The following is a 226673-nucleotide window of genomic DNA, read 5'->3' on the forward strand; positions in this document are numbered from 1 at the left end:
CGACGACCGCGCCCACCTGCGCGAACTGCACGCGCTCCAGCAGCGTTCGGGCCTGGAGTCGGAGTGGCTGTCGGGCCGGGACTGCCGGCGCCTCGAGCCGATGCTGGCACCCGGTGTGCGCGGCGGGCTGCGGGTCGACGGCGACCACCAGATCGACCCGCGGCGGCTGGCGTCGGCCCTGGTGGCCGCCTGCGAGCGGGCCGGGGTGGTGTTCCACCGGGCGTGGGCCGACCGGCTCGACGTCGTACGGGGCCGGGCCGCCGGGATCACCACGGCGGACGGCACCGCGCTGCCCGCGGGCCGGGTCGTGCTCGCGGGCGGCAGCCTGAGCGGGCGGCTGGCGGGCGTGCCGGACGAGGTGCTGCCCCCGGTGCGGCCGGTGAAGGGGCAGGTGCTGCGGCTGACCGTGCCCCGCCGGTACGCGCCCTTCCTGAACCGGACCGTGCGGGCGGTGGTGCGCGGCAGCCAGGTCTACCTGGTGCCCCGCGAGAACGGTGAGCTGGTGGTCGGCGCGACCAGCGAGGAGCTGGGCTGGGACACGACGGTGACCGCGGGGGGCGTGTACGAGCTGCTGCGCGACGCGCACGAGCTGGTGCCGGGGATCACCGAGCTGCCCCTCACCGAGACCCGGGCGGGTCTGCGCCCCGGCTCGCCGGACAACGCGCCGCTGCTCGGCCCGTCGGGGCTGGACGGGCTGCTGCTGGCCACCGGGCACTACCGCAACGGGGTGCTGCTCACCCCGGTCACCGGGGACGTGATGGCGCAGGTCCTGGCGGGCGGGGAGCTGCCGCCCGAGGCCCGGCCGTTCACCCCCCGGCGCTTCGGCGCCGCCCTCGTGGAGCAGCCCGCATGAACATCTCCGTCAACGGGCGGCCGGCGCGGGTCGACCCGGGCACCGCGCTGGACGCCCTCGTCCGGACCCTCACCGCGGCGCCCTCCGGGGTGGCCGCCGCCGTCAACGAGACCGTCGTCCCGCGCACGCGGTGGGCGGCCACGACCCTCGCCGAGGGGGACCGCGTCGAGGTCCTCACCGCAGTCCAGGGAGGCTGAGCCATGGCAGACGACCCCTTCGTCCTCGGCGGGCTGCCGCTGGGCTCCCGGCTGATCATGGGGACCGGCGGCGCGCCGAGCCTGGAGGTGCTGGAGCGGGCGCTGGCCGCCTCCGGCACCGAGCTGACCACGGTCGCGATGCGGCGGGTCGACCCGTCCGTGCACGGCTCGGTGCTGTCGGTGCTCCAGCGCCTCGGCATCCGGGTGCTGCCGAACACGGCGGGCTGCTTCACCGCCGGGGAGGCCGTGCTGACCGCCCGGCTCGCCCGGGAGGCGCTGGACACCGACCTGGTCAAGCTGGAGGTCATCGCCGACGAGCGGACCCTGCTGCCGGACCCGGTGGAGCTGCTGGACGCGGCGGAGACCCTGGTGGACGACGGGTTCACGGTGCTGCCGTACACCAACGACGACCCGGTGCTCGCCCGGAAGCTGGAGGACGTGGGCTGTGCGGCGGTGATGCCGCTGGGCTCGCCGATCGGGTCCGGGCTCGGCATCCGCAACCCGCACAACTTCGAGCTGATCGTCGAGCGGGCGGGCGTGCCGGTGATCCTGGACGCGGGCGCCGGCACCGCCTCGGACGTGGCGCTGGCGATGGAGCTGGGGTGCGCCGGGGTGATGCTGGCCTCCGCCGTCACCCGGGCCCAGCGGCCCGCGGAGATGGCCGCGGCCATGAGGCACGCGGTCGAGGCGGGCCGGCTGGCCCGGCTGGCCGGGCGGATCCCGCGCCGGCACTTCGCCGAGGCGTCCTCCCCGGTGGCGGGCCGGGCCCACCTCGATCCGGAGCGGCCCGCCTTCGGGTAGCGGCGGGTGGCGGACCCGGCGTGGCCGGCGCCTTCTGTCACGGCCGGCGGCGGGCGCGTCACAGCTGTGCTGCATTACGTCACCGGAACGGCCGAGCGGGTGGGAGTGCCGGTTCGCCCTCGTAGACTCCCTTGCGTGGATACGACCCTTCAGGACCCCCTCGTCGGGCAGGTGCTCGACGGCCGGTACCGCGTCGACGCGCGGATCGCGGTCGGTGGGATGGCCACGGTCTACCGGGCCGTGGACACCCGCCTCGACCGGATCCTCGCGCTCAAGGTGATGCACCCGACGCTGGCGGCCGACGGGTCGTTCGTGGAGCGGTTCATCCGGGAGGCCAAGTCGGTCGCCCGGCTCGCCCACCCCAACGTGGTGCAGGTCTTCGACCAGGGCACCGACGGGTCGTACGTGTACCTGGCGATGGAGTACATCGCCGGGTGCACCCTGCGGGACGTGCTGCGTGAGCGGGGCGCGCTGCAGCCGCGGGCCGCGCTGGACGTCCTGGAGCCGGTGCTGGCCGCGCTCGGCGCCGCGCACCGGGCCGGTTTCGTGCACCGGGACATGAAGCCCGAGAACGTGCTGATAGGCGACGACGGGCGGGTCAAGGTCGCCGACTTCGGGCTGGTGCGGTCCGTGGACACGGTGACCAGCACCACGGGTGCCGTGCTCGGCACCGTCTCCTACCTCGCGCCGGAGCAGATCGAGCAGGGCACCGCCGACCCGCGGGTCGACGTCTACGCGTGCGGTGTCGTCCTGTACGAGATGCTGACCGGCGGCAAGCCGCACTCCGGGGACTCCCCCGCCCAGATCCTGTACAAGCACATCCACGAGGACGTGCCGGCGCCGTCGGCGCTCGTGCCGGGACTCGCCCGCGAGCTGGACGAGCTGGTGGCCGCGGCGACCGCGCGCACCCCGGACGGCCGGCCGCAGGACGCGGCGGCGCTGCTCGGCCAGGTGCTGCGGGCGCGTGCCGCGCTCGGCGCCGAGCAGCTCGACGCCGTGCCGCCGCAGGCGCTGGCCGCGGAGCACGACAACGCGCAGGACCGTACGAGCGTGATCCCGCGTTCGCTGACCGTGCCCCGGCCGCTGCCCGTCAACGAGGACGACCGGGCCGTGGCGTCGGTGATGCACACCAGCCGGCTGGAGAGCCCGCCGGTGCCGCCCGGGCGGCGCACCGGCCGGGCCCGGCGCGGCCCGGTCGCCCTGATCGCGGCGGTCCTGCTGGTCCTCGGCGTGGGCGCCGGGGTCTGGTACATCAACTCCGGGCAGTTCACCAAGGTCCCGCCGCTGCTGGCCAAGACCGAGAAGCAGGCCGAGGCCCGGCTGCGTGCCTCGGGCCTCGACGTCAAGCAGGTCGAGAACGAGTACAGCGACACGGTGAAGAGCGGCACGGTCATCCGCACCGACCCGAAGCCCGGGGCCCGGATCCGCAGCAACGACTCGGTGACACTGGTGATCTCCCGGGGCCCGGAGGTCGTGAAGGTGCCGGACCTGCGGGGCGTCCCGCTGGCCAAGGCGCGGGCGCGGCTGAAGGCGGCCGGTCTCGAGCCGGGGCTGGTCAACCGGGCGTTCAGCGACAGCGTCGCCCGGGGTTCGGTGGTGGGCACCGACCCGGGGACGGGCACCGAGCGGCACGCGGGCTCGGCGATCGCGCTCCTGGTCAGCAAGGGCAACCCGATCGACGTCCCGGACGTCACCGGCGAGGATCTCGACAGCGCCCGGCAGGACCTGGAGGGTGCCGGTCTGAAGGTGAGCGTCTCCGCACGCCAGGTGCACTCGGACTTCGACAAGGGCCAGGTGGCGCAGCAGAGCCCCGCGAACGGCCGGGCGGCCGAGGGCGACACGGTGACGCTGACGCTGTCCCTGGGCCCGGAGATGGTCGAGGTGCCGGACGTGGTGGGCTCCTCCGTCGACGACGCGACCAAGCGGCTGGAGGACGCCGGCTTCAAGGTCGAGAAGGACCGGGGGCTGCTCGGTCTCTTCGGGGACACCGTGAGCAAGCAGTCGGTGGACGCCGGGCAGAAGGCGCCCAAGGGGTCGACGATCACCATCACCATCCGGTGACCGGAGGCCGCTCTCGGACCGGTTCCGGGCGGCCCCGCCAGGCATGACACCCTGAACGGGTGACAAGTCAGCGGTCCCGTTCCGTCTCCCCCGCCCCCGGCCCCGCCCGCAACCCGGTCGGCGGCCATGTCCCCGTGGCCGGCGGTCTGCACACGGTGGGGCTGTCCTACGCCCGCGAGCTGAGGGCGGAGACCGTGCAGGTCTTCGTCGCCAACCCGCGCGGGTGGGCCACGCCGGCCGGGAACCCGCGGCAGGACGAGGCGTTCCGCCAGGCGTGCGCCGACGAGTCGGTCCCCGCGTACGTGCACGCCCCCTACCTGATCAACTTCGGCTCGCACACCGAGGCCACCGTGGAGCGGTCGGTGGAGTCGCTCCGGCACTCCCTGCGCCGGGGGCGGGAGATCGGCGCGCTGGGCGTCGTCGTGCACACCGGCAGCGCGACCGGCGGGCGGGCGCGGGAGGTGGCGCTGAAGCAGGTGCGCGAGCACCTGCTGCCGCTGCTGGACGAGCTGACCCATGACGACGACCCGTTCCTGCTGCTGGAGTCGACCGCCGGGCAGGGCTCCTCGCTGTGCTCGCGCACCTGGGACTTCGGCCCGTACTTCGAGGCGCTGGACGCCCACCCCAGGCTGGGTGTCTGCCTGGACACCTGCCACATCTTCGCCGCCGGGCACGACCTGACCGGGCCGGACGGCATGCGCCAGACCCTCGACCTGCTGGTGGAGACGGTCGGCGAGGGCCGGCTGAAGCTGATCCACGCCAACGACTCCAAGGACGTGGTGGGCGCGCACAAGGACCGCCACGAGAACATCGGCGCCGGTCACATCGGCGAGGACCCGTTCCGGGCCCTGCTGAACCACCCCGCGACGGCGGGCGTGCCGCTGGTGATCGAGACGCCGGGCGGCAAGGAGGGCCACGCCGCGGACGTGGAGCGGCTGAAGCGGCTGCGGGACGGCTGAGTCAGAGCTCGGGGCCGTCCCCGGGCCCCTCCTGGTAGGAGTAGCGCTGTTCCTTCCAGGGGTCGCCGATGTTGTGGTAGCCGCGCTCCTCCCAGAAGCCGCGCCGGTCGGCGGTCATGTACTCCACGCCCCGCACCCACTTGGGGCCCTTCCAGGCGTACAGGTGCGGGACGACCAGGCGGACCGGGAAGCCGTGCTCGGCGGTGAGGAGTTCGCCGTCCTTGTGGGTGGCGAAGATCGCGCGGTCGGAGGCGAAGTCCGACAGCCGCAGGTTGGAGCTGAACCCGTACTCCGCCCACACCATCACATGGGTGACGTCGGGCGCCGGGGGCGCCAGGTCCAGGATGGTGCGGGCCGGGACGCCGCCCCACTCGGCGCCGGTCATGCTGAACTTCGTCACGCAGTGCAGATCGGCCACCACGGTGGTGTACGGCAGGGCCGTGAACTCGTCGTGGTTCCAGGTGTGCTTGTCGCCGTCGGCGGTGACGCCGAAGACCCGGAACTCCCAGCGCTCGGGCCGGAACTTCGGCACGGGCCCGTAGTGGGTGACCGGCCAGCCGCGCTGGAGTCGCTGCCCCGGCGGAAGCTCGGACCCTGCCGCCGTCCCAGATTCGCGCTCCACCGGATGACCCATGTCTCCATCCTGACAGACCTGGGGCAGCGTCCTTGACCACCCCTTGCCGAATCGGACAATCACCATCAGGTCGTCACTTACTTACTAAGTACGCACTTACTGGACGATCTTCGTCACCGGTGCAATCATGCCGCCGCACACCTCACCCGTCCCCCCGCCTGGAAGGAGCCTCTGCGATGCAGGGCGACCCCGAGGTCATCGAGTTCCTCAACGAGCAGCTCACCGGCGAGCTGACCGCGATCAACCAGTACTTCCTGCACGCGAAGATGCAGGAGAACTTCGGCTGGACGAAGCTCGCCAAGTACACGCGGCACGAGTCGTTCGACGAGATGAAGCACGCGGAGGTGCTGACCGACCGGATCCTGTTCCTGGAGGGGCTGCCCAACTACCAGCGGCTGTTCCACGTGCGGGTGGGGCAGACGGTCCGGGAGATGTTCGAGGCCGACCGGCAGATCGAGGTGGAGGCGATCGACCGGCTCAAGCGGGGCGTCAAGGTGATGCGCGAGAAGGGCGACATCACGTCGGCGAACATCTTCGAGGACATCCTCGCCGACGAGGAGCACCACATCGACTACCTGGACACCCAGCTGGAACTGGTGGACAAGCTCGGTGAGGCGCTGTACCTCGCGCAGCTGATCGAACAGCCCGAGAGCTAGGCGGCTTCCGCCCCGGCGGCATCCGCCCCGGCGCCGTCCGGGCTCCCCGGGAGGCTCGCCAGCACCGGCCTGCCCTGGTCCGCGAGCTCGCGGCGGGGGCAGGCGCCCCGGCCGAGGATCGCCTGGATCCGGCGGACGCAGGAGCCGCAGTCCGTACCCGCCTTGCAGGCGGAGGCTATCTGGCGGGGGGTGCAGGCACCGTCCTCCGCGTGCTGCTTGACCTGCGCCTCGGTGATGCCGAAGCAACTGCAGACGAACACGCGGTTCACCTCCCGACGGGATCGGTCTCGTACGCCATCCCGTTGTCCGGTGAGGCAAACCTAACCTTACCTACCCGGCGAGAGCCGCGACAGTGGGCGGGGCGCGGATCCTGTGTGATCCGCGCCCCACACCGCATCACTGGTCCCGGTACATCTCCGCGACGAGGAACGCCAGGTCCAGCGACTGGCTGCGGTTCAGCCGGGGGTCGCAGGCCGTCTCGTAGCGCTGGTGCAGGTCGTCGACGAAGATCTCGTCGCCGCCGCCCACGCACTCGGTGACGTCGTCACCCGTCAGCTCGACATGGATGCCGCCCGGGTGGGTGCCGAGCGCCTTGTGGACCTCGAAGAAGCCCTTGACCTCGTCCAGCACGTCGTCGAACCGGCGCGTCTTGTGCCCGGAGGCCGCCTCGAAGGTGTTGCCGTGCATCGGGTCCGTCACCCAGGCCACCGTCGCACCGGAGGCGGTGACCTTCTCGACGAGCTCCGGGAGCCGGTCCCGGATCTTGTCGGCGCCCATGCGGACGATGAAGGTCAGCCGGCCCGGCTCGCGGTCCGGGTCGAGGCGGTCGATGTAGGTGAGGGCTTCCTCGGCCGTGGTGGTCGGGCCGAGCTTGATGCCGATCGGGTTGCGGATCTTCGAGGCGAACTCGATGTGCGCGCCGTCGAGCTGGCGGGTGCGCTCACCGATCCACACCATGTGGCCCGAGACGTCGTAGAGCTGCCCGGTGCGCGAGTCGACACGGGTGAGCGCCGACTCGTAGTCGAGCAGCAGCGCCTCGTGCGAGGCGTAGAACTCGACGGTCTTGAACTCCTCCGGGTCGGCCCCGCAGGCGTGCATGAAGTTCAGCGCGTTGTCGATCTCGCGGGCGAGCTGCTCGTAGCGCTGGCCGGACGGGGACGACTTCACGAAGTCCTGGTTCCAGGCGTGCACCTGGCGCAGGTCGGCGTAGCCGCCGGTGGTGAAGGCGCGCACCAGGTTCAGGGTGGAGGCGGACGCGTGGTACATCCGCTTCAGGCGCTCGGGGTCCGGGACCCGGGCGGCCTCGTTGAATTCGAAGCCGTTGACCGAGTCGCCCCGGTACGTGGGCAGCGTGACGCCGTCGCGGGTCTCGGTGTTCTTGGAGCGCGGCTTGGAGTACTGGCCGGCGATGCGGCCCACCTTGACCACGGGCACGGAGGCCGCGTAGGTCAGCACCGCGCCCATCTGGAGGAGCGTCTTGAGCTTGCTGCGGATGTGGTCGGCGGACACCGCGTCGAATGCCTCGGCGCAGTCGCCGCCCTGGAGAAGGAACGCCTCTCCCTTGGCGACGGCCGCCATCCGGGCGCGCAGCTGGTCGCACTCGCCCGCGAAGACGAGCGGCGGATACGACTCGAGGTCCGCGATCACTGCGCGCAGAGCCTCGGGGTCGGGGTACTCGGGCTGCTGCGCCGCGGGCAGGTTTCGCCAGGTGTTGCCAGCGCTCGGGCTGGTCTTAGCGTTCACGGTCACCTCGTAAACATTACGGGGTCGTGTCGCCATATTTTCCTCCGGCTCGACTGGTGAGACGGAGTGTTTGCCTCATGGACGCCACGGCCGTGCGGTAGGGTTTTTCGCATGTTCGCGCTTTCCGTCCGGACCCCTGTCCGGGTCTCTGTCCAGAACTGGTGGTGGACCGCTCATCCGGCGGCCCACTGACTGCGCGTACGCACTGCTTCGCGAAGGCCGCCCGAGGGGCGGCCTTCGGTGTTTCCCGGGGTCGTTCCTCTTCCGTTGAGAAGGATCGCCCATGCATCTCCAGGACCTCTTGCACGACCCTCGCCCCTTCGCCCTGCTGCACCGTCGCACGCCGGGCCACGACGAACACACGGTCGAGGTGCTGCTCGGCCCGGTCACCGCGCGCGAGCGCCTCGCCGACCTGCCCGGCGAGGGCCTCGCGCTCGTCCCGTTCCGCCAGATCCGCGAGCGCGGCTTCGACGTCCGCGACGACGGCACCCCGCTGCTGGTGCTGACGCCCGAGGAGTCCTGCCGGGTCCCGCTGGACCGGGCCCTCGCGGAGCTGCCCGGCCACGACGTGCGGGTCGAGGGCGGCGGCTTCGACGTCGGGGACGAGGAGTACCGCGAGATCGTCGGGCGGGTGCTGCGCGAGGAGATCGGCCGCGGCGAGGGCGCGAACTTCGTGATCCGCCGGACGTACGAGGGCACGGTCCCGGGCTTCGGCCGGGCCGACGCGCTGGCGCTGTTCCGGCGGCTGCTGGAGGGCGAGCGGGGCGCGTACTGGACGTTCGTCGTGCACACCGGGGAGCGGACGCTGGTGGGCGCCAGTCCGGAGGTGCACGTACGGATGTCGGGCGGCACCGTCGTCATGAACCCGATCAGCGGCACCTACCGGTACCCCGACGGCGGCCCGACGCCCGAGCACCTGCTGGACTTCCTCGCCGACGGCAAGGAGACCGAGGAGCTGTCCATGGTCGTCGACGAGGAACTGAAGATGATGTGCACCGTCGGCGACCGGGGCGGGGTGGTGGTCGGGCCGCGGCTGAAGGAGATGGCGCACCTCGCCCACACCGAGTACGAGCTGCGCGGGAAGTCCTCCCTGGACGTGCGGGAGGTGCTGCGGGAGACCATGTTCGCGGCGACGGTCACCGGCTCGCCGGTGCAGAACGCGTGCCGGGTGATCGAGCGCCACGAGGTGGGCGGCCGGGGTTACTACGCCGGGGCGCTGGCGCTGCTGGGCCGGGACTCCGGGGGCGCGCAGACCCTGGACTCCCCCATCCTGATCCGTACCGCCGACATCGACGCCGGGGGCCGGCTGCGGGTGCCGGTCGGGGCGACGCTCGTGCGCGGCTCGGACCCGGCGGGCGAGGTGGCGGAGACCCACGCGAAGGCGGCGGGCGTGCTGGCGGCCCTCGGGGTGCGGCCGGCCCGGCCGCGCGCGGAGCGGGCCCGGCCCCGGCTGGCCGACGACCCGCGGGTGCGGGCCGCGCTGGACGGGCGCCGCTCGTCGCTCGCGCCGTTCTGGCTGCGGATGCAGGAGCGGTCGGACGCCCTCCAGGGGCACGCCTTGATCGTCGACGGCGAGGACACCTTCACGGCGATGCTCGCGCACGTGCTGCGGTCGACCGGGCTGGACGTCACGGTACGGCGCTACGACGAGCCCGGACTGCGCGAGGCGGTCCTCGCGCACGAGGGCCCGGTCGTGCTCGGACCCGGCCCCGGGGACCCCTCCGACCTCACCGACCCCAAGATGCGGTTCCTGCGGGACCTGGCCGCCGAGGTGGTCCGCGGGCACCGGCACGGTGTGCTGGGCGTCTGCCTCGGGCACGAGCTGCTCGCGGCGGAGCTGGGCCTGGAGATCGTCCGCAAGGAGGTGCCGTACCAGGGGGCGCAGACGGAGATCGACCTGTTCGGGCGGAGCGAGACCGTCGGTTTCTACAACAGCTTCGTGGCGCGCTGCGACGCGGAGGCGGCGGCCGGACTGGCCGCGCACGGGGTCGAGGTGAGCCGGGCCGCGAACGGCGAGGTGCACGCGGTCCGGGGCCCCGGGTTCGGCGGGGTGCAGTTCCACCCGGAGTCGGTGCTGACGCTGAACGGGGCCACGGTCGTACGGGAGCTGGTGGACCGGCTGCGCCGTACGACCGTCTAGCCTTCCGGGGCCGCGGTCAGCCGAAGAACACGCCGACCTCTTCGTACAGCTTCGGGTCGACGGTCTTCAGCCTGGCCGTGGCCTCGGCGATCGGGACGCGGACGATGTCGGTGCCGCGCAGGGCCACCATCTTGCCGAAGTCGCCGTCGCGCACGCAGTCGACGGCGTGCAGTCCGAAGCGGGTGGCGAGCCAGCGGTCGAAGGCGCTCGGGGTGCCGCCGCGCTGGATGTGCCCGAGGACCGTGGTGCGGGCCTCCTTGCCGGTCCGCTTCTCGATCTCCTTGGCCAGCCACTCGCCCACCCCGGACAGCCGCACGTGTCCGAAGGAGTCAAGCGACCCGTCCTTGAGGACCATCTCGCCGTCCTTCGGCATGGCGCCCTCGGCGACGACGACGATGGGGGCGTAGGAGGCCTTGAAGCGGGAGGTGATCCAGGCGCACACCTGGTCGAGGTCGAAGCGCTGTTCCGGGATGAGGATGACGTTGGCGCCGCCGGCCAGCCCGGAGTGCAGGGCGATCCAGCCGGCGTGACGGCCCATCACCTCGCACACCAGGACCCGCATGTGGGACTCGGCGGTGGTGTGCAGGCGGTCGATGGCCTCGGTGGCGATGCCCACGGCCGTGTCGAAGCCGAAGGTGTAGTCGGTGGCGGACAGGTCGTTGTCGATGGTCTTGGGCACGCCGACGCAGGGCACGCCGTACTCGTCGGACAGCCGGGCGGCCACGCCGAGGGTGTCCTCGCCGCCGATCGCGACGAGCGCCTCGACCTCCAGCTTGGCCAGGTTCTCCTTGATCCGGCGGATGCCGCCCTCCAGCTTGAGGGGGTTGGTCCGCGAGGAGCCGAGGATGGTGCCGCCGCGGGGCAGGATGCCGCGCACCGCGGGGATGTCGAGGCGCATGGTGTCGCCTTCGAGAGGTCCGCGCCAGCCGTCCCGGAAGCCGACGAAGTCGTATCCGTACTCCTGTACGCCCTTACGGACGATGCCCCGGATGACGGCGTTGAGCCCGGGGCAGTCGCCGCCTCCGGTCAGTACTCCGACCCGCATGGAAATGTCCCTTCGCCGCGGTTGCCTGACAGTGAGTCACGGTAAAGGTGATTCGCGTCACACAGCGAGAGGCGGGAAGGGTGATTCCGGTGAAATGCGTGGAAGCCGTTCGACCTGCCGGTTTCTACGCGTCGTCGAGGCCGCGCTCGATGGCGTACCGCACCAGCTCCACCCGGTTGTGCAACTGGAGCTTGCCGAGGGTGTTCTGCACGTGGTTCTGCACCGTGCGGTGGGAGATCACCAGGCGCTCGGCGATCTGCTTGTAGCTCAGGCCCTTGGCCACCAGGCGCAGCACCTCCGTCTCCCGCTCGGTCAGCCGCGGCGCCCCCGGCGCGTCGGCGTCCGGGGCGGCCGCGGGCTCGGAGGCCAGCCGGCGGTACTCGCCGAGCACCAGCCCGGCGAGGCCCGGGGTGAACACCGGGTCGCCGACGGCGGTGCGGCGCACGGCGTCCAGCAGCTCCGCGGTCGAGGCGGACTTCAGCAGGTAGCCGGTGGCGCCGGACTTCACCGCCTCCAGCACGTCGGCGTGCTCGCCGCTCGCGGACAGCACGAGGACCCGGAGCGCGGGGTCGTGGGCGACCAGTTCCTTGCACACCTGGACGCCCGGCTTGGCGGGCAGGTTGAGGTCGAGCACCAGGACGTCGGGGGCGACCGCCTTGGCCCGGCGCACCGCCTGTTCGCCGTCCCCGGCGGTGGCGACCACCTCGAAGCCCGACTCGGCCAGGTCACGGGCGACCGCGTCCCGCCACATGGGGTGGTCGTCGACCACCATGACCCGGATCGGGTCCCGCACCGGGTCCCGCACCGGGTCCTGCCGCTGTGTCATCGCTTCTCCGCCTTCCCCCGCGCCCGTGCGGCGCCCTTCGGTACCTTCAGCTCGACCTCGGTGCCCTGCCCGGGGACGGAGATCAGTTCCGCGCTGCCGCCGAGGTCGCGCAGGCGGCCCCGGATCGACTGGGCCACGCCGAGCCGGCCCTCGCCCTCGGCCTGGGCGAGCCGGCCCTCGCAGATGCCGGGGCCGTCGTCGCGGACGGTGACCACGATCCCGTCGGGCTCGTCCTCGACCAGGATCCACGCCCGGGCGTCCGGCCCGGCGTGCGCGCGCACGTTGTCCAGGGCCGCCCCGACGGCCGCGGCCAGCTCCCGCGCCGCCGCGCGCGGCAGCGGCACCGGGGCACCGGGCTCGGCGAGGCTGACCCGCGCCGCCGCGAACGGGGCGAGCAGGGCGCGCAGGTCGACCGGTCCGTCGTCGTCGGGTTCGTCCGGTTCCTCCACGACGCGTACGAGGGCTCCGGCGGCCGTGTCCTCCGAGACCCGGGAGACGGGCAGCAGCCCGCCGGAGACCAGGGTGCGCAGGGCCACCTCCTGCTCCCCGGCCAGGCGCCCGAGGTCGGCCGCCTCGCCGCCGATGACCGCGCCGCGCCGCTGCACCATCGCCAGCACCTGGAGCACGCCGTCGTGGATGTCCCGGGCGAGGCGCTCCCGTTCCCGGGTGGCGGCCTCGATCTCCAGGGCGCGGGCGAGGGTGCGCTCGGAGGCGCGGGCGACCTCCACGACGTAGCCGATGGCGATGGAGGCCACCCAGACCAGGATCACGTTGTGCACGGTGTCCCGGGCCGGGCTGCCCCGCTCGGCCAGGTTGGCCGCCGCGACGGCCGTGGAGGCCGCGGCCGCCCAGCGCCAGCCGCCCTTGAGGGCGAAGGCCAGCACCGAGCCCGCGGTCCATATCGACGGCAGGGTCGGGCCGCCGCCCGCGATCCGCTCGTGGCTGTCGGCGAGCGGGGTGAGCAGGATGCCGGTGAGCGCGACGGCCAGGTCCGCCGCGAGGAAGCGCCGGGTGCAGCTCGCCTCGCTCGCGACCCGGGGCAGGGTGGCGAGGGTCCACACGCACAGGACGGCGTAGTAGCCGACGGCGGTCCAGGGACGGACGAAGTGGTCGTACGCGGTGGCGAACAGGCCGACGGCGTACAGCATCGTCAGCACCCGGTACCCGGCGAGCGCACGCCACAGCGGCAGCTCGACCGACATGCGCATGACCCGCTCGCGCCTGGCCACGGCACCCTCCCCCTGTTCGTTCCCCGTACCCGGTCCCCCGGTCCCCCCGGGTCGCGGTCCCCTCTCGGCCGCCGGCTAGGCGTCGGCCTTCTTCTCCGCCTCCTTGGTGGCCTTCTCCGCTTCCTTGGCGGCCTTCGCCGCCTCCGCGATCTGCCGCTTGGCGGCGGTGGCGTAGATGTCCACGTACTCCTGGCCCGAGAGCTTCATGATCTCGTACATGACCTCGTCGGTCACCGCGCGCAGCACGAAGCGGTCGTGCTCCATGCCGAGGTAGCGGCTGAAGTCCAGCGGCTTGCCGATGCGGATGCCCGGGCGCATCAGCTTGGGCACCACCTTGCCGGGCGGCTGGATCTTCTCGGTGTCGATCATCGCCACGGGGATGACCGGCGCGCCGGTGGCGAGCGCCACGCGCGCGAGGCCGCCGGGCTTGCCCCGGTAGAGCCGGCCGTCGGGCGAACGGGTGCCCTCGGGGTAGATGCCGAACAGCTCGCCGCGCTCCAGCACCTCTATCCCGCTCTTCACCGCCGCCTCGCCGGCGCCGCGCGCTCCGGAGCGGTCCACCGGGAGCTGGCCCACGCCCTTGAAGAAGGCGGCCGTGAGGCGCCCCTTGACGCCCGGGGTGGTGAAGTACTCGGCCTTGGCGATGAAGGTGACCTTGCGGTCCAGGACCGCGGGCAGGAAGAACGAGTCCGAGAAGGACAGGTGATTGCTCGCCAGGATGGCCGGGCCCGCGGCCGGGATGTTCTCCATGCCCTCGACCCAGGGCCTGAAGGCGACCTTCAGGGGCCCTCCGATGGCGACTTTCATCGTGCCGTACATCACCCGCGTGCCTCCTGTTTCCGTCGATCAGACCTTAACCCGGAGCGCGGGCAATGGGACCGACGACCCTGGTCGGTGTCAGTGCGGTCGCGTACGGTGAACCACATCCGCCGTTTCTTCACGTCCGATCTTCACGTCCGACTCAGGAACAGGAGCCCGAAAGGTGCCGGTTCTCCCCGGAGCCGAGCCGTACCGCCACGAGGGCGGGGAGGTGGGTGTCCTCCTCTGTCACGGCTTCACCGGCTCGCCCCAGTCGCTGCGCCCCTGGGCGGAGCACCACGCGGCGCACGGCCTGACCGTGTCGGTGCCGCTGCTGCCCGGGCACGGCACCCGCTGGGAGGACATGCAGGTGACGGGCTGGCAGGACTGGTACGCGGAGGTGAACCGCGAGCTGCGCCTGATGTCCGAGCGTTGTTCCCGGGTCTTCGTCGGTGGCCTGTCCATGGGCGGCGCGCTGGCGCTGCGGCTGGCGGCCCGGCACGGCGAGCGGGTCGCCGGGGTGGTCGTCGTCAACCCGGCGAACCGGGTGAACGGCCTGTCGGCGTACGCCCTTCCGGTGGCCCGGCACCTCGTACGGACGACGAAGGGCATCGCCAGTGACATCGCCCGGGGCGGGTCGGCGGAGCTGGGGTACGACCGGGTCCCGCTGCACGCGGCGCACTCCCTGCGGGTGTTCCTGCGCCGGCTGGACGGCGAGCTGCCCCAGGTCACCCAGCCGTTGCTGCTGCTGCGCAGCGCCCGGGACCACGTGGTCCCGGCGGCCGACGCGGCGCGGGTGCTGAGCCGGGTGTCCTCCCTGGACGTGACCGGGATCGTGCTGGAACAGAGTTACCACGTGGCGACGTTGGACCACGATGCGGACCGGATCTTCGAGGAGAGCCTCGCCTTCATGGGCCGGCTCGCACCCAGTGTCGGCAAGGAAGGGACGGCCGCAGTTGGCTGAGCACGACTCCGACCGCGGGGACCGCGAGCCGGACGAGAAGGGGGTGCCCTTCGACGAGGACGCCGTGTGGCGTGCCATCGTCGCGGGGTACGGCCAGGAGCCGCCCGATCCGCCGGGGGCCCGGCCCTTCAAGCCGGTCGAGGATCTCGCGCTGCTCGAGAAGGACCCGCCGCCCGAGGGCCCCGGGCGCACCGACGGCTCCGGCGAGCCGGGGCCGGCCCGGCCGCTGGGCAGCTCCGTCTCCTTCGCCCCGGGGGTGGGCCCGCGCGACCACCGGGCCGCGGAGCCGTCCGACGACGACTTCGACGAGGACGACGAGGGCCACTTCGTGCCGCCCGAGCCGCCCCCGCTGCCGGCCGCCGACGCCACCGCGAAGTTCGCCTGGCTCGGTGTGGTCGGCGGTCCCGTGCTGCTGCTGCTCGCCGTGGTGCTGGGCTGGGAGATGACCTGGTGGCTGACCACCCTGGCCGTCGGCGGCTTCCTGGGCGGCTTCGCCACGCTGGTGATGCGGATGCGCACGGACGACGACGAGGACGGCGACCCCGGCCGCGGGGCGGTCGTCTGACGGCGCGGCCGGGACCTGTGGGGGACACGGCCTAGGCGGCCGGGATCCTGAGGGCGGCGAGGACCGGGAGGTGGTCCGTGGCCGCCCTCAGGTCCGTCCCGGTCACCCCGGGATGCCCGTCCGGCACCCCGCAGCCCAGCACCTCGACGCCCCGGGTCGCGAAGAGGGCGTCGATGCGCTGGTGGGGGTCCGCGGGGGTCGAGGTGTACTCGCCGCCCCAGGGGGCGGCGGTCCGGCAGTCCTGGAGGCTGTCGGCGAGCAGCCGGAAGGTGCGGCCGCCGGGCCGCTCGTTGAGGTCGCCGCCGGCCACCGCGTGTTCCACGCCCATCCCGGCGAGCCGGTCCAGCAGCATGCCGCCCTGGGCGTACCGCTCGTCCGCGCGCAGGCTGAGATGGCAGCTGACCACGCCGAGGCGGGCCGCGCCGAAGCGGACCACCGCCGTGGCGAGTCCGCGCCGGTGCAGGCCGGGGGTGAGGGGCAGGAGCACGTCCTCGGTGCGCTCGACGGTGGCGCGCAGGCTGCACAGGATCGCCGGGCCCGCCGCCGTGGCGCCGCCGGTGAGGAGGACCTGCCCGGAGGCGGCCGCGAGCCGGGCCAGCTTCTTGCGCCAGCGGAAGAAGCGGGGGGCCTCCTGGACCAGGACCAGGTCCGGGGCGCACGCGGTGATCACCCGGGCCAGCGCCGCGGTGTCGTCGCGCAGGGAGCGGACGTTGTAGCTCAGGACCCGGACGACGGCGGAACCATCGGGTTCCGTACCGGAGTTGGGCAGATCGGTGGTCGCCATGACGATCAACATACGACGATGCCCGCCGTTCCGGGACCGGACTCGGCGGGCATCGTCGTACGCGGGCTCGTCACATGATCGGGTCGGGCTCGCGGGCCAGGTCGGCCGCGCCCACCATGCCGGCCTTGTTGCCGAGCTGGGCGGCGATCACGTCGGCGACCGGACGCCAGTTGCCGCCGACCAGCCAGCGCTTGTAGGACTTGCGGATGGGGTCGAGGACGAGGTCGCCCTCGTCCGAGAGGCCGCCGCCGACGATGAACGCGGACGGGTCGAAGAGGGAGGCCAGGTCGGCGAGGCCGGCGCCGGCCCAGCGGGCCAGCTCGCGGTAGGAGTCGACGGCGACCGGGCAGCCCTGGCGGGCGGCCATGGAGATGTGCTTGCCCTCGATGCCGTCGGGGGTGCCGTCGCCGAGCGCGAGCAGCACCTCGGCGCGCTCGGGGGTGGCGTTGGCGCGCTGCTTGGCGTAGCGGACCAGGGCGCGGCCGGAGGCGTACTGCTCCCAGCAGCCCTGCGAGCCGCAGCCGCACAGCAGGCCGTCCGGGACCATCCGGATGTGGCCGAACTCGGCGGCGACGCCGAAGTGGCCGCGGCGCAGCTTGTTGCCGATGATGATGCCGCCGCCGAGGCCGGTGCCGAGCGTGATGCAGATGACGTTGCGGTGGCCCTTGCCCGCGCCGAAGCGGTACTCGCCCCAGGCGGCCGCGTTGGCGTCGTTCTCGACCACGACGGGGAGGCCGGTGCGGGCTTCGACCTTCTCCTTCAGCGGCTCGTTGCGCCAGTCGATGTTGGGCGCGAAGTACACCGTGGAGCGCTGCCGGTTCACGTAGCCGGCCGCACCGATACCCACGCCGACGATCTCGTGCCCCGCACGCGCTCCCTCCACCGCGGAGGCGATGGCGTCCACGATGGCCTCGGGCGTGGTGGGGGTCGGCACCTTGAAGGTCGAGAGGATGTTGCCTTCCTCGTCGACCACGCCGGCCGCGATCTTGGTGCCGCCGATGTCGACGCCGATGGTGAGTCCCATGAATCCCTCAGTTCCGGTCGAGCCCCGCTACGGCCAACCGTACCCGAGCCCCTGCCCGGGGAAGGCTTCAGTCCAGGTCGATGCGCTCCCCCGGACCGGTGCCCTCGTCCCCGTCGGGACGGCCGGGGCGGCCGCCGTCGGGGCCGGCCTCCGGCTCGGCGGCGCGGGTGGTCCAGCGGCGCTCCTGGCCCTGGACGGCGGAGCGGTAGGCGGCCAGCAGCTCGGTGCCGGCCGCGGCGAGGTGGTCGAAGACGTCCGGGTTGCGCTCCACGACGGGCTCGACGGCGGCCTTCGCCTGCTGCACGACCTGGCGCACCACCTGCTGGGCGGCCGGGCCCGCGACGGCTCCGAGGAGCGGGGACTGCAGGCCGGACAGCTTGTCGGCCACCGTGTCCACGAGCCTGCGCAGTTCCTCGGCGGCGGAGCCCGGGGGCGGGCCCTGCCCGGCGCGGCGGCGGGCCTTCTCGGCGGCGAGGTCCTCGGCGCAGGCGGTGGACCAGGCGTCGGCGTCGTTCGCCCGCCGCTCCGCCTCGGGGGGTTCGGATGCGGGACGCTCTTCGCTCATGGCGGACTCCTGACTACGGTTCGCCCTTCCGACGTTACCCGAATGGGCGTACGCCGTTCACCGTCCGGCGGCGGGCCACAGACCGGGGTCGGGCGCGAACCGGATGCGCAGCTCGCCCTCGCGCAGCCCGGCGCCCTCGACGGTGCAGCGGCGCAGGGCGGAGGGGAGCGGAACGATCCGCCGGAAGGCGCCGGCGCCGATGACGAGTTCGTCGCCGCGCCGGACGAGGTCGAGCTCCTCCCGTATGGCGCCGGGCAGCGGGATGTGCCAGACCAGCACGCCGTCCTCGGCGAGCCGGTCGGCGACGGGCCACTCGACCGGGGCGGGCGCGGGGTTGACGGCGGGGACCGCGAGGGCGTCGAGGTCGTCGCCGCCGCGCGGGTCGCGGCCCAGGTGCGGGACCTGGTGGAGGTCGTGGGTCCGCGCGCCGTCCGGCCGGCCCTGCCACTCGGCGAGGGTCTTGCGCTGCTGGGCGAGGAGCCCGGCGAGCCAGCCGTCGGGGGCGGCGTCGGGCAGGACGCGGTTGGCCGTCAGCGACTCGACGCGCAGACCGCGCAGGGCGAGGCCGAGGGTGGCGGTGCGCAGGGCGTCGTCGCCGGCCGGGCCGGGTTCGGCGACCAGGCGTACGGCGGTGTCCCGGTCGGTCAGCACCGCCTCCACGGCGGCCAGCTCCAGGTCCCAGCGGGCCGCCGTCTCGTACAGCCACTCGGCGGGCATGGGGACGCCGGCGAGCCGGCCGAGGACCGGGCGCAGGGCGCGGGCGGCCTGCCGTTCGGGCGGCAGCAGGCGACGCAGGTAGCGGCGCAGCTCCTCGGGGAGGCCGAGCAGCGGGAGGGCCCGCGGCAGCGGTGGCATGTCGACGACGAGGAGGTCGTAGCGCTCGGAGAGGGCGGCGTCGCGCAGGGCGCGCAGGAAGGACAGCTCCTCGGCGCCGGGCAGCGGGGTGACCTCCTCGGCGTCCAGGCGGGCGGCGCCGAGGAGGTCGAGGACGTTCGCGGCGCGGGTCTGGAAGGCGGTGAGGTCCTGCCGGAAGCGGTCGGCGGCGTCGGGGCGCCACACCGTCAGCAGCGGGGCGGCCTCGGCGGGGGCCGGCCCCGTCCCGGTGCCCAGTGCCGTACCCAGGGTGTCGGTGCGGTCGGCGCCGAGCAGGAGGGTGCGGGTGCCCTCGGCGGCGGCGCGGCGCGCGGTGGCGGCGGCGACGGTCGTCCGTCCGCTGCCGCCCGGGCCCATGATCAGGATGGTGCGCATGAGGGTGAACGGTAACCGAGAGGGCCGTGCCCGCGACCGGCCACGACGCGTCCCCGGACACGGTCTAGCGCCCGGACTCGACCCGCTTCTTCAGGCCCGCGAGCGCGCGGTCGATGATGACCTTCTCCGCCTTGCGCTTGATCATGCCGAGCATGGGGATCTTGACGTCGACGGTCAGCTGGTAGGTGACCTCGGTCCCGCCCTGTCCGGCCGGCTTCAGCAGGTAGGAGCCGTCGAGGGAGCGCAGCATCTGGGACTTCACCAGGGTCCAGGACACCTCGTGCTCGCCGGTCCAGGTGTACGCCAGGGTCTGGTCGTCCTTGATGGCGCCGGCGTCCATGACGAGCCTGACCTGCTCGGCGCGGCCGCGCGCGTCGGCCGCGAGGACCTCGGCCTCCTTGACCTCGCCGGTCCAGTCGGGGTAGCGGGCGAAGTCGGCGATCACCGCCATGACGTCGGCCGGAGCCGCCTCGATCGTGATGCTCGAACTGGTGTGTTCCGCCATCGCCGTGGCTCCTCCAGATGCGGACCGCAGGGAGTCTTCCGTGCGCGGGATGCGCACGTCTGTGCAGCGTGAAGGCTACCGCGCCGCCGACCGGCCGCCTTCACCCCGTCTCGGCCATGACCGCGCTTCTCACCATTCGAGCGCCCAGGGCCTGCCGGTACCGGCGAAGTGGCCCACGTTCACGCACTCCGTCGCGCCGATCCGCATCCGGCGGACCAGCGGCTGGTGGACGTGCCCGAACAGGGAGTAGCGCGGCCGGGTGCGGCGGATCGCGGCCAGCAGGGCCCGGCTGCCGCGCTCGAAGCGGCGCGCGACGGTGTCGTAGACCAGCTCGGGCACCTCCGGCGGGATGTGCGTGCACAGCACGTCCACCTCGCCGACGGCCTCGATCTTGGCCGCGTACTCCTCGTCGTCGATCTCGTAGGGCGTGCGCATCGGGGTGCGCAGGCCGCCGCCGACGAAGCCGAAGGTCCGGCCGCCGATCTCGACCCGCTCGCCGTCGAGCACGGTGGTGCCGGGGCGGGCGTACTCGCGCCACAGGGGCGGCATGTCGACGTTGCCGTAGGTGGCGTACGTCGGGGTGGGGAACGCGGCGAACAGCTCGGCGTACTGCTTGCGCACCGCCTTCTCGATGGCGGTGGCCCGGTCGGAGCCGATCCCGGCCCACAGCCGGGCGCCGAAGGCGCGCGCCTCCTCGAAGCGGCGGGCGGTGCGCAGCTCGACGATGCGGTCGGCGTTCTCGGTGCCGAACAGGTCCGGGAAGATGCCGCGCGAGTGGTCGGCGTAGTCGAGGAAGAGGACGAGGTCGCCGAGACAGATCAGGGCGTCCGCACCTTCGCCGGCCCGGACCAGGTCGCGGGCGTTGCCGTGGACGTCGCTGACCACGTGGACGCGGGTCCTCGGGCTGCCGGAGCGTGTGGGTGCCATGACGATCAAGCGTAGGCGTGTGGTGTGGGCGTGAACAGTGGCGGCCGGGCCTGCGGTTACTCGCCGGTCGGTTGGGGCGTGGACTAGTGTGCGCGAAGGAACGCCATCCCGTGTGACGCAGCGAACATCTCGCCGGGACCCCCTGTCGTAGAGGCCATACCGGCGGGTAACGTCCGGGCAGTCCAGTCGTGCTCTGGATTTCAACATGTGAATTCCCGAGCATCCGCCCGAGCCTTGGACCGCACCGTCGCATCACACAGAGTCGTGGCGCCGGCGCCCTATGAGGAGCAGCAGTCTTGCGCGAGTTCAGCCTTCCGGCTTTGTACGAGGTCCCTGCGGACGGCAATCTGACCGACATCGTCCGCAGAAACGCCGCGCAGCATCCCGACGTCGCCGTCATCGCCCGCAAGGTGGGGGGCGTCTGGCAGGACGTCACGGCCACCCGCTTCCTGGCCGAGGTGCGCACCGCCGCCAAGGGTCTCGTCGCGGCCGGGGTGCAGCCGGGCGACCGGGTGGCCCTCATGTCCCGGACGCGCTACGAGTGGACGCTCCTGGACTTCGCGATCTGGAGCGCGGGCGCGGTCACCGTGCCGGTGTACGAGACCAGCTCGCCGGAGCAGGTGCAGTGGATCCTGGCGGACTCGGGCGCGACCGCCTGTGTCGTGGAGCTGGACAACCACGCGGCCGCCGTGGACTCGGTGCGCGACGCGCTGCCCGCGCTCAAGCACGTCTGGCAGATCGAGGCCGGGGGTCTGGAGGAGCTGGGGCGGCTCGGCCAGGACGTCGCGGACGCGACCGTGGAGGAGCGCAGCTCGATCGCCCGGGCGGACGACCCGGCGACCATCGTCTACACGAGCGGCACGACCGGCCGCCCGAAGGGCTGTGTGCTCACCCACCGCAGCTTCTTCGCCGAGTGCGGGAACATCGTGGAGCGGCTGCGGCCGCTGTTCCGCACCGGTGAGTGCTCGGTGCTGCTCTTCCTCCCGCTCGCGCACGTCTTCGGGCGGCTCGTGCAGATCGCGCCGATGATGGCGCCGATCAAGCTGGGCTGTGTCCCGGACATCAAGCACCTCACGGACGAGCTGGCCGCGTTCCGGCCGACGCTGGTCCTCGGCGTCCCGCGCGTCTTCGAGAAGGTCTACAACTCGGCGCGCGCCAAGGCGCAGGCCGACGGCAAGGGCGCGATCTTCGACAAGGCGGCGGACACCGCCATCGCCTACAGCAAGGCGCTGGACACCCCGTCGGGCCCGTCCCTGGGGCTGAAGATCAAGCACAAGGTCTTCGACCGGGTGGTCTACAGCAAGCTGCGGGCGGTCCTCGGCGGCCGGGGCGAGTACGCGATCTCGGGCGGCGCCCCGCTGGGCGAGCGGCTCGGGCACTTCTTCCGGGGCATCGGCTTCACGGTGCTGGAGGGCTACGGCCTGACCGAGTCCTGCGCGGCGACCGCGTTCAACCCCTGGGACCGGCAGAAGATCGGCACGGTGGGCCAGCCGCTGCCGGGTTCGGTGGTCCGGATAGCGGACGACGGCGAGGTGCTGCTGCACGGCGAGCACCTGTTCAAGGAGTACTGGAACAACCCGGGCGCGACGGCCGAGGCGCTGGCCGACGGCTGGTTCCACACCGGTGACATCGGCACCCTCGACGAGGACGGCTACCTCAGGATCACCGGCCGCAAGAAGGAGATCATCGTCACCGCGGGCGGCAAGAACGTCGCCCCGGCCGTGATCGAGGACCGGATCCGGGCGCACGCGCTGGTCGCGGAGTGCATGGTGGTGGGTGACGGGCGGCCGTTCGTGGGCGCGCTGGTCACCGTCGACGAGGAGTTCCTGGGCCGCTGGGCCGAGGAGCACGGCAAGCCGGCGGGTGCCACCGCGGCGTCGCTGCGCGAGGACCCGGATCTGCGCGCGGCGATCCAGGCGGCGGTCGACGACGGCAACGCCGCGGTGTCGAAGGCGGAATCGGTGCGGAAGTTCCGCATTCTGTCCTCCCAGTTCACGGAGGAGTCGGGCCACCTCACCCCGTCGCTGAAGCTCAAGCGGAACGTGGTGGCGAAGGACTACGCGGACGAGATCGAGGCGATCTACGCGAAGTAGCGCGCCCTGCGGGGCCGCTGGACGTACGTCATGGCGCGGCGTCCTCGGCGAGGACCCGCGCCATCGTGCGTTCGGCGAGCGCGGTGATGGTGACGAAGGGGTTCACGCCGATGTTGCCGGGCACCAGCGAGCCGTCGGTGACGTAGAGCCGGGAGTACCCCTTGACCCGGCCGTAGTCGTCGGTGGCCTTCCCGAGTACGCAGCCGCCCAGCGGGTGGTACGTGAAGTCGTCGGCGAAGACCTTGCTGGTGGAGCCGAACAGGTCGTACCGGTAGAGGGTGAGATTGGCCAGGTTGATCCGGTCGAACAGCTTCTTGGCCATGCCCGAGGACACCGCGCTCTGGGCGGCCGTCCAGCCGAGCCGGACCGTGCCGGAGGCCGGGTCGTAGGTGAAGGACGCCCGCTCGGGGTTCTTGGTGATCGCCAGGTAGAGGCTGATCCAGTGCTCGAAGCCCATGGGCAGCGGGGCGATCTCGGCGAAGACCGGGTTGTCGGCGTTGGCCCAGTCGTCGATGCCCATGACGGGCATGGTCGCCTGGTCGGCGCCCACGGTGTCCCAGACGTGGTTGGCGCGGCCGAGCATGGTGTTGCCGTTGGGGCCCCAGCCCGCACCCACGGCCGGGTCCAGGTCGGGCAGGGTGCCGGTGTCCCTTGCGCGGACGAGGAGTTCGGTGGTGCCGAGGCTGCCGCCGCCGAGGAAGAGGTACCGGCAGCCGTACTGCTTGGTCTCGACGATCGCGCCGGTGGTGTCGATGCGGTCGGCGGTCAGCAGGTAGGAACCGTCGGCCGCCCTGCTGAGCGACCTGACCCGCTCCAGGGTGTGCAGGGTGACGTTGCCGGTACCGAGGGCCGCGGCCAGGTACGACTTGTCCAGGCTGCGCTTGCCGTGGTTGTTGCCGTAGATGACCTCACCGGCGAGCGCCGACCGGGTGGCGGTGCCGGCGGCCTCGCGCTGCATGTAGCCGAAGTCGTAGACGTTCGGCACGAAGGTGGTGCGCAGCCCGGCGTCGGCCGCGGCCTTGCGGGAGGTGCGGGTGAACCGGTACCAGTCCGTGGACTCGAACCAGGCGGGGTCGACCGTGTTGACGCCCAGCATGGAGCGGGCGCGCGGGAAGTAGGTGCCGTACATCTCGTCGGCGTCGACGGTCGGGAACTGCTCGGCGAAGTAGGACTTCAGGGGCGTGACCGCCATGCCGCCGTTGACCAGGGAGCCGCCGCCGACGCCCCGGCCGACGTAGACGGACATGTGGTCGTAGTGCACCCGGTCCAGCACCCCCGGGTAGGGGCTGATGTCCTTGTTGACGAGGTCCAGCCACAGGAAGGTGGCCAGCGGGGCCTCCGTGCGGGTGCGGAACCACATGGAGCGCCGGTCGGGTGCGCTGGTGGAGCAGAACACCGTGCCGTCGGGGCCGGCCGTGTCCCACAGCCGGCCCATCTCCAGGACGAGGGTGCGGATGCCGGCCTGGCCGAGGCGGAGGGCGGCCACGGCGCCGCCGTAGCCCGAGCCGACCACGATGGCCGGGGCGGACTCGGCCGCAGCGGGCTCGGCGGCGTGGGCGGACTGGAGACCGATCCGGGTGAAGCCGAGGCCGGCCGCCGTCTGCAGGGCGACCATACCGAGGATGTGACGTCTCGTCAGCTGATGCTGCGTCAGTTTTGCTGTCATGCGCGCAGCATGGGCGGATTTTCCGGTTCCGCCTAGGGTGCGTGCCGCCGCTGTTTCACAGCAGCGTCCTGAGCTTCTCCGCCAGCAGGTCCCACCGCCACTTCTCCTCGACCCACCGCCTGCCCCGCTCGCCCATGCGGCGGCGCAGCTCCGCGTCCCCGAGGAGGGCGACGATCCGCTCGGCGGCCTCGGCCGGCTCGCCGCCGCGGACCACCCAGCCGGTCTCCCCGTCGAGCACGGCGTCCGGCGCGCCGCCCGAGTCGCCGGCCACGACCGGCAGGCCGGTGGCGGAGGCCTCCAGGTAGACGATGCCGAGGCCCTCGACGTCCAGGCCGCCGCGCCGGGTGCGGCACGGCATCGCGAAGACGTCGCCGGCCCCGTAGTGGGCGGGCAGTTCGGACCAGGGCACGGCGCCGGTGAAGCGGACCGAGTCCGCCACCCCCGTCTCCCGGGCCAGCCTGCGCAGGTCCTCTTCGTAGGGCCCGCCGCCGACGACGAGCAGCACGGTGTCCGGCTCGGCGGCGAGGATCGCGGGCATGGCCCGGATCAGGGTGTCCTGCCCCTTGCGCGGCACCAGCCGCGAGACGCACACCACCACCGGCCGGTCGGTGAGGCCGAGCCGGGCGCGCACCTCGTCCCCGCCCGAGCCGGGGTGGAAGGTCTTCTCGTCGACGCCGGGCGGCAGCTGCACCATCCGCCGGGCGGCCTCCGGGCCGAGCGCGGCCGCTATCCGGGAGCGGGTGTACTCGCCGAGGTAGGTCAGTGTGTCGGTGGTCTCCCCGATCCGGCCCAGCAGCTGCCGGGCGGCGGGCAGCTGGGCCCAGCCGGCCTCGTGACCGTGGGTGGTCCCCACCAGCCGGCTCGCCCCGGCCTTCCTGAGCGCCGGTGCCATCAGACCGAGCGGCGCGGCCGCCCCGAACCACACCGAGGTGCAGCCGTGCTCGCGCAGCAGCCCGGCCGCCCGCCGGGTGACGCGGGGCGTGGGCAGCAGCATGGTGGTGCGGTCGCGCACGACGGTGAACGGCTGCTCGGCGTCGAAGGCGGCCGTGGCCTCGGCCCCCTCCCGGCCGCGCTTCCAGGTCGAGGCGTAGACGACCAGCCGCTCCGGGTCCAGCCGGAGGGCCATGTTGTGCAGGAAGGCCTGGATGCCGCCCGGCCGGGGCGGGAAGTCGTTGGTCACGATCAGGGTCTTGTGCATCGCCGCCGACACTACCGGGCCCGAACCCCGCGGGCGGCGGTGGGTGACGGCCCGGCCGCGCCTCACGGCCTTCGCACGGGCCGCCGGTGGATCATGGCTGCGGACCACGGCAGCCGGACGGACAGGGGCGCACGGTGAAGAGGACGGACCGACGGCTCACCGGCCTGCTGGGCGCCTGGTGCGCCACCCGGCCGGTGCTGCTGCTCCTCGTCCTGGGCGTGCCGGCGCTGCCCGGGGTGGACGTCACCACCGACGTGTCGGTGATCTACCGGGGCTGGTACGAGGTGCTGCGCCAGGGCACGTTCCCGCTGGACGACGTCACCTGGCAGTACCCGCCCGCCGCCGCGCTGGCGATGCTCGCCCCCGCCGCCCTGCCGTTCCTGTCCTACCCGCACGCCTTCTTCGCCCTGGTGTGCCTCGCCGACCTGGCCGTCCTCGCGCTGCTCGGCCGGGCGGGCACCCGGCCGGGCCGGTCGCTCCGGGGCGCCTGGGCCTGGGTGGCGGGTGTGCCGCTGCTCGGCCCGACGGTGTACGCACGCTACGACCTGATGGTGACCGCGGTGGCCGTGGCGGCGCTGCTCGCCGGGGCCCGGCGTCCCCGCCTGATGGGCGCCCTCGCGGCCTTCGGAGCCCTGCTGAAGGTGTGGCCGGCGCTGCTCCTCGCGGCCGCGGCGCGGCGGGCGTGGGCGGCGGCAGCGGTGACCGCGGCGGCCCTCTCGGCCCTGTCGGCGGCGGTCGCGCCCGGCGCCTTCGCCTTCCTCGCCCACCAGCGGGACCGGGGTACCGAGGTGGAGTCGCTGGGCGCCCTGGTGTTCCATGCGGCCCGGCACTTCGGCTGGCCGGGCCAGGTGCTGCTGAACTACGGGTCGGTCGAGTTCCTCGGCCCCGGGGTCGCCCTGGTCAGCGGTGCCGCGATGGCACTGACCGGGGCCGCTCTCGGCTGGCTGGTGCTGTGGCGGCTGCGGGCGGCCCGCCCCGCGCCGCACACCCTCGCCGACGCGGCCTTCACGGCGGTGCTGCTGTTCACCGTCACCAGCCGGGTGATCAGCCCGCAGTACCTGGTGTGGCTGGTCGGCCTGGCCGCGGTGTGCCTGTGCCTGCGGACCAGCCGGATGACCGCGCCGGCCGTGCTGATCCTGGCGGCCTGCCCGCTGACCGTCCTGGAGTTCCCGGTCGGCTTCGAGCACGTCGTCGCGAGCGACGCCCACGGCGTGCTCCTGCTCCTGCTCCGCGACGGCCTGCTGCTCGCCGCCTCCCTCGTGGCGGCCCGTGCGCTGTGGCGGTCCACGGCCCCGGCCGCGCCCTCCGAGCCCCGGCCGGTCCCCGCGCGGGAGCCCTCGGTCCGCTGACACGCGGGCCACGGCTAGCATGCCTACCGCGTCCGCTGTGGGAGGAGTCGGGAGGAGTCCCCGTGCTGGAGCTGTCGATCCTGGGCTTCCTGGCCGAGGAACCCCTGCACGGCTACGAGCTCAAGGAGCGCATCAGGGCGCTGAGCGGCCACGTCCGCCCGGTCAGCGACGGCGCCCTCTACCCGGCCATCAACCGGCTCGTCGCCGCCGGGCTGCTCGACCAGCGCACCGAGGACGGGGCGAGCGCCGCCCCGCGCCGGGTGCTGTCGCTGACCGCGCAGGGCCGCGCCGACCTGCTGGCACGGCTGCGGAGTCCCCGGCAGACCGAGATCACCGACCAGGTCCGCTTCAACACGGTCCTGGCCTTCCTGCGGCACCTGCCCGACCCCGCCGAACAGGCCGCCGTGCTGCGCCGCCGCCTCGACTTCCTCGAGACCCCGTCGAGCTTCTTCACCCGCGACGGCGAGCCGGTGGCCGCGGAGGAGGCCGGCGACCTGTTCCGGCAGGGCATGCTGCGGGTCGCCCGGGCCACCGGCCGGGCCGAACGGGAGTGGCTGCGCGAGGCCCTCGCGGTGCTCGGCCGGCCCGGCTGAGGTTCCGGGCGCTCCGGACGGCCGGGGCGCGGGCGGCCGGGGCGCGGGCGGCCGGTCAGGAGAGCTGGCCGCGCACGTAGGCGCGCCACTCGGCGGTGAACGCCGCGGGCGTGGTGCCGAGCACCTTGCGCAGCGCCTCCTCGACCGCGCCCGCCCGCCGCGGGTGGGCGCCGACGGCCCGGTAGAAGGCGCCGAGCTTCGCCTGGCCCCAGTCGTCGGCGATCATCCGGCAGGCCAGCCAGCCGCCCTCGTAGGCCTGGGCGAGGTGGGTGGGCTCGCCGCTGAAGCCGAAGTCCTTGTCGGCCGGGAGGGCCGTGGGCACGTGCCCGTCCTGGACCGCCCGGGCGAGTTCCGGTGCGGCTTCGGCGGGCGTGCGGCCGGTGCCCAGGTAGCCGATCCAGTCGGCGTAGCCCTCGGAGAGCCACAGCGGGGTGGCGGCGCCGGTGTCCGCGCGGGTGGCCACGTGGGTCGTCTCGTGGGTGAGCACGACCTGCTTGCCGACGCTGCCGAGCATGGCGTACGCCTCCGGGTTGACCACCACCCGGTCGGCGGGCGCCTTGCCCGAGCCGCCCGCCTCGCCGGTGGTGACGGCGGCGATGCCCCGGTAGCTGGAGGCGGGCGAGCCCAGCAGGGCCGCCATGCCCGGCAGCGAGCCCGGGACGAGGACGACGACCCGGCGCGCCCAGCGGGTGCCCCACTCCTGGGAGACGGCCGGCACGGCGTGGTCCGCGAGCCGGGCGTACTCCCGCAGGCCGCGTGCGCTCCGGCCGGTCCCCAGGACCAGGCTGTGGGCGCCCTGCACGGCGGTCACCGTGCCCTGGTCCCACAGCTGCTGCCCGGCGCCGCCCGCCGGCTTGTCGGCGGTGACGTACCAGCGGCCGTCGGCGGTGCGGCTCAGCGCGAGGGTGCGGGGGACGCTGACCGGGGCCTGGTCGTAGCCGGCGATCCGGTAGCGCAGCTCGGCGTCGGCGGTGGAGCCCGCTCCCTCGCGGTGCACGGCGGTCACCCGGTAGCTCCAGGAGGCCAGCGGCAGCGCGCGCAGCCGGACGTAACCGGTCCGGGTGCCCGTGGTGCCGTACGCCCGCTCGTCGTGTCCGAGCAGGGCCGCCGACCGCCGGTCGAGCACCCGCTGCACCTCGGCGCGCGCCGAGTCCGCCGCCGTCCGCCCGCCGCATCCGGACAGGGGCGGTACGAGCAGCAGGCAGAGCCCCGCCGCCGCGGCGCGCCACACGCGCGGCGCGCGCCCCGCCCGTCCGCCGTCAGCCATTTCTCGATCGTACGGCGCGGGGCCGGACGTCAGGGGCGGGTCACGGAGGAGACCGGCATCATCCCGACCGGGTCGTAGCGCACCGGCGCGCCGGGGTAGGGCGCGTGGATCACCTGCCCGTTGCCGACGTACATCGCCACGTGGCTGGCGTCGGAGCGGTAGACGACCAGGTCGCCGGGGCGCGCCTGGGACAGTGGGACCCGCCGGCCGGCGAGCCGCTGCTCCTGCGAGGTGCGCGGCAGATGGATGCCGGCGTGCGCGTACGACCACTGCATCAGGCCCGAGCAGTCGAAGCCGGAGGGGCCGGTCGCGCCCCACACGTAGGGGCGGCCGAGGGCGGAGCGGGCCGCGGCCAGGGCGGCCGCCGCGCGGGCGTCGGGCGCGGCGGAGCCGGTCAGGCCGTCCAGGCCCGGCAGGTCGCCGCGGCCGGCGCGGGAGGCCCGGCCGTAGGCGGCGCGTTCGGCGGCGGGCAGGGATGCGAGCAGCCTGCGGGCCCGGGCGAGTTTGCGCTCCACGGTCCGCTTGTGCGTGGCGACCGCCTTGCGGCTCTGCTCCAGGGCGGCCAGCTTGTCCTCGGCCTCGGCCCGCTCCTGGGCCAGTTCGCGCAGCGCGGACCGCAACGCGCGCAGCTGGCCCGCCTGCTGGGCGCCGATGCGGTCGAGGGTGGCCGCCTTGTCGAGGTAGTCGCCGGGGTCGTCGGAGAAGAGCAGGGCGACCGTCGGGTCGATGCCGCCCGAGCGGTACTGCGCGCCGGCCAGCGAACCGAGCCGTTCGCGCAGGGTGTTGACCCGCTGCTGCTGCCGGGCGATGTGATCCTGGGCGTAGCCGACCTCGCGGCGCAGGGTGCCGGCCCGTTCGTCCGCCTTGTCGTAGGCCTGGGTGGCCCGCTCGGCCTCCTCGTAGAGGCGGTCCACCTCGGCACGGGTGCCGCCGTGCGGCGCTGCGTCGGCCGGTACGGCGCCCAGTGCGGCGGCCGCGGCCGACAGCGCGCACAGGGCGGCACCGGCGCCGCGGTTGAACCCGGACGGTGGAAGACGGCGATGGGACCCCACGGCAGTCCTTCTGCTGGCGGACGGAGACCGTTACCCCGGCGCCGGGGACGGGGAGGCCCCAGCGCCGGGGAAACGCGCCAGACAGTAGCCGTGCGGGCGGGCCCCGGCCAAAGACCGTGGCGTCAACACAGACTGACGCCCCGCCGGTGACGCAGGTCAACGGCGGGGCGTGGAGTCAGTTCCGGTTCACGGGATTCGCCCGTTCGGGCGCTTCCGGGCCGGTGCCACGGGGTCAGATGCGGACGCCGAACTGGAAGGGCATGTTGCCCATCGCCTCGTAGCGGACGACGGCGCCGGTGTGCGGCGCGTGCAGCACCTGGCCGTTGCCCGCGTACAGGCCGACGTGGTGCATGTCGCCGTAGAAGATGACCAGGTCACCGACCTTGAGGTCGGACTGGTTGTAGATCCGGGTGCCGGCGTTGGCCTGCGCCTCGGAGGTGCGCGGTATGGAGACGCCGGCCTGGGCGTAGGCCCAGGAGGTCAGGCCCGAGCAGTCGAACGAGGAGGGGCCGGTGGCGCCGTAGACGTACGGCTTGCCGATCTGGCTCTGGGCGGCCGAGAACGCGGCCGAGGCGCGCCCGGAGGCGGGCGGGGCGTTCTTGAGGTCCACGCGCTCGGTGGAGGAGCGGTTGGCGCGGGCCTGCTCGGCGTCGAGGGCCGCCTTCTCCTTGGCGGTCAGGGTGTTCAGGAGCTTCTGCGCCTCGGCGAGCTTGCCCTGGACTTCCTTCTTCTTGTTGCCCAGCTCGGTACGGGTGGAGGCCAGGTCCTTGAGCTTCTCGGTGGCCTCGGCGCGCTCCTGGGCGAGTTCGCGCTGCTTGTCCTGGATCTTTTTCAGCGCCTCGACCTGCTGGCTGCTCAACTGGTCGAGCGTGGAGGCCTTGTCGAGGTAGTCGTCCGGGTTGGAGGACAGGAACAGCTGCACCGAGGGGTCGATGCCGCCCGAGCGGTACTGGGCGGTGGCCATCGAACCCAGGCCGTCGCGGAGCTTGTTCAGCTCCTCCTGGCCGCGGGCCACGTTGTCCTGGATCGTGGAGATTTCCTTCTGCAGCTTCTGCTGCTTCTCCTTGGCCCCGTTGTACTTCTCGGTGGCCTGCTCGGCCTGCTGGTAGAGCTTGTCGACCTTCGCCTTCACCTCGTCCTTGCCGAGCTTCTCGCTCGGGGCGGCGTTGGCGGCGTTCGCGCTCAGCACGACGGCAGCGGCGGCTGCGGTGGTCAGCACGGTGACACGCGTGCGGCTCGGCTGCTTGGGTCGACGGTGGGACGCCACGGAGGACGAACTCCTTCTTGTGAGTGATCACCCGTTCGGAGGTTCGAGGCCAGACCCTAGTGACCTCGCTGTGATCAGTTCAAATCCTCACGGCAAAAAAACACGTCACGCAATGCATTCTTTGCACTTAACTCACGTGCGGTGATGTGCGATTGACACTACGTTGCGTGACGGTTCGGTCAATTCGGGCATTGCATATGCGCGTTGCACGTTCAGGACAGTCGCTTCAGAAGTACCGCAGAGGCCACGGGACGGGCACCCGCCCTGGCGACCCCGTCGGCCACCTCCCGGTCGGTCGACGCGACGATGACCGGACGGCCCGGCGGCTCCGCGCGCACGAGCTGACGGATCAGCTCGTCGGCCGTGACGCCCGGCTTGGAGAACAGCACCCGCACCCCGCGCGGCGGCGCGAGCAGCACCGGCGCGGCCAGCTCGGCGCCGTCGAAGACGCACGTCACCTCCGCCCCGGTCTGCGCCGCGAGCGCGGAGAGCTGCCCGAGCAGGCGCAGCCGCTGCTTCTCCAGCGGCATCTGCGGATAGCCGGTCTTGGTGACGTTGTAGCCGTCGACCACCAGGTGCGCCTGCGGCAGCGCGAGCAACTGGTCGAGGATGGCCGGATCGTTCTCGGAGAGCGCCCGGGCCGCGATGTCCTTCGGGGTCATCCGCCCCGGCTCGACCGCGTCCACGGTCTCCGCCGGGCGCACCGACACCGGCGGCAGGGCGAGTTCACGTCTGAGGCCCTGCGCGGCGTCCAGGAGCGTGTCCAGCAGCAGCCGCACCCGCATGTCCTCGACGCTGCGGCCCTCGCGGACCGCCCGGCGGGTGGCCTCCAGGGCCGCCTCGGACTCGCCGAGGCGTGCCTTGAGCCGCCGGCTCTCGCTCTCCGCGGCCGACACCTGCGCGGCCCCCTCGGCCCGCACGGCCTCGATCTCGCCGTGGACCCGGCGCAGGGCCGCCTCGCCCCGCTTGACGTCGCTGAGGGCCGCCCTGAGCTTGCGGTGCAGCGCCTCCGCCTCCCGCTTGGCCGACTCCAGTTCGGCGCGCAGCCGTTCGGTCTCGGCCCGGGTCTGCTCCCGGGAGCGGTCCAGCTCCGCGCGCAGCCGCTCCAGTTCGGCCCGGCTCTCCTCGTCGGCCCGCTCGGCGTCCGCGCGCTGCGCCTCCTCGCCGGCCGCGGTGACCAGCTTCACCCAGCCCGCGGGGCGCAGTACGTAGGCCGCGGCCGCCACGTCGAGCGGGTCCGCGGCCGGGGGCGGCGAGCCGGAGTCGAGGGCGCCGGAGAGCTCCGGCTGCGCCTCTCTGAACTTCTCCCCGATCCGCTGCCGGAACAGCGGCTCGGTCTCCAGCGCCGCCGCCATCGCGTTCCCGGCGAACTTCGCCCGCCGGGTCGGGGTGAAGCGGGCGTACTGTCTGAGCTGGGCCGGCAGTTCCGTCATGGTCAGACCGCCGAAGCCGTCCGAGACGATCTGCACGACCCGCCGGCGCACGCCGTCGGGCAGCGGACGGTCAAGCACCTCAGCGGTGCCGTCGCCCGGCCCCCCGCCTGCGGTCTCCACCATCCGTCACACCCCAATACCTGTACGGGGCCCGCTCCGCTCAGGAGCCGGCGCCCGGCCTGTCCACGAGTTCCACCTGGTCCACCGCGTTGCACCAGCGGCAGCGGACCGACTCGATGGTCTCACTGACCACCTCGCGCTCCTCCACGTTCGGCTCGCCCGCGAGGTCGAGGTGGACGTACTCGACGACCTTCGACGAGCGGGTGACGTCGAAGCGGGTCAGATTGCCGCAGAGGGTGCAGCGCCATCGCGTCGTGGCGGTCGGCAGGGGAACCGTCATCGTGCCTGTTCGCTTCCTTCTCGGGTCGGTCCGCGCCGCTCCTCGACGCGTGTGGCTCGTACCCTACGGCCTGCCGGGTCCTCGCCGCCCGTCCGTCCACGGCGGCGAGGCGGTCTGTCAGGCTGCGTCCCGTTACGTCATGCTCTGTAGTCATGATCAGCACGTGGGGCACGGCGGCCGGCAGGACACTCAGGGCGGTCCGGGGCGCCTCCGCACCCACCACGTACACCCTCATCGTCCTGTGTTCCCTGCTCTTCGTCCTCGGACCGGCCTCGGGGCTGACGGTGGCCTACGGCGCCGGGGACGCCCTGCTCGCCGCGCAGCGGGCGTACTTCCGGCACTGGGGTGTGGTGCCGGCCGACCTGTTCCACCGCCCGGTCCGGGAGGCGCTCACCCCGGCCACCGCGCTGTTCGTGCACGGCAGCTGGGTGCATCTGCTCGGCAACATGCTCTTCCTCTTCGTCTTCGGCGTCATGACCGAGGAACGGATGGGCCGGGTCGAGTTCTCCCTCTTCTACGTCGGCTGCGGCTACCTCGCCCTGCTGGGCTACGCGGCCGCCAACGCCGCCTCCGAGCAGTCGCTGGTGGGCGCCTCCGGGGCGATCTCGGCGGTCCTCGGGGCGTTCCTCTACCTGTTCCCCCGCGCCCGTGTGACCAGTCTCCTCCCCTTCCTGTTCTTCCTGCCGATGCGCTTCCCCGCCTGGGTGGTGCTGCCGTTCTGGGCGGCGCTGCAGTGGCTCGCGGCGGGCAGCTCCGGCTCGGGGCCCGGGGTGGCCTACCTCGCCCACCTGGTCGGCTTCGGCCTCGGCTTCGGCTACGCGTGGCTGCGCTACGGACGGGAGCGGGCTCGGGGCCGGGGCCCCGGAGCGGCGGTGGTGGCGGACGCGGGGGCGACTAGAGTGAAGTCCGCAGCGGCTCCGGCACCTGAGGGAGAGAACCAGTCGTGATCACCGCGATCGTCCTGATCAAGACCAGCGTGGACCGGATCCCCGAGATCGCGGAGCAGATCGCCGCGCTGGAGAGCGTCAGCGAGGTCTTCTCCGTCACCGGCACCTACGACCTGATCGCCATGGTCCGGGTACGGCAGCACGAGGACCTCGCCGAGGTCATCCCCGGCCGGATCAGCAGGATCCCGGGCGTCGAGGGCACCGACACGCACGTCGCGTTCCGCACCTACTCCCAGCACGACCTGGAGGCCGCGTTCGCGATCGGGCTGGACAACTAGCCCCGCACGGCCACGACAGGGGGCAGGGGCGGCCGCGGCCGCCCCTGCCCCCTGCTCGTCGTGTCCGACCCGTCAGACGGCCGGGACGCAGCGGCCGTCCTCGGTGCGGTACCGCCACTTGGCGCCGTCCCTGACCAGTTCACGGACCGCGCGCACGAAACGCTCGACGTGCTCGTCGGGGGTGCCCGCGCCGAAGCTGACCCGGATGGCGTTCAGGGACTTCTCGCCCGGCGCGGCCTCGGGGGCGCCGCACTCGCCCTGGGTCCCCGGGTCGGCGCCCAGCAGGGTGCGCACCAGCGGGTGCGCGCAGAACAGGCCGTCGCGGACGCCGATGCCGTACTCGGCGGAGAGCGCGGCGGCGAAGTGGGAGCTGTTCCAGCCCTCGACGACGAAGGAGATCACGCCGACGCGCGGGGCGTCGTCGCCGAAGAGGGACAGGATCCTGACCTCCGGCACCTCGGCCAGGCCCGCGCGGACCGTGTCGATCAGCCGCCGCTCACGGGCGACCAGGGTCTCGAAGCCGGCCTCGGTGAGCGCCTTGCAGGCGGAGGCGATGGAGTAGGCGCCGATGACGTTCGGCGAGCCGGCCTCGTGCCGTGCGGCGCTCTCGTGCCACTCCACGGCCACTCCCCCGTCCTCGCGGCGGGTGACCTTGCGGCTGGCGCCGCCGCCCGCGAGGTAGGGGTCGGCCGCGGTCAGCCAGTCGGCGCGGCCGGCCAGCACGCCCGAGCCGAAGGGGGCGTAGAGCTTGTGGCCGGAGAAGGCGACCCAGTCCACGTCCAGCTCCCGCACGGACACCGGGTGGTGCGGCGCGAGCTGGGCGGCGTCGAGCACGATCCGGGCGCCGTGCGCGTGGGCCGCGGCGGCCAGCTCGCGCACCGGCCACAGCTCGCCGGTCACGTTGGAGGCGCCGGTGACGCAGACCAGGGCCGGGCCGTGCGGGTCGCGGTCGGCCAGGGCCCGCTCCAGGGTCTCGACGGCCTGGCGCGGGGTGCGCGGTGCGTCGAGGAAGGTGACCCGGGCGTCGCGCCAGGGCAGCAGGGAGGCGTGGTGCTCGGTCTCGAAGACGAAGACCTGGCAGCCGGCCGGGAGGGCGCGGGCGAGCAGGTTCAGGGAGTCCGTGGTCGAGCGGGTGAAGACCACCTGGTCGGCCGGCCGGCAGTCGAGGAACTCGGCGACCGTGCGGCGGGCGTTCTCGAACAGGTCGGTGGAGAGCTGCGAGAGGTAGCCGGCCCCGCGGTGGACGCTGCCGTAGTACGGCGCGTAGGCGGCCACGTCGTCCCAGACGCGCTGGAGTGCGGGGGCGCTGGCGGCGTAGTCGAGTGCCGCGTAGGTGACGTCGCCGCCCGTCACGAGCGGGACGGTGACGTCCCGGCCCAGCACGGGCAGCGGAGCACACACGGCGCGGTCGGCGGTGGGGGTGGCGGCGGCGGTGGTGGCGGTCACGGACATGACGGACTCCTGTGTGAGCAGGCGCGGTCGCCGTGCGAGCCGACGGGCTCGAGCACGGGGACGGCACAAAGGGGGTCGCCGGAATGGCCTGAACGGCGATCACGGCGGGAAAAGGGGGACGCGGAGGCGGGGCTCGACGCCCTAGCGCATTCGCTTGCTCACAGAAGGCTCCCTCGACGACCAGGACCCCTGGTGTACGAGGGGTCCGCGCTTGTCGTGGACCTCGCTGCCCACGACCTGGTCCTCACCCGGGGCACCCCGCCACGGACGGAGGGTTGCCGGACAGTCGGCCGGGGCCTCATGACTGTCACTCATGACCTGGTACGGAAACGTACGCGACGTGATCGGCGCCCCGCAACCCGAGTCCGGATCGCGGGACGCCGACCGGACACCACTACGCGTTGCTGGCGGCCACCCAGCGCTCCAGTACCCGCGCGGCCGCACCCGAGTCGATCGACTCCTCGGCCCGGACCATTCCGGCGCGCAGCCGCTCGGCGAGCGGCGCGTCCGACGCCTCCAGGGCGACCAGCGCGGCCGCCGAGTTGAGCAGGACGGCGTCCCGGACCGGGCCGCGCTCGCCGTCCAGCAGCCGCCGGGCGACCTGCGCGTTGTAGGCCGCGTCGGCACCGCGCAGCGCCTCCACGGGGACGAGGTCGATGCCGACGTCCCGGGGGTCGAAGCGCTCCTCGGCGACCTTGCCGTCGCGGACCACCCACACCCGGGAGGTGGACGTGGTGGTCAGCTCGTCCAGGCCGTCGTCGCCCCGGAACACCAGCGAGGAGTTGCCGCGCTCGGCGAGCACCCCGGCCACGATCGGCGCCATGCGCGGGTCGGCGACCCCGACCGCCTGGGCGCGCACCTTGGCCGGGTTGGTCAACGGGCCGAGCACGTTGAACGTGGTCCGGATGCCCAACTGGCCACGTGCCGCCGCGACATGACGCAGCGACGGGTGGAACCTCACCGCGAAGCAGATGGTGATGCCGGCCTCGTCGGCGACCTCGGCGACCCGCTTCGGGGTGAGGTTCAGATTGATCCCGAGCTTCTCCAGCACGTCGGAGGAGCCGGAGGCGGAGGACGCGGCGCGGTTGCCGTGCTTGACCACCCGGGCGCCGGTGCCGGCGACGACGATGGACGACATCGTGGAGATGTTCACCGTCTTGGCGCCGTCGCCGCCGGTCCCGACGATGTCGACGGCGGGGCCCGGCACCTCGATGACGTTGGCGTGCTCGTACATGGTCCGCACGAGGCCGGTGATCTCCTGCACGGTCTCGCCCTTGGCCCGCAGGGCCACCATGAACCCGGCGATCTGGGCGTCCGTCGCCTCGCCGCGCATGATGAGGTCCATGGCCCAGGCGGTGTCGTCGGCGGAGAGGTCGTGGCCGTCCAGCAGGCCGTTCAGCAGGACGGGCCAGGAGCGGCCCGCCGCGGTGTCGCCTCCAGCGGGGGTCACAGCGCTCATATGCCGCTCCTGGTGTCGTGAAAGAAGAGTGTGGTGCCACCCTATCCAGCCCCCGGCAGGGCGAAGGGCCCCGTCCGTAACCCGGACGGGGCCCTTCGGCGTGGCGTGGCGACTTCGGGATCAGTGGTGGCCGTGGCCGCTCGTGATCTCCTTGTACTCCTCGACGGTGGGCTTCGGGATCTGGTTGTCCCCTCCGTAGAAGGAGTGGCTGAGCTTGGCGCGCAGCTTCTCGGCGGACGTCACCTTGCGCTCGACACCGTTCTCGTCGACCGTCTCGCCGATCTGGGCCGGCTCGTACTGGTGGTGAGCCGTGAGGGTGTGCAGCTGCTCCTGGCTGAGCGACTCGTGCACCTCGATGAACTCACCGTGCGGCAGGCGCTTGATGATGCCGGTCTCGCGACCGTGCAGCACCTTGTCGCGGTCGCGGCGCTGCAGGCCCAGGCAGATCCGCTTGGTGACGATGAACGCGATGACCGGTCCGGCGAAGAAGGAGATCCGGACGAACCAGGTCACATCGTTGATCGACAGGTGGAAGTGGGTGGCGAACAGGTCGTTGCCACCACCGACCAGGCCGATCATGTACACGGTCACCCAGGCGGCACCGAACGCGGTACGCGTCGGGGCGTTGCGCGGGCGGTCCAGGATGTGGTGCTCGCGCTTGTCGCCGGTGACCCAGGACTCCAGGAACGGGTACAGCGCGATGACCGCCAGGACGAGGCCGAAGAGCACCAGCGGGATGAACACGCCCAGGACGAGCGTGTGACCCCAGAAGTTGATCTCCCAGCCCGGCATGTAGCGGACCAGACCCTCGGCGAAGCCCATGTACCAGTCGGGCTGGGCGCCGGTGGAAACCTGGTCGGGCCGGTACGGGCCCATGGCCCAGATCGGGTTGATCTGGGTCACCGCGGCGATCGCCGCGATCACACCGAAGACCAGGAAGAAGAAGCCGCCCGCCTTGGCCATGTACACCGGCAGCAGCGGCATGCCGACGACGTTCTTCTCGGTCTTTCCGGGACCCGCGAACTGCGTGTGCTTGTGGTAGAAGACCAGGATCAGGTGGCCCACCATCAGGCCGAGCATGATGCCCGGCAGCAGCAGGATGTGGATCGAGTAGAACCGGGCGACGAAGTCGTGACCGGGGAACTGACCGCCGAAGAGGAAGAACGAGATGTACGTGCCGACGATCGGCATCGACAGGATGGCGCCCTCGGTGAAACGGACACCGGTGCCGGAGAGCAGGTCGTCCGGGAGCGAGTAACCGGTGAAGCCGGTGAACATGCCCAGGACGAACAGCAGGAAGCCGAACAGCCAGTTGATCTCACGCGGCTTGCGGAACGCGCCGGTGAAGAACACGCGCATCATGTGCACGAACATGCCGGCGAGGAAGATCAGCGCGGCCCAGTGGTGGATCTGCCGGATGAGCAGACCACCGCGCACGTCGAAGGAGATGTGCAGGGTCGAGTTGAACGCCTCGGACATCAGCTGTCCCTGGAGCGGGACGTAGCTGCCGTGGTACTCCACCTCGTTCATCGACGGGTGGAAGAACAGCGTCAGATAGACACCGGTCAGGATGATGATGAGGAAGCTGTACATGCAGACTTCGCCCAGCATGAACGACCAGTGGTCGGGGAAGATCTTCCGCATGTTCGACTTCGCCAGGGAGTAGATCCCCAGCCGGCCGTCGGCCCAGTCGGCGACCCGCTCGCCGGCCGGCGCCTTGCCGCGTCGCTCGTTGTTCTCGTTGGTGCTCATCCGCGCTCCCAGAATGCAGGACCGACGGGCTCCTCGAAGTCGCCGAGCGCCTGGAGGTAACCCTCGTCGTTCACGCCGATGCGGAGCTGCGGCAGGGCGTGACCGGCGGGGCCGAAGATCACTCGGGCACCGTCGGAGAGGTCGAAGGTGGACTGGTGGCACGGGCACAGCACGTGGTGCGTCTGCTGCTCGTACAGGGAGATCGGGCAGCCGACGTGGGTGCAGATCTTCGAGAAGGCGACGATGCCCTCGTGCGACCATGCCAGCTCGCGCTTGTCCTTGATGTTGTCCGGCTGGATCCGGATGATCATCAGGGCGGCCTTGGCGATCTCGTTCTGGAAGTCCTCCTGGGTCTCTTCCAGTCCCTCGGGCTTGGCGAAGGTCAGCGAACCGACGGCGACGTCCTCGGGACGCAGCGGCTGGTTCGTGTTCATGTTGACCAGCAGCTTGCCCTTGGCCCACAGGGTGTGGCGCAGGGAGGTCCCGGGCAGCGGGCCGAGGTCGCGCAGCAGCATGACGCCGGAGAGCGGCACCAGGGTGAGCGCGCCGAGCATCGTGTTGCGGATCAGCTTGCGGCGGCCGAGGGCCGACTCCTTCGCGCCCTCGCGGAAGTCGGCGTGCACCTGCGCGCGGACCTCGGGCGGGGCCTCGATCGGGTGACGCTCGGCGGCGACCTCCACGTCGGACATCAGGGTGCGGGCCCAGTGGACCGCGCCCGCGCCGATGCAGAACAGCGCCACACCGAGGGTCAGGCCGAGCGCGAAGTTCAGCGCGCTGACGTGCCCGATCGGGAAGACGAAGATCGACTTGTCGTGCGGGATGGACACGTACGAGACGATGAAGCCGACCGTGGCCAGCATCGACACCGTGAACAGCAGGGCGACGACGCGCTCGGACCGCTTGGCGGCACGCTCGTCGATGTCCTGGATCCGGTGCTCGTGGGGCGGCAGCCCCGGGTCCGCGAACGGGTTCTCCTCGTCCGCGACGCTCACGGCGCCGTGCGCGTGGCCCTGCTCAGCGGGCAGGTTCTCTTCTGGAATGTCTTGGCTACTCATGACTTCTTGGCCTTTGCGGTCCGAGCGGCGACCCAGACGGCGACCACGATCAGCGCGCCGAGACCGAAGATCCAGGCGAACAGACCTTCACTGACCGGCCCGATGCCACCCAGCTCCATACCGCCGGGGTTGGTCGTCTGGTCGCTGTCCACCGCGTGCAGGTACGCGATGATGTCCTTCTTGTTCTTCTCCGTCAGCGTGGTGTCGGGGAAGGACGGCATGTTCTGCGGGCCCGTCTGCATGGCCTCGTAGATGTGCTTCGGGTCGACGCCTTCCAGCGTCGGCGCGAACTTGCCCTTGGTGAGAGCACCACCCTTGCCGGTGAAGTTGTGGCACTGCGCGCAGTTGGTGCGGAACAGCTCGCCACCCTTGGCGATGTCCGCGCCGTCCGGGCCGTACTGCTCCTTCGTCGGCACCGCGGGGCCGGCACCCAGCGAGGCGATGTACGCCGCGAGCTGGTCGATCTCGGCCTGGGTGTAGATGTTCTTCTTCTTTACGACCTGCGGGCCCTGCGAGGTGGCGGCGGGCATGCGGCCCGTGCCGACCTGGAAGTCGACCGCCGCGGCGCCCACGCCGACCAGGCTGGGGCCGTCGGACGAGCCCTGGCCACCGGTGCCGTGGCAGCTGGCGCAACCGACCTCGTAGAGCTTCTTGCCCTCCTTGATCGTCAGGGACTGGGAGGATTCATCGGCCTGTGCCTTGCTCGCGGGCGCGAACGCGGCGTACAGCCCCCCCGTGGCCGCCAGCGCGAGGAGTAGGACGACGACCGCCGCCAGCGGATGGCGTCGTCGTGCGGAGAGCTTTTTCACGGATTACCCCGGTGTCAGGATCTTCTGCGTCGATGCTTCTGGATGTGCGGGAGCGGTCCCGGCTACTTGATCAGGTAGATCGTGGCGAAAAGGCCGATCCAGACCACATCGACGAAGTGCCAGTAGTAGGACACGACGATGGCCGCCGTCGCCTGCTCGTGGGTGAACCTCTTCGCCGCGTACGTGCGGCCGAGGACCAGCAGGAAGGCGATGAGACCGCCCGTCACGTGCAGGCCGTGGAAACCGGTGGTCAGGTAGAACACCGAGCCGTACGGGCCGGAGGACAGGGAGATCCCGTCCTTCTTCACCAGCTCCGTGTACTCGTAGATCTGACCGCCGATGAAGATGGCACCCATGATGAAGGTGAGGATGAACCAGCCACGGAGCTTCTTCACGTCCCCGCGCTCGGCGGCGAACACGCCGAGCTGACAGGTGAGCGAGGAGAGCACCAGGATCGTGGTGTTGGTCGCGGAGAAGGGCACGTTGAGCGCGTGCGCCTGCTCCGCCCAGTACGCCGGTCCGGTCACCGACCGGAGGGTGAAGTACATCGCGAAGAGGGCCGCGAAGAACATCAGCTCGGAACTCAGCCAGATGATGGTTCCGACGCTGGTGAGGTTCGGCCGGTTGACCGACGGGTGCGCGTGCCCGGTTTCTACTGTCGTTGCTGTCGCCACGACCGACATTATGTCGGTCGCTTATCCCGCCCTCACTCCGGGGGGTGCCGTTCGGAGTGTTGCTGCCCGCCGAACCGGTGTTGACGTGGTGTTCAGGGGAGTAACATCCGGCCCGAACGGCCCTGCCCGTACGACGCCGACGTCTCGGAGGAAGCATGCAGCCGACTGCCACGGTGCTGGTGTACAGCGACGACTCCAACACCCGGGAGCAGGTGCGGCTGGCCGCCGGCCGCCGGCCAGCCCCGGATGTCCCCCAGGTCGAGTTCCTCGAGTGCGCGACGCCCGAGGCGGTGCTGCGCGAGCTCGCCAAGGGCGGCATCGACGTCTGCGTGCTCGACGGCGAGGCCGTGCCGATGGGGGGCATGGGGGTGTGCCGGCAGATCAAGGACGAGGTGTTCAACTGCCCGCCGGTGCTGCTGCTCATGGGCCGCCCCCAGGACGCGTGGCTGGCCACCTGGAGCCGTGCCGACGCCGCGGTGACCCTGCCGGTGGACCCGGTGGAGTTCGCCTCCGCGCTGGCCGCCCAGCTGCGCCGCAAGAGGCTGCTGAGCGCCTAGCCGAGGCTGTGACGCGCGAGGACGCGCGGCGGAGGCCCGGCAGGGCCCCGCCGCGCGTCCTCGCGCGTCGTGCGGCGTTCACACCGCCGCGGGCTGCAGGCGGAGGGCGTCCTGGGGTGCCGGGCCGTCCTGGGCGCCGTTGCCGAGCGCGCTGCCGGCGCGCCACTTGTTCCAGTCGAGGTTCCAGTCGCCGAAGCCGTTGCCGAAGGGCTCCATCGGGTCGCCCTCGGAGTTGACGACCTTGACGATGTCGCCCTCGTGGATGTGGTCGAAGAACCACTCGGCGTTGGACGTGCTCATGCCGGTGCAGCCGTGGCTGACGTTGGCGTAGCCCTGGGAGCCGACGGACCAGGGGGCGGCGTGCACGTACTCGCCGGACCAGGTGACCCGGGTGGCGTAGTACACGGGGAGGTCGTAGGAGTCGGAGCTGCCCTCGGCGATGCCGACGGTGGTACCGCGCATCCGTACGAAGTACTGCTTCTCCAGGACCACCTTGACCCCGTTGCGGGTCTCGAAGCCGGGCTTGCCGGTGGTGACGGGGACCTGTTCGACCGCCTTGCCGTTCTCGTAGAACGTGAGCTGGTGCGCCGAGGCGTCCGTGACGGCCTCGATCCGGTCCCCTGTGGTGATCTTCACGGACTTGGCCTTGCCGCCCCACAGCCGGTCGCCGACGCGCACCCCGTCCAGGTTGCTGTGCACCTGGATCGTGGCGTGCGCGGGCCAGTAGTCCTTGGGGCGGTAGTGGAGTTCCTTGTCGCTCACCCAGTACCAGGAGCCCGGCACGGCCGGCACGGAGTCCACCCGGAGGGCGCGCTCCACCACGGCCCGCTGGCCCTTGTCCTTGATGGCCTGGTCGAGCTGGGCGGTGATGGGCTGTCCGACGCCGTACTGGCCCGGCTTCTGGCCGAAGGTGACGGTGAGCCGCTTCTTGCTGGTCGGCCGGCTGGTGTCGAAGCTGAGGACCTTGCGGCCGGGGGCGCCGTCGTCGTCCTCCGTGCTCACCGCGACCGTGTAATGGGCGTTGGCGGCCAACGGGGAGGTGCTGTGCCAGCGGCTGCCGTCGGCGGCCAGTTCGCCTGCCACGAAGCGCCCTGTGGAGTCCTGGGCGGTGACATCGGTGATGCGGCCGTCGTCGCCGTTGGCGGTGATCTCCAGGGGCTTGTCGGGGTCGACCCGCTTCCCCGCTTCGGTGGGGCCGTTGAAGGAGATCTGGTCCGCTGCGTCGTACGGCTTGGCCGACAGGGGGTTGCCGTCCGAACCGCAGGCGGTGACGCCCACGCCGAGGACGGTCACCAGCAAGGCGCAGCCGACGACGGAACGGGTCCGCGGAGAGTGATTCATACGATCACGTTATGAGACGGAGAGCTTACTGGCGCGGTACGTAATCCCTTCGGGGGACGGACACTGCGGCAAAGGCGGGAGCCCGGACTCTCCTGACGGAGGGTCCGGGCTCCCGCTTCGTTCGCTGCGCTGCTACTGGGTGCGGTTCTCACCGTGGTAGTACTCGAACACCCAGCCGAACAGGCCGACCATGATGATCGGGGCGGCGAAGTAGATCAGCCACCAGCCGACCGCGACACCGAGGAAGGCGATCGCACCGCCGACACCGAGGGCGAGCGGCTGCCAGCTGTGCGGGCTGAAGAAGCCCAGCTCGCCCGCGTCGTCCGCGACGTCGGCCTCCTTGTCGTCCTGGGCACCGGCGTCGACCCGACGGGCGGTGAAGCCCAGGTAGAAGCCGACCATGATGCTCAGGCCGAAGGCCAGGAAGAGCGCCGTGGTACCGGCCGGCTCCTTCGACCACACGCCGTACACGACGGCCATGACCAGGAGGAAGAAGCTCAGCCAGATGAACATCCGGCCCTGGATCTTCACTTGTCGGCCTCCTTGCTGCCCGAGATGGCGCTGCCGTGACCGGCGTGCTCCAGCTGCTCCAGGGCGGCGATCTCAGGGTGGTGCAGGTCGAACGCCGGGGATTCGCTGCGGATCCGCGGCAGGGTGAGGAAGTTGTGCCGCGGCGGCGGGCAGGAGGTCGCCCACTCCAGCGAACGGCCGTAGCCCCACGGGTCGTCCACGCCGACGGGCTTGCCGTACTTCGCCGTCTTCCACACGTTGTAGAGGAACGGCAGGATCGACAGGCCGAGCAGGAACGAGCTGATCGTCGAGACCGTGTTCAGGGCGGTGAAGCCGTCGGCCGCCAGGTAGTCGGCGTAACGGCGCGGCATGCCCTCCACACCCAGCCAGTGCTGGACCAGGAAGGTGCCGTGGAAGCCGACGAACAGCGTCCAGAAGGTGATCTTGCCGAGGCGCTCGTCCAGCATCTTGCCGGTCATCTTCGGCCACCAGAAGTGGAAGCCGGAGAACATCGCGAACACGACCGTGCCGAAGACCACGTAGTGGAAGTGCGCCACCACGAAGTACGAGTCGGAGACGTGGAAGTCCATCGGCGGCGAGGCCAGGATGACACCGGTCAGGCCACCGAAGGTGAAGGTGATCAGGAAGCCGACCGCCCAGAGCATCGGTGTCTCGAAGGACAGGGAGCCCTTCCACATGGTGCCGATCCAGTTGAAGAACTTCACGCCGGTGGGTACGGCGATCAGGAACGTCATGAAGGAGAAGAACGGCAGCAGCACACCGCCGGTGACGTACATGTGGTGGGCCCACACGGTCACGGACAGGCCGGCGATGGAGATGGTCGCCGCGATCAGGCCCATGTAGCCGAACATCGGCTTGCGGGAGAAGACCGGGATGACCTCGCTGATGATGCCGAAGAACGGCAGGGCGATGATGTACACCTCTGGATGGCCGAAGAACCAGAAGAGGTGTTGCCACAGCAGGGCGCCGCCGTTGGCCGCGTCGAACACATGGGCACCGAATTTACGGTCCGCCTCCAGGGCGAACAGTGCGGCGGCCAGGACCGGGAAGGCCAGCAGGACCAGGACCGCGGTCAGCAGCACGTTCCACACGAAGATCGGCATGCGGAACATCGTCATGCCCGGTGCGCGCATGCAGATGATCGTGGTGATGAAGTTGACCGCGCCGAGGATGGTGCCGAAGCCGGAGAAGGCCAGACCCATGATCCACATGTCCGAGCCGATGCCCGGCGAGCGGACCGCGTCCGAGAGCGGCGAGTAGGCGAACCAGCCGAAGTCGGCCGCGCCCTGCGGGGTGAGGAAGCCGCCCACCGCGATGGTCGAGCCGAACAGGTACAGCCAGTAGGCGAACATGTTCAGCCGCGGGAACGCCACGTCGGGCGCGCCGATCTGCAGCGGCATGATCCAGTTCGTGAAACCGGCGAACAGCGGCGTCGCGAACATCAGCAGCATGATCGTGCCGTGCATCGTGAACGCCTGGTTGAACTGCTCGTTCGACATGATCTGCAGGCCCGGACGGGCCAGCTCGGCACGCATCAGCAGCGCCATCACGCCGCCGATCAGGAAGAACGCGAACGACGTGACGAGGTACAGCGTTCCGATCGTCTTGTGGTCGGTGGTCGTCAGCCACTTCACCACGACGTTGCCGGGCTGCTTGCGCCTGACCGGCAGCTCGTTCTCGTACGAGTCTTCAGCTGCCGCGGCACCCTGGGGTTCGTTGAGGATGCTCACAGGTTGTTCGTCTCCCGGTTCTTCTCGTGCGGCGTCTGCTCGATGCCGGCGGGAATGTAACCGGTCTGCCCCTTCTTGGCGAGGTCCTTGAGGTGCTGCTCGTAACGGTCGGGGGAGACGACCTTCACGTTGAACAGCATCCGGGAGTGGTCGACACCGCAGAGCTCCGCACACTTGCCGAGGAAGGTGCCCTGGTGGTTCGGGGTCACCTGGAAGGCGTTGGTGTGGCCCGGGATGACGTCCTGCTTCATCAGGAAGGGAACCACCCAGAAGGAGTGGATGACGTCACGCGAGGTCAGGACGAAGCGGACGGTCTTGCCCTCGGGGAGCCAGAGCGTCGGACCGGGGTTGCCGGTCTGCGGGTTCCGGGTGCCGGGCGTACCGACGTCGTAGACGCCGCCGGCGTTGGCCGGGAAGTCCTTCTTGAACCGGTCCGGAATCGCGGCCAGGTTCTTGTCGGTCTTGGCGTTGCCCGTGGAACCGGGGACGTCCGCGACGTAGTTGAAGCCCCAGCTCCACTGGAAGCCGACCACGTTGACCGTGACGTCCGGCTTCTTGGAGAGGTCCAGGAGCTTCGACTCGTCCCGGGCGGTGAAGTAGAAGAGCACCGAGATGATGATGATCGGGACCACCGTGTACAGGGCCTCGATCGGCATGTTGTACCGGGTCTGCGGAGGTACCTCGACCTTGGTGCGGCTGCGCCGGTGGAAGAAAGCACTCCACAGGATCAGGCCCCACACCAGCACGCCGACGGCGAGCGCAGCCGCCCAGGAACCCTGCCACAGGGAGAGGATCCGCGGAGCCTCTTCCGTGGTCGGGGTGGGCATACCAAGGCGGGGGAAGTCTTCCCAGTTGTACGAGCAACCGGTGGCTGTCGCCAAGACCAGGCCCGCGGTCATTGCCTGCAGCAGCTTCCGCCGCATCGGGCGCCGCGGCGAGCGGTCGGAGCCGTTGGGACTCACGTAGCGCCTTCCCGAGAGTCTCGCCCGCGCGGTCGGCTGCGGCCTTCTCGCTGGTCGGTCGCCGCCCTGCGTCGGGCAGGGGTTTGGATGTTTATGCGGACCAAACCCTAGCCGACGCTCTTCGAGGGTTCGCGGGGAGGGTGCCATACGCGCCGCCGGTCCCTCCTTAAGGGTGGGATTGAGCGCCTAATAGCTCGTGTTGTCGCGGTTTGACGAGCGGCCGCGGGAGACGTCGTCGCTGGTCGCACCGTTCCTCGCGCCCTCCGGTGGACCGGCCCCGCCGAAGTCTTAACGTTGCTCTGTGCCCTACTTCGACGCCGCATCCGCCGCCCCCCTCCACCCCGTGGCCCGTCAGGCGCTGTTGGCCGCCCTGGACGAGGGGTGGGCGGACCCCGCGCGGCTCTACCGGGAGGGCCGCAGGGCCCGGATGCTGCTGGACGCCTCCCGGGAGACGGTGGCCGAGGCGGTGGGCTGCCGGGCCGACGAGGTGGTGTTCACCTCCTCGGGCACCCGGGCCGTGCACACCGGGATCGCCGGGGCGCTGACCGGGCGACGGCGGACGGGGCGCCACCTGATCGTGTCAGCCGTCGAACATTCCTCGGTACTCCATTCGGCTGAGTCGTTCGAGGCCGGCGGCGGCTCGGTGACCACCGTGGCCGTCGACCGGGCCGGGGCGGTGGACCCGTCGGCCTTCACGGACGCCTTGCGGCAGGACACCGCGCTGGCCTGTCTGCAGTCGGCCAACCACGAGGTGGGGACCGTGCAACCGGTCGCCGAGGTGGCCGGGGTGTGCCGGGCCGCCGGGGTGCCGTTGCTGGTGGACGCCGCGCAGTCGCTGGGCTGGGGTCCGGTGGAGGGCGACTGGTCGCTGCTGGCCGCGAGCGCGCACAAGTGGGGCGGCCCCTCGGGGGTGGGGCTGCTCGTGGTGCGCAAGGGCGTGCGGTTCGCCGCGCAAGGGCCCGTGGACGAGCGGGAGTCGGGGCGGGCGCCCGGGTTCGAGAACCTGCCGGCGATCGTCGCGGCCGCGGCCTCGCTGCGGGCGGTACGGGCCGAGGCCGCGCAGGAGGCACTGCGGCTGCGGGAGCTGACGGAGCGGATCCGGGCGCGGGTGCCGGAGCTGGTGGCGGACGTGGAGGTGGCCGGGGACCCGCGGCGGCGGCTGCCGGGGATCGTCACCTTCTCCTGTCTCTACGTCGACGGGGAGGCCCTGCTGCACGAGCTGGACCGGGAGGGCTTCTCCGTCTCGTCCGGGTCGTCCTGCACGAGCAGCACCCTGACGCCCAGCCATGTGCTGCGGGCGATGGGAGTGCTGAGCGAGGGGAACGTGCGGGTGTCGCTGCCGCCCGGGACGGCCGCTCAGGACGTCGAGCGGTTCCTGGAGGTGCTGCCCGGGGTGGTGGCGGGCGTACGGGAGAAGCTGGGCGCGCCGGCCGCGGCGCCGGCCGCCGCGCCGGCCGCGGAGGCGGAGGAGCTGGTCGTCGACTCCCTCGGCAAGCGGTGCCCGATCCCGGTCATCGAACTGGCCAGGGTGTTCGGCGACGTCCCGGTGGGCGGCACGGTCCGGGTGCTGTCGGACGACGAGGCCGCCCGGCTGGACATCCCGGCCTGGTGCGAGATGCGGGGCCAGGAGTACGTGGGTGAGGAGCCCGCGGAGCGGGGGACGGCCTACGTCGTCCGCCGGATCGGCTGACGCGCCCGGGGGTGCGGCGTGGGAACCGGACGGAACCGGCCCCCGTGCCGCCGCACCCGGACGGCTCAGACCAGGTGACCGCGGACCTCTTCGGCGGCCTCTTCGCCGTACGCCTTGGTGAAGCGCTCCATGAAGTGGCCGCGGCGCAGCTGGTACTCCTGGGTGCCGACCGTCTCGATGACGAGCGTCGCCAGCATGCAGCCGACCTGCGCTGCGCGCTCCAGGGACACGCCCCAGGCCAGGCCGGAGAGGAAGCCGGCGCGGAAGGCGTCGCCGACGCCGGTGGGGTCGGCCTTGCGGTCCTCCTCCGGGCAGCCGACCTCGATCGGGTCCTCGCCGACCCGCTCGATCCGCACGCCGCGCGAGCCGAGCGTGGTGACGCGGTGGCCGACCCGGGAGAGGATCTCGGCGTCGCTCCAGCCGGTCTTGGACTCGATGAGCCCCTTCTCGTACGCGTTGGAGAAGAGGTAGGTCGCCCCGTCCAGCAGTATCCGGATCTCCTCGCCCTCCATGCGGGCGATCTGCTGGGAGAAGTCGGCGGCGAAGGGGATCTCGCGCGAGCGGCACTCCTCCGTGTGGCGGAGCATCGCCTCGGGGTCGTCGGCGCCGATCAGGACCAGGTCGAGGCCGCCGACGCGGTCGGCGACCGTCTTCAGCTCGATGAGGCGGGCCTCGCTCATGGCGCCGGTGTAGAACGAGCCGATCTGGTTGTGGTCGGCGTCGGTGGTGCACACGAAGCGGGCCGTGTGCAGGGTCTCGGAGATGCGCACCGAGTCGGTGTCCACGCCGTGGCGGTCGAGCCAGGCCCGGTACTGGTCGAAGTCGAAGCCCGCGGCCCCGACCAGGATCGGCGCGGTGCCCAGCTGGCCCATGCCGAAGGCGATGTTCGCGCCGACGCCGCCCCGGCGCACGTCCAGGTTGTCGACCAGGAAGGAGAGCGAGACCGTGTGCAGCTGGTCCGCGACGAACTGGTCGGCGAATCGGCCGGGGAAGGTCATGAGGTGGTCGGTGGCGATGGAGCCGGTGACTGCGATGCGCACGACGGGCATTCTCCTGCGGGAGGCTGGATTGACAGTTCACGCTACCCCGCTCGGGCGGGCCGCTGAAGCTGACAAAACTACCCGATAGTAGCCCTTTCTTCGCGACGCCTCGCGTGCCTACGGTTCCGGCATGACGAACCTCAAGGTCAACTCGACCGCCCCGGCCGATCTCGAGGGCGGCCTCGCCACGCTGCGCGGCGACTGCGCCCGGATGGCCCCGCACTGGGCGGCCCCCGTGCACGGCGTCTCCCGTCCGGTGCCGCCGTCGCTGATCCACGGGGTGGACGTACCGGCGCGGTCGGCGCGGCTGCTGGACGCCATGTCGGACTACGGGGACTGAGCAGGAACCTCCGAGCAGGGAACCGCGCGCTCCTCGCACGCGTCCCATCGCCGTCCCCCGGGCGGGGACATGGGACACGAGCCGGCGAGGAGCGATGCGGTGAGCAGCGAGCGACCCGAGATTCCTGAGAACGACGAGGTTTCCGGGGCCTCCGACGCCCCCGAACCCCCGGTGACGTCCACCGGGGCTCCCGAGGGAACCTCCCCCGAGACGCCTGAGCCCGGTGCGGCCGGCCGGGCCACTGAGGCTGCGAAGACGTCCGAGGCTGCGGAGACGTCCGAGGCCGCCGGGCCGGTCGAGACTGCAAGGACTTCAGCGGCCTCCGGGACACCCGAGGTCGGTGCGGCGGCTCCCGGAGTCGCTGACGCACCGGACGTCACCGCGGTCCGCCCGGTGCCGGAGGGTGCCGGGGACGGTGGTGCGGGGCGTGGGGCGTCGTCGCGGCGGCGGTCGCGCGCCGTCGTTCTCTCCGTGGCCGCTGCCGTGCTGGTGGTCGGGGGCGGGGGGGCCTACCTCGCCACGGGGCATGCCGCGGACGGCCGGGCGGGCGCCGGTGCCACTCCCCCGCCGCTGGTCCTGGACGGCTCGGCGGGCGGCGGCTCGGGCGGCGAGATCGCGCCGGGCGAGCCGGACCCGTACGGCGTGACCTACGTGGCCGCCGGCAAGCTGCCCGACGGCCCGGGCTCGGCACCCGTGTACGTCCCCAGGGGCGGGGTCGGCAAGGACCGGGTGGCCCGGCTGGCCGCGGCCCTCGGCATGGACGGCACGCCGGTCGCCGACGCCGGCGGCTGGCGGGTCGGGGGCGCGGACGGCTCCGGGCCGACGCTCCGGGTGAACCGGGACGCGGCGGGCAGCTGGACCTACAGCCGCTGGGCGCCCGGCACCGACAACTGCCGGAAGGTCACCGTCTGCGCGCAGGACCCGGCGGACCCGGCCGGCGACCCGGTGAGCGCGGCGGCGGCGCGGCGGACGGCCGCACCCGTGCTGAAGGCGCTGGGCGAGGACGACGCGAAGATCGACGCCGGCCGGGTCCTGGGAGCCCGCCGGGTGGTCGACGCCGATCCGGTGGTCGGCGGGCTGCCCACGTACGGCTGGACGACGGGACTGATCGTCGACGAGCACGGCGTGCTGGTCGGCGGACACGGGATGCTGGCGACACCGGCCGAGGGCGACACGTACCCCGTGCTGGACGCGCGCCGGACCCTGGCGCTGATGAACGCGGCGCACACGGGCGGCGGCCACCGGATGGGCATCGGCGGCTGCGCCACCCCCGTCCCGCTGAAGGACCGGCTGGAGCAGCCGTGCTCCGGCTCCGGCTCCGGCTCCGGCTCCGGCTCCGGCTCGGGGACGGCGGGGAAGTCCGACGCGCTCCCCGTGCGCAAGGCCGTCTTCGGGCTGGCCGCGCAGTCCGTCGCCGGGCGGCAGGCGCTGGTCCCGTCCTGGCTGTTCGAGGTGCGGGGGCCGGCGGAACGGGGCACCTTCACGGTGACGTACCCGGCGGTGGACCCCGCCTTCGTGAAGTCACCGTCGTCCGCGCGGCCGTCGGCGCCGTCGGCGCCGTCCACCGGGCCGTCCTCGGCTCCCCGCAGGCACGACGTGCGGGCCGACGGCTACACGGCCGACGGCCGTGAGCTGACGGTGAGCTTCTCGGGCGGGGTGTGCACCGCCTACTCGGCCTCGGCGAAGGAGAGCGCGGGCCGGGTGACGGTGTCCGTGACCGGGCGGGACCGGCCCGGCCGGGTGTGCGTCGCCATGGCCCGGCAGTACGTCAGGACCGTGCGGCTGGACGCGCCGCTCGGCGCCCGCGAGGTGACCGGCGCCGACGGTGCGCCGGTCCCGAGGACGAAGCCGGGCGCGCTGCGGCCGCAGGCCGGTTAGGCCGTGTCCGCGAAGTCCCTGAACGGGTCCCGGAACGCACGCAGGCGACGGTCCCCTCGTCGGAGGGGGCCGTCGCCTCGCGTGTCAGCGGGTGGCCGGCTCAGCTGAAGGAGTCGCCGCAGGCGCAGGAACCGGTCGCGTTCGGGTTGTCGATCGTGAAGCCCTGCTTCTCGATGGTGTCCACGAAGTCGACGGTGGCGCCGCCCAGGTACGGAGCGCTCATGCGGTCGGTGACGACCTTGACCCCGCCGAAGTCCTTCACCACGTCGCCGTCGAGCGAGCGCTCGTCGAAGAAGAGCTGGTAGCGCAGGCCGGAGCAGCCGCCGGGCTGGACGGCGACGCGCAGGGCGAGGTCGTCGCGGCCTTCCTGGTCGAGCAGGGCCTTGACCTTCGACGCGGCGGCGTCGGTCAGGACGATGCCGTCGGTGACGGTGGTGGTCTCGTCCGATACGGACATCTACATCTCTCCCGGGTTGTACGGAGACTGCTTGCCGACGAGTGCAACCGGCGTTTCCGCGGATTCATTCCGGGCCGGGCGCTCGGGTGGTCGCCTTTTCACTTCTCTCTTCATGCTCGCACATGCCCGATGCGGCGGACAGCGGCTCATGGGGCGACCCGGCGACCGCGGGCGGGATTCACGTCACATGGACGCTATCGCCGTCGTCAAAGTGACGTGAAGGGGATATGATAGATAGCGTCAGTTAGACGAAAAGTAGAAAGGGTGCGTGTCGTGACCACCGCCCAGACCCCGGAGCTCGACGTACAGCCGTCTCCGCTCGCCCTGCTGCTGCTCGGCCGTGAGGCCGACCCGAAGAGCGAGCGGGGCGTGGAGTGCCCCGGCGACCTGCCCTCGCCGTCCGACCCCGACCTGGTGATGCGCGCCCGCGCGGCCAAGGAGAAGCTCGGCGACAAGGTCTTCGTGCTCGGCCACCACTACCAGCGCGACGAGGTCATCCAGTTCGCCGACGTCACGGGCGACTCCTTCAAGCTGGCCCGGGACGCGGCCGCGCGCCCGGGGGCCGAGTACATCGTCTTCTGCGGTGTGCACTTCATGGCCGAGTCGGCGGACATCCTGACGTCCGACGACCAGAAGGTCGTGCTGCCGGACCTGGCCGCCGGCTGCTCGATGGCCGACATGGCCACCGCCGAGCAGGTCGCCGAGTGCTGGGACGTGCTGACGGAGGCGGGTGTCGCCGGGCAGGTGGTGCCGGTGTCCTACATGAACTCCTCGGCGGACATCAAGGCCTTCACCGGCAAGCACGGCGGCCTGATCTGCACCTCGTCGAACGCGAAGCGCGCCCTCGACTGGGCCTTCGAGCAGGGTGAGAAGGTCCTGTTCCTGCCCGACCAGCACCTCGGCCGCAACACCGCCGTCCGGGACATGGGGATGTCCCTGGACGACTGCGTGGTCTACAACCCGCACAAGCCGAACGGCGGGCTGACCAACGAGGAGCTGCGCGCCGCGAAGATGATCCTGTGGCGCGGCCACTGCTCGGTGCACGGCCGCTTCAGCCTCGACTCCGTCAACGACGTGCGCGAGCGCATCCCGGGCGTGAACGTCCTGGTCCACCCCGAGTGCAGGCACGAGGTCGTGGCCGCCGCCGACTACGTCGGCTCCACCGAGTACATCATCAAGGCCCTGGAAGCGGCCCCGGCCGGCTCCAAGTGGGCCATCGGCACCGAGCTGAACCTGGTCCGCAGGCTGGCGAACCGTTTCGCTCCCGAGGGCAAGGAGATCGTCTTCCTCGACCGGACGGTCTGCTTCTGCTCGACGATGAACCGCATCGACCTGCCCCACCTGGTCTGGGCCCTGGAGTCGCTGGCCGAGGGCAACCTGGTCAACCGCATCGAGGTCGACAAGGAGACCGAGGCGTTCGCCAAGCTCGCCCTGGAGCGGATGCTCGCGCTGCCGTAGCCGTACCCGTCGGGCGGGCACCGGCGTCGGCGTGCGAGGTCACGCCGGCGCCGGTTTCCGTCCGGGGCGGGCCGGATCCAGCGAGAAGAGGGTGCCGTCGGGGGTCGTCACCACCAGGGCGCCGCCGTTCACGAGCAGTTCCGGCGAGTCGTAGTCGCCGCCGACCACAGTGGCGGCCCGCGGATAGGACTCCCACAGCCTGTGTCCCGTGCGGGCGTCGAGGGCCGCGACCCGGCCGCTCGCGCTGGCCAGGAACACGCTGTCGCGCCCGTCCGCGACCGGCGCGGCCGGCCGTTCCAGGGTCGTCGCGGTCCGCCACACCCGTCCGCCGGTCAGCGGCGAGACGGCGGTCGTCAGCCCGTCCGAGGCGGCCAGACAGAGCACCCCGTGCGCCATCGCCGCCCGCCCCCGGTACGCCCCGGCCAGCGCGTGGGTCTCGCGGGTCCCGGTGCGCGGATCGATCACCTCGACCCCGGTGTACGGGTTGTCCCGCGCGGTCGGGTCGCCGGACCGGCGGGCCGCGTAGACCAGCCGTCCGTCCAGGGTTCCGGCGTAGTCCGCGGTCAGCGACGGCGCGGCCGGGAGCGGGCGCGCGGAGCCGTCCGCGGGATCGAGGGCGGTCAGCCGCCGCCGGGCGCCGGACGGGGTGTGGTAGCCGGTGCAGTCGGCGTACACCCGGCCGCCCGCGCCGTGGAAGTCGCAGTGGTGTCCGGCCGGCACGGACGTCGTCCAGCGCGCGGAGCCGTCGCGTGGGGAACGGGCGGTCACGGTCAGGCCGTCGGGAACGAGGACCAGGCCGCCCACGAGCGTCACGGCGGCGTTTCCCTCGCCGGTCGGACGGGACCACAGCCGCCGTCCGTCCGCGGCGGCGAACGCGGTGACGGTGGTCGTCGTGTCGTTGCCCGCCGTGTTCAGGACGCTCTCGCGGACGAGCACGGCACCCTCGCGCACCCCGACGACCGCGCTGCCGTAGTGGTCGAGCGGGGTCCCCGGCGGCTGGGCGCCGGCCCGCCAGATCGTGCGGCCGGTGACCGCGTCGACGCGGATCGGCAGGGTGGTGTCGCCTGCGCAGTACACCGCTCCCCCGCTCAGCGCGCAGGACGGCTGCCCGCCGTGGCCGGGGCCGTCCGCCGGTGCCGAGGAGCGTTTCACGCCGTGGGCGGCGACCGCGTACACCGTCGTCCGCCAGGGCCGCCAGCCCGCCGGGAGGGCACCCCAGCGGGTGGCCGTGGCACCGGGCGCGGGGGCGGCCCCGGGCCTCTCCCCGGCCTGGAACGGCCCGAACAGGTAGGCGGTGAGCGCGGCGACCAGTACACCGGCCATCCCGACGGCGAGCGGCACCCGCGGGCGGCGCGTCCGGGAGACGGGGGCGTCGCCCGCCGCATCGGGCACCGGGGCGGCCTCCGCGACCCCCGGGTCCGCGGCGGCAGGGGCCCGGTACGGGACGGAGGCGGACGGGGCCGCCCTCGGGGGCCGCGTCGGGTCCGGGTCCGGGAGACGAGTCGGCTCCAGGTCCGCCATCGGGGACCGGGTCGGGCCCGGCGCCGGGAGCCGGGTCGGCTCCGGGTCCGCCGCCGGGAGCCGGGTCGGTTCCACGTCCACCGCCGGAGGCCAGGTCGGCTCCGGATCCGCCGCCGGGAGCCCGGTCGGGTCCGGGTCCGCCGCCGGAGACCAGGTCGGCTCCGAATCCGCCGCCGGGAGCCCGGTCGGGTCCGGGTCCGCCGCCGGAGGCCAGGTCGACGCCGAATCCGCCGCCGGGAGCCCGGTCGGGTCCGGGTCCGCCGCCGGAGGCCAGGTCGGCTCCGAATCCGCCGCCGGGAGCCCGGTCGGGTCCGGGTCCGCCGCCGGAGGCCAGGTCGACGCCGGGGGCCGGGTCGGGTCGGGGTCCGCGCGGCGGTGCGGGACGGTGGGCGGTTCCGTGGCGGCCGGCTCGGGCAGGGCGGCGGCGAACTCGGCGGCCAGGGCGTCGAGTCCGGGTCGCTCCGCGGCCCCCTTGGCCAGGCAGCGGGACAGGACCGCGCGCAGCGGCCCGGGGACCGCCGTCAGGTCGGGCTCCTCGCTCATGACCCGGTACGCCGTCAGATAGGGGCTGTCCGTGTCGAAGGGGCCGCGTCCGGTCGCCGCGAACACCACCAGCGCGGCGAGGGAGAAGACGTCGGAGGCGGGACCCACCGAGCGGGCGTCCGCGAGCTGCTCGGGGGACATGAACGGCGGGGTGCCCATCATGTGCCCGGTCTCGGTCAGCGCCTGGTTCTCCGCCGCGCGCGAGACGCCGAAGTCGATGACCCGGGGGCCGTCCTCGGCCATCAGGACGTTGGCGGGCTTGAGGTCGCGGTGCACGACCCCGGCCCGGTGGATGTCGCGCAGGGCCTCCACCAGGCCGAGGACGAGCCGGCGCAGTTCGGCGCCGGCCAGCGGTCCGTCGTCCCGCACGCGGGCGGAGAGCGGGCGTCCGGGTACGTACTGGGTGGCCATCCAGGGCCGGGGCGCCTCCGGGTCCGCGTCCACGACCGGCGCGGTGAAGGCGCCGCTCACCTTGCGGACGGCGGCGATCTCCTGGCGGAAGCGGACGCGGAAGACGGGGTCCTCGGCGTACTGGGCGTGGACCACCTTGACGGCGACCTCGCGGCCCGATCCGGCCCTCGCCCGGTAGACGACCCCCATCCCGCCGGCCCCCAGCCGGTCGACGATCCGGTATCCACCGAGCGACCCGGGATCGCCCTCGTGCAGTGCCACCGCCCCGTTCCCCCTCCCCCGCAAGAGCAGTTCCGGATCACAGGATAGGAAAGCCCTGCGCGGGAGGGGACGCCGGTCGGGGGGTCAGACCCCCGCGGGCTCCGGCTCGTCCGAGGCGGCCCCGGCCTGGGACGGCGCCTGGGGCGGCAGGCCCTTCTTCGCCGCCCGCTTCTTCGCGCGCCGCTCCTTGCGGAGTTCGAGCATCGCGTAGAGCGTCGGGACCAGCAGCAGGGTCAGCAGGGTCGAGCTGATCAGGCCGCCGATCACGACCACCGCCAGCGGCTGGGCGATGAAGCCGCCCTCGCCGGTGACCCCGAGGGCCATCGGGAGCAGGGCGAAGACGGTCGCCAGCGCCGTCATGAGGATGGGCCGCAGCCGGTGCCGGCCGCCTTCCACCACGGCCTCGACGACGCCGTGGCCCTGACCGCGGTACTGGTTGATCAGGTCGATCAGCACGATCGCGTTGGTGACCACGATGCCGATCAGCATCAGCATGCCGATCATCGCCGGGACGCCCATCGGGGTGCCGGTGACGACCAGGAGGCCGATCGCGCCCGTGGCCGCGAACGGGATGGAGACCAGCAGGATCAGCGGCTGGACCAGCGAGCGGAACGTCGCGACCAGCAGCATGAACACGATGGCGATCGCCGCCAGCATGGCCAGGCCGAGGTTCTTGAACGCGCTGTCCTGGTCCGAGGAGACACCGCCGATCTTGGCCTCGGCGCCCGCGGGCAGCTTCAGGGCCTTGATCCGCGTCTGGAGCTGGGCGCTGACCGCGCCGGTGTTGTCACCGGTCGGCCGGGCCGTGACCGTCGCCGCGCGCCGGCCGTCGATACGGGTCATGGACACCGGGCCGTCGACCACCTCGACGGTGGCGATGTCGCCGAGCCTGACCGGGCCGAGGCGCAGGTTCCTGAGCTGGGCCAGGGTGGTGGCGGGCTTCGCGGAGGTGATGACGACGTCGCGCTCGGTGTCGTCGAGGAGCGCCTTCGCCGCCGTCGTACCGCGCACGGCCTGGGCCACCGCGGCGCCCAGCTTCTGGTCGTCGAACCCGGCGGCGGCCGCCTTGGCGTTCGCCTTCACCGAGATGCGCGGCACGCTCTGGGCGAGGTCGCTGGTGACGTCCGTGACGTGGTCGAGGCCGGCCACGGTGGAGCGCACCCGGTCGGAGGCCTCGCGCAGCACCCGCGGGTCGGACGCCTTGACCACGACGCTGAGGTCCTGGCTGCCGAAGCCGTCACCGGCGGACACGGTGGTGGTGCCGGTGCCGTCGAGCTTCTTCAGGCCGTCCTCGATGTGCTTCTGCACGTCCTCGTAGGAGGCCGTGTCCTTCAGCATGACCTGGTACGACGCCTGGTTGGTGTCGGTGCCGCCGCCGAAGGCCGCCATGAAGCCGGAGGAGCCGACGGTGACCTGGTAGTCCTTCACGCCCTCGGTGGAGGCGAGCAGCTTCTCGACCTTGCGGGCCTGGACGTCCGTGGCCGCGAGGCCGGTGCCGGGCTTCAGCTTCTGCTTGACGGTGAGGACTTCCTGCCGGCCCTGGTCGAAGAAGTTGGTCTTCAGCAGTCCGGACATGCCGAACGTGACGACCAGGACCACGATCGCGATCAGCACGCTGGTGAGGCGGCGGCGCGTCGCGAACCGCAGGACGGGCACGTAGAGGCGCTGGAGCCGGCTGTTGGCCTCCTTCTCCTCGGCCCTGCGGCGGGCCTCCTCGGCGTCCTCGGGGGTGCCCTTGGGGGCGCGCAGGAACCAGTACGACAGGACCGGCACGACCGTCAGGGACACGACGAGGGAGGCCAGCAGGGCCGCCGTCACCGTGATGCTGAACGAGCCGAACAGGGCGCCCACCATGCCGCCGACCAGGCCGATCGGCAGGAACACGGCGACGGTGGTGAGGGTGGAGGAGGTGACCGCGCCGGCGACCTCGCGCACCGCGCCGAGGATCGCCTCCTTGCGCTCCTCGCCGTAGCCCAGGTGCCGCTTGATGTTCTCCAGGACCACGATCGAGTCGTCCACGACCCGGCCGATCGCGATGGTGAGCGCGCCGAGCGTGAGCATGTTCAGGGAGAGGCCGCGGGTCCACAGCACGAGGAGCGCGAGGACGACCGACAGCGGGATGGAGACGGCCGTGACCAGGGTCGAGCGGACCGAGGCCAGGAAGACCAGGATGACCAGGACCGCGAAGAGCAGGCCGAGCGTGCCCTCGGTGGTCAGGCCCTTGATGGACTTGGACACCGCCGGGCCCTGGTCGCTGACGACCGTGAGCCGCGCGCCGGAGCCGAGGTCCTCGCGCAGGGCGGGCAGCTTGTCCTTGACCGCCTCGGAGATGGAGACGGCGCTGCCGTCGTGGTCCATCGTCACGGCGACGGCGAGGCTGGGCCGGCCGTCGGTGCGGGTGAGGGAGTCGGCCGGGGCCGGCTGCTCCTTCACGGTGGCGACGGAGCCGAGGCGCACGGGCTTCCTGCCGGCCTCGCCGGTGACCATCAGGTTCCGGATCTGGCCCAGCGAGGTGAAGCCGCCGCCGACCTGGACGGTGCGGTTGGCGCCGTCCTCGTCGAAGGAGCCGGCCGGGACGGTGGCGCCGCCGGCCTGGAGGGCCTGGCCGAGGGCGGCGGGGGTGAGGCCCGCCCGGGCCAGCTTCGCGTCGTCCGGGGTGACGGCGACCCGCAGGTCGCGCACGCCGGTGACCTGGACGCGGCCGACGCCGTCGATGTCCTTCAGGGCCGGGACGACGGTCGTGTCGAGCTGGTCGGCGAGTGCTTGCTGGTCCTTGTCGGAGGTGACGGCGAGGACCACGGTCGGCATGTCGTCCGTGGAGCCGGCGACGACCTGCGGGTCGACGCCGTCCGGGAGCCGGTTGCGGGCCCGGTTGACGGCCTGCTGGACGTCGGCGACGAGCCGCTTGGTGTCGTTGCCGTAGTCGAAGGACGCCATGATCAGGGCATTGCCCTCGCCGGCGGTGGAGGTGACACCGGTGATGCCGTCGACGCCCTGGAGGTTGTCCTCGATGGGCTCGACGACCTGCTTCTCCACGACGTCGGGGGCGGCGCCCTGGTACGGGGCGACGACCGAGACCATGGGCAGTTCGATGGTCGGCAGGAGCTGCTGCTTGATCTGGGGTATCGCGATCAGCCCGAAGGCGAGCGCGATGAGGGACACGAGCCCGACGAGGGCCCGCTGCGCGAGGCTGAATCTCGACAGCCAGGACATGGATCAGGTTCTCTCTTCTGTGAGCGGCAGAAGTGGCGGGAGGGACACGGGGGGAGCGCCCACCCCACCACCCTAAGCCATGCCTGAGGGCCGATGTGTAGGTCCCAGGTCCCGTTCCGTGCCGCGGCCCTACTCCGCGCGCAGTACGCGCGGGTGGAGGTCAGTCCGTCCTCGGACGTACCAGTCCCGACTCGTAGGCGATGACGACGAGCTGGGCCCGGTCCCGGGCGCCGAGCTTGGCCATGGCCCGGTTGACGTGCGTCTTCACCGTGAGGGGGCTGACTTCGAGGCGTTCGGCGATCTCGTCGTTGGAGTGTCCGCCGGCCACCTGGACCAGCACCTCGCGCTCGCGGCCGGTGAGCGCGTCGAGGCGGTCGGAGCGGGCCGGGTCCCGGCCGTCGTCACCGTCGCCCTGGGCGAGGAAGCGGGCGATCAGGCCCTTGGTGGCCACCGGGGAGAGCAGCGCGTCGCCGCCCGCGGCGACCCGGATGGCGTTCAGCAGTTCCTCGGGCTCGCTGCCCTTGCCGAGGAAGCCGGAGGCGCCCGCGCGCAGGGCCTGTACGACGTAGTCGTCCACCTCGAAGGTGGTCAGGATCACCACGCGGACCCGGGCCAGGGAGGGGTCGGCACTGATCAGGCGGGTGGCCGCGAGGCCGTCGGTGCCGGGCATCCGGATGTCCATGAGGACCACGTCGGCGCCGCTCTCCTGGGCCAGCAGGACCGCCTCGGCACCGTCGGAGGCCTCCCCGACCACTTCCATGTCCGGCTCGGAGTCGACCAGCACCCGGAACGCGCTGCGCAGCAGTGCCTGGTCGTCGGCGAGCAGGACGCGGATGGTCATGCGGGCTCCCCCGGTGCCGTCGTGCGGGTCTTGACCGGCAGGATCGCATGGACGCGGAAACCGCCGCCGTAGCGGGGTCCGGTGGTCAGGGTGCCGCCCAGCGCGGTGACCCGCTCCCGCATGCCGAGCAGGCCGTGCCCGCCGCCCGCCCCGGACTCGCCGCCTGCGCCCGTGCCGTCGTCCAGGACGGTGACCTCGATGTGCGGTCCGACGCGTACGACGCTGACCTCGGCCTTGGCTCCGGTGCCCGCGTGCTTGCGGACGTTGGTCAGGGCCTCCTGCACGATCCGGTAGGCGGCCAGGTCGACGGCGGCCGGCAGCGCGGTGCCGTGGTCGGCGCGGGCCACCTCGACCGGGAGCCCGGCACTGCGGAAGGTGTCCGCCAGCTCCTCCAGGCGGCTGAGGCCGGGGGCGGGCTCGGTGGGGGCCTCGGGGTCGCCGGACTGCCTCAGCAGGCCGACGGTGGCGCGCAGCTCGTTGAGCGCGGAGCGGCTGGCCTCGCGCACATGGGCGAGGGCCTCCTTGGCCTGGTCGGGCCGCCGGTCCATGACGTGGGCCGCGACTCCGGCCTGGACGTTGACCAGGGCGATGTGGTGGGCGACGACGTCGTGCAGGTCGCGGGCGATGCGCAGCCGCTCCTCGGCGACCCGGCGGCGGGCCTCCTCCTCGCGGGTGCGCTCGGCCCGTTCGGCGCGCTCGCGCATGGCCCGGACGACCGCGCGGCGGCTGCGCACGGCGTCGCCGGCGGTGGCGCCGATCCCGGTCCAGGCGAGGACGCCCAGGTTCTCCTGGGCGTACCAGGGCAGCGGTCCGGCCAGCATGGCGGCGGCGGTCAGCACGGTCATGGTGAGCAGGCCGACGCGCCAGGTGGTGGTGCGGTCGGTGGTGGAGGCGACGGTGTAGAGGGCGATCACGGCGGACATGGCGACCGGGGCGCGCGGATCGCCGGTGACGGACTCGATCACGGAGACGGCGCCGGTGACGGCCAGGACCGTCATGGGCGCGCGGCGGCGGAAGACGAGCGCGGCGGCGCCGACGGTCATCAGGATCAGGCCGAAGGGGGCCGGGCTGCGTACGCCCCAGGTGACCCCGTTCGGCCCGCGGGGCACCACGAAGGACCCGGCCACCATGCACACGAGCACGCCCGCCGCGATGGCCGCGTCCAGCGCGAGGGGGTGCGCCTTGAGGCCGCACCGGGCGCGTTCGAGAGTGCTCACCCGCTGAACAGTACGGCGCCGGACGAGCCGCCGGAACAGACCGGGGCACACCTCACCCGGGCCGGCCGGGGGCCGGGTTCCGGCACGGCCCGGTCCCGCGGGACCCGGTCTCGCAGGGCCCGCTCACACCGGGCCGACGGACGGGCGAGCGGTCGCGGGCCTGGCCCCGGGGTAGGGGGCTCGGCCCGGGATAGGGGGCTCGGCCCGGGGTGCGGGTTCAGCCGGGGGGCGCGAGCTCAGCTGGGAGGGCGCGGGCCCGGCCCGGGGGCGCGAGCTCAGTCGCGGGTCGCAGGCTCAGCTGGGAGGGCGCAGACCCGGCCCGGGGTAGGGGCTCGGCCCAGGGGCGCGGGCTCGGCCCAGGGGCGCGGGCTCGGCCCAGGGGCGCGGGCCCGGCCCAAGGGGCATGGGACCCGCCCGGAAGCGTGGGCCCAGCCCGGGGAACGGGCCCCCAGGGCGCGTGGGCCCAGCCCGGGGGACGGGCCCCCAGGGCGTGGGGTCAGCCCGGGATCAGGCCGTCGTCGCCGAGCAGTTCCCGGACCTCCTCCAGCGTCGCCTCGTCGGCCGGGAGGATCAGTTCCGAGGGTTCGAGGGCGTCGTCCGGCAGCGGGGTGCCGAGCCGGCGGACGGCGTCGAGGAGCGTGGAGAGCGTGCGGCGGAAGCCCGCCTCGTCGCCGCTCTCCACTTCCCTCAGCAGATCGTCGTCCAGCTCGTTCAGCTCGGTGAAGTGGACGTCGTCCAGCTTCACCTGGCCCTCCCCCATGATCCGTACGATCACGTCGGCCTCCTCGGCTCGGGTCCCGGGGCCCCGGTCACTGCTTGTCGAAGCGCGGGGTGTCCTGCGGCTGCTGCTGGGACTGTCCCTGCCCGGTGCCGCCCTCGATCGCCTGCTGCGAGGAGCCGCCGGCCAGTTCCGCCTTCATGCGCTGCAGTTCCAGCTCCACATCCGTACCACCGGAGAGCCGGTCCAGCTCGGCCTGGATGTCGTCCTTGGCCATGCCGGAGGGGTCGTCGAGGGCGCCGGAGGCGAGCAGCTCGTCGATGGCGCCGGCCCGGGCCTGGAGCTGGGCGGTCTTGTCCTCGGCGCGCTGGATGGCGAGCCCGACGTCGCCCATCTCCTCGGAGATGCCGGAGAACGCCTCGCCGATGCGGGTCTGGGCCTGGGCGGCGGTGTAGGTGGCCTTGATGGTCTCCTTCTTCGTCCGGAAGGCGTCCACCTTGGCCTGCAGGCGCTGGGCCGCGAGGGTGAGCTTCTCCTCCTCGCCCTGCAGGGTCGTGTGCTGCGTCTCCAGGTCGGTGACCTGCTGCTGGAGGGCGGCGCGCCGGGAGAGCGCCTCGCGGGCGAGGTCCTCGCGGCCGAGCGCGAGGGCCTTGCGGCCCTGGTCCTCCAGCTTGGAGGACTGCTGCTGCAACTGGTTGAGCTGGAGTTCCAGGCGCTTGCGGGAGGTCGCGACGTCGGCGACGCCCCGGCGCACCTTCTGCAGCAGCTCCAGCTGCTTCTGATACGAGTAATCGAGGGTCTCGCGCGGGTCCTCGGCCCGGTCAAGGGCCTTGTTCGCCTTCGCGCGGAAGATCATCCCCATACGCTTCATGACACCGCTCATGGGCTTCGCGCGCCCCCTTCTGACGGACTCCAGCTCACAGATCCTGCGACAGAACCCACAGTACGGGCCCTGACTCCATTACCGCACCGTTCGGGGACCGATGCGCTCATCCCCAAGGACGACTGCGGACGGTATCGCTCCGGCGTGAGGAGTAGGTGGGACCCGGGTGGGCTCCCCCGCCCCTCCCCGTGTTCCCCCCGACGACGGCCGGGTGAAGCGTCTGCAACGTCCCCTCTGTCCCCCTACAGACGTCCGGTGTTGCCGGATCGTTCCCCGGTCGGCTGGGGTCCATGCCGGTGGAGCCCGTACCCTTGGGTTTTGTGTTCCGTAGCCGTGCCAAGGAAGAGAAGGCCCCCGCCGACAAGGCGCCGGTGAACTTCTCCAAGCAGACCCGTGACCCGCAGGCCCCCAAGGGCAGGCCCACGCCCAAGCGCAGTGAGGCCCAGTCCCAGCGCCGCAGCGTCGCCAACACGCCGACGACGCGCAAGGACGCCGCCAAGCGTCAGCGCGAGGACCGCCGCCAGGCGCTCGACCGGCAGCGCCAGGCCCTGGCCGGCGGCGACGAGCGGTACCTGCCGGCCCGGGACAAGGGCCCGGTCCGCAAGTTCGCCCGTGACTGGGTGGACTCCCGGTTCAACGTGGCGGAGTTCTTCCTGCCCATGGCCGTGGTGATCCTGGTCCTCAGCATCGTGCGGGTCCCCACCATCCAGGCCATCGCGCTGTGGCTGTGGCTCGTGGTGATCGTGCTGATCGTGCTCGACGCGATCGTCAGCGGCTTCCGCCTGAAGAAGCGGCTGGCCGAGCGGTTCCCGGACCAGAACCGGCGCGGTGCCGTCGCCTACGGTCTGATGCGCTCGCTCCAGATGCGCCGGCTCCGGCTGCCGAAGCCGCAGGTCAAGCGCGGAGAGCGGCCCTGAGCGCTGACGCTTTCACCGGGGGTGCGGCCGACGCCTGGCTGAGCAGGCTGGGCGGGCTGCGCGATGTCGTACGGCAGGAGCTGGTGGCCCGGCAGCTCGACGAGCAGATAGCCGGGCGGTTCCCGGTCGGGCAGCGGCTGCGGGTGCTCGACGTGGGGATGGGCCAGGGCACGCAGGCCCTGCGGCTGGCCCGGCTCGGTCACCAGGTGACCGGTGTGGAGCAGGACGCGACGATGATCGACGTCGCGCGCGAGGCGCTCGCCGGGGAGCCCGAGGGCATCCGTGAGCGGGTCCGGCTGGTGCAGGGCGACGGGCGGGACACCGGCGTGCACTTCCTGCCGGGCAGTTTCGACGTGGTGCTGTGCCACGGCGTCCTGATGTACGTGGAGGAGCCCGACCCGCTGGTGGCGGGGCTGGCCCGGATGCTCGCGCCGGGCGGCCTGCTCTCGCTGCTCGTGCGCAACGGCGACGCGCTCGCGATGCGGCCGGGCCTGTCCGGCGACTGGGCGGGCGCGCTGGCCGCCTTCGACACCACCGCCTACCGCAACCGGCTGGGCCTGGACGTCAGGGCCGACCGGCTGGCGGCGCTGACCGCCACCCTCGCCGGCATCGCCGCCCCGCTGCACGCCTGGTACGGGGTGCGGGTCTTCACCGACACGGCGGCGGACGACGCGCAGCTCCCGGACGACCTCCAGGCCCTGCTCGCGGCCGAGGAGCGGGCCGGCCGGACGGACCCCTACCGGGGGACGGCGGCGCTGCTGCACCTGTGCGGCGTACGCGGCTGAGCCCCTGACGGGCGGCACGCGTTTCCCTCGGCGGGCGGTGCGCGGTGAGGAGGGACGGCTCGGCGGACCCTCCTCACCCCCGTGGGGACACCCCCGTAAGAGTTACGCGGCGTCGGCGTGCAGGCTCATCGGGCCGTAGATCTCGGTGCTCTCCTCGAACAGCCGTACCTGGTCGGCGCCGCCCTCGGCCAGTTCCTTCCAGTGCTCGCCGATCCAGGACTCGGCGTCGCCCTGGGTGGTGAACTCCTCCGGCTGCACCGCGGGCTGGACCTCCGTCCCGTCGGCCTTCTCGAACCGCCACGTCCATGCCGTCATGTGGGCCTCCTTGTGATCCAACACCTGCTGGCAGCCTAGCCGGAAGCGCAAGACGTGCTGCGACAGGTGAAAATCGGTTCCGTGGAAGTGACTCTGCTCGGTACCGGTACCCCCGCGGGGCTGCCCCGCCCCGACTGTCCCTGCGCGGTCTGCGCGACCGCCCTCGGACCGGACGCGCGGGCGGCGACCGCGCTGCTGGTGGACGGCACCCTGCTGCTCGACCTGACGCCGGGGGCGGCCTTCGCCGCCGCCCGGTCGGGCCGTTCGCTGGGCGGGGTGCGCCAGGTGCTGCTGTCGCACCCGCACCACGGCCCCGCGGTGGAGGTGCCGGCCGGGCTGCCGCAGCCCGCCCGGGTGCCCGAAGGGCGGGAGTTGGCGCTGCTGACGGGGCATCGGGTGCGGGCCGTGGCGATGGACGCGGGCGGCACCGGGTACGCGGTGACGGGGCCCGACGGGCAGCGGCTGCTGTACCTGCCGCCGGGCGGGGCGCCGGCCGGCCTGGAGGCGGCGACGGCGGAGTCGTACCAGTTGGTCCTCGCCGACGTGGTGGGCCGCCCGGACGCGCTGGCCCGGCTGCGCTCGGCCGGGGCGGTCGGGCCGGCCACGGACGTCGTCGCCGTCCACCTCGACCACGACGTGCCGCAGGGCGCGGAGTTGCGGCGCAGGCTCGCTGCGGCCGGGGCGCGGGCGGTGCCGGACGGCACGACGCTGGTGGTCGGGGCGTACGAGGAGGTGCCGGACGTGCCGCGCCGCACGCTGGTGCTCGGCGGGGCGCGCTCGGGCAAGTCGGTGGAGGCGGAGCGGCGTCTGGAGGCGTTCCCGGACGTGCGGTACGTCGCGACCGGCGGGGCGCGCGGCGGGGACACCGAGTGGGCGGCGCGGGTGGCCACGCACCGGGAGCGGCGGCCGGGTTCGTGGCGTACGACGGAGACGACCGACCTGGAGCCGCTGCTGGGCGAGGACGGGCCGCCGCTGCTGATCGACTGTCTGTCGCTGTGGCTGACGGACGCCATGGACGCGGTCGGGGCGTGGGACGACGCGGAGTGGGCCGGGGGCGGGGAGAAGGCGCTGCGCGAGCGGGTGCGGGAGCTGACCACCGCGGTGCGGGCGACCCGGCGGACGGTGGTGGCCGTGTCCAACGAGGTGGGCTCGGGCATCGTGCCGGCCACGGCCTCCGGCCGCCGCTACCGGGACGAACTCGGGCGCCTGAACGCGGCGTTCGCGGGCGAGTGCGAGCAGGTGCTGCTGGTGGTGGCGGGCCAGGCACTGGTCCTGCGGGGCTGACCGGCGGCCCCGCGCCGCACCCCGCACCCCGCACCCCGCCGGACGCTCAGCGCGCCCGGGAGGTTCACGGCACCGCCTGCCGTGCGGCCGGTGGCGTCGGCGTGGGGCCGGGGGCGGGTCCGGCGCCCTTGCGGGCCACGACCCGGTAGGCGTTGGAGAAGGGGGTGCGGCGCAGCAGGGGTGCCAGGGTGTGGTCGGCGATGGCGGCCACGTCCAGCACCGGGGCCGCCAGCGCGCGCAGGAACGGGTGGACGGTGGCGAGCGCCAGGGCGACGGCCGCCGCCAGGTCGTAGGGGACGTGCGGTGCCCGCCGGTCGGTGACGAGGACCGCGCAGCCCTGGGACTCCAGTTCCGCGCGGAGGTTGGCCAGGGGCACCAGGTGGAGGTGGCGTGGCTGGCCGTAGGGCAGCCACCACTTGCCCAGGAGGGTGGCGAACACGCAGCGGGGGTCCGGGAGTTCGACGACGAGGTGGCCGCCGGGCCGCAGGACGGCCAGCGCGGCGCGGAGTTCGGCGCGGGGGTCGGGGGCGTGGGCCAGGTGGTCGAACATGCTGACCACGTCGTAGCGGGAGCGCAGCCGGGCCGCCGTGCCCGGGGTGGTGAGATAGCCGCGGTGGGCCTCCTCGACCCGCCCCTCCAGCAGGGCCTGCTCCACCCGGGCCGTCGGGTCGAGGCCGTCGAAGCTGGTGTAGGGGAAGAACTCCCGGGCGGCCTCGGGGAAGTGGGCGTGGCCCGTGCCGACGTCCAGCCAGCTCTCCGGTTCGGGCAGCGCCGAGAGCTTGTGGGCGGTGGCCCGGTGGCGGCGGTGGGCCGCCTGGGCGGAGACGACGCGCGCGGCGAACTCCTCCAGGTGCCTCTCGTAGAAGTCCCGGTGGTAGAAGGCGAGTCCCTCGGCCGTGAGCCGGGGGTTCTGGAAGGTGTGGCCGCAGTCGGAACAGGCGTCGAGGACGAAGGTGCCCGGGCGGTGCCGCAGCGGGTCGGGGGCGCGCAGCCGGGTCCGCAGCCGGGGGGAGCCGCACCAGGGGCAGTCGGTGCGGCGGGGCTCCTGGAACGGGTCGGTGGCTTCGGTGACCCGCGGGGTGAGGGGCAAGGGCTGCATGGCGGCTCCCTAAGCGACATTCCGCTGCAAACCGGAACGTAGGGGATACCGATCTTGGGTGCAACGACGTCGTGATCCTGAGGTGCCGGTGTGGCGCCGGTGCGTTCGTTCGCTGGCGGTACTGTTCGGCGAATGAGCAGCCTTGAACTCGACGACTTCACCGATCTGATCGAGCGCCCGGACGGGGGCGTGCGCCGGGACGCCGAGGCCCGCCGGGAGCGCCGGATCGTGCCGCCCGGGTCGCTCGGGCGCCTGGACGAGCTGGGCGAGTGGCTGGCCGCCGCGCAGGGTGCCGTACCGGTGCGACCGGTCGAACGGCCGCGGGTGGTCCTGTTCGCCGGTGACCACGGCATCGCCGGGGCCGGTGTCTCCGCGCGGCCCGCGGGCGGCGCGGAGGCGCTGGTGCGGGCGGTGCTGGAGGGCGCGAGCCCGGTGGCCGTGCTGGCGCGCCGCCTCGACGTACCGGTGCGGGTGGTGGACCTGGCCGTGGACTGCCCGCCGGAGGCGTTCCCGGCGGAGGTCGTGCGGCACCGGGTGCGGCGCGGCAGCGGCCGTATCGACGTCGAGGACGCGCTCACCGAGGACGAGGCCGAGGCCGCGTTCCGGGCGGGCGTGGCGGTCGCGGACGAGGAGGCCGACTCGGGCACGGACCTGGTGGTGCTCGGTGATGTGAGCGTGGGCGGGACCACGGCCGCCGCGGTGCTGGTGGCCGCGCTGTGCGGGACCGACGCCTCGGTGGTGACCGGACGGGGCGGGCTGCCCATCGACGACCTGGCGTGGATGCGCAAGTGCGCGGCGATCCGGGACGCACTGCGCCGGGCGCGGCCGGTGCTCGGGGACCAGTTGCAGTTGCTCGCGACCGTGGGCGGCGCCGATCTCGCCGCGATGACCGGGTTCCTGCTGCAGTGCGCGGTCCGGAAGCTGCCGGTGATCCTGGACGGGGTGGTGGCGGCCGCGTGCGCGCTGGTCGCCCAGCGGGTCGCCTTCCGGGCGCCGGACTGGTGGCTGGCCGGGCACGACAGCGGGGAGCCGGGGCAGGCCAAGGCGCTGGACCGGATGGCCCTCGAGCCGCTGCTGGAGCAGGGCGTGAGGGTCGGTGAGGGGGTGGGCGCGCTGCTGGCGCTGCCCCTGGTGCGCAGCGCGGCCGCGCTGGCCGCCGAACTGCCCGAGCGACTGGACGAGCAGGCCGGCAAGGACGAGCAGGCCGGCGAGGACGACGGGCCCGGGGCGGAACACACGCAGGAGACGGGGGACGCGGCCGGCGAGTAGGCCGGCCCGGCCGAACCGGAGTACGCACACCACGGGAGCCGGAAAAGAATGGTTCGCCGGGGCGGCCCCCATATGATCCTTCACCATGGGAGATGCCCGAATTGCGATGGAACAGCGAGCCGAGCCGGCGCGGCGGTCCAACGGGGTCTCCCGCCGGGCCGCCGCGTTCGCCGTCTGGTACCTGCGGGCCGTCGCCTTCGTCAACTTCCTGAGCGCGGTGTGGGTGTCGCTGGGGCAGGACGTGCGCCGGCACAACCAGGAGAACTACTTCACGCCGTACCTGCTCACGGCCGGTTTCGCCTCGGGGGTGTTCACCGCCTTCCTGGCGATCACCATGCGCCGGCGCAAGCGGGCCGCCTGGATCCTGAACCTGGTGCTGAGCGGTTCGTTCCTGACCCTGTTCGCCTTCGCCATGGCGTTCCCGGAGATCCGGCGGAACGCGCAGAACTGGGTGTCCCTGGCGCTGACGGCCGCCTTCGTGGGGGCCCTGCTGACCGGGCGCCGGGAGTTCTACGCCAAGGGCGACCGGTCCAACCCGCGGCTGGCCGCCACCGTGGCCGCCGTCGGCGGGCTCGCCGCCTCGCTGCTCGCCGGGCTGCTGATCACGGTCACCAACCAGGCGCCGGACGCGGCCCGTTCGACGTTCGCCGAGCGCTGGCACTACGGCACGCTGCGGCTGGTGTCGGTGGCCGCCGAGGAGTCCCGGTTCCCCGGCATCGACCCGCCCAACTGGGCCAACGTGGCGGTCAACGTCCTCAGCACGGCCCTCGTCCTCGCCGTCCTCTACGCCGCGTTCCGCTCCCGGCGCGCCGTCGACCCGCTCACCGAGGACGACGAGAAGGGGTTGCGGGCGCTGCTGGAGCGGCACGGGGAGCGCGACTCGCTCGGCTACTTCGCGCTGCGCCGGGAGAAGAGCGTGGTGTGGTCGCCGACCGGCAAGGCCGCGGTCGTCTACCGGGTGGTCGGCGGGGTGAGCCTCGCCTCCGGCGATCCGCTCGGTGACCCGGAGGCCTGGCCGGGGGCGATCGCGCCCTGGCTGGCCGAGGCGCGGGCGCACGGGTGGATCCCGGCGGTGATGGGGGCCGGCGAGGAGGCCGGGACGGTGTACGCGCGGCACGGCCTCGACGCGCTGGAACTCGGGGACGAGGCGATCGTCGAGGTGGCCGAGTTCACCCTGGAGGGACGGGCCATGCGGACCGTCCGGCAGGCCTGCAACCGGGTCAGGAGGGCCGGCTACCACGTGCGGGTCCGGCGGCACGAGGACATCCCGGCGGACGAGATGGCGTCCCTCGTCGAGCGCGCGGACGACTGGCGGGACGGGGCGACCGAGCGCGGGTTCAGCATGGCGCTCGGGCGGCTCGCCGACCCCGGTGACGGCCGGTGCGTGATGCTGGAGTGCACGGACGCCGAGGGCGAACTGCGCGCCCTGCTCTCGTTCGTGCCGTGGGGTCCGCACGGGCTGTCCCTCGACCTCATGCGCCGGGACCGGGACTGCGACAACGGCCTGATGGAGTTCATGGTCATCGAACTGCTGCGGCGGGCCGGGGAGATCGGGATCACCCAGGTCTCGCTGAACTTCGCGATGTTCCGCTCGGTCTTCGAGCGCGGCGCGCGGCTCGGCGCCGGGCCGGTGCTGAGGCTGTGGCGGTCGCTGCTCAGCTTCTTCTCGCGGTGGTGGCAGATCGAGTCGCTGTACCGGGCCAACGCCAAGTACCGCCCCATCTGGGAGCCCCGGTTCCTGCTCTTCGAGAAGAGCGCGGACCTGCTGCGCATCGGCCTGGCGTCGGCCCGCGCCGAGGGGTTCCTGGAGGCGCCGGGGCTGCCCAAGTGGCTGCACCGCCGGCACCTGGACACGCACCGGTGAGGGCCGGGCGATGAGAGCGCCCGGCCGGTGGGCCCGTGCCGAGTGGGGGCTGCTGTACGTCACCGTGCGCGAGCCGCTGCGCAAGCGGCGGCTGCGGGCGGTCCCGATGACCGCCGGGGCGGTCTGCCTGACCGCGGTGCTGCAGTACGTGCAGAACCAGGCGTGGGGTTACCGGTTCGTGCAGAGCATGGGGGCGGTGCGGGTCGAGGACCCGCTGTGGCTGGCGCTCCTGCGCACTCCCCTCTCGCTGTACGTCCCGGCGCTGGACCTGCCGGTGTGGGGCGCGCTCGCCCAGGTCCTGTGCGTGTTCGGGATCGCCGAGATCTGTCTGGGCTGGTGGCGGACGCTGGCCATCGCCTACGCGGCCACGCTCGCCGGGACGCTGTACGCGCGCGTGGGCATCGCGTGCGGCCCGCACGTCCCGTTCGGCCTGCCCGGCTCGGACGCGCGGGTGGTGGACACCGGTCCGTCGGCGGCGGTGGTGGGGCTCGCGGTGTTCGTGGCCTGGCGCTACGGCGCGCAGGTGACGGCGGCCGCGGTGACGCTGGCGATAGTGGTCGAGGTCCTGCTGAAGGAGAACCTGGCCGGCAAGGAGCACCTGGCCGCCCTGCTCGGCGTGGGCGTGCTGTGCCTGGCCGCGGCGGGGCGGCACCGGTGCGGGCGCCGGCCGCCGGCCTGTCAGTGGCGGCCGGGCAGCCGGGCCGGACGCGGGTCGGGTTTGCCGCCGATCCAGTCCTGAAGGACCCGGCGGGGCCCGGCCCAGCGGCGGTCGTGACGGTAGGCGCGCAGGACGGCCCTGGCCCGGGCACGGGGGCGGCGGCCGTAGAAGCGGCGGGCCCACGGGGAGCCGGGGCGGGCCAGGCGGATCGCGCCGACGAGCGCGACCAGGGGCACGACCGCCCCGAAGATCGCGACCCTGGTCTTGCCCTTGCTCAGGGAGACCAGCGAGAAGACGAAGTTCAGGGCGATGTTGGAGATGACCGTCCCGCGGTCCGCGAGTTCCTCCTGGGACAGGTCGTTGACACCGAACGGCACGAACCCGGCCAGCAGCAGGCCGACCAGGGCCGCGGTGAGGACGACGACCTCGACGCTCTTGCGGCCCTCCTCGCTCCAGTACACGTCGTCCAGGTGCAGGATCAGCGCGAACTCGTCGAGCACCAGGCCCACGCCCATGCCGAAGACGACGGCGGAGAGGACCGCGGCCGCGCCGTGCCGGGCGCTGGCCACGGCGCCGAAGCCGCCGACGACGGTCAGCAGGACCCCGGGGACCACGTGGTGGATGTGCAGCCCGCCCGCCCTCACGTTGCCGAACGGTCCCTTGCCGGCCCGGATCAGCCGGGTGATCACCCGGGTGACGACGAAGGTGACGACGAAGGCGGTCAGGGCCAGCAGCAGCGGGAGTTTGCCCGGTTCCACGATGTTCCGCTCCCACCAGTGCCCCATGTGCGCACTTTATCCTCGGCCGCGGTGGGGGGCCCGGCGACCGCCGGGTAACCTGCGCCGGTGCTCACGTCCTCGCCCGCAGACGGTCTCCGCTTCGCTTTCGGCACGCTCTCCGTGCTGCCCGTCCGGGTGCGCCGGTGGGACCGGGAGGCGGCGCGCGGGGGCATGCTGTGCGCCCCGGTGGTGGGCCTCGTCGTCGGTGGCTGCGCGGCGCTGCCCGGGCTGCTGCTGCTCTTCCTGGGCGCGGGGCCGCTGCTCGCCGCCGTCGCCTCCGTCGCCGTACCGGCCGCGCTGACGCGGGGGCTGCACCTGGACGGGCTCGCCGACACGGCCGACGGGCTGGGCAGCGGCAAGCCCGCCGACGAGGCGCTGCGCATCATGAAGCAGTCGGACATCGGCCCGTTCGGGGTGCTCACCCTGGTGCTGGTGCTGCTGGCCCAGGTCGCCGTGCTGGCACAGCTCTACCAGGACTCCTGGCGGGAGGGCGCCCTCGCGGCGCTGACCTCGGCGGTCGCGGCGCGGCTCGCCCTCACCCTGGCGGCGCGCACCGGGGTGCCCGCCGCCCGTCCGGAGGGGCTGGGCGCGGCGGTCGCCGGGGTGGTGCCGACGTGGGGCGCGCTGGCCGTCGCGGCCGGCTGCACGGTCCTCGCCGCCGGCTGGGGAGCGGTGTCAGGCCCGGACGGCGCGGTGCGCGCGGCGGCCGCGATGCTGCTGGCCCCGGCCGTGGCCGAACTCCTGCTGCGCCGCTGCACGCACCGGTTCGGCGGGGTCACCGGGGACGTGTTCGGCGCCCTCGCGGAGACGGCGGCGACCACCGCGCTCATCGTGCTGGCTCTCGGCCACTAGGTTCCGTGCCGGTGCCGGTGCCGGTGCCGGTGCCCTCGCCCGGGCCCGGTGAACGCGCCGGGGGAACCCCTGGGCCGAGACCGTGGGGCAGTGTGCCCCAGGGGTGGGCGCCCGTGCCGGGTACCGCGCAGTGCACGGCGGCGCCCCGCGCCCGGGCGGCGCCGGCCGCGTCCGCGTCCGGCGGGACGCCGTACACCAGGTGGCACACCCGCGCCCCGGCAGGTCGGGGACCGGGCCGGGCGGGCGTGCGCAGGTAGGCGCTCCAGGGGCCCTCGAAGGTGACCTGGAGGTCGGCGAGCGGCGCGTACGCGGGGTGCGGCCGGGTGCCGTGGTTCAGCACGAGGGTGACGCACCCGAGGCTCCGGGCGGCCGTGGTCAGCCGCTCGTAGTGCCGTGCCTCGCCGGCCCCGGACGCCACCTGGTCCAGGAAGGCGCCGTGGGTGCCGTACCAGGCGCGGTAGCGGCGCAGTTCGTCCTCGACGTCCGCGTACGGCCGTGCGCCGTAGCCGGTGTCGGCGTAGCCGAGCAGGGTCACGCCCGCCGTGCGCAGCCGGGCGGCGGTCTGGGCGAAGGCCGCGTCGGGGCGGTCGCCCGGGCCGCTGGCCGGGTTGAGGACGACGCCGTACAGGCGCGGGGCGGCCGCGAGGATCGCCGCCCATTCGGCGGGGCGGACCGAGGGATGCTCGTAGTAGGGGACCAGCAAGGTGCCCGTCGGTGTGTTCATCGGTGTGTTCATCGGTGTGCGGTCACCCTTCCCAGCCGGACGCGGACGAGTGCGACCTGGGCGCCGGCCGCGCTCGCGTACACGGCGAGCGCGACGGTGTCGGGGCTGCCCGCGTGGGTGAGCAGCGCCAGGGTCTGGGCCACCGAGGCCGCGCAGCAGACGGCCGTCGCCCCGAGGACGGCGCCGAACGACTGGAGCAGAAGGCCGGTCCACAGCACCACGCCGAGGGCGAGCAGGGACGCGAGCCGGGCGGCGGCCGGGGCGGGTGCGTGCGGCCAGGGCGCGGTGACGGCCAGGGTCAGGGCGAGCAGCGCGGCCAGGTAGGCGGTGAGGCAGCGGGCCAGCACCCGGGCCGTGGTCCGGCGGAACCGCCTGGGGGTGCCGCTGGTGCGCAGGGCCGCGAGGCTGGCGCCGCGGAAGCGGTACAGCAGCCATTCGGCGGGGCCCATGCTGAGCGTGAGGGCCACGGCGGCCGGGGCGGCGAGCGCGCCGTGCCCGGCGCCGGCCAGGACGTCCCCGAGGGTGGCGTCGACCACCAGCGCCCCGCTCGCGAGGCCGAACACGGCGTAGGGCAGGGAGGCGAACGGCCGGGGCCCGGTGACCGGCGGCGCGGCCCTCCGGCCGGCCCGGACGGAGGGCCACCAGCGCGCGGGCGAGAACGACTTGGCGTGCGTGGCGAGCCGGCGAAGGGCGGCGCGCCAGCGGCGCGGTGCGGTCAGGACCGGGGCGGCCTCCAGCAGGCCGAGGACCGCGACGGCGGTGAGCGAGCCCAGCAGCAGCACCAGACGGACGGGGGCGGGCAGCGGGTGGGCGAGGGTGAGGAGGCCGCCCGCGGTCATCGGCAGCAGCGCCGCCAGCAGCGTCTTCTCACGGCCCATCACCAGCAGGACACCGGAGGCGCCGAAGTAACAGGACTGCCCGGCGGCGAAGGCGACGGCCGCCGGACGGCCGGGGCCCGCGACGGCGAGCGCGACCAGCGTGCCCAGCAGCATGCCGACCGGGGCGCCGACCAGGAGGCAGCGGCGGGCCGCCGGACGGTCGCCGAGCCCCAGCCAGGCGTAGGCGCGGTGGGCGAGCCCCTGGTTCCAGGCCCAGCCGCACAGGGCGCCGGCCAGCAGGGTGCGGGTGCCGGCGGGCAGGCCGAGCGCCTCGTGCGGGCCGGCGAGCAGCGGGTCGCCCAGCACGTAGGCGAAACCCGGCAGCGCGAAGACCAGCCCGCGCAGCAGGCAGCCGAGCAGCCCGGTCCGCCAGGGGTCGGGCGGCTCGCCGTCCGGCTCGGGGTGGCGGCGCGGGGTGCGGGCGTACAACTCCTCGGCGAGCGCGAAGGAGTTCTCCACGCCGTAGCGCTCGCGGATCTGGTCGTCGGACAGGCCGTCGGACTCCAGCAGGGCGGCTATCTCGTCCGGGTGGACGGCGGCCGCCACGGACTCGTCCCAGTCGGCGGCGAGTTCGTCGATGGGGTCGCGCCGTGCCCAGCCGGGGCTTCGGCGCGGGCCCGGGACGCCGGGCAGTACGCGGACGTCGTCGCTCACCAGCCGGTCCCGTCCGTCGCCACCGCCGCGTACCAGGGGTCGCGCAGTTCCTCGGTCCAGTCGGCGACCGTCTCGACGGTGGGCTCGTACACCTCGGGGAGGCCGGCGAGTTCCTGGTAGACGGTGCGGAAGTTGTCGACCGAGCGGCGCAGCGTGAACCGGTCGATCACCCGCTGGCGGGCCGACTCCCCCAGCCGCAGCCGCCGTCCGTCGTCGCGGAGCAGGGTCAGCGCGGCGGCCGCCATCTTCTCCGGCTCGCGCGGCGGGACCACCAGGCCGGTGTCCCCCACCGCCTCGCGGACCCCGCCGACGTCCGTGGAGACGGTGGTACGCCCGCACGACATGGCCTCGATGATGGAGAACGGGAAGCCCTCGGAGATGGACGACAGCATCACGACGTGCCCGGCCGCGTAGGCGCGCCAGACCTCGCTGATGCGGCCCTCGAAGGTGAGGCCGTCGGCGATGCCGAGCTCCGCGGCGAGCTTCTCCAGGCGGGTGCGGTAGGCCTCGCCGCCGGCCGGGACCGGGCCGAACAACCGGAGCCTGGTCTCGGGGAGTTCGGCGCGGACCAGGGCGTAGGCGCGCAGCAGGGTCTCCAGGTCCTTGATGGGGTCGACCCGGCCGCACCAGGTGAGGGTGGGCGTGTCGGGTTCGGGTCCGGCGTGCGGGAAGGCGTGCGGGTCGACGCCGTTGTAGACCGTGCGGATCCGGTCGGCGTCGGCGCCGCCGCGTTCCTCCCAGCGCCGGTTGTACTGGTTGCAGGGGGTGATGAGGTCGGCGGCCCGGTAGCCGAGCGAGTTCAGCTCTCGGTAGAAGCCGAGCAGGAACGCCTTGACGGGCCAGCGGTGCCGGTCGGCGCGCTGCCCCAGGTAGCGCTCGCGCAGGTAGATGCCGTGCTCGGTGAGCAGGAACGGCACCCCGTCGAGCCGGTGCGCGGCGAGCGCGGGCAGGGTCGCGAGGCCGCTGCTGACGGCGTGCGCCACCGAGTCCGTGTCGATCCGCACGCCGAGCGGGCGCAGGGCGTGTTCCAGCAGGTCGGTGGCGGTCAGCGCGTCGTGCAGGGTGGGCCGGGCGGCCGCGGTCGGCAGGTGCGGCATCGTCCAGATCCACTGCAGCGAGCGCAGCGCGGTCTCGGTGCGCAGGGCCGGCGAGAGCCATCCGTCGCGGGCGAGGACGGCGAGGTCGTAGAGCGCCTCCCCGAAGTCGCAGCGTGCCTCGGGGTCGAGGAAGGACAGCAGGAGCCGCTCGTAGGCGTCGGTGAAGCGGCGCCGGGCCCGGCCACGGGGGGCGTGGGTCCGGCCGGGGAGCGGGCCCCAGGTGGGCACGGTGGTGTGCCGGCCCACGTTCGGCGGCAGGTCCCAGGTCACGGGTTCACGGCCGGTGCCGGTGATGGAGACGACGTGGAAGGTCACCTCCGGCATGCCCTTGACGAGCTGGTCGCACCAGGTGCTGACGCCGCCGTGGACGTGCGGATAGGTGCCTTCGGTGAGCATGGTTGTCTTGCGGCCGGTACGCATCGCTGCGCGGTTCCCCCCACTTTTCACGGTTGCCGTGCGGGGAACCGCGGCCCGGCCGCCGGCTCGGGGTCCGGTGGGCCGGGTGCGCGGTTCTCCGCCGTGCGGCTGTCTCGGCGTCGGCTACGGCAGCCTGAGCGTCAGCGCGGACTGCAGGGCGGCCGGTGCCGCCCAGGCCGAGCGCTGACCGGCGTAGGCCGTGCCGAACGCGGCCGTGCCGAGCAGTTGCTGCTGCCTGGTGCCCTCGGGTGCGGTCACCGGGATCTGGGTGCCGGAGGGCGCGTCGACCGTGACGGTGTTGCCGATCCGGTAGGCGGTGACCTTGCCGCCGTCCAGCGCGGCCTGCCACTTGGCCCGGTTCTGCAGCTCGGCGCCGATGGCGCTCTGGCGCAGGTTGACGATCGGGGCGCTGTCCGCGAAGAGCGCCCGGTAGTCGGCGAGCACCCGTTCCAGGACCGGGTAGAGCAGGCGGTCCTCGGCCAGGTTCGACTGGTGCGCGTAGTGCGGGCGCGGGTCGTTGCTCAGCACGTGTCCGAGGTCGGTGTGGGCCTCGGCGGGCACGATGGTGTCGGTGTAGCCGGTGGCCGTGTCCAGCGGCCGGGGCAGGCAGGTGGAGGTCGGGTTGTTCTCGCAGATCCCGCTGCCGCCGTCCGCCTTGGACGTGTAGATCCAGTTGTACTCGTCGGCCATCTCGGCCTTGGTGCCGACGTTGTAGTACACGTTCATCGGGTAGCGCGGCACGGTGAGGGTGCTGTTGCCGACGGCCCGCTGCTCGGACTCGCGGGAGTTGTCGGAGGCGGTCCACTTCACGCCGTTCGCCGCGAGCGCCGGGCCCAGGTTGGGGTTGTCCTGGGGCTGCTGCGGCAGGGTCTTGAGGCCCGAGTGCTCGCCGGTGACCAGTTCGGTGCGGTCGACGGACAGCCCGTGCTGCACGGCCCAGTCGTAGTCGTTGGAGATCTCCCCGGAGATGTCCGGGCGGCTCACCCACTTGGTGGAACCGTCGGCGTTCTTCGCGCAGCTCCACGGCACGGTCGAGGTGTCCTGCACGCAGCCGAGGAACAGGTGGGTGTACGTGTGGTTCACCCAGCGGTACTTGGCCTTGTCCCGCAGGAGCTGGTCGGTCAGCGCGTCGGCGTTGCCGTTCTCGCTCTTCCACTCCTCGCCGGCGCCCGCGTTGAACACCATGTCGAGGGTGAAGCCGTGGCTCTGCTCCCAGGAGGCCGCGTACTGGGCGTCGTCGGCCGTCATGCGGATCGGCGTCCCGGCGTCGGCGCCGCCGCCCGCGCAGTCGATGTCGCCGGGGGTGCAGTTGCGGGCGCTGTCCCAGCGGGCGTCCGGCGCGAAGACGTCGTCCACGTGGACGGCGAAGTAGTTGCGGGCCTGGCCGAGGTGGAGGCCCTGGGTCAGCCATTCGACGATGCCGCGGGCGAGCACCCGGAACTGCTGCTGGTACTGGTTGTAGGCGAAGGTCACCACCAGCTCGCGGCGCCCGTCGTGGGCGTACTCGCCGAGCAGGCTGCCGTTGCCGCTGCCGCCCGGCACGGGGACGTCGACGTAGCTGGTGAAGCCGGTGCGGGGCTGGGCGAGGAAGCCGTAGCTCTCGTCCACCGACGGGGAGTTGTCCTCGAAGGAGAAGGCGCCCTTCAGGTAGCCGAAGGGGCCCGCGCGGCCTGCCGTGGTCACGGTGGCGGTCCGCCCGTCGAGGCTCCCGGCGTAGCCGTTGCTGTCGGTGTAGTCCAGGCCGACCTCGGGGTGGGCCCAGGTGTAGGCGTCGACCTGGGGGATGCCGTACGTCCTCTCGTACGACTCCAGGGCCGTCTGCTCGGCCGAGCCCGCCCCGAAGGGCGCCTCGTTGGGCAGCACCACGCCCTGGAACTTCGCCCGCGGGCGGCCGCCCACGGTGTCGCTCAGAAAGGTGTCGCTGATGGTGGGGCGGCCGGAGTCGTCCAGGTCGACGGTGGTGTACGGGACCCCCTCGCTCTTCAGTTGCGCGGTGATCGCGCCGACGGGGCTTCCGCCGTCGTCGACCACGAGGACCCGCAGGTCGATGCGCGGATCGGTGGCGGCCGAGGCGGCCGGGGCGGTGAGCCCCAGAGTGACCAGCCCCGCGGCCGTCGCCGTCACGGTCGCCGCTCTCCAGCGGCGCGCGCGGTGTGCCATGGCAGTTCCTTCCCCCCAAGAGATCCTCTGTGGCGAATTGGCGGAGGATCAGTGGAAATCATGCGAATCAGTGGGCGATCGGCCCACCGAACCCGATGAGTGTGGCTCAGGCCGCGGGGGCGCCGGGGTGATAAATGGCCACGACGCCACGGACAGGTGAACACCCGCAGGCATGAGCGAACGCGGGTACGCGCGTAGTCTCGTCCCGGGTGTTCGCCGACAGGGTGAAGGCCCCGGTTGCCACCCGCCCACAGTCCTGGACCTAGGGTCGGCTCTCGGGCCCGGTCGACCCACCCCTCATCGGCCACAGCAACTTCACATCGGAAGCGAGATTTCACCACCGTGACTGCTCTTACTCTCAGCACCGCCGCGGCGCCCGGCCTGCGGGCCGACGCGATCGTGATCGGTGTCGCCAAGAGCGCTGCGTCTAGGTCTGGGGACCTGGTCGTCGCCCCCGGCGCCGAGGCCGTGGACAAGGCATACGACGGCAAGCTGGCCGGCCTCCTGGAGACCCTCGGCGCCTCGGGTGCCGAGGGCGAGCTGACGAAGCTGCCCGCCCCGGCCGGCTTCAAGGCGCCGCTCGTGGTGGCGGTGGGCCTGGGCGCGGAGCCCGAGAAGGACGCCGGGTACGACGCCGAGGCGCTGCGCCGGGCCGCCGGTGTGGCCGCGCGTGCCCTCGCCGGCTGCCGCAAGGCCGCGTTCGCGCTGCCGGTGGACGGCCCCGGCGAGGTCGGCGCGATCGGCGAGGGCGTCCTGCTCGGCGCCTACGCGTTCGACACCTACAAGGACGGCGCGAAGGACGCGAAGGCCAAGAACGGCAAGGGCCCGCTCGGCGAGGCCACGCTGCTCGGCGGCAAGCCGCGCGACGCCGCCCACAAGGGCGCCGTGGCCCGGGCCGTGGCGGTGAGCGAGGAGCTGAACCGCGCCCGCGACCTGATCAACATGCCGCCGAACGACCTGACCCCGCAGGCGTTCGCCGGTGTGGCCCAGGCCGCCGCCAAGGAACACGGCATCAAGATCCAGGTGCTCGACGACAAGGCTCTGGTCAAGGGCGGCTACGGCGGCCTGCTCGGCGTCGGCGGCGGTTCCGCCGCGACCCCGCGCCTGGTCAAGCTGTCGTACTCGCACCCGAAGGCGGACAAGCACCTCGCGTTCGTCGGCAAGGGCATCACCTACGACTCGGGCGGCATCTCGCTGAAGCCGGCCGGTCACAACGAGACGATGAAGTGCGACATGAGCGGTGCCGCCGCCGTGTTCGCCGCGGTGGTCGCCGCCTCCCGTCTCGGCCTCCGGGTCAACGTCACCGGCTGGCTGGCGCTGGCCGAGAACATGCCGTCCGGCACCGCGGTGCGCCCCGGTGACGTGCTGCGCATGTACAGCGGCAAGACCGTCGAGGTGCTCAACACCGACGCCGAGGGCCGGCTGGTGCTCGCCGACGCGCTGTGGGCGGCCTCGCAGGAGAAGCCGGACGCGATCGTGGACGTGGCCACCCTCACCGGCGCGATGATGCTGGCGCTGGGCAGCCGCACCTTCGGGATCATGGCCAACGACGACTCCTTCCGCACCGCGGTGTACGAGGCCGCGGAGGAGGTCGGCGAGCCCGCGTGGCCGATGCCGCTGCCGGAACACCTGCGCAAGGGCATGGACTCCACCGTCGCCGACATCGCGAACATGGGCGAGCGGATGGGCGGCGGCCTGGTCGCCGGTCTCTTCCTGCGCGAGTTCGTGGGCGAGGGCATCACCTGGGCGCACCTGGACATCGCCGGTCCGGCGTTCAACGAGGGCGGCCCGTTCGGCTACACGCCGAAGGGCGGCACCGGTTCCGCCGTGCGCACGCTGGTCCGGCTCGCCGAGCTGACCGCCGAGGGCGACCTGGGCTGAACCGCCCGGCCCCGCCGCCCGCGCGACCGGCCACGACAGGGGCGCGGGGAGCTGTTCACGCGGCTCCCCGCGCCCCTGCGGCGTGCCCGCCTTCGTTTTCGGGGGTACGTGCCGTGTCTCACACTCAGGCCCCGCGTCTCGTACGCCTCGAACAAGTGCAAAGATGGAGCCCGGCAGGACAGGGCCCCCACCGAAGGGCCGAAGCATCAAGCGGCCGGACACCAGCCGCCCGCCGGTCACTGGAGATCGGCGCAAGGCGCACATGCATGGAGGACGTGACGTGGCGAACGACGCCAGCACCGTTTTCGACCTAGTGATCCTCGGCGGTGGTAGCGGTGGTTACGCCGCGGCCCTGCGCGGGGCGCAGCTGGGCCTGGACGTCGCCCTGATCGAGAAGGACAAGGTCGGCGGCACCTGCCTGCACCGGGGATGCATCCCCACCAAGGCCCTGCTGCACGCGGGCGAGGTCGCCGACCAGGCCCGCGAGAGCGAGCAGTTCGGCGTCAAGGCCACCTTCGAGGGCATCGACATCGCGGGCGTCCACAAGTACAAGGACGGCGTGATCTCCGGCCTGTACAAGGGCCTGCAGGGTCTCGTCGCCTCCCGCAAGGTGACGTACATCGAGGGCGAGGGCCGGCTGTCCTCCCCCACCTCCGTCGACGTGAACGGTCAGCGGATCCAGGGCCGCCACGTCCTGCTGGCGACCGGCTCCGTGCCGAAGTCGCTGCCGGGCCTGGAGATCGACGGAAACCGCATCATCTCCTCCGACCACGCCCTCGTCCTGGACCGCGTGCCGAAGTCCGCGATCATCCTGGGCGGCGGTGTCATCGGCGTCGAGTTCGCCTCGGCGTGGAAGTCCTTCGGCGCGGACGTCACGGTCGTCGAGGGCCTGAAGCACCTCGTCCCGGTCGAGGACGAGAACAGCTCGAAGCTCCTGGAGCGCGCGTTCCGCAAGCGCGGGATCAAGTTCAACCTCGGCACCTTCTTCCAGAAGGCCGAGTACACCCAGGACGGCGTCAAGGTCACCCTCGCCGACGGCAAGGAGTTCGAGGCCGAGGTCCTGCTCGTCGCCGTCGGCCGCGGCCCGGTCTCCCAGGGCCTCGGCTACGAGGAGCAGGGTGTCGCCATGGACCGCGGCTACGTCCTGGTCGACGAGTACATGCGCACCAACGTTCCCACCATCTCCGCCGTCGGTGACCTCGTCCCGACGCTCCAGCTCGCGCACGTCGGCTTCGCCGAGGGCATCCTGGTGGCGGAGCGTCTGGCCGGTCTGAAGACCGTCCCGATCGACTACGACGGTGTCCCGCGGGTGACGTACTGCCACCCGGAGGTCGCCTCCGTCGGCATCACCGAGGCCAAGGCCAAGGAGATCTACGGCGCGGACAAGGTCGTCGCTCTGAAGTACAACCTTGCGGGCAACGGAAAGAGCAAGATCCTCAACACCGCGGGCGAGATCAAGCTCGTCCAGGTGAAGGACGGCGCCGTGGTCGGCGTCCACATGGTCGGCGACCGCATGGGCGAGCAGGTGGGCGAGGCCCAGCTGATCTACAACTGGGAAGCGCTGCCGGCCGAGGTCGCCCAGCTCATCCACGCCCACCCGACGCAGAACGAGGCGCTCGGCGAGGCACACCTGGCGCTGGCCGGCAAGCCGCTGCACTCCCACGACTGACCTCCGGTCAACGGGCGCGACGACACAGACTTCCGCAATTCGTAAGGAGCAACCGAAACCATGGCGGTTTCCGTAACCCTTCCGGCGCTCGGCGAGAGCGTCACCGAGGGCACTGTCACCCGCTGGCTGAAGGCCGAGGGCGAGCGCGTCGAGGCCGACGAGCCGCTGCTCGAGGTCTCGACCGACAAGGTCGACACCGAGATCCCCTCGCCCGCCGCCGGTGTGCTGGCCTCCATCAAGGTCGCCGAGGACGAGACCGTCGAGGTCGGCGCCGAGCTGGCCGTGATCGACGACGGCACGGGCGCGCCCGCTGCCGCTCCGGCCCCCGCCGCCGCCGAGGCCCCGGCTCCGGCCGCCCCGGCCGCCCCGGCGGCCGAGGCCGCCCCCGCCCCGGCTCCGGCGCCGGAGGCACCCGCCGCGCCGGCCGCCCCGGCCGGTGGCGCCGAGGGCACGGACGTGGTCCTGCCCGCGCTCGGTGAGTCCGTCACCGAGGGCACCGTCACCCGCTGGCTGAAGTCGGTCGGCGACTCCGTCGAGGCCGACGAGCCGCTGCTCGAGGTCTCCACGGACAAGGTCGACACCGAGATCCCGGCGCCCACCTCCGGTGTGCTGCTCGAGATCGTGGTGGGCGAGGACGAGACCGCCGAGGTCGGTGCCAAGCTCGCCGTCATCGGCGCCCCCGGTGCCGCCCCGGCCGCCGCTCCGGCTCCGGCCGCCCCGGCCCCCGCCGCCGCCCCGGCCCCCGCCGCCGCCCCGGCCCCCGCCGCCGCTCCGGCTCCGGCTCCCGCCGCGCCTGCCGCTCCGGCCCCGGCTCCGGCCCCCGTGGCCGCCGCCCCGGCCCCGGCCGCTCCGGCGCCCGCCCCGGCTCCGGTCACCCCGGCGGCCGCGCCCACCTCGCCGACCGCCACCCAGGCGACCGACGAGGGCGCCTACGTGACCCCGCTGGTGCGCAAGCTCGCCGCCGAGAACGGCGTCGACCTGGCCGCCGTCAAGGGCACCGGCGTCGGCGGCCGTATCCGCAAGCAGGACGTCCTCGCGGCCGCCGAGGCCGCGAAGGCCGCCGCGGCCCCGGCTCCGTCCGCTGCCGCCGCCCCGGCCGCCAGGAAGGCGGCGCCCGCGCTGGAGGTCTCCTCGCTGCGCGGCCAGACCGTGAAGATGCCGCGGATCCGCAAGGTCATCGGCGACAACATGGTCAAGGCGCTGCACGAGCAGGCCCAGCTGTCGTCGGTCGTCGAGGTGGACGTCACGCGTCTGATGCGCCTGCGCGCCCAGGCCAAGGACTCCTTCGCCGCGCGCGAGGGCGTCAAGCTCTCCCCGATGCCGTTCTTCGTGAAGGCGGCGGCCCAGGCGCTGAAGGCCCACGCGGTCGTCAACGCCAAGATCAACGAGGCCGAGGGCACGATCACCTACTTCGACACCGAGAACGTCGGTATCGCGGTGGACTCCGAGAAGGGCCTGATGACCCCGGTCATCAAGCACGCCGGCGACCTCAACATCGCGGGCATCGCCAAGGCCACGGCGGAGCTGGCCGGCAAGGTCCGCGCCAACAAGATCACCCCGGACGAGCTGTCCGGCGCGACCTTCACCATCTCCAACACCGGTTCGCGCGGCGCGCTGTTCGACACGATCATCGTGCCGCCGGGCCAGGTCGCGATCCTCGGCATCGGTGCCACGGTCAAGCGTCCGGCCGTCATCGAGACCGAGGAGGGCACGGTCATCGGCGTCCGCGACATGACCTACCTGACGCTCTCCTACGACCACCGCCTGGTCGACGGCGCCGACGCGGCCCGTTACCTGACGGCCGTCAAGGCGATCCTGGAGGCGGGCGAGTTCGAGGTCGAGCTGGGCCTCTGATCGCTCATCAGGTCGCACGACGCCCCGCCCGGGACTTCCCGGGCGGGGCGTCGTCTTCGTGGCGGGGGCGGCCGGAACCTCCCGGGGCGCCGGGCGCCGAACCCTCGCTCACGCCGTGTAAGTCTCGTCTCACCTGCGCCAAAGCACCCCCGCACGCCCTACCCGCGGAGCGAACCCGCCGTATTGTCTAAACGTCAGCCCTTCCCGAAGGAGCCCCCATGACCGCGCCCGTCGTCCACTCGCTGCGCGAACAGATCCGCGAGCACATCGTGGAGGGAATCGTCAGCGGGCGCTGGCAGCCGGGTGAGCGGATCGTGGAGCGGCGGATCGCCACCGAGCTGGAGGTCAGCCAGACCCCGGTGCGCGAGGCGCTGCGCGAGCTGGAGTCGCTGCGGCTGATCGAGTCGGCCCCCAACAAGGGCGTCCGGGTGCGGAACCTGACCGCGGCCGACCTGGAGGAGAGCTACCCGGTCCGGGCGGGCCTGGAGGCCATCGCGGCGGAGCTGGCGGCGGAGCGCCTCGCCGAGGACTGCTCGGCCCTGGAGCCGCACGTCCTGGCCCTCTACGAGGCCGACCGCGCCGCCGACGGCACCGGCCAGGTGCGCCACACGGTGGGCTTCCACCGGGAGCTGGTGCGCGCGGCGGACAACTCGGTGCTCCTGCACACCTGGGAGGGCCTCGGCATCGAGGTCTTCACGGCCCTGTCCATCCGCTGGCTGGGCACGGTCCAGCAGTCGTACGCGGAGGAGCACGAGGAGCTGGTGCAGGCTTTCAAGCGCCGGGACCCGCGGATCCCGGAGCTGGTGAAGGCGCATGTGCTGGGCTGCGCCCCGCGTCCCTGACGCGCCCGGGCACCCTTGGCACGCAGCCGAGCAGACCAGCGCTCACCTGCGGAAACCCTGATCGAACACGACACCGGGTGCCCATGTCGAAGGCACCCGGTGCCGACTTTCTCGAAATCAAGAGGTTTTCGACCTCAACCCTTTGATCGATCATCGATCAGGGAGTTACAGTCTCCGACGGACTTCCACCGAAGTCTCCCTGCCCTGTCCTGCCAAAGACCTAGGGCACCCCCGAACCCTTGACGATGAGGGAACCCCCTTCGACTGAGGAAGGCGGCGACATGACCGACCCCAACGCCATCCAGCCGAGCGCGCTCGACCAGCTCCCGGACCGCGACCCGGAGGAGACCGCCGAATGGCAGGCCTCCCTGGACGCCGTCGCGCGGGAGGCCGGGCCGCACCGCGCCGCGTACCTGATGCGGCGCACGCTGGAACGCGCCGAGGCGGGCGGCATCGCGCTGCCGAAGCTCCTCGAGACCGACTACGTCAACACCATCCCCACCTCCGCGGAGCCGGGCCTGCCCGGTGACCCGGAGATGGAGGCCCGGATCACCGCCTGGAACCGCTGGAACGCGGCCGCCATGGTGACCCGCGGTGCCAAGCACGGCGTCGGCGGCCACATCGCCACCTTCGCCTCCGCCGCCTGGCTGTACGAGACCGGCTTCAACCACTTCTTCAAGGGCAAGGAGGGCGACGGCTCCGGCGACCAGCTGTACATCCAGGGCCACGCCTCCCCCGGCATCTACGCCCGCGCCTTCCTCGACGGCCGCCTGAACGAGGCGCACCTGGACAACTTCCGCCAGGAGGCCGGCGGCAACGGCCTGCCGTCGTACCCGCACCCGCGCCGGCTGCCCTGGCTCTGGGAGTTCCCGACCGTCTCCATGGGCCTCGGCCCGCTGTCGGCGATCTACCAGGCGCGCTTCAACCGCTACCTCACCAGCCGCGGCATCAAGGACGTCTCCGCCTCGCACGTGTGGGCCTTCCTCGGCGACGGCGAGATGGACGAGCCGGAGTCGACGGCGGCCATCGCACTGGCCGCGCGTGAGGAACTGGACAACCTCACGTTCGTCATCAACTGCAACCTGCAGCGCCTCGACGGCCCGGTCCGCGCCAACTTCAAGATCGTGCAGGAGCTGGAGGCCCAGTTCCGCGGCGCCGGCTGGAACGTCGTCAAGACGCTGTGGGGCACCGCCTGGGACGAGCTGTTCCAGCTCGACACCACCGGCGCGCTCGTACGCCGGCTGCGCGAGGTACCGGACGCCCAGGTCCAGACGTACCAGACGCGCAGCGCCGCCTACATCCGCGAGGACTTCTTCGGCAAGGACCCGGCGCTCGCCGAGATGGCGAAGCTGCTGAGCGACGACAAGATCCTCGAGTGCTTCCACCTCTCGCGCGGCGGTCACGAGGCCCGCAAGGTCTACGCCGCGTACAAGGCCGCCGTCGAGCACAAGGGCGCGCCGACCGTGATCCTGGCCCAGACGGTCAAGGGCCACACCCTCGGCGAGGGCTTCGCGTCGAAGAACGCCAACCACCAGATGAAGAAGCTCTCGGTGGACGAGTTCAAGGCGATGCGCGACCTGCTCGGCCTGCCGATCAAGGACAGCGACTTCACCGACGGCGTGGTGCCCTACGGTCACCCGGGCGCCGACTCCCCCGAGGTCCGCTACCTCCAGGAGCGCCGCGCGGCCCTCGGCGGCCCGGCCCCGGCCCGCCGCACCCACGCGCTGGCCCCGCTGCCCGCCCCCGCGGAGAAGGCGTTCGCCTCCTTCGACAAGGGCTCCGGCTCGCAGAACGTGGCCACCACCATGGCCTTCGTCCGTCTGGTCAAGGACCTGGTCCGCGACAAGGAGACGGGCAGGCGCTGGGTGCCGATCGTCCCCGACGAGGCGCGCACCTTCGGCATGGAGAGCCTCTTCCCGTCCCTGGGCATCTACTCCCCCAAGGGCCAGACGTACGAGCCGGTCGACCGCGACCAGCTCATGTACTACAAGGAGGCCAAGAACGGCCAGATCCTCAACGAGGGGATCACCGAGGCCGGTTCCATGGCCGACTTCATCGCCGCGTCCACCGCGTACGCGACGCACGGCGAGGCGATGATCCCGTTCTACATCTTCTACTCGATGTTCGGCTGGCAGCGCACGGCCGACCAGATGTGGCAGCTCGGCGACCAGCTCGGCCGCGGCTTCCTCGTCGGCGCGACGGCCGGCCGCACGACCCTGACGGGCGAGGGCCTCCAGCACGCCGACGGCCACTCCCCGGTGATCGCGGCCACCAACCCGGCGGCGCTGTCGTACGACCCCGCGTTCGCCTACGAGATCGCGGTGATCGTCCGCGAGGGTCTGCGCCGGATGTACGGCGAGGCCAAGCCGGGCGAGGACCAGAACGTCTTCTACTACCTGACGGTCTACAACGAGCCGATGCCGCAGCCCGCGAAGCCGCAGGGCCTCGGCATCGACGAGGGCATCGTCAAGGGGCTGTACCGCTTCAACACGGCGGAGTCCGCGGGCGTGACCGTCCCGGCCAACGCCCCGCGCATCCAGTTGCTGGGCTCCGGCACGGCGATCCACTGGACCCTTGAGGCGCAGCGCATGCTCGCCGACGAGTGGGGCGTGGCCGCCGACGTCTGGTCCGCCACCTCGTGGACGGAGCTGCGCCGCGACGCGCTCGAGGCCGACGCGGCCCTGCTGCGCGGCGAGGAGCGGCTGCCGTACGTCCGCCAGGCCCTGACCGGTGCCGAGGGCCCGGTCCTCGCGGTCTCCGACTACATGCGCCAGGTCCCGGACCAGATCGCGCAGTGGGTCGAGCAGGAGTGGTCGTCGCTGGGCGCCGACGGCTTCGGTCTGTCGGACACCCGTGAGGCCGCCCGCCGCCACTTCGGCGTCGACGCCCCGTCGATCGTCGTCGCGGCCCTGGCCCAGCTCGCCAAGCGCGGCGAGGTCAAGGCGACGGCGGTGAAGGAAGCCCGGGAGAAGTACGGGCTGTAGTCACACCTGGTTCCGCAGAAGGGGTACGGCCGATGCCGTACCCCTTCTGCCGTCCCCCGTGCGCTGTCAGTGGCCCCCGGCATCATGAGGGCATGCGTGCCGCCCGGCTCATCAAGATGGTGCTCCTGCTCCAGTCCCGGCCCTCCATGACCGCCGCCGAGCTGGCCCGGGAGCTGGAGGTGTCGGAGCGCACGGTCACCCGGGACGCGCAGGCCCTGTCGGAGGCGGGGGTGCCGGTCTACGCCGACCGGGGGCGGGCCGGCGGGTACCGGCTGGTCGGCGGGTACCGGACCCGGCTGACCGGGCTGGCCCGGAGCGAGGCGGAGGCGCTGTTCCTGAGCGGGGTGCCGGGGGCGCTGCGGGAGATGGGCCTTCAGGACGCGGCCTCGGCGGCCCGGCTCAAGGTCGCCGCCGCCCTGCTGCCGTCCCTGCGGGACGCCCCGGACAGCGCCGCCCGGCGGTTCCACCTGGACGCGCCCGCGTGGTTCCGGGAGCCGAGGACGCCCCCTCTGCTGCCGGTGATCGCCGAGGCGGTCTGGGCGGACCGGCGGATCGCCGCCGTCTACCGGCGAGGGGACACGACCGTCGAGCGGGAGCTGGAGCCGTACGGGCTCGTGCTGAAGGCGGGCGTCTGGTACCTGTGCGCGCGGGTGCCCGGGGGCGGTGCCTTCCGTACGTACCGGATGGACCGCTTCGACGCCGTCGAGGCCCATGAGGAGCGGTTCGCCCGTGACCCGGACTTCGACCTGCCCGCGCACTGGGCGGCGCAGGCCGAGCGGTTCGCCCGGTCGATCCTGCGCGCCGAGGTCGTCGTACGGCTGTCCCCGGCCGCGGTGCGCGGGCTGCCGCGGGTGGTCGATCCGCTCTCCGCGCGGGAGGCGCTGGCCGGCGCGGGGGAGCCGGACCGGGACGGGTGGGTCACCGTGACCCTGCCGGTGGAGTCGGAGGAGGTGGCGCACGACCAGCTGACGGCCCTCGGGCCCGAGGCCGAGGTGCTCGCGCCGCGCGGTCTGCGGGAGCGGTTCGCGCGCGACGCCGTGCGGCTCGCCGCGCTGTACGGGACATAACGATCCGCCGCACTCCACGTGCGCCCCACCGGCTCAGGCCCGATGCTGGTGGCGTGATGGACGAGACGGAGTTCTGGGAGCTGATCGACGCCACCCGCGAGGCCGCCGAAGGCGACCCTGAGGAGCAGGCCGACCTGCTTCTGGACCGGCTGCTCCAGCTCGACCCGGACATGGTCCTGGACTTCGCCCGTCACTTCGAGGCCCGGTACAACCGCGCCTACCGCTGGGACCTGTGGGGTGCCGCCTGGGTGCTGCTGGACGGGGCGAGCGACGACGCGTTCGACTACTTCCGGTGCTGGCTGATCGGCCAGGGGCGGGAGGTCTTCGAGGGCGGGCTGCACGCCCCGGACACCCTGGCCGACCTGCTCGGCGACTTCGACGAGGAGATCGACGGCGACGGCGAGGAGCTGGGCTACGCGGCGGACGAGGCGTACGAGCAGCTCACCGGCACCGTCGCCCCGGACCTGGGGATCGAGCCGGCGCCCGCGGAACCGGAGGGCACACCCGTCGACTTCGAGCGGGAGGCCGTCCTCGCCGAGCTGTACCCGAAGCTGTGGGACCGCTTCAGGGGCTGACGGCGCCTTCGTGCGTCCCGCGCTGCGGGGCGGGCCGGGGCGGCGCCGCGTTGGCCCGGTCGAGCGCGGACGCGGTCGCCGCGGCCGGTCCGAGCACGACGGCGGCCACGACGCAGGCGACCGTCCACGGGCGGCGCACCGCCCGCGTCCACGACGGGTCCCGCGGCGCCCGCCGCCGCGACCGCTCCGACGGCTCCGACGGTTCCGACGGCTCGGACCCATCGACCCGCCGCTGCGTCCGCTCCTCCCGCCGCTGCGTCCGCTCGTCTCGCCGCTGCGTCCGGCCGGTCATCGTCTCCCCGCCTCCCGTCGGCGCGCCCCCGGGGCGCGGTGCTCGATGCCCCGACGGTAGGGCGGCGGCCTCAGGGGGACCGGTGAGCCGCCTGTGCCGTGGCTGTGGAGGTCCGGCCCTGGAGGCGCGCGGCCGTGTCCCGGATCTGCGGGAGCCGGGCGCTCAGGGCGGCGCCCGGGCAGCTGGTCGGGTAGCCGTCGGTGTGGCCGGACACGGCGGGCAGCACGACGGTGCTGCCCGCCCGGTAGCGGCTCTGGCCGCTGCTGGAGACCAGGTGGACGTGGTCGCGCGGGTCGATGCCGGCGAGGCCGAGCTTCCAGGCGGCGAGGGCGGCGATCGCGTCCGTCATGGCCTTGGGGACGGTGGCGCCCGCGGTGAAGGTGCCGAGGGCGGCGATGCCGGCGGTGCGGTGGTTGAAGCCCTGGGTGTGGGCGCCGGTGACGGGCCGGTCGACACCTCCGGCGCGGCCCTCGTAGATGGTGCCGCAGCGGTCGACGAGGAAGTTGTAGCCGATGTCGTCCCAGCGGCGGTGGCCGGTCTGCCCGGCGTACAGACCGCGGATGATGCGGGGCACGTCGGCGCAGTCGTACTGGCTGGGCGAGTCGGTGTGGTGGACGAAGACGGCCACGACCCGGTCGTCGTAGCGCGGGGGCGGCGGGGTGCGCGGGGCGGTGGCGCGGTCCAGCCAGGCGGAGCGCGGCACGATGAGCGGCCGTCCGGCGGTGTGGTCCGCGCCGGGATGCACCCCGGCCGGTCCCAGGGGGACGGCGACGGGGCGCTCGACGCCGCGGGCGCTCAGGGTCAGGGCGAGGACGGCGGTCAGGCCGGGCAGGAGTCCCAGGGCGACCAGGGCGCCGCCGGGGACCCGCCCGGTCCGCCGTTCCCGTGGCGCCCGCGCTCTTCGGAAGGCACGCATGGTGTCACTGTCGGGCCGCCCGGGGCCGCTCGCGATGTGCGCTCTGCCACCTGGCGGAACCATCGTCCCGGTGCAGGACGTTTCTGGGGGTATACCCGAACGTGGCCGGTTCGCCGTCCGGGGTCGTGCACGCCCTCGCGTGACTGATCACCGGGCCCGTCCCGCCCGTATTAGGGGGTCCGAGAGAAAGGCGGCTCCGTGGACCTGCTCGACCTGGTGCTCGTGCTGGTGATCGTCGGCTACGCGGCCTCCGGTTACCGGCGTGGGCTGGTGGCCGGATGTGTGTCGCTGGCCGGGTTCGTGGGCGGTGCGGTCGTCGGCGTGTGGGCGCTGCCGTGGGTGACCGGTCTGGTGGCGCGCGGGTCGGCCGAGGCGACCGTGCTCGCCGTGCTGACGGTGCTGCTGCCGGGCATGGTGGGGCACGAGCTGGCGGGCCGGCTGGCGCTGCGGCTGCGCCGGGAGCTGGCCCGGGAGGGCCGGGGTCCGCTGCGGGTGGCGGACGGCATAGGGGGCGCGGCGGCCAACACGGTGGCCGTGCTGATCGTGGCGTGGGTCGCGGCGAGTGTGCTGGGCGCGTCCTCGTCGCAGACGCTGACGACGGCGATCCGTGGTTCGGCGCTGCTGGGCGCGGTGCAGCAGACGATGCCGGAGACCACGCCGGTGTGGTTCTCGCGGGCCACCTCCGCGCTGACGGAGGCGGGTTTCCCGCAGGTCTTCAACCCGTTCGAGAACGAGTCGACGGCCCGGGTGGCGCGGCCCAGCGGCGACAGTGTCACGCCCGCCGCGACCGAGGCGGCCAGGCGGAGCACGGTGAAGATCGAGGGCGCCTCCGGCACCGAGGGCCGGGAGGGCAGCGGCTTCGTGTTCACGCCGCGGCACGTGATGACGAACGCGCACGTGGTGGCGGGCATCGCCCGGCCGACCGTGCGGGTGGGCGGGGTCGGCCCCGAGTACGCGGCCCGGGTGGTGCTCTTCGACCCGGACCGGGACGTGGCGGTGCTGTACGTGCCCGGACTGCGCGCCCCGGTGCTGCGGTTCGACCGGGGGGCGGCGCACGGCGACTCGGCGGTGGTCGCGGGCTATCCGCAGGACGGCGGCCTGAACCTCCAGGCGGCGACGGTGGCGAACCGGATCCGGGCGACGGGCCGGAACATCTACGGCGACAGCACGGTCACCCGGGAGATCTACTCGATCCGCTCGACGGTGCTGCCGGGCAACTCCGGCGGCCCGCTGCTGACCACGGACGGCCGGGTGTTCGGGGTGGTCTTCGCCCGCTCGACGTCGGACACCGAGACGGGCTACGTCCTGACGGCGGACGAGGTGGCGGGCGACGCCGGGCGGGCGGCCTCGGCGACGGTCCCGGTCGACACGGGCCGGCTGATCACGTCGTAGGACCCGGTGCCGGACCCGGGCCCGGTGCCGGTGGCGGTCCCGGTGCCGGTGGCGGTCCCGGTGCCGGTGGCGGCGGAGCCGCGGGGCTCAGAGGAAGCGGCCCATGGCCACGTCGTCGACGTACTCGCCGTCGAGCAGGAACTCCTCCGGCTGCACGCCCTCGACCACGAAGCCCTCGGACTCGTACAGGGCCCGTGCGGGGGCGTTGTGCCCGAGCACGCGCAGGGTGAGGCGGCGCGCGCCGCGCTGCCGCGCCTCCTCGATCGCGGCCCGGACCAGCGCCCGGCCGACGCCCGTGCCCCGGACCTCGTCGGAGACCACCAGGCCCTGGATCTGGCGCACGTGGGCGTTGGCGGCCAGCGCGGTGGCGCGCACGAGGCGGATGTAGCCGACGATCCGCCGGTCGAGTTCGGCGACCAGGTAGTCGTGCGGCCGGTGGCGCTCGTCGAAGAACGGCGGGTACGGCGGCACCGGCGCCGGCTGCACGGAGTGCAGGACGGACCAGGTGGTCCGGTCGAGCACGGCGAGTTGCTCCTCGTCGGCGGGCAGGGCCGGGCGTATGGACGGTTCGGACATGACGGCCACCTTAGGCCGTGTCCGCGGGGTAAGGATGACCTCATGGAACCTTCGCGAATCGCGGTGGCCGGCGCGTCCGGTCTGATCGGCAGCGCCCTGGTACGGTCCCTGGCCGCGGACGGGCACGAGGTGGTGCGCCTGGTGCGCCGCGCGCCCCGGGGGGCGGACGAGGTCCGCTGGGACCCGGAACGGCAGCAGGTGGACGCGGCGGGGCTGGTCGGCTGTGACGCGGTGGTCAATCTCGCCGGGGCGGGCATCGGGGACCGGCGCTGGACGCCCGAGTACAAGCGGCTGGTCCGGGACAGCAGGGTGCTCGGCACGGCCGCCCTGGCGGAGGCGGTGGCCTCGCTGGACACACCGCCGCGGGTCTTCGTGAACGGCAGCGCGATGGGCGTCTACGGCGACACCGGCGACCGGGCCGTGGACGAGGACGCGCCGCCGGGGGACGGTTTTCTGCCGTCGCTCTGCGTGGAGTGGGAGGAGGCGACGGTGCCGGTGCAGGAGGCGGGCGTGCGGACGGTGCTGCTGCGCACGGGGCTGGTCGTGGCCCGGGACGGCGGGGCCTGGGGCAAGCTGTTCCCGCTGTTCAAGGCCGGGCTCGGGGGCCGGATGGGCGACGGGCGGCAGTACTGGTCGTACATCGCGCTGCACGACGAGGTCGCCGCGATCCGGCATCTGATCGACCATGACACGCTGTCCGGGCCGTTCAACCTGACGGCGCCCCGGCCGCTGACGAACCGTGAGGTCACCGAGGCGATGGGGCGCGTGCTGCGGCGGCCGACGCTGTTCACCGTCCCGGCGCCCGTGCTGCGGTCGGTGCTGGGTGAGATGGCCGGGGAGGTGCTGGGCAGTGCGCGGGTGGTGCCCAAGCGGCTGCTGGAGTCGGGGTTCGCGTTCGCGTTCCCTGAGGTCGACGACGCGATCCGTGCTGCCTTGTGACCGTATGCGACCGTCGTGCGACTGTGCTCTGTCGATGCGCGACTGTTCCTGACCGAGAGCGAACCTACCCTCGACCCGAACTCGGGTATTCCCGAGGCCAGTTGGGGGCATGACGTCTCCACCGGCCGCGCAACCACAGGAGGGGCCTCGTGCTTGAGCCCGCGTACCAGGTGGACGTCGTCATCGTGGGAGCCGGGATCGCCGGACTCTCGGCGGCTCACCGGCTCACCAGCGCAGGAGTATCGACCGCAGTCCTGGAGGCCGCCCCCTGGGTGGGCGGCCGCATGTCGACGGAGAAGGTGGACGGCTTCCGCCTCGACCGCATCGGGCAGTTGCTGTCCACGTCCAGTCCCGAGTTGCGCCTCACCCCGGGGCTCGGTTCGCTCGCCCTGCGCCGCTTCGCGCCGGGCGTCCTGCTCCACCGCGACGGGCGCACCCACCGGGCCGGCGCACCGGCGGCCACGGGGAGCGCGAGGGGCGCACTTCATGTGGTGCGCGCCCTGGCGAGCGCCCCTAGGGGCTCGTCGGCCGTGCCGGGACGGGCCGGCGCGCCGGTCGGCGGCGCCGTCGACCAGGCCCGGCTCGGCACCGCCCTGGGCCGGATCGCCGCCACGCCGGTCGAGCGCCTGCTGACCCGCCCCGAACTGCCCGCCGCGCAGGCCCTCGCGGCCCGCGGGGTGCCCGCCCGGACCGTCGACGGCTTCCTGCGCCCGCTGCTCGCCACCCTGCTCTGCGACCCGGACCTGACCACCTCCAGCAGGTGCGCCGACCTCGCGCTGCACTCCTTCGCGAGCGGGCGGCTGTGCGTGCCGGAGGGCGGTGCGGAGGCGGTGCCGGAGGTGCTGGCCCGGACGCTGCCCCCGGGCACCGTGCACACCGGGGTGCGGGTCACCTCGGTGTCCACGACGGCGGTGACCACGGCCGAGCACGGGGTGATCCGCTGCCGCGCGGCGCTGCTGGCGACCGACGCGCGCGCCGCGGCCGAGCTGCTGCCGGGGCTGCGGGTGCCGGACTTCCACCCGGTGACGGTGGTCCACCACACCACGGACGACCCGGCGCCGGTCCTCGCGACGGGCACCTCGCTGCTGCTGGACGCCGACCGCGGCGGGCCGGTGGCGCACACGGCGGTGCTCAGCAGCGTCGACCCGAGCCGGGCACCGGCCGGCCGGGTGCTGATCTCGTCGACGGTGCTGGGCACGCCGCCCGACGCCGTCGACACCGCCGTCCGCATCCACCTGGCCCGGCTCTACGGCACGCCGACCCGACGCTGGGAGACGCTGGCGGTGCATCACACCCCGGAGGCGGTACCGGCGATGCGCCCACCGCACGACCTGCGCCGCCCGGTGCGCCTGCTGGCCGGCCTGTACGTCTGCGGCGACCACCGCGACACCAGCACCGTCCAGGGCGCCCTGCACTCCGCCCACCGGGCCGCGTCGGCGATCCTGACGGACCTGGGCGCGGCGGGCTCCCTGCACCGCGCGGACCCGACAGCCACGCTGCCCCGCGCGGCGTAGCCCAGGCCGGCACACGCCCCGCTCCCCCGCCGGACCACGGCGCGGCGGGCTCCTCGCCCCCGCGCCGCCCAGGCCGGCCCTGCCGGACCGCGGCCCGCACCCCAGCCGCTCAGCCCGACCCGGCGTCCCGCTCCCGCCCCGACCATCCCCGCCGGACCACGGCGCGGCGGGCTCTCCGCTCCCGGCAGACCGCCGGCCACCATGCCCCGCGCCACCCGGCCCTGCCGGACCGCGACCCGCACCCAGGCCGCTCAGCCCAGCACCGCGCCCCGCGCCCCGCGCCCCGCTCCCGCGTCGGCAAACCCGGCGCCGCGGGGCTCCCATCGGGGCGCGGCGAGCTTCCTGCCCCCGGCAGGGCCGGCGGCCGCCGAGAGGCCGCCGGGCCGTGACCGGGCACGCCGGCCCCCCCCGGACGGTCAGCCCAGTGCCGCGACGCGCTCCCGGTAGCCACGGGCCGGTGGGGCGTCCTTGTAGGGCTCCAGGCGGCGTTCGAAGTCCCTCACGTACTCGATCGCGCGGGCGGAGCGCATCTCCGCCGCCTGGCCGGCGGCCTCGGCGGCCAGAGCGCAGGCCTGGTCGAGTTCGCCGAGGCCGAGCCGGGCGGTGGCGAGGACGACCCGGCAGAAGAGGCGGCTGCGGGCATAGGACGGCGCGCGCAGCTGCAGTGAGCGTTCGGCGTGCTGCGCGGCCGCCCGGAACTGGTGGAGGTCGCGGTGGCAGTGCCCGAACTCGTCGGCGAGCTGCGCCTCGTCGAAGAACCGGGCCCAGTGCGGCACCTCGTCCCCGGGCCGGGCCGCCTCCAGGGCGCGCTCGGCCCGTACCAGCGCACCGGTGCACGCCCGCACCTCCCCCAGCACCCCGTGCGCGCGCGCCTCGGAGGCGTGCAGCAGCGCCTGTACCACCGGGGGCGCGCCGGTGCCCACCCCCTGCTGGGCCACCCGGGCGAGCTGTACCGCCTCCCGCCCGTGCCCGAGGTAGACGGCCTGGCGGCTCATGGTGACCAGGACGTAGGAGCCGTAGGAGCGGTCACCGGCCGCCTGGGCGAGCCGCAGGGCCTGGACGAAGTAGCGCTGGGCGAGCCCGTGCGCCGCGATGTCGTACGACGTCCAGCCCGCGAGCCGGGTGAGGTCGGCCGCCGCGGCGAACAGCCGGCGGCCGGTCTGCTCGTCGTAACTGCCGCGCAGCATCGGCTCGCACTCGTGCTCCAGGTACCGCACGAGGGCCTGCCGGGCGTGCCCGCCGCCGTAGGCGTCGTCGAGGGTGCGGAACAGCTCGCCGACCGAGCGCAGCGCGGCGATGTCGCCGCCGGAGACCTTGTGCCCGGGGGCCCGTGCGGTCGTGCCGCGCGGCCGGGGCGGGGCCGGCACGGTCTCCGGGCGGTCCTTGGGCGCGCCGGGGCGGCCCTGGGCGGGCACCCGGAGCACCGGCTCGCGGGCCACCCGGTCGTCGGCCTTGCCGATCAGCCAGTCCCGGCTGGGCACGACGAGCCCGGCCGGGGTGAAGGCGATCTTGCGCAGCTCGGCGTGGCTGCCCGAGTCCTTGCGCCAGAGCCCGCTGACGATGTCGACGGCCTCCTCGGGGGTGGCCGCGAACTCCAGCCCGGCGTACACCGGGGCGCAGGCGTCCAGGCCGAGGTCCTGGGCGGTGAGCCGGCGCCCGAGCCGGCGGGTGAACACCTCGGCGATCAGGGCCGGCGTCGTGCCCCGGGGCTGCTGCCCACGCAGCCAGCGGGTGACCGACGTCTTGTCGTATCTGAGGTCCAGCCCGTGCTCCAGACCGAGCTGGTCGACGCGTCGGGCCAGACCCGCGTTGGAGAACCCCGCCTCTGCGATGAGCGCGGCGAGCTGGCGGTTGGGGGTGCGCTGCGCGGGTCGGTCCGTCATCTGCGGTGCGGTCTCCTGCCTTCCGGGCTTCTGAAGTGCCGGGATTGCCTGTGAGCAGCCGATTTGGCCTCTCGAACGGCGCGAATGTAGCGGAGAGTGAGCAGCTGATCGCACTCTTCCCCAGGCATTCATCCGATCGTGTGAGGATTGCCCCCAGGGCTGACGCGTGACGGCCGGACGTACAGTGGCGTGGGCGCGTTACAGGCCTGACACACCGGTCCGCTGAGGGAGGCGCTTGCCGTGAGTGAGTTGCGGTTCGTCCGCATGGGGTTCGGCGCGGATGCCGTCGATTACCAGGAGGCGTGGGACGAGCAGCGCCGGGTGCACGCGGCCCGGTTCGCGGACGAGATCCCGGACACCGTGCTGCTGCTGGAGCACCCCCCGGTGTACACGGCCGGCCGGCGCACCGACGACAGCGAGCGCCCGCTGGACGGCACCCCGGTCATCGACGTGGACCGCGGCGGCAAGATCACCTGGCACGGCCCCGGCCAGCTCGTGGGCTACCCGATCCAGAAGCTCCCGCGACCGGTGGACGTGGTCGCGCACGTACGGCGCCTGGAGGAGGCCCTGATCCGCACCTGCGCCGAGTACGGCGTGGAGACCACCCGGATCGAGGGCCGCAGCGGGGTGTGGGTGCTCGGCGACCCGGTCGAGCGGCGGCCCGCGCTCGGCGGCCTCTCCCTCGACTTCGACCCGCGGATCGCCGACGAGGAGTTCGACCCGCGGCTGAACGGTCCTCAGTACGCGCCCTCCAACGCCGGCCAGCGCCGCGAGGACCGCAAGATCGCCGCGATCGGCATCCGGGTCGCCAAGGGTGTCACCATGCACGGGTTCTCCTTCAACGTGAACCCGGACAACCGGTGGTTCGACCGCATCATCCCGTGCGGCATCCGGGACGCGGGCGTGGCCTCGCTGGCGGCCGAACTGGGCCGCGACATCACGATCGAGGAGGTCCTGCCGGTGGTGGAACGCCACCTGCGCGACATCCTGGAGAACGCGGAGCTCAAGCCGCGGGTGATCGAGAAGGCTTCCGCCTGATCGAGGGAATGCACCCTGCGACCGTGAGGTTGGCCTCACCGGCAGGGCCCCATCCATACGGGCGTACCCTGGTGTACGCCGACGAATCGAAGCTACAGGGAGCCGACGTGTCCGCAGTCGCACCCGACGGACGCAAGATGCTGCGCCTGGAGGTCCGCAACAGCCAGACCCCCATCGAGCGCAAGCCCGAGTGGATCAAGACCCGGGCGAAAATGGGTCCCGAGTACACGAAGATGCAGAACCTCGTGAAGAGCGAGGGCCTGCACACGGTCTGCCAGGAAGCCGGCTGCCCGAACATCTACGAGTGCTGGGAGGACCGCGAGGCGACCTTCCTCATCGGCGGCGACCAGTGCACCCGGCGCTGCGACTTCTGCCAGATCGACACCGGCAAGCCCGAGGCGCTCGACCGCGACGAGCCGCGCCGCGTGGGCGAGTCCGTGGTCACCATGGACCTGAACTACGCCACCATCACCGGCGTCGCCCGCGACGACCTGGAGGACGGCGGCGCCTGGCTCTACGCCGAGACCGTGCGCCAGATCCACGCGCAGACGGCGGACCGCGAGGCCGGCCGGACCAAGGTCGAGCTGCTGGCCCCCGACTTCAACGCGGTCCCCGAGCAGCTCGCGGAGGTCTTCTCCGCCCGCCCCGAGGTGTTCGCGCACAACGTCGAGACGGTCCCGCGGATCTTCAAGCGGATCCGCCCCGGTTTCCGCTACGAGCGCTCGCTGAAGGTCATCACCGAGGCCCGCGACTTCGGCCTGGTGACCAAGTCAAACCTGATCCTCGGCATGGGCGAGACCCGCGAGGAGGTGAGCGAGGCGCTGCGGCAGCTGCACGAGGCCGGCTGTGAGCTGATCACCATCACCCAGTACCTGCGCCCCTCCGTCCGGCACCACCCGGTGGAGCGCTGGGTCAAGCCGCACGAGTTCGTGGAGCTGAAGGAGGAGGCCGAGCAGATCGGCTTCTCCGGTGTGATGTCCGGTCCCCTGGTCCGTTCCTCGTACCGCGCCGGCCGCCTCTACCAGATGGCCGTCGAGAAGCGCGGCTCCTACATCGCCACCCAGGCGGTGTGAGCCGAGCGTGTGAATTCACGCACAAGTAATTACTGGCCAGTAGTGGCCGAGTCGACGCGGTCCTGAACGTCCTCGCTGATGAGGGCGGCCGTCAGGGCCGCGTCGGCGTTGCGGGGGCCCGCATCGAGGCTTCATCCGCGTTTGACCGGTCGGTCACGCCCTGGTAACACCAAACAGTGACTCTGGTATCACACCCCGTAGACCCGATCCGAGGGGGGACCTCGATCATGCAGGCCGCGCCCGTCCGCGCCACCGCCATCCCGTCCTTCACCGACGCCCTGCGCGCCGTGGAGTCCCTGCTCATGAGCAGCGGCCAGCGCACCGCCCGCCGCAACGCCTGGACCTCCGTGCTGGAGGACCGTCGCCGCGCCAAGGACCGGGTGGAGGCCCAGCGCTTCCTGGAGCAGGCCACCGGCCGCCCCTGACCCTCCCGGCCCCCGGCCCCCGGGCCGTCCCCGCCGTACGGCACCGGACACTGCCGTCGTGGGCACTCCCGGAGCCACGTAGACTTCGTGGCATGGCGAGGAAGGAAACCGCGGCGGACGCCGCGAACGCAGGGCGACTGAAGCAGATCGCCCTCACGTACAAGATGACCCGCAAGGCCGACAAGAAGATCGGTCTTGTACTCGCGGCCGTCGGCCTCGGCACCCTCGGTGTGTTCCTCGCGATCGGCTTCCTGATCGGCCACCCGGTCTATCTCGGCATCCTGGGCCTGCTGCTCGGCGTCCTCGCGACGGCGATCGTCTTCGGCCGCAGGGCCGAGCGGGCCGCCTTCGGCCAGATGGAGGGCCAGCCGGGCGCTGCCGCCGCCGTGCTGGACAACATCGGCCGCGGCTGGACGACCACTCCGGCGGTGGCGATGAACCGCAGCCAGGACGTGGTGCACCGCGCGGTCGGCAAGGCCGGCATCGTGCTGGTCGCCGAGGGCAACCCGAACCGGGTGAAGAGCCTGCTGGCCGCCGAGAAGAAGAAGATGAACCGCATCGTGGCGGACGTGCCGGTGCACGACGTGATCGTCGGCAACGGCGAGGGCCAGGTCTCGCTGAAGAAGCTGCGCACGACCATGCTGAAGTACCCGCGGGTGCTGACCGGCGCCCAGGTGACCGCCACCAACGACCGACTGCGCGCCCTGGGCGACCTCATGAGCAACATGCCGCTGCCGAAGGGCCCGATGCCCAAGGGCATGCGGATGCCCAGGGGCGGCCCGAAGGCCCGCTAGTCCCCCTCGTCGAGAAAGGGGCCGCCCGGAGCGATCCGGGCGGCCCCTTCGTCGTACGCGGTCCGTGCGCGCCGTACGCCGTGGCGAGCGGCGGCGTACGGCCGTGTCCCGCGTGGTGAACAGCGGGAGCGGCCGGGTCCGCCGTGGCGAGCGGCAGCGTGCGGGAGCCCGCCGGCGGACGGCGAGTCCGGACAGGTCCGCCGTGGCGAGCGGCAGCGTGCGGGAGTGTCCCGCCCGGCGGACGGCGCGTCCGGACAGGTCCGCTGTGGAGGGCGCGTGCGGGAGTGTCCCGCCCGGCGGACGGCGCGTCCGGACAGGTCCGCTGTGGAGGGCGCGTGCGGACGTGTCCGCCGGGGGGCCGGAGCGGCTAGCTGCGGACCTCGACCGTCTGCGCGAGCCGGTCGTGCAGGCCCCGGCCGTCGCGGTCCCAGATCAGCGCGGGGATCGCGAGGCAGAGCAGGAACGTGCGCAGCAGGGCACGCGCCGGGTTGACCGTGCCGGTCCGCAGGGCCACGACCCGGATGCCGAAGAGGCGCTTGCCCGGGGTGGAGCCGACGGTGCCGACCGTCAGGGCGCTCATCGCGAAGAAGACGAGCAGCGCCCAGTTGCTGGTCGCGGGGGTGTAGCCATGGGTGATGAGACCGTATGCGATCAACACGCACAGTCCCCAGTCGACGGCCAGGGCCCCCAGGCGCCTGCCGGGCCGTGCGATCGAGTTCGGTCCCTCCTCGGGGAGGCCGAGCTGCTCGCCCCGGTAGCCGAAGTCGGCCCCGGCGTCCTCCATGGCCGCGCGCGGCCCGGAGAGCCACGATCCCATTGCTTGCCTGTTGTCCACCCGAACACGGTACTGCGCCCGGTTCCGGCCGAAGCGCCCAGGGTGTGCCGGGGCTACGGTGGTAGGGGGCTGGTTAACTTCTGCGAAACAAACGGGTCACGCCCGAGAAATCACCGGTCCCTAGGGTCGAGACCAGCGTGTGCCACCGCACTGGCAGCACGAACGATCTACCACCCCGGCGCGGACGGTCGGGAGTAGGAGGAGCTGGATGTTCCAGAACGCCGACGAGGCCAAGAAGTACATCGCGGACGAGGACGTCAAGTTCGTCGACGTCCGCTTCTGCGACCTGCCGGGTGTCATGCAGCACTTCACGTTGCCCGCGGAGGCGTTCGACCCCGACGACGAGCAGGCCTTCGACGGATCCTCGATCCGTGGTTTCCAGGCCATCCACGAGTCGGACATGGCCCTGCGCCCCGACCTGTCCACCGCGCGCATCGACCCGTTCCGCCGGGACAAGACGCTCAACATCAACTTCTTCATCCACGACCCGATCACGGGCGAGCAGTACTCCCGTGACCCGCGCAACGTGGCGAAGAAGGCGGAGGCGTACCTGGCGTCGACGGGCATCGCCGACACCGCGTACTTCGGTCCCGAGGCCGAGTTCTACGTCTTCGACTCGGTCCGCTTCGCGACGGGCGCGAACGAGTCCTTCTACCACATCGACTCCGAGGCGGGTGCCTGGAACACCGGCGCCCTCGAGAACAACCGTGGTTACAAGGTCCGTTACAAGGGCGGCTACTTCCCGGTCCCGCCGGTCGACCACTTCGCCGACCTGCGCGCCGAGATCTCCCTGGAGCTGGACCGGCAGGGCCTGAAGGTCGAGCGTCAGCACCACGAGGTGGGCACCGCCGGCCAGGCGGAGATCAACTACAAGTTCAACACGCTGCTCGCCGCCGCCGACGACCTCCAGCTCTTCAAGTACATCGTGAAGAACGTGGCCTGGCGCAACGGCAAGACCGCGACCTTCATGCCGAAGCCGATCTTCGGTGACAACGGCTCGGGCATGCACGTGCACCAGTCGCTGTGGAGCAACGGCGACCCGCTGTTCTACGACGAGGCCGGTTACGCGGGTCTGTCGGACACCGCCCGCTACTACATCGGCGGCATCCTCAAGCACGCCCCGTCGCTGCTGGCCTTCACCAACCCGACGGTGAACTCGTACCACCGTCTGGTGCCGGGCTTCGAGGCGCCGATCAACCTGGTGTACTCGCAGCGCAACCGCTCCGCGGCCATGCGTATCCCGATCACCGGCTCGAACCCGAAGGCCAAGCGCGTCGAGTTCCGCGCCCCGGACTCCTCCGGCAACCCGTACCTGGCCTTCTCCGCCCTGCTCCTCGCGGGCCTGGACGGCATCAAGAACAAGATCGAGCCGGCCGAGCCGATCGACAAGGACCTGTACGAGCTGGCTCCCGAGGAGCACGCGAACGTGGCCCAGGTCCCGACCTCCCTCGGCGCGGTCCTCGACCGCCTCGAGGCCGACCACGAGTTCCTCCTCCAGGGCGACGTCTTCACGCCCGACCTGATCGAGACGTGGATCGACTACAAGCGCGCGAACGAGATCGCCCCGCTGCAGCTGCGCCCGCACCCGCACGAGTTCGAGCTGTACTTCGACGTGTGACATCGCCCCGGGCGAGAGCGGGCGACCGCTCCCCCGGGCCGTCCGTCGGCCGGTTCTCCCCGCGCGGGAGGGCCGGCCTTCGGCTTTCCGGCCCCGCGCCGCCGGGCCCGGTGGTCCGGCTAGGCGATCGCTGGGCTGCGTCGTTCGATCAGTACGACGTCGCGCCATACCCCGTGGTGGCGGCCGATGCGTTCGCGGGTGCCGATGACGCGGAAGCCCGCCTTGCGGTGGAGGGCGAGGCTGCCGGTGTTCTCGGGGAAGACGCCGGACTGGATGGTCCAGATGCCCGCCGCCTCGGTCGAGGCGATCAGCGCGCGCAGCAGGACCAGGCCGGTTCCCCGGCCGCGGGCGTCGGGGTGGACGTACACCGAGTGCTCGACCACACCGGCGTAGGCGCAGCGGTCGGACACCGGCGCGGCCGCGACCCAGCCCAGCACCCTGCCGGTCTCGTCCACGGCGACGTACCGGTGCCCCGGCAGCTTGGCGGCGTCGAACCGCTCCCAGCCGGGCGCCGCCGTCTCGAACGTGGCGTTGCCCTCGTCGATCCCGAGCCGGTAGACCGCGAGGACCCCGTCGGCGTGGCCGGCCTCCATGGGCACGACCCGCACCCCGTACGCCCCGCTCCCGCCCGGCTCGTTCGCGTCCGCCCCGTTCCCGTCCGCCTCGCTCATGCCCGGCTCCCGGGGGCGATCTCCGCGAGCAGGCCGCGGACGCGCTCGGCGATCTCGTCGCGGATGGGGCGGACGGCGGCGCCCCCCTGCCCGGCCGGGTCGGGGAGCGTCCAGTCGAGGTAGCGCTTGCCCGGGAAGACCGGGCAGGTGTCGCCGCAGCCCATCGTGACGACCACGTCGGATGCCTGGACGGCTTCAGTGGTGAGCACCTTGGGCACCTCGGCGGAGATGTCGACGCCCGCCTCCGCCATGGCTTCGACGACGGCCGGGTTGACCGTGCTCGCGGGCGCGGACCCGGCCGAGCGCACCTGTACGCGCTCGCCCGCGAGGTGGGTGAGGAAGGCCGCGGCCATCTGGGAACGCCCGGCGTTGTGGACGCAGACGAAGAGCACGGACGGACGCTCGGCGGGGGTGTTCATCTCGGGTGTCCTTCTCGGGAGCGGGCTGGTCAGGGAAGTGCGGGGGCGGCGAGTTCGGGTTCGCCCGGAAGCGGCGCGGCACCGTCGGGTGCGGGGGCCGGGCGCCCGAACACCGCGAGGACCAGGCCCAGTCCGAGCGCGCCGCCGACCAGTTGGGCCGCGACGAACGGGCCGAGCGAGGCGGGGGCGATGCCGGCGAAGGTGTCCGTGAAGGCGCGGCCGATGGTGACGGCCGGGTTGGCGAACGAGGTGGAGGACGTGAACCAGTAGGCGGCGCCGAGGTAGGAAGCCACCGCCACGGGGCCGAGGTGGGCCCGTCCCGTACGAGTCAGTCCGAAGACCAGCAGGACGAGCCCGGCGGTCGCGACCATCTCCCCCAGCCACAGGTGACCGGCGGAGCGGTCGTGTGTGGACCAGTGCACGAGCGGCCTGCCGAACATGGCGTCGGCCAGGACGGCACCGGCGACGGCGCCCGCCGTCTGGGCCGGGAGATAGGCGGCGACGTCCCGCGCGGTCGGCCCGTCCCCCCTGCGACGGCCGGTGAGCCAGGCCGCGAGGGTGACGACCGGGTTGAAGTGCGCGCCCGAGACCGGCCCGAGCAGGGCGATGAGCACGCCCAGGCCGAAGACGGTGGCCAGCGAGTTGGCCAGCAGTCGCACGCCGATGTCATGGGACAGCTCGGTGGCCTGGATCCCGGAGCCGACGACCACGGCGACCAGGGCGGCGGTCCCCACGGCTTCGGCGAGGGCCCGGCGCGGCAGCGGGGCGGTCACGCGGTGGCCTCGGTCGTGGCCTCGGTCGTCCGGGGCGTCGTCAGGACGGCGGCGAGCCGGTCGAGAGTGGCGGGCAGGGCCCGGTAGTAGACCCACGTGCCGCGCCGCTCGCAGTCGATCAGGCCGGCCTGGCGCAGCAGCTTGAGGTGGTGCGAGATCGTCGGCTGCGACAGGTCGAAGGCCGGGGTCAGGTCGCAGACGCAGACCTCGCCGCCCGCCCGCGAGGCGATCATCGACAGCAGGCGCAGCCGGACGGGGTCGCCCAGCGCCTTGAACGGCTTCGCCAGCTCCGCCGCCCGGTCCTCGTCCAGCGGTGCGGTGGCCAGCCCGGGACAGCAGGCGCCGCCCTCGTCACCCCGCCCGAGCACCACGAGTTCTTGCTTCGACATGCGTCTATGTTGACGCCCGTCGATCCAGGGCGCAACCTTGCATCGACAGTCATCAATCCAAGCCGTTCACCCCCCGACGGCGCACACCGATGGAGTCGTGTCATGCCCCGTGCCCAGCTCGCCCTGCGCGTCAGTGACCTGGAAGCCTCGGTCACCTTCTACTCGAAGCTGTTCGGCGCCGAACCGGCCAAGCGGCGCGCGGGCTACGCCAACTTCGCCCTCGCCGAGCCCCCGCTCAAGCTCGTGCTCATCGAGGGCGAGCCCGGCGAGGAGACCCGCCTCGACCACCTCGGCGTCGAGGTCGAGTCCACCGAGCAGGTCGGTGCCGCAGCCGGAAGGCTGAAGGACGCGGGACTGGCCACCTTCGAGGAGAACGACACCTCCTGCTGCTACGCCCTCCAGGACAAGGTCTGGGTGCACGGCCCCGGCAGGGAGCCCTGGGAGGTGTACGTGGTCAAGGCCGACGTCGACACCCTCGGCGGGAGCGCCGCCCCGGAGACCGCCCGCGGCTGTTGAGGCGGTGGCTGACGCCGGTGACGCCGAGGGCCGCCACCCGGGAGCGAATTTCCGGGTGACGGCCCTCCGCCGTGCGCGGTACCGACCGGGGTCAGGACACCACGACCACCACGACGGGCACGCTGCTGAAGCCGTTGTTGAAGCCGTTGAAGTTGTTGCGGAAGAAGTCGTTGCGGTTGAAGCAGTTGCCGCCCCACCAGTCGTTGTAGTAGCAGCCCCCGCCCGTGTGCACCTGGCTCGGGGTCGCCGCCGATGCGGCACCTGCCGTACCGATCGCGGCTCCGCCGGCCATCAGGACGCCGACGGCGGACAGCGCGGCAAGACGCTTCGCGCGGTGTGCATTCATGGATCCACCTTCCTTCCACCCCTCGTGCGGCTTTCCGGGCACGAGACGGATGGCCGCGACCTCGGAGTGAAGAGTCCGGCGCGGTCGTAGGGGTGCCGCACGAGTGTGAGAAGCAGGGCAGACGACTTCGGGCACCCCGCGGTGCGGCTCTCACTCGTAAACGATAACCGCCGGGCCACCCCCCAGCATCTCGGGCAACCACCGCCGCTTCCCAGGCTTCCTACTCTCGGGGGATCATCCTCCTGGCGCCGCCTGACGAGAGAGGTTCAACGGGGATGACAGAACAGGACGACTGGGAGCGCGAGTTCGACCACAGGTGGGCGAACTCCGCCGAGCACAAGGAGCCCTCCGCCCGGGCCCGGATGCTCGCCGCCCGCTGGAAGGAGAACCCGCCGGACCCGGCGCCGTTCCGGGCCGACCCGGACCCGGTGCGGGCGCGGCGGTCGTCGTGGGTGTCCACGGCCGTCGTCCTCGGCTGCGTGGCCGCGGTGATAGTCCTGCTGGGCTACGCCCAGCTGCACTCGCCCTACTGAGCCCTTCCCGCCGGCCCGTCCAGGAGACCCCCGGGCCGCCGCACCCGCGGAGTGCCGTGCGGCGGCGCGGGCCGCTCACCGGGAGCTTTTGCCGCTCCTAGGGCCGTTCGGGACCACCTCATGGCATGGGGCAGGTGCACACTGGAGTCGGGACGAGTGCCTGACTGCGGGGTGATGCACCATGCGGAGCCGCTTCCGGAGCGACCGGCGTCTGACCGTGCGGATGACGGTCACGCTGTTCCTGCTCGGGCTTCTGTACGTGGCCTTCGTCGCCGCGCTGATCGTGCTGCTGAAGTCCTGGCTGCTGGTCGTGGTGCTGGTCGGGGCGATGTTCGTGGCCCAGTTCTGGTACTCCGACCGGATCGCCATGTTCGCCATGCGCGGGCGGGTCGTGGAGCGCGAGGAGTATCCCGAGCTGCACGCGGTGGTCGACCGGCTGTGCGCGATCGCCGACATGCCCAAGCCGGTGGTCGCCGTGTCCGACATGGGCATGCCCAACGCGTTCGCGACCGGGCGCAATCCCGACCACGCCGTGGTCTGCGTGACCACGGGCCTGCTGCGCCGCCTGGAGCCCGCCGAGCTGGAGGGTGTGCTCGCCCACGAGTTGTCGCACGTGGCGCACAAGGACGTCGCCGTGATCACCATCGCCTCGTTCCTCGGCGTGATCGCGGGCCTGATCGTACGGTTCGCCTTCTACTCGCAGCTGTTCGGCGGCGGCCGCAGGGACCAGAACACCGCCGTCGTCTTCGTCACCGTCATCGGCGTCTCCGCGGCCGTGTACGCGATCAGCTTCCTGCTGATCCGCGCCCTGTCCCGGTACCGGGAGCTGGCGGCGGACCGGGCGGCCGCGCACCTGACCGGCCGGCCCTCGGCGCTGGCGTCGGCGCTCACCAAGGTCTCCGGGGACATCGCCCGGATCCCGACCGAGGACCTGCGCACCGCGCAGGCGTTCAACGCCTTCTACTTCACCCCGGCGACCGGCAAGGAGCCCGGCATCGAGCGCTTCTTCTCCACCCACCCCACCCTGGAGCAGCGGCTCGACCAGCTCGGGCGGATCTCCGCGGAGCTGGGCGAGGCGGCCGCGCCCGGGAAGGCGGGCTGAGGATGGGGCTGCTGGACATCCTCCTCGGCCGTACCAGGCCGGTCGCGCCGGACCTGGACCAGCTGTTCGCACTGCCCGCGGCGGCGGTGACCCTGGAGGCGGCGGCCGGGTTCACCCCGACCGGCGTGGGCGCGGTGTGCTTCGCGACGGTCGAGGGCGCTGCCTTCGAGCAGACCCACCGGGAGGTGCAGGCCCTGCTCGACGCGGACGCCGACCGCACCGGTCCCCCGGTGGAGCTGACGCAGGACGGCTACGGCTACTCCTGGCTGGTCTCCCGGCGCTCCCCCGGCCAGCTGCCGCAGCTCGTCAACGACCTGCACGCGGTGAACAGCTCGATGGAGATCAACGGCTTCGGGCCGCAGCTCCTCTGCTCGCTCGCCGCCTTCGAGGACGAGCGCGGCCGCCGCCTGGGCCTGGTCTACCTGTACAAGCGCGGCACGTTCTACCCCTTCGCGCCCCTGCCCGGCGCCGCCGAGCGCCGGGACAGCGCCCTGGAGCTCCAGGTGAAGGCGGCCCTCGCGAGCGATCTCAGGACCGAGCAGGACCTGAGCCGCTGGTTCCCGGTGTGGGGCGCCCCCGGCCTGTGACCGGCGCGGCAGCCTGCGCGGCCTCCCGGTCCGGCCCCCCGGTCCGGCGGCTGTGGGTGAATGGGCGCATGAGCGAACCTCCGTACCCCACCAGGGAATTCACCCACGCACATGACGGTGAACGGCTCAGCGCGGTGAGCGCCGGTCCCGCCGGGCGGCCGACCGTGGTCCTGCTGCACGGCGCGGGCAACGGCTGCAAGGAGCGGCTGCTGCCGCTGCTCGCCGACGTCGCGGCGCACGGCGGCCGCGGGCTGGCCTTCGACTTCTCGGGGCACGGCGGGAGCACCGGCGCGCTCGCGGAGCTGAGTCTGCGGCGGCGGTTCGAGCAGGCGGTCGCGGTGCTGGACGCGCACGCCCCGGCCCCCGGCCCGCTGGTGCTGGTGGGGTTCAGCATGAGCGGGCAGACGGTCGCGGACCTGGTGCGCCACTACGGGCGCCGGGTGACGGCCGTCGGCCTGTGCGCACCGGCCGTGTACGCGTCCGCGGCCTGGGCGGAGCCCTTCGGCACGGGCGACGGGCGGTTCAGCGAGATCATCCGCACGCCGGACCGCTGGCGGGACTCGCCCGCGCTGACGGCCCTGCGGTCGTACGAGGGCCGGGCGGTGCTGGCGGTGCCGGGCACGGACGCCGTCATCCCGCCGGAGGTGACGGACGCGGTGCGGGACGCGCTCGCGACCCGTGCCCGGTTCACCCACCTGGAGTTCCCGGACGCCGGGCACCGGCTGGGCCAGTGGTTCCACGACCACCCGGAGGACCGGCGCACCTTCGTCACCGCGCTGCTCGGCGCACCGGCACCCGGCGCGGCCTAGAGGCCCGGCCCGTCCGTGCGGGGTCACACGCCGGGTTCCGCCGTCACGACGCCCGCGGCGACGGCCGCGCCGAGGCCGGCGTGGTCGGCGGCGGTCAGGTCGGCGTAGGTCAGGGCGAACTCGGCCACGGCGCGGTCGAATCCGCCGGAGCCGCCGAGGTAGGCGGCGATGGCGATGCGGTCGCCGGAACGGGCGTGGGCCCGGGCCAGAACGGTGCCGCACAGCCGGGCGTAGCCGAGCAGAGCGGCCGGGCCGAGGCCGGCGACCTCGACGCAGTCCTTCGTGTCGTGCAGTCGGCGCCAGTAGAAGGCGCGGCCCTGCGGCCCGCTCATCCAGCCGAGGAAGAGGTCGGGGGCGGCCTGGAGCAGGCGCTGTCCGGAGACCACCCGGTGCCCGGGGTGGACGTACGGCCCGTTCGGCAGGTGCGCCTCGAGGACCGAGGTCCGCGCCTCCTTGATCTGCAGGAAGAGCGGGTCGTCGGCGTCCCGTCCGGCGAGCAGGACCACGAAGCAGCGCATGCCGACACCGCCGACCCCGACGACCTTGCGGGCGGCGTCCACGAAGCGGTAGCGGTCGAGGAGGTGGCGGCGCTCCTCGGTGAGCGTGGACCGGTAGTCGCTGAAGGTCTTGCGCAGAGTGGCCATGTCCGCGGGTCCCGCCGGTTCCAGGAGCGGCGGGTCGTGGACGATCCGCAGCCGCCCGTCGACCACCTCCGTCAGCCTGCCCAGCGCCGGGAGGCTGGTCCGGCGGCGGGCCCGGGTGAGACTGGAGTTCATGCCGTGCCGGCGGCCCGCGGAGCGGACCAGGGGCAGCAGGCTTCCCGCGTCGACCCGGTCGTACCAGACGGCCAGCTCCCCGAGCCCGGCCAGCCGGCGCATGGCGGTGCGGTAGCCGGTGACGGCCGCCCGGGCCGCCTCACGGGCCCGCGCGCGGGCGTGCCCGTTCTCCAGGGCGGCCACGGCGACGCTGGCCGCGAGGCGTTTGACGTCCCACTCGAAGGGGCCGGGGAAGGTCTCGTCGAAGTCGCGGAGGTCGAGCAGCAGGGCGCGTTCCGGGGAGCTGTGCAGGCCGAAGTTGAGCAGGTGCGCGTCGCCGCACAGCTGCACGGCGAGCCCCGTGTGCGGCTGGGCGGCCAGGTCGGCGGCCATCACGGCGGCGGCGCCGCGCAGGAACGACAGCGGCGAGGCGGTCATCCGCCCGTACCTGACCGGCCGCAGCTCCGGCAGCCGGTCCCGGTCCTGCCGTTCCAGCGTGGCGACGGGGTCGGGCCGGTCGGCGGGGGGCAGCCAGAGGGCGTGCGCGGAGCGGGGCACGTCCTTGCGGGCCGCCCGGCCGTGCCGGGCGCGGTCCTCGGGCGTGCCGCGCCGGGCGCGGTCCGTGGGGGTGCTCATGGGGCGCTGCTCATGGGGCGGCCTCCTTCTGCGGTTCCGCGGTGCCGCGGCTCTCCGCGTCTGCCGTCACCTCCTGCTGGTCCTGCTGGCAGTGAAGTCCGGTGGGGCGGCCCCCCGCACCCGGAGGACGGCGAACGGGTGACGGGAGGGGCTGTCGGTGGTGTCTGCGATGCTGCGCGGTGGGCAGGGTGAGCGACGGAGGTCGGCATGGCGGACGGACGGCGGCACATCGGTGTGGCGGAGCGGCGGGCCCGGCTGGCCCTGCGCCACCGCCTCGCCCCCTCGGCGCGGGCGACGGCCCCGGAGGAGGTCGCGGACTCGCTGGTGGCCCTGCACGGCTCGGACCCGGCGACGGTGTACCTGGCGGTGGCCGCCCGGCTGGCCGACCCGGCGAAGGCGGTGGCCGCGACGGAGCGGGCGCTGTACGAGGACCGCACGCTGGTCAGGATGCACGGCATGCGGCACACGGTGTTCGTGTTCCCCGCCGCCCTGACGGCCGTCGTGCACGCCTCGACGGGCCTCGCGGTGGCGGCCCGGGAACGCGCGTCGCTGCTCAAGGACATGGCCGGGGCCGGCGCGCCGGACGCGGCCTGGCTCGCGGAGGTCGAGGCGGCCACGCTGGCCGCGCTGGCCCGGCGCGGCCAGGCGACCGCGGCGGAGCTGACGGCGGACGAACCGCGGCTGCGCGAGCGGTTCGTGTACGCGCCGGGCAAGAGCTACGAGGGTGTCCACACGGTCTCCTCCCGGCTGCTGCGCGTGCTCGGCGTCGAGGGGAAGGTGGTCCGCGGCCGCCCGCTCGGCTCCTGGACGTCGAGCCGGTTCCGCTGGGCGCCCGCCCCCGAGCATCCGGAACTCGACGTGGCCGGGGCGCAGTCGGCCCTGCTGGAGCGGTGGCTGCGGGCGTGCGGCCCGGCGACCGAGGCGGACCTGAAGTGGTGGACCGGCTGGCGGGTGACGGAGGTCCGCCGGGCGCTGGCGGCGATCGGGGCGCGGGAGGTGTCCCTGGACGAGGGCACGGGGCATGTCGCCGCCGGTGACGAGGACCCGGTCGAGCCGTCCGGGGAGCCGTGGGCCGCCCTGCTGCCCGCCCTCGATCCGACGGCGATGGGCTGGCAGGGGCGCGACTGGTACCTGGACCCGGAGCTGCGCCCGCTGCTGTTCGACCGCAGCGGCAACGTGGGCCCGACGGTGTGGTGGGACGGCCGGGTGGTGGGCGGCTGGGCGCAGCGGCCGGACGGCGAGATCGTCTGGCGGATCCCCGGGGGCGGTGTGGCCCGGGAGGCGGAGGCCGCGGTGGCGGCGCGGGCGGAACGGCTGCGGGCGTGGCTGGGGACGACGAGGGTGACACCCCGGTTCCGCACACCGCTGGAACGCACGCTGTCCGCGTGAGGAACGTCCGCGGGCGGAAACGGGTGCCCCGCACCGGTACGGGGCACCCGGTCCTCCCGGTTCAGCGGGAGTAGCGCATGAACGCCCGCACCATGTGGCACGTCGTGGCCGACGGCGGGTGGATGCCGAGCCGCTCCGCCGTGCTGCGGATCGTCTCGTCGCGGGCCTGGGCCGGCAGGTAGACGCCGGAGTCGAGCAGGGCGATCGCGAGGCGCATGGCCTTCAGGCGCCGGTTGTGCGTCACGTACCACTCGCGCGGCCGGCCGGCCGGCAGCGGGGACTTCTCCGCCGGCGCGTAGGGCGAGTCGAGCCGGACGGGACGCTTGGCGGTGGACTGGGTCGGCAGCGGCTTGGTCGTCAGGGCGGCAGCGGGCACGGGCATCCTCCTGTCGCGGTCAGGACACCCCCGGAAGGCCCCGGCGATGTCCTCGAACACTGCTTCTATTCTACGACCCACCACTGACAAAAGCCCCTGGCCACAAGGGCTTTCGGGGCTGCCGTGACGCAGGTGGAGAACGGGTTTCGCGTACCGTGTGCGGCATGGAAATCTGGATCAACCCGGCCTGCTCCAAGTGCCGCAGCGCGCTCACCCTGCTCGACGCCGAGGGGGCGGACTACACCGTGCGCCGCTACCTGGAGGACGTGCCGGGCGAGGACGAGATCAGGGCCGTGCTCGACCGGCTCGGGCTCGAACCCTGGGACATCACCCGCACCCAGGAGGCGGCCGCCAAGGAGCTGGGCCTGCGGGACTGGGCGCGCGACGAGAGCGCCCGGGACCGCTGGATCACCGCGCTCGCCGAGCACCCGAAGCTCATCCAGCGGCCCATCATCACCGCCGACGACGGCACCGCCCTGGTGGCCAGGACCGACGAGGCCGTCCAGGACGCGCTCTCCCGGGGCAAGAGCTGAGCGAGGTTCAACTCCCCTTGTGACGCACGTTACTTCGATCACTCCCGTGACCGCTGAGTAACGACGTTCGGGATCTCGTACATAGCGGCGTACGCTCCCCTACCTCTTCAGGAGGCGCGCATGTCGCGCAGGAGAACTCTCGGCACGAAGAAGAAGATCGCGCTGCTCGTCAGTGCCGCGGCGGTGGCGGGCGGCGGGGCCTTCGCGCTGGCGACGACCTCGAACGCCGCACAGCCGCAGAACGCCCGGACCCTGTCCGCCGGGGACTCGACCGTCTGCCAGGGGCTGGCCACGGCCCATGGCAACAACGACCGGTTCATCGCGGACCAGAAGGCGAACCCGGACGCGCAGTCGGCGGCCCGGATCGCCAACCGCGAGGCGGTCATCAAGCAGATCGAGGTCCAGCAGAAGGCCGCCGGATGCACGGTTGGGGAGTCGGCTCAGGGCTCCCAGCAGACGCAGAACGGCAACGGCCAGCAGGGCAACGCGAACCAGCAGGGCAACGCCGGCAAGGGCAACGCCAACGGCAACGCCCAGGGCAACCAGCAGGCGGGCGGCCAGCAGGCGGGCGGCCAGCAGGCGGGCGGCCAGCAGGCCGGGAACGCCGGGAACGCGGGGAACGCCGGCGGCGGCGCCGCGGCCTCCGGCCAGCAGGTCTGCAAGGGCTCCACGGTCACGCTCTCCGGCGAGGCCGGCGCCCCGGCCGCCTCCAGCAACCAGTTCCCGGCGGGGACGACGCTGAAGGTCACCAACCTGGACAACAACAAGTCCACGACCGTGAAGGTCACCTCGGTGTCCGGCAGTTGCGTGCTGCTCAACAACGCCGCCTTCGAGCAGGTCCGCGAACCGGGCAAGTTCCTGATCCGCCGGGCCGTCATCGAGAAGGTGGGGTGAGACCGGGCCGGACCGGCAGGGCACGGTGCGGGCACGCCGCCTCGGCCCCGGCGACGAGGTGCGCCGGGGTCAGGAGGAACAGGCGGCGTGCCCGGCCGGGGCTGGCGACCGTGCGGGGGTGGCGGTCGCCGGCCCCGGCCTCGCACCGGTTCCCGTCGGCCCGGTGCACGCGGGCCCGGTTCCCGTCGGCCCGGTGCGCCTCACCGTGTGAGTCGCGGCACTCGAGCCCCAGGTAACACGGGGTTCACATTCGGGCAATGGCCGGGAAACGGCCTGTTGACAGGCTGCGCGGCAGATCGAGCGGTGCCCCGGTGCCGCAGCCGCAGCACCCGCACCGAGTGCGCCCGACACACCCCCTAAGGATGTGGCCCCGTGACCTTCAAGGCTGAGTACATCTGGATCGACGGCACCGAGCCGACGGCCAAGCTCCGTTCGAAGACGAAGATCATCACGGGTGCCTTCGGCGGTCTCGGCACGCTGCCCGTCTGGGGCTTCGACGGCTCCTCCACCAACCAGGCCGAGGGCCACGCCTCGGACCGTGTGCTCCGGCCGGTCTTCAGCTGTCCGGACCCGATCCGCGGCGGCGACGACATCCTCGTCCTGTGCGACGTCCTCGACACCGACATGACCCCGCACCGGTCCAACACGCGGGCCCCGCTCGCCGAGGTCGCCGAGCGGTTCGCCGCGCAGGAGCCGATCTTCGGCATCGAGCAGGAGTACACCTTCTTCGAGGGCTCCCGCCCGCTGGGCTTCCCCGAGAACGGCTTCCCGGCCCCCCAGGGCGGCTACTACTGCGGTGTCGGCGCCGACGAGATCTTCGGCCGGGACGTCGTCGAGGCCCACCTGGACAACTGCCTGAAGGCGGGGCTCGCCATCTCCGGCATCAACGCCGAGGTCATGCCCGGCCAGTGGGAGTTCCAGGTCGGCCCGGTCTCCCCGCTGGAGGTCTCCGACCACCTGTGGGTGGCCCGCTGGCTGCTGTACCGCACCGCCGAGGACTTCGGCGTCTCGGCGACGCTGGACCCCAAGCCGGTGAAGGGCGACTGGAACGGGGCGGGCGCGCACACCAACTTCTCCACGAAGGCGATGCGCGAGGGCTACGACGCGATCATCACCGCGTGCGAGTCGCTCGGCGAGGGCTCCAAGCCGCTCGACCACGTCAAGAACTACGGCGCCGGCATCGACGAGCGGCTGACCGGCCTGCACGAGACCGCCCCGTGGGACAAGTACACCTACGGCGTCTCCGACCGCGGCGCCTCGGTGCGCATCCCGTGGCAGGTCGAGAAGGACCGCAAGGGCTACATCGAGGACCGCCGCCCGAACGCCAACGTCGACCCGTACGTGGTGACCCGCCTGCTGGTGGACACCTGCTGCTCCGCCCTGGAGAAGGCCGGCCAGGTCTGATCCGCACCGCTTCCCCGCAGGGGCGCCCGCCACGACGGCGGGCGCCCCTGTGGCGTGCCCGGCCGGCCGGCGCGGCGTCAACCGCGTGTCCGGGCAGGCGTCCAAGAGGTGAGAGGAGGCTCCTGCCGGGCGCCCGCGTCTGCTTCAATGGGCCCATGGCCAGCTTCGAGAACCGCATCGCGACGGGTCGCCATGACCTGGAGCCGTTCTGGCCGTCCCGTCAGCACCACGACTTCGACCGGGTGTGTTGCCGCGTGCCTGACGCGCGGGCCCTCTGAAGCCGTACCCCGGCCTCCGGCCAGCGCGGAACGACGTACGTCCCCGGCGCGCCCGACCACGAGTCGCGGCCGCCGCACCTCCCGACGAACTCCTCGCGCGAAAGAGCTGACCTCTCATGGCGACCCCTGGTTCCCTCTCCCCCACCGCCCTGACCGCCACCGCCCAGGCCCCGGCACACCCCGCACGCCACCGGCTGCGGGCCGTCGACCGGGACGAGGTCGTCGACGTGGCCGACCTGCTGCCGCCCGGCGCCACCTGGCTGCCCGCCCCCGAGCACACCCTGCCCGCGCTGCCCGGCCGGCCGCCCATGGTCGGCTACCTGGTGCTGGTCCCGGCCGACCAGCGGCTGCCGTTCCCGCCGGTCGCGGTGCCGGACGCGGCCGCGCCGGACGGCCGCGCCGGCGCCCAGGGGGACGCCGGCCCGCTGGTGCGGATCGACGCCGTGCGGCGCACCGCGAGCGTCGACGGCACCGAACTCGACCTCACCTACCTGGAGTTCGAACTGCTCGCCCACCTGGTGGCGCACCCGCACCGGGTGCACACCCGGGACCAGCTGGTCACCACGGTGTGGGGCTACGGCCACGTGGGCGACGGCCGCACCGTCGACGTCCACATCGCCCGGCTGCGCCGCAAGCTGGGCGTCCAGCACCGCGGGTCGATCCAGACGGTGCGCCGGGTCGGCTACAAGTACACCCCGCCGACCGGGCGTTGAACCGCCACGTCTGCCCTCGGCAGACGGGCCTTCCCTCCCCGGGCCGCACCCGGCACGCTTCCCGGCATGAGACTTCTGGTGCTGGGCGGTACGGAGTTCGTGGGACGGTCCGTCGTGGAGGCGGCGCTGGACCGCGGCTGGGAGGTGACCGTCCTCCACCGGGGCCGGCACGAACCCCCGGCCGGGGTGCGGTCGCTGCGCGGCGACCGCACCGCTGCCGGCGGGCTCGCCGCGCTCGCCGGGACCGGTGACACCTGGGACGCGGTGGTCGACACCTGGTCGGCCGCGCCGCGCGCGGTGCGGGACGCGGCCCGGCTGCTGCGCGGCCGGGCCGGGCGGTACGTGTACGTCTCCAGCCGGTCCGTGTACGCCTGGCCCTGGCCCGCGCGGGCCGCCGAGGACGCCCGGCTGGTCGAGGGCGCCTCGGCCGGCGCCGGCCCGACGGACTACGCCCGGGACAAGCGGGGCGGCGAGCTCGCGGCCGTGGAGTCCTTCGGCACGGACGGCTCCCTGCTGGTCCGGGCCGGGCTGATCCTCGGCCCGTACGAGAACGTCGGCCGGCTGCCCTGGTGGCTGACCCGGATCGCCCGCGGCGGCCCGGTCCTGGCACCCGGACCGCGCGACCTTGCCGTCCAGTTCATCGACGCGCGCGACCTCGCGGACTGGCTCCTCGGGGCGGTACGGCAGGAACTGAGCGGGCCGTACGACCTGATCGGGCCGCCCGGCCACACCACCATGGGCGAACTGCTGGACACATGTGTCCGGATCACCGGCGCGGACGCGGAGCTGCGCTGGACCGACCCGCGGGTGATCCTGGACGCCGGTGTGGAGCCGTGGACCCACCTGCCGGTGTGGGTGCCGCCGGACGACGAGCTGTACGCGCCGGTCCACCGCACGGACGTGTCACGGGCGCTGGCCACGGGGCTGGTGTGCCGCCCGGCCGCCGAGACCGTCGCGGACACCTGGGAGTGGCTCACCCGGATCGGCGGCGCGGCCCCGCAGCGGCCGGACCGCGCGGGCGTGGGCCTGGCCCCCGAGGTGGAGGCGAAGCTGCTCGCGGCGGCCGGGGGTGTACCTGGCACCACCTCCCAGGAGGGGGCTCCGGGCCAGTGAACCCGGGGCCGGGGTCGGCCAGACTGGCCCCATGAACACCGACACGAAGAGCGACGTCGTCCGCGACCGTATACGGGAGGTCGTGCTCGCCGCCGTACGGGGACTCGTGCTCGCACTGGTCATGCTGCCGCTGTCCATCCTCTGTCTCGTCCTCAGCCTGGTGTCCATCGCGTTCGTCCCGCTCGGCCTCGGCATCCTCACGACCCCCGCGGTCCTGGACGGCGTCCGGCGGTTCGCGGACGTACGGCGGCGGCTCTCGCAGGAGTGGTGCGGGATGCCGATCCGGTCGTCGTACCGGCCGGTCCCCGAGGACGCCAGCCCCTGGACCCGTACCGTCGTGCTGCTGTCCGACCCCGCGACCTGGCGGGACCTGCGCTGGCTGGCCGTCGACATGACGGCCGGGTACGTCACCGCGCTGCTCCCGGCCGTCCTGCTCTTCTACCCCTTCGAGGGCTTCGCGGTGGCCGCCGGTCTGTGGCGGGTGCTCGCGGACGGCCACACCTACTGGTACGGCTTCGTGCCGGTCACCGACCAGCCCTCCGCGCTCGGCGCGGCCGCCACCGCCGTGGTGCTCCTCCTCGCCGCCTACCGCCTCACCCCACGGCTGCTGACCGCGCACTTCCGGCTCACCCGGGCCCTGCTGGGCGGTGGCCGGGAGGAACTCACCGAGCGGGTGCGGGTGCTGACCGAGACCCGGCGCGACGCGGTGGACACGTCCGCCGCCGAGCTGCGCCGGATCGAGCGGGACCTGCACGACGGCGCGCAGGCCCGGCTGGTCGCGATGGGCATGGACCTCGGGACGATCGAGATGCTGCTCGACAAGGACCCGGCGCAGGCCAGGCGGCTGCTCTCGCAGGCCCGCCGCAACTCCGTCGAGGCCCTGGAGGAACTGCGCGACCTGGTCCGCGGCATCCACCCGCCGGTGCTGGCCGAGCGGGGCCTCGGGGACGCGGTGCGGGCGCTGGCGCTGCGGCTGCCGGTGCCGACGGAGGTCACCGTGGAGCTGTCCGGCCGTGCGGACGCCCCGGTGGAGTCGGCCGCCTACTTCGCGGTGAGCGAGGTGCTCACCAACGCCGTCAAGCACTCGGGCGCCGACCGGATCTGGGCCGACCTGCTGCACGCGGACGGCATGCTGCGGGTCACCGTGACCGACAACGGCAGGGGCGGGGCGACGGTCGCGGCCGGAACCGGGCTCGCCGGGATCGAGCGGCGGCTCGGTACATTCGACGGCGTCCTGGCCGTCAGCAGTCCCGCGGGCGGCCCCACCCTGGTGACCATGGAGATTCCGTGCGCGTTGTCCTAGCCGAGGACCTGTTCCTGCTGCGTGACGGGCTGGTCCGGATGCTGGAGGCCTACGGCTTCGAGATCGTGGCGGCCGTCGAGTCCGGACCCGAACTCGACGCGGCGCTGGCACGGTCGCGGCCGGACGTCGCGGTGGTCGACGTGCGGCTGCCGCCCACGCACACCGACGAGGGGCTGCAGTGCGCCCTGCGGGCCCGGCGGGCGCGGCCGGGTCTGCCGGTGCTGGTGCTCTCCCAGCACGTGGAGCAGCTGTACGCGCGCGAGTTGCTGGCCGACGGCAGCGGCGGGGTGGGCTACCTGCTGAAGGACCGGGTGTTCGACGCCGACCAGTTCGTGGACGCGGTACGGCGGGTGGCCGCGGGCGGCACGGCGATGGACCCGCAGGTGATCCAGCAGCTGCTGTCGCGCCGGGCCGGCGACGGCCGGCCGCTCGACGGGCTCACCCCGCGGGAGCGCGAGGTGCTGGAGCTGATGGCGCAGGGCCGGTCCAACGCGGCGATCGCCGGCCAGCTGGTGGTGACGGAACGGGCCATCGCCAAACACACCTCCAACATCTTCGCCAAACTGGGCCTGGAGGTGTCGGACGATGACAACCGGCGCGTTCTGGCGGTGCTCGCCCATCTGGACCGCGACCGCTGAAACGGCCGGACTTTTTCATGAACTTCCGCTGCTCAGGAGCCTGTTGGGGCCACCGTGACGCAGTGGGTCCGTGATGAATTCGTGGGACCGGTGAACACCCCGCAAGCGGCGTCCGTATGGAAGGACGCCGCTTCACTCCTGTCGGGCGCCTCGATGCTGCCCCGCAAGGAAGTCAGAGGAGTTCCATGGGACGCAACACACGAAAACGCCGTACGCCGCTGGCCACCAAGGCCATAGCCGCATCGGCGGCCCTAGCGCTCGGTGGGGGCGGGCTGATCTGGGCGAACTTCTACGCCTCGGCGCACGAGTCGAACCACCAGACGTGGGGAGGCAACCAGACCAAGGCAGCGACGGCGCAGGTCGCCACGATCTCCTGCCCGGACGTGGGCCAGAAGCTCACCAACGTGCCGAACCAGGCCCGTAACGAGGTCGCCGGTGAGCTGGCCAACCTCGACCGGCAGATCACCGACGCCTACCAGCGTCTGGCGACCACGCGGGACGCCCAGGCCCAGGACGCGAGTTTCGTTCAGAACTCCATCCTGCAACCGCTGAAGGACCGGCGGGCGGCGATCCTCGACCGGATCAAGCTGGAGATCACCCGCGTCGGCGGCACCGTGCCCGGCGATCTGAGCGTCCTCGCCTCCTGCACGGCGCAGAACGCCAACCAGACCACCGCCGGCGGGCAGCAGCAGAACAACACCGGCGGCCAGCAGCAGGGCGGCCAGCAGCAGAACAACGGTGGCCAGCAGCAGAACAACACCGGTGGCCAGCAGCAGGGCGGCGCCGGCGGCCAGCAGCAGGGCAACGCCGGACAGCAGCAGAACGTCGGCGGGCAGGCCGGCAACGGCCCGGTGGCGGCGGACTTCGTCGACATCACCAAGGTCCAGCCGAACGTGCCGGCCAAGCCGCGCCGCAACGGCAACGCGTCGACCGGCACGTTCACCACGCGGTGCGGGGTGAACGCCAACAAGAACCACAACACCGACAACGTGATCGTGGCGCCCGGCGTGACCAACGGCGCGCACCACCTGCACGACTACGTCGGCAACCAGAAGGTCAACGCGTTCTCCAGCAACCAGACGTTCCTGCAGGGCGGCACCAGCTGCCAGAACAGCAGCGACCTGTCCTCGTACTACTGGCCCGTGGTCCGCGTCCAGGACGGCTCGCAGGACTTCGACCAGAACAAGGACGGCGGCGGCAAGGAGGGCAACGTCGGCAAGATCCTGACGCCGGTCTCGGCGCAGATCAAGTACGTCGGCAGCCCGACCTCAAAGGTCGTCGCGATGCCGCAGTTCCTGCGCATCATCACCGGTGACGCCAAGACCACCACCAACGGTCTGGCGAACGCCAACGCGCACTGGAGCTGCACCGGCTTCGAGAACAAGGTCCAGCTGACCACGCAGTACCCGGTCTGCCCGCAGGGCAGCAAGGTGGTGCGGACGTTCGCCTTCCAGAGCTGCTGGGACGGGCAGAACGTGGACAGCGCCAACCACCGCACGCACGTGGCCTTCGCGGATGCCAACGGGAACTGCCAGAACGGCTTCAAGGCGATCCCGCAGCTGACGATGCGCCTGGTCTACAACATCACCCCGCCGGTCCTGCAGAACGGCCAGGTGAAGAACGCCTACGCGGTGGACGGCTTCCCGGAGCAGCTCCACAAGCCGGCCACGGACCACGACGACTTCATCAGCGTCACGAAGAACGGCCTGGCGAACCGGATCGCGAACTGCGTCAACCGCGGCCAGAACTGCGCCTGACCGGTCGCACGAGCCGGACGGCCGGACCAGCCGGACGGTCGGTCGCCGACGAGGAGGAACGAAGCGGGCGGTGGGAGTCCCCACCGCCCGCTTCCGTGTCCGCCGTCGGGCTCAGCCCTGGTGGGCGTGGTGGTTCGTACCGATCTCCACGTCGCCGCCGAGCGTGCCGCGCAGCGCCTTGACGACCCCGTCGTCACCGACGGCGACCCACTTGCGGCCGACGAGGTAGTACCCGCCGTAGTCCTTCGCGTCGTTGATCCACTCGCGCTGGCCGCGGTCGGTGGCGAACGTGGCGAGGATGAACCTGCCGTCGGTGTTCCGGCAGATGGCCTGGCGGATCTCGTCGGCGTCGGTCTGCATGTTCGGCTTGCACTTCACCTCGGCGGCCAGGCTCTCCAGACTGCCCGTGGCGGTGGGCGGCACCGGCTTGCTGTCCCCGCCCGCGCCACAGCCCGCCAGCGTCAGCGCCGCCGCGGCGCCGATCATCAGTCGCGTCAACCTCATCCGATCCTCCGGTCCCGGTGGGCCAAGCATGCCCCAGTCCCCTCGGATACGGCTCCCGCGCACGGTGTGCTCAAATGCGGTGACCGGGCGCGTACGGATGTGCGAGGGTGGCCCGGTGAACCAGGACTGGGAAGACCGCGTGACCGCCGCTTGGGCCACCTTCGACGACTACCCGGAGGAGCGCGCCCACGAGTTCCGCGCGGTGATCGACGAGTTGGCCGCCGAACTCCCGGACGGCAGCCCGCTCGCCCCCTTCGAGCGGGCCTGCGCCTGGGACTCGACCGGGCACTCGGACCGGGCGGTGCCGCTGTACCGGGAGGCACTGGCGGGCGGCCTGAGCGAGGTCAGCGGGTACAAGGGGCGGCGGGCCAAGATCCAGCTCTCCAGCTCGCTGCGGAACATCGGCGAGGCGGAGCAGGGCGTGAAGCTGCTCACCCCGGAACTCGACGCGTCCTCGGACGAGTTGGACGACGCCGTGCGGGCCTGCCTGGCCCTGTGCCTGTCCAGCCTGGGCCGCGACCGCGAGGGGCTGTCCCTGGTGCTCGGCGCCCTCGCCCCGCATCTGCCGCGCTACCAGCGGTCGATGGCCAACTACGCGCGCGCCCTCGTGGAGCCGGCGGACTGAACCGCCCGGGGTCACCCGCCCGGCGGTGACCAACCAACGCCTCGCTCGTTCACCCCGATGTGCAGTCACAGGATGTAGCCCAGCGTCACGCACCCGCCTCCTCCGGCGCCACCGGCCCGGTCGTCGACGTCGAGCAGGCCGAGGCCGCGCTCGTCGAGCACTACCCCCGGCTGGTCCGGCTCGCCTACCTGGTCCTGCCACCCGGCCTCGGCCGCGGCCGCAGGGTGCTGACGGCACACGCCCTCGCCCAGCGCGCGCTTCCCCGCGGCCGCAAGCAGACGTCCGTGATCCCGGCCCAGTCCACGGGCCGGGAGGGCGACCCCGGGTACGCGTTCGTCCGCCTCCGGGTCCTGCGCACCGCGCTCGGCGCGTCCGGCACCCGCAAGGGCCGGCCGCGGCTCGCGCACCGGCCGCCGCTGCTGCCCCAGGTGTGGGGCCTCAGGCTGTTCCCGCGCTCCGGCGGGGCCGACGAACTCGCCTTGGACCAGCGGCTGTCCGCCCTGTCCGGACCGGCCAGGGCCGCGTACGTGCTGCGCGGTCTGGAGAAGCTGCCCGACGCCGACGTGCGCCGGATCCTGAAGTCCGCCGGGGTGCAGCACCCCGAGTCCGCGCTGGCGGAGGCCAACGGGGTGCCCGCGCAGGACGCGTTGCTCACCTCCCCCGAGTTCGACCCCTGCTCGCTGCAGGCCCGCCCCACCGACCTGATGCGGCGCCGCCAGCACACCAAGGCCGTGCTCGCCGCGGCGGCCGCGCTCGCGGTGTGCGGGGCGCTGGTGGCCATGCCGGGCGGCGGCTGGGGACCCGACGGCGCCGCCGCGCCCGTGTACGCGGAGAACCCGGCGGCCGAGGCGGCCCTCGACCCGGGCAAGCTGCTCAGGGCCGCGCCCACCGCCTGGCGGTCCTCCGACCGCACCGACTTCTCGGTGTGGCCCGCGCGCGGCCCGCTCACCGGGGACAAGGCGCTGCTGCGCCGCGCCCTCGCCGTCTGGGCCCGCCCCGGGGAGACGGTCCGGGTCTCGGCCACCCCCGGCACCCAGACCGGCGGCCCGGCCGGCCCGCCCCAGCTGCTGTACGCGGGCGTGGTGGACACCGCGCGTGTGGTGATCCTCTACGACGGTCTGCGCGTGGCGCGGTACGCCGAGCCGACGGAGGGCGCGACGGGCGCGGCCCTCGACTTCGCCCGGGTCGACGGCGCGACCGGCGCCGAGGCGAGCGCGCTGGTGCTGGGCCGTGCGGACGGCAACGTCCGCTATCTGACCGCGCCCTGGGTGAAGCAGGCCGCCGAGCGGGACCTGATGAAGCCGGACGCGGCCGCGACCCCGCTGACCCTCACCGACGGCGTGACCACCCCGCTGGCCAGTCCCGCCCTGCAGCCCGGCGGCTGCACCTCGTGGAACGTGCTCCAGGTGACGGACGCCTCCGGCACCCGGCTCGCCACGGACCTGGGGGAGCTGGTCCCGGCCCATCTCACGGCCGGGCGTCCGGGCGCGGCCACGGAGGCGAGCGGCGCGGACGGGCTGCGCGCCTGGGCGCCGTTCGCCTGTTCGCTGTCCACGGAGCGCTCCGCCGGTGTGCGCAGCGTCAACGCCTGGGGGTTCGCGAACCAGACCCTGCCCGACGCGGGCGGTGCCGGTCAGTGGGTGTGCACCCGGGCCGAGACCTGGCGCGGTGACGGCACGATCGCGCTGGCCCAGTTCCGGACGCCGGGCGGACCGGCCGGGGCGGTGGTGGCGAAGGGTACGGACGTCGCGGACTGCGGTCCACGTGGGCCGCACGTGCTGGCCGGTGTGCTGTGGAAGTCGGGGACCGGCGCCTGGTACCTGCTGGCGGCGGGCGGCCCGGACACGGCGTCGATCCGCGCGGCCGGCGGGGTCACGGCGTCCGGCCGGGGCGCGCTGCTGGCGGTGCGGGCGACGAAGGGTGCGCGGGCCGGTCTGAAGGGCACGCTGGCGGACGGCCGGGAGATCACCGGACTGCGCTAGTTGACATCGGCGTCAACAAGGTGCCGCCAAGGGGTTCTCAGGCGGTCTACCCGTCAGTACATTGACGCCATGTCCAATAAGCAGGCCCGGCCGGTGGAGTCCGAGCGCATCCCGCTCAAGGCCCGCAACGTGTCCTTCTCCTGGCAGGACACCCCGCTGCACTGGGTGCCCGGCGACCCGTTCACCACGCACACCATCAACGTGCTGCACCTGCTGCTGCCCGCCGGTGAGCGGTGGTTCGTGCATGTGTACAAGCAGGTGCTGCCGCTCATCCGGGACGAGCGCCTGCGTGCGGACGTCCTCGGGTTCATCGGGCAGGAGGCCATGCACTCCCAGGCGCACGACGAGGTCCTGCCGCACCTGAGGGAGCAGGGGCTCGACCCGACGCCGTACACCGCGCAGGTCGACTGGTTCTTCGAGAAGCTGCTCGGCGACCGCACCCTGCCGCCGGGCCGGGCCCGCCGCTGGTGGCTGCTGGAGCGGGTGGCGCTCATCGCGGCCATCGAGCACTACACCGCCTTCCTCGGCGACTGGGTGCTCAACGCGACCGAGCTGGACCGGCGCGGGGCCGACCCGACCATGCTGGACCTGCTGCGCTGGCACGGCGCCGAGGAGGTCGAGCACCGCTCGGTCGCCTTCGACCTGTTCCTGCACGTCGACGGCGACTACGGGCGCCGGGTGCGCACGTGGGCCGCGGCGTTCTCGGCGCTGGTGTTCCTGTGGCAGCGCGGCATCCGCTTCTTCATGGCGAACGACCCGGCCACGACCGGACAGAAGCCGTCCCTGGCCGGCTTCCACCGGCGCGGCCGGCAGGGCACCCTGCCCGCCACCGGGGACATGCTGAGGTCCATCCCGCGCTACCTCAGCCGCGGTTACCACCCCTCCCACGAGTGCTCGACCGCCCAGGCCGTCGCCTATCTGGCCGCCTCCCCCGCAGCACTGGCCGCGGAGAAGGCGCAGCGGGCCGCCGAGGGGGCCGCGTGATGCCGAAGCCGCGCACCCTGGTCCTGCTCGCGGGCGCCGCCCTGCTGACCCGGCGCGCCCTGCGCCACCGGGTGCGGCGCTCCCCGCTGTGGCCGCTGCCCGCCCTTGACCCGCCGGTCTCCGGCCGGCCGCGCTCGCGGACGCGGCTGCTGCTCACCTCCCACGAGACGATCGCCGACGGGGTCGTACGGCTCCGTCTGGAGGGGGCCGGGCTGCGGGGCTGGGAGCCGGGGGCGCACCTCGACCTGGTGCTGCCGTCGGGCCTGGTGCGGCAGTACTCGCTGTGCGGGGACCCCGGGGACACCTCGTCGTACACCGTCGCCGCGCGGCTGGTCGAGGACGGCCGGGGCGGCTCCCGCGAGGTGCACGAACAGCTCACGGAGGGCATGGAGCTCGAGGTGCGCGGCCCGCGCAACCGCTTCCCGCTCGTCGCGGCGCCGTCGTACGTCTTCGTGGCCGGCGGGATCGGGATCACGCCGATCCTGCCCATGCTGCGGGCGCTGCCGGACGGCGCCGAGTGGCGGCTGCTGTACGGCGGGCGGTCCCGGGCGTCGATGCCGTTCCTGACGGAGGTGCGCGAGCTGGCCGGGGACCGGCTGACGGTGGTGGCCGAGGACGAGGACGGACGCCCCGGCCTCGCGGCCCTGTTCGCGGACGTGGCCGAGGGCACGGCCGTGTACTGCTGTGGTCCGGAGGGCCTGATGGCCGCGGTCGAGGAGGCACTGCCGACGGGTGCCACGCTGCACCTGGAACGTTTTGCGCCACGGGCCGGTGCCGGCGGGGAGACGGAGTTCGAGCTGGAACTGCGGCGCAGCGGGCGCACCTTGACGGTTCCGGCGGACTCCACGGTGCTGGCCGCCGTGCGCGACGCGCTGCCGGACACCGCCTACTCCTGCGGGCAGGGTTTCTGCGGGACCTGCCAACAGCGGGTGCTGGAGGGGGAGATCGACCACCGGGACGAGCTGCTGACGGACGCCGAGCGGGGCGATTCGATGCTGATCTGCGTCTCCCGGTCCCGGAGCGATCGGCTGGTGCTCGACATGTGATCACGAGCGGCCGGATTCGATCGGTAAGGTGTTCGCATGAGTACCGGGGTTCGCCGCAGGATGGGCGTCGAGGAGCGGCGGCAGCAGCTGATCGGCGTCGCGCTCGACCTGTTCAGCCGACGCTCGCCCGACGAGGTCTCCATCGACGAGATAGCCTCGGCCGCGGGCATCTCGCGGCCGCTGGTGTACCACTACTTCCCCGGAAAACTCAGCCTGTACGAAGCCGCGTTGAAGCGCGCCTCGGAGGACCTCGCGAGCCGGTTCGAGGAGCCCCACGAGGGTCCGCTGGGGGCCCGGCTGCTGCGCGTGATGCGCCGCTTCTTCGACTTCGTCGACGACCACGGGCCCGGCTTCTCGGCGCTCATGCGCGGCGGCCCGGCCGTGCCCGCGGACGGGGTCGGCTCGAAGGAGCACACCTCGGCGACCAACGCCCTCATCGACTCCGTGCGCCAGGCCGCCTACGACCAGATCCTGTCGCACCTGAACGTGACCGACGCGTCCCCGCGTCTGGAGCTGGTGATCCGCACCTGGATCTCGCTCGCCGAGTCCACGGCGCTGATCTGGCTGGACGGCCGGCGCATCCCGCGGTCCGACCTGGAACGGCAGCTGGTGCACGACTTCGCCGCGCTGGCCGCGGTCAGCGCGGCCTACGACCCGGACATGGCCGCGCTGGTGCGGGCCATGGTCGAGGACGAGCCGGCCGACGGCCCCTTCGCGGAGCTCGCCGGCCGGCTGATCACTCTGGCGTCCTGACCCCGGGGCCGGACCGTCCGCCGTCCTACCGCTCGAACTTCCGGTAGGACGGGTCGAGGTCGCGGACCTCGGCGGAGGCGTGCAGGGTGATTCCGTCCCGCGGCGCCACATGCGTGCGGAGCAGCTCCAGCACGGCCTCCGTCAGCGCCGCCTTGGTCTCCTCGCTCCGCCCGGCGAGGAGACCGATGGTCACGTGCACGATCGCGTGCGACTGATCCATCTCTTCGTACCCATAGGCGGCGTAGGCCTCCCGGAACAGCGTCTTGCACGCCTCCGGGCGGGCCGCCGCGATCTCGACGACCGCCTCGTGCAGCGCCCGCGCGAAGCCGTCCGCGTCGAGGCTGTCCGAGTCGTCCAGCACGGCGGTGTAGTCGACGGTGATCTGCGGCATGGGTACTCCTGTTCTACGGCGTCGGGCCGACCCTACTTCGCCGCCCGGGTGAACACCGCCACGGACCGCGCCGGGACGGTGAACGTGCCCGAGCCGGCCGCGTAGGACGAGGTCCTCACCACCGTGTCCGCGCCGGCCGCCTGCACGGGGTGCAGCCGGTAGTGCGCTCCGGCCAGGGCGGCGATCTTCTGCTCCTGCCGCTCCGGGGTGGCGTTGAAGACCACGACCAGGTCACCGAGGCGCATGGTGATCACGCCGGGCGTCTCGCCCTTGCCCGACAGCGGGAAGGACAGCCGGTCCTGCACCTGCGTGGCGGTGCCGAGGGAGAAGGCCTTCTCGCTCGTGCGGATGCGCAGCAGATCCTGGTAGGCGGCGGAGGCGCCGGTGATCTGGGGGCAGCCCACCTTGACCGCGCCGAGCAGCGGCCTGGCGTAGTCCCACTTGGCCTGGTTGTCGGCCGCCATGGGCAGTCCGCGCCCGAAGCCGTTGCCGTCGGCGCAGTTCCAGTGGATGGCGTTGAACCAGTCGCCGCTGTCGAAGGAGTTGCGGTCCAGCGACTTGGAGCGCAGCAGGTCGGTGCCCGCCTGGGAGAGCGCCGGACCCTGCGAGAGGGCGGCCGTGGCCATCGCCAGGACCTGCATACGGGCCCGGTCGGACGCGGAGGTGTCCTTGGGGAGCTTGTAGGTCAGGGCGTCGAACAGCGACTCGTTGTCGTGCGCGTCCACGTAGGCGAGGGCGTCGCCGGGCGCGGCCGCGTAGCCGGCCGGGGCGCCGTTGTAGTCGACCTCGGCGCCGGTGACCTCCTTGCCGTCCGTGTCGGTGAAGTGGTACTTGGCGAGGTTTCCGGTCAGCCCGATCTTGATCAGGTCCTGGTAGTGCAGCAGCCGGGCCTTCTGCTCCTCCTTGGTGCCGTTGGCGGTGGAGGAGTTGGGGTCGGTGTACAGACCGGAGGCGAAGCCCTGGACGCCGGGGTCGGAGTCGAAGGGGCTGCCGCCGCGCACGGCGTCGCGGGCCCGGTCGGAGAAGGTGGCGATGCCGGTGCCGGCCATGTGGGCCTGCGTGGCCTGCACGAACCGGGCGTCGTTCGCGACCTCTCCGAAGTTCCAGCCCTCGCCGTACAGGATGATCTTCTTGCCGTCGACGCCGTCCTTCTTCAGGGTCAGCGCGTCCAGGGCCTTGCGGACGGCCAGGATGTTGGCCTTCGGGTGGTGGCCCATGAGGTCGAAGCGGAAGCCGTCGACCTTGTACTCCCTGGCCCAGGTGACGATCGAGTCCACGACCAGCTTGCCCATCATCGCGTTCTCGGGCGCGGTGTTGGAGCAGCAGGTGCTGTTGGCCACCGAGCCGTCGGCGAGCAGCCGCTGGTAGTAGCCGGGCACGATCCGGTCGAGCACCGAGGTGCCGGCCTGGCCGCTGGCCGCCGTGTGGTTGTAGACGACGTCCATGACGACCCTGAGGCCGTCGCCGTTCAGCGCCTGCACCATCCTGCGGAACTGGACGGTACGGGCGGTGCCGTCCGGGTCACTGGCGTAGGAGCCCTCGGGGACCGTGTAGTGGTACGGGTCGTAGCCCCAGTTGTAGGCGTCCTTCGCGGCGGCCTTGCCCACGCACTCCTGCTGCTTGTCGGAGTCGGCCGGGTAGGAGGCCAGGTCGCAGTCGGGGGTGGCCTGGTCGGCCTTCTTCTCGGGGATGGTGGCGATGTCGAAGGCCGGCAGCAGGTGCACGTAGGAGGTGCCGGCCTTGGCCAGCGCCCGCAGGTGCCTGGAGCCGTCGCTGTTCTTGTCGGTGAAGGCCAGGTAGGTGCCCTGGTCCTTGGCCGGGACGGTCTTGTCGGCGACCGAGAAGTCGCGGATGTGCAGCTCCTGGATCTGCGCGTCCTTCAGCGGTACGGCCTTGGGCTTGCTCAGGGCCGCCCAGCCGCTCGGGGAGAGCTTCTTGTCGTTCAGGTCGACGACGAGGCTGCGCGCCGAGTTCGCGGTCAGGGCGACCGAGTAGGGGTCGGTGACCTTGTTGGTGACCACCTTGCGGACGCTGGGCGCCCAGACCTTCACGACGTACCGGTAGGGCTTGCCCTTCCAGGAGGCCGGGCCGGTGACGGACCAGACGCCGGTGGTGTCGTTCCGGCGCATCTTCACGGACGTGCCGTCGAGGTCGAGGTGGACGCTCTGCGCGGTCGGCGCCCAGACGGCGAGGGTCGGCCTGCCGGCGTGGAAGGTCGGCCCGAGGGCGGCCTTCGTCGCACCGGGGTACAGGTCGTCGAGCACGCCGGCGATCTGCACGCCGGTCGCGGCCAGGACGGCGCCGTTCGCGGCCCGCTGGGTGGCGACGAGCTGCCCGGCGAGGGCGCCGCGCACCCGGTCCCGGTCGCGGGGGTCGACGGACCAGGCGGTGTAGTCCTTCAGGTGCGGGAACTTCGCCTTCTGGGCGTCGGTCAGGGTGGTCTTGGTCAGTCGCAGCCAGCGCTCGTCGTCGCTGGTCAGCGCGCCGTCCTTGACGGTGATCGAGCCGTCGCGGGAGGAGAGGAGCTGGGTGGAGGCGGCGCCGTCGGCGCCGTTCCAGGCGACGGTGTTCCGGTCGATCCAGATCGCCTTGGAGGTGGTCAGGTCGAGTGCAGCCGCGCTGCCCGCGGGCTGCGGCAGCAGGTACTTCTCCTGGCCGTTCAACAGCCACACCTCGTGGCCGTTCGACTTGAGGTCGAGGGACTGGTCGGTGGGCAGGTCCTTGTCGTCGCCCTTGTGGATGATGTAGCTGAGACTGGTGGCACCCGCGCTGAGCGGCACCTCGAAGACCGCGCCATAGGCGTCAGTCTTCACCGGCTTCAGCGGGTTCGACCAGTCGGTGGGGTTCGCGGCGCCGGTCCAGACGTGCAGGCCCCAGCCGTCGTAGTTCCCGTCGGCGCGGTGGTAGTGGACGACCGCCTTGGTCTCGTCCTGCGCCGGGTAGTCGGGCTTCTTGGTCAGGACGTCGGCCTTGCCCTGTTCGAGCCACACCTCGCCGGTCTTGGTGACGTCGATGCTCCGGTCGGCGGAGACGTCCTTGTTGCCGTCCTTGTCGATGACCAGGAAGCCGACGTTCGAGGCGCCGGACTTGAGCTTGACGTAGGCGAAGGCGCCGTAGGCGTCCCGGCCCACGAAGGGGTGGCTGGCGGGCCAGTTCGTGGCCTCGCCGTCGGCGATGTCGCCCCAGGCGTACAGGCCCCAGTTGTCGTAGTCGCCGTCGGTGCGCTTGTAGTGGACGACCGCGTAGTCGCGGGAGGAGGCGGTGGGGACCTCGGGGGCGGGCGTGGTGCCGGTGGTGCTGGTGGCCGTGGCGCTCGCGGTGTGTCCGGCGGAGTCGACGACGACGGCCTTGTAGCGCAGGGCGGTGCCGGCCTTCACGTCCTTGCCGATGGTCTGGGTGACCCGGTACGGGGCGTGGTCGGCGGAGCCGAGGGTGCGCCAGGCGCCGTTGCCGACCTGGGCGGCGAAGACGACCCGGTCGAGTTGGCCTCCGTCTACGTCGGCGGAGAGCTCGACGGTGCCGGTGGCGCCGGCGTCCGGGGCCTTCAGCGTGAGGGACGGCTTGGCGGTGGGCTCGGCGAGGGGGCCGGCGGCCTTGAGGACGACGGCGGAGCCGGCCGGGACGGTGACCGTGACCTTGCGGTCGGCGTCGGAGTCCGCCGTGGCGTGCGTGCCGTAGATCCCGCGGTACGTCATGCCCGCGGAGCCGGTCGTGAAGGTGGCGGTCTTCGCCTCGTCGGCGTTGTTGAGGGCGACGACGTACTCGGTGCCGGAGCGTGCGTCCGTACGGGTGAAGGCGTAGACACCGGCGCCGTCGGCCGCGTACCGCTCGGTCTGCACGCCGTCGGTGAGCGCCGGGTTGTTCCTCCGGAGCTTGGCGAGGGCGGCGATGTCCTTGTAGAGCGGGGCGCCGCGGTCGTAGGCGTCGCTCGCGTGGGTGCGGTCGGTGCCGATCTCGTCGTCGTCGAGGTAGTCGGCGACCTTGGAGGCGAACATGGTCTGGCGGGCGTCCTTGTCGCCGCCGGCGCCGGTGAAGCCCTGCTCGTCGCCGTAGTAGACGACCGGGTTGCCGCGGCTGAGGAACATCAGCTCGTTGGCGAGCCTGTCCTTGCGCAGGATCTCGGTGTCGGTGGCCTTGGGGTTGTCCTGCTTCAGGAAGTACCCGATGCGGCCCATGTCGTGGTTGCCGAGGAAGGTGACCTGCTCGTACGCGTTGGCCTTGTCGGTCGTGTACTTGTAGTCGTCGCCGAAGACGCTCGCGAGCTTTTGCGCGCTGCCGCCCTGGGAGGCGTAGGAGCGGGCCGCGTCCTGGAAGGGGAAGTCGAGGGTGGCGTCGAGGCGGCCCTGGGTGACGTACGGGGAGGTGAGGGAGGTGTCGGCGGTGTAGACCTCGCCGAACATGAAGAAGTTCTTCCGCCCGTGCGCGGCCGCGTAGCGGTCGAGCGCGGTGGCCCACTGGGTCCAGAAGTCCATGTCGACGTGCTTGACGGTGTCGATGCGGAACCCGTCGACGCCGAAGTCCTTCACCCAGCGCTCGTAGATCTTCTCCATGCCGCTGACGACCTCGGGGCGCTCGGTCCACAGGTCGTCCAGGCCGGAGAAGTCGCCGTAGGTGGTGGACTCACCCGCGTAGGTGGAGTCGCCCCGGTTGTGGTACATCGTCGGGTCGTTGAGCCAGGCCGGGACCTTGGACCTGCTCGTGACCCGCGGGGTGCGCGGGAAGGAGTCCGCGTCGACGGCCGGGAACCTGCGGCGCCCGTCGGCGTAGTCGGCGTCGTCGAAGGGCCGGCCGTCCCTGGTCAGGTACGGGAAGGCGCCCTTGGAGAGGTAGTCGTACGCCTTCTCCTTGTAGTCCACGACGTCGGCGGTGTGGTTGGTGATGACGTCGAAGAAGACCTTCATGCCCCTGGCGTGCGCCTTGGCGATGAGGGTGCGGAGGTCCTCGTTGGTCCCGAAGTGCGGGTCGACCTGGGTGAAGTCGGTGATCCAGTAGCCGTGGTAGCCGGCCGAGGCGTTGGCGCCCGTGCCCTGCACCGGGCGGTTCTTGAAGATCGGCGCCATCCAGATGGCGGTGGTGCCGAGGTCCTTGATGTAGTCGAGGCGCTCGGTCAGGCCCTTGAGGTCGCCGCCCTGGTAGAAGCCCTTGTCGGTGGGGTCGTACCCGGTGCTCAGGCGTGAGCCGGTGAGTCCGCCGCGGTCGTTGGACCGGTCGCCGTTGGCGAAACGGTCCGGCATGACGAAGTAGAACTGCTCACGGGTGTCGTCGTGCCGCGCGGGCTGGGCCGCGAGGGCCGCGTCGGACGGCGGTGCGGGAGGGGTGGCGGCATGAGCCGTCAGTGGCTGGATCAGGGCGGCTGCGAGGGCGGCGGCGGTGACGGCCGCGGCCCTTCTCGCTCGGGGCGTACGGCGCCCCCGGGGCGCCGGCCATCTGGGTATCACAGGCGGTAACTCCTTGCGATTACGGCTCTCTTGGGTCCGACCCCAACGCCGCGGCACGGCTTCGGTGCCGGGCGCCCGCGCGACCGTACCGCTGCCGAAAGGTTTACAGCAAGAGGCTTGAAAGCAACGGAAAGATCTTTCATCCGACTTGCTGGATGCGCCGAGCGGGTGAAGAGTGGCTTGTGTGGCGATTGTCGGCCCGTAACGAACGAAGGGTCGCCCCCGGCGACTTCGGTCCGCACCTGGATACACCATGGCCAGACTCCCCCGGCGGCACATCCTGCACCTGTTCGGCGCGTCCGCAGTGGCGGCAGCCCTCGCGCTCCCCATGGCCGCAGCGGCGTCCACGTCTCCCCCTCCCTCACCCGGGCTGTCGACCCCGCCCTCTCCCGGCACATCGACGCAGGGCACCTCACCGGGCGAGTCCAGCCCGTCCTCGCCGGTACCGGACTCCTCGGCCACCGACACCAGCGGGACGTCGAGCCGGACCGGCACGACCGGGACGACGAACCCGACCGATACATCGAGTTCGGGCGGTACGTCGGACGAGTCGACCAGCACCACCGGGGGCGACACATCGGCTTCCCAGGCGCCGAAGCAACAGAAGAAGGCACTTGAAGAGGCAACGACGGGCCTGGATCAGGCGAAGAACGAGGCTCCGAAGGAGCTGGCCCCCAGTGTCGCGCAACTGACCGACACCCTCCACGCGGTGGGTGACCCGGGGACCTCGCCCCAGGACCGTGACGCAGCCATCGGGACCGCCCATGCGGTGGGTTCCGCCCTGAAGGTCATCGGCGATCCCGGAACGCCGCCTGCGGTGCGGGCGCAGTTGACAGGGCTCGTGAAGCAGGTGGCGTCCACCCTCGACGCGGCGCGCAGCCCTGGGCTCACGCCTGAGGAACGGCGCCTGACCTTCGATGTGGGGGCCAAGTCAGCGGCCGCTCTGGCGGTGATCGGCGACCCCGGGACGCCGCCTGAAGAGCGGGACGACACGGCCGGTGCCGGCGACCACATGACCCAGGCAGCATCCCAATCCGCCCAGGCGGCCAGCTCTTCCCGCCAGAACTCGAGCGCACCGGCCTCCAGCCCTCCCCACGAGGAGACCATGCAGAGGTTGCGTTTCCTGGCCACGGTCATGGGCGCCCTCAGCGACCGGAACACGCACGGCGGGGGCCGGCGGTCCTTGGCGAGAGCGGCGAACGAGGCCAGTTCGTCGCTGGACGGCTCCACCGACAGCCGGGCGTCGGACGAGAAGAGGGAGAAGGCACGCCGGAAACTGCAGGAGCAGCTTGCCCAAGTGGAGAAGGAGCTGACGGAGTACCTCTCCGCGCAGCCCCTGCCGACCGAACCACTCGGCAAGGCGGCTGAAATCTGTACCAACTCCGTCTTCGAGAGGAGTGTTTCGGAGGAAACACTCGCGGGAGACCTGGAGAGCGCACTCCCCGGCCCGTGGAACAAGGAGGGCGTCAAAGAATTCTGGAAGTCCGAAGAAGCGGGGAACGAAGCCCTGAAGATTTTCGCCGAACTGCGGAACAAGAGAATTATCGACGCCCCGTTGGCCGTCAAGCTGCTCGTCCCCAAGCTCGCCGACTCGATACCGGCGAAAGAACTCTACACCGCTCTGGGGAGTCCGGCACTGCATTGCCTGGGGGCCGCTCGTCAACTCGACCGGGACGGAGTCGAATCGGGCACCTGGGTCAAGATGGCCGAGGAACATCGATAGACTTCGTCAGTTCCGCCATCGACACCTCGGCATTGGTGTCGACCGCCGAGACGCCGAACCTGTCGAGTTCCCTCTTTCCTTTTTCCCGAGGAGGCGGCCCCGGATGCTCGAAGTGGTACGTAGAAATGGAGTAGAAAGGATATTTGGCATCGATTCCCCAGGTAGCCAACATGTAACGAGGGCCGTGTGTCACGTTGACCAGGTTGTTGTTGTGACGCACTCTGCCTAGATACAGGAGCCGGTCCCGGCACCAGTCCACCGTGCAAAAGAATCGTTCCGGCGTCACATTCCACGACGGGTGCTGATCCCCGAAGGCGTCCACATCGATCCGCCCGCGGTCCTTCCTCATGAAGGCGAGCTGCAGGTCGACGTGGAGAAGGTCGTACTTGGCGTTCCGGGGAACCTGCAGAACGTGCTCGCGCGTGTCCTCCTGGCCGCTTTCCAGCACTGTCCCGGGCTCATAGAAACGGCCCCTGCTGAGGGCGGTGTAGTACAGTTGGTCGACATTCGTCTCCGAGTCCTCCCTGGTCTTGTCGAGATCAATACTCCTCTCCCACTCGTCGACCGACGAGTCCCCCTTTTCCGAGTATCTCGCGGTCCTCCCGTACACCGAGAAGTCATCGATGACGATGTACACCGAGAACGCCCCGGTGTTCTTCACGGACAACTTCAATGGCACCTGAAGGAAGGGATGCAGACCGTCGGCCCGCGCCGCACCGAATCCCGCTTTCAGAGTGAGATGCAAGGGCGCTACCGTGGGTGCGTACATGGTCGAGTACGCCAGACTCAGAGCGGTGAACACGGCTGACACCACCACTCCGGCCGCGACTTTCCTGGGCTGTGGAACTCCTTTCCAGGCCCTTTCCCGGAGTAACAAGCACAGCGCCCACACCGCCCAGCACCACAGCGGCATGAACGCCAGCATGTAGCGCGTCCATTCTCTCTCGTCAAGCCACATGAGAACAAGAAGGGTGTCGGTGGCCAGTGCGATGAGGACGCCGAGCACGGTGACCGCACCGGACACCCTCGACTGCCGTTTCCCCCAGTGGTCGACTGCCGCCGCCGCTGACGCCAGCAGCACCAGACCGGACAGGACGAAGACAGCCCCGGTCAACCGCTGGGCGAAGGTCAGGGCGCCGAAGACGTCCGGCCGTCCGATCACCACGTTGAGCACCGCGGAAGCGAGCAGGCCCGCCACCATCAGCGCGCTGACGGTCCGCCGCCTCCACGCCCGGTCGGGCCACGTGTCACTGCCCCCGCCGCGCCAGCACACGTAGGCCGGGTCGTCCACGTCCACGTCGGGGTGCCCGCGGCGGGCCAGCAGTTTCCGCAGTTCGCGCAGCGACCAGACACCGCCGGCAGCGGTGCTGCCGACGGTGACCCGGCGCAGGCCCCGGTCATCCGGTTCCTCGACGACGACCCAGGGTCGGATGCTCATGGGGCAAGCCTCGGACCGCGACGGGCGCCGCGCACGCGCGGTTGCTCCGGTCGGGGGGAATCAGCAGCCCGACTTCCCGGCGTAGATCGCGAGCGCCGTGTCGGCGCCCAGGGTGGCGGTGAACTGCCCGTTCGAGTTCACCGTCACCGTCGTGTTGTTCTGCACGTTGCAGTACGTGCCCGCCGCCAGCGAGGTCTGGTAGGTGCGGGTCAGGGACGAGGACTCGTGGTTGATGGCCACGTAGCCCTTGCTGCCCCGGCCGAAGCCGATGGCGTTGTTGCCGTCGTCCCACCAGTTGGTCACGGACTGGCCGCGGGTGGCGTTGCGGAAGGCGACCATGGACTTGATCTCGGGCCAGGCGTGCTGGCACTTCCAGCCGTCCTGCCAGCACGCGTTGACCTTGCCGCCGTTGGGCGGGCCGGCGTCCGCGTCCGACCACTCGTAGCCCGAGTTGATGTCCGGGGCGCCGTACGGCCAGGCCAGCATGAAGACGTTGGCCAGGGTGTACTTGGCGCCGTCCTTGTAGTTCAGGGTGGAGCCGTTGCGTTCGGTGTCGTGGTTGTCGACGAAGACGCCGGCCACCGAACTGCTCAGGTAGCCCCAGCCCTCGCCGTAGTTGTTCAGGTAGGCGAGCTTCTCGTTGTTGAAGACGCGCTTGAGGTCGTAGGCGTAGCGGAACTCCTGGACGTCGCCGTTGCCGGTGTACTCGGTCGGCTGGACCGCCTCGCCCGCGCCGTAGATGACCTCCTGCTTCCAGTAGGCGGCGGGCTTGGTGAGCCGGCTCTTGATGTTGGCGAGGTCGTCGGCCGGGATGTGCTTGGCCGCGTCGATGCGGAAGCCGTCCACGCCGAGGGTCAGCAGGTCGTTCATGTAGCCGGCGATGGTCTTGCGGACGTACTCCTCGCCCGTGTCCAGGTCGGCCAGGCCCACGAGTTCGCAGTGCTGGACGTTCCAGCGGTCCTGGTAGTTGGTGACCTGCGAGGTGCAGTCGTCGAAGTCGGGGCTCGAGTAGAGACCGGGGTAGTTGTACTTCGTGTACGACGAGCCGCCGGTGCCGGTGCCGCTGCCCGCCGCCATGTGGTTGACGACCGTGTCGACCACGACCTTCACACCGGCCGCGTGGCAGGTGTTCACCATGTTCTGGAAGGCCGTGCGGTCGCCGAGGCGGCCGGCGATCCGGTAGCTCACCGGCTGGTACGACGTCCACCACTGCGAGCCCTGTATGTGCTCGGCGGGCGGGGAGACCTGGACGTAGCCGTAGCCGGCCGGGCCGAGGGTGGCGGTGCACTCCTTGGCGACCGAGGCGTAGTTCCACTCGAAGAGGACGGCGGTGACGTCCTTGGTGCCGGGCGGCGAGGCCGCCGCGGTAGTCGGGTACATGCCAATCGTGAAGGCGGCCGCGACGGCGAGCGCCATGGGGAGGGTGCTGCGTGCCATGTGGGGGTTCCTTCGACGTTGAAGGCGCTTGCTGAAATGTTTCAGCAATCTTGCGGTAACGCAGATGTTAAAGGCCCGCTGCCAGAAAGGCAGCGGGCCGTAAGCAAGTTGATGCAAGAATTTTCAGCGCGGGCGCCGAAGGGGGCGTCAGACCGCCGCGGTCCACCAGACGGTGGTGTCGGCGGGCACCTTCGCCTCGCCGTCGGCCTCGGTCACCTCACCACTGGCGAGCAGCACCCGGCCGTACGCCGGCACCGTCACCGACTCCCCCGTGGTGTTCGCCACGCACACGAACTCGCCGCGGCGGAAGGCCAGGACGCCCTCCGGGGCGCGCAGCCACTCGACCGCGTCGCCCGCGCCCAGGTCGGGGCGCGCACGGCGCTCGCTCAGCGCGGCCCGGTACAGCTCCAGCGTCGAGCCGGCCACGCCGCTCTGCGCCTCCACGCTCAGCTCGGCCCACTCGGCCGGCTGGGGCAGCCAGCTGCCGCCACCGCCGAAGCCGTACGACGAGCCCTCGCGGGTCCACGGGATCGGCACCCGGCAGCCGTCGCGGAAGCCGTCCTGGCCGGCGCCCCGGAAGTAGGCCGGGTCCTGGCGCACCTCGTCGGGCAGGTCCACCACGTCGGGCAGGCCCAGTTCCTCACCCTGGTAGATGTAGGCCGAGCCGGGCAGGGCCAGCATCAGCAGGGTCGCGGCGCGGGCCCGGCGCAGGCCGAGCGCGCGGTCGCCCGCCGTGCGGATCTGGGTGCCGAGGCCGGGCGGGTTGGCGAACCGGGTCGCGTGCCGGGTGACGTCGTGGTTGGACAGCACCCAGGTCGCGGGGGCGCCCACCGGGCGCATCGCCTCCAGCGTGCGGTCGATGACCGTCCGCAGTTCCTCGGCGTCCCACGCGGTGCCCAGGTACTGGAAGTTGAAGGCCTGGTGCAGCTCGTCCGGGCGGACGTAGTTGGCGGTGCGCTCGACGGTCGGGGTCCACGCCTCGGCCACGAAGATCCGCTCGCCCGCGTACTCGTCCAGGATCGTGCGCCACTGGCGGTAGATCGCGTGCACGCCGTCCTGGTCGAAGAAGGGCATGACATCGTTGCCCAGCAGCTTGAGCTGGTCGTGGGAGCCGAGGTCGGGCAGGCCGTCGGCCTTCACCAGGCCGTGGGCGACGTCGATGCGGAAGCCGTCGACACCCATGTCCAGCCAGAAGCGCAGGATGGAGCGGAACTCGTCGCCGACCGCCGGGTGCTCCCAGTTGAAGTCGGGCTGCTCGGGCGCGAAGAGGTGCAGGTACCACTCACCGGGGGTGCCGTCCGGCTCGGTGACCCGGGTCCAGGCCGGGCCGCCGAAGATGGACTCCCAGTCGTTGGGCGGCAGTTCGCCGTTCTTCCCCTTGCCGGGGCGGAAGTGGTAGCGGTCCCGGCAGGAGGAGCCGGGGCCCTCCGCGAGGGCGCGCTTGAACCACTCGTGCTGGTCGGAGGAGTGGTTGGGGACCAGGTCGACGATGATGCGCAGGCCGAGCCCGCGGGCGTCGCGGATCAGCGCGTCGGCGTCGAGCAGGTTGCCGAACATGGGGTCGACCGCGCGGTAGTCGGCCACGTCGTAGCCGGCGTCGGCCTGCGGGGAGGCGTAGAAGGGGCTGAGCCACACGGCGTCCACGCCGAGGTCGCGCAGGTACGGGAGGCGGGAGCGTACGCCCTCCAGGTCGCCCATGCCGTCGCCGTTGCTGTCGGCGAAGCTGCGCGGGTAGACCTGGTAGATCACCGCGTCCCGCCACCAGTCGCGGCGCTTGGCGACGGTGGCGACGGCGGAGTCGGCGGCCGGGGCTGCGGGGGTCTGCTGGCTCATGGCGTCCTTGCTGCGTGAATGAGGTCTGGTCAGGGGCGACGTGGTGGGCGGCTGGGGTACGAGGCGGCCGCGGTGTCAGCGGGGTCGGATGGAACACCGCGGCCGCCTACCCGCGCGGTCAGGCGCGCGGGAGCCTTTCACCGGTGGGGGCGTCAGCCCTTGGTGCCGCCCGCGGTGAGGCCGGTGACGAGGTTCTTCTGCACGAGGTAGAAGAACACCGACACGGGTATCGCGATCAGCACCGCGGTGGCGGCCATGTAGTTCCACTCGGCGTCGTGCTGGCTGACGAAGGTCTGCAGACCGACGGCGAAGGTGTACTTCGAGTCGTCGAGCATGAAGGTCGTCGCGAAGGCGACCTCGCCCACGGCGGTGATGAAGTTGTAGAAGGCGGCGACGGCCAGGCCCGGGCGGGCGAGCGGCAGGATCAGCCGGAAGAAGGTGCCGAAGGGGCTGAGCCCGTCCACCCGGCCGGCCTCGTCGATCTCGAACGGGATCGTGTCGAAGTAGCCCTTGAGCAGCCAGGCGCTGTACGGCACGGCGGTGGTGCAGTTGATCACGATCAGCGACCAGTAGGTGTCGATCAGGCCGATGTCGCTGAAGATCTCGTACATCGGCACGATCAGGATGGCGATCGGGAACGCCTGGGTGAGCAGCAGCACCCACATCAGCGACTTGTAGCCGGGAAAGCGCATGCGCGAGACGGCGTAGCCGGTGGTCGCGGCGACGAAGACACCGATCACGGTGGTGCCGAGGGCCACGATCATCGTCGACTTGAACCAGTCGAAGAAGGCGGTGTGCTGCAGCACGAAGCTGTAGTTGGAGAAGCTGAGCTTGCCCATGATCTTGCCCGGGTGCAGGTAGTCGTCCTTGTCCGGGCCGAGGGACAGGAAGAACAGCCAGGCCACCGGGGCCAGCGCGATCAGGCTCGCGACGATCAGGCCGCCGTGCATCAGGGCGGCGCCGAGCGGGCCGCGCTCACCGCGCCGGCGCGTCGGACGGATGCGCGAGGCGGCGACGACCTGCGGGGTGACCGGGCGTCCCGGCTTGATCTCGGGGGGTGTCGTGGTGCTCATGGCGGCGGCTCCTGCGGCGTCAGACGGCGAGCTGGTCATTGCGCTTCAGCCAGCGGAAGTAGAAGGAGGTGAAGACGGCCAGGATCGACAGCAGCAGCACGCCGTAGGCGGCGGACTGGGCGAAGTCCCGGGGCTGCTGGCCGAAGCCGAGGAAGTAGGCCCAGGTCACGAGGATCTGTGCGTCGGGCGCGCCGGTCGGCCCGAAGAGCAGGAAGATGATCGCGAACTGGTTGAACGTCCAGATGATGCCGAGCAGCACCACGGTGGAGCTGACCGAGCGCAGACCCGGCAGTGTGACGTGCCGGAACTGCTGCCAGGCGCTGGCGCCGTCCATCTCCGCGGCCTCGTAGAGCGTGGAGTCGATCGACTGCAGGCCGCCGAGCAGCGAGAGCATCATGAACGGCACACCGCACCAGGTGTTCACCATGATCGCGGCGAACCGCTGCCAGAAGGTGTCCTCCAGCCACTGCGGCTGGGGCAGGTGGAGCGAGTGCAGGATCTGGTTGAGCACGCCGGAGTCGGCGAGCATGATCCGCCAGGAGAAGACGGTGACGAAGGTCGGCACGGCCCAGGGCAGGACCAGCATCAGCCGGTAGAAGGTACGGCCGCGCAGCTTCTGGTTCAGCATGAGCGCGAGGCCCAGGCCGATGGTGTAGTGCAGGGCCACACAGGCGGCGGTCCAGAAGACCGTCCACAGGAAGTGCGACCAGAACCGGTCGTACGAGGTCGGGCCGAACAGGATGTCCTTGTAGTTGCCGAACCCGATGTACTTGTACGTGGCGGCGATGTGGTTGACGCCGATGGTGCGCGCCGAGTTGAGGCTGTTGGCGTCGGTGAGCGTCAGGTAGAGGCCCCGCACCAGCGGGTAGCCCACGATGACACCGAGTACGACGACCACCGGGGCGATCATCGCGTAGGCGTACCAGTGTTTCTGGTAGCCGTTCTTGATGCGCTGCCCCAGCCCGGGCCGAGGCGCGCGGTCACCGCGGCGCTTGCCGGTCGCGCGGTCGATGGCGACTGTCATGGTTCGACACCTTTTGATCGATCAGGGGGTGGGCTGGGTACAGGGCGGTGGCCGCCGGGTCCCTCCCCCCTCGGGAGGGACCCGGCGGCCACACGGGCTCACTTGCTGAAGTCGGGCACCAGCTTGGCGATGGCCAGCTCGGCGTTGCTCAGGCCCTTGTCCAGCGACTCCTTGCCACCGGCGATCTTCGGCAGCTCGGTGTCCAGCGGACCCCACAGGGAGCTGTACTCCGGCAGCGCCGGGCGGGGCTGCGCGGCGGACAGGACGCCCTGGTAGCCGGCGATGCCGGGGTCGGCCTTGACCTGGTCGGTGTAGGCGTCGCCGCGGGTGGGCAGGGTGGAGTTCTTCAGGGCGATGGTCTCCTGGGACTTCGCCGAGGTCATGAAGTTGACGAACTTCAGCGCCGCCGCCTGGTGGGCCTTGTCGGAGCCGGCGTAGACCGAGAGGTTGTGGCCGCCGGTCGGGGCGCCCGCCTTGCCGGCCGAGCCGGCCGGGACGGTGGCGATGCCGAGGTTCGACTTGTCGCTGAAGGCCGAGCCCTTGTAGAAGTTCGTGATCTCCCAGGGGCCCTGGATGATCGCGGCGACCTTGCCGTTGACGAACGCGTCCTGGATGTGGGCGTAGGCGTCGGCGGTGGTGTCGGCCTTGTGCAGGCCCTTGCCGGAGAAGGTGCTCAGCCAGGTGCCGTAGGCCTTCTTGGCGGCGGCCGAGTCCACGGTGATCTTCTTGGCGGTGGCGTCGACGGTGTCGGTGCCCTCGCCGTAGAGGAAGGACTGGGCGTAGTAGGCCTGGGTGGAGCCCCAGTAGCCGTCGACCTTGGTCTTGGCCTTGACCTTGGCGGCGTCCGACTTCAGCTCGTCCCAGGTCTTGGGGGCCTCGGTGATGCCGGCCTTCTTGAACAGGGCCTTGTTGTAGACCAGGGCGAGGGTGTCGGTGACCAGCGGCACGCCGTAGGTCTTGCCCTCGTACTGGGCCTGCTTGATCAGGTTCGGCTGGAACTTGCTCTGGTCCGCCAGGGCCTCCGTGCCGTCCAGCGGCAGGAAGTAGCTCTTCTTCGCGAAGGCGGGGGTCCAGCCGACCTCGGAGCGCAGCACGTCCGGGGCGCCCTTGGAGCCCGCGGCGGTGTCGAACTTGTTCTGCGCCTGGTCGAAGGGGACGTCGACGTACTTGACCTTGATCTTCGGATTGGCCTTCTCGAAGTCCGCGACCAGGGCCTTGTACGTCGGTGCCTCATTGGTGGCGTTGGAGGTGTCCCACCAGGTGATGGTCACCGGGCCGTCCGACTTGCTGTCGCTGTCGCTCCCGCCGCACGCCGTCGCCGCCAGGGCGAAGGACGCCACCAGCGCGGAGGCCGCTATGCCACGCCGCATGAGTTCTCCTTGAGGGTTTCAAGCCCGAGTGGTGCAGAAGGCGGTCCCGTCTGACGCCTCTGCGACTTGCCGACTGCGCCATTGCGGCGGCCGGGCGACTGGGAACGTAACAGCGTTGTAAGCGCCGCGAAAGACCTTGCAGCAAAAAAGTGCAAGAGAACACGGCGGTTACCTCGCCGTGACCTGCGGCTGACCCCGCGGAAACCTTGATCCGCCGCCGGTCGGCGGGTTGACGGACACTTGTGCAAGACTCTGCAAGGCCTTGCCATCCGTTTCCACTGCCGGAATCATCCCCTTGCGGAGCGCACGCCGGCTCCGGGACGAACCTGGGCACACCACCCCCCACGAGGTCGGCCACACGCCGACCGGACACCGAGAAGGACGAGGATCGCGATGACGCAGCAGTCCACGGCGGGACGTTCGGCCGCCCGCGCACGGCGTCCCGTCGGTGTGCAAGGAGCAGTGCGGCCGGTACAGTCCGGTGCCGTGACCACACGGCTTTCTGACATCGCTGCGCAGGCGGGGGTGAGCGAAGCGACCGTCAGCCGGGTCCTCAACGGGAAGCCGGGCGTCGCCGCCACCACCCGCCAGTCCGTGCTCGCCGCCCTGGACGTGCTCGGCTACGAGCGTCCGGTCCGGCTGCGCCAGCGCAGCGAGGGCCTGGTGGGACTGATCACCCCGGAGCTGGAGAACCCGATATTCCCGGCCCTCGCCCAGGTCATCGGCCAGGCGCTGACCCGGCAGGGCTACACCCCGGTGCTCGCCACCCAGACCCCGGGCGGGTCCACGGAGGACGAGCTGACCGAGATGCTGGTGGACCGCGGGGTGGCGGGCATCATCTACGTCTCCGGACTGCACGCGGACACCACCGCCGACATGCAGCGCTACGAGCGGCTGCGGGCGCAGGGCGTGCCGTTCGTGCTGGTGGACGGCTTCTCGCCGCAGGTGCAGGCACCCTTCATCTCCCCGGACGACCGGGCGGCCACCTCGCTCGCGGTGACCCACCTGGTGTCCCTGGGCCACACCCGGATCGGACTCGCGCTCGGCCCGAAGCGGTTCGTGCCGGTGCAGCGCAAGATCGAGGGCTTCGTCCGCGCCATGCAGGACCAGCTGGGGCTGGACCCGAAGACGGTCGAGACGGAGCTGGTCCAGCACTCGCTGTACACCCTGGAGGGCGGCCAGGCGGCCGCGACGGCGCTGATCGAGCGCACGTGCACGGCCGTGGTCTGCGCGAGCGACATGATGGCGCTCGGCGCCATACGGGCGGCCCGGCAGCTCGGCCTCGAGGTGCCCACGGACGTCTCCGTGGTGGGCTTCGACGACTCCCCGCTGATCGCGTTCACCGACCCGCCGCTGACCACGGTCCGCAAGCCGGTCCCGGCGATGGGGCAGGCGGCGGTGCGCACGCTGCTGGAGGAGATCGGCGGGACGCCCGCGCCGCACAGCGAGTTCGTGTTCATGCCGGAGCTGGTGGTGCGCGGTTCCACCGCCTCGGCACCGGGCGACCGCAGGTGAGTCCGCGCGTGCCCTAGGACCCGCGCGTGTCGTTGGACGTGCCCGGTTGTCGTTGGACGTACGCGGGTGTCGTTGGTCGTGCGCGGTGTCGTTGGACGTGCGCGGGGGACCCGGCCTTGCGATGATCTGGCGAGGATCCCTTTTCTGGCAGACTCTGTTGCTATGAGTGACTCGGCCGTGACAGATCCGGAAGGTCGCGAGGAGCTGACCGTTCCGCGGCCCGTCACGGCCAGGCGCGGAAAGCGCCTTCTGCGCCGGATGCGCCGGATCAGGCGGCCGCACCGGCCCCGGCTGTGGTTCGAGATCCTTCTGATCGCGGTGAGTTACTGGACCTACTCGCTGATCCGCAACGCGGTCCCGGAACAACGGGCGGAGGCGCTGCGCAACGCCGACTGGGTCTGGAACCTGGAGCACCGGCTGGGCGTCGCCGTCGAGCAGTCGGTCAACCACACCGTGAACGCGGTGAACTGGCTGATCATCGGCATGAACTACTACTACGCCACCCTGCACTTCGTGATCACGCTGGGTGTCCTGGTGTGGCTCTACCGCTGGCATCCCGGCCGCTACGCGGCGGCCCGCCTGGTGCTGTTCGCCACCACCGGCGTGGCCCTGGTCGGTTACTACCTGTTCCCGCTGGCCCCGCCCCGGCTGATGAACGGCGGCCGCTTCGTGGACACGGTCATGATCCACCACACCTGGGGTTCGATGGCCTCCGGCGACCTCAAGCACATGTCGAACCAGTACGCGGCCATGCCGTCGATGCACATCGGCTGGTCGCTGTGGTGCGGGCTGACCGTCTGCGCGCTGGCGTCCGTGCCGTGGGTGCGGCTGCTGGGGCTGCTCTACCCGGTGACGACCCTGGTCGTCATCGTCGCCACCGCCAACCACTTCTGGCTGGACGCCGTCGGCGGCGGCCTCTGCCTGCTCTTCGGATTCACGGTGGCCGGGCTCTGGTACGGCGGTCTGCCGCACTCCCTGCCCCGGCTGGTGCCGGCCCCGGCGGGGAGCGGGTCCGGTCAGTTCCCGTCCGCGTAGAACAGCTCTTCGACGACCGCGCGGGCCCGCCGGGCGGTCCTGCGGTAGGCGTCCAGCATGTCCCCGGCGTGCCCGGCGCCGTAGCCCAGGTAGCGGCCGACCGCGGCCAGCTCGCGCGGCTCGGTGGGGAAGGTGTCCCCGGCCCGGCCGCGGACCAGCATGACCGCGTTGCGCACCCGGGTGGCCAGCACCCACGCCTCGTCCAGGATCTCCGTGTCCTCGGCGGAGAGCAGTCCGGCGGATCGGATCGCGGACAGCGCCTCGCGGGTACGGGTGGTGCGCAGACCGGGCACCTGGTGGCCGTGCCTGAGCTGGAACAGCTGCACGGTCCACTCGACGTCGGACAGGCCGCCCGGGCCGAGCTTGGTGTGCAGCTTGGGGTCGGCGCCGCGCGGCAGCCGCTCGGACTCCATGCGGGCCTTCAGCCGGCGGATCTCCCGCACGGCGTCTTCCGGGAGCCCCCGCGGCGGGTAGCGCAGCGGGTCGACCAGCTCGACGAAGCGGCGGCCCAGGTCCTCGTCGCCGGCGACCGGCTCGGCCCGCAGCAGCGCCTGCGACTCCCACACCAGGGACCAGCGGCGGTAGTACGCCTCGTACGACTTCAGGGTGCGTACCAGCGGGCCCGACTTGCCCTCCGGACGCAGGTCGGCGTCGATGAGGAGCGGCGGGTCGGCGCTGGGCAGCTGGAGCAGCCGGCGCATCTCGGCGACCACCTTGTTCGCCGCGGCCGCGGCCTCGTGCTCCGCCACGCCTTCCCGCGGCTCGTGCACGAACAGCACGTCGGCGTCGGAGCCGTAGCCCAGTTCGTGGCCGCCGAAGCGGCCCATCCCGATGATCGCGAACCGGGTGGGCAGGGTGTCGCCCCAGCCGGCCCGTACGACCGCCCGCAGGGTGCCGGCCAGGGTGGCGGCGGTCAGGTCGGACACCGCGGCGCCGACCCGGTCCACCAGGGCGCCCTGGTCGGCCTCGACGGGGCTGTTCTCGGTGCCGTAGGAGCCGATGATGTCGGCGGCGGCCGTGCGGAACAGCTCCCGGCGGCGCACGCCGCGGGCCGCGGTGACACCCTGCTCGGCGTTCTCCGCGCGCCCCGCCGCGGCCAGGATCTCCTGCTCCAGCGGTCCGCGCCCGCGCGGCGCCAGGCCGCCGCCGTCACCGTCGCCCAGCAGCGCCACCGCCTCGGGGGCGCGCATGAGCAGGTCGGGGGCGAGGCGGCCCGCCGACAGCACCCGGGCCAGGTTCTCGGCGGCCGCGCCCTCGTCCCGTAGCAGCCTCAGGTACCACGGCGTCTTGCCCAGCGCGTCGGAGACCTTGCGGAAGTTCAGCAGGCCCGCGTCCGGGTCGGCCGAGTCGGCGAACCAGCCGAGCATGACCGGCAGCAGGGTGCGCTGGATGGCCGCCTTGCGGGTGACGCCCGAGGCGAGTGCCTCCAGGTGGCGCAGGGCCGCCGCCGGGTCGGCGTACCCAAGGGCCACCAAGCGCTCGCGGGCCGCCACCGGGCTCAGCCGGGCCTCCCCCGGGGCGAGCTGGGCGACCGCGTCGAGCAGCGGGCGGTAGAACAGCTTCTCGTGCAGCCGCCGCACCACGCCGGTGTGCCGCTTCCACTCGCGGTGCAGCTCGGCCGCCGGGTCCGCGCGCAGGCCCAGCGAGCGGCCCAGCCGCCGCCGGTCGGACTCGGCCTCCGGGACCAGGTGGGTGCGGCGCAGCCGGTAGAGCTGGATGCGGTGCTCCATGGACCGCAGGAAGCGGTACGCCTCGTCCAGGCGGGCGCCGTCCTCGCGGCCCACGTAGCCGCCGGCGGCCAGCGCCTGGAGGGCTTCGAGGGTGCTGCCGCTGCGCAGCGACGGGTCGCTGCGGCCGTGCACGAGCTGGAGCAGCTGCACGGCGAACTCGACGTCGCGCAGGCCGCCGGGGCCGAGCTTCAGCTCGCGCTCGACCTCGGCCGCGGGGATGTTCTCCACCACGCGGCGGCGCATCTTCTGCACGTCCGTCACGAAGTTCTCGCGTTCGGCGGCCTGCCACACGAGGGGGGCGAGCGCGTCGACGTACGCCTCGCCGAGGGCGGCGTCGCCGGCCACCGGGCGGGCCTTGAGCAGGGCCTGGAACTCCCAGGTCTTCGCCCAGCGCTGGTAGTAGGCGAGGTGGCTGCTCAGCGTGCGGACCAGGGGGCCGTTGCGGCCCTCGGGACGGAGGTTGGCGTCCACCGGCCAGATCGAGCCCTCGACCGTGGTCTCGGAGCAGATCCGCATCATGTGCGAGGCCAGGGCGGTGGCGGAGCGGAGCGCCTTGGCCTCGTCGGTGCCTCCTGCCGTCCCGGCGGTCCCGGCGGTCTGGGTGGTCCCGGCGATCCCGGCGATCCCGGCGGTCCCGGTGGTCCCGGTGGTCCCGGTGGTCTGGGTGGTCTGCGTGGTCCCCGTCGCTACGGTCGTCCCCGCCGCCTCCGCCACGAAGATCACGTCCACGTCGGAGACGTAGTTCAGCTCGTGGCCGCCGCACTTGCCCATCGCGATCACCGCGAGGCGACAGGCGGCGGCGTCGTCCGGGGCGGCGGCCTCGGCCAGGGCCAGGGCGGCGCGGAGCGTGGCGGTGGCGAGGTCGGCCAGCTCGGCGGCGGTCTCGGCCACGTCGATGGTGCCGCAGACGTCGCGGGCGGCGATGGACAGCAGGCAGCGGCGGTAGGCGACGCGGAGGGAGACGGGGTCGGTGGCCTCGGCCAGGCCCCGCTCGAACTCCGCCACCCCGCGGTGCAGGTCGCGCGGCTCGTAGGTGACCAGGGCCTGCCAGTCGCTCGGGTGGCGGGCGAGGTGGTCCGCCAGGGCCGCGGAGGCGCCGAGCACGCCGAGCAGGCGGTCGCGCAGCGGCTTGGCCGCTATCAGGGTGTCCAGCAGTTCGCGGTGGGCGGTGGGGTCCGGCTGGGCCTCCAGGATCCGGACCAGGCCGTGCAGGGCGAGGTCGGGGTCGGCGGTGGCGCCCAGGGCCTCCAGGAGGACCGGGTCGTCGCGTACGGCGGACAGCTCGGCGCTGTCCAGGAGGCGCTCGGCGGCCGAGGGGTCGGTGAAGCCGTGCCGCAGCAGTCGGGTGAAGGTGCTGCTTCTGCGCCCCGGCGTCATCCGCGGTCTCCCTGGATCTAGGTCGTCCTGGGCTGAGCCTAGCCGGGTGCGGGCGGGCGTGCCGGGGTGGGGCTCGGGTGCGGCGGGGTTGCCTGCGGCGGGGGTCGCCTGCGGCGGGATTGGGCGGGGGCGCCTGCGGCGGGCTGTGGGGGTGGCTGTGGTTCGGCCGGGGTGCGGGTCCCATGGGGGGCGCCTGCGGCGGGCTGTGGGGGCGCCTGCGGCGGGCTGTTCGGGTGCCGGTCCCATGGGGGGCGCCTGCGGCGGGCTGTTCGGGTGCCGGTCCCATGGAGGGCGCCTGCGGCGGGCTGTTCGGGTGCCGGTCCCATGGAGGGCGCCTGCGGCGGGCTGTTCGGGTGCCGGTCCCATGGAGGGCGCCTGCGGCGGGCTGTTCGGGTGCCGGTCCCATGGAGGGCGCCTGCGGCGGGCTGTTCGGGTGCCGGTCCCATGGAGGGCGCCTGCGGCGGGCTGTTCGGGTGCCGGTCCCATGGAGGGCGCCTGCGGCGGGCTGTTCGGGTGCCGGTCCCATGGAGGGCGCCTGCGGCGGGCTGTTCGGGTGCCGGTCCCATGGGGGGCGCCTGCGGCGGCCCCTCGCGGGTCGTGGGGGCTTGCGTTCGCCTGCGGTCGTACTTGGGTCGGGGCCGCGCCGGGTGGTGTCCGTCCTCGGTCCGGCGCGCTGTGGGGTCCTGGTGGGCGGGGTTTTCGCCGGCCGCTGCGGGCGGACACCACCCGACACGTCCCCTGCTCGCCGTACGCGGCCGGCGGCGGGCCTGGGCTCCGGTGGGTGCGGGTGGGCGGTCAACTGGGCGTGCTGTGGGCGGGGGTCAGCAAGTCCTGCATGTGCTGGGCCGCTTGGGCCGCTGCGTCGGCGCAGCAGTTGTTGAAGAGCAGGTGGACCTCTTCCGTGTGGGCGGCCAAGGACTTGATCCGGGGTAGCCATTCGGCCAGTTCTGTCGGGGTGTAGGTGTGGCGGAAGCGGTCCTCCTTGGTGCCTGTTCCCCAGTGGGGGCTGCGGCCGTGGAAGCGGACGACGGCGAGGCGAGGGGTTGTTACGGGGGTGTCCGGGGGGAGGGAGGTGGGGAGGTTCTGGCGGGTGTCCACGCCCACGGCGGTGGCGTCCAGGTCCTGGAGGAAGGCGGTCGTACGCGGGGAGTGCCACCAGGCGCCGTGGCGGAACTCGACGGCGAACGGCCAGTCGCGGGCGCGTTCGCGGGCGGCCCGGACGAAGGACTCGGCCTCGGGGCCGGGGGCCAGGGACGGCGGGAACTGGAAGAGGAGGGTGCCCAGACGGCCGGCGCGGCGGAGGGGGTCGACGGCCTCGGCGTAGCGCGCCCAGGTCTCCGTCAGCAGGCCCTCGTCGCGCGGGTGTCCGCGCAGGTCGGCGGGGAGGGCGGCCGGGCGGGTGGGGTGACCGGTGAGCAGGGAGAACGCCTTGACGTCGAAGCGGAAGCCGTCGGGTGTGCGGTCCGCCCAGGCCCGGGTCGTACGGGCGCTCGGCAACGCGTAGTAGGGGGAGTCCGCCTCGACCACGGGGAAGTGGTCCGCGTAGTGCCGCAGGCGTCCCTCCGCGTCGCGGCGGCCGCGCGGGTACCAGCCGCTGCTCACCAGCGCCGGGTCGGTCCAGCCACAAGTCCCCACCAGAATCCGGGTCATGACGGCGCGAGTACCACCGTTCATCCGCTCTTCACCCGTGAGGTTGGCTTCCGTGGGCCGCGGGAATGTTGGCGTGTGCATGCTCTGTCCGCACCGCCAGCCCCGTCCTTTCCCCCTCCGGAGGTTGATGTGTCCGGCAGTTCCGTGTTCCGCCGTGCCCGCACGGTCATGGCGTCGACAGCGGCCTTCGCCGCGGCCGCGTTCGGTGTGTGGACCGGCCTCGGCAGTGGGTCGGCCCACGCCGCCGGTGCCGTGCCCAGCCCGGACCACGTCGTCGTCGTGGTCTTCGAGAACCACGCCTACAGCCAGGTCATCGGCTCCGCCAGCGCCCCGTACATCAACTCGCTGAAGTCCGGTGGCGCCAACCTCACCCAGTCCTACGCCATCACCCACCCCAGCCAGCCGAACTACTTCGCCCTGTTCTCCGGTTCGACGCAGGGCATCACCGACGACAGCTGCTACACCCCCGGTTTCTCCTCGGCGCCGAACCTCGCCTCCGAGCAGATCGCCGCGGGCCGCAGCTGGGCGAGCTACAACGAGACCCTGCCGAGCCAGGGCTCCACCACGTGCAGCAGCGGCAACTACGCCCGCAAGCACAACCCCTGGTTCGGTTTCGGCAACGTGCCGACGTCGAGCGCCAGGACCTTCGCCCAGTTCCCCACCGACTACTCGACGCTGCCCCAGATGTCGTTCGTGGTCCCCGACCTGTGCAGCGACATGCACGACTGCTCCGTGTCGACCGGTGACACCTGGCTGAAGAACAACCTGGGCGCCTACGCCACGTGGGCCAAGACCCACAACAGCCTGCTCGTCGTCACCTTCGACGAGGACAACCGGCTCAGCGGCAACCGCATCCCGACCGTCCTCTACGGCCAGCCGGTGACCGCCGGTTCGTCGTCCGCCACCACCTACAACCACTACGACCTGCTGCGCACCCTGGAGGACACCCAGGGCCTGACCGCGCACGCAGGCAACGCGGCCTCCGCCAAGGACATCACCGGCGTCTGGGCGTCCTGAGGTGTACGTAGCGGACAGCCGCGCGAGCGCGCGGGCGTCCGCGGACGGTGCCGTCCGGCCCGAGGCCGGGCGGCGCCGTGCCGCGATCGCCCCCACCGTGCTCGCCCTCGGAACGGTCAGCCTGGTCACCGACGTGTCCTCCGAGATGGTGACGGCGGTGCTGCCCCTGTACCTGGTGACGGGCCTCGGTCTGTCCCCGCTCGGCTTCGGGCTGCTCGACGGCGTCTACAACGGCTTCTCCGCGCTGGTCCGGCTGGCCGGCGGGCACCTCGCGGACCGGGGCGGCGGGCGGCACAAGTGGGTGGCCGGGCTCGGCTACGGCGTCTCGGCGCTGTGCAAGCCGCTGCTGCTGGTGGCGCACTCGCTCACGCCCATCGGGCTGGTCCTGGCCGCCGACCGCACCGGCAAGGGGCTGCGCACCGCGCCCCGGGACGCGCTGATCTCCCTCTCCAGCACCCCGGAGGGCCGGGGCCGCGCCTTCGGCGTGCACCGGGCCATGGACACCGCGGGCGCCCTGTTCGGACCGCTGGTGGCGTTCCTGATCCTGCGCGCCACCGTGGACGGCTACGACGCGGTCTTCACGGTCAGCTTCTGCGTGGCCGTGTTCGGGGTGCTGGTCCTGGTGCTGTTCGTACCGGGCGGGCGGCGCCAGGGCGGTGACGGTGGGGGCGGCGAACGGCCCACCCTGCGGGCCGCGGTGGGCCTGCTCCGCCGCCGCGACCTGAGCCGGATCACCGTCTGCGCGCTGCTGCTCGGCCTGGCCACGGTCAGCGACTCCTTCGTCTACCTGCTGCTGCAGCGCCGGCTCGGCGTCCCCGACCGCTGGTTCGCGCTGCTGCCGCTCGGCACGGCGGCCGCCTTCCTGCTGCTGGCGGTGCCGCTCGGCCGGCTCGCCGACCGGGTGGGCCGCTGGGCGGTCTTCCTGGGCGGCCACGCGGCCCTGCTCCTCGCCTACGCGCTGCTGCTCACCTCCTGGCACGGCACGCCCCTGCCCTACGTCGTCCTGGCCCTGCACGGCGGCTTCTACGCGGCCACGGACGGCGTGCTGATGGCGGCGGCCTCCGAGGGCGTCCCGGCGACGCTGCGCTCCTCCGGCCTCGCCGTCGTGCAGACCGGGCAGGCGCTGGCCCGGTTCGCCTGCTCGCTGCTGTTCGGCGCGGCCTGGACGGTGTGGGGCGACCGCGCGGCGCTCGCGGGGGCGGTGGTGGCCCTGGCGGTCTGTGCCGCGTTCTCCCTGACCCTGCGCCCGAAAGGCACCGTGCCCGCATGACCGTACGCACCCGGATCCTGATCCTGCTGTCGGCCGTCGCGGCCCTCGCGGCGGTCGGGCTGGCGTCCGTCCTGCACGCCTCGGCGCGCGCGGACCGCCGCGACCGGCCGCAGGCGGGCGGCCCCCAGGTCACGTCCGGCACGGTGTCCCTGACCGGGCACGGCCGCATGGTCTTCCGCAACATGGCGTGGGGCCCGCACCGCGACGAACTGACCTCGGTCCCGGCGGCCGGCCCGGCGGGGCCCCGTACCGCCTCCGGCGTCAAGTGCCTGCGGTTCTACGCCGCTTCGGGCACCGGTGTGTGCCTGCAGGCGGTGCACGGCCCGGTCTCCGACACGTACCGGGCGCTGCTCCTGGACGCCCGTCTGCGCACCCGCCACCACTACGACGTCCCCGGCATCCCGTCGCGCGCCCGGGTCTCCCCCACCGGGCACTTCGCCGCCTGGACCGCGTTCGTGGGCGGTGACTCGTACGCCGGGACGAACTTCTCCACCCGCACGGCGATCGTGGACACCCGCACCGGCGTGCTGATCCCCACCCTGGAGGCCTTCCGGATCGTCCGGGACGGCCACCCGTACCGCGCGGCGGACGCCAACTTCTGGGGCGTGACGTTCGCCGGCGACGACCGCACGTTCTACGCCACGCTGGCCACGGGCGGGCACACCTACCTGGTCCGCGGCGACCTGCGCGCCCGCACCGTCACGACCCTGCACGCGAACGTGGAGTGCCCGTCCCTCTCCCCCGACGGCACCCGTGTCGCCTACAAGAAGCGCGTCGCGGGCCTGTCCAAGGACGCGCCCTGGCGCCTGTACGTCCTCGACCTGCGCACGATGCACGAGACCCCGCTCGCGGAACCGCGCAGCGTCGACGACCAGGCGGTCTGGAAGGACCCCCGCACGCTCGTCTACGCCCTGCCCGGCGACTACGGCGCCGACCTCTACGAGATCCCGGCCAACGGCTCGGGCCACCCCCACCGGATCTCCCCGGCGGCGGTGTCACCGGCGTACCTGCCGTGAGCGGGGCGCCGTCCCCGGCACCCTCACCCGGACGGCCCGGGAGGTCGAGGACATCGAGGCGGCCGCGGGGCTTCGGTCAACCAGGGTTGACGGCAGGGCTGCGTCAACTAAAGTTGACGCATGACCGGAGTTGACATCTCATCGATCACCGAGAACGCCGACCCCCTCGAAGCACTGCGCGAGGCGGCCGCGCTGCGCCGCCGCCTGGAAGGGCAGGAGGAGGTCCTGGTGCACCGGGCGCGGGTGGCGGGGACGACATGGACGCAGATCGCGGAGGCGCTGGGGGTGTCGAAGCAGGCCGTGCACAAGAAGTACGGCGGCCGACGCCTGTTCGGCCGGACGGAGGCCTGACGATCATGACCTCGCCCCTCGATGATCTGGTACGGCGAACGGCGCAGCAGCTCGGCGTCCGGCAGCGGGGCGCCATCGTGGTGGGTGCGGTCCGGGACGGGCGGTCCGCACTGCACGGCGCGGATCCCGGCACGCTGTTCGAGATCGGTTCCGTCACCAAGACGTTCACCGCGCTGGCGCTGGCCCGGCTCACCGTGCGGGGTGCCGTGAGGCTGGACCAACCGCTTCGCGACCTGCTGCCCCGCGACATCAGGGTTCCGGAACGCGGCGGTGAGGTCATCGAGCTGGCTCACCTGGCGTGCCACACGTCCGGCCTGCCCCGGTTACCCAAAGGCCTGCTGCCGCGAAGTCTGTTCCGGTCGGACCCCTACGCCGGCTGCACGGGCGAGTTCCTGATGGACGGATTGCGGCGCACCCGTCTGCGATCGGTGCCCGGCACCAGCTTCCGGTACTCCAATCTGGGTGCGGGCCTGCTCGGACTCGTCCTGGCACGCCACACGGGCACCGACTACGACTCGCTCGTCCAGGCCGAGATCTGCCGCCCCCTCGGCATGACCGACACTCACGTGGTTCTCGATCAGGGACGCACCGCACGACTGGCGGGCGGCCACTCCCGCAGCGGTCGCCCCCGCCCGCCCTGGCACTTGGCCGCTCTCGCGGGCGCCGGCGGCCTGCACTCCACGGTGCCCGACCTGCTCACGCTGGCCCGGGCGCAGATGGGCCAGGCGCCCGACGAACTCGCCGAAGCCATCGCCCTCACCCACACCACCGCCCACCGCATCAACGACAGAGCCGCCGTCCATCCCGGCTGGATCTCGGCCACCCCGCCCGGCGGCCGGCACCGGATCCTCTTCCACGACGGCGGCACCGGCGGCTACCGCAGTCTGCTGGCCGTAGCCCCCGAAGCCCGAGCCGCGGTCGTCATCCTCAACGCCAACGCCCGGCCCGTGGACCGTCCCGGCCTCGACCTGCTCGCACAGATCATCGCCTCCGGCCCCGATCCCGACCCCGCCCCTGCCGCTCTCGGCGGCTGACTACAGCACCGGCAGGTTCTTCCGCAGCTCGAAGGCCGTGACCTCGGAGCGGTACTCCTCCCACTCGCTCTTCTTGTTGCGGAGGAAGTGACGTCGGCCCGAACCGGCCTCAGCCGATTCACGTTGCCGCAGCGCCGGCCTGCGATCGAACAGTCGCCGTTGGTCGTTGTCGGTAGTCGTGGGCCGCCCTTCGACGGCCCATAGACGGCCCAGCCCATCGCGTACGGCAGATTTGCAGTCGCCCGAAGAACACTCCTTCTGAACGGCACTGACCTGTGCAGATGAGTGAGTCGAGAGGAGGCTCGACCGCAGCGTACGGGCTAGGAGACCGCTCCGACGCCAGGGGAACCTCCGGCTTCGAGTGGCAGGGCCGCAGGTCAGAGTGTCGTGAACGCGCCCCAGCGCTGTACGAGAAATGGCCCGCCTACAACCCAGGCACGTCTCGTCCGGGCACCCAAGGTCTGAGCGTCGCCCCCATGCAGCGGTCCAAAGACAGCCGCCCTCACTGCCGACAGCACCCGCGGACTGCGCCCCAACCGACAGCTGGCCCCATCCCAGGTGACGACCTCGTAGAGTCCATGCCACTGAATACGTGCAAACCTATCGCGGGCCTCGGCTACTCGCTGGCAAGCTGCTGCCATGGCAAACCACCTCATCAGGGATCTGCGCACCATCGCTAAGGGACTACCCGAGGATCCAGCGCAATGGCCGCACATCCCATGCCCTACTTGCCACAGAGGCGGGTTGACTCCCATTGCCGAATCTCTCGTCTTGGAGGAATCGGAGACGAGTAAATCTTGGCGACAGCACGACGATTGGGAACCGGACTGGATCAGCGGAGGTTTCCACTGTCTACTGCGCTGCCGTATCAAAGATTGCGACGTGACAAGAGTTGTAGGGCGAATGGATCTCACTCCTGATTACGACGAATTCGGTCGTTGGTACGGGCAATACAAAAAGCGTCTCACACCAGAAATCTTCTCACCGCCATTGCCTTTGATCGAAAGTCGAGACGTCTGTACCGAAAAGGTAGGGGAGCGGATTGACGCCGCAGCCAAGGTGATATGGATAGACCCCAGTTCCGCCGCAAACCGCCTACGCTCAGCCGCCGAAGCGCTAATGGATGACCAAGGGATACCTCGAAAGGGCATCGATACCAGGGGAAGTAGTCGCCCTATCTCGTTGCATGAGCGTATCAATAACTGGAAGGCTGTTAAACCGGACTACACGGAGCCAGCCGAGCTCCTGCTGGCAGTTAAGTGGATCGGCAACGTAGGCAGCCATGACGACCGGCTACGCTTGGCAGACGTACTGGACGGCGTGGAAATCTTGGACCATCTCCTTACTTTCGTGTATGACACGACGAAGGATGAAATCAAAAAGCGGGCAGCCGAGATCACAGCACGAAAGGGAATACCAGCCAACAGGGTCCATCGCGGGAACTGATGGATTGTACCTCAAAAGCACCCCTAACTTTCCTACCGGCACCCGAAACGCCCTTGCACGAGCCAGCAAAAGTTCCCCATTAGGCCCCTATTTTGAAGCTTCGGATCGGTGATGACAGAGCCAGCCAACGCACCCATTGATGCCGAAACTACTGACGTACTCATCCAGCATCGCCGCAACATTGCCGATCTTAAGCAGCGCATCAGGAATCGCCATTTACAGGTTCTGGGGCTTTACGGAACCCCAATTGTCATCCTCGTCGCGCTCACCACGTGGGTAGGCTTGAAAATTTCCTTTTGGTTGCACTCGAATACCCCAGACGCAATCGACAACATAACCAGCATTGCCGTTCTGCTATCAGCGATATCTTTCATCGTTCAGGCTGTCGCAGAATTCAGCAACGACCTCAATGTCTGGAGGGACCGCAAAACCCCAGTCAAGAAACTCAGGCTTGAACTCTCACTAGCTGAAGAGCGTCATGTCCTGGAAGCCAGGCGACGCACCCCTCCCCCGATTGATCGGCAGGCGACCTACAGGGAGCGACTTCCAGGTGAGATAGCTCGGCTACGCCAGGAGTCACGGTATTACCGACGCATACACCTCTTCATGCAGTGGATGCTATTCATTAGTTCAGCGGCTATTTCTGCCGTGACCGCTTGGTATGATCCGCCGCAGCCAGCAAAGGGAGCGCTCATCTGCCTGGGCTTTGCAGTTACAGTGATCACCGCTGCAGCAGGCTACTTCAAGCCCCGCGAAAGAGCTTTCAACCTCCAACTCACGGCCGACAGCATAGAGCAGAACGCCACGGCTCTAGAGCTTGGAATTCCGCCGTACGATGCCGTCGAAGAGAAGCGAAATCTAGCTCTCTTTGCCACCACGGTCGAGGACCTGCGAGCAGAACAACGCATGCGAGAACAACAACTCGATCAGCCTCAGCAGGGCCAGCAGCAAGTAATTTGAAGTCCACCACGCCGTTCCCGTTGCATGTCCGAACCTTTATGAGCCGGTGGAATCATGGAAATATTCAGTCGGATCGATCTATCCGTCCCTCCTGCGCGGCGTGCTGGACTGGGCATCGGAGATGAGGCAAGAGTAAATCTTACGAATGCGCTGCGACCCTTGGACCTCGTGATCGAGGAAGTCCAGCGAACTCTTCTATACGTCTCTCGCAGCTATTGGCCGAGAATTGACGATCGAGCACGGACTTCGATTTTCAATCACGCTATCAATGACTTCAATTCACTGATTGATCAGTTGCGGGAGGGAGATGGGCGGAACTGTGCCAGAACTTCCCGCTCCCTGTACGAGCACCTCGTAAACTACTGTTGGGTGGCCGCTTACGAAGAAGCCAAAGAGCGATATGTTGCACACGAGTCGATAACACTCGACCTGCTTGCGAAAATGCGGCGCGGTGTGATGCTTCTGAGCAACGTTCAGCGAAAACGGGAGTTGCATCGCCTCAATAAAATGGAGCGCAGCAGCAGGTCAAAAGTGCAAGCCGCTTGCAAGCAGTACGGGCCATCATTTACGCGTGATTGGGCGGCGGTTAGTATTCGTGAGCGGGCTGAAATCTGTGGATTTGGCTCCTCTTACGATACATACAGGCTGCTGTCTCAGGTGACACATGGAAGCTTCGGCGGAACCCTGGGCACCCGGAGAGAGGGGCAAGGGCTGCCTATTCACCGTGTAGGGCCCTCCCTTGAGTTGGCCGTGCTCGCATATCCCGAAGGGTTGTCATTTTTTCGGGACTTGTGTCGCCGGATTGAGGTTCTTGACGGGGTTGACGCGCACGAGTTGATTGACTCCATCAATCGTCTCATTCAGGCGTGGCCCATTTACAAGAACGCCTGTGAATGGCTTGATAAGCAACTTTGGCCGGATCGTCCGCCCATGCGGCCAACCGCTATCTTGGCTCTGTACCCAGGTGGCGGGGCGCGGTGGTTCCTCTGGGAACCAGAGTTTTCGGTCGTTGCGCCAGCCCCTCCACCTCAGGATGCAAAAGCCCATGAAGCTGGAGCGAGAAGGCATCTGGGAACAAGCGTCCCTGACTACTTCAAGGTGAACCTTGACGGTAAACCCGTCACCGTTGCGGTACATGGTGTGCCGCTTACAGTGAGCTCAAAAAGTAGATGGTATCCCGCAGAGTCAATACTGCAAGAGCCTGAGCGGGCGCAGGATTAGGCTGCGGTGCAGCACAGCAGGCGTATGGCCGGGCTCGGCAGCAACGAAGGGGGCGCCTTTTGCCGGCGACTGCGGGTGCTGAGTGAATCACTCCGGCATGCTCAGCGCCCGCCGCGTCGTTCCCAGGGCCGGGGGACGAAAAGTTCCCACGCCTGAAGGCTGATGGCGCCCTGAGGCTGACGAGTCGATCGCTTGGCTCGCGGGTGTTGACGGGTGCTTACAGTCCCGTTGCCCTCCACCGATGCCGCTCATCACCGCTTTGGCGCCAGTCCGTCTTCGAGACTAGACGGATGGAACAGCTAGTGCAGCTCCGCGCTTGTTGACCCGCCCCCTACCGACCGAAGGTGAGCTGCAGGACCCGGGCCTCTCTCCACAGCGGCGGGCAGTCATGGGAGCCTTGGGACGACGAAGGCGAACGAAGGAGAGCGAGTGTCGCAGCAGGCCAACCCTCGGGGAACCTTCCTGAAGATCGCCGACTTTGTGAAGAGGCAGATCGAGGATGAGCCTGACATGACGGAGCTTCCGTCTCTGGCTGAGGTCATGCGCGATCACAAGGTGTCGCGCGGGGTCGCTCTCCGCGCGTTCGGCGTTCTTCGGCAGGCGGGCTTGGCCGAACCGGTGCCGGGTGAGCGGTGGCGCGTCGTACGCACGGGTACCCAAGTCGATCGGCGCCCGCTCGACCAGCGCATCGCGGAGATCGTCGCGACTGACGGACTCGAAGTAGGGGAAGCCCTCCCGAGCGCTTCCGCGCTGGCCGAACGGTTCGGGGTGTCACGTCCCACCGTGACCAAGGCATTGGAGAAGTTGGACGCCGCCGGCGTGTTGGCGGGTGGAGGACAGGGCAAGGTGCGGACGGTACGCGCCGTGCCAGCGCGAGAGGAGCGTTCGTAGCTTGTCGACGTTGACGGGGTGGGCCTATCCCCTGGCTGAGTCCCTGCTTGCTGAACCGTTGCCGCGGCGCTGGAAGCACTGCCTTGGGGTGGCCGAGAGAGCACGTACGATCGCGCTTGTTCTCGACCAGGACGCAGACCTCTTGGAAGCTGCGGCGGTCCTCCATGACATCGGCTACGCGCCGGACTTGGCCAAGACAGGCTTTCACCCGCTGGACGGCGCACGCTACCTCCGGGACGTGGCCGGCGCCGACGAGCGAGTGACCAATCTGGTCGCTCACCACTCCTGTTCATGGCTTGAGGCAGAAGCACGTGGACTTCACGCGGAGCTAGTCGGGGATTTTCCCCGCGAGAGCGAGCACCTGAATGACGCCCTCTGCTACTGCGACATGAACACAACCCCGGACGGAACTCCGACCAACCCCATCGACCGGATCAACGAGATCACTGGACGTTATGGGCCTGACAGCCTGATCGGGCGGTTCATCCGCAGGGCGGAACCGGAGATTCTTGCGTGCTCGTGCCGCGTTCTCGAACGAGTCGCTGCCGCGAAGCGTCAGCCAATGTAGGGCGCAGTCCGCTCCCGATCCATAGCGTGCTCGATGCGGAGCCGCATCGTGGCGTGTACGTCCAGCGTCGTCAGGTCCGCCGGGTCGACCCAGCGGACCTGTGTCGTCTCGTTGCTCGTACGGAGTTCGCCACCAACCGGCCGCGCGCGGAAGCAGATGCTGAATTGCTGGCGCACCTCGCCGTCGTCGTACTGCATGACGTGTCCGGGGTCCGTGTAGAGCCCGGACACGTCGCTCACTTCCACCTTGATCCCAGTCTCTTCCCAAACCTCGCGCACGACCGTATCCCTGATGGACTCGCCCACGTCATGGCCGCCGCCGGGGAGTGCCCATCGCCCATTGTCAGACCGCTGGATCATTAGCACCTGGTCCGCATCGTTCTGGACGAACGCAACGACGGACGGCACGACCGAGTTGGCCGGCGGAGCATCGGGGTCGTGCAGGTAATCAATGCGTCCCATGGCTCGTGACTCCTGTGGTTGTGACTATGTCCCGCTCGGTGACCGGGCGGGCGTTCTGCCAGGTGTGCTCGATGCTCTCCGCGTACGTATCGAAGAGGCCCCCGCCCGGCAGACGGCGTAGGTGAAGGACGGGCGCCATGTAGGCACCGATGCCGTAGACGTGCGGATTCACTAGCATCTCGTCATCCGCGCGGTAGATGGAGTTGTAAAGCGTCGAGTCGTGCAGACGGAAGTCGATGTCCGGGTGGCTCCGCATGAGAGGGCGGTACAACATCAGGGCGTTGCGAATCTTTCCGTCCATGATCTGGTGACCCTCATCGATGCCACGCTGCCGGACGGCCGCGCAGCCAGGATCCCCCAACAGGATGCGTACCTGGGCGCCTGCTCCCACCTTCGCCTTCACGAGGTCGAGGAACAGCGGATCCTCCGAGAGGAACAGGCCCGAGTAGACCAGCACGTCGAGGTTTCGCTCAGCGCGGCCGTAAAGCTCTCGCCACAGGTCAGACGGCACCGTGTGCCGGTGTGGGTAGACGGCCGCAATCTCGGCTTTCGTCAGCTCCGTCGCGCTGTCGACGGTCCGGCCGTCGTCCCAGAGCGTCGTTACGTCGACCTTGAGCGCTGCCGCGGTGGCGTACTGGTGACGTCTGTACGGCACCTTCCCTTGAGTGATCCAGCGTTCGACCGTTTTCGGGTTGACCGCAATCGCCTCGGCGAGGCTCTGCACGGTCATGCCGCGGGCGAGGAGGGCCGACCGTAACCGCTCGTTCGACATGAGCACCCCCGTTGGGACGTCTAGGGACTTCTTGACCGCAGCTAGAAGTCTCGAAGCTGTCCACGTATGGGGTGACCAACTCCCCCGACCTGCGGCAATGCTGAATGTGCGCCAGGAAGTCCAGGCGCGAAAACCAAGAGGTTCCGACGACATGCTTGACGGACCCTCATGCAGTACCAGTAAAACAGGTACTGCGCGGTGACCAGGGACGGTCTCGTGTTCGCCCCGCCGAAGCGGGGCAAGGTCCGCGACGTACCCCTGCCGGACCGCGTGGCACGCGTTCTTAAGCGGCACATGGAAGCGTTCCCACCGGTAGAGATCACCTTGCCATGGCTCCGGCCGGATGGTCCGCTCATCACGAAGCGGCTTTTGTTCACCCGCTTAGACGGCGCGGGCGCAGTCCGACGGAGCGACTTCAACGACCGCACGTGGAAGCCTGCTCTCGTCGCTGCGGGAGTTATCCCGGCCCCAAAGCCGGGCGAGCGCCACCACGCCGCGCGGGACCAAGGCATGCACGCCCTGAGACACTTCTATGCTTCTCTCCTGCTGGACGCAGGCGAGAACATCAAGGCGCTTAGTCACTACCTCGGACACGACGATCCGGGGTTCACTCTTCGGGTGTACACGCATCTAATGCCGCGCAGTGACGCACGGGCACGGAAGGCCGTGGACAGCCTGTACGAGGGTGCCGCTCCTGCACTGTTCGGTTCGCGGATGCTTTCAGGGGATTGAGAGGCGACGGGCCGGCCGACGGTGTACTGGTCGGCCCGAAGTAGGTACCTCGTGCCCCGACAAGGCACGCTCGAATCGCCGCTGAGCGACGCCGAGGCCTCCGGTGACGTGCTCGCGTGTCTCCGCCTGCCACTCCGTCGGCCGATTATCAGGTGCCAGCACGCCCGACACCCCACACACTGAATACATGACCTGGATAAGAAGGGCGCTAGCAACAGTGCCCGTAATTACACTGCTCGGTACCGCCGCCCAATTTGCATGGCTCGGCTCTCAAGATGTCAATGGCGCACTAACCTACACCGGCCGATTGAGGGGTACTTTTCTCATACTGGCAGTGGCGGCAATACTGACGGCACTCGCCGCATATATCCGGCACCTTATCACCCCCGGCAACCTCACGGGGTTCGCATGCAAAATAGTTTTCGTGACAATCGCCCTATCTCTGGCCGTGAATGTCACACTGCTCGTCTTGAAGGTTGCGAGTCGGAGTCACACCCCTCATCTTTCGTTTTGGCTAACCCTCGCCATCCTTTCGTTCACAAGCCTCATTTATCTATGGCCCCGAAGGATTGTAATTACAGTACTCATAATTACCCTGCTCGCTACCGCTGCCGAATTCGCATGGCTAGGCTCCGAGGATGTCAATGGCGCACTAACCTATGCTGGCCGCCTAAACGGAATTCTTCTGCTGATGGCAGTGGTGGTGGCAATTACTGCACTCGCCGCGTACATTGAGCACCTTTTCGTCCACAACACGCTCAAGGGGTTCGCGTGCGCGGTAGTTGTCGTGGGAATCAGCCTATCCCTGGCCGTGAATGTCACGCTGCTCATCTTGCAGGCCGAAACCTGGAGTTACACCCCCTATCTTTGGATTTGGGTCTTCCTATTCCTCTCATCGCTTACGATGCTCATTTGCCTCTATCTACAACACCGGAAACGACAAGTCGAGATCCCGAGACCCAAAGCGTTCGCTGTTGGAGCGGTCGTAACCATACTCATCGCGGCCGCCAACTTCGGTTACGCGGAAGTCTATCAGCCATACAGCACGCCAGCGTCGATCTCCGCCTCAGTTGAAATAGGCCACGCTAAGGTTATCAACGGCAAGGTGACACTACCAATCCATTTGAAAGCAAAGAACACGGGGAGCGTCAGCGTTTATACGCTCGGCTCCCTCTTTCAGGTTACAGCCAGAGGCCCAATCTATTCCAAGCACCCCCTTAGCAAAGGAGACCGGCTACGAGATATTAACGATGGTCAACCAGTTCTGTACGCATACGAGGACGAGAGAGGGAAAAGCTATGACCTCCTGGCGCAGGGCCGGTTTGTTCGGCAAGGCTTGAAACTGGACCCTGGCACAGAAATCGTGACAGATAGCATCGTTCAATTTCCGTCAAAAAAGTCCTACGAGGTGATTGACGCCTCTGCCGACATGGTCTACATACGAGCAGACAGAGTTGTGCTAGTCAGCGATCTCTACCGGCAATCAGGGCGTAGTTCATGGCACAAGGATGGTAGCCACGCCGAAAAAGTAGAAGCGCCGAAGTGGGTCGCTGAGAACAATGAAACCTTCAAGTTCCAATCGCGCATCGTCCACAGTGACGCATTTCTTGAGTACACGCGAAGCGCCAGGTATGTCACCCTATGGTGGGTTCTCGAAGAACCAACAAGGTCATGGAATGGGCCATTTCTCGTACCTAAGATCAGCCCCTTTGAACAAGTCAACAGCGAGCCTGATCCTGCCGAAGCTCAGCGTCTAACCGATGAATACGGCCTCGGCCAGTCATCGAGCGGTCGCGCGCAAAAAACCATGGAACAACTCATCAATTGACCGAGCGCCAAAACTCGCGGAAGCGCACCGGGTAGACGCGCGCTGGTCACGTTGACGAGTCGCGCTACCGCTGGCTGGCGTCGACGGCAGATGAGGGTCACTAGCTGCCGTTGATCATCGAGCGCTAGGCATCCAGCTCTGCAGAGGGTTGCCACCCGGCAGGCCGGAGGAACGTGCAGGACGGCCCACAGACGGCCCATGGGCACTGAGACGCTGTGGGGCCGGCGGTCCACGACCGTCGGCCCCAAGGTCTGGTTTCGGTGGCAAACCGCCCCGACCTGCGACTACAGCACCGGCAAGTTCTTCCGCAGCTCGAAGGCCGTGACCTCGCTGCGGTACTCCTCCCACTCAGACTTCTTGTTGCGGAGGAAGAAGTCGAAGACGTGTTCGCCCAGGGTCTCGGCGAGGAGGTCGCTGTTCTCCATGAGGGTCAGGGCCTCGCCGAGGTTCTGCGGGAGGGGCTCGATGCCCATCGCGCGGCGTTCGGCGTTGGAGAGGGCCCAGACGTCGTCCTCGGCGCCCGGCGGGAGCTCGTAGCCCTCCTCGATGCCCTTGAGGCCGGCGGCCAGGAGGACGGCGTACGCCAGGTACGGGTTGGCGCCGGTGTCCAGGGAGCGGACCTCCACGCGCGCGGAGCCGGTCTTGCCGGGCTTGTACATGGGGACGCGGACGAGGGCGCTGCGGTTGTTGTGGCCCCAGCAGATGTACGAGGGCGCCTCGCCGCCGGCGCCCGCGGTGCGCTCGGAGCCGCCCCAGATGCGCTTGTACGAGTTCACCCACTGGTTGGTGACCGCGGAGATCTCCGCCGCGTGCTTGAGCAGGCCCGCGATGAAGGAGCGGCCGACCTTGGAGAGCTGGTACTCGGCGCCGGACTCGTAGAACGCGTTGCGGTCGCCCTCGAAGAGGGAGAGGTGGGTGTGCATGCCCGAGCCGGGGTGCTCGGAGAACGGCTTCGGCATGAAGGTCGCGTGGACCCCCTGCTCCAGCGCCACCTGCTTCATGACCAGGCGGAACGTCATGATGTTGTCGGCGGTCGAGAGGGCGTCGGCGTAGCGCAGGTCGATCTCCTGCTGACCGGGGGCGCCCTCGTGGTGGGAGAACTCGACCGAGATGCCCATCGACTCCAGCATGGTGATCGCCTGGCGGCGGAAGTCCATGCCGACGTTGGTCGGGGTGTGGTCGAAGTAGCCCGAGTTGTCCGCCGGGATGGGGCGGGAGCCGTCGAGGGGGCGGTCCTTCAGCAGGAAGAACTCGATCTCCGGGTGGGTGTAGAAGGTGAAGCCCAGGTCGGAGGTGCGGGCGAGGGCGCGCTTGAGGACGTAGCGCGGGTCGGCGAAGGACGGGGAGCCGTCCGGCATGAGGATGTCGCAGAACATGCGGGCGGTGCCGGGGGTCTCCGCGCGCCAGGGCAGGACCTGGAAGGTGGACGGGTCCGGCTTGGCGATCATGTCGGACTCGTAGACGCGGGCGAAGCCCTCGATGGCGGAGCCGTCGAAGCCGATGCCCTCGTCGAAGGCCTGCTCCAGCTCGGCGGGGGCCACGGCCACGGACTTCAGGAAGCCCAGCACGTCGGTGAACCACAGGCGCACGAACCGGATGTCGCGCTCCTCCAACGTCCGGAGCACGAACTCCTGCTGCTTGTCCATCTTCCGCTTCCCCATCCTTGCTGGTCAGGCCGCCTTCGCCCGCGTGGCGCGGAACCGGGCGGTCGGGCACCCGAGCATCACACCACAACACCGTTTCACGCGCGTTGCGGCCCTTGATCGCCCGGGCGTCCCCGACCTGAACGCCTCTCGTACGGCAGGTGTACTGCTCTGTCGCCCATCTTGCCTGCTGGCGGCGACATCCGTAATGGCCGCAGGGCCTCGGGAGTGCTCCGCGAGTGCTCCGGGAGTGGCGGACGACACGTCCTTTTAATTTGTATCTCAGATGCAAGTTTCAATACCGTTTCGATCAGTTGAGCGATCGAACCCTCCCAGGAGTCCTCATGCTGTCCGAGCAGTCAGCAGCCACCGTCCGCGCCACCCTGCCCGTCGTCGGCGCGGCGATCGGCGAGATCACCGAGCGCTTCTACGCCCGGCTCTTCGAGGCCCACCCCGCGCTGCTGCGCGACCTGTTCAACCGCGGCAACCAGGCCACCGGCACCCAGAAGCAGGCCCTCGCCGGCTCCATCGCGGCCTTCGCCACCCACCTGGTGGACAACCCCGAGCAGCGCCCCGACCTGATGCTGGAGCGCATCGCCCACAAGCACGCCTCGCTGGGCATCACACCGGAGCAGTACCCCCTCGTCCACGAACACCTGTTCGCCGCCATCGCCGAGATCCTCGGTGACGCGGTCACCGCCGAGGTGGCCGCCGCCTGGACCGAGGTCTACTGGCTGATGGCCAACGCCCTCATCGCCATCGAGAAGCGGCTGTACGCGCAGAGCGAGCAGCAGGGCTGGCGGGAGTGGAAGGTGGTCGAGCGGATCGACGAGACCGCCGACGTGGCCACCTTCAGGCTCCGCCCGGTGGACGAGGGCCCGGTGGCCGGCTACCGCGCGGGCCAGTACGTCTCGGTCGGCGTCACGCTTCCGGACGGGGCCCGGCAGATCCGCCAGTACAGCCTGACCGCGGCCCCCGGCTCGCCGGAGCGGCGGTTCGCCGTCAAGCGGGTGACCGGCGCGGGCGCGGGCCCGGACGGCGAGGTCTCCGGCCATCTGCACGCCCACGTCCGCGAGGGTGACGTCCTGCGGCTCTCCGCCCCCTACGGCGACCTGGTCCTGGAGGACACCGAGGCTCCGCTGCTGCTCGCCTCCGCGGGCATCGGCGTCACCCCGATGATCGCCATGCTGGAGCAGCTCGCCCTCACCGGCCACCGGGCCCCGGTGACCGTGGTGCACGCCGACCGCTCCCCCGCCGCGCACGCCCTGCGCGCCGCCCACGAGGCGTACGCGGCCAAGCTGCCCGAGGGCCGGTCGGTCTTCTTCTACGAGCGGGACGCCGAGGGCGCCGGGCGGACCGGCCTGGTCGACCTCGCCGGCGTCGACGTCCCGGCCGGCGCGCACGCCTACCTGTGCGGTCCGCTGCCCTTCATGCGCGCGGTGCGCACCCAGCTGATCGACAAGGGTGTGGCTCCCGCCGACATCCACTACGAGGTCTTCGGCCCGGACCTCTGGCTGGCCGAGGGCTGACCCCGGCACCGGCGAGCGAGCGGGCGCCCGGAGCCCTCGGGGAGGCCGGACAGTGGCCGCTACGCGGGCGCCTTCCCGAGCGTCAGCAGCAGCGGGCCCGTCGGCTCCACGACGATGTCCTGGACGGTCACCGGGTCCAGGGCCGCGTAGAACGCTTGCTGAGCCTGGCGCAGTGCGCCCCGCAGCCGGCAGCCCGCGCTGAGCGGGCAGGCCGTGGCGCCCTGTCCGGTGCCCTCGCAGTCCACGACGTCGCCCTCGCCCTCGAAGGCGCGCACCACGCCGCCCACGGACGCCGTGCGGCCCTTTTCGGTCAGGGTCAGGCCGCCGCCGCGGCCGCGGCGGGCGTCGACGAGACCCATGTGCTGGAGTTCGGCGACGACCTTGGCGGCGTGCGTGTAGGGCACGTCCATGTCCCCCGCGACCTGGCGGGTCGTGGGGCTGGTGCCGTCGACGACGGTGAGGCGCATCAGGATGCGCAGGGCCAGGTCGGTGGAGCGCAGCAGCCGCATACCGCGAGGGTAGGTAATAGGTATCCGCGGTTCAAATTATTCGGTGTTCCGTGCCCTCCCTGCGGAAGGCGCCCCCGGGCCCATTACGATCGGCACGCCCCTTCGTCCCCTTCCCTTTCGCCAGAAGGACACGCCTCATGGGTTCCGCCAAGAACAACAGCGCGGCCGCGCGCAAGGCCCGCGTCGACGAGATGCGGCGCGCCGAGCGCAGCCGGGAGCGCCGCAACCGGGTGCTCACCGTCGCCGCGAGCGTGGTGGTCGTCGCCGGTCTCGTCGTCGGCGGTGTGGTGCTGGTGAACTCGCAGTCGGGCAAGAAGGACTCGGCCGCGGGCAGCGACGGCAAGGGCGGCTCGTCCGGGGACTCCGGGCACTTCACCACCGGCTCGGACGGGGTGAGGACCTGGTCCGGGAAGCTGTCGCGGACGCACGTGACGACCAAGGTGTCGTACCCGATGCACCCGCCGGTCGGCGGCAACCACAACCCGGTCTGGCTGAACTGCAACGGTGACGTCTACCCCAAGCCGGTGCAGGACGAGAACGCCGTGCACGCGCTGGAGCACGGCGCGGTCTGGGTGACGTACACCGCGAAGGCACCGAAGGCGGACGTGGACGCGCTCGCGGCGAAGGTCAAGAAGACGCCGTACTCGCTGATGAGCCCGTACGAGAACCAGGCCGCCCCGCTGATCCTGTCGGCCTGGGGTCACCAGGTGAGCGTGAAGAGCGCGAGCGACCCGGAGGTGGACAAGTTCTTCGCCACCTACGTGCAGGGCAAGCAGACGCCCGAGCCGGGCGCCTCGTGCACGGGCGGGATGATGAAGTGAGGCGGCAGCACATCGGCTGGGTGGCCGGCGCCGCCGCCGCGGTGCTGGTCGCCGCCGGCGCGATCACGTACGCGGTCGCCGAGGACGGCGGCTCGGGCGCGCGAACGCCGGGCGCGGAGTCCGCCGACGCCGGGTTCGCGCGGGACATGGCGGTGCACCACCAGCAGGCCGTCGAGATGTCGTACATCGTGCGCGACCGCACGAAGAACGTGGAGGTACGGCGGCTCGCCTACGACATCGCGCAGACGCAGGCCAACCAGCGCGGGATGCTGCTGGGCTGGCTGGACCTGTGGGAGCTGCCGAAGGTGTCGGCCGAGCCGCCGATGACCTGGATGGGCATGGGCGGCATGGCCTCCGGCAAGGACGGCGCGCTGATGCCGGGCATGGCGACCAACACCGACCTGAAGAGGCTTCAGACCCTCAGCGGCAAGAAGGCCGAGGTCTTCTACCTCCAGCTCATGACGGCCCATCACAAGGGCGGTATCCACATGGCCGAGGGCTGCGTCGCCAAGTGCACGGTGGGCGTGGAGAAGCGGCTCGCGCAGGGCATGGTCGACGCGCAGCAGTCGGAGATCCAGCTGATGGCCGACATGCTCAAGGAGCGGGGCGCACAACCCCGTTCGTGACCACCCGCACGTAACCACGCCGCACGGACGAAAAGCCCAATTCGTCACATCTGACGGTTCCTTGGGTTTCTCTTGACCCTTGCGTTCCCCTGGCATGAACGGTTCATCGCAAGAGTGGCCCCCATCGTGTGATCCATTCGCAGGCCTACGCCGCCGCGGGCCGGTGCGCGGATCCACGACGTACCAGCCACTACATGCATGCGAATCGCATCGCAGGGGGTTCTATGAGATCCAACCGCGCCACCGTGCGCGCCGGCGTGAGCATGGCAGCGGCGCTGCCCATGATCGCCGGAGCGCTGGCGCTCGGCATACCCGCGGCGCACGCCGCGGACACCCCGGCCCGTGACGCGCTGGCGGGCACCAAGCCCGCGTGGGCCACGGCCAAGGCGGACAAGGGTGCCACTGCCGACAGCGCGCGCGTCAACGCCCGGGTCTACCTGGCCGGCCGGGACAGGGCCGGACTCGCCGCCTACGCCAAGGCCGTGTCCGACCCCAGCTCGCCGCTGTACGGGAAGTACCTGAGCGCCAAGAAGGCGCAGGCCCGCTTCGGGGCCACCAAGGCGCAGGTCTCCGCGGTCAAGTCCTGGCTGAAGTCGGCCGGACTGCAGATCACCGGGGTCACCTCGCACTACGTCGCCGTCTCCGGTGACGTCGCCGCCGTCGAGAAGGCGTTCGGCACCCAGATGCACAACTTCGCCAAGGGCGCGAAGACCTACCGCGCCCCGGCGAAGACCGCCTCGGTGCCGGCCGGTCTGCAGGGCGCCGTCCTGACCGTCACCGGCCTGGACAGCGCGCCGCACAAGTCGACCCACGACGACCAGCTCCCGCCCCCGGACGCCGTGTTCAAGAACTCCGGGCCGTTCTCCTCGTACTACGGCTCGAAGATCGCGACCACGCTGCCGGACGCGTACGGCCAGAAGATCCCGTACGCGATCAAGGGCTACACCGGCAAGCAGCTGCGCGCCGCCTACGGCGCGGGCACCTACACCGGCAAGCACGTCCGCGTCGCGATCACCGACGCGTACGCCTCGCCGACCATCGCCTTCGACGCCGGCAAGTACGCGGTGAAGAACGGTGACGCGGCCTGGACGACCGGCCAGCTGCACCAGGCGCTGCCGAAGAACTACACGAAGACCGAGGAGTGCGGCGCGGCCGGCTGGTACGGCGAGGAGACCCTCGACGTCGAGGCCGTGCACGCCGTCGCACCGAGCGCCGACGTCACCTACGTGGGCGCCGCGTCCTGCTACGACGACGACCTGCTCGACTCGCTCAGCAAGGTCGTCGACCAGCACCTGGCCGACATCGTCTCCAACTCGTGGGGCGACGTCGAGGCCAACCAGACGCCGGACCTCGCGGCCGCCTACGACCAGGTCTTCCAGCTCGGCGCTGTCCAGGGCATCGGCTTCTACTTCTCCTCCGGTGACAACGGCGACGAGGTCGCCCACACCAAGACGAAGCAGGTCGACACCCCGGCCAACTCGGCGTGGGTGACCGCGGTCGGCGGCACCTCGCTGGCCGTCGGCAAGGGCGACAAGTACCAGTGGGAGACCGGCTGGGGCACCGAGAAGGCGACCCTGTCGGCCGACGGCAAGAGCTGGACGAACTTCCCCGGCGCGTACACCTCGGGCGCGGGCGGTGGCACCAGCAAGACGGTGCCGCAGCCGTACTACCAGAAGAACGTCGTCCCGAAGGCGCTGGCCACGGCCAACAACGCCGCCGGCAACCGCGTCGTCCCGGACATCGCGGCCATCGCCGACCCGAACACCGGCTTCCTGGTCGGCCAGACCCAGACCTTCCCCGACGGCACCGAGCAGTACAGCGAGTACCGCATCGGCGGCACCTCGCTGGCCGCCCCGGTGATCGCGGCGGTCCAGGCCCTGGCCCAGGAGGCGGGCGGCGGCAAGGCGATCGGCTTCGCCAACCCGTCGATCTACGCCCAGTACGGCAAGAAGGGCGTCTTCCACGACGTCACGGACAAGCCGACCGGCACCGACCTGGCCGTGGCCCGGATCGACTTCGTGAACGGCTTCGACGCCGCCGGTGGGCTCGCGACCTCGGTCCGCAGCCTCGGCAAGGACAGCTCGCTGTCCGCGGTGAAGGGCTACGATGACGTCACCGGCGTGGGTTCGCCCGCGGACGGCTACGTCCAGTCCTACCGCCGGCACTGATCCGCCGGACCGGTAGCCGACTGACCCGGTAGAGGGGGGCGTGGGGTGCTCAGCACCCCACGCCCCCTATCGCGTCTCTCTGACGATTACACTGGGCGCGTGCCTGCCTTGAACTTCTGGTCGATCTATCAGCATGGCTTCGCGCGCGTCGCCGCGTGCACGGGTCACACGGTCCTCGCGGACCCGCGCGGCAACGCCGAGGCGGTCCTGCGCCACGCCCGCCGGTGCGCCGGTGAAGGAGTGGCCGTCGCCGTCTTCCCGGAGATGGGACTGTGCGGCTACTCGATCGAGGACCTGCTGCTCCAGGACGCGCTGCTCGACGAGGTCGAGCAGGCGCTCCTCGACGTGGTGGCCGGCTCGGCCGACCTGCTGCCGGTCCTGGTCGTCGGGGCGCCGCTGCGCCACCGCAACCGGGTCTACAACTGCGCGGTGGTCGTGCACCGCGGCCGGGTACTCGGCGTCGTGCCCAAGTCGTACCCGCCGAACTACCGCGAGTTCTACGAGCGCCGGCAGATCGGCGACGGCGCCGACGAGCGCGGCGGGTCGATCCGGCTCGGCGGCGAGTCCGTGCCGTTCGGCGTGGACCTGCTGTTCGCGGCCGAGGACGTGCGCGGGCTCGTGCTGCACGCGGAGATCTGCGAGGACATGTGGGTGCCGGTGCCGCCCAGCGCCGAGGCCGCCCTCGCCGGCGCGACCGTCCTGGTCAACCTCTCGGGCAGCCCCATCACCGTCGGGCGCGCCGAGGACCGCAAGCTGCTGTGCCGCTCGGCGTCCTCCCGCTGCCTGGCCGCGTACGTCTACGCGGCGGCCGGCCTCGGCGAGTCGACCACCGACCTGTCCTGGGACGGCCAGGCCATGGTCTACGAGAACGGCGTGCTGCTCGCCGAGACCGAGCGCTTCCCGCTCGGCGACGAGTACGCGGTGGCCGACGTCGACCTCGACCTGCTGCGCCAGGAGCGGCAGCGGATGGGCACGTTCGACGACAACCGCCGTACGCACGACGCCCGGACCCGTGACTTCCGCACCGTCTCCTTCGAGCTCGACCCGCCGCTCACCGACCTGGGGCTGCGCCGCCGCCTGGAGCGCTTCCCCTTCGTGCCGGCCGACGCCGACCGGCTCGCCCAGGACTGCTACGAGGCGTACAACATCCAGGTGGCGGGCCTCCAGCAGCGTCTGGCGGCCATCGGCGGACCCAAGGTGGTCATCGGCGTCTCCGGCGGCCTGGACTCCACCCACGCGCTGATCGTCGCCGCCCGCGCGATGGACCGCGCGGGCCGGCCGCGCAGCGACATCCTCGCCTGGACCCTGCCCGGCTTCGCCACCAGCGACCACACCAAGGACAACGCGCACAAGCTGATGCGCTCCCTCGGCGTCACCGCGGCCGAGCTGGACATCACGCCGACGGCACGGCTGATGCTGAAGGAGATGGACCACCCCTTCGCCGCCGGCGAGCCGGTGTACGACGTCACCTTCGAGAACGTGCAGGCGGGTCTGCGCACCGACTACCTGTTCCGGCTGGCCAACCAGCGCGGCGGCATCGTGCTCGGCACCGGCGACCTCTCCGAGCTGGCGCTCGGCTGGTCCACGTACGGCGTCGGCGACCAGATGAGCCACTACAACGTCAACTCGGGCGTGCCGAAGACGCTGATGCAGCACCTGATCCGCTGGGTCATCAGCAGCGGCCAGTTCGACGAGGAGACCGGCCGGACGCTCGCCGCGATCCTCGACACGGAGATCAGCCCCGAGCTGGTCCCGGGCGAGGAGATGCAGTCGACGGAGTCGAAGATCGGCCCGTACGCGCTGCACGACTTCACGCTCTTCCACGTGCTGCGCTACGGCCTGCGGCCCTCGAAGATCGCCTTCCTGGCCTGGCACGCCTGGCACGACGCCGAGGCCGGCGACTGGCCGCCGAACTTCCCCGAGGCCAAGCGGATGGCGTACGACCTGCCGGACATCCGGAAATGGCTCGAGGTCTTCTGCCGCCGCTTCTTCGCCTTCGCGCAGTTCAAGCGCTCGGCCATGCCGAACGGGCCGAAGGTCTCGGCGGGCGGCTCCCTCTCCCCGCGCGGCGACTGGCGCGCCCCGTCCGACGGCAACGCCCGGGCCTGGCTGCGCGACCTGGCCCGGTTCGACGCGCCTACGACCTGAGGGCGTCCACGAAGGGGGCCCAGGCGGCGGCACCGATCAGCAGGACGTCCCCGTCCGGGACCTTGGAGTCCCGGACGGGGACGAGGCCGGGGAAGTTGGCGGCAACTTCGAGGCAGTCGCCTCCGGTTGCGTTGCTGTAGCTGCTCTTGAGCCAGAGCGCTTCACTCAAGTCGATCCGGTCCCTTGCCATTTCGATAGTCCCCTGCCGCTTTCCTGATCATGGCCAGGGACGTCTCCGGTGACAGCGCGACGGCCCTGAGGCGATCGTACGACTTGCGGTAGTCCCCTACGAGAGCTGGATCATCGATGGTGTCACCGCTGTGCAACGCCTCCGTGTAGAACAGCGGCGGGGCATCAGCGAAGGTCATGATCTTCGCTGAACCGGTCATGAACGGATGCGCCACGCACTTCCGCAGGAGTACCTGCGAAGTGATCCGGCGCCGATCCGCCAGCTCCACGATCCGATCCAGTTGCTCGGCCATGTCTTCGGGCTCCAGCAGCGGATCAGTGATCAGCGACTCATGCAGGATCACCCAGTATTCGGGAATCTGGTGATCCACGTCGAAGAGGTCGGCGCGCGCCATTCGGGCGTTGACCTTGTCTTCCACCTCGGTATCGGGGGACAGCGGGAGGCCCGCCAGAATGACGGCCCTGGCGTACGCCGGAGTCTGCAGCAGCCCGGGCAGGACAGTGGGGCACCACTCTTCGATGGTCCTGGCGTGCTTCTCCGCCTCCAGGACCTTTTCGAAGTACTCGGCGTGGCCCGCGCGCCGCGCCCTGCGCACATCCTCGCAGTGACGCTCGAAGTAGCCGTCGGTGCCCAGGATCCGGTCCACGTGCCGGGCCAGGTCCATCGGCATGCGCCGCTTGCCGTGCTCGATGTCGCTGAGGTGGGACTTGCCGTAGAAGCTGCCCTCGACCAGCCGTTCCAGCGAGAGACCCGCGGCCTCCCGCTGCCACCTCAACTCCTTGCCGTAGAAGTCGGGGACGCTGATCGAACCGTCGATGTCCTTGCGTCGGACCACGTGCTCACCGCCGTAACTCACCGTGCCGTTTCCGCCGCTCGCGTCGCGGACGCGAGGCGGCTTCCACGGTAGCGAGCGGGGCGACACTCTGTGAGGTGTTCGTAACCCACCGCACAGAAGGCCACGGCCCCCCATGCCCGACCACTCCCCCACGGCGCCCTTCGAGCTCGCGCTGCTCGCCACCCCCGAGGCGGTACCCGAACTGCGCCGCCGCCTGGGCGCGTTCGACTTCGACGTCCAGCTGTGCGTGACCGAGTTACTCACCAACGTCCTGGACCACCTCGGCGCGGGCACGCCGGTGACGGTACGGGTCACCGGCACGCCGTACGGCCGCACCCGCGTCGAGGTCACCGACCCGGACGCCCGCGCCCTCCCCGTCCTGCTGGCGGCCGCCGACACCGCCGAGTCGGGCCGGGGCCTGGCCCTGATCGACGCACTCGCCCGGCGGTGGGGCGTGGACCAGGGGCCGGACCACAAGACGGTGTGGTGCGAACTACCCGGCCAGGAAGTCATGAACATGCCCGGAACTGTGGCCTCCACCACGGCGGAAGCGGTCCCGACCTGGTGAGATCGCCGGGTGCTCGGTCTAATCCTCCGCTTCCTGCCCTTCTGGGTCCGCGAACCTCTCTACATCGTGATCGGGTCCGTCTTCGGCGTGCGCATCATGTACCTCGCCGTCCACGACCACGACTGGAAGGCGGCCGGGATCGGCACGGTGTTCCTCGTGTTCACCGCGATACGGGTCCACACGGTGGTCAAGGCGCTCCGCGCACGCCGGAACCCGGGCCCGGCCCCGACGCCGGCAGCCGCTCCGGCTCCGGCTCCGCCCGTCGCCGGGCCGCCGTCCTCCCCTGCCGCACCGGAGAAGGACCACAACGCATGGGGCCAGGCCCTCGCGGCCTTCGGCGTGTTCGGGGCGCTCGCGGCGGCGATCTGGCTGGGCCCCCACATGCTCCCGTCCGACGACAACACGACGCACCCCGCCTCGTGTGCGGACTCGAAGGACTCGGAGCACGACAAGCTGCCGAAGGCGTACGCGAGGACGCCCGGGGCCGTGACCGGTGACGAACTGTGCGAGGCGCTGAACCGCCCGGACCTCGCCCGGCTCCTCGGAACGCCCGGGGAGACCGCGACCACGGCTTCCGGCGACAACGGCACCGCCGCCCTGACCGACGGGAAGGTCGCCGAGCCGGACGCGCAGGTCTCGTTCGACACGTACAGCGTGAAGCTGTCGGCCACGTACAACCACCTGTCGACCGCCCAGTACGTGCGGCTGTTCGACATCGCGGGTGACAGGGCCGAGAAGGACGTCAGGACCGTCAAGGTCCTCGGCAGGCCCGCGTTCTTCTCCTCGGACCCCACCATGAAGATCGAGATCAACTTCGGCGAGGAGCACAAGAGCGCGCCGGTCCAGCAGGGCCCTCTGGCCAGGACGCTGTCCATCGCCCTCGACCGCAAGGACCGGGGCGGCTCCTACGACCTCACCGTCTGGAGCCAGTCCGGCGCCCTCCCGCCCGACACCGCCCTCGTCGACATCGCCGAGAAGGTCCTCCCGAGGGTCCTCGAACGGAGCGCCGGCTGAGCCGTTCCGCCCGGCCGGCGCGCCCAGGCCCCCGACTCAGTGGTGCAGCACGCCCGCCTGGTCCGGTACGTGGGTGGCGACCACGCGCCCCTCGTGGGCGACCTCGTGACGGCGGTCCACCGCCCAGGCCACCCCCGCCACCCCCAGCCCCAGTACCGCCAGCCCCGCCCCCGCCGGCGCGGGCGACGTCGGTCCGAAGCCCGCTGCCAGGGCGAGGCCGCCGATCCAGGCTCCGCCGGCGTTCGCCAGGTTGAAGGCCGCCTGGTTGGCCGAGGAGGCGAGGGAGGGGGCCGTGGCGGCCTTCTCCATGACCATGAGCTGGAGCGGGGAGCCGGTGACGAACGCCGCCATGCCGAGGAGGGCGACGGACAGGGCCGCGCTCCACTCCGCCCGCATGAGGACCGGGAACAGCAGCAGCACCAGCGCCAGGGAGACGAGGCCGCCGAACAGGGTGCCGCGCAGGGAGTGGTCCGCGAGGCGGCCGCCGAGGAGGTTGCCGGCCGTCGCGCCGACGCCGAACAGGGCGAGGAGCAGCGTCACGTTGCCCTCCGCGAAGCCCGCCGCTTCCGTGAGCATCGGGGTGATGTAGCTGTACGCGGCGAAGAGCGCGCCGAAGCCGGCCACCGTGGTGCCCAGGGCCAGCCACACCGGCACCGACCGCAGCGCCGCCAGTTCGCCGCGCAGACCGGTGGTGGGTGCGGCGGCGCGGTCGTGCGGGATCAGCAGGGCGAGGGACGCGATCGCGGCCAGGCCGATCGCGCTCACGCCGAGGAAGGTGGCCCGCCAGCCCAGGTGCTGGCCCATCAGCGTGGCGACGGGGACGCCCGCGATGTTGGCGACGGTCAGGCCGAGGAACATCAGGGACACCGAGCGCGCCTTGCGCTCCGGCGCGACCATGCCGGTGGCCACGACCGCGCCCACGCCGAAGAACGCGCCGTGCGGCAGCCCGCTGAGGAAGCGGGCTGCCAGCAGGGAGTCGTAGCCCGGGGCGAACGCGGAGAGCGCGTTGCCCGCGACGAACAGGGCCATCAGCCCGATGAGGACGTGGCGGCGCGAGAGGCGCGCGGTGAGCGCCGCCAGCAGCGGGGCGCCGATGACGACGCCCAGCGCGTAGGCCGAGACGAGGTGTCCCGCGGTGGGGATGGCGAGGTGCAGGTCGTCCGCGACGTCGGGGAGCAGTCCCATCATCACGAACTCGGTGGTACCGATGCCGAAGGCGCCGACGGCCAGGGCGAGCAGGGCCAGGGGCATGGGGTGCCTGTGCCTTTCGAGGAGAGCGGAGTTCCGTCCAGTGTATGTTCACTGGCGGAACAAAGTCTCCCCGGCTCGGTATTCCGGCGGGTTACGAGGACGTGTCGAGCTGCACACGCGCGGCCACCGGCAGGTGGTCGCTGCCCGTGCGCGGCAGCGTCCAGGAGCTCTCCGGCTCGACGCCCCGGACCATGATCTGGTCGATCCGCGCCATCGGGAAGGACGCCGGCCAGCTGAACCCGAAGCCGCTGCCCACGGCGCCCTGCGTGGAGCGCAGCTGGGAGGTCACACCGTTGAGCGAGCGGTCGTTCATCGTGCCGTTCAGGTCGCCGAGCAGCACCACCCGCTTCAGCGTCTCGTCGGCGATCGCCTCGCCGAGCGCGTCGGCGCTCTTGTCGCGCTGCCGGGCGGTGAACCCGGCCTCCATCTTCACGCGGACCGAGGGCATGTGGGCGACGTACACCGCGAGCGGGCCCTCGGGGGTGGCGACGGTCGCGCGCATGGCGCGCTTCCAGCCGAGCTTGATGTCGACCGCCTCGACGCCGCTCATCGGGTACTTGCTCCACAACCCGACCGTGCCGACGACCGCGTGGTACCGGTACGTCGACGCGAGCGTCCGCTCGTACACCGGGACGGCGGACGCGGGCAGTTCCTCCAGCGCCAGCAGCTGGGCCCCGGAGGAGGCCACGTCCCGGGCGGTCGTGGCCGGGTCGGGGTTGTCCGCGTTCACGTTGTGGGTGGCCACCATCAGGTCGCCGCCGGTGCCCTGCTTGTCGGTGAGCAGACCGCCGAAGAGGTTCAGCCACACGATGCCGGGGAGCAGGACCGCGATCAGCGCGGTCGCCGATTTGCGCAGCACGCCGAGGACCAGCAGCACCGGGATGGCCAGCCCCAGCCAGGGCAGGAACGTCTCGCTCAGACTGCCCAGGTTGCCCACCCGGTTGGGGATGTGCGAGTGCAGCAGCATCACCAGGGCGAGCAGCAGCGCGAGGACGGCGAGGACGGCTCCTCTGCGCCAGACGCGCGGATCGCCGCGCCAGCCGTGCAACAGGCGCCGCACCAGGCGTCGGAGCCGCGATCCCGGTCGCTCGGGCCCCGAGCCGCCGTGGTCCGTCTCCGTCACGTACGCCTGCCGCGCCATACCGTCTGCCTCACTGCCTGCCGTGCCCACCGTCGTTCCCCCCGCGCTCTTCCGACCCTAGGGGATGATCGGCTCCGATCCCGCCGTCCCGCGACGGCCGTACGGAAGACGAGGACGAACGGGGCGGCGCCGGGGGTTCCGGTTACCCCCGACACCGCCCGGATCTGTGACGAAACGCGCACATACGCGCTACGGGGCTGTCGAGCTGACGGGCCGTAGGCCGGCCAGGACCGTGTCGACGATCTCCTCCGCGAGGCCCTCGGGCAGCTCGGCGTCCGGGCGCATGACGGAGCGCACCAGCATGGGGCCGACGAACATGTCGTTGACCAGCTCCAGGTCGACGTCCGGCCGCAGTTCGCCGTCGCGCAGCCCCCGGCGCAGCACGTCCATGCCGATCGCGCGCCGGGGCGCTATGACGCTGGCGTGGTAGGCGGCCCAGATCCGGGGGCTGGACTTCATCTGGGCGTACACGTTGTGCAGGATCACCGAGGATCGGGTGGCGAGACCGCGCCGGCGCAGGCTCTCCAGCAGGACGACGAGGTCGTCGCGCATGGAGGTGCCCGGGAGTTCGGGGTCCGGGGGTTCGGCGGCGCGCACGACGTCGACGAACAGTTCCTCCTTGCCGCTCCAGCGGCGGTAGATGGTGGCCTTGCCGACGCCTGCCGTGCGGGCGACGCGCTCGATGGAGAGCTCGGCGAGGGGCACGCCCTCCTCCAGGAGCTGCATCACGCCCTCGATGATGGCTCGTTCCACGGCCTCACTGCGCGGTCGTCCCCGCGCGGGCCCGTCCGGCCGCGGCCGGCTTTCGGCAAGGCTCACTCGTCCGTCCTTTCGCTGCGCTGCGGGAATTGTCCCGCAGCCGCCTCCTTCCCCCGTGGAGTGGTGCCGGAGCGGTCAGTCCTTGACGGTGACCAGTTCGGCTTCCTTCTTGTCCGCCTGGCCGGCCGGCGGCCTGCCCGGCAGCCACAGGGCGGTGACCACGGCGCCGACGAGCGCGACGCCCGTGCCGCACAGGGCGGTGACGTGCATGGCGTGCAGGAAGGCGTCGTTGGCGGGCGTGATCAGGCCCTGGCCGCGCGCGCCGAGCTTCTCGGCGATGCCGAGGGTGGCCTCGATGGACTCGCCGGCGGTGTCGCGCAGGCCGGGCGGCAGCAGGCCGAGCCTGCCCTCGATGCCGTTGCGGTAGGCGGTGGAGAGCACCGAGCCGAGCACGGCGATGCCGAGGGCGCCGCCGACCTGGCGGAAGGTGTTGCTGAGCGCGGAGGCGGAACCGGCCTTCTCGCGGGGCAGGGCCTGCATGATGACGACGGAGGTCGGCGTCATGATGTGCGCCATGCCGGTGCCCATGAGGAAGAAGATGATCTCCAGCAGCCAGATCGGCGTGTCGGTCTCGAAGGTGGCGAAGGAGGCCAGCATCGCGGCGATCAGCACCAGGCCCGCCGTGGTGGTGGCCTTGTTGCCGAACCGCTCGACCACCAGCCGGGCCCGCGGCGCGAAGATCATCTGGGCGGCGGCCAGCGGCAGCATCAGCACGCCGGACTCCAGCGGCGAGTAGCCGCGCACGCTCTGGGTGTAGAAGACGGAGAAGAAGGTGACGCCCATGAGCGCGAAGAAGACCAGCGCGATGGCCGCCATGGCCGCCGAGAACACCTTGTTCTTGAAGTAGGTGACGTCGAGCGACGGGTGGTCGCTGCGCTTCTCGTGGATGACGAAGGCGGCGAGGACGGCGAGGCCGGCGATGATGGTCGCCAGCACCTTGGCGTCGGTGAAGTCGGCCAGTTCACCGCCCTTGATGATGCCGTAGACCAGCAGGACCAGGCCGACGACGGACAGCACCACGCCGACGGGGTCGAGCCGGCCCGGGTTCGGGTCGCGGGAGTCGGGCACCAGCCACACCATCAGGGCGAGCGCGACGATCACGATCGGCACGTTGATGAGGAAGACCGAGCCCCACCAGAAGTGGTCGAGCAGGGCGCCGCCGGTGATCGGGCCGATGGCGATGGCGAGGCCCACGCCGCCCGCCCAGATGCCGATGGCCTTGGGCTGCTCCTCGCGCTCGAAGACGTTCATCAGCACCGCGAGGGTGGCGGGCATCACGAAGGCGGCACCGAGGGCCATCAGGGCCCGGAAGGCGATGAGCTGGGCCGGGGTGCCGGACTCGGCGGCCAGGGCGGAGCCGAGGCCGAACACGACGAGACCGCCGAGCAGGACCTTCTTGCGGCCGAGGCGGTCGCCGATGAGTCCGGCGGTGAACAGCAGGCCGGCGAAGACGAGCGTGTAGGAGTTGATCGCCCACTCGATCTGGCTCTGGGTGGCGCCGAGGCCGGTGGGCGCCGGGGTGGAGATCGTCTTGATGGCGACGTTCAGGATCGAGTTGTCGAGCACCACGATGAGCAGGCTCAGCATCAGCACGCCGAGGATCGCCCAGCGGCGCCGGTGCACCGCTTCCGGTATCCGGGAGGCAGGGACGGAAGTTGTCATGCGTCCGAGCCTACGACCATTCCGATACGGAACCGTCTCGTATCTTAATTTCTTTACTCGTGCCTTACGCAACGGGGGTTTGGCCGGAGGCGGAAGGGATCACAGGGGGTCCCCCTGGCCCCGGACGGCACGAGGTGCCACCATGGAGGCGATCCGGGGACGCCGTGAGGGCGCCTCGAGATGACTGAAGGAGCCGTTGCCATGACGCAGCTTTCGGCTGCCCAGAACAAGCCCTCCGACGGCAGCAAGGCGCTGTACGGGGGGAAGGGCACACGCCGCATCACCGTCCGCGACATCGCCCTCGCCAAGGAGCGGGGCGAGAAGTGGCCCATGCTCACCGCCTACGACGCGATGACCGCGTCCGTCTTCGACGAGGCCGGCATCCCGGTCATGCTGGTCGGCGACTCGGCGGGCAACTGTCACCTGGGGTACGAGTCCACCGTGCCGGTGACCCTCGACCAGATGACCATGCTGTCGGCGGCCGTCGTCCGCGGCACCAGCCGCGCCCTGATCGTCGGCGACCTGCCCTTCGGCTCCTACCAGGAGGGTCCGGTGCAGGCGCTGCGCTCGGCGACCCGGCTGGTCAAGGAGGCCGGGGTCGGCGCGGTCAAGCTGGAGGGCGGCGAGCGGTCGCACGAGCAGATCCGGCTGCTGGTGGAGTCCGGCATCCCCGTCATGGCGCACATCGGGCTGACCCCGCAGTCGGTCAACGCGATGGGCTACCGCGTGCAGGGGCGCGGCGAGGAGGCCGCCCAGCAGCTGCTGCGCGACGCCAAGGCCGTGCAGGACGCGGGCGCCTTCGCGGTCGTGCTCGAACTCGTGCCGGCGGAGCTGGCCGCCGAGGTCACGCGGGTGCTGCAGATCCCGACGGTGGGCATCGGCGCCGGTCCGGAGACGGACGCGCAGGTCCTCGTGTGGACCGACATGCTCGGGCTGACCTCCGGCCGGGTCCCTAAGTTCGTCAAGAAGTACGCGAACCTGCGCGAGGTCATGACCGGCGCGGTCAAGGAGTTCGCGCAGGACGTCGTCGGCGGGACCTTCCCGCTGGAGGAGCACTCCGTCCACTAGACCACCGCGGCAACACCCCGGCAGCCCCGCTGATCGTCCCCCGTCGGCGGGGCTGCCCCTTTCCCGTGGGCGCGGCCCCGGGGGGGCACAGGCCGGGTCCGCGGGCGCAGCAGCCCGGTGCGGCGTGACCGCTGTCGGCCGGCTGTCGGCGGCTGTAGGCGGGCTGTCGGTGGTTTGTCGGCGGACGCTGGCACCGTCTTCGGCATGACGCGAATCGACGACAACCCCGCCGGCGGGCGCCCCGCCGTGACCGTACGGGGACTGGTCAAGCACTACGGCGAGACCAAGGCGCTGGACGGGGTCGACCTGGACGTGCGCGAGGGCACCGTGATGGGTGTGCTCGGGCCCAACGGAGCCGGCAAGACCACGCTCGTGCGGATCCTGTCCACCCTCATCACCCCGGACGCCGGGCAGGCCACCGTGGCCGGCTACGACGTCGTGCGCCAGCCCCGCCAGCTGCGCCGGGTGATAGGGCTGACCGGTCAGTACGCCTCCGTGGACGAGAAGCTCCCCGGCTGGGAGAACCTGTACATGATCGGCCGGCTGCTGGACCTGTCCCGCAAGGACGCCCGCACCCGCGCCGACGAGCTGCTGGAGCGGTTCTCCCTGACGGAGGCCGCCAAGCGCCCGGCGGGCACCTACTCCGGCGGTATGCGCAGGCGGCTCGACCTCGCCGCCTCGATGATCGGCCGGCCGGCCGTGCTCTACCTGGACGAGCCGACGACCGGCCTCGACCCGCGGACCCGCAACGAGGTCTGGGACGAGGTCAAGGCGATGGTCGGGGACGGGGTCACCGTGCTGCTCACCACCCAGTACATGGAGGAGGCCGAGCAGCTCGCCACCGAGCTGACCGTCGTGGACCGCGGCAAGGTGATCGCAGGCGGCGGCATCGAGCAGCTGAAGGCCAGGGTCGGCGGCCGCACCCTGCGGGTCCGGCCGGTGGACGCGCTCCAGCTGCGCCCGCTCGCCGCGATGCTGGACGACCTCGGCATCACCGGGCTCGCCGCCACCACCGTGGACACCGAGACCGGAACCCTGCTGGTACCGATCCTCAGCGACGAGCAGCTGACCGCCGTGGTCGGCGCGGTCACCGCGCGCGGTATCACCATCTCCTCCATCACCACCGAACTGCCCAGCCTGGACGAGGTGTTCCTGTCCCTCACCGGCCACCGCGCCAGTGCCCCGCAGGAGCCCACGCCCGCCGACGACCGCCAGGAGGTCGCCGTATGAGTACCGCCACCCTGACCCCGGCCGCCGTGAAGGCGGACACGCCCATCACCCTGCGGGCCCATCTGCGGCACACCGGCGCGCTGATCCGCCGCAACCTGCTGTGGATCCGGCAGGACCCCGAGTCGATGTTCGACGCGATCCTCTTCCCGGTCATCTTCACCCTGCTGTTCGTGTACGTCTTCGGCGGCTCCATCGGGCAGTCGCTGGGCGGCGGCCAGGACCGGTACGTGCAGTACGTGATCCCGGGACTCATGGCCATGATGGGCATGAACATGGCGCAGGGAGTGGGCACCGGTTTCAACCAGGACTTCAACTCCGGTGTGATGGACCGCTTCCGCTCGCTGCCCATCGGGCGCGGCTCCGTCCTCTTCGCCAAGATCGCGGTGGAGCTGCTGCGCATGCTGTTCGCGACCTGCGTGCTGATGGTGGTCGCCGTCCTCGTGGGCTACGACATCCACAGCTGGAGCGGGCTGCTGGCCTCCGTCGGCCTGTCGGTGGTGTTCGGCTCGGCCCTGATGTGGGTGTTCCTGACCCTCGGCGTGGTGATGAAGAACGCCCAGTCGGTGCAGGCGATGGGCTTCCTCGTGCTGATGCCGCTGCAGTTCGGCTCCTCGATCTTCGCGCCGACCGCGTCGATGCCGGGCTGGCTCCGGTCGTTCACCGACTACAACCCGCTGTCCGCGCTGGCCGACACCGCGCGTGGCCTGATGGAGGGCGGCCCGGTGGCGCACGACCTGTGGGTGACCCTGATCTGGTCGGTGGGACTCACGGCGGTCATGGCGCCGGTCGCCATCCACAAGTTCCGCACCAAGGCCTGACCCGCCCGGGCGGTCAGACCAGGGCGGTGGCCTCCGCGAGGGAGAGGCCACCGCCCTCCGCGTACGCGGCGTCGAACGCCGCCCGGTCGAGCACGGCGCGGACGGCCGCCTCGGCGTGGGCGCGGGTCGCCCGCTCGGCCCTCGTGGCGACATGGCCCGGGGGCAGCAGCGCGTGGGCGGTGCCCAGCAGGCGGGCGGCCTCGACCGCGCGGCCGCCGCCGTCGGCCTCCGCGAGGGCGGCCGCGGCGATGCTCAGGTACAGGGGCTGCAACTGCGGGGCGATGGCCAGGGACAGGGGGTCGCGGGCGCGTGCCAGCGCCTGCCGGATCTTGTCCAGGGACTCCTCGGCACGGCCGTCGACGATGTCCACCCAGGCCTCCTGGCCGAGGATGAGGGCGTCGAAGACGACGAAGTGCGCGATGTTGAACCCCTCGCGCAGCAGCCGCAGCTGCTCGCGCGCCTCCTCGACCTGGCCGGCCAGGCAGAGGTGGGCGGACAGGAAGAGGCGGGCCATCGGCAGCGCCTCGCTGATGGTGCCGTCCGTGCGCGCGATGATCTCGCGCAGCAGGCGCTCGCCCTGCTCCGGCTCGCCGGTCTCCAGCAGCACGGCGCCCAGGCGGATGCCCAGCACCGCCGCCTGGGCGTGGGCGCCGAGGCGCTCGGCGTGCGCGACGGCCGCCCGGAAGTCGGCGGCCGCCGCCTCGTAGTCGCCCTTGCGCTCGTACGACTCGCCGCGGGCGGAGAGCGCCTCGGCGGCGCCCCAGGCGTCCCCGAGGCGTTCGAAGATCTCCAGCGCCTCGTCGGCGTCACGGGTGGCGTCGCCCGCCCACTCGGTGCGGTTGGCGAGGATGTTGGCGCGCATCTGCAGGGTGCCGGCCAGCTCCCACTCGAACCCGGGGGTGTCCCGGCAGGTGCGGACGCAGGAGTCGAGGATGGCGCGCAGCCGGTCGACGCCGCCGGTCAGCAGCTCGGCGAAGAACCAGAGCATCCCCGGGGCGCGGCAGGTCTGCGGCATGCCGGGCTCGTAGACCCGGGTGATGGCGCGCATCTTGGCCTGGGCCGCCGGGGTCTGCCAGGTCTCCAGTTCGGTGTCCATGCAGGCCAGATGGGCCAGGTGCAGTCCGCGCCGGGCCTCGTCGAGCAGCTCGCCGGTGTAGGGGGGCGGGGTGTCGGTGCAGCGCTGCCACACCGGGGCGGCCCGGCGCACCGGCTCCTCGAACGGGTCGGGGCCCAGCTCCATGACCTCACGGCACAGGTTGCGGGCCTCGACGCGCAGGTCGCGCATCTGCCAGTACCAGATCAGGCCGTGGATGATGCAGAGCGCCTCCTGCTCGTCCCGGCCCGCGATGGCGTGCCGCAGGGCGTGGCGCACGTTCTCGTACTCCAGCTGGAGCCGGTCGACGGCGGCGCGCTGGCCGGGACCGCGCAGCAACGGGTCGGTGGTGCGGGTGAGTTCGCGGTAGTACGTCAGATGGGCGCGTTCGGCCTCCGGGCGGCGCCCGGTCTCGTCCAGCCGTTCGGCCGCGTACTCGGCGACGGTCTCCAGCAGGCGGTAGCGCATCTGACCGTCGGCCGAGGGGGCGGCCACCACCAGGGACTTGTCGACCAGGGAGCCGAGCGCGTCCAGCGCGAGCGGGCCGCAGACGGCCTCGGCGGCGGCCAGGTCGCAGCCGCCCGCGAACACCGAGAGCCGGCTGAGGACGTCGCGCTCGTCGGTGTCGAGCAGGTCCCAGGACCAGTCCACGACGGCGCGCAGGGTCTGCTGGCGGGGCAGCACGGTGCGGCTGCCGCTGGTGAGCAGCCGGAAGCGGTCGTCGAGGCGGTCGGCTATCTGGCGGGGCGTGAGCATGCGCAGCCGGGCGGCCGCCAGCTCGATGGCGAGGGGCAGTCCGTCGAGCCGCCGGCAGATCTCGGCGCACGCCTCGGGGTCGTCCCCGACCCGGAATCCGGGCCGGGCGGCCGCACCCCGGTCGGCGAGCAGCCGCAGCGCGACCGGCTCGGGCAGCGGCTCCACGGGCCGCACCACCTCACCGGGCACGCCGAGCGGTTCCCGGCTGGTGGCGAGCAGGGTCAGCCCCGGGCAGTGCGCCAGCAGGCGTTCGGCGAGCTGGGCGGCGGCCTCGACGACGTGCTCGCAGTTGTCGAGGATCAGCAGCATCCGGCGCCGGGCGCAGTGCTCCACCAGCCGCTCGGCCGGATCGTCGTGCCGGTCGGCGACGGCCCGCATGCTCTCGGCGCCCGCACCGTGCAGCACGGTCTCGCGGGCGCCGATCGCGGTGAGCACGGCCCGCGGCACGGCGTCCGGGTCGTCCACGGGCGCCAGCTCGGCCAGCCACACCCCGTCCCGGGCGTCGTGCCGTACGGCGTCGGCGGCCTCCTGCGAGAGCCGGGTCTTGCCGGCGCCGCCGGGTCCGAGCAGGGTGACGAGGCGGGCCGTCGCGAGGTCGGCGCCGATGGCATCGATGTCGGACTCCCGGCCGACGAACGAGGTGAGCCGGGCGGGCAGGTTGCCGGGCCGGGGCGCGGGCGCGGGGGCCGCGCGCGGCGGTTCCTCGCTGAGCAGTTCGGCGTGCAGAGCGCGCAGTTCGGGGCCGGGGTCGGAACCGAGCCGGTCCGCGAGCAGCCGTCGTACGTCCTCGTAGCCGGCGAGCGCCTGGGCGGGCCGGCCGGCGTCGCGCAGCGCCCGCAGCCGCAGCGCCTGGAGCGACTCGTCGAGGGGGTGGCTGTCGCACAGCGCGGCCAGCTCGGGCAGGGTCTGCTCGGCGTGGCCGAGGGCGAGGGCGGCGGTGTGCCGGGCGCGCAGGGCGTCCAGGCGGCGGGTCTCCCAGCGGGCCGCCTCGGCGGCGCGGTCGGGCAGGTCGGCCAGAGCGGCCCCGTGCCACAGGGCGAGCGCGTCGTCCAGGACGGCGGCGGCCTTGGCCGGGTCGCCGTCGGCGAGGGCGGCCAGGCCCTCGCCGGTCAGCCGGTCGAACCGGTTGAGGTCGATGTCGTCGGGGTCGGCGGCGAGCCGGTAGCCGCCGTCGGCGGAGGCGACGGCGTCCGTGCCGAGCGTCCGGCGCAGCCGGCCGACCAGTGCCTGGAGCGCGCCGGTGGCGTCGGCGGGTGTGTCGGCGCCCCAGACCTCGTCCACCAGCACGCCCGCCGGCACGGTGCGGCCGGTGCGCAGGGCGAGCACGCTCAGCAGGGCACGCAGCCGCGCGCCGCCGATCGGGACGGGTGTGCCGTCGGGGCGGAGTGCCTGGGTGGGACCGAGGAGGCGATAGCGCACGGGACCCATTGTCTCCGGTGGCGTCAGGGGCGGTCACCGGGCCGGTGCGGTGTGGCGTCGGAAACCTCCAGGGCGACGAGGACGCCGACGGCGCGGCGGACACGGAAGGGGACGCGGCGCGGCGGCTGCTCCTCCTCCTCGAACGCGTTGAACCACCGGGGGCAGCTGCGGACGGGCTCCAGGGTGGGCGGGCCCGGCACCGGCTTCAGCCTGCGCCCGGTCGACCGGAAGACCAGCGTGCCGGGCGGCACGTCGGCGAGTTCCGCGGCTTCGGCGGCGCGGGGGTCGTGGTGGGCCAGGAACTCCTGGTGCACCAGGTCGATGGCCCGGACACCGCCCACGGTCTCCCGGTCGGGGCCGCCGTGGTTCTCCACCCACGCCTCGGCGCCGTGCCGCCGGTCCTCGCCGTCGTAGGCGACCAGCTTCCAGGCCACCTCCTCGCCCACGTCGAACGGGCTGCCGCAGCATTCCATCTGCCAGTCCTCGTAGAACACCTTCATCAGTGCCATCTCCCCAGCGTCCAGGAACCGGCGGGCGGTCGCGAGACGTTTTCCCCGCGAGTCCGGTGCGGGTACGGTCGGGCTTCCCGCCCGCCACGCCCCTCAGGAGCCCGGACCATGACCACCGTCACCACCAGCCGAGGCGATCGGCGGATCAGCCCCGTCTTCCTCGGGATCCTGGCCGTCGCCGCCGTGACCGGCTGGGCCACCTGGACGGGCTTCGCCGAGCAGCCGGGGATCGCGCTGTTCCTGTTCGTGACGGCGGCCTGGATCGTCTCCCTGTGCCTGCACGAGTACGCGCACGCGCGCACCGCGCTGCACAACGGGGACGTCTCGGTCGGCGCGAAGGGCTACCTGACGCTGAACCCGCTGAAGTACACGCACGCGCTGCTGAGCATCGTGCTCCCGGTGGTGTTCATGATCATGGGCGGGATCGGCCTGCCGGGCGGCGCGGTCTTCATCGAGCGGGGCCGCATCCAGGGCCGGTGGCGACACAGCATGATCTCGGCGGCGGGCCCGCTGACCAACGTGGTGTTCGCGGTGGTGTGCACCGCGCCCTTCTGGCTGCACGCCCTGGACGGGGTGCCCCGCGACTTCCGGTACGCGCTGGCGTTCCTCGCGCTGCTCCAGGTGACCGCGGCGATCCTGAACTTCCTGCCGGTGCCGGGCCTCGACGGCTACGGGGTGATCGAGCCGTGGCTGTCGTACCAGGTGAAGCGGCAGGTGGAGCCGTTCGCGCCGTTCGGCCTGATGATCGTGTTCGCGCTGCTGTGGCTGCCGGCGGTGAACGGCGTGTTCTTCAACGCGATCCACGCGGTCCTGCGCGCCCTGGGGATCGACGAGGTCCAGACGTACTGCGGCTACGACCTGTTCCGGTTCTGGCGGGAGAACGACCCCGGCTGTTCGATCATCCCGTGACGGACTTGCCGCCGGCGGCGTTGTCCCGGGCGCGCTTGACGTAGTACCAGGTCATGTTGGACGTCAGCCCCGCGAGCAGCACCCAGACGATGCCCAGCCAGCTGCCCTGCACGAACGAGACGACGGCCGCGGCGGTGGCCAGGAGGCAGACGATCAGGGTGTAGAGGGCGATGCGGGGCATGACGGGGGGCTCCTGTCGGGGGACACTGCTGAGGTCACCAGTGTCCCCCATGGACTCACACGTCGGTGACGCGGAGCCCGGCGTGTGCCTTGTAGCGGCGGTTCACGGAGATCAGGTTCGCGACCAGCGACTCGACCTGGTGGGCGTTGCGCAGCCGGCCGGCGAAGATGCCGCGCATGCCGGGGATGCGGCCGGCCAGCGCCTGGACGGTCTCCACGTCGGCGCGGGCGTCGCCCAGCACCATCACGTCGGTGTCGATCTCCTCGATCTCCGGGTCCTGCAGCAGGACGGCCGACAGGTGGTGGAAGGCGGCGGTGACCCGGGAGTCGGGCAGCAGGGCGGCGGCCTGCTCGGCGGCGCTGCCCTCCTCGGGCCTGAGCGCGTAGGCGCCCTGCTTGTCGAAGCCGAGCGGGTTCACACAGTCGACGACGAGCTTCCCGGCCAGCTCCTCGCGCAGCGACTCCAGGGTCTTGCCGTGGCCCTCCCACGGCACGGCGACGATCACGATGTCGCTGCGGCGCGCGGTCTCGGCGTTGTCGGCGCCCTCGACGCCGTCCCCCAGCTCCTCGGCGGTGGCCCGGGCGCGCTCCGCGGCCCGCGAGCCGATGATCACCTTCTGCCCGGCCCGGGCGAGCCGGTGGGCGAGGCCCTTGCCCTGCGGGCCGGTGCCGCCGAGCACGCCGACGACCAGCCCGGAGACGTCGGGCAGGTCCCAGGGGTCCTTGGCGGGGGCCTTCGCGGGAGTCTGTGCGCTGTCGGTAGAGGTCATGGGCCGACTCTACGTCCGCCGGGCGGGCGGCACCGCGCGTCCGCGGGGGCCGGTGGCCGCGGTTCAGGTGAGCCGCGTCACGGGGAGGCGACGGAAGGTGATGGTCTCGTAGGCGCTGAAGTCCCCGGTCTCGTAGAGGAGTCCGACCGTGTCCCGGTCGACGCGGACCAGGTCGGAGTAGGCGGCGGGCAGTCCGTCGACGGTGTGGGCGGTGCGCCAGGTGGTGCCGCCGTCGGCGGAGGCGCGGACGGTCATCAGGGCGCGGGCGGCGGGGTCGGCCGGGCCGGAGAAGAGCAGCAGGTCGGGGTCGCGGAGTTGCAGCACGGCGGCCTCGCAGACCGGGGTGACGAGGCCGGCCTGCGGGCGGAACGGTTTGACGAGGGTCCTGCCGCCGTCCCGGGAGTGGGCGTCGGCGCGGTTGCCGGGGGACGGGGAGTCGTTGCGGGTGTTGAGGTAGACGCGGCCGTCGGGGAGTTCGGCGGCGGTGGTCTCGTTGACGTTGACGTAGCCGTCGGTGTTCTCGTCGAGGTAGCCGAGGTACCAGTTGGCGCCGCGGTCGTCGCTGAGCAGGCAGTGGCCGCTGTTGTAGCGGGCCTCGGCGCCGGTGTCGGTGCCGGTGGGCGGCAGGGTGTGGTTGGCGGGGACCAGGACGCGGCCGGAGGTGAGCTGGAGGGCGTGGCCGGGGGTGGTGGCGTACCAGCGCCAGCCGGGCCGCTTCACCTGGTGGGTGATCTCCCGGGGCGGGGACCAGGTCCGTCCGTCGTCGTCGCTGTGCCGCAGCCACACCCGGCGGCCGTCGGCGTCCGTGACCCGGCCGCGCAGGATGGCGTCCTCGGTGGCGGCGGCCGCCGCCCGGACGTGCACGAGCAGGACGCGGCCGGTGTCCAGGACCACGGGGGCGGGGTTGCCCGCGAGGTTCCTCCCGTTGCTCGCGGCGACCTGGAGCGGTCCCCACGTGCGGCCGCCGTCCGTGGACCGCTTCAGCACGATGTCGATGTGCCCGTGGTCGGCCGCGGAGCCGGCCCGGCCCTCGCAGAAGGCGAGCAGGGTGCCCGCGCGGCTCGCGACGACGGCGGGGATGCGGAAGCTCGCGTATCCCTCGTGGCCCGCGCGGAAGGGGACGGTCACGTCGGTCATCGGACGGCTCCTCGGTGGACGGCGACGGTCCGTCACCCCTCCCCGGGTCGGGCGAATTCGGGGTGAACTCCACGTCACGACTGACCGGTTGCGGCAGTATGCGGTCGCATGGACGCCGTACGGGTCGCGCTGCTGCGCGAGGTGCTCGCCGGGACCGAGTGGCTGGGGGCCACCCGGCGGTTCGCGGGGACGCTGCGCGGGTCGGTGGTGGCGCACGGCGGCGGGCTGCTGCTGGTGGGCACGCCCGCGTACGAGCCCTGGCACCTGGCCGCGCACCTGGCGGACGAGGCGGCCTGGTCGGGCACGCCCGAGCTGGCGCCGACGCTGGTACGGCACCACGCGCGCCCCTCCGACCCCGCGCACCTGGCCGTCGGTCCAGGGCGGATCGAGGCGGCCGGACGCGGCGAGACCCTGCTGGTGGTGGCTCCCGAGGAGCCCGCGGAGCTGCTGGAGCGGGTGCACGGCGCGCGCCGGGCCGGGGTGAAGGTGCTGGCGCTCGGCGCGGGCGGGGGCGAACTGGCGGCGATGGCCCACGACACGCTGGCCGTGCCGGAGAGTGCGGAGCTGGACCTGGACAGCGTGCAGCACCTGGTGAGCGCGGCGGCGGGCGAGAACGGGGGCGGGGGCTCGCCGCGGGGCCGGCGGGGCTTCCGTGACCGGCTGTCGAGGCTGGCGGAGATCCTGACGGCACCGCCGGCCACGCCCTGGTGACCTTGCCGCCCGCCCGGCCGCCCGCCCGGAAAAGAAGTTGCCCGGCGCCGGGGCCGAGCGGAGCATGCTGCGGTGCCCGCACTCCTGCCCGACCTCGCCCCCTGGAAAGCCTCCGCCGACTTCCGCAGGCTGTGGGCCTCCGGCCTGATCAGCAACTTCGGCAGCTTCCTGACCTTCGTCGCGCTGCCGGTGCAGCTCAAGGACCTGACCGGCTCCGCGGCGGCGGTGGGCGCCGTCGGCGCGGTGGAACTGATCCCGCTGATCGTCTTCGGGCTGTACGGCGGCGCGCTCGCCGACGCCCTGGACAAGCGGCGGCTGATCGTGTGGACGGAGGCGGGACAGGGCCTGCTCAGCGCCGCCCTGCTGGTGAACGCGCTGCTCCCCGGGCCCGCCGTGTGGCCGCTGTACGTGGTGGCGGCGCTCTCCTCCGCGCTGGTGTCGGTCCAGCGGCCCGCGCTGGACTCGCTGCTGCCGCGGATCGTGGCCCACGAGCACCTGCCCGCCGCCGCCTCCCTGAACTCGCTGCGCTGGACCGTGGGCGGGGTGGCCGGTCCCGCGGTCGCGGGGGTGGTCGTCGCCTACGCGGGCCTGGGCTGGGCCTACGCCGCCGACCTGCTGACCTTCGCGCTGTCGCTGGTATTCGTCGTCCGCATCGCGCCCTCCCCCGCCTCGCACGAGGCGGCCAGGCCGGATCTGCGGGCCGTCGCGGAGGGTGCCCGCTACGCCTGGAGCCGCAAGGAACTCCTCGGCACCTACGCGGTCGACCTCGCGGCGATGTTCCTGGCCATGCCGCTGGCCGTGCTGCCGTTCCTCGCCGACGAGCTGCACGCCGCGTGGTCGCTCGGACTGATGTACGCGACCTTCCCGCTGGGCGCGCTGCTGGTCAGCGCGACGAGCGGCTGGACCTCGCGGGTGCACCGGCACGGCCGCATGGTGGTGCTGTCGGCCGCGCTGTGGGGCCTGGCGGTCACCGCGGCGGGTCTGGTCGGCGACGTCTGGCTGGTGCTGCTGCTCCTGACCGTGGCCGGCGCCTGCGACATGGTCAGCGGGATCTTCCGGGGCGCGATGTGGAACCAGACGATCCCCGACGAGCTGCGCGGCCGCCTCGCCGGTATCGAGCTGCTGTCCTACTCGGTGGGACCGCAGCTCGGCCAGGTCCGCTCCGGCGGTGTCGCCGCCTGGGCGGGCGTGCGGACGTCCGTGTGGTCGGGCGGGGCGCTCTGCGCGGGCGCGATGGGGCTGCTGGCCCTGTGCCTGCCCGGACTGATGACCTACGACGCCCGGACCAACGCGCACGCGGTGCGGCTGCGCGAGCAGCGCGCCGCGACCGCGCCCGCGCGGGTGTGATCAGTCGTCCCCGGCGCTCTGGCCGCCCCCCTTGGCGTCGTGCCAGCGGGGGTCGGTCTCCCACTCCAGGTTGCGTTCCTGGGCGATCTCCATCGCGCGCTGCGCCTCCTGCGGGCTCGCGTAGGGACCGAAGCGGTCCTTGCCCGGACAGTCCGGGCCCTCCTCGACCTTCTTGTGCTCCAGGCAGTAGTACCACTCGCCCGGTTTACCGACGGTGCGCTTCTTGAACAGGGCCATGAACTGCTCCTCTCGCCATCGACATGTTCCCCCGAGCCCGCTGGTTAGACTCGCTGACATGTCCGCCCAGTCGCTGCTCGTACCAGGGGAACTCTCCCCCACCCGCCCGGTACCCGGGAACATCCGCCGCCCCGAGTACGTCGGCAAGCCCGCGCCGGCGCCGTACACCGGTCCGGAGGTGCAGACCCCGGAGACCGTCGAGGCGATGCGCGTCGCCGGCCGCATCGCCGCGCAGGCGATGGAGGAGGCCGCGAAGATCATCGCGCCCGGTGTCACCACGGACCAGCTGGACCAGGTCGCCCACGCGTACATGTGCGACCACGGCGCCTACCCGTCCACGCTCGGCTACCGGGGCTTCCCGAAGTCGCTGTGCACCTCGGTCAACGAGGTCATCTGCCACGGCATCCCGGACTCGACGGTCCTCAGGGACGGCGACATCGTCAACCTGGACGTCACGGCGTACATCGGCGGGGTGCACGGCGACAACAACGCCACCTACCTGGTGGGTGACGTGGACGAGGAGTCCCGGCTGCTGGTGGAGCGGACCCGGGAGTCGCTGAACCGGGCGATCAAGGCGGTCAGGCCGGGCCGGCAGATCAACGTCATCGGCCGGGTCATCGAGTCCTACGCCAAGCGGTTCGGCTACGGCGTCGTCCGTGACTTCACGGGTCACGGGATCAGCTCCTCGTTCCACTCCGGCCTGATCATCCCGCACTACGACAGCCCGCACGCGACGACCGTGATGCAGCCGGGGATGACCTTCACGATCGAGCCGATGCTGACGCTGGGCAGCCACGAGTACGACATGTGGGACGACGGCTGGACGGTCGTGACCAAGGACCGCAGGCGGACGGCCCAGTTCGAGCACACGCTGGTCGTGACGGAGACCGGGGCGGACATCCTCACCCTGCCGTGACGGCCCGCCGGCGCGCCGGCCACCCGTCCCGTCGAAGCCCGTCCCGTCGAAGCCCGTCCCGGCGTCCGGGGCGGGCTTCGACGCACATCCGGGGGCGGGCTCCTGATGTTTTTCCGACATCCTGTCGGTAAAGTTACCGACAGCAGGTCGGCAAACGGAGGAGAGTCCATGGAGTCGTTCTCGACCGTGATCCGCACGGCGTCCCACGAGCAGCACGTGGAGGCGGAGACCTCGACGTTCATGGGCGACCTGCTCGGCGGCCGGCTCGGCGTGGCCGCGTTCGCCCGCTACACCGAGCAGCTGTGGTTCGTCTACGAGGCCCTGGAGAGCACCGCCGGGCGGCTGGCGGCGGACCCGGTGGCCGGGCCCTTCGTCCGGCCGGAACTGCTGCGAATGCCCGCGCTGGAGCGGGACCTGGCGCACCTGCGGGGTCCGGGGTGGCGCTCGACGCTGTCCGCCCTGCCCGCGACCCGTGCGTACGCCGACCGGGTCCGGGAGTGCGCCGAGGGCTGGCCCGGCGGGTACGTCGCCCACCACTACACCCGCTACCTGGGCGACCTCTCCGGCGGCCAGGTCATCCGGGACCGCGCGGAGCGCACCTGGGGCTTCGCACGCAAGGGCGACGGCGTCCGCTTCTACGTCTTCGAGGACATAGCCAACCCGGCCGCGTTCAAGCGCGGTTACCGCGAACTGCTGGACGCCGTCGAGGCGGACGAGCTGGAGCGGCAGCGGATCGTGGCGGAGTGCCGCCGGGCGTTCGACCTGAACACCGGGGTCTTCCGCGCCCTGGGCGCGGAGTTCCCGCTGAGCGCGTAGGCCGGACGCGGCCTAGCGCTCCAGGAGGACGCGGCCGCCGATCTCCACCCAGCCGTTCGGCTGCGGTGCGGTCAGGATCTGCGAGCCCCTGCCCTGGGTGATGTTCAGGGCGCGGCCGAGCCGGTCGGTCAGGAGCAGCGCCGCGGCGCCGGTCGCCTCGTCCTCCTCGATGCCGTCGTCGCGGCCGGGGAAGGCGCGGGCGCGGACCCGGCCGGCCGCCTCGTCCTCCCAGGCCCAGGCGTACAGCCACGCGCCGGGCGGCGGGACGGTCAGGGCGTCGACCTCGGCGGCGGTGGCGAACTGGCGCAGGGTGCGGGGCGGCACCCACTCCGCGCGGGCCTCGATCCAGCTGAACTCGCCGTCGAGGCGGGCGCCGACCTCCCCGGCGGGCGTGACCAGTTCGGGCACGTCCAGCAGCCAGGCCGTGCCCACGCAGGGGTGGCCGGCGAAGGGCAGCCGCAGGGTGGGCGTGTAGATGTCGATCACTCCGCGCTCGGGGTCGTCCACGAACACGGTCTCGCTGAACCCGAGCTTCGCGGCGAGCTCCTGCCGGTCGTCCCGCCCGGGCAGCACCGAGCCGTCCCGCACGACACCGAGTTCGTTGCCGTAGCCGCCGTTCGGCGCGCAGAAGACGCGGAGTACGTCGTAATCAGTCACTCCGGAATTGAAACACCGCCCCCCGTGAGAGCTGAATCACGACCCCGCCGGGCGGTACTGAGGTAAGCCTCAGGTAAGTTAGGGCAGCCTCACCACACCGCACCACACCGGATCCGCTGGGAGCCTGCATGCGAGCCGTCCGACTGACCGTCACCGCCGCCACCGCCGTGGCCGCCCTGACCGCCCTCTCGGCCTGCACCGCGAAGAGCGACGCCGCCGACGGCGACGCGATCCGGGTGACCGCGGCCGACGCCACGTGCGAGACCTCCACCAAGTCGGTACCGGCCGGGCAGGTCACGCTGAAGATAGAGAACAAGGGCTCGAAGGCCACCGAGGTCGAGATCCTGTTCCCGGACGACCGGATCGTCTCCGAGAAGGAGAACATCGGCCCCGGCACCAAGTACACGCTGACCGCCGAGGTGAAGGCCGGCGCCTACGAGATCGCCTGCCGCCCCGGCATGAAGGGCCACGGCGTCCGGCAGAAGCTCACCGTGACCGGCGGCGGCGCGACCGCCGGGCGCGACCCGCGGCTCGACAAGGCCGTCGCCGACTACCGCCAGTACGCGCAGGACCAGGCCGACCGGACGCTGCCGCTCGTCGGGACCTTCGTGAAGGCCGTCAAGGACGGCGACCTGGCGGCCGCCAGGAAGGCGTACGCGCCCTCGCGCCTCGGCTGGGAGCGCACCGAGCCGGTCGCCGAGTCCTTCGGCGACATCGACCCCAAGGTCGACGTCCGCGAGGACGGCCTGGAGGACGGCCAGAAGTGGACCGGCTGGCACCGTCTGGAGAAGGCCCTGTGGGCCGACAAGAAGATCGGTGCCGAGGAGAAGACCCTCGCCGACCGGCTGGTCACCGACCTGAAGGACTGGCAGGAGCGGGTCGGCAAGGCCGAGATCACCCCCTCGTCCATGGCCAACGGCGCCAAGGAGCTGCTCGACGAGGTCGCCACCGGCAAGGTCACCGGTGAGGAGGAGCGCTACTCGCACACCGACCTGGTCGACTTCAAGGGCAACGTCGAGGGCGCGCAGAAGGCGTACGACCTGCTCAAGCCGGTCGCCTCGAAGAACGACCCGGCGCTGGCCAAGGAGCTGGACAAGCAGTTCACCGCGCTCGACACGCTGCTCGACAAGTACCGCTCCGACAAGAACTCCTACGACTTCGTCTCCTACGACAAGCTCACCAAGGACCAGACCAAGGAGCTGTCGGACGCGGTCAACGCCCTCGCGGAGCCGCTGTCCAAGCTCGCCGCCGCGGTCGTGAAGTAGGAAGGACGGGCATGACCGAGACCCAGGACACCACCACCGCCTCCCCCGCGGGCTCCCCGTCCCGCCGTGCGCTGATCGGCTGGGGCGGTGCCGGGCTCGCGCTCGGTGCCGTCGCGGCCGGCGGTGCCGTGGCCGCGACCCGGGCCGGTGACGACGCCGACCCCGCCGCCGCCGAGGCGGGCGGTGCCGTCGCGTTCCACGGCGCCCATCAGGCGGGCATCGCCACCCCGGTCCAGGACCGGCTGCACTTCGCCGCGTTCGACGTGAAGACCGACGACCGCGCCGAGTTCGTGCGGATGCTGAAGGACTGGACGGCCGCCGCCCGCCGGATGACCGCCGGTCACGCGGTCGGCGAGGGCGCGTACGGCGGACTGGCCGAGGCACCGCCGGACGACACCGGCGAGGCCCTGGGGCTCGCCCCCTCCCGGCTGACGCTGACGATCGGGTTCGGACCGTCCCTGTTCGAGCGGTTCGGGCTGGCCGGCAAGCGGCCCGCGGCCCTGGTCGACCTGCCCAGGTTCGCGGGCGACAACCTCGACCGGACCCGCACCGGCGGCGACCTGTGCATCCAGGCCTGCGCGGACGACCCCCAGGTCGCCGTGCACGCCATCCGCAACCTGGCCCGCATCGGCTTCGGCAAGGTCGCCATCCGCTGGTCCCAGCTCGGCTTCGGCAAGACGTCCTCCACCACCCCGGACGCCCAGACGCCCCGCAACCTGATGGGCTTCAAGGACGGCACCCGCAACATCGCGGGCACCGAGACGGACCGGCTGAAGAAGTTCGTGTGGGTCGGCGACGGCGACGGCGGCAAGGGCGAGTCCTGGATGACCGGCGGGTCCTACCTGGTCGCCCGCCGCATCCGGATGAACATCGAGACCTGGGACCGGACCTCGCTGCAGGAGCAGGAGGACGTCTTCGGCCGCGACAAGGGCGAGGGCGCCCCGGTCGGCAGGGCCAAGGAGCACGACAAGCCGTTCCTGAAGGCGATGAAGCCGGACGCGCACGTGCGGCTCGCGCACCCCGACTCCAACAACGGGATCACCATCCTGCGCCGGGGCTACTCCTTCACGGACGGCACGGACGGCCTCGGCCGCCTCGACGCGGGCCTGTTCTTCCTGGCCTACCAGCGCGACGTCCGCAAGGGATTCATCCCGCTGCAGCGGCAGCTGTCGGCGAAAGACGCGCTCAACGAGTACATCCAGCACGTGGGTTCGGCGGTCTTCGCGGTCCCGCCCGGCGTCCGGGACAAGGACGACTGGTGGGGCCGGACGCTGTTCTCCGAGGAGGCGTGACCCGTGTTCTCCAACTACCTGATCGGCCTGCGCGAGGGCCTGGAAGCCAGCCTCGTCGTCTGCATCCTGATCGCCTACCTGGTCAAGACCGGCCGCAGGGACGCCCTGAAGCCGATCTGGATCGGCATCGGCATCGCCGTCGCCATCGCCATGGGCTTCGGCTGCGCCCTGGAGTTCGGCTCCCAGGAGCTCACCTTCGAGGCGCAGGAGGCGCTCGGCGGCTCGCTGTCCGTCATCGCCGTCGGCCTGGTGACCTGGATGGTGTTCTGGATGCGGCGCACCGCCCGGCACCTGAGGTCCGAACTGCACGGCAAACTGGACGCGGCCCTCGCCATGGGCACCGGCGCGCTGGTCGCCACCGCGTTCCTGGCCGTCGGCCGGGAGGGCCTGGAGACCGCCCTGTTCGTGTGGGCCTCGGTGCACGCCGCCTCCGACGGCACCCCGCGCCCGCTGGTCGGCGTGGCCCTCGGCCTGGCCACGGCCGTCCTGCTCGGCTGGCTGTTCTACCGCGGCGCCCTGAAGATCAACCTGGCCAAGTTCTTCACCTGGACCGGCGGGATGCTGGTGGTGGTCGCGGCGGGCGTGCTGGCGTACGGCTTCCACGACCTCCAGGAGGCCAACTGGATCCCGGGCATCGCCGACCTGGCCTTCGACATCAGCGGCACGATCCCGCCGGACAGCTGGTACGGCACCCTGCTCAAGGGCGTCTTCAACTTCCAGCCCGACCCGACCGTCGTGCAGCTGGCGGTGTGGGCGCTCTACCTGGTGCCGACCCTGGCCGTCTTCCTGGTCACGCCCGAGTTCCTCGCCCGGCTCAAGGGCGGCGGGCGGAGCACGGCCGCTCCGGCGGCCGAGGAGCGGGTCCCGGCCGCCGAGTGACGGCGGGGGCCGACGGTACCGAGTGCGTGAACCGGCCACCCGCGCGTGTTCCCGTCCCGGTAGGGTTCGCCTCCGGAAAGGGGAGGGTGAAGGCACTTCATGAGCAGGGATCGCGGTCGTCGTGGGCTCCGTCGGCGTGACCGGAACGCACTCATAGCGGCCTCGCTGACCGCTTTGTCGATGACGGCGAGCGGATGCGTGGTGGTGCACGGCGAGCGCGAGGTACTGCCCGCCACCAGCCGCGCCGAGGCCGCCAAGGCGCTCGTGCGGTTCACGGACGCCTACAACAGGGCCGACAAGGCCTACGACCGCTCCCTGGACGCGGGGCAGGTCACCGGCGCTCTCGCCGACATCGACGGGGCCCGGCTGAAGGCCGGGCACGTCAACCACCCTTCCGGCAACCCCCGGCACACCCCGCTGGAGCTGACGGACGCGCACTTCACGATCCCCGCCAAGGCCGGCTGGCCCCGCTGGTTCGTCGCGGACGCCAAGGGCAACGTGGGGGGCGGCGCCCGCTGGCTGCTGGTGTTCACCCGCCACGGCCTCGGCGAGCAGTGGAAGGTCGCCTATCTGACGCTGGTGGCGCCCGGCGCCGTACCGGAGTTCAGGAAGGACGCGGACGGGTTCGCCGAGACCGTCCCCGCGGACGCCCCGGGCCTCGCCGTGCCGCCCGCCGGCCTGAGCAGGGCCTACGCGCGCTATCTGCGGGACGGCGGGAAGACCTTCGCGGACGGCCGGAGCACCAGCGCGCTGCGCGCGGACCGCGCGCGGCGGGCCAAGAAGCCGGGTCTGGTGCGGCAGTTCATCGACGAGCCGCTGACCCGCGGCGACTACGCGCCGCTCGCGCTGCGCACGGCGGACGGCGGGGCGCTGGTCTTCTTCACCACGCACCACTTCGAGAAGCAGACCGCCGCCGCGGGCACCTCGGTGCCGGTCCCGAACAAGGACGTGCAGGCCCTGACCAAGGGCGAGGTCAAGCAGTCGCTGACGCTGGAGATCGTCTCCAACGAGGCCGCCCTCGTCCCGGCGGGCAGCGGCCCGGTGTCGATCGTGGGCCAGGTGCGGGGGCTGACGGCCGCGCAGGGCGAGTAGGCCCGCCCGGGACCTCGACGGCCCGCTCGCGGGAGGGGGCGCCCGCGCGGCTCAGTGCCGCGGGGGCCAGGCGGCGCCCGCCCGGCCGGCCTCCGTGCCGACGTGCCGGGCGCAGGCGTCCGTGAGCGCCTCCAGCAGGCTCAGCGGGTCGGGCAGCGGCTGCTCCGGGCCGCGCACCCAGTGCACCCCGCGGTCCTCACCCGGCAGCCGGGCGGGCGGCACGAGGACGTAGGAGCCGCGGCAGTGCCAGCGAAGACCGGGGTGCTCGTCCATGGTCTCGGGGTGGCAGTCCAGCTCGCAGGGCCACCACTCGTCCTCGTCCTCGGGGGTGCCGCGGGTGAGGGTGAAGAACAGCATGCGGCCGTCGTCGCTCTCGGCGACCGGGCCGACCTCGACGCCGGCCCCGAGCAGCCGGTCGAGCGCCTCCCGGCCGGCCTCCAGGGGCACGTCCAGGACGTCGTGCGTCATGCCGGTGGCGGTGATGAAGTTGGCCTCCGGTTGGTGCCGGGCCCAGCGCTCGATCTGCCCGCGGTCCGTCGTGGACTGGGTCTGCCAGGCGAACGACACCGGGTGCCGGGCCGGGGTCGGGCAGCCGACGCGGTCGCAGGAGCAGCCGTAGCCCGCACCGGGGTGCGCGGCGGGGGCCAGCGGCAGTCCGGCCGCTGCGGCGGAGAGCAGCAGGGCCTCACGGCCGCCGGTGTCGTCGGCGGTCTCCTTCGGGCGGCGGCCGAGCAGCCACTGGGAGAGTCTGCCCTGCCGGCCGGACCGGCCGCCGAACGTCGCGCTCATCTACCCCTCGCCTCGCCGTGGTCGCCTCGCTGTGGTGCGGCCAGCATGCCTCATCGTCCCACCTTCCCCTGCCCCGGGGTGCCTGTCGGGCAATCCGGGCGATGCGGACGAGACGTGCCTCACAGACCTGCCTCGCGGAGCGGGCGGACTGGGCGGCCCGGGCCGTCCCGGGGCCGGTCAGCGCGGGGCGATGCCGTGCAGCGCGTAGTCGACCAGCGTGTCCGTGTAGTCGTGGGAGATCGGGCCGGTGCGCTGCAGCCACCGCTGGGCGAGCGGGGAGACGAACAGCTCCAGCGCGATACGCGGGTCGACGTCGGCGCGCACCGCCCCGGTGGCCTGCGCGGAGCGCAGCCGGTCGACGTAGAGCTGGAGCTGGGGTTCGAGGAGCTTGGTGACGAACTCGCGGCCGACCTGCTCGTTGACCAGGCCCTCGGCGGCCAGGGAGCGGGCGGGCACCTCGAAGCGCGGGTCGAGGAGTTCGTCGATCGTGGCGCGCAGCACCGCCTTGAGGTCGGCGGCGAGATCGCCCGTGTCGGGGACGGCGGACGCCTCCTGCCCGGCCGTCCGCGCCATCTGCTCGCCGAGGTCGAGGAAGGCCTCCAGCAGGACGTCCGCCTTGGAACCCCACCACCGGTAGATGGTCTGCTTGCCGACCCCGGCCCGGGCGGCGATCCCCTCGACGGTGGTCCTGGGGTACCCGGCCTCGGCGACCAGGGCGAGGGCGGCGGCGTAGATCGCCCGCCGGGACTTCTCGCTGCGGCGGGTGGCGTCGGGGGCGGGCTTCTTGACCATGGGGGTGACGCTAACAAGCGCGCCGGTCAGGCGGGCTCGTCCGGCGGCGGCCAGGGGTCGCCCCAGTCGGCGTCCCGGGCGGCCCGGTAGAGGCCGCCGTGGCGCTTGGTGACCGTCGTACGGCTCAGCCGCTGGTCGGTCTCGCACAGGTCGAGGAGCACCTGGCCCTTGCGGATCTGCGGGCGCCGCACGACGCGGGCGGGTGCCGGTGCCGCGGGCAGCCGGGTGGCGGCGACGTAGCTGAACTTCTCGTCCTCGTAGGCGAGGGAGCCGCCCTTGACCTGGCGGTGCAGGGAGGAACGGCTGACCCGGGCGGAGAAGTGGCACCAGTCGGTGCCGGGGACGATGGGGCAGGCGGCGCTGTGCGGGCAGGGGGCGGCGACCCGGAACCCGGCCGCGACCAGCCGGTCGCGGGCCTCGATGACCCGGGCGTAGCCCGCGGGGGTGCCGGCCTCCACGATCACGACCGACGGGGCGGCCGCCGCGGCGGCGTCCACGAGGGCGGCGCGGTCGGCCTCGGCGAGTTCGTTGAGGACGTACGACACCGTCACGAGGTCGGTGGGCTCCAGGGTGAGCGAGGAGCCGATCCGGGCCCGCTGCCAGCGGGCGCCGCGCAGGTCCGGGTTGGCGGCGGCGATCTCCCGGCCGAGGGCGAGCGCGGGCTCGGCCCAGTCCAGCACGGTCACGTCGCGTTCGCCGGGCCAGGTCTCCGTGACGGCCCAGGTGGCGGCGCCGGTACCGCCGCCGACGTCGACATGGCCCTCGGGCGTCCAGCCGGGCACGGCCCGTGCGAACGCCTCCAGCGCGGAGCGGACCGCCTCGAAGGTGGCCGGCATGCGGTAGGCGGCGTAGGCGGCGACGTCGGCGCGGTCACGGAGGATGGGGGCGTGGGTGGGGGTGTCGCCCCGGTACTTGGCGATCAGCCGTTCCACGGCTGAGGCGGCCTGGCTGGGCGGAAGACCGGCGAGCAGTTCCGCGAGGGTGCCGCGGAGGGCTTCGGCGGGCGAGGCGGGGGCGTTCACCTGGCGATTGTATGGCTGAGAACACCGCCCCCGGACCGCTGCGCCCCGAGGCAGCCCTGGCCTCCTGACCGCTCCGGCCCGGGCGGCTCCGGCCCCATGACCGCCTCGGCTCCCTGACCGCTCCGCCCCGTTGACCGCTCTGCCCTCTGACCGCTCCGGCCCGAGCCGTCTCGGCCGTCCGGCCGCTCCGCCCCGGGGCCCAGCCACTCCGGCCCGAGGCCGCCTTGTCCCTCCGGCCCGATGTCTCGGCCCCACCGCTCCGGCCCGGAGCCACCCCGGCCGCCGACCGCCCCGTCCGGAGGCCACCTCGGCCGCCGACCACCCGATCCCGGGGCCCCGGCCCACGAGCCCCGCACCCCTGGCACCGGGCCCGCACCCCTGGACCCCGACCCCTCCGTCCCGAGGCCATCCGCCCTCCGACCGCCCCGACCCGGGCTGCCCAGGACCACCAGCCCCGCACCCCTGGCACCGGGCCCGCACCGAGCCACCGGGCCCGTGCCCTGGCCGCCGCTCTCCGGTGGGGGTCAGATCACCGCTCGTGCCAGGTAGGTGGCGAGTGCGGCCCTCGGGCGGCTGTCGGGGGCGCGGCGACGGGGGTGGACGGTGTTGGCCAGCAGGACCAGGAAGGTGTCCGTCGCCGGGTCCAGGACCAGTGAGGTGCCGGTGAAGCCGGTGTGCCCGGCCGCGCCCCGGCCCGCGAGTTCGCCCATGAACCACGGCTGGTCCACGGCGAAGCCCAGGCCCGGCGGGGTCAGCAGCAGCTCGACGAAGTCGGGGCCGAGGACGCGGGCGGGCCCGTACCCGCCGCCGGCCAGCAGGGTGCGGGCGAAGACCGCGAGGTCGTACGCGGTGGAGAAGAGGCCCGCGTGCCCCGCCACGCCGCCGAGCGCCCAGGCGTTCTCGTCGTGGACCGCGCCGCGCAGCATCCCCCGGTCCGCCTTGGCCCACGGCCGCCGCTGGTCCTCGGTGGCCGCGGCACCGGGGCAGGGGCCGAAGGCGGTCGCGGTCATGCCGAGCGGGCGGGTGATGCCGTCCGCGATCAGCACGTCGAGGGTGCGGCCGGTGATCCGCTCCAGCACGAACTGGAGCAGCAGCATGTTCAGGTCCGAGTAGAGGTGGGTGCCGGGCGCGGCGATCGGCGCCTCGGCGCGCAGCAGGGCGAGCCGGGCGGTGTCGTCCGGGCAGTCGTACAGCGGGAGTTCGGGGCGCAGCCCGGAGGTGTGGGTGAGCAGCTGCCGTACGGTGATGCCGTGTTCGGCGGCCGCGGTGAACTCGGGCAGGTAGGCGCCGACGCGGGCGTCCATGCCGAGGGTGCCGCGCTCGATCTGCTGAACGGCGGCGACGGCCGTGAACAGCTTGGTGAGCGAGGCCAGGTCGAAGGGCGTGTCGACGGTGACCGGCACCCGCTCGGCGGGCGGCAGTTCCACGCCGGTGCCGGTGTCGGGGTCGTAGTGGGCGTGGCGCACGGCCCAGCCCGAAGCCTCGGCGACGGCGATCACCGGGCCGCGCCCGGCCAGCGCGACGGCACCGGCGGCCCAGGGGCGGGCTCCGGCGGTGAGGGCGTGCACCTCCTCGGCCAGGTGGCGGAGCTGGACGGGGTCGAGCCCGGCGCGCTCGGGTGTGCCGGCGCGCAGTCGCGGTGCGCTCAGTTCTGCTCCCCCTCCGAATCCGTACGTGTGTTCCAGGGACGGCACATTCCCACGAAGCAGGCCGCCGCGACCAGTGCGCCCGCCAGTTGGACGATCGCCATGGGCACGGCGGTGTGCTCCCCGGCGACGCCGACGAGCGGGGAGGCGACCGCTCCGACGAGGAAGGAGCAGGTGCCGAGCAGCGCGGAGGCGGAGCCGGCGGCCTGCCGGGTGCGCAGCAGGGCGAGCGACTGGGCGTTGGGCAGGGTGATGCCCATCGCCGACATCAGCACGAACAGGGCGGCCGCGACCGGGGCGAGCCCGACGTCACCGAACGCGCCGCAGGCCATCAGCAGCAGGGCGGTCGCGGCGAGCACGGTCACGGCGAGGCCGGTGCCGAGCACCTTGTCCAGGCTGACCCGGCCCACCAGCACCTTGCCGTTGACCTGCCCGGCGATCACCAGGCCGACCGAGTTCAGGCCGAAGAGCAGACTGAAGGTCTGCGGGGAGGCGCCGTAGATCTCCTGGACCACGAACGGGGAGGCGCTGATGTAGGCGAACAGCGCGGCGAAGGCGAAGCCGCCGGCCAGCAGGTAGCCGGTGAAGGGGAGGTCGGCGAGCAGGCCGCGCATGGCGCGCAGGGCCTCGCCCACTCCCCCGCCGTGCCGCCGGTCGGGCGGCAGCGTCTCGGGCAGCCGCAGCCAGACGACGACGGCGAGCGCGGCGCCGACGACGGTGAGGACGGCGAACACACCCCGCCAGTCCGTCACCCTGAGGATCTGCCCGCCGACGAGTGGGGCCACGATCGGCGCGGCCCCGGATATCAGCATCAGGGTGGAGAAGAAGCGGGCCATGGCGACGCCGTCGTACAGGTCGCGTACGACGGCCCGCGCGATGACGATGCCGGCCGCGCCCGCGAGGCCCTGCGCCAGCCGGAGGGCGACCAGCGCCTCGACGTTCGGGGCCACCGCGCACAGGGCGGTGGCGAGGAGGTAGAGCGCGAGGCCGGCCAGCAGCGGGCGGCGGCGGCCCCAGCGGTCGCTCATCGGCCCGACGACGAGCTGCCCCAGCGCCATGCCGGCCAGGCAGGCGGTGAGGGTGAGCTGCACCGTCGCGGCGGGGGCGTGCAGGGTGCGGGTGACCTCCGGCAGCGACGGGAGGTACATGTCCATCGCGAGCGGGGGTGTGGCGGTGAGGCCGCCGAGCACCAGGGTGACGAGCAGGCCGGTGCGCCGGGCGGCGGCCGGGGCGGTGGTGGGCTGCTGCTCCGTCTCCGGTGCCGCTGCCGCCGCGTGCTCGGGCATGGGTCCCTCCCTCTCGTACTGACCGGCACCTATGCTCTCAGCTCGTACACACTGCCGAGGCACACACGGACGAGGGCGGGGCGGGATGGCGGAGCAGAGCGTGCGGTGGGGGATCCTGGCGACGGGCGGCATCGCGGCGGCCTTCGCGGCGGACCTGGTGGATCTGCCGGACGCCGAGATCGTGGCGGTCGGCTCGCGCAGCCGGGAGTCGGCGGAGGCGTTCGCCGAGCGGTTCGGGGTGACGCGTGCCTACGGCGACTGGGAGTCGCTGGCCGCGGACGCGGACCTCGACGTCGTGTACGTGGCGACCCCGCACGCGGCGCACCGGGCGGCGGCCGGGCTGTGCCTGACGGCCGGGCGGAACGTGCTGTGCGAGAAGGCGTTCACGCTGAACCTGCGCGAGGCCGAGGAACTGGTGGCGCTGGCCGAGGAGCACGACCGCTTCCTGATGGAGGCGATGTGGATGTACTGCAATCCGCTGGTCCGGCGGCTGACGGCGCTGGTGCGGGACGGGGCGATCGGCGAGGTGCGCTCGGTGCAGGCCGACTTCGGGCTGGCCGGGCCGTTCCCGCCGGCGCACCGGCTGCGGGACCCGGCGCTGGGCGGCGGCGCGCTGCTGGACCTCGGGGTGTACCCGGTGTCCTTCGCGCAGCTCCTGCTGGGCGAGCCGGACGAGGTGGTCGCGCGGGCGGTGCTCTCGGCGGAGGGAGTCGACCTCCAGACCGGCGCCCTGCTGTCCTGGGAGAGCGGGGCGCTGGCCTCGGTGCACTGTTCCATCGTGGGCGGCACGGCGGTCACCGCGTCGGTCACCGGCTCGCGCGGCCGGATCGACGTCCCCGCGGGCTTCTTCCACCCCGACCGCTTCGTGCTGCACCGCGACGGGCGTGAGCCCGAGGAGTTCACCGCCGCGCCGGAGGACGGCCCGCGCACCAGCCTGCGGCACGAGGCGCGGGAGGTCATGCGGGCGCTGCGTGCGGGCGAGAAGGAGTCACCGCTGGTACCGCTGGCGGGCAGCCTCGCGGTGATGCGCACGCTGGACACGATCCGGGAGCGGATCGGGGTGCGGTACCCGGGGGACGACGCGGTGGCGGCGGCCGCCGTCGCCGTCGCCACATAGCCGCAGCCACTGTCGCGGCCACTGCCGCCGCCGGGTAGCCGTATGGCGGACACCTGATTCCGCATGGCGGACTTCGGGCCTACGCTGCGGAGCCATGACTGACAGGCAGACGAAGATCGCGGTCGTGACCGGCGCCGGCTCCGGCATCGGGCGGGCCGTCGCCGTGGAACTGCTGCGCGGCGGCTGGTCCGTGGCGCTGGCCGGCCGGCGCATGGAGACGCTGGAGGAGACGGCGGGGCTGGTGCCCGGGGGGCCCTCGCTCGCCGTGCGCACCGACGTGTCCCGGCCCGAGGAGGTCGCGGCCCTGTTCGCGGCGACGGTGGAACTGTTCGGGCGGGTGGACCTGCTGTTCAACAACGCCGGCACGTTCGGTCCCGGCGGGGTGCCGGTCGAGGAACTGCCCTACGACGCCTGGCGGCACGTGGTGGACACCAACCTCAACGGGGCGTTCCTGTGCGCGCAGGCGGCGTACCGGCAGATGAAGGAACAGGACCCGCAGGGCGGCCGGATCATCAACAACGGCTCGGTCTCCGCGCACACGCCCCGCCCGATGTCGGTGGCCTACACCGCGACCAAGCACGCGCTGACCGGCCTGACCAAGTCGCTGTCGCTGGACGGGCGGCCGTACCGGATCGCGGTCGGGCAGATCGACATCGGCAACGCGGCCACCGACATGACGGCCCGTATGGCGACCGGCGCGCTCCAGGCCGACGGGGAGGTCGTGCCCGAGCCGGTGATGGACGTGGCCGACGTGGCGCGCACCGTGCGGCACATGGCCGAGCTGCCCCTAGAGGCGAACGTGCAGTTCGCGACGGTGCTGGCGACGGCGATGCCGTACGTCGGGCGGGGCTGAGGGCGGGGCCGGGCCCCGACTCGGCCCGGCGTCTCACCCGGCTTCTCCCCGCGCACAAACGGAATTTGAAAGTCCGCACTATTGCGGCCGGTCGACCACATATGCTCAACTTTCCTCCACAAGAGCTTCACACTTGGGGCGCGGGGGTTCCGTAGCCATACCCAGGGGGGAGGACGGCGGCCGTTCCACCGGACCGGAGTCGGGGGTGGACCTCGCGTGGGACCGCGAGGTGCGCACCGGTCGGTGGAACGGCCGCCGCCGCATTCCCGCCCGGCGGCTCAGCGCCGGTGCCGTCCCCCGGACTCCCTCTGCGACTGCGACTCGCTGCGCGGCTCCCGCCCGGACTCACGCTCCCGCCCGGACTCACGCTCCGGCTCGGTCGCCGTCTCCGTCACGCCCGCGTCCGCGCCGGCGGCCTCGGCCGCCGGCTTCGCCCGGAGCTTGCGGCGCAGCGCCCACGCACCCGCGCCCAGCAGCGCCGCCGTCCCGGCGCCGCCCTCCACCAGCCGCAACGCCGAGGGCCCCTTCGACGCCGTGCCGGGAGCCCCGGCCGCGGCCTTCGCCGCCTTGCCCGGGGGCGCCGGGGTGGCGCCGGCGCCGCCCTCGCTGAGCGGGGTCACCAGCGCGCCCACCGCCTGGGCCGAACGCCCGTGCCCGAAACCCCAGTCGAGCAGCGCCGCGGTCTGCTCGTACACCGCGTTGCTGCCCGCCACCGGATGCATCACGGTGACCAGCAGGGTGCGTCCGCCGCGGGTGGCGGCACCGGTGAAGGTGTTGCCGGCATGGCTGGTGTAACCGTTCTTCACACCGATCAGGCCGTCGTACGTGCCCAGCCCCCAGGCGCCCGTGAGCAGGCGGTCGGTGTTCTGGATCTGGAAGGTCTTCTTGCCGCCCGCCGGGAAGTCGGCGATCCGCGTGCCGCAGTACGCGCGGAAGTCGGGGTCCTTCAGGCCGTGCCGGGCGAACAGCGTGAGGTCGTACGCCGAGGAGAGCTGCCCCTTGTGGTCGAAGCCGTCGGGGCTCACCACATGGGTGTCCAAGGCCTGCAGGTCCTCGGCCCTGGCCTGCATCTCCGCGACCGTCTTCGCGACACCGCCGTTCATGTGCGCGAGCACGTGCACGGCGTCGTTGCCGGAGCGCAGGAACACGCCCTGCCAGAGCTGCTCCACGGTGTAGGTGATGCCGGGCTTGATGCCGACGAGGCTGGAGCCGGCCGGGATGTCGGCGAGGTCCGCGTCGGTGACCCGGTGCCGTTCGGTCCGCTCGAACTTGGCCAGCACGGTGTCCGCGAACAGCATCTTCAGGGTGGACGCGGGCGCCAGCCGCCGGTGGGCGTTGAACGAGGCGAGCACCTCGCCGCTCTCGCAGTCGGCGACCAGCCACGAACGGGCGTCGAGCTTCTTGGGCAGTCCGGTGGCACCGCGCACCTGGACTCCGGTTCGGGCCAGCCGTTCACCGCCGATGACGGCGGGCTCGGCGGCGGCGGCCGGGGCGGCCGCGGACAGGGGAAGGGCGGCGGCCGTCAGTCCGAGGACGGCACGTCGGCTGAGCCGGGAACAATCACGCACCCCGGGACCGTACACCGCGCCCAACAGGGGATTCCTGGCAGGACGCCCGCAATGGCAGGGGAATTTGCTGTCTTATGAAATTTTGGTCGCCCACCTGTTTCTCTCAGCTCTGACACATCTTTTACTCGGTCCGCCGCAAAGGTTCCCCGGCGGCCGGTGGGAGCGCGGTGTGCGGCCGGTGTGGCGGGCCGCGGTCAGGCCTGGCCCGTCTCGAAGCGGGAGATCCGCCCGTCGTCCTCGACGGTGAAGGACCACCGGGTGCGCATCTCGCCCCAGGTGTCGTTGCGGTAGCGGGCGATGAGGGAGCGGCCGCCGTTGGACTCGTTGTCGACCTCGAGGTGCCCGTGGGTGGAGAAGATCTCCTGGTCGATCCAGTCGGCGAGGTCACGGTCGGAGCCGTCGTCGGCCATGGTCGCGTCGGGCGCGAGGAGGGACAGGAAGCCCTCCCGGTCACGGGAGTTGACGGCGTTGACGAAGGCCCGGACGGCCGGATCGCGGAGCTTGGCTGGCTGAATCGTCATGGCGTCAGGCTCACACCGCTCCCCCGGACCCGCCACCCGAACGCCATCCAGGGCGGGCCCGGCGGTGTGGGAGCTGCGACGGTGGAAACACGAGAGCGATCCGTCCGCCTGCCTGCTGGGGAGTCACCGTGACCTGTTACGACCGACGCGATCTGGGCCTGCTGCTGCTCCGGCTGGGGACGGGCGGGGTGCTCGCGGCGCACGGCGCGCAGAAGCTGTTCGGCTGGTTCGGCGGGCACGGCCTCGAGGGCACCGGCCAGTTCATGGAGTCCGTCGGCTACGCGCCGGGCAAGGCGAGCGCGACGGCGGCGGGTCTCGCGGAGGCGGGCGGCGGTGCCCTGCTGGCCCTGGGGCTCGCGACCCCGGCGGCGGGCGCCGCGGCGGCCGGCGCGATGGCCGGGGCCGCGGCGGTCCACGTGCCCAACGGCTTCTTCGCCCAGGAGGGCGGCTACGAGCACGCGGCGAGCCTGGGCCTGGCCGCGGCGGGCCTGGCGGTGACCGGGCCGGGCCGGCTGTCCCTGGATCACGCCATGGGCCACGTCTTCGACCGCGGATGGATGGTGCCGGTGGCCCTGGGCGTGGCCGCCGCGGGCACGGCCGTGGTGGTGGGCGCGCGGACCCGGCGGGTACGGCGCAGGACGGAGGGCGAGCAGGAGGCCCTGTTCGAGGAGTAGGCGGGGCCGCACGGTTCGAGGAACGGACGCCGGACCGCACGGTTCGAGGAACGGACGCCGGACCGCAGACGGCGAGGAACGGACGCCGGGGCGGCCGCCGGCGAGGAACGGACGCCGGGGCGGCCGCCGGCGTGGCAGGCTGCTGGGCATGACCGCTCAGCAGCCCGCACCCCTGTGGCCGACGATCGACGCACTCTGGTCCCGTCTGGAGGCGACACGCGCGCACGCGGGCCGGGAGGGCGTCCTGCTGCGCATCCTCAAACTCTCCGAGGAGGTCGGCGAGGTCGCCGAGGCGGTGCTCGGCGCCACCGGCCAGAACCCGCGCAAGGGCGTCACCCACACCTGGGAGGACGTCCAGTCCGAACTGTGCGACGTGGCGATCACCGCCCTGGTCGCCCTGCGCACCCTGACCCCGCAGGCCGACGAGGTCTTCGACTCCCACCTGACCCGCGTACGGGAACGCCCGCTGACGCCGGAGGCGTAGCGATGTCCTAGCGTGTCCCGCGTGGAGTGGCCGGACGTGCAGGGGGGATGACCGGATGGGCCTTTTCGACGTGTTCACCGGCACCAGGCACCCGGAGGGCGGCGTCGTACCGCGGTCCGCCGAGGAGGTCCGGGCGGCGCTGCTCGCCGTCAGCGGGCCGGACACGCCCTACGTGGTGCGCGACGGTGCCCTGGAGAAGGCCGATCTGGTCGCGGAGTGGCGTGTCCGGGATCCGGCCTGGCACACCTTCTTCGCCCGGACCCAGGTGAGCCGGACCCTTCAGATCAGGATGCGTCTGGTCCCGGAGCGCCGTGAGGTCCGCGCTCTCGACCGGGCGTGGGACGTCACCTGGGCCGGAGACAGACCCAGGCTGGTGCTGTCGGCGGAGCGGTCCCGCGGGCAGGTGCGGACGGTGTCCCGGCGCTGGACGGTCGAGCGCGGGGCCGACGGCCGCCTGCGGCGGACGGAGGAGTCCTGCTTCGACCCCGCGGAACTGAGGACGCCCTTGCAGGAGGCGGTCCTCGGCGCGGGATGGACGTGGCGCGGGGTCCTGTTCGGCCTCTGACGCCCGGCCGGACAGGGCGAGACCTCGATTGCGGCACTGGCTTCTCGGCTGTTAGGCCAGGTCCAGGACGTAGCCCTCGGTGACGGGGCAGTTGTTCCAGGCCTCCGTCAGCCAGTCGTCGGAAGCGTCGTCGGCGAGCCGCTCGAGGGTGGTGTTGTAGTAGTCGGCTGTTGCCTGCCGGTTGGTCCACCAGGCGTGCCCCTCGTAGACACCGGGGCTCGGCAGGGTCATCTCGCCGGCGGGCCCACGGTCGAGTTGGCCCACGACGAGGATTCCCGTTCCGGACTCGATACTGATGTCGACATGGCCTTCCGCGTCAGCCGGCGGGCTGGGTGGCGTGTCCCAGATGCGGATGGTGACCTGGACGGGGATGTCGGGTTGCAGGCTGATGAAGTACAGGTGGTAGCCGTTTCCTGCCGCCACCTGTACTTCCGCGGCGTCCAGGGCGGCTACGTCGCCGAGGAATGCGTCTGCGTCGTAGACCTCTACGACGCAGCGGCCGGGGGTTGCGGTGACGTGATGCTCGGCGAGAAGCGCCATGGTCGGTAGCGCCTTCCTGCTAGTCGGTGAAAGGACCTCCGACGCAGGTCAGAGGTCCTTTTCCAGGCAAAGCCGCAGGTGGCGGCAGACGAGTCGGGCTGTACGCCGGGTTCTGTTCCGAGGGTTCCTCGCGGGGCCCTCGGCGACGGCCATCCATCTAGGGCCGGTGTTGCCACCGGCCTCGTGCGGTCTACCCGCGGACTCGGGCGGGCAGCCCTCGAACGTCCGCGCAGGAGCACCGGGGTGCTCCCTTTTGACCTTGCTCCGGGTGGGGTTTACCTAGCTGCCCAGGTCACCCTGGGCACTGGTGGTCTCTTACACCACCGTTTCACCCTTACCGAGGACCGAGATCCCCGGCGGTCTGCTTTCTGTGGCACTGTCCCGCGGGTCACCCCGGGTGGCCGTTAGCCACCACCCTGCCCTGTGGAGCCCGGACGTTCCTCGGGAAGCCCCCTGAGGGACTTCACGCGGCCGTCCGCCCGGCTCGTCTGCCGTGTCGACCATGGTACCGGGCGTGCGGCACGGCGGGGACCGGCGGCGGCCGTCGCCAGCACCGAGCCCGCCAGGATCAGGGTGAAGGCCGCCAGGATCCCTGCGGTCAGCGGCTCGTGCAGGAACAGGGCGCCCGCCGCGACCGCCACCGCCGGGTTGACGTACGTGAAGACCGTCGCCCGGGTCGGGCCGGCCTCCTTGATCAGTTCGAGGAACGCCACGAAGGCGAGCGCCGTGCAGACGACGCCCAGGCCGGCGAGGGCGGCCAGGACCTGCGCGGAGGGCATCCGGGCCGGCCAGGTCGCCGCCGCCGCGGGGGCGTAGACGACGGCCGCCACGGCCAGGCAGGGTGCGGTGAGGTGGAGCGAGGGGACGTCCTTCAGGTAGCGCGCCGCGATCAGCGGGGCCGTCGCGTAGCCCACGACCGTCAGCAGCACCTCGGCCAGCGAGCGCGCGTCGCCCCCGGTGAGGTGCGGGACGGTCAGCACACCGACGCCGGCGAGGCCCAGCACCAGACCGGACAGCCGCCGTACGCCCAGCCGCTCGCTGTGCCCGAAGAAACGGGCCAGCGCCACCCCGACGATCGGGACGCCCGCGATCAGCAGTCCCGCGGTCGAGCTGGACAGACGACGCTCGGCGTCCGTCAGCGTGAACCACGGCCCGACGATCTCGACGCACGCGAAGGCCAGCAGCGGCAGCCAGTGCGCCCGGACGGTCCGGAACAGGCCCGCCTGGCGCAGCGCGAAGGGCAGCAGCAGGGCCGCGCCCAGGGCACAGCGGGTGAACACCACCATGGACGGGGACAGGTCGTCCACCGCCACCTTGATCATCAGGTAGGGGATGCCCCAGACCACTCCCATCAGGGAGAACAGGAACCAGCCGCGTGCAGTCATACGGCGAGTCTCGGCCGGTTCAGGCCCGGGCGTCTTGAACGCTGTTGCGGTACGCCGCCGGGGTCACCCCGAGCACGCGCCGGAACCAGCGGGTCAGGTGCGCCTGGTCCGCGAAGCCGACCAGCGCGGCGGCCTCGGCGGGGCGCAGGCCGGCGTCCAGAAGTCCCCGGGCCCGGTGCACCCGGTGCTGGGCGAGCCAGGCGTACGGCGGTATCCCGACCGCCGTGCGGAAGGCGCGCAGCAGCTGGTAGCGGGACAGGCCGAGGCCGGCCGCCAGGTCGGCCAGGGAGGGCGGCTCCAGCAGCTCGTCGGCGAGGCGGTCGCGGACCGCGCGGGCGACGTGGTGCGCGCCGGGGACGGTGTCGGGTGCCGGGCGGGCGGTGGAGTGGCGCCGGGCCAGGGCCGTGAGCAGCCAGGGGAGGCGGGACTCCGCCTCCAGCGGGTCGGGGCGGGCGCCCAGGTCGGTGTGGGTGCGCAGGAGGGCGGCTGCCAGCTCGGGGTCGTCGATCAGCGGTTCGGGGAAGTGCGGGAGGCCGCCGAGGGTGCCGTCGGCGATGAGGGCGGGGTCGGCGTACAGGGCGCGGTAGGCGTAGCCGTCGGTGGCGTTGCCGGGGCCGCCGGTGTGGATCTCGCCGGGGGCCAGCACGACGATGGATCCGGGCCCGGTGCGGATGTGGCCGCCGCGGTAGTCGATGACCTCGGAGCCGCCGACGCAGACGCCGATCGTGAACTCGTCGTGGGCGTGCGGAGCGTAGACGTGGGTGTCGAAGCGAGCGGTGAGGAGGTCCAGGCGCGGGCCGCACCGCCCGAGCCGGGCCCTCGTCCACAGAGCCTGTTCCGCCATCCGGCGCCCCTCTCCCGTGGCGCACCCCGTCGGGTTCCCGTCGCGGGGACGGTCAGGGTGCCCGTAGCCGCTGCAACGCTCACGGCCCCCTTTTCCATGCCGCGCCCGGCTCGGAGCGGCTTCCCTCCGCGGCTCGCGGGGTCGCGTCCCGTCCCGCGCCCTGCCGCGCGGTCCCGTGCCGCGCCGCGCCCGCCTCGGGGCGGCCTACTCCCGCATCCCCGTGCCGCACCGGCCCCCGGTCCGCTTCACACCACGGCTCGCCGGGACGCGTCACCGTGCCGCGCCCGCCTCGGGGCGGCCTACCCCCGCATCCCCGAGCCGCACCCACCCCGGTCCGCTTCACACCGCGGCTCGCCGGGACGCGTCACCGTGCCGCGCCCGGCTCGGGGGCGAGCGTGCTCAGGCCGGTGCGAACAGGATCTTCGCGGTGCCCGGGTCGGCCTGGGTGAGGCGGACCCGCAGTCGTTCGCCGAGGGGCAGGTGGTCGCCCTCGATCCGGCCGATGACCGCCGGGGTGACGAGCTGGACCGTGCCCACGGTCGGCCGGTGGTCGGCGAGTTCGATCACGCAGCCGTCGAAGACGTCCCCGACCCGGTCCTTCAGCAGCGCGGCCTCGACGATGTCGACGCTCTCGCGCTCCACCGTGCCCGCGAGCCGCGAACCCTCGGCCATCCGCCGGGGCAGGGCGTCGAGCGCGGCCGGCACCCAGGCCGGCGCCTCGCGGCCGGCGGCAGCGGCCAGGCACAGTTCGGAGGCGTAGCGGTCGGCGAGGCGGCGCAGCGGGGCGGTGCAGTGCGCGTAGGGGGCGGCCACGGCCGCGTGGGTGGTGATCGGGGGCAGTTCGCCGTCCCGGAAGACCGTGTACCCGGCGCCCCGCAGCAGGGTCGTGCACTCCTGGAGGAAGGCCGCGTGGTCCGGCCGGTGCGGGTCGAGGCCGCGGATCAGCGCCGCGTACGACACGTGGTGCGGCCAGTCGATGTGCAGGGCGACCGCGGTGCGCCGCAGCCGGGCCACGGCGCCGTCGGGGGCGGGGGGCAGGGTGCGCAGGATGCCGGTGCCGGCGGCCAGCATCAGGTCGGCCGCCGCCATGCCGGTGAGCAGGGAGAGCTGGGCGTTCCAGTCCTCGGCGGGCAGCGGGGCGCGGAAGCCGGGCCGGTAGGTGTGGTCCCGCTCGGTGACGATCTGTTCGGGCACGCCGAGGGAGATGCCGCCGCGCTCCACCTCCAGGCGCTGCCGGGCCCGCCCGATCTCCGCGAGCAGGGCGACCGGCTCCTCGGCGGTCCCGCCGTCGATCAGCCGCTGCACGCCCGCGTAGTCGAGCCTGGCCCGGCTGCGGACCAGGGCGCGGCGCACGTCGACGGCGACGGTACGCCCGTCGGCGTCGAGGTCGACGGTCCACAGCACGGCCGGCCGGGTCCGGTCCGGCAGCAGGCTCGCGGCGTCCTCGCCGAGCACGTCGGGGTGCAGCGGGACCTTCTCGTCGGGGAAGTAGAGGGTGTTCACCCGCCGGTGCGCCTCCGCGTCCAGCGCGCCGCCGGGGGTGACGAAGGCGGCCACGTCGGCGATGGCGTAGCGGACCCGGTAGCCGGTGCCCCGGCGGGACAGGTGCGCCGCCTGGTCGAGGTCGGCGGCGCCGGGCGGGTCCACGGTGTAGAAGGGGATGTCCGTGGCGTCGGCGTACGACATCGGGGGTGCGGCCTTCGCCGCGTGCTCGGCCTCCTGGAGGACCTCTGGGGGGAAGTCCCGCGGCAGGCCGAGGCCGGTGCGCAGGGCGGCGAGGGCCGCCCGGAGCGGGGCCTCGGGTGCGCCGGTCACACGGAGTTTGCGGCGGGGCATGTGTCGAGCGTAGGGCGCGGGCGCCCCGGCAGCACCCCGTACCCTGGCGCAGAGCCGATGAGAAGGAGTACGTGGTGCTGGTCCTGCTGCCGCCGTCGGAAGGCAAGGCGAACTCGGGCCGTGGCGCCCCGCTGAAGCCGGACTCGCTGTCCCTGCCGGGGCTGACCGGCGCGCGGGAGGCCGTCCTCGGGGAGCTGGTGGAGCTGTGCGCCGCCGACGAGGAGAAGGCGCGCGAGGTGCTCGGCCTGAGCGAGGGGCTGCGCGGCGAGGTCGCGAAGAACGCGGGGCTGCGCACCGCCGGGGCCCGTCCCGCCGGGGAGATCTACACCGGTGTGCTGTACGACGCCCTGGGCCTGGCCTCGCTGGACGCGGCGGCGAAGCGGCGCGCGGCGCGTTCGCTGCTGGTCTTCTCCGGGCTGTGGGGGGCGGTGCGGGTGACCGACAGGATCCCGTCCTACCGCTGCTCGATGGGGGTGCGGCTGCCGGGCCTCGGCGCGCTGGCCGGGCACTGGCGGGCGCCGATGGACGAGGTGATGCCCGAGGCGGCCGGTGACGGCCTGGTGCTCGATCTGCGCTCGGCCGCCTACGCGGCCGCGTGGAAGCCGAAGGGCGAGGTGGCCGGGCGCACGGCGACGGTGCGGGTGCTGCACGCGCCGACGCGGAAGGTCGTCAGCCACTTCAACAAGGCCACGAAGGGGCGGATCGTGCGCGCTCTGCTGTCCGCCGGGATCGCGCCGAAGGACCCGGCCGCGCTGGTGGAGGCGCTGCGGGAGCTGGGGTACGAGGTGGAGGCGCAGGCGCCGGGCAGGGCGGGGCGGCCGTGGGCGCTGGACGTGCTGGTGGAGGAGATCCACTGAGCCGGCGCTGACCGGACCCGGCATACGTTGCAGCATGCGCAACGCTCATTGCGCATGCTGACGCTCATGGGCACGATGTGGGGCATGACCTCACCGCTGCCCTCCTCTTCGGCTGCCTCCGTGCTGGATCTGGCGCCCGTCGTGCCCGTCGTGGTGCTCACCGACGTGGCCGACGCCGTACCGCTGGCGCGCGCGCTGGTGGCCGGCGGGCTGCCCGCCGTCGAGGTGACGCTGCGGACGCCCGGTGCGCCGGACGCGATCCGGGCGATCGCCGCGGAGGTGCCGGACGCGGTGGTCGGCGCGGGCACGGTCATCACGCCGGAGCAGGTGAGCGGGTGCGTGGCGGCCGGAGCGCGGTTCCTGGTCAGCCCCGGCTGGACGGACGCGCTGCTCGCCGCGATGCGGGCGTCCGGGCTGCCGTTCCTGCCGGGGGTGTCGACCACCTCGGAGGTGGTGGCGCTGCTGGAGCGCGGGGTGCGCGAGATGAAGTTCTTCCCCGCACAGGCGGCGGGCGGCACGGCGTATCTGAGGTCGCTGGCCGGGCCGCTGCCGCAGGCCCGCTTCTGCCCGACGGGCGGGATCGGCCCGGAGATCGCCCCGGAGTACCTCGCGCTGCCCAACGTCGGCTGCGTGGGCGGGAGCTGGATGGTCCCGGCGGACGCGGTGGCCGCCGGGGACTGGGACCGGATCGAGCGGCTGGCGCGGGCCGCCGCCGGGCTCAGGGACGCAGGTGGGACGTGTCGTTGAACAGCCGGACGCTCGCGTTGCCGTCCGCGTAGTACGCCACCGCCGACAGCGAGGCGGCCGACAGCTCCATGCGGAACAGCGCCTGGTCCGGGGCGCCGAGGGCGAGCCGCACGAAGGTCTTGATCGGGGTGACGTGGGTGACCAGCAGGACCGTGCGTCCCGCGTACGCCGCGACCAGCTTCTCCCGGGTGGCCTCGATCCGGACGGCGGTCTCGGTGAAGCTCTCGCCGCCGCCGGTGGGGCGGGCCGCCGGGTCGGCGAGCCAGGCGTTCAGGTCGTCCGGGTACCGGTCGCGGACCTCGCCGAAGGTCAGGCCCTCCCAGGCGCCGAAGTCCGTCTCCCGCAGCCCGTCGTCGACCGCCACGTCGAGGCCGAGGCGGGCGGCGACGATGCCCGCGGTCTCCCGGGTCCGGGCGAGCGGGGAGGCGACGACCGCCTGGACGGTCCCGCGCCGGGCGAGTGCCTCGGCGACCCGCCGGGCCTGCTCGCGCCCGGTGTCCGAGAGGGAGGGGTCGCTGCCGCCACTGCCGGAGAACCGCTTCTGCGGAGTCAGCGGCGTCTCCCCGTGCCGCAACAGCACGAAGGTGGCTGGGGCCCCCATGTCGGGGGCGGCGCTCCAGCCGGGGGCGGAGGGGTGCGTCGTCCCGCCGGGGGCCCGGTGTCTTCCGTTGCGTGCGGTTGCTGGGCGATTCTCGCCGGCCGCGAGCGCAGGACGCGCCTCGCGGTCCCCGGCTGCCGGGCGGTCCTGGCCGGCAGTGGCAGCGGGGCGGCCCTCGCTGCGCGCGGCTGCCGGTTCGCTGCCCGCGTCCGCCGGGCGTCCCTCGCCGTCCGTGGCCGCGGAGCACGTCTCGCCGCTGCCGGTCGCGGTGCGCTCTTCCCCGGCCGCGAGCGCGGAGCGTCCCCCGCCGCGCGCGGCTGCCGGTTCGCTGCCCGCGTCCGCCGTGCGCCCCTCGCCGCCCCCGGTCGCCGTGCGCTCTTCCCCGGCCGCGAGCGCGGAGCGTCCCCCGCCGCGCGCGGCTGTGGGGTGCTCCTCGCTGCCCGCCTCCGCCGGGCGGATCCCGCCGCCCGGGGCGGCCGGGCGCCCCGCGTCTCCCCCGGCGTCGCCGCGCGCCTCACCGCCGGCGGCCACCGAGCCCGCCCCGGCAGCCCCGCTCACGCCCGCCGCAGGCGTCCGCGTCGAAGCGGTCGGCCGGGATTTCGCCATCGCCGCCCGGGCGCGGGCCGCGCCCGCTGCCGCGTCTCCGGGCGGGCCGGCCGGCTCGGGCGGGGTGTCCAGGGCGGCGCGGGAGGCCGTGGGCGACCACTGGCCGCCCTTGGCGCCCGCGTCCATCGCCTCGTTGGCCAGCCGGTCGGCGTGCTTGTTGCGTTCGCGCGGGATCCACTCGTAGGTGACCTGGCCGGGCGGGAAGACGGCACGGGCCTGGGTCGCCAGCGGCTTCATGTCGGGGTGCTTGATCTTCCAGCGGCCCGACATCTGCTCGACGACCAGCTTGGAGTCCATGCGGACGTGGACCCGCGCGGCGGGGTCGAGCGCGTGCGCGGCACGCAGTCCGGCCAGCAGCCCCCGGTACTCGGCGACGTTGTTGGTGGCGACGCCGATGTACTCGGCCGCCTCCGCCAGCGTCTCCCCCGTCGCCGCGTCGGCCACCAGCGCGCCGTAGCCCGCGGGCCCGGGGTTGCCCCGCGACCCGCCGTCGGCCTCGACGATGAACTCCCGCACCGCGCCGGCTCCTACAGCCCCGACTCGGCCGTGCGCACCAGGATGCGGCGGCAGTTCTCGCAGCGGACCACGGTGTCCGGGGCCGCCGAGCGGACCTCGTTCAGCTCGGTGATCGCCAGTTCCTGGCGGCAGCCCTGGCAGGTGCGGGCGTACAGCTTCGCCGCGCCGATGCCGCCCTGCTGCTCGCGCAGCTTGTCGTAGAGCTTGAGCAGGTCGGCGGGGACGGAGGCGGCGATGACCTCGCGCTCCTTGGTCACCGAGGCGACCTCGCCGTCGATCTCGCCGAACGCGGCGCCGCGGCGGCCGGTCGCGTCGTCGATCCTGGCCTGGACGGAGCCGACCCGCTCGGTCAGCTCCGCGACCCGCTCCTGCGCGGCCTCGCGGCGCTCCATGACCTCGAGGACGACGTCCTCCAGGTCGCCCTGGCGCTTGGCGAGGGAGGCGATCTCGTGCTGGAGGTTGGACAGGTCCTTGGGCGAGGTGACGGCGCCCGAGTCCAGGCGCTGCTGGTCGCGGGCGGCACGCTGGCGCACCTGGTCCACGTCCTGCTCGGCCTTGGTCTGCTCGCGGGCGGTGTCGCTCTCCTCGGTCTGCGCGGCGACCAGCAGGTCGCGCAGCTGCGTGAGGTCCTTGTTCAGCGAGTCGATCTCGGCGTGCTCGGGCAGGGACCTGCGCCGGTGCGCGAGCTGCTGCAGGCGGACGTCGAGGGCCTGGACGTCGAGGAGTCGGATCTGGTCGGCGGGCGCGGCGTTCAGTTGGGGGCTCCCGTTAGTTCGTGGTGGCGGTGGACGCCGCGTGGGCGGTCCAGGGGTCGGTGACCGTCTTGGAGACATGGACCCTGAGGTCCCAGCCGTGGCGGTCGGAGATCTCGTCGAGCTGGGCTGCGGCCAGCTCGCACCAGGGCCACTCGGTGGCCCAGTGCGCCGCGTCGAGCAGCGCGAGGGGACTGTGGGCGACGGCCTCGCTCGCCGGGTGGTGGCGCAGGTCGGCGGTGAGGAAGGCGTCGACGCCGGCCGCGCGGACCTGGTCGAAGAGGCTGTCGCCGGAGCCGCCGCTGACGGCCACCGTGCGGACGACGGCCTCGGGGTCGCCTGCCACCCGGATGCCCTGCGCGGTGGCGGGCAGCCGCTCGGCGGCGCGGGCGGCCAGCTCGCGTACGGTGACCGGGTGGTCGAGTTCGCAGACCCGGCCGAGGCCCCGGCAGCCCGCCGGGTCGGTCGGGTCCGGCACGAGCGGCGCCACGACCCGCAGGCCGAGCGCGCCGGCGAGGGCGTCCGAGACGCCCGGGTCGGCGGTGTCGGCGTTGGTGTGCGCGACGTGCAGCGCGATGTCGTTCTTGATCAGCGTGTGCACGACCCGGCCCTTGAAGTGCGTCGCCGCGACCGTGGTCGTCCCGCGCAGGTAGAGCGGGTGGTGGGTGACCAGCAGGTCGGCGCCGAGCTTCACCGCCTCGTCGACGATCTCCTGGACGGGATCGACGGCGAACAGGACCCGGGTGACCTCCTGGCCGGGGTCGCCCACGACCGTGCCGACCGCGTCCCAGGACTCGGCCCGCTCGGCGGGCCACAGGGTCTCCAGCGCGGCGATGACTTCAGACAGACGGGGCACGGGGAAAAGGCTACCTGGCCGTTCTGCCTTGACGTACCGCATCGGCCCCGTCCGGATCCGGTCAGCACAGACGCCCCCACCCCCTCAGCAGAATCGCTTCTGCGCCACCCGTATGTGTGAAGCCGGGGTCGGCCGGTCCCCCGCCTTCGCGTACGAAAACTAGCTTCGTCGCCGGAGGTGACCGAACGATGACGGCTTGTGCGATCGAACCCCCCTCCACCGGCGAGGAAGGCGGTGTGCCGGGGACGGGGTGCGCCATCACGGCGGACGGCGCGTACGCCGCCCGGCTCGCGCTGGACGGCGACTGCTGGTTCCCGGAGCGCTGGACCCTGGACGGCCCCGAGCCCTACGCGGTGCCGCTGCCCGGCAACCAGCCGGAGGAGCCCGGCACCCAGGTGCAGCCGATGGGGGACGGGCGGGTGCTGATCCACCGCCGGGTGGAGCGGCGGCACGCCTTCTCGCTGCTGTACCCGACCGGCCCCGGCACCGGCGAGCTGCCGCTGGGCGCGGTGGAGTGCCCGGAGCCCGGCACCCGGCTCACCCTGCTGCCGCCGGCCCCGGGCGGCGCCCGGGCGTACGCGCTGGCCGTCGGCCCGCGTGCGACGGTGGTGTGGCTGGTGGCGGGCGGCGCCTTCGGGCCCGAGCGGCTGGCCGAGGTGCCGGGGCGCTGCTCCGGCGGGGTCTGGCTGGACCGCGCCGGGCGACTGCTGGCGCTGGACCGGGAGCTGGGCGGGCGCACCAAGACGGTGGCGGTCGACCTCGGGCGGGGCGGCGAGATCTCGCCGCTGCTGCAGATCACGGAGGCCAGCGACGACCGGCTGCTGCTCGCCGACCCGGACAGCGGACTGCTGCTGATCTCCTCCGACGCGCCCTCCCCGGGGCAGGAACGATTGGGCTGGGGGGTCATGGGCAGCACGCTGCCGGTGCGCTTCCCCGAGTGCCTGCGGGTGGCGGACTCCTCGGTGACGCCGTTCGCCGTCCAGCCGGAACAGGTGCTGACGCCGGAGCACTGCGCGGTGGCGCTGCGCGTCGACGGGCCGCTCGGCACCTGGGTCGGCGGCTGGCGGCCCGCCGAGCGGCGGGTGCGCCCGCTGGCCGCGCCCGAGGGCTGGCTGGCCGGGGCCGGGCTGTGGACGCGGGACGGGGTGCTGCGGCTGCCGTACGCCACACCGGAGGTCCCGTGCGGCGTGGCGGAGCTGGTGATGCCGCGGGCGGAGCGCGTGGACGCCGCGCCGGAGGCCGTCGCGCCCGGGGACACCGCGCCGGACGGCCCGGTGCGGGACGGCCTGGTCGCCGGGGCGCCCGCGGTGTTCCGGCGGACGGCGGAACCGGAGCCTCCCGAACCGGCGGTGGCCCGTCCCGTGCCCTTGCAGCAGGCCCCCCTGGGACGTCTTGTAACGAAGTAGTGCCGGTTGGCGTGTGCGCCTGGATTCGGCACGCGGTGGGTTGGTTACACTCGCCCGGCTGTACGAAAGATCATGTTGACGGGGTGAATACTTCCGATGAGCGACACCAGCAAGACGGAACAGCTGTCTGCCGACTCTCAGGACACGGCCGGGCACGGCCGGCACCGGGGCCCGTACGCGGCTCAGGACAATGAGACGGCTCCGCACGGCCGGCACCGCAAGCCGGCCCAGGAGACCGCCGAGGCGGCCGCCTGACGGAACAAGGAGAACGAGAGGGGCTTCCCGTCGCCGACGGGGAGCCCCTCTCCCTTTGCGTCACCGTCTCGTGTCGCCGCGGGCCGTCGCGCCGTCAGCGGCGGCCGAGGCCCAGCACCTCCGTCGCGGCGAAGGTCTCCCCCGGCGGCCGGTCCGCGTAGTGCGGGGTGAGCAGCGCGTCCAGCTCGTCGTACGTGAAGGTGTCCTGCTTGCTGTCGAACTGCGCCCGTACGCGCGGGCGTTCCACGACGGCGACCATGCCGCCGTGGACGACGAGCAGCTGGCCGTTGACCCGGGCGGCGGCCGGCGAGGCCAGGTAGCCGACGAGCGGGGCGACGTGTTCGGGGGCGAGCGGGTCGAGGCCGTCGTCGGGCGGCCGCATGCCGGCGAAGACGTCCTCGGTCATCCGGGTGCGGGCGCGCGGGCAGATGGCGTTGGCGGTGACACCGTACTTGGCCAGGGCGAGCGCGGTGGAGGTGGTGAGGCCGACGATCCCGCCCTTGGCGGCGGCGTAGTTGGGCTGTCCGGCGGAGCCGGCCAGGAACGCCTCCGAGGAGGTGTTCACGATCCGCCCGTACACCGGCCCCCCGGCCGCCTTGGACCGCTCCCGCCAGTGCGCGGCGGCGAAGTGGGTGGTGTTGAAGTGGCCCTTGAGGTGGACCCGGATCACCGAGTCCCACTCGTCCTCGGTCATGGAGAAGACCATGCGGTCGCGCAGGATGCCCGCGTTGTTGACCAGGATGTCCAAGCCGCCGAACTCGGCGACCGCCCGGCCGACGAGTGCGCGCGCCTGCCCGAAGTCGGAGACGTCGCCCGTGTGCGCGACCGCCCGGCCGCCCGCCTCGCGTATCTCGGCCGCGGTCCGCTCGGCGGGCGCGCCGGAGGCCTCGCCCGAGCCGTCGCGGCCGGGCTGCCCGTAGTCGTTGACGACGACGGCCGCGCCGAGCCGGGCGAGTTCCAGGGCCTCGGCCCGGCCGAGCCCGCGGCCGGCCCCGGTGACCACGGCGGACCGTCCCTCCAGTGGCAGTGACATGGCCGGCCTCAGATCTCGATGCAGGTGCGCAGGGCCGTTCCCGTGCGCATCTGGTCCAGTGCCTCGTTGATCTCCGCCAGCGGCACCCGGTGGGTGATCAGGCCGGCCAGGTCGATGCGGCCGGCCCGCCACAGGGCGATGGCCCGCTCGTAGGAGCGCAGCACGTCACCGCCGCCGTACAGGGACGGCAGGATCCGCTTCTCGTCGAAGAACAGCTCGAACATGTTGAGCTGCAGGAAGTCGTCCACGGCGCCCGCGCCGACGACGACCAGGGTGCCGCCGCGCCGGGTGTTCTCGTAGGCGGTGCGGGCGGTGGCGGACCTGCCCACGACCTCGAAGACGTAGTCGAAGCCCTCGCCGGCGGTGACCTCCTGCCGGGCGCCGGGCAGTTCGTCCGGGGAGACGGCCCTGGTCGCGCCGAACCGCAGGGCGGCCTCGCGCCGGGAGGCGACCGGGTCGACGGCGACGATCTCGGCGGCGCCCTTGAGCCGCGCGCCCTGCACCGCGGAGATGCCGACGCCTCCGCAGCCGATGACGGCGACCGACGAACCGGCCTGCACGTCGGCGGTGTTGAGGGCGGCGCCGAGTCCGGTGGTCACCCCGCAGCCGATGAGCGCGGCGATGTCGAAGGGCACGTCGTCCGGGATCGGCACCGCGCAGCCGGCGTCGACGACGACCTCCTCGGCGAAGGTGCCGGTGCCGGCGAAGCCGAAGACGTCGCCGCCGGGGCGCCTGAAGTTGGGGGTGCCCGCGTTCATGAAGCCGGCCAGGCACAGTTCGGTCTGGCCGCGCCGGCAGGCCGGGCAGCCGCCGCAGGCGGGCAGCCAGCACAGGACGACCCGGTCCCCCGGCTTCAGGTGGCTGACGTTCTCGCCGACCTCGATGATCTCGCCGGCGCCCTCGTGGCCGGGCACGAACGGGGCCGGCTGCGGCAGCACCCCGCTCATCGCGGACAGGTCGGAGTGGCACAGCCCGGTGGCCCGCACCCGGACCCGCACCCTGCCGGGGCCGGATCCGACCGCCTCGACGTCGTCGAACACCTCCAGCTTGTCCTGGCCGATCTCGTGCAGTACGGCTGCGCGCATGGTGCGGCTCCCCTCGGAGGCGGGCGGTGTCAGGAGTGACGGACGATGGTGTCGGTGAGGACGGGCGCGTCGTCCCGCTCCACGGCGCTCACGGCCACCTGCACGCTCCCCTCCTGCCGCCACATGCGGATGCGCAGGGTCTCGCCCGGGTACGTCACGCCGGCGAAGCGGGTCGTGTAGCCGCGGACCCGGGTCACGTCGCCGCCGAGCAGCGTGTCGACGACGGCCTTGAGGGTGATGCCGTAGGTGCACAGGCCGTGCAGGATGGGCCGGTCGAACCCGGCGAGCTTCGCGAACTCGGGGTCGGCGTGCAGCGGGTTCCAGTCGCCGCAGAGGCGGTAGAGCAGCGCCTGGTCGGCGCGGACCGGGCGTTCGACGGTCCGGTCGGGTGCGCCGGTGGGCGGGTCGAGGCGGTTGGAGGGGCCGCGGTCGCCGCCCCAGCCGCCCTCGCCGCGCACGAAGATCTGCGAGTCGTCGGTCCACAGCGGGCCGTCGGCGTCGGCGACCTCGGTGCGCAGGACCAGGATGGCGGCCGTGCCCTTGTCGTACACGGCGGCGAGCCGGTGGGTGGCGGTGGCCGTGCCCCGGGCCGGGACGGGGCGGTGGATCTCCAGTGTCTGCCCCCCGTGCAGGACCTTGGCCAGTTCGACGTCCACGCCGGGCAGCGACAGTCCGCCGATGACGCCCGGCGCGCCGGCTCCGGCGACGGTGGCGAAGCTCGGCAGGACGTGCAGCCGGGACTCCAGGAGGTAGCGCAGCTCGTCGGGGTCGGTGGCGGGGCTGTCGCGGTCCGGGTCGGCGCCGGCGCCGATGCCGAGGTGGTAGAGCTGGACGTCCTTGGTGGTCCAGCTGATCCCGTCGGTCCGGGGTTCGGCGGCGAGGGCCTTGGCGGCGTCGATGGGCATGGGGCTCCTGACGGGTCTCAAGACCTCGGTGCGGACGTCCGCACCGTCGGCCGCACCGAGGTCGTCCACGGGCGGATCTAGAACGCGTTCCAGTCCGGCGCCCCCTGTATAGCCGAGCGACCAGTACTTGTGAAGGCTCCTGACGCTGTGTCAGATCGACGGCTGTGACATTTGTACCGCCCGGGTCCGTACATCCGCGTCTTCCCCGCGGGCGGCTCCGGTTCCTACCGTCGTAGGCGTGGCACGGCACGGGGCGCGGACCCGCTCCCGGTGCGATCATCGGGCTGGCCAACTGATCGGGGGAACAGGGACATGACGTGGTGGCGCGGAGTGAAGTGCCAGGTGACGGCCTGGCAGGCGGCGCGGGCGCAGTGGAAGGCGGACCACGAGCGCTTCAAGACGGCACGGCGGGCCGCCCGGAAGACGGGACGGGTCCCCGACGTCAGCCACCCGGGGCCGCCGCCCACCGGCTTCGCCCTGCTGCCGTGGCTGCTGCTGGGCATGGGGTCCTTCTCCAACCTGCTGCAGGGCCGCACCGCGAACCCCTGGATCGGCGGTCTCGGCCTGCTCGTCTTCAACTCGCTGTACATCTACGTCACCTTCCGCTCCTTCGACCGGGACAAGCGCCGGACGGTGTCCACGCGGGTGGCGCTGGGGCTGATGGGCCTGCTCACCACGGGCCTCGCGCTCGGGTACGGCGGCAACTGGCTGATGTTCTTCCCGCTGCTGGGTCTGGCGGCCGGCGCCACCCTGCGGGGCCCGTGGCTGGGGCGCACGGCTGTGCTGCTCGCGCTGTACGCGGCCGGGATCTCCGCCGTCCGGGACGGCTGGGGCGACGCCACGAACATCGGGTACGCGGCCTTCCTGTCGACGATGGTGACCGCGGCGATCCTCGGGCTCTCCGAGGCCGTGCGGGAGCTGCGGGCCGCCCGCGAGGAGCTGGCCCGGCGGGCGGTGGAGAAGGAGCGGCTGCGCTTCTCCCGCGATCTGCACGACCTGCTCGGGCACACCCTGTCGGTGATCGTGGTGAAGTCGGAGGCGGCCCGGCGGCTGGCCCCGCGGGACATGGACGCGGCCCTCACGCAGATCGGTGACATCGAGTCGGTGGGCCGGCAGGCGCTCACCGAGATCCGCGAGGCGGTGACCGGCTACCGCGAGGGCAGTCTGGCCACCGAGCTGACCCGGGCCCGCTCGGCGCTGTCCGCGGCGAGCATCCGGCCGGTGGTACGGCAGTCCGGGGCGCCGCTGGAGCCGCAGACCGAGGCGCTGCTGAGCTGGGTGGTGCGGGAGGCGGTCACCAACGTCGTCCGGCACAGCGCCGCCGGCCGCTGCGAGATCACCGTGGAGAGCACGGCCGAGCGGGCCCGGCTCACCGTCACGGACGACGGCGCCGGCGGTGCCGCCGACCGGGCCGCCGCGTGCCGCGTCGAGGGCATCGGCGGCACCGGTCTGACGGGCCTGACCGAGCGCCTGGCGGCGGCGGGCGGCTCGCTGCGGGCCGGCCCGTCGCCGCGCGGCGGCTTCGCGGTCACCGCCGAACTCCCGGTGGAGCCGGCGGCGCTTGCGGCCGTGGGGGCGGGTACGGCGGTTACGGCGCCCAGGGCGGGCTGACCGCCCAGCTGACGTCGTCGCTCCACGAGGCGGCGCTGTCGAAGGCGTTGGCGCCCCCGTCGCTCGCCGCGTAGACGCCCAGGTCGTAGTGGCGCAGGTAGCGGCTCGGGTAGTTGTACGACGCGAACGAGGTGCCCGTGCCGCTCCTGCCGGTGGCCGGGCAGAAGGTGGCGTCGGCGCGGAACTGGCTCGTGCCGTTCATGGGCTGCCGGTAGATCCGGTAGTTGTAGTGGCGCAGGAAGTCACCGGGGTAGTTCCGCGACTCGAAGGAGACGCAGGAGGCGTCGGCGA

Annotated in this window: 207 protein-coding genes, 1 other RNA gene, 3 pseudogenes and 1 riboswitch (2 of these 212 cut by a window edge); of the genes and pseudogenes, 106 read left to right on the forward strand and 105 right to left on the reverse strand. The window is 72.2% G+C overall.

Going from position 1 to position 226673, the window contains the following annotated elements:
- The 5 genes from thiO to B446_RS11035 all read left to right on the forward strand — a co-directional run.
- Positions 1–853 carry the 3' portion of a glycine oxidase ThiO gene (gene thiO, locus B446_RS11015; protein WP_020939509.1) on the forward strand. The gene continues 308 nt to the left of window position 1, outside the view, so the window shows 853 of its 1161 coding nt (coding positions 309–1161); the start codon falls outside the window, past its left edge; it ends in the stop codon at positions 851–853.
- Positions 850–1050 (forward strand): sulfur carrier protein ThiS, encoded by a 201-nt coding sequence (thiS, locus tag B446_RS11020; protein ID WP_020939510.1) that lies wholly within the window; start codon positions 850–852, stop codon positions 1048–1050. The genes thiO and thiS overlap by 4 nt, the downstream gene beginning before the upstream one ends.
- Before the next feature lie 3 nt (positions 1051–1053).
- Positions 1054–1851, forward strand: coding sequence for a thiazole synthase (locus tag B446_RS11025; RefSeq protein ID WP_020939511.1), 798 nt, complete (start codon positions 1054–1056; stop codon positions 1849–1851).
- 135 nt (positions 1852–1986) lie between these two features.
- The gene (pknB, locus tag B446_RS11030) at positions 1987–3912 is read left to right on the forward strand and encodes a Stk1 family PASTA domain-containing Ser/Thr kinase (protein ID WP_043475316.1); all 1926 of its coding nucleotides are present in this window, start codon (positions 1987–1989) and stop codon (positions 3910–3912) included.
- Positions 3913–3971: 59 nt separating this feature from the next.
- Positions 3972–4871, forward strand: a complete 900-nt coding sequence (locus B446_RS11035) for a deoxyribonuclease IV (RefSeq protein WP_078614681.1) — start codon at positions 3972–3974, stop codon at positions 4869–4871.
- A gap of 1 nt (position 4872) precedes the next feature.
- Here the strand turns inward: B446_RS11035 and B446_RS11040 are convergent, their stop codons facing one another.
- Entirely contained in the window at positions 4873–5505 is a 633-nt protein-coding gene (locus B446_RS11040; protein WP_020939514.1) for a sulfite oxidase-like oxidoreductase, read from the reverse strand.
- Positions 5506–5681: 176 nt separating this feature from the next.
- Between B446_RS11040 and bfr the strand changes: the two genes are divergently transcribed.
- Positions 5682–6161, forward strand: a complete 480-nt coding sequence (gene bfr, locus B446_RS11045) for a bacterioferritin (RefSeq protein ID WP_020939515.1) — start codon at positions 5682–5684, stop codon at positions 6159–6161.
- Here bfr and B446_RS11050 read toward each other — a convergent pair.
- Positions 6158–6430 (reverse strand): (2Fe-2S)-binding protein, encoded by a 273-nt coding sequence (locus B446_RS11050; RefSeq protein WP_078614682.1) that lies wholly within the window; start codon positions 6428–6430, stop codon positions 6158–6160. The two genes, bfr and B446_RS11050, sit on opposite strands and share 4 nt — an antisense overlap.
- Before the next feature lie 127 nt (positions 6431–6557).
- Positions 6558–7910, reverse strand: coding sequence for a class II 3-deoxy-7-phosphoheptulonate synthase (locus tag B446_RS11055; RefSeq protein ID WP_043475320.1), 1353 nt, complete (start codon positions 7908–7910; stop codon positions 6558–6560).
- Positions 7911–8015: 105 nt separating this feature from the next.
- On the opposite strand from B446_RS11055, the gene B446_RS41110 reads away from it, so the two are divergent.
- Together B446_RS41110 and B446_RS11060 are read left to right on the forward strand one after the other, a co-directional pair.
- Positions 8016–8096 (forward strand): trp operon leader peptide, encoded by an 81-nt coding sequence (locus tag B446_RS41110; RefSeq protein ID WP_106960562.1) that lies wholly within the window; start codon positions 8016–8018, stop codon positions 8094–8096.
- A 91-nt stretch (positions 8097–8187) separates the two neighbouring features.
- Positions 8188–10044: an anthranilate synthase family protein gene (locus B446_RS11060; protein WP_020939518.1), complete on the forward strand. Its 1857-nt coding sequence runs from the start codon at positions 8188–8190 to the stop codon at positions 10042–10044.
- Positions 10045–10060: 16 nt separating this feature from the next.
- On the opposite strand, the gene B446_RS11065 is transcribed toward B446_RS11060, so the two are convergent.
- The 4 genes from B446_RS11065 to B446_RS11080 form a co-directional block, all read right to left on the reverse strand.
- Positions 10061–11089 (reverse strand): 6-phosphofructokinase, encoded by a 1029-nt coding sequence (locus B446_RS11065; RefSeq protein ID WP_020939519.1) that lies wholly within the window; start codon positions 11087–11089, stop codon positions 10061–10063.
- Between the two features lie 124 nt (positions 11090–11213).
- Positions 11214–11915: a response regulator gene (locus tag B446_RS11070; protein WP_020939520.1), complete on the reverse strand. Its 702-nt coding sequence runs from the start codon at positions 11913–11915 to the stop codon at positions 11214–11216.
- Positions 11912–13144: a MacS family sensor histidine kinase gene (gene macS / locus B446_RS11075; RefSeq protein WP_020939521.1), complete on the reverse strand. Its 1233-nt coding sequence runs from the start codon at positions 13142–13144 to the stop codon at positions 11912–11914. Before macS ends, B446_RS11070 begins: the two co-directional genes overlap by 4 nt.
- A gap of 75 nt (positions 13145–13219) precedes the next feature.
- Complete coding sequence (locus B446_RS11080; RefSeq protein ID WP_020939522.1) at positions 13220–13963, reverse strand: lysophospholipid acyltransferase family protein; 744 nt, start codon at positions 13961–13963, stop codon at positions 13220–13222.
- Between the two features lie 163 nt (positions 13964–14126).
- On the opposite strand from B446_RS11080, the gene B446_RS11085 reads away from it, so the two are divergent.
- Positions 14127–14906, forward strand: a complete 780-nt coding sequence (locus B446_RS11085; RefSeq protein WP_020939523.1) for an alpha/beta hydrolase — start codon at positions 14127–14129, stop codon at positions 14904–14906.
- Positions 14899–15471 carry a hypothetical protein gene (locus tag B446_RS11090; protein WP_020939524.1) on the forward strand — a complete coding sequence of 191 codons (573 nt, stop codon included), beginning with the start codon at positions 14899–14901 and terminating at the stop codon, positions 15469–15471. The genes B446_RS11085 and B446_RS11090 overlap by 8 nt, the downstream gene beginning before the upstream one ends.
- Before the next feature lie 31 nt (positions 15472–15502).
- Here B446_RS11090 and B446_RS11095 read toward each other — a convergent pair whose 3' ends face one another.
- The 6 genes from B446_RS11095 to B446_RS11120 all read right to left on the reverse strand — a co-directional run bounded on the left by B446_RS11095 (position 15503) and on the right by B446_RS11120 (position 20524).
- Positions 15503–16255 carry an endonuclease/exonuclease/phosphatase family protein gene (locus tag B446_RS11095; RefSeq protein WP_043478003.1) on the reverse strand — a complete coding sequence of 251 codons (753 nt, stop codon included), beginning with the start codon at positions 16253–16255 and terminating at the stop codon, positions 15503–15505.
- A 70-nt stretch (positions 16256–16325) separates the two neighbouring features.
- Positions 16326–17279: an ROK family glucokinase gene (locus B446_RS11100; RefSeq protein ID WP_020939526.1), complete on the reverse strand. Its 954-nt coding sequence runs from the start codon at positions 17277–17279 to the stop codon at positions 16326–16328.
- A gap of 67 nt (positions 17280–17346) precedes the next feature.
- Positions 17347–17844, reverse strand: a complete 498-nt coding sequence (locus tag B446_RS11105) for a DUF5304 domain-containing protein (protein WP_020939527.1) — start codon at positions 17842–17844, stop codon at positions 17347–17349.
- A gap of 57 nt (positions 17845–17901) precedes the next feature.
- Positions 17902–19092, reverse strand: coding sequence for an ArsA family ATPase (locus tag B446_RS11110; RefSeq protein ID WP_020939528.1), 1191 nt, complete (start codon positions 19090–19092; stop codon positions 17902–17904).
- A gap of 64 nt (positions 19093–19156) precedes the next feature.
- Positions 19157–19597: an SRPBCC family protein gene (locus B446_RS11115; RefSeq protein WP_020939529.1), complete on the reverse strand. Its 441-nt coding sequence runs from the start codon at positions 19595–19597 to the stop codon at positions 19157–19159.
- Between the two features lie 129 nt (positions 19598–19726).
- Positions 19727–20524, reverse strand: coding sequence for a metallophosphoesterase family protein (locus B446_RS11120; RefSeq protein WP_052352144.1), 798 nt, complete (start codon positions 20522–20524; stop codon positions 19727–19729).
- A gap of 296 nt (positions 20525–20820) precedes the next feature.
- Between B446_RS11120 and B446_RS11125 the strand changes: the two genes are divergently transcribed.
- Positions 20821–22617, forward strand: coding sequence for an AMP-dependent synthetase/ligase (locus tag B446_RS11125; protein WP_020939531.1), 1797 nt, complete (start codon positions 20821–20823; stop codon positions 22615–22617).
- A 28-nt stretch (positions 22618–22645) separates the two neighbouring features.
- Here B446_RS11125 and B446_RS11130 read toward each other — a convergent pair whose 3' ends face one another.
- A complete protein-coding gene (locus B446_RS11130; protein WP_419184150.1) occupies positions 22646–24283 on the reverse strand; it encodes a GMC oxidoreductase in 1638 nt (545 codons plus the stop codon).
- 55 nt (positions 24284–24338) lie between these two features.
- On the reverse strand, positions 24339–25481 hold the full coding sequence (locus B446_RS11135; protein WP_020939533.1) for a glycosyltransferase family 4 protein: 1143 nt from the start codon (positions 25479–25481) through the stop codon (positions 24339–24341).
- A 134-nt stretch (positions 25482–25615) separates the two neighbouring features.
- Between B446_RS11135 and B446_RS11140 the strand changes: the two genes are divergently transcribed.
- Together B446_RS11140 and B446_RS11145 are read left to right on the forward strand one after the other, a co-directional pair.
- A complete protein-coding gene (locus B446_RS11140; RefSeq protein WP_020939534.1) occupies positions 25616–26830 on the forward strand; it encodes a glycosyltransferase 87 family protein in 1215 nt (404 codons plus the stop codon).
- Positions 26831–26892: 62 nt separating this feature from the next.
- Positions 26893–27423, forward strand: a complete 531-nt coding sequence (locus B446_RS11145; protein WP_020939535.1) for a PadR family transcriptional regulator — start codon at positions 26893–26895, stop codon at positions 27421–27423.
- Positions 27424–27478: 55 nt separating this feature from the next.
- On the opposite strand, the gene B446_RS11150 is transcribed toward B446_RS11145, so the two are convergent.
- The 5 genes from B446_RS11150 to B446_RS11170 form a co-directional block, all read right to left on the reverse strand.
- Positions 27479–28690, reverse strand: coding sequence for a hypothetical protein (locus B446_RS11150; RefSeq protein WP_020939536.1), 1212 nt, complete (start codon positions 28688–28690; stop codon positions 27479–27481).
- 29 nt (positions 28691–28719) lie between these two features.
- On the reverse strand, positions 28720–29742 hold the full coding sequence (locus tag B446_RS11155; RefSeq protein WP_020939537.1) for an NlpC/P60 family protein: 1023 nt from the start codon (positions 29740–29742) through the stop codon (positions 28720–28722).
- A gap of 232 nt (positions 29743–29974) precedes the next feature.
- On the reverse strand, positions 29975–31009 hold the full coding sequence (locus B446_RS11160) for an NlpC/P60 family protein (protein WP_020939538.1): 1035 nt from the start codon (positions 31007–31009) through the stop codon (positions 29975–29977).
- A gap of 212 nt (positions 31010–31221) precedes the next feature.
- A complete protein-coding gene (locus tag B446_RS11165; protein ID WP_020939539.1) occupies positions 31222–32565 on the reverse strand; it encodes an NYN domain-containing protein in 1344 nt (447 codons plus the stop codon).
- A gap of 37 nt (positions 32566–32602) precedes the next feature.
- The gene (locus tag B446_RS11170) at positions 32603–32842 is read right to left on the reverse strand and encodes a hypothetical protein (RefSeq protein WP_020939540.1); all 240 of its coding nucleotides are present in this window, start codon (positions 32840–32842) and stop codon (positions 32603–32605) included.
- A 152-nt stretch (positions 32843–32994) separates the two neighbouring features.
- Here B446_RS11170 and B446_RS11175 point away from each other — a divergent pair, with 152 nt between their 5' ends.
- Positions 32995–33789 carry a rhomboid family intramembrane serine protease gene (locus B446_RS11175; RefSeq protein ID WP_020939541.1) on the forward strand — a complete coding sequence of 265 codons (795 nt, stop codon included), beginning with the start codon at positions 32995–32997 and terminating at the stop codon, positions 33787–33789.
- Positions 33786–34067 (forward strand): Lrp/AsnC family transcriptional regulator, encoded by a 282-nt coding sequence (locus B446_RS11180; protein ID WP_020939542.1) that lies wholly within the window; start codon positions 33786–33788, stop codon positions 34065–34067. Before B446_RS11175 ends, B446_RS11180 begins: the two co-directional genes overlap by 4 nt.
- Before the next feature lie 72 nt (positions 34068–34139).
- Here B446_RS11180 and B446_RS11185 read toward each other — a convergent pair whose 3' ends face one another.
- From B446_RS11185 to B446_RS11210, 6 genes are all read right to left on the reverse strand, one after another.
- Positions 34140–35519 (reverse strand): aminotransferase class V-fold PLP-dependent enzyme, encoded by a 1380-nt coding sequence (locus tag B446_RS11185; RefSeq protein ID WP_020939543.1) that lies wholly within the window; start codon positions 35517–35519, stop codon positions 34140–34142.
- Between the two features lie 202 nt (positions 35520–35721).
- A riboswitch (SAM riboswitch) is annotated at positions 35722–35838 on the reverse strand.
- 75 nt (positions 35839–35913) lie between these two features.
- A complete protein-coding gene (gene trpD / locus B446_RS11190) occupies positions 35914–36978 on the reverse strand; it encodes an anthranilate phosphoribosyltransferase (RefSeq protein ID WP_020939544.1) in 1065 nt (354 codons plus the stop codon).
- 120 nt (positions 36979–37098) lie between these two features.
- Complete coding sequence (locus B446_RS11195; protein WP_020939545.1) at positions 37099–38730, reverse strand: cytochrome b; 1632 nt, start codon at positions 38728–38730, stop codon at positions 37099–37101.
- Positions 38727–39785 carry a ubiquinol-cytochrome c reductase iron-sulfur subunit gene (locus B446_RS11200; RefSeq protein WP_043475330.1) on the reverse strand — a complete coding sequence of 353 codons (1059 nt, stop codon included), beginning with the start codon at positions 39783–39785 and terminating at the stop codon, positions 38727–38729. Before B446_RS11200 ends, B446_RS11195 begins: the two co-directional genes overlap by 4 nt.
- Entirely contained in the window at positions 39782–40594 is an 813-nt protein-coding gene (locus B446_RS11205) for a c-type cytochrome (protein WP_020939547.1), read from the reverse strand. The genes B446_RS11200 and B446_RS11205 overlap by 4 nt, the downstream gene beginning before the upstream one ends.
- A 62-nt stretch (positions 40595–40656) precedes the next feature.
- The gene (locus B446_RS11210; protein WP_020939548.1) at positions 40657–41277 is read right to left on the reverse strand and encodes a cytochrome c oxidase subunit 3; all 621 of its coding nucleotides are present in this window, start codon (positions 41275–41277) and stop codon (positions 40657–40659) included.
- A gap of 146 nt (positions 41278–41423) precedes the next feature.
- Here B446_RS11210 and B446_RS11215 point away from each other — a divergent pair, with 146 nt between their 5' ends.
- Entirely contained in the window at positions 41424–41825 is a 402-nt protein-coding gene (locus tag B446_RS11215) for a response regulator transcription factor (RefSeq protein WP_020939549.1), read from the forward strand.
- 78 nt (positions 41826–41903) lie between these two features.
- Here B446_RS11215 and B446_RS11220 read toward each other — a convergent pair whose 3' ends face one another.
- The 4 genes from B446_RS11220 to coxB form a co-directional block, all read right to left on the reverse strand.
- Positions 41904–43166: a L,D-transpeptidase gene (locus tag B446_RS11220; protein ID WP_020939550.1), complete on the reverse strand. Its 1263-nt coding sequence runs from the start codon at positions 43164–43166 to the stop codon at positions 41904–41906.
- Positions 43167–43298: 132 nt separating this feature from the next.
- Positions 43299–43697 carry a cytochrome c oxidase subunit 4 gene (locus B446_RS11225; protein WP_020939551.1) on the reverse strand — a complete coding sequence of 133 codons (399 nt, stop codon included), beginning with the start codon at positions 43695–43697 and terminating at the stop codon, positions 43299–43301.
- Entirely contained in the window at positions 43694–45427 is a 1734-nt protein-coding gene (ctaD, locus tag B446_RS11230; RefSeq protein ID WP_020939552.1) for a cytochrome c oxidase subunit I, read from the reverse strand. Before ctaD ends, B446_RS11225 begins: the two co-directional genes overlap by 4 nt.
- Positions 45424–46389, reverse strand: a complete 966-nt coding sequence (gene coxB / locus B446_RS11235; protein ID WP_043475334.1) for a cytochrome c oxidase subunit II — start codon at positions 46387–46389, stop codon at positions 45424–45426. The genes ctaD and coxB overlap by 4 nt, the downstream gene beginning before the upstream one ends.
- 301 nt (positions 46390–46690) lie before the next feature.
- Here coxB and B446_RS11240 point away from each other — a divergent pair, with 301 nt between their 5' ends.
- Entirely contained in the window at positions 46691–48079 is a 1389-nt protein-coding gene (locus tag B446_RS11240; RefSeq protein ID WP_020939554.1) for a cysteine desulfurase/sulfurtransferase TusA family protein, read from the forward strand.
- Positions 48080–48144: 65 nt separating this feature from the next.
- Here the strand turns inward: B446_RS11240 and B446_RS11245 are convergent, their stop codons facing one another.
- A complete protein-coding gene (locus tag B446_RS11245; protein ID WP_020939555.1) occupies positions 48145–49119 on the reverse strand; it encodes a carbohydrate kinase family protein in 975 nt (324 codons plus the stop codon).
- A gap of 130 nt (positions 49120–49249) precedes the next feature.
- On the opposite strand from B446_RS11245, the gene B446_RS11250 reads away from it, so the two are divergent.
- Both B446_RS11250 and B446_RS11255 read left to right on the forward strand, forming a co-directional pair.
- Complete coding sequence (locus B446_RS11250; RefSeq protein ID WP_020939556.1) at positions 49250–49459, forward strand: hypothetical protein; 210 nt, start codon at positions 49250–49252, stop codon at positions 49457–49459.
- A 471-nt stretch (positions 49460–49930) separates the two neighbouring features.
- Complete coding sequence (locus B446_RS11255; RefSeq protein ID WP_043475336.1) at positions 49931–51337, forward strand: hypothetical protein; 1407 nt, start codon at positions 49931–49933, stop codon at positions 51335–51337.
- 100 nt (positions 51338–51437) lie between these two features.
- Here the strand turns inward: B446_RS11255 and erpA are convergent, their stop codons facing one another.
- A complete protein-coding gene (erpA, locus tag B446_RS11260) occupies positions 51438–51794 on the reverse strand; it encodes an iron-sulfur cluster insertion protein ErpA (RefSeq protein WP_020939558.1) in 357 nt (118 codons plus the stop codon).
- Between the two features lie 273 nt (positions 51795–52067).
- Here erpA and nadA point away from each other — a divergent pair, with 273 nt between their 5' ends.
- On the forward strand, positions 52068–53252 hold the full coding sequence (gene nadA / locus B446_RS11265) for a quinolinate synthase NadA (protein WP_020939559.1): 1185 nt from the start codon (positions 52068–52070) through the stop codon (positions 53250–53252).
- Between the two features lie 39 nt (positions 53253–53291).
- Here nadA and B446_RS36975 read toward each other — a convergent pair whose 3' ends face one another.
- The 6 genes from B446_RS36975 to B446_RS11300 all read right to left on the reverse strand — a co-directional run bounded on the left by B446_RS36975 (position 53292) and on the right by B446_RS11300 (position 62860).
- Positions 53292–55988, reverse strand: a complete 2697-nt coding sequence (locus tag B446_RS36975) for a protein kinase domain-containing protein (protein WP_020939560.1) — start codon at positions 55986–55988, stop codon at positions 53292–53294.
- A gap of 84 nt (positions 55989–56072) precedes the next feature.
- A complete protein-coding gene (locus tag B446_RS11280) occupies positions 56073–59201 on the reverse strand; it encodes an efflux RND transporter permease subunit (RefSeq protein WP_020939561.1) in 3129 nt (1042 codons plus the stop codon).
- Between the two features lie 160 nt (positions 59202–59361).
- Positions 59362–60042 (reverse strand): response regulator, encoded by a 681-nt coding sequence (locus B446_RS11285; protein ID WP_020939562.1) that lies wholly within the window; start codon positions 60040–60042, stop codon positions 59362–59364.
- The gene (locus B446_RS11290; RefSeq protein ID WP_020939563.1) at positions 60039–61259 is read right to left on the reverse strand and encodes a sensor histidine kinase; all 1221 of its coding nucleotides are present in this window, start codon (positions 61257–61259) and stop codon (positions 60039–60041) included. The genes B446_RS11285 and B446_RS11290 overlap by 4 nt, the downstream gene beginning before the upstream one ends.
- Positions 61260–61755: 496 nt before the next feature.
- On the reverse strand, positions 61756–62034 hold the full coding sequence (pspAA, locus tag B446_RS11295; protein ID WP_020939564.1) for a PspA-associated protein PspAA: 279 nt from the start codon (positions 62032–62034) through the stop codon (positions 61756–61758).
- Between the two features lie 34 nt (positions 62035–62068).
- Positions 62069–62860, reverse strand: coding sequence for a PspA/IM30 family protein (locus tag B446_RS11300; protein ID WP_078614684.1), 792 nt, complete (start codon positions 62858–62860; stop codon positions 62069–62071).
- A 290-nt stretch (positions 62861–63150) separates the two neighbouring features.
- Between B446_RS11300 and B446_RS11305 the strand changes: the two genes are divergently transcribed.
- On the forward strand, positions 63151–63777 hold the full coding sequence (locus tag B446_RS11305) for a DUF3043 domain-containing protein (RefSeq protein ID WP_193384444.1): 627 nt from the start codon (positions 63151–63153) through the stop codon (positions 63775–63777).
- A gap of 83 nt (positions 63778–63860) precedes the next feature.
- Complete coding sequence (locus tag B446_RS11310) at positions 63861–64562, forward strand: class I SAM-dependent methyltransferase (protein ID WP_020939567.1); 702 nt, start codon at positions 63861–63863, stop codon at positions 64560–64562.
- A 102-nt stretch (positions 64563–64664) separates the two neighbouring features.
- Here the strand turns inward: B446_RS11310 and B446_RS11315 are convergent, their stop codons facing one another.
- Positions 64665–64877: a hypothetical protein gene (locus B446_RS11315; protein WP_020939568.1), complete on the reverse strand. Its 213-nt coding sequence runs from the start codon at positions 64875–64877 to the stop codon at positions 64665–64667.
- An 81-nt stretch (positions 64878–64958) separates the two neighbouring features.
- Here B446_RS11315 and B446_RS11320 point away from each other — a divergent pair, with 81 nt between their 5' ends.
- The gene (locus tag B446_RS11320; RefSeq protein WP_020939569.1) at positions 64959–66161 is read left to right on the forward strand and encodes a bifunctional adenosylcobinamide kinase/adenosylcobinamide-phosphate guanylyltransferase; all 1203 of its coding nucleotides are present in this window, start codon (positions 64959–64961) and stop codon (positions 66159–66161) included.
- Between the two features lie 64 nt (positions 66162–66225).
- Here B446_RS11320 and B446_RS11325 read toward each other — a convergent pair whose 3' ends face one another.
- Positions 66226–67260 (reverse strand): class I SAM-dependent methyltransferase, encoded by a 1035-nt coding sequence (locus B446_RS11325; RefSeq protein WP_020939570.1) that lies wholly within the window; start codon positions 67258–67260, stop codon positions 66226–66228.
- A gap of 132 nt (positions 67261–67392) precedes the next feature.
- Between B446_RS11325 and cobT the strand changes: the two genes are divergently transcribed.
- The 3 genes from cobT to B446_RS39865 all read left to right on the forward strand — a co-directional run bounded on the left by cobT (position 67393) and on the right by B446_RS39865 (position 71132).
- Positions 67393–68529 carry a nicotinate-nucleotide--dimethylbenzimidazole phosphoribosyltransferase gene (cobT, locus tag B446_RS11330; protein WP_020939571.1) on the forward strand — a complete coding sequence of 379 codons (1137 nt, stop codon included), beginning with the start codon at positions 67393–67395 and terminating at the stop codon, positions 68527–68529.
- A gap of 85 nt (positions 68530–68614) precedes the next feature.
- Positions 68615–70393, forward strand: coding sequence for a phosphatidylglycerol lysyltransferase domain-containing protein (locus B446_RS11335; protein ID WP_043475342.1), 1779 nt, complete (start codon positions 68615–68617; stop codon positions 70391–70393).
- 10 nt (positions 70394–70403) lie between these two features.
- Complete coding sequence (locus B446_RS39865; protein WP_020939573.1) at positions 70404–71132, forward strand: hypothetical protein; 729 nt, start codon at positions 70404–70406, stop codon at positions 71130–71132.
- Here B446_RS39865 and B446_RS11345 read toward each other — a convergent pair.
- A complete protein-coding gene (locus B446_RS11345; protein WP_020939574.1) occupies positions 71072–71836 on the reverse strand; it encodes a hypothetical protein in 765 nt (254 codons plus the stop codon). The genes B446_RS39865 and B446_RS11345 overlap by 61 nt on opposite strands.
- Before the next feature lie 60 nt (positions 71837–71896).
- On the opposite strand from B446_RS11345, the gene B446_RS11350 reads away from it, so the two are divergent.
- Positions 71897–72682, forward strand: a complete 786-nt coding sequence (locus tag B446_RS11350) for an adenosylcobinamide-GDP ribazoletransferase (protein WP_020939575.1) — start codon at positions 71897–71899, stop codon at positions 72680–72682.
- Here B446_RS11350 and B446_RS11355 read toward each other — a convergent pair.
- The 4 genes from B446_RS11355 to B446_RS11370 form a co-directional block, all read right to left on the reverse strand.
- A complete protein-coding gene (locus tag B446_RS11355) occupies positions 72657–73406 on the reverse strand; it encodes a spherulation-specific family 4 protein (protein WP_020939576.1) in 750 nt (249 codons plus the stop codon). The two genes, B446_RS11350 and B446_RS11355, sit on opposite strands and share 26 nt — an antisense overlap.
- 8 nt (positions 73407–73414) lie before the next feature.
- A complete protein-coding gene (locus tag B446_RS11360; protein ID WP_020939577.1) occupies positions 73415–74938 on the reverse strand; it encodes a hypothetical protein in 1524 nt (507 codons plus the stop codon).
- Positions 74935–76455 (reverse strand): GT4 family glycosyltransferase PelF, encoded by a 1521-nt coding sequence (pelF, locus tag B446_RS11365; protein WP_020939578.1) that lies wholly within the window; start codon positions 76453–76455, stop codon positions 74935–74937. The genes B446_RS11360 and pelF overlap by 4 nt, the downstream gene beginning before the upstream one ends.
- Before the next feature lie 120 nt (positions 76456–76575).
- Positions 76576–78612 carry a hypothetical protein gene (locus B446_RS11370; protein WP_020939579.1) on the reverse strand — a complete coding sequence of 679 codons (2037 nt, stop codon included), beginning with the start codon at positions 78610–78612 and terminating at the stop codon, positions 76576–76578.
- Between the two features lie 342 nt (positions 78613–78954).
- On the opposite strand from B446_RS11370, the gene B446_RS11375 reads away from it, so the two are divergent.
- The 7 genes from B446_RS11375 to B446_RS11405 all read left to right on the forward strand — a co-directional run bounded on the left by B446_RS11375 (position 78955) and on the right by B446_RS11405 (position 89484).
- Positions 78955–80493: a leucyl aminopeptidase gene (locus B446_RS11375; protein ID WP_043475345.1), complete on the forward strand. Its 1539-nt coding sequence runs from the start codon at positions 78955–78957 to the stop codon at positions 80491–80493.
- Between the two features lie 280 nt (positions 80494–80773).
- The gene (lpdA, locus tag B446_RS11380; RefSeq protein WP_020939581.1) at positions 80774–82162 is read left to right on the forward strand and encodes a dihydrolipoyl dehydrogenase; all 1389 of its coding nucleotides are present in this window, start codon (positions 80774–80776) and stop codon (positions 82160–82162) included.
- A 60-nt stretch (positions 82163–82222) separates the two neighbouring features.
- Entirely contained in the window at positions 82223–84016 is a 1794-nt protein-coding gene (sucB, locus tag B446_RS11385; protein WP_020939582.1) for a 2-oxoglutarate dehydrogenase, E2 component, dihydrolipoamide succinyltransferase, read from the forward strand.
- A 218-nt stretch (positions 84017–84234) separates the two neighbouring features.
- The gene (locus B446_RS11390) at positions 84235–84858 is read left to right on the forward strand and encodes a GntR family transcriptional regulator (RefSeq protein ID WP_020939583.1); all 624 of its coding nucleotides are present in this window, start codon (positions 84235–84237) and stop codon (positions 84856–84858) included.
- A 281-nt stretch (positions 84859–85139) separates the two neighbouring features.
- Positions 85140–87842, forward strand: a complete 2703-nt coding sequence (aceE, locus tag B446_RS11395) for a pyruvate dehydrogenase (acetyl-transferring), homodimeric type (RefSeq protein WP_020939584.1) — start codon at positions 85140–85142, stop codon at positions 87840–87842.
- Between the two features lie 92 nt (positions 87843–87934).
- Complete coding sequence (locus tag B446_RS11400) at positions 87935–88909, forward strand: helix-turn-helix transcriptional regulator (protein ID WP_020939585.1); 975 nt, start codon at positions 87935–87937, stop codon at positions 88907–88909.
- A 56-nt stretch (positions 88910–88965) separates the two neighbouring features.
- On the forward strand, positions 88966–89484 hold the full coding sequence (locus B446_RS11405) for a DUF4240 domain-containing protein (protein ID WP_020939586.1): 519 nt from the start codon (positions 88966–88968) through the stop codon (positions 89482–89484).
- Here the strand turns inward: B446_RS11405 and B446_RS39625 are convergent.
- The gene (locus B446_RS39625) at positions 89474–89623 is read right to left on the reverse strand and encodes a hypothetical protein (protein ID WP_167543340.1); all 150 of its coding nucleotides are present in this window, start codon (positions 89621–89623) and stop codon (positions 89474–89476) included. The two genes, B446_RS11405 and B446_RS39625, sit on opposite strands and share 11 nt — an antisense overlap.
- A gap of 223 nt (positions 89624–89846) precedes the next feature.
- Complete coding sequence (locus B446_RS11415) at positions 89847–90692, reverse strand: peptidoglycan recognition protein (RefSeq protein ID WP_020939588.1); 846 nt, start codon at positions 90690–90692, stop codon at positions 89847–89849.
- A 198-nt stretch (positions 90693–90890) separates the two neighbouring features.
- Between B446_RS11415 and B446_RS11420 the strand changes: the two genes are divergently transcribed.
- Complete coding sequence (locus tag B446_RS11420) at positions 90891–92084, forward strand: MarP family serine protease (protein ID WP_020939589.1); 1194 nt, start codon at positions 90891–90893, stop codon at positions 92082–92084.
- An 87-nt stretch (positions 92085–92171) separates the two neighbouring features.
- Here the strand turns inward: B446_RS11420 and B446_RS11425 are convergent, their stop codons facing one another.
- A complete protein-coding gene (locus B446_RS11425; RefSeq protein WP_043478036.1) occupies positions 92172–92660 on the reverse strand; it encodes a GNAT family N-acetyltransferase in 489 nt (162 codons plus the stop codon).
- A gap of 42 nt (positions 92661–92702) precedes the next feature.
- Here B446_RS11425 and B446_RS11430 point away from each other — a divergent pair, with 42 nt between their 5' ends.
- Both B446_RS11430 and B446_RS11435 read left to right on the forward strand, forming a co-directional pair.
- Positions 92703–93599, forward strand: coding sequence for a TIGR01777 family oxidoreductase (locus tag B446_RS11430; protein ID WP_020939591.1), 897 nt, complete (start codon positions 92703–92705; stop codon positions 93597–93599).
- Positions 93600–93748: 149 nt separating this feature from the next.
- Positions 93749–95113: an NAD(P)/FAD-dependent oxidoreductase gene (locus tag B446_RS11435; protein ID WP_020939592.1), complete on the forward strand. Its 1365-nt coding sequence runs from the start codon at positions 93749–93751 to the stop codon at positions 95111–95113.
- A gap of 416 nt (positions 95114–95529) precedes the next feature.
- Here the strand turns inward: B446_RS11435 and B446_RS11440 are convergent, their stop codons facing one another.
- A complete protein-coding gene (locus tag B446_RS11440; protein WP_020939593.1) occupies positions 95530–96996 on the reverse strand; it encodes a hypothetical protein in 1467 nt (488 codons plus the stop codon).
- Between the two features lie 240 nt (positions 96997–97236).
- On the opposite strand from B446_RS11440, the gene lipB reads away from it, so the two are divergent.
- The 4 genes from lipB to B446_RS11460 all read left to right on the forward strand — a co-directional run bounded on the left by lipB (position 97237) and on the right by B446_RS11460 (position 100326).
- Positions 97237–98034, forward strand: a complete 798-nt coding sequence (gene lipB / locus B446_RS11445; RefSeq protein ID WP_043475347.1) for a lipoyl(octanoyl) transferase LipB — start codon at positions 97237–97239, stop codon at positions 98032–98034.
- 107 nt (positions 98035–98141) lie between these two features.
- A complete protein-coding gene (lipA, locus tag B446_RS11450; protein ID WP_020939595.1) occupies positions 98142–99107 on the forward strand; it encodes a lipoyl synthase in 966 nt (321 codons plus the stop codon).
- Between the two features lie 227 nt (positions 99108–99334).
- Positions 99335–99532, forward strand: a complete 198-nt coding sequence (locus B446_RS11455; RefSeq protein WP_020939596.1) for a hypothetical protein — start codon at positions 99335–99337, stop codon at positions 99530–99532.
- Positions 99533–99624: 92 nt separating this feature from the next.
- Complete coding sequence (locus B446_RS11460; RefSeq protein WP_020939597.1) at positions 99625–100326, forward strand: DUF4191 domain-containing protein; 702 nt, start codon at positions 99625–99627, stop codon at positions 100324–100326.
- A 367-nt stretch (positions 100327–100693) separates the two neighbouring features.
- Here B446_RS11460 and B446_RS11465 read toward each other — a convergent pair whose 3' ends face one another.
- Entirely contained in the window at positions 100694–101161 is a 468-nt protein-coding gene (locus B446_RS11465) for an RDD family protein (RefSeq protein WP_043475350.1), read from the reverse strand.
- Positions 101162–101369: 208 nt separating this feature from the next.
- Between B446_RS11465 and glnA (B446_RS11470) the strand changes: the two genes are divergently transcribed.
- Complete coding sequence (gene glnA, locus B446_RS11470; protein WP_020939599.1) at positions 101370–102779, forward strand: type I glutamate--ammonia ligase; 1410 nt, start codon at positions 101370–101372, stop codon at positions 102777–102779.
- Positions 102780–102898: 119 nt separating this feature from the next.
- Here the strand turns inward: glnA (B446_RS11470) and B446_RS11475 are convergent, their stop codons facing one another.
- From B446_RS11475 to B446_RS11490, 4 genes are all read right to left on the reverse strand, one after another.
- Positions 102899–103372 (reverse strand): GNAT family N-acetyltransferase, encoded by a 474-nt coding sequence (locus B446_RS11475; RefSeq protein ID WP_043478039.1) that lies wholly within the window; start codon positions 103370–103372, stop codon positions 102899–102901.
- 74 nt (positions 103373–103446) lie between these two features.
- Complete coding sequence (locus B446_RS11480) at positions 103447–103869, reverse strand: arsenate reductase ArsC (protein WP_020939601.1); 423 nt, start codon at positions 103867–103869, stop codon at positions 103447–103449.
- Positions 103870–103898: 29 nt separating this feature from the next.
- Complete coding sequence (locus B446_RS11485; RefSeq protein ID WP_020939602.1) at positions 103899–104642, reverse strand: aquaporin; 744 nt, start codon at positions 104640–104642, stop codon at positions 103899–103901.
- Complete coding sequence (locus tag B446_RS11490) at positions 104639–105031, reverse strand: ArsR/SmtB family transcription factor (protein WP_043475353.1); 393 nt, start codon at positions 105029–105031, stop codon at positions 104639–104641. The genes B446_RS11485 and B446_RS11490 overlap by 4 nt, the downstream gene beginning before the upstream one ends.
- Before the next feature lie 102 nt (positions 105032–105133).
- On the opposite strand from B446_RS11490, the gene B446_RS11495 reads away from it, so the two are divergent.
- On the forward strand, positions 105134–105547 hold the full coding sequence (locus B446_RS11495) for an ArsI/CadI family heavy metal resistance metalloenzyme (RefSeq protein WP_020939604.1): 414 nt from the start codon (positions 105134–105136) through the stop codon (positions 105545–105547).
- 91 nt (positions 105548–105638) lie between these two features.
- On the opposite strand, the gene B446_RS11500 is transcribed toward B446_RS11495, so the two are convergent.
- Positions 105639–105893, reverse strand: coding sequence for a hypothetical protein (locus B446_RS11500; protein WP_020939605.1), 255 nt, complete (start codon positions 105891–105893; stop codon positions 105639–105641).
- A 275-nt stretch (positions 105894–106168) separates the two neighbouring features.
- On the opposite strand from B446_RS11500, the gene B446_RS11505 reads away from it, so the two are divergent.
- The 4 genes from B446_RS11505 (at position 106169) to B446_RS11520 (ending at position 108924) form a co-directional block, all read left to right on the forward strand.
- Positions 106169–106426 carry a hypothetical protein gene (locus B446_RS11505; RefSeq protein ID WP_020939606.1) on the forward strand — a complete coding sequence of 86 codons (258 nt, stop codon included), beginning with the start codon at positions 106169–106171 and terminating at the stop codon, positions 106424–106426.
- Positions 106427–106607: 181 nt separating this feature from the next.
- On the forward strand, positions 106608–107528 hold the full coding sequence (gene htpX / locus B446_RS11510; protein ID WP_020939607.1) for a zinc metalloprotease HtpX: 921 nt from the start codon (positions 106608–106610) through the stop codon (positions 107526–107528).
- A gap of 2 nt (positions 107529–107530) precedes the next feature.
- On the forward strand, positions 107531–108115 hold the full coding sequence (gene pspAB / locus B446_RS11515) for a PspA-associated protein PspAB (RefSeq protein ID WP_020939608.1): 585 nt from the start codon (positions 107531–107533) through the stop codon (positions 108113–108115).
- A gap of 68 nt (positions 108116–108183) precedes the next feature.
- On the forward strand, positions 108184–108924 hold the full coding sequence (locus B446_RS11520; RefSeq protein ID WP_020939609.1) for an alpha/beta fold hydrolase: 741 nt from the start codon (positions 108184–108186) through the stop codon (positions 108922–108924).
- Between the two features lie 23 nt (positions 108925–108947).
- On the opposite strand, the gene B446_RS11525 is transcribed toward B446_RS11520, so the two are convergent.
- Positions 108948–110315, reverse strand: a complete 1368-nt coding sequence (locus B446_RS11525; protein WP_020939610.1) for a DUF2252 domain-containing protein — start codon at positions 110313–110315, stop codon at positions 108948–108950.
- A gap of 207 nt (positions 110316–110522) precedes the next feature.
- On the opposite strand from B446_RS11525, the gene B446_RS11530 reads away from it, so the two are divergent.
- Positions 110523–111704 (forward strand): winged helix DNA-binding domain-containing protein, encoded by a 1182-nt coding sequence (locus B446_RS11530; protein ID WP_020939611.1) that lies wholly within the window; start codon positions 110523–110525, stop codon positions 111702–111704.
- A 61-nt stretch (positions 111705–111765) separates the two neighbouring features.
- Here B446_RS11530 and B446_RS11535 read toward each other — a convergent pair whose 3' ends face one another.
- Entirely contained in the window at positions 111766–112080 is a 315-nt protein-coding gene (locus B446_RS11535) for a hypothetical protein (RefSeq protein ID WP_043478040.1), read from the reverse strand.
- A gap of 164 nt (positions 112081–112244) precedes the next feature.
- Between B446_RS11535 and B446_RS11540 the strand changes: the two genes are divergently transcribed.
- The 9 genes from B446_RS11540 (at position 112245) to B446_RS11580 (ending at position 120713) form a co-directional block, all read left to right on the forward strand.
- Positions 112245–112613 (forward strand): arsenate reductase family protein, encoded by a 369-nt coding sequence (locus B446_RS11540; RefSeq protein WP_020939613.1) that lies wholly within the window; start codon positions 112245–112247, stop codon positions 112611–112613.
- Between the two features lie 120 nt (positions 112614–112733).
- Positions 112734–113507, forward strand: a complete 774-nt coding sequence (locus B446_RS11545) for a hypothetical protein (RefSeq protein WP_020939614.1) — start codon at positions 112734–112736, stop codon at positions 113505–113507.
- Between the two features lie 372 nt (positions 113508–113879).
- Positions 113880–114911 (forward strand): glutamine synthetase, encoded by a 1032-nt coding sequence (gene glnII / locus B446_RS11555; protein WP_020939616.1) that lies wholly within the window; start codon positions 113880–113882, stop codon positions 114909–114911.
- Positions 114912–115066: 155 nt separating this feature from the next.
- On the forward strand, positions 115067–115189 hold the full coding sequence (locus B446_RS40745) for a hypothetical protein (RefSeq protein ID WP_268825365.1): 123 nt from the start codon (positions 115067–115069) through the stop codon (positions 115187–115189).
- Positions 115190–115305: 116 nt separating this feature from the next.
- Positions 115306–115902 (forward strand): winged helix-turn-helix domain-containing protein, encoded by a 597-nt coding sequence (locus B446_RS11560; protein ID WP_020939617.1) that lies wholly within the window; start codon positions 115306–115308, stop codon positions 115900–115902.
- Positions 115903–115968: 66 nt separating this feature from the next.
- Positions 115969–117015 (forward strand): NAD-dependent epimerase/dehydratase family protein, encoded by a 1047-nt coding sequence (locus B446_RS11565; protein WP_193384445.1) that lies wholly within the window; start codon positions 115969–115971, stop codon positions 117013–117015.
- A gap of 31 nt (positions 117016–117046) precedes the next feature.
- Positions 117047–118318, forward strand: coding sequence for a sensor histidine kinase (locus B446_RS11570; RefSeq protein ID WP_020939619.1), 1272 nt, complete (start codon positions 117047–117049; stop codon positions 118316–118318).
- A complete protein-coding gene (locus B446_RS11575; protein WP_020939620.1) occupies positions 118303–118956 on the forward strand; it encodes a LuxR C-terminal-related transcriptional regulator in 654 nt (217 codons plus the stop codon). The genes B446_RS11570 and B446_RS11575 overlap by 16 nt, the downstream gene beginning before the upstream one ends.
- 185 nt (positions 118957–119141) lie before the next feature.
- The gene (locus tag B446_RS11580; protein ID WP_020939621.1) at positions 119142–120713 is read left to right on the forward strand and encodes a DUF1996 domain-containing protein; all 1572 of its coding nucleotides are present in this window, start codon (positions 119142–119144) and stop codon (positions 120711–120713) included.
- A gap of 111 nt (positions 120714–120824) precedes the next feature.
- Here B446_RS11580 and B446_RS11585 read toward each other — a convergent pair whose 3' ends face one another.
- A complete protein-coding gene (locus B446_RS11585) occupies positions 120825–121217 on the reverse strand; it encodes a hypothetical protein (RefSeq protein WP_193384446.1) in 393 nt (130 codons plus the stop codon).
- A gap of 97 nt (positions 121218–121314) precedes the next feature.
- On the opposite strand from B446_RS11585, the gene B446_RS11590 reads away from it, so the two are divergent.
- From B446_RS11590 to B446_RS11610, 5 genes are all read left to right on the forward strand, one after another.
- Positions 121315–121842 carry a tetratricopeptide repeat protein gene (locus B446_RS11590; protein WP_043475359.1) on the forward strand — a complete coding sequence of 176 codons (528 nt, stop codon included), beginning with the start codon at positions 121315–121317 and terminating at the stop codon, positions 121840–121842.
- A gap of 59 nt (positions 121843–121901) precedes the next feature.
- Positions 121902–123824 carry a hypothetical protein gene (locus B446_RS11595; RefSeq protein WP_020939624.1) on the forward strand — a complete coding sequence of 641 codons (1923 nt, stop codon included), beginning with the start codon at positions 121902–121904 and terminating at the stop codon, positions 123822–123824.
- 69 nt (positions 123825–123893) lie between these two features.
- Positions 123894–124808, forward strand: coding sequence for a metal-dependent hydrolase (locus tag B446_RS11600; protein WP_043475361.1), 915 nt, complete (start codon positions 123894–123896; stop codon positions 124806–124808).
- Positions 124808–125854: a PDR/VanB family oxidoreductase gene (locus tag B446_RS11605; RefSeq protein WP_020939626.1), complete on the forward strand. Its 1047-nt coding sequence runs from the start codon at positions 124808–124810 to the stop codon at positions 125852–125854. Before B446_RS11600 ends, B446_RS11605 begins: the two co-directional genes overlap by 1 nt.
- A 36-nt stretch (positions 125855–125890) precedes the next feature.
- Positions 125891–126607 (forward strand): TetR/AcrR family transcriptional regulator, encoded by a 717-nt coding sequence (locus B446_RS11610; RefSeq protein WP_106960565.1) that lies wholly within the window; start codon positions 125891–125893, stop codon positions 126605–126607.
- 25 nt (positions 126608–126632) lie between these two features.
- Here the strand turns inward: B446_RS11610 and B446_RS11615 are convergent, their stop codons facing one another.
- Complete coding sequence (locus B446_RS11615) at positions 126633–126998, reverse strand: 5-carboxymethyl-2-hydroxymuconate Delta-isomerase (RefSeq protein ID WP_020939628.1); 366 nt, start codon at positions 126996–126998, stop codon at positions 126633–126635.
- Between the two features lie 32 nt (positions 126999–127030).
- On the reverse strand, positions 127031–132436 hold the full coding sequence (gene pulA / locus B446_RS11620; protein WP_020939629.1) for a pullulanase-type alpha-1,6-glucosidase: 5406 nt from the start codon (positions 132434–132436) through the stop codon (positions 127031–127033).
- Between the two features lie 253 nt (positions 132437–132689).
- Here pulA and B446_RS11625 point away from each other — a divergent pair, with 253 nt between their 5' ends.
- Positions 132690–134159, forward strand: a complete 1470-nt coding sequence (locus tag B446_RS11625; RefSeq protein WP_020939630.1) for a hypothetical protein — start codon at positions 132690–132692, stop codon at positions 134157–134159.
- On the opposite strand, the gene B446_RS36060 is transcribed toward B446_RS11625, so the two are convergent.
- From B446_RS36060 to B446_RS11655, 6 genes are all read right to left on the reverse strand, one after another.
- A complete protein-coding gene (locus B446_RS36060) occupies positions 134134–135597 on the reverse strand; it encodes a hypothetical protein (protein WP_020939631.1) in 1464 nt (487 codons plus the stop codon). The genes B446_RS11625 and B446_RS36060 overlap by 26 nt on opposite strands.
- 60 nt (positions 135598–135657) lie before the next feature.
- Positions 135658–137034 carry an alpha-amylase gene (locus tag B446_RS11635; protein WP_020939632.1) on the reverse strand — a complete coding sequence of 459 codons (1377 nt, stop codon included), beginning with the start codon at positions 137032–137034 and terminating at the stop codon, positions 135658–135660.
- Positions 137035–137181: 147 nt separating this feature from the next.
- A complete protein-coding gene (locus tag B446_RS11640) occupies positions 137182–138867 on the reverse strand; it encodes a glycoside hydrolase family 13 protein (RefSeq protein WP_020939633.1) in 1686 nt (561 codons plus the stop codon).
- Between the two features lie 152 nt (positions 138868–139019).
- Entirely contained in the window at positions 139020–139940 is a 921-nt protein-coding gene (locus tag B446_RS11645; protein ID WP_020939634.1) for a sugar ABC transporter permease, read from the reverse strand.
- 19 nt (positions 139941–139959) lie between these two features.
- Positions 139960–140964 carry a carbohydrate ABC transporter permease gene (locus B446_RS11650; protein WP_020939635.1) on the reverse strand — a complete coding sequence of 335 codons (1005 nt, stop codon included), beginning with the start codon at positions 140962–140964 and terminating at the stop codon, positions 139960–139962.
- Positions 140965–141062: 98 nt separating this feature from the next.
- Positions 141063–142334 carry an extracellular solute-binding protein gene (locus tag B446_RS11655; RefSeq protein WP_020939636.1) on the reverse strand — a complete coding sequence of 424 codons (1272 nt, stop codon included), beginning with the start codon at positions 142332–142334 and terminating at the stop codon, positions 141063–141065.
- 486 nt (positions 142335–142820) lie between these two features.
- Between B446_RS11655 and B446_RS11660 the strand changes: the two genes are divergently transcribed.
- Positions 142821–143849 carry a LacI family DNA-binding transcriptional regulator gene (locus B446_RS11660; protein ID WP_043478048.1) on the forward strand — a complete coding sequence of 343 codons (1029 nt, stop codon included), beginning with the start codon at positions 142821–142823 and terminating at the stop codon, positions 143847–143849.
- Positions 143850–144011: 162 nt separating this feature from the next.
- Complete coding sequence (locus tag B446_RS11665) at positions 144012–144884, forward strand: phosphatase PAP2 family protein (RefSeq protein WP_106960566.1); 873 nt, start codon at positions 144012–144014, stop codon at positions 144882–144884.
- On the opposite strand, the gene B446_RS11670 is transcribed toward B446_RS11665, so the two are convergent.
- Both B446_RS11670 and B446_RS11675 read right to left on the reverse strand, forming a co-directional pair.
- The gene (locus tag B446_RS11670) at positions 144866–147991 is read right to left on the reverse strand and encodes a bifunctional [glutamine synthetase] adenylyltransferase/[glutamine synthetase]-adenylyl-L-tyrosine phosphorylase (protein ID WP_020939639.1); all 3126 of its coding nucleotides are present in this window, start codon (positions 147989–147991) and stop codon (positions 144866–144868) included. The two genes, B446_RS11665 and B446_RS11670, sit on opposite strands and share 19 nt — an antisense overlap.
- Positions 147992–148786: 795 nt before the next feature.
- Positions 148787–149641 (reverse strand): DUF72 domain-containing protein, encoded by an 855-nt coding sequence (locus B446_RS11675; protein WP_020939640.1) that lies wholly within the window; start codon positions 149639–149641, stop codon positions 148787–148789.
- Positions 149642–149809: 168 nt separating this feature from the next.
- Here B446_RS11675 and B446_RS11680 point away from each other — a divergent pair, with 168 nt between their 5' ends.
- The 5 genes from B446_RS11680 to B446_RS11700 all read left to right on the forward strand — a co-directional run bounded on the left by B446_RS11680 (position 149810) and on the right by B446_RS11700 (position 154329).
- Positions 149810–150658 (forward strand): alkaline phosphatase family protein, encoded by an 849-nt coding sequence (locus B446_RS11680; RefSeq protein WP_193384448.1) that lies wholly within the window; start codon positions 149810–149812, stop codon positions 150656–150658.
- A 1-nt stretch (position 150659) separates the two neighbouring features.
- Complete coding sequence (locus B446_RS11685; protein WP_020939642.1) at positions 150660–151928, forward strand: MFS transporter; 1269 nt, start codon at positions 150660–150662, stop codon at positions 151926–151928.
- Positions 151925–152944 carry a TolB family protein gene (locus tag B446_RS11690; protein WP_020939643.1) on the forward strand — a complete coding sequence of 340 codons (1020 nt, stop codon included), beginning with the start codon at positions 151925–151927 and terminating at the stop codon, positions 152942–152944. Before B446_RS11685 ends, B446_RS11690 begins: the two co-directional genes overlap by 4 nt.
- A 120-nt stretch (positions 152945–153064) precedes the next feature.
- The gene (locus tag B446_RS11695) at positions 153065–153295 is read left to right on the forward strand and encodes a hypothetical protein (protein ID WP_020939644.1); all 231 of its coding nucleotides are present in this window, start codon (positions 153065–153067) and stop codon (positions 153293–153295) included.
- 5 nt (positions 153296–153300) lie between these two features.
- Positions 153301–154329 (forward strand): serine hydrolase domain-containing protein, encoded by a 1029-nt coding sequence (locus B446_RS11700; RefSeq protein ID WP_020939645.1) that lies wholly within the window; start codon positions 153301–153303, stop codon positions 154327–154329.
- On the opposite strand, the pseudogene B446_RS41115 reads toward B446_RS11700, so the two are convergent.
- A pseudogene (locus B446_RS41115) lies at positions 154330–154416 on the reverse strand (glutamine synthetase); the annotation flags it as partial.
- Between the two features lie 816 nt (positions 154417–155232).
- On the opposite strand from B446_RS41115, the gene B446_RS36990 reads away from it, so the two are divergent.
- The 5 genes from B446_RS36990 to B446_RS11710 all read left to right on the forward strand — a co-directional run bounded on the left by B446_RS36990 (position 155233) and on the right by B446_RS11710 (position 159415).
- Positions 155233–155775, forward strand: coding sequence for a DUF4145 domain-containing protein (locus B446_RS36990; protein WP_158506750.1), 543 nt, complete (start codon positions 155233–155235; stop codon positions 155773–155775).
- 111 nt (positions 155776–155886) lie between these two features.
- Entirely contained in the window at positions 155887–156735 is an 849-nt protein-coding gene (locus B446_RS38745) for an SLATT domain-containing protein (RefSeq protein WP_123060268.1), read from the forward strand.
- A 54-nt stretch (positions 156736–156789) separates the two neighbouring features.
- Positions 156790–157956 (forward strand): DUF5677 domain-containing protein, encoded by a 1167-nt coding sequence (locus tag B446_RS38970; protein WP_234967480.1) that lies wholly within the window; start codon positions 156790–156792, stop codon positions 157954–157956.
- 429 nt (positions 157957–158385) lie between these two features.
- The gene (locus B446_RS11705) at positions 158386–158847 is read left to right on the forward strand and encodes a GntR family transcriptional regulator (RefSeq protein ID WP_020939647.1); all 462 of its coding nucleotides are present in this window, start codon (positions 158386–158388) and stop codon (positions 158845–158847) included.
- A gap of 1 nt (position 158848) precedes the next feature.
- Complete coding sequence (locus tag B446_RS11710; RefSeq protein ID WP_020939648.1) at positions 158849–159415, forward strand: HD domain-containing protein; 567 nt, start codon at positions 158849–158851, stop codon at positions 159413–159415.
- On the opposite strand, the gene B446_RS11715 is transcribed toward B446_RS11710, so the two are convergent.
- Together B446_RS11715 and B446_RS11720 are read right to left on the reverse strand one after the other, a co-directional pair.
- Positions 159403–159876, reverse strand: coding sequence for an NUDIX domain-containing protein (locus B446_RS11715; RefSeq protein WP_020939649.1), 474 nt, complete (start codon positions 159874–159876; stop codon positions 159403–159405). The two genes, B446_RS11710 and B446_RS11715, sit on opposite strands and share 13 nt — an antisense overlap.
- On the reverse strand, positions 159863–160648 hold the full coding sequence (locus tag B446_RS11720; protein ID WP_043478063.1) for a helix-turn-helix domain-containing protein: 786 nt from the start codon (positions 160646–160648) through the stop codon (positions 159863–159865). The genes B446_RS11715 and B446_RS11720 overlap by 14 nt, the downstream gene beginning before the upstream one ends.
- A gap of 204 nt (positions 160649–160852) precedes the next feature.
- Here B446_RS11720 and B446_RS11725 point away from each other — a divergent pair.
- Together B446_RS11725 and B446_RS38975 are read left to right on the forward strand one after the other, a co-directional pair.
- Positions 160853–161380: pseudogene (locus B446_RS11725) on the forward strand (tyrosine-type recombinase/integrase); the annotation flags it as partial.
- A gap of 187 nt (positions 161381–161567) precedes the next feature.
- On the forward strand, positions 161568–163208 hold the full coding sequence (locus B446_RS38975; RefSeq protein ID WP_148305732.1) for a hypothetical protein: 1641 nt from the start codon (positions 161568–161570) through the stop codon (positions 163206–163208).
- 284 nt (positions 163209–163492) lie between these two features.
- Here B446_RS38975 and glnA (B446_RS11730) read toward each other — a convergent pair whose 3' ends face one another.
- Positions 163493–164854 (reverse strand): type I glutamate--ammonia ligase, encoded by a 1362-nt coding sequence (glnA, locus tag B446_RS11730; protein ID WP_020939652.1) that lies wholly within the window; start codon positions 164852–164854, stop codon positions 163493–163495.
- 341 nt (positions 164855–165195) lie between these two features.
- On the opposite strand from glnA (B446_RS11730), the gene B446_RS11735 reads away from it, so the two are divergent.
- On the forward strand, positions 165196–166380 hold the full coding sequence (locus B446_RS11735; RefSeq protein ID WP_020939653.1) for a globin domain-containing protein: 1185 nt from the start codon (positions 165196–165198) through the stop codon (positions 166378–166380).
- 59 nt (positions 166381–166439) lie between these two features.
- On the opposite strand, the gene B446_RS11740 is transcribed toward B446_RS11735, so the two are convergent.
- On the reverse strand, positions 166440–166889 hold the full coding sequence (locus B446_RS11740; protein WP_020939654.1) for an RrF2 family transcriptional regulator: 450 nt from the start codon (positions 166887–166889) through the stop codon (positions 166440–166442).
- Between the two features lie 137 nt (positions 166890–167026).
- Between B446_RS11740 and B446_RS11745 the strand changes: the two genes are divergently transcribed.
- From B446_RS11745 to B446_RS11760, 4 genes are all read left to right on the forward strand, one after another.
- On the forward strand, positions 167027–167710 hold the full coding sequence (locus tag B446_RS11745) for a DUF3105 domain-containing protein (RefSeq protein WP_020939655.1): 684 nt from the start codon (positions 167027–167029) through the stop codon (positions 167708–167710).
- Positions 167707–168336: a DUF305 domain-containing protein gene (locus tag B446_RS11750; protein WP_020939656.1), complete on the forward strand. Its 630-nt coding sequence runs from the start codon at positions 167707–167709 to the stop codon at positions 168334–168336. Before B446_RS11745 ends, B446_RS11750 begins: the two co-directional genes overlap by 4 nt.
- A 224-nt stretch (positions 168337–168560) precedes the next feature.
- Positions 168561–170504: a S53 family peptidase gene (locus tag B446_RS11755; RefSeq protein WP_020939657.1), complete on the forward strand. Its 1944-nt coding sequence runs from the start codon at positions 168561–168563 to the stop codon at positions 170502–170504.
- A gap of 99 nt (positions 170505–170603) precedes the next feature.
- Positions 170604–172652 carry an NAD(+) synthase gene (locus B446_RS11760; protein ID WP_234967481.1) on the forward strand — a complete coding sequence of 683 codons (2049 nt, stop codon included), beginning with the start codon at positions 170604–170606 and terminating at the stop codon, positions 172650–172652.
- On the opposite strand, the gene B446_RS11765 is transcribed toward B446_RS11760, so the two are convergent.
- Positions 172642–172842 carry a DUF397 domain-containing protein gene (locus B446_RS11765; protein WP_020939659.1) on the reverse strand — a complete coding sequence of 67 codons (201 nt, stop codon included), beginning with the start codon at positions 172840–172842 and terminating at the stop codon, positions 172642–172644. The genes B446_RS11760 and B446_RS11765 overlap by 11 nt on opposite strands.
- Positions 172814–173677 carry a helix-turn-helix domain-containing protein gene (locus tag B446_RS11770; protein ID WP_193384449.1) on the reverse strand — a complete coding sequence of 288 codons (864 nt, stop codon included), beginning with the start codon at positions 173675–173677 and terminating at the stop codon, positions 172814–172816. Before B446_RS11770 ends, B446_RS11765 begins: the two co-directional genes overlap by 29 nt.
- Positions 173678–173810: 133 nt before the next feature.
- On the opposite strand from B446_RS11770, the gene B446_RS11775 reads away from it, so the two are divergent.
- Both B446_RS11775 and B446_RS11780 read left to right on the forward strand, forming a co-directional pair.
- Positions 173811–174245: an ATP-binding protein gene (locus B446_RS11775; protein ID WP_020939661.1), complete on the forward strand. Its 435-nt coding sequence runs from the start codon at positions 173811–173813 to the stop codon at positions 174243–174245.
- Between the two features lie 9 nt (positions 174246–174254).
- A complete protein-coding gene (locus B446_RS11780; RefSeq protein WP_020939662.1) occupies positions 174255–175259 on the forward strand; it encodes a DUF6215 domain-containing protein in 1005 nt (334 codons plus the stop codon).
- Positions 175260–175295: 36 nt separating this feature from the next.
- Here the strand turns inward: B446_RS11780 and B446_RS11785 are convergent, their stop codons facing one another.
- The 4 genes from B446_RS11785 to B446_RS11800 form a co-directional block, all read right to left on the reverse strand.
- The gene (locus B446_RS11785) at positions 175296–176510 is read right to left on the reverse strand and encodes an MFS transporter (protein WP_020939663.1); all 1215 of its coding nucleotides are present in this window, start codon (positions 176508–176510) and stop codon (positions 175296–175298) included.
- A gap of 91 nt (positions 176511–176601) precedes the next feature.
- Positions 176602–177651, reverse strand: a complete 1050-nt coding sequence (locus tag B446_RS11790) for an endonuclease/exonuclease/phosphatase family protein (protein ID WP_020939664.1) — start codon at positions 177649–177651, stop codon at positions 176602–176604.
- 189 nt (positions 177652–177840) lie between these two features.
- Complete coding sequence (locus B446_RS11795; protein WP_078614688.1) at positions 177841–178470, reverse strand: TetR/AcrR family transcriptional regulator; 630 nt, start codon at positions 178468–178470, stop codon at positions 177841–177843.
- 75 nt (positions 178471–178545) lie between these two features.
- Complete coding sequence (locus B446_RS11800) at positions 178546–180132, reverse strand: MFS transporter (protein ID WP_193384450.1); 1587 nt, start codon at positions 180130–180132, stop codon at positions 178546–178548.
- 201 nt (positions 180133–180333) lie between these two features.
- On the opposite strand from B446_RS11800, the gene panB reads away from it, so the two are divergent.
- The 3 genes from panB to B446_RS11815 all read left to right on the forward strand — a co-directional run bounded on the left by panB (position 180334) and on the right by B446_RS11815 (position 183248).
- Complete coding sequence (panB, locus tag B446_RS11805; RefSeq protein ID WP_020939667.1) at positions 180334–181200, forward strand: 3-methyl-2-oxobutanoate hydroxymethyltransferase; 867 nt, start codon at positions 180334–180336, stop codon at positions 181198–181200.
- Positions 181201–181404: 204 nt separating this feature from the next.
- A complete protein-coding gene (locus B446_RS11810; protein WP_020939668.1) occupies positions 181405–182430 on the forward strand; it encodes an ATP-binding cassette domain-containing protein in 1026 nt (341 codons plus the stop codon).
- Positions 182427–183248 carry an ABC transporter permease gene (locus tag B446_RS11815; RefSeq protein WP_020939669.1) on the forward strand — a complete coding sequence of 274 codons (822 nt, stop codon included), beginning with the start codon at positions 182427–182429 and terminating at the stop codon, positions 183246–183248. The genes B446_RS11810 and B446_RS11815 overlap by 4 nt, the downstream gene beginning before the upstream one ends.
- Positions 183249–183261: 13 nt before the next feature.
- Here B446_RS11815 and B446_RS11820 read toward each other — a convergent pair whose 3' ends face one another.
- Positions 183262–186525: a BTAD domain-containing putative transcriptional regulator gene (locus B446_RS11820; RefSeq protein ID WP_020939670.1), complete on the reverse strand. Its 3264-nt coding sequence runs from the start codon at positions 186523–186525 to the stop codon at positions 183262–183264.
- Positions 186526–186539: 14 nt separating this feature from the next.
- Positions 186540–187025 (reverse strand): DUF6578 domain-containing protein, encoded by a 486-nt coding sequence (locus B446_RS11825; protein ID WP_020939671.1) that lies wholly within the window; start codon positions 187023–187025, stop codon positions 186540–186542.
- Between the two features lie 108 nt (positions 187026–187133).
- On the opposite strand from B446_RS11825, the gene B446_RS11830 reads away from it, so the two are divergent.
- A complete protein-coding gene (locus B446_RS11830) occupies positions 187134–187934 on the forward strand; it encodes a site-2 protease family protein (protein WP_020939672.1) in 801 nt (266 codons plus the stop codon).
- Here the strand turns inward: B446_RS11830 and B446_RS11835 are convergent.
- From B446_RS11835 to B446_RS11845, 3 genes are all read right to left on the reverse strand, one after another.
- Positions 187924–188166: a hypothetical protein gene (locus B446_RS11835; RefSeq protein WP_193384451.1), complete on the reverse strand. Its 243-nt coding sequence runs from the start codon at positions 188164–188166 to the stop codon at positions 187924–187926. The two genes, B446_RS11830 and B446_RS11835, sit on opposite strands and share 11 nt — an antisense overlap.
- A 4-nt stretch (positions 188167–188170) precedes the next feature.
- The gene (npdG, locus tag B446_RS11840) at positions 188171–188884 is read right to left on the reverse strand and encodes an NADPH-dependent F420 reductase (RefSeq protein WP_020939674.1); all 714 of its coding nucleotides are present in this window, start codon (positions 188882–188884) and stop codon (positions 188171–188173) included.
- Positions 188885–188947: 63 nt separating this feature from the next.
- On the reverse strand, positions 188948–190021 hold the full coding sequence (locus B446_RS11845) for a sialidase family protein (RefSeq protein ID WP_020939675.1): 1074 nt from the start codon (positions 190019–190021) through the stop codon (positions 188948–188950).
- Between the two features lie 108 nt (positions 190022–190129).
- Here B446_RS11845 and B446_RS11850 point away from each other — a divergent pair, with 108 nt between their 5' ends.
- Both B446_RS11850 and B446_RS11855 read left to right on the forward strand, forming a co-directional pair.
- Positions 190130–190732, forward strand: a complete 603-nt coding sequence (locus B446_RS11850; RefSeq protein WP_020939676.1) for a hypothetical protein — start codon at positions 190130–190132, stop codon at positions 190730–190732.
- Between the two features lie 72 nt (positions 190733–190804).
- Positions 190805–192079, forward strand: coding sequence for an MFS transporter (locus B446_RS11855; protein WP_020939677.1), 1275 nt, complete (start codon positions 190805–190807; stop codon positions 192077–192079).
- On the opposite strand, the gene B446_RS11860 is transcribed toward B446_RS11855, so the two are convergent.
- The gene (locus tag B446_RS11860) at positions 192080–192316 is read right to left on the reverse strand and encodes a hypothetical protein (protein ID WP_020939678.1); all 237 of its coding nucleotides are present in this window, start codon (positions 192314–192316) and stop codon (positions 192080–192082) included.
- A 58-nt stretch (positions 192317–192374) separates the two neighbouring features.
- Here B446_RS11860 and map point away from each other — a divergent pair, with 58 nt between their 5' ends.
- Both map and B446_RS11870 read left to right on the forward strand, forming a co-directional pair.
- The gene (gene map, locus B446_RS11865) at positions 192375–193232 is read left to right on the forward strand and encodes a type I methionyl aminopeptidase (RefSeq protein WP_020939679.1); all 858 of its coding nucleotides are present in this window, start codon (positions 192375–192377) and stop codon (positions 193230–193232) included.
- A gap of 168 nt (positions 193233–193400) precedes the next feature.
- Positions 193401–194048, forward strand: a complete 648-nt coding sequence (locus tag B446_RS11870; RefSeq protein WP_020939680.1) for a heme oxygenase (biliverdin-producing) — start codon at positions 193401–193403, stop codon at positions 194046–194048.
- Positions 194049–194060: 12 nt separating this feature from the next.
- Here B446_RS11870 and B446_RS11875 read toward each other — a convergent pair whose 3' ends face one another.
- Positions 194061–194705 carry a PhzF family phenazine biosynthesis protein gene (locus B446_RS11875; protein WP_020939681.1) on the reverse strand — a complete coding sequence of 215 codons (645 nt, stop codon included), beginning with the start codon at positions 194703–194705 and terminating at the stop codon, positions 194061–194063.
- 128 nt (positions 194706–194833) lie between these two features.
- Here B446_RS11875 and efeO point away from each other — a divergent pair, with 128 nt between their 5' ends.
- From efeO to B446_RS11895, 4 genes are all read left to right on the forward strand, one after another.
- Positions 194834–195970, forward strand: a complete 1137-nt coding sequence (gene efeO, locus B446_RS11880) for an iron uptake system protein EfeO (RefSeq protein ID WP_020939682.1) — start codon at positions 194834–194836, stop codon at positions 195968–195970.
- Positions 195971–195981: 11 nt separating this feature from the next.
- Entirely contained in the window at positions 195982–197262 is a 1281-nt protein-coding gene (efeB, locus tag B446_RS11885; protein WP_020939683.1) for an iron uptake transporter deferrochelatase/peroxidase subunit, read from the forward strand.
- Between the two features lie 3 nt (positions 197263–197265).
- Positions 197266–198141 (forward strand): iron uptake transporter permease EfeU, encoded by an 876-nt coding sequence (gene efeU / locus B446_RS11890; protein WP_020939684.1) that lies wholly within the window; start codon positions 197266–197268, stop codon positions 198139–198141.
- Between the two features lie 99 nt (positions 198142–198240).
- Positions 198241–199233, forward strand: coding sequence for a hypothetical protein (locus B446_RS11895; RefSeq protein ID WP_043475374.1), 993 nt, complete (start codon positions 198241–198243; stop codon positions 199231–199233).
- A 51-nt stretch (positions 199234–199284) separates the two neighbouring features.
- On the opposite strand, the gene B446_RS11900 is transcribed toward B446_RS11895, so the two are convergent.
- The 5 genes from B446_RS11900 to B446_RS11920 all read right to left on the reverse strand — a co-directional run bounded on the left by B446_RS11900 (position 199285) and on the right by B446_RS11920 (position 204768).
- Complete coding sequence (locus tag B446_RS11900; protein ID WP_020939686.1) at positions 199285–200022, reverse strand: bifunctional DNA primase/polymerase; 738 nt, start codon at positions 200020–200022, stop codon at positions 199285–199287.
- A gap of 177 nt (positions 200023–200199) precedes the next feature.
- The gene (locus tag B446_RS11905; protein ID WP_020939687.1) at positions 200200–200814 is read right to left on the reverse strand and encodes a TetR/AcrR family transcriptional regulator; all 615 of its coding nucleotides are present in this window, start codon (positions 200812–200814) and stop codon (positions 200200–200202) included.
- A gap of 26 nt (positions 200815–200840) precedes the next feature.
- The gene (locus B446_RS11910; protein WP_020939688.1) at positions 200841–201836 is read right to left on the reverse strand and encodes a small ribosomal subunit Rsm22 family protein; all 996 of its coding nucleotides are present in this window, start codon (positions 201834–201836) and stop codon (positions 200841–200843) included.
- A 524-nt stretch (positions 201837–202360) separates the two neighbouring features.
- Positions 202361–203530, reverse strand: coding sequence for a serine hydrolase domain-containing protein (locus B446_RS11915; RefSeq protein ID WP_020939689.1), 1170 nt, complete (start codon positions 203528–203530; stop codon positions 202361–202363).
- Entirely contained in the window at positions 203482–204768 is a 1287-nt protein-coding gene (locus tag B446_RS11920; protein WP_020939690.1) for a multidrug effflux MFS transporter, read from the reverse strand. The genes B446_RS11915 and B446_RS11920 overlap by 49 nt, the downstream gene beginning before the upstream one ends.
- A gap of 85 nt (positions 204769–204853) precedes the next feature.
- Between B446_RS11920 and B446_RS11925 the strand changes: the two genes are divergently transcribed.
- Both B446_RS11925 and B446_RS11930 read left to right on the forward strand, forming a co-directional pair.
- Complete coding sequence (locus tag B446_RS11925) at positions 204854–205885, forward strand: Gfo/Idh/MocA family protein (protein ID WP_020939691.1); 1032 nt, start codon at positions 204854–204856, stop codon at positions 205883–205885.
- A gap of 94 nt (positions 205886–205979) precedes the next feature.
- Positions 205980–206738: an SDR family oxidoreductase gene (locus B446_RS11930; RefSeq protein WP_020939692.1), complete on the forward strand. Its 759-nt coding sequence runs from the start codon at positions 205980–205982 to the stop codon at positions 206736–206738.
- A gap of 278 nt (positions 206739–207016) precedes the next feature.
- On the opposite strand, the gene B446_RS11935 is transcribed toward B446_RS11930, so the two are convergent.
- Together B446_RS11935 and B446_RS11940 are read right to left on the reverse strand one after the other, a co-directional pair.
- Positions 207017–208306, reverse strand: coding sequence for a D-alanyl-D-alanine carboxypeptidase family protein (locus tag B446_RS11935; RefSeq protein WP_193384452.1), 1290 nt, complete (start codon positions 208304–208306; stop codon positions 207017–207019).
- A gap of 194 nt (positions 208307–208500) precedes the next feature.
- Positions 208501–208827 carry a hypothetical protein gene (locus B446_RS11940; RefSeq protein WP_020939694.1) on the reverse strand — a complete coding sequence of 109 codons (327 nt, stop codon included), beginning with the start codon at positions 208825–208827 and terminating at the stop codon, positions 208501–208503.
- Positions 208828–208955: 128 nt separating this feature from the next.
- Here B446_RS11940 and B446_RS11945 point away from each other — a divergent pair, with 128 nt between their 5' ends.
- From B446_RS11945 to B446_RS11955, 3 genes are all read left to right on the forward strand, one after another.
- On the forward strand, positions 208956–209501 hold the full coding sequence (locus tag B446_RS11945) for a DoxX family membrane protein (RefSeq protein WP_020939695.1): 546 nt from the start codon (positions 208956–208958) through the stop codon (positions 209499–209501).
- 148 nt (positions 209502–209649) lie between these two features.
- Positions 209650–209985 (forward strand): MazG-like family protein, encoded by a 336-nt coding sequence (locus B446_RS11950; protein ID WP_020939696.1) that lies wholly within the window; start codon positions 209650–209652, stop codon positions 209983–209985.
- A 55-nt stretch (positions 209986–210040) separates the two neighbouring features.
- Positions 210041–210550, forward strand: a complete 510-nt coding sequence (locus B446_RS11955; protein WP_020939697.1) for a hypothetical protein — start codon at positions 210041–210043, stop codon at positions 210548–210550.
- A gap of 51 nt (positions 210551–210601) precedes the next feature.
- On the opposite strand, the gene B446_RS11960 is transcribed toward B446_RS11955, so the two are convergent.
- The 5 genes and pseudogenes from B446_RS11960 to B446_RS11975 all read right to left on the reverse strand — a co-directional run bounded on the left by B446_RS11960 (position 210602) and on the right by B446_RS11975 (position 215155).
- Positions 210602–211090, reverse strand: a complete 489-nt coding sequence (locus B446_RS11960; RefSeq protein ID WP_020939698.1) for a hypothetical protein — start codon at positions 211088–211090, stop codon at positions 210602–210604.
- 85 nt (positions 211091–211175) lie between these two features.
- Positions 211176–211577, reverse strand: an RNA gene (gene rnpB, locus B446_RS36350) — RNase P RNA component class A.
- Between the two features lie 70 nt (positions 211578–211647).
- Positions 211648–212475 (reverse strand): annotated as a pseudogene (locus B446_RS41120) (DMT family transporter); the annotation flags it as partial.
- A gap of 19 nt (positions 212476–212494) precedes the next feature.
- Positions 212495–213319 carry an AraC family transcriptional regulator gene (locus tag B446_RS11970; protein ID WP_020939700.1) on the reverse strand — a complete coding sequence of 275 codons (825 nt, stop codon included), beginning with the start codon at positions 213317–213319 and terminating at the stop codon, positions 212495–212497.
- A 399-nt stretch (positions 213320–213718) separates the two neighbouring features.
- The gene (locus tag B446_RS11975) at positions 213719–215155 is read right to left on the reverse strand and encodes an RNB domain-containing ribonuclease (protein WP_020939701.1); all 1437 of its coding nucleotides are present in this window, start codon (positions 215153–215155) and stop codon (positions 213719–213721) included.
- A gap of 74 nt (positions 215156–215229) precedes the next feature.
- Between B446_RS11975 and yaaA the strand changes: the two genes are divergently transcribed.
- Entirely contained in the window at positions 215230–216012 is a 783-nt protein-coding gene (gene yaaA / locus B446_RS11980) for a peroxide stress protein YaaA (protein ID WP_020939702.1), read from the forward strand.
- Positions 216013–216096: 84 nt separating this feature from the next.
- Complete coding sequence (eda, locus tag B446_RS11985) at positions 216097–216759, forward strand: bifunctional 4-hydroxy-2-oxoglutarate aldolase/2-dehydro-3-deoxy-phosphogluconate aldolase (RefSeq protein ID WP_043478085.1); 663 nt, start codon at positions 216097–216099, stop codon at positions 216757–216759.
- Here the strand turns inward: eda and B446_RS11990 are convergent.
- From B446_RS11990 to B446_RS12000, 3 genes are read right to left on the reverse strand one after another with little or no spacing between them, the layout of a single operon-like run.
- Positions 216731–218479, reverse strand: coding sequence for a bifunctional RNase H/acid phosphatase (locus B446_RS11990; protein ID WP_020939704.1), 1749 nt, complete (start codon positions 218477–218479; stop codon positions 216731–216733). The genes eda and B446_RS11990 overlap by 29 nt on opposite strands.
- 11 nt (positions 218480–218490) lie before the next feature.
- On the reverse strand, positions 218491–219234 hold the full coding sequence (locus B446_RS39490) for a zinc ribbon domain-containing protein (RefSeq protein ID WP_043478088.1): 744 nt from the start codon (positions 219232–219234) through the stop codon (positions 218491–218493).
- A 13-nt stretch (positions 219235–219247) separates the two neighbouring features.
- Positions 219248–220087: a Nif3-like dinuclear metal center hexameric protein gene (locus tag B446_RS12000; protein WP_020939706.1), complete on the reverse strand. Its 840-nt coding sequence runs from the start codon at positions 220085–220087 to the stop codon at positions 219248–219250.
- Positions 220088–220275: 188 nt separating this feature from the next.
- Between B446_RS12000 and B446_RS12005 the strand changes: the two genes are divergently transcribed.
- A complete protein-coding gene (locus tag B446_RS12005) occupies positions 220276–221493 on the forward strand; it encodes a hypothetical protein (protein ID WP_043475380.1) in 1218 nt (405 codons plus the stop codon).
- Between the two features lie 96 nt (positions 221494–221589).
- Positions 221590–221748 (forward strand): hypothetical protein, encoded by a 159-nt coding sequence (locus B446_RS39630; RefSeq protein WP_020939708.1) that lies wholly within the window; start codon positions 221590–221592, stop codon positions 221746–221748.
- 94 nt (positions 221749–221842) lie between these two features.
- Here the strand turns inward: B446_RS39630 and B446_RS12010 are convergent, their stop codons facing one another.
- The 3 genes from B446_RS12010 to B446_RS12020 are packed head-to-tail and all read right to left on the reverse strand — an operon-like array spanning position 221843 to position 224771.
- A complete protein-coding gene (locus tag B446_RS12010) occupies positions 221843–222781 on the reverse strand; it encodes a 3-oxoacyl-ACP reductase (RefSeq protein ID WP_020939709.1) in 939 nt (312 codons plus the stop codon).
- Positions 222782–222789: 8 nt separating this feature from the next.
- Positions 222790–223866 carry a Zn-dependent alcohol dehydrogenase gene (locus tag B446_RS12015; protein ID WP_020939710.1) on the reverse strand — a complete coding sequence of 359 codons (1077 nt, stop codon included), beginning with the start codon at positions 223864–223866 and terminating at the stop codon, positions 222790–222792.
- 29 nt (positions 223867–223895) lie between these two features.
- Complete coding sequence (locus B446_RS12020) at positions 223896–224771, reverse strand: MaoC/PaaZ C-terminal domain-containing protein (protein WP_020939711.1); 876 nt, start codon at positions 224769–224771, stop codon at positions 223896–223898.
- A gap of 312 nt (positions 224772–225083) precedes the next feature.
- Here B446_RS12020 and B446_RS12025 point away from each other — a divergent pair, with 312 nt between their 5' ends.
- Positions 225084–226382 carry a sensor histidine kinase gene (locus B446_RS12025; protein WP_052352146.1) on the forward strand — a complete coding sequence of 433 codons (1299 nt, stop codon included), beginning with the start codon at positions 225084–225086 and terminating at the stop codon, positions 226380–226382.
- Here B446_RS12025 and B446_RS12030 read toward each other — a convergent pair.
- Positions 226360–226673, reverse strand: partial view of an alpha-L-arabinofuranosidase B gene (locus tag B446_RS12030; RefSeq protein ID WP_419184171.1) — the final stretch only. Its footprint extends 1255 nt past the window's final position; only the last 314 of its 1569 coding nucleotides appear in the window; its start codon lies beyond the right edge, outside the window — the gene reads right to left on this strand; it ends in the stop codon at positions 226360–226362. The two genes, B446_RS12025 and B446_RS12030, sit on opposite strands and share 23 nt — an antisense overlap.

Origin of the sequence: Streptomyces collinus Tu 365, assembly GCF_000444875.1 — a bacterium.
Lineage (GTDB): Bacteria > Actinomycetota > Actinomycetes > Streptomycetales > Streptomycetaceae > Streptomyces > Streptomyces collinus_A.

What these genes read in the sequence shown, in the direction of transcription:
- thiS (WP_020939510.1), top strand. Translation starts at nt 850, where the DNA reads ATGAACATCTCCGTCAACGGGCGGCCGGCGCGGGTCGACCCGGGCACC.
- B446_RS11025 (WP_020939511.1), top strand. Translation starts at nt 1,054, where the DNA reads ATGGCAGACGACCCCTTCGTCCTCGGCGGGCTGCCGCTGGGCTCCCGG.
- B446_RS11040 (WP_020939514.1), bottom strand. Translation starts at nt 5,505, where the DNA reads ATGGGTCATCCGGTGGAGCGCGAATCTGGGACGGCGGCAGGGTCCGAG.
- bfr (WP_020939515.1), top strand. Translation starts at nt 5,682, where the DNA reads ATGCAGGGCGACCCCGAGGTCATCGAGTTCCTCAACGAGCAGCTCACC.
- B446_RS41110 (WP_106960562.1), top strand. Translation starts at nt 8,016, where the DNA reads ATGTTCGCGCTTTCCGTCCGGACCCCTGTCCGGGTCTCTGTCCAGAAC.
- B446_RS11060 (WP_020939518.1), top strand. Translation starts at nt 8,188, where the DNA reads ATGCATCTCCAGGACCTCTTGCACGACCCTCGCCCCTTCGCCCTGCTG.
- B446_RS11065 (WP_020939519.1), bottom strand. Translation starts at nt 11,089, where the DNA reads ATGCGGGTCGGAGTACTGACCGGAGGCGGCGACTGCCCCGGGCTCAAC.
- B446_RS11070 (WP_020939520.1), bottom strand. Translation starts at nt 11,915, where the DNA reads ATGACACAGCGGCAGGACCCGGTGCGGGACCCGGTGCGGGACCCGATC.
- B446_RS11080 (WP_020939522.1), bottom strand. Translation starts at nt 13,963, where the DNA reads ATGTACGGCACGATGAAAGTCGCCATCGGAGGGCCCCTGAAGGTCGCC.
- B446_RS11095 (WP_043478003.1), bottom strand. Translation starts at nt 16,255, where the DNA reads ATGGCGACCACCGATCTGCCCAACTCCGGTACGGAACCCGATGGTTCC.
- B446_RS11100 (WP_020939526.1), bottom strand. Translation starts at nt 17,279, where the DNA reads ATGGGACTCACCATCGGCGTCGACATCGGCGGCACCAAGATCGCGGCC.
- B446_RS11105 (WP_020939527.1), bottom strand. Translation starts at nt 17,844, where the DNA reads ATGAGCGAAGAGCGTCCCGCATCCGAACCCCCCGAGGCGGAGCGGCGG.
- B446_RS11110 (WP_020939528.1), bottom strand. Translation starts at nt 19,092, where the DNA reads ATGCGCACCATCCTGATCATGGGCCCGGGCGGCAGCGGACGGACGACC.
- B446_RS11115 (WP_020939529.1), bottom strand. Translation starts at nt 19,597, where the DNA reads ATGGCGGAACACACCAGTTCGAGCATCACGATCGAGGCGGCTCCGGCC.
- B446_RS11120 (WP_052352144.1), bottom strand. Translation starts at nt 20,524, where the DNA reads ATGGCACCCACACGCTCCGGCAGCCCGAGGACCCGCGTCCACGTGGTC.
- B446_RS11130 (WP_419184150.1), bottom strand. Translation starts at nt 24,283, where the DNA reads ATGACAGCAAAACTGACGCAGCATCAGCTGACGAGACGTCACATCCTC.
- B446_RS11135 (WP_020939533.1), bottom strand. Translation starts at nt 25,481, where the DNA reads ATGCACAAGACCCTGATCGTGACCAACGACTTCCCGCCCCGGCCGGGC.
- B446_RS11150 (WP_020939536.1), bottom strand. Translation starts at nt 28,690, where the DNA reads ATGGCTGACGGCGGACGGGCGGGGCGCGCGCCGCGCGTGTGGCGCGCC.
- B446_RS11165 (WP_020939539.1), bottom strand. Translation starts at nt 32,565, where the DNA reads ATGGTGGAGACCGCAGGCGGGGGGCCGGGCGACGGCACCGCTGAGGTG.
- B446_RS11170 (WP_020939540.1), bottom strand. Translation starts at nt 32,842, where the DNA reads ATGACGGTTCCCCTGCCGACCGCCACGACGCGATGGCGCTGCACCCTC.
- B446_RS11175 (WP_020939541.1), top strand. Translation starts at nt 32,995, where the DNA reads ATGATCAGCACGTGGGGCACGGCGGCCGGCAGGACACTCAGGGCGGTC.
- B446_RS11185 (WP_020939543.1), bottom strand. Translation starts at nt 35,519, where the DNA reads ATGTCCGTGACCGCCACCACCGCCGCCGCCACCCCCACCGCCGACCGC.
- trpD (WP_020939544.1), bottom strand. Translation starts at nt 36,978, where the DNA reads ATGAGCGCTGTGACCCCCGCTGGAGGCGACACCGCGGCGGGCCGCTCC.
- B446_RS11195 (WP_020939545.1), bottom strand. Translation starts at nt 38,730, where the DNA reads ATGAGCACCAACGAGAACAACGAGCGACGCGGCAAGGCGCCGGCCGGC.
- B446_RS11200 (WP_043475330.1), bottom strand. Translation starts at nt 39,785, where the DNA reads ATGAGTAGCCAAGACATTCCAGAAGAGAACCTGCCCGCTGAGCAGGGC.
- B446_RS11210 (WP_020939548.1), bottom strand. Translation starts at nt 41,277, where the DNA reads ATGTCGGTCGTGGCGACAGCAACGACAGTAGAAACCGGGCACGCGCAC.
- B446_RS11215 (WP_020939549.1), top strand. Translation starts at nt 41,424, where the DNA reads ATGCAGCCGACTGCCACGGTGCTGGTGTACAGCGACGACTCCAACACC.
- B446_RS11220 (WP_020939550.1), bottom strand. Translation starts at nt 43,166, where the DNA reads ATGAATCACTCTCCGCGGACCCGTTCCGTCGTCGGCTGCGCCTTGCTG.
- B446_RS11250 (WP_020939556.1), top strand. Translation starts at nt 49,250, where the DNA reads ATGACGAACCTCAAGGTCAACTCGACCGCCCCGGCCGATCTCGAGGGC.
- erpA (WP_020939558.1), bottom strand. Translation starts at nt 51,794, where the DNA reads ATGTCCGTATCGGACGAGACCACCACCGTCACCGACGGCATCGTCCTG.
- B446_RS11280 (WP_020939561.1), bottom strand. Translation starts at nt 59,201, where the DNA reads ATGTCCTGGCTGTCGAGATTCAGCCTCGCGCAGCGGGCCCTCGTCGGG.
- B446_RS11285 (WP_020939562.1), bottom strand. Translation starts at nt 60,042, where the DNA reads ATGACCATCCGCGTCCTGCTCGCCGACGACCAGGCACTGCTGCGCAGC.
- B446_RS11300 (WP_078614684.1), bottom strand. Translation starts at nt 62,860, where the DNA reads ATGAGCGGTGTCATGAAGCGTATGGGGATGATCTTCCGCGCGAAGGCG.
- B446_RS11305 (WP_193384444.1), top strand. Translation starts at nt 63,151, where the DNA reads ATGCCGGTGGAGCCCGTACCCTTGGGTTTTGTGTTCCGTAGCCGTGCC.
- B446_RS11315 (WP_020939568.1), bottom strand. Translation starts at nt 64,877, where the DNA reads ATGACGGCATGGACGTGGCGGTTCGAGAAGGCCGACGGGACGGAGGTC.
- B446_RS11325 (WP_020939570.1), bottom strand. Translation starts at nt 67,260, where the DNA reads ATGCAGCCCTTGCCCCTCACCCCGCGGGTCACCGAAGCCACCGACCCG.
- cobT (WP_020939571.1), top strand. Translation starts at nt 67,393, where the DNA reads ATGAGCAGCCTTGAACTCGACGACTTCACCGATCTGATCGAGCGCCCG.
- B446_RS11335 (WP_043475342.1), top strand. Translation starts at nt 68,615, where the DNA reads ATGGGAGATGCCCGAATTGCGATGGAACAGCGAGCCGAGCCGGCGCGG.
- B446_RS39865 (WP_020939573.1), top strand. Translation starts at nt 70,404, where the DNA reads ATGAGAGCGCCCGGCCGGTGGGCCCGTGCCGAGTGGGGGCTGCTGTAC.
- B446_RS11345 (WP_020939574.1), bottom strand. Translation starts at nt 71,836, where the DNA reads ATGGGGCACTGGTGGGAGCGGAACATCGTGGAACCGGGCAAACTCCCG.
- B446_RS11355 (WP_020939576.1), bottom strand. Translation starts at nt 73,406, where the DNA reads ATGAACACACCGACGGGCACCTTGCTGGTCCCCTACTACGAGCATCCC.
- pelF (WP_020939578.1), bottom strand. Translation starts at nt 76,455, where the DNA reads ATGCGTACCGGCCGCAAGACAACCATGCTCACCGAAGGCACCTATCCG.
- B446_RS11370 (WP_020939579.1), bottom strand. Translation starts at nt 78,612, where the DNA reads ATGGCACACCGCGCGCGCCGCTGGAGAGCGGCGACCGTGACGGCGACG.
- sucB (WP_020939582.1), top strand. Translation starts at nt 82,223, where the DNA reads ATGGCGGTTTCCGTAACCCTTCCGGCGCTCGGCGAGAGCGTCACCGAG.
- B446_RS11390 (WP_020939583.1), top strand. Translation starts at nt 84,235, where the DNA reads ATGACCGCGCCCGTCGTCCACTCGCTGCGCGAACAGATCCGCGAGCAC.
- aceE (WP_020939584.1), top strand. Translation starts at nt 85,140, where the DNA reads ATGACCGACCCCAACGCCATCCAGCCGAGCGCGCTCGACCAGCTCCCG.
- B446_RS11400 (WP_020939585.1), top strand. Translation starts at nt 87,935, where the DNA reads ATGCGTGCCGCCCGGCTCATCAAGATGGTGCTCCTGCTCCAGTCCCGG.
- B446_RS11405 (WP_020939586.1), top strand. Translation starts at nt 88,966, where the DNA reads ATGGACGAGACGGAGTTCTGGGAGCTGATCGACGCCACCCGCGAGGCC.
- B446_RS11415 (WP_020939588.1), bottom strand. Translation starts at nt 90,692, where the DNA reads ATGCGTGCCTTCCGAAGAGCGCGGGCGCCACGGGAACGGCGGACCGGG.
- B446_RS11425 (WP_043478036.1), bottom strand. Translation starts at nt 92,660, where the DNA reads ATGTCCGAACCGTCCATACGCCCGGCCCTGCCCGCCGACGAGGAGCAA.
- B446_RS11430 (WP_020939591.1), top strand. Translation starts at nt 92,703, where the DNA reads ATGGAACCTTCGCGAATCGCGGTGGCCGGCGCGTCCGGTCTGATCGGC.
- B446_RS11440 (WP_020939593.1), bottom strand. Translation starts at nt 96,996, where the DNA reads ATGACGGACCGACCCGCGCAGCGCACCCCCAACCGCCAGCTCGCCGCG.
- B446_RS11455 (WP_020939596.1), top strand. Translation starts at nt 99,335, where the DNA reads ATGCAGGCCGCGCCCGTCCGCGCCACCGCCATCCCGTCCTTCACCGAC.
- B446_RS11460 (WP_020939597.1), top strand. Translation starts at nt 99,625, where the DNA reads ATGGCGAGGAAGGAAACCGCGGCGGACGCCGCGAACGCAGGGCGACTG.
- glnA (WP_020939599.1), top strand. Translation starts at nt 101,370, where the DNA reads ATGTTCCAGAACGCCGACGAGGCCAAGAAGTACATCGCGGACGAGGAC.
- B446_RS11475 (WP_043478039.1), bottom strand. Translation starts at nt 103,372, where the DNA reads ATGGAGGCCGGCCACGCCGACGGGGTCCTCGCGGTCTACCGGCTCGGG.
- B446_RS11480 (WP_020939601.1), bottom strand. Translation starts at nt 103,869, where the DNA reads ATGAACACCCCCGCCGAGCGTCCGTCCGTGCTCTTCGTCTGCGTCCAC.
- B446_RS11490 (WP_043475353.1), bottom strand. Translation starts at nt 105,031, where the DNA reads ATGTCGAAGCAAGAACTCGTGGTGCTCGGGCGGGGTGACGAGGGCGGC.
- B446_RS11495 (WP_020939604.1), top strand. Translation starts at nt 105,134, where the DNA reads ATGCCCCGTGCCCAGCTCGCCCTGCGCGTCAGTGACCTGGAAGCCTCG.
- B446_RS11500 (WP_020939605.1), bottom strand. Translation starts at nt 105,893, where the DNA reads ATGAATGCACACCGCGCGAAGCGTCTTGCCGCGCTGTCCGCCGTCGGC.
- B446_RS11505 (WP_020939606.1), top strand. Translation starts at nt 106,169, where the DNA reads ATGACAGAACAGGACGACTGGGAGCGCGAGTTCGACCACAGGTGGGCG.
- htpX (WP_020939607.1), top strand. Translation starts at nt 106,608, where the DNA reads ATGCGGAGCCGCTTCCGGAGCGACCGGCGTCTGACCGTGCGGATGACG.
- pspAB (WP_020939608.1), top strand. Translation starts at nt 107,531, where the DNA reads ATGGGGCTGCTGGACATCCTCCTCGGCCGTACCAGGCCGGTCGCGCCG.
- B446_RS11520 (WP_020939609.1), top strand. Translation starts at nt 108,184, where the DNA reads ATGAGCGAACCTCCGTACCCCACCAGGGAATTCACCCACGCACATGAC.
- B446_RS11525 (WP_020939610.1), bottom strand. Translation starts at nt 110,315, where the DNA reads ATGAGCACCCCCACGGACCGCGCCCGGCGCGGCACGCCCGAGGACCGC.
- B446_RS11530 (WP_020939611.1), top strand. Translation starts at nt 110,523, where the DNA reads ATGGCGGACGGACGGCGGCACATCGGTGTGGCGGAGCGGCGGGCCCGG.
- B446_RS11540 (WP_020939613.1), top strand. Translation starts at nt 112,245, where the DNA reads ATGGAAATCTGGATCAACCCGGCCTGCTCCAAGTGCCGCAGCGCGCTC.
- B446_RS11545 (WP_020939614.1), top strand. Translation starts at nt 112,734, where the DNA reads ATGTCGCGCAGGAGAACTCTCGGCACGAAGAAGAAGATCGCGCTGCTC.
- B446_RS40745 (WP_268825365.1), top strand. Translation starts at nt 115,067, where the DNA reads ATGGCCAGCTTCGAGAACCGCATCGCGACGGGTCGCCATGACCTGGAG.
- B446_RS11560 (WP_020939617.1), top strand. Translation starts at nt 115,306, where the DNA reads ATGGCGACCCCTGGTTCCCTCTCCCCCACCGCCCTGACCGCCACCGCC.
- B446_RS11565 (WP_193384445.1), top strand. Translation starts at nt 115,969, where the DNA reads ATGAGACTTCTGGTGCTGGGCGGTACGGAGTTCGTGGGACGGTCCGTC.
- B446_RS11570 (WP_020939619.1), top strand. Translation starts at nt 117,047, where the DNA reads ATGAACACCGACACGAAGAGCGACGTCGTCCGCGACCGTATACGGGAG.
- B446_RS11580 (WP_020939621.1), top strand. Translation starts at nt 119,142, where the DNA reads ATGGGACGCAACACACGAAAACGCCGTACGCCGCTGGCCACCAAGGCC.
- B446_RS11585 (WP_193384446.1), bottom strand. Translation starts at nt 121,217, where the DNA reads ATGAGGTTGACGCGACTGATGATCGGCGCCGCGGCGGCGCTGACGCTG.
- B446_RS11590 (WP_043475359.1), top strand. Translation starts at nt 121,315, where the DNA reads ATGTGCGAGGGTGGCCCGGTGAACCAGGACTGGGAAGACCGCGTGACC.
- B446_RS11600 (WP_043475361.1), top strand. Translation starts at nt 123,894, where the DNA reads ATGTCCAATAAGCAGGCCCGGCCGGTGGAGTCCGAGCGCATCCCGCTC.
- B446_RS11605 (WP_020939626.1), top strand. Translation starts at nt 124,808, where the DNA reads ATGCCGAAGCCGCGCACCCTGGTCCTGCTCGCGGGCGCCGCCCTGCTG.
- B446_RS11610 (WP_106960565.1), top strand. Translation starts at nt 125,891, where the DNA reads ATGAGTACCGGGGTTCGCCGCAGGATGGGCGTCGAGGAGCGGCGGCAG.
- B446_RS11615 (WP_020939628.1), bottom strand. Translation starts at nt 126,998, where the DNA reads ATGCCGCAGATCACCGTCGACTACACCGCCGTGCTGGACGACTCGGAC.
- B446_RS11625 (WP_020939630.1), top strand. Translation starts at nt 132,690, where the DNA reads ATGGCCAGACTCCCCCGGCGGCACATCCTGCACCTGTTCGGCGCGTCC.
- B446_RS36060 (WP_020939631.1), bottom strand. Translation starts at nt 135,597, where the DNA reads ATGAGCATCCGACCCTGGGTCGTCGTCGAGGAACCGGATGACCGGGGC.
- B446_RS11635 (WP_020939632.1), bottom strand. Translation starts at nt 137,034, where the DNA reads ATGGCACGCAGCACCCTCCCCATGGCGCTCGCCGTCGCGGCCGCCTTC.
- B446_RS11640 (WP_020939633.1), bottom strand. Translation starts at nt 138,867, where the DNA reads ATGAGCCAGCAGACCCCCGCAGCCCCGGCCGCCGACTCCGCCGTCGCC.
- B446_RS11645 (WP_020939634.1), bottom strand. Translation starts at nt 139,940, where the DNA reads ATGAGCACCACGACACCCCCCGAGATCAAGCCGGGACGCCCGGTCACC.
- B446_RS11650 (WP_020939635.1), bottom strand. Translation starts at nt 140,964, where the DNA reads ATGACAGTCGCCATCGACCGCGCGACCGGCAAGCGCCGCGGTGACCGC.
- B446_RS11655 (WP_020939636.1), bottom strand. Translation starts at nt 142,334, where the DNA reads ATGCGGCGTGGCATAGCGGCCTCCGCGCTGGTGGCGTCCTTCGCCCTG.
- B446_RS11665 (WP_106960566.1), top strand. Translation starts at nt 144,012, where the DNA reads ATGAGTGACTCGGCCGTGACAGATCCGGAAGGTCGCGAGGAGCTGACC.
- B446_RS11670 (WP_020939639.1), bottom strand. Translation starts at nt 147,991, where the DNA reads ATGACGCCGGGGCGCAGAAGCAGCACCTTCACCCGACTGCTGCGGCAC.
- B446_RS11675 (WP_020939640.1), bottom strand. Translation starts at nt 149,641, where the DNA reads ATGACCCGGATTCTGGTGGGGACTTGTGGCTGGACCGACCCGGCGCTG.
- B446_RS11680 (WP_193384448.1), top strand. Translation starts at nt 149,810, where the DNA reads ATGGCGTCGACAGCGGCCTTCGCCGCGGCCGCGTTCGGTGTGTGGACC.
- B446_RS11690 (WP_020939643.1), top strand. Translation starts at nt 151,925, where the DNA reads ATGACCGTACGCACCCGGATCCTGATCCTGCTGTCGGCCGTCGCGGCC.
- B446_RS11695 (WP_020939644.1), top strand. Translation starts at nt 153,065, where the DNA reads ATGACCGGAGTTGACATCTCATCGATCACCGAGAACGCCGACCCCCTC.
- B446_RS11700 (WP_020939645.1), top strand. Translation starts at nt 153,301, where the DNA reads ATGACCTCGCCCCTCGATGATCTGGTACGGCGAACGGCGCAGCAGCTC.
- B446_RS36990 (WP_158506750.1), top strand. Translation starts at nt 155,233, where the DNA reads ATGGATCTCACTCCTGATTACGACGAATTCGGTCGTTGGTACGGGCAA.
- B446_RS38745 (WP_123060268.1), top strand. Translation starts at nt 155,887, where the DNA reads ATGACAGAGCCAGCCAACGCACCCATTGATGCCGAAACTACTGACGTA.
- B446_RS38970 (WP_234967480.1), top strand. Translation starts at nt 156,790, where the DNA reads ATGGAAATATTCAGTCGGATCGATCTATCCGTCCCTCCTGCGCGGCGT.
- B446_RS11715 (WP_020939649.1), bottom strand. Translation starts at nt 159,876, where the DNA reads ATGGGACGCATTGATTACCTGCACGACCCCGATGCTCCGCCGGCCAAC.
- B446_RS11720 (WP_043478063.1), bottom strand. Translation starts at nt 160,648, where the DNA reads ATGTCGAACGAGCGGTTACGGTCGGCCCTCCTCGCCCGCGGCATGACC.
- B446_RS38975 (WP_148305732.1), top strand. Translation starts at nt 161,568, where the DNA reads ATGACCTGGATAAGAAGGGCGCTAGCAACAGTGCCCGTAATTACACTG.
- glnA (WP_020939652.1), bottom strand. Translation starts at nt 164,854, where the DNA reads ATGGACAAGCAGCAGGAGTTCGTGCTCCGGACGTTGGAGGAGCGCGAC.
- B446_RS11735 (WP_020939653.1), top strand. Translation starts at nt 165,196, where the DNA reads ATGCTGTCCGAGCAGTCAGCAGCCACCGTCCGCGCCACCCTGCCCGTC.
- B446_RS11740 (WP_020939654.1), bottom strand. Translation starts at nt 166,889, where the DNA reads ATGCGGCTGCTGCGCTCCACCGACCTGGCCCTGCGCATCCTGATGCGC.
- B446_RS11745 (WP_020939655.1), top strand. Translation starts at nt 167,027, where the DNA reads ATGGGTTCCGCCAAGAACAACAGCGCGGCCGCGCGCAAGGCCCGCGTC.
- B446_RS11755 (WP_020939657.1), top strand. Translation starts at nt 168,561, where the DNA reads ATGAGATCCAACCGCGCCACCGTGCGCGCCGGCGTGAGCATGGCAGCG.
- B446_RS11765 (WP_020939659.1), bottom strand. Translation starts at nt 172,842, where the DNA reads ATGGCAAGGGACCGGATCGACTTGAGTGAAGCGCTCTGGCTCAAGAGC.
- B446_RS11775 (WP_020939661.1), top strand. Translation starts at nt 173,811, where the DNA reads ATGCCCGACCACTCCCCCACGGCGCCCTTCGAGCTCGCGCTGCTCGCC.
- B446_RS11785 (WP_020939663.1), bottom strand. Translation starts at nt 176,510, where the DNA reads ATGCCCCTGGCCCTGCTCGCCCTGGCCGTCGGCGCCTTCGGCATCGGT.
- B446_RS11790 (WP_020939664.1), bottom strand. Translation starts at nt 177,651, where the DNA reads ATGGCGCGGCAGGCGTACGTGACGGAGACGGACCACGGCGGCTCGGGG.
- B446_RS11800 (WP_193384450.1), bottom strand. Translation starts at nt 180,132, where the DNA reads ATGACAACTTCCGTCCCTGCCTCCCGGATACCGGAAGCGGTGCACCGG.
- panB (WP_020939667.1), top strand. Translation starts at nt 180,334, where the DNA reads ATGACGCAGCTTTCGGCTGCCCAGAACAAGCCCTCCGACGGCAGCAAG.
- B446_RS11810 (WP_020939668.1), top strand. Translation starts at nt 181,405, where the DNA reads ATGACGCGAATCGACGACAACCCCGCCGGCGGGCGCCCCGCCGTGACC.
- B446_RS11815 (WP_020939669.1), top strand. Translation starts at nt 182,427, where the DNA reads ATGAGTACCGCCACCCTGACCCCGGCCGCCGTGAAGGCGGACACGCCC.
- B446_RS11820 (WP_020939670.1), bottom strand. Translation starts at nt 186,525, where the DNA reads ATGGGTCCCGTGCGCTATCGCCTCCTCGGTCCCACCCAGGCACTCCGC.
- B446_RS11825 (WP_020939671.1), bottom strand. Translation starts at nt 187,025, where the DNA reads ATGGCACTGATGAAGGTGTTCTACGAGGACTGGCAGATGGAATGCTGC.
- B446_RS11830 (WP_020939672.1), top strand. Translation starts at nt 187,134, where the DNA reads ATGACCACCGTCACCACCAGCCGAGGCGATCGGCGGATCAGCCCCGTC.
- B446_RS11835 (WP_193384451.1), bottom strand. Translation starts at nt 188,166, where the DNA reads ATGGGGGACACTGGTGACCTCAGCAGTGTCCCCCGACAGGAGCCCCCC.
- npdG (WP_020939674.1), bottom strand. Translation starts at nt 188,884, where the DNA reads ATGACCTCTACCGACAGCGCACAGACTCCCGCGAAGGCCCCCGCCAAG.
- B446_RS11845 (WP_020939675.1), bottom strand. Translation starts at nt 190,021, where the DNA reads ATGACCGACGTGACCGTCCCCTTCCGCGCGGGCCACGAGGGATACGCG.
- B446_RS11850 (WP_020939676.1), top strand. Translation starts at nt 190,130, where the DNA reads ATGGACGCCGTACGGGTCGCGCTGCTGCGCGAGGTGCTCGCCGGGACC.
- B446_RS11860 (WP_020939678.1), bottom strand. Translation starts at nt 192,316, where the DNA reads ATGGCCCTGTTCAAGAAGCGCACCGTCGGTAAACCGGGCGAGTGGTAC.
- map (WP_020939679.1), top strand. Translation starts at nt 192,375, where the DNA reads ATGTCCGCCCAGTCGCTGCTCGTACCAGGGGAACTCTCCCCCACCCGC.
- B446_RS11870 (WP_020939680.1), top strand. Translation starts at nt 193,401, where the DNA reads ATGGAGTCGTTCTCGACCGTGATCCGCACGGCGTCCCACGAGCAGCAC.
- efeO (WP_020939682.1), top strand. Translation starts at nt 194,834, where the DNA reads ATGCGAGCCGTCCGACTGACCGTCACCGCCGCCACCGCCGTGGCCGCC.
- efeB (WP_020939683.1), top strand. Translation starts at nt 195,982, where the DNA reads ATGACCGAGACCCAGGACACCACCACCGCCTCCCCCGCGGGCTCCCCG.
- B446_RS11895 (WP_043475374.1), top strand. Translation starts at nt 198,241, where the DNA reads ATGAGCAGGGATCGCGGTCGTCGTGGGCTCCGTCGGCGTGACCGGAAC.
- B446_RS11900 (WP_020939686.1), bottom strand. Translation starts at nt 200,022, where the DNA reads ATGAGCGCGACGTTCGGCGGCCGGTCCGGCCGGCAGGGCAGACTCTCC.
- B446_RS11905 (WP_020939687.1), bottom strand. Translation starts at nt 200,814, where the DNA reads ATGGTCAAGAAGCCCGCCCCCGACGCCACCCGCCGCAGCGAGAAGTCC.
- B446_RS11920 (WP_020939690.1), bottom strand. Translation starts at nt 204,768, where the DNA reads ATGCCCGAGCACGCGGCGGCAGCGGCACCGGAGACGGAGCAGCAGCCC.
- B446_RS11925 (WP_020939691.1), top strand. Translation starts at nt 204,854, where the DNA reads ATGGCGGAGCAGAGCGTGCGGTGGGGGATCCTGGCGACGGGCGGCATC.
- B446_RS11930 (WP_020939692.1), top strand. Translation starts at nt 205,980, where the DNA reads ATGACTGACAGGCAGACGAAGATCGCGGTCGTGACCGGCGCCGGCTCC.
- B446_RS11940 (WP_020939694.1), bottom strand. Translation starts at nt 208,827, where the DNA reads ATGACGATTCAGCCAGCCAAGCTCCGCGATCCGGCCGTCCGGGCCTTC.
- B446_RS11950 (WP_020939696.1), top strand. Translation starts at nt 209,650, where the DNA reads ATGACCGCTCAGCAGCCCGCACCCCTGTGGCCGACGATCGACGCACTC.
- B446_RS11955 (WP_020939697.1), top strand. Translation starts at nt 210,041, where the DNA reads ATGGGCCTTTTCGACGTGTTCACCGGCACCAGGCACCCGGAGGGCGGC.
- B446_RS11960 (WP_020939698.1), bottom strand. Translation starts at nt 211,090, where the DNA reads ATGGCGCTTCTCGCCGAGCATCACGTCACCGCAACCCCCGGCCGCTGC.
- B446_RS11970 (WP_020939700.1), bottom strand. Translation starts at nt 213,319, where the DNA reads ATGGCGGAACAGGCTCTGTGGACGAGGGCCCGGCTCGGGCGGTGCGGC.
- B446_RS11975 (WP_020939701.1), bottom strand. Translation starts at nt 215,155, where the DNA reads ATGCCCCGCCGCAAACTCCGTGTGACCGGCGCACCCGAGGCCCCGCTC.
- eda (WP_043478085.1), top strand. Translation starts at nt 216,097, where the DNA reads ATGACCTCACCGCTGCCCTCCTCTTCGGCTGCCTCCGTGCTGGATCTG.
- B446_RS12005 (WP_043475380.1), top strand. Translation starts at nt 220,276, where the DNA reads ATGACGGCTTGTGCGATCGAACCCCCCTCCACCGGCGAGGAAGGCGGT.
- B446_RS39630 (WP_020939708.1), top strand. Translation starts at nt 221,590, where the DNA reads ATGAGCGACACCAGCAAGACGGAACAGCTGTCTGCCGACTCTCAGGAC.
- B446_RS12010 (WP_020939709.1), bottom strand. Translation starts at nt 222,781, where the DNA reads ATGTCACTGCCACTGGAGGGACGGTCCGCCGTGGTCACCGGGGCCGGC.
- B446_RS12015 (WP_020939710.1), bottom strand. Translation starts at nt 223,866, where the DNA reads ATGCGCGCAGCCGTACTGCACGAGATCGGCCAGGACAAGCTGGAGGTG.
- B446_RS12020 (WP_020939711.1), bottom strand. Translation starts at nt 224,771, where the DNA reads ATGCCCATCGACGCCGCCAAGGCCCTCGCCGCCGAACCCCGGACCGAC.
- B446_RS12025 (WP_052352146.1), top strand. Translation starts at nt 225,084, where the DNA reads ATGACGTGGTGGCGCGGAGTGAAGTGCCAGGTGACGGCCTGGCAGGCG.